A 204,903-nucleotide genomic window follows, 5' to 3' on the forward strand; every position below is an offset into this window, starting at 1 on the left:
CACCCACCCGGGTGACCGCGACCGGCCGCGACGACGCCGGCGACGTCACCCGCACCCGGCCGGTGTTCGCCTACCCGCAGCGGGCGGTCTACGACGGCACCGGCAGCATCGACGACGCCGCCAACTTCCGGCCCGCCCCGCCGTCCTCGCCGGTGCGCGACGTCGTCCACTGGGCGGGGGAGAAGCTGTACGGCCTCCCGGGGCCGGTCGCTCCGTAAAACGGGTCTCGCGGGTCCGGCGTCGTCGCTAGGGTCACGATCATGACGACGCCGGAACCCGCCGACCGCGTACTCGCCCGCGCCTCCCTCGCCGACGGCGACCCGACCCGGTGGTTCGACCAGCTCTACACCGCCGCCGCCCGCGGCGAGGCCGAGGTCCCGTGGACCCGCGGCACCCCGAACGCCGACCTGGCCGCCTGGGCTCACCCGGGTGAGGGCCGCCGGGCCCTGGTCGTCGGCAGCGCGCTGGGCGACGACGCCGAACTGCTCTCCGAGGCCGGCTGGGCCGTCACCGCCTTCGACGTCGCCCCGACCGCGGTCGAGGCCGCCCGCGCGCGGTTCCCTTCGTCACGGGTGGACTACGTGGTGGCGGACCTGCTCAACCCGCCAAGCGAGTGGCGCCACGCGTTCGACCTGGTCGTCGAGATCATCAACATCCAGGCCATGCCCCGCGAGTTCCGCCGTGCCGCGGTGGCGTCGCTGGCCGGCTTCCTCGCTCCGGGCGGCACGGCAATCGTCTCCGAGGTCGCGGAGGAAAGCACCGATGCCGAGACGTGGGAGGGCCCGCCGTGGCCGTTCAGCCGCGCGGAGATCGAATCCGTCGCCCAGGACGGCGTCCGGCTGGTCGGCCTGGAAACCGTCCGCGACGGCGCGCGTTACTGGGCCACGTTCACCCGTTAGCCCGGTGACGGCCGGGCGTGGTCCCGACCAATGCGGTGAACGCCGCGATGAAGTGGCTCGGGTTCGCCCACCCGCACGCGTGGGCGGTGTAGGCGGTGTCGTGGCCCTCGGCCAGCAGGACCAGCGCGTGGTGGATGCGCAGCTGGGTCCGCCACTCGTGGAAGGTCATCCCGAGCTCGTCGTGGAACAACCGGCTGAGCGTCCGCGCGCCCGCTCCGGCCCCCGGCCCGAGCCCGGCCAGCGGGGTGTTGTCGGCCGGGTTTTCCGCCAGCCGCCGCGCCACCGCCCGCAACCGTTCGTCGCGGGGCTCCGGCAGCCGGAGCGGCTGCTCGGGCGCGGCCCGCAGCTCGTCGACGAGCACCCGGCGAAGGCGGGCACTCGCGGCCCGGTCGTACTCGCGCGGGCCGGTCAAGGCGAGCAGAACCTCCCGGGCGAGATCGGACGCGGTGAACACGGCCGGGTGCGGCGGGACGAGCCGGGCCAGCGACGGCGGCAGGAACACGATCCGCATGTCGGTGTGGCCGTGCGCGCGGTGCCGGTGGGTGCACCCGGCCGGCGTCCAGGCGACCCGGTTGGCCGGCACGATCGACGTGCCCCGCTCGGTGTGCACGGACAGGACACCCCGGGCCGCGTAGACCAGGTGCCCGCGCGCATGGGAGTCCGCTGGAGCGGCCCCGCCCGGCGGCCACAGGTGCACCCCGCCGGACGGCCAGATCCGCGAGACCGGCGCGGCTTGGCGACTTTCGGGCATAACCCGGCATCCTATCGGTGGTCGGCCACGCGCGGCCGTGGCGACAGTGGGGGCATGAACAAGATGATGCGAGCCGCGGTCTGCGTCCGCGCCGGCGGCCCCGAGGTGCTGGAAATCCGGGAACTGCCGGTCCCGGCGGTCCGCGCGGGCTGGAGCCTGGTGCGGGTGCAGGGGGCCGGGCTGAACCGGTCGGAGCTGAGGACCCGCCAGGGACATTCCCCGGCCGTGCGGTTCCCGCGGGTGCTCGGGATCGAATGCGTCGGCGTCGTGGCCGCCTCGACCGATCCGCGGCTGGCGGAAGGGACGACCGTCGCGGCGGTGATGGGGGAGATGGGCCGCGCGTTCGACGGCGGCTACGCCGAATACGCCCTGCTGCCGAACCCGCTGCTGATGCCGGTCACCACGACACTGCCCTGGACCGTGCTGGCCGCGCTCCCGGAGACGTACCTGACCGCGTGGGGCGCGCTCGATGCGCTCGGGATCGGCCCGGGCACCGCCGGACGGCTGCTCATCCGCGGCGGCACGTCCTCGGTCGGGCTGGCCGCCGCCTCGATCGCGGCCGGCCACGGCGTGGAGGTCGCCGCCACCACCCGCAGCCCCGCCAAAGCCGGCCTGCTGACCGGCCACGTGCTCATCGACGACGGCGGCCCGCTGACCGGCCTGCCCGAGCTGTGGCCCGAAGGCCCGGACTGGGTCCTCGACCTCGTCGGCGCCCGCACGGCGGTGGACTCCCTGCGCTTGGTCCGCCGCGGCGGCACGGTGTGCGTGGCGGGCTCGCTCAGCGGCTGGATCGTCCCGGACTTCGAGCCGATCGCGAAGATCCCCTCCGGGACCCGGCTGACCGCCTTCCACAGCGACGACCTCAAGGGCAGCACGGCCCTGCTGCAGCGGATCATCGGCGAAGTCGAGGCCGGCACCCACCGCGCGGGCGTCGACCGGGTCTTCCCCCTGGACGACGTCGCCGCCGCCCACCGGTACCTGGAAGACGACCGGGCCGCCGGGAAACTCGTTCTCGTGCCTTGATCCGGTGGCCTAGGCTCGGTCTTCATGTCCACCCGGTCACTGCAGATCCCCACCGCGGACGGCCAAGCCGACGCCTTCGCCGCGTTCCCCGACGACGGCGAACGCCACCCCGGGGTGCTGATGTACCCGGACGGCTTCGGCATCCGGCCCGTGCTGCGGGAGATGGCCGGCGAACTGGCCGGTCACGGGTACTCCGTGCTCGTCCCCAACCCCTTCTACCGGTACGGCCCGGCGCCGGTGCTCGAACTCCCCGAGCACATCGGAGAAGAAGCCCGGCCCGCGATCTTCGCCCGGCTGATGCCGATGATCGAGGCGCACACCACCGAACGGATCCTGCGGGACGCCGACGCCTACGTCGAGTTCCTCACCACCCGGCCCGAGGTCGCCCCCGGACCGGTCGCGGTGACCGGTTACTGCATCGGCGGCCTCCTGGCGACGCACACCGCCGCCGCCCACCCCGGCCGGGTGGCCGCCCTCGCCGGGTTCCACGCCCCGGTGGGCGCGGCCGGGGCCGACCGCCTGCACCGGCTCACCGCCCGCGTCCACTTCGGCCACGCCGAAACCGACCTGACGCCCGAAGCTCTCGGCGAGCTCAACCGGACACTGGACGCCGCGGGGGTCGAGTACACCTCGGAGATCTATCCCGGGACCGTCCACGGCTTCACCATGTCCGACACCGACGCCTTCGACCCCGCCGCCCGGCAACTGCATTGGGGCAGGCTGCTGGATCTCCTCGGCCGGGCCCTCTAACAGCTCTCCAGGAACCGGGCCAGCACCCGCGTGCCGAAGTGCAGGCCCTCGACCGGCACCCGCTCGTCCACCCCGTGCGCCATCGCCCGGTACGGGAACCCCTTCGGCAGCCACAACGGCGCGAACCCGTAGCAGTCGATCCCCAGCTGCGCGAACGCCTTCGCGTCCGTCCCGCCACCCAGGCAGTACGGCACCACCACGGCTTCGGGGTCTTCCGCCCGCAAGGCACGAGCCATCGCGTCGAACCAGGGAGAGTCCACCGGTGCCTGCACCGGCGGCTGGTGCGCGACGAACTCGCGCGTCACCCCCTCGCCGAGCAGCTCGTCCAGCGCGGCGAACAACGCCTCCTCGGTGCCCGGCAGCACCCGCACGTCGACCTGCGCGGTCGCCGTCGACGGGATCACGTTCACCTTGTAACCGGCGTCCAGCATCGTCGGGGTGGTGCTGTTGCGGATCGTCGGCACCACCAGCGAGCCCGCCGGGCCGAGCGCGGCCACCGCCGCGTCCACCCCTTCGGCCGAGGACAGGTCGACCGGAACGCCCAGCGCCGCGCCGGTCCGCTCCAGGAACGCCCGCACCGCCGGGGTCAGCGACACCGGCCAGCGGTGCGCGGCGATCCGGTGCAGCGCCCCCACCAGCCGGGTGACGGCGTTCTCGTGGTTCGGGCGCGAGCCGTGCCCGGCCCGGCCGCGTGCGGTCAGCCGCAGGTGCGCGGTCCCGCGCTCGGCCGTGCCGACCGGGTACAGGTGCACGTCACGGCCGTCGGCGGCGGGCACGTGGTAGGTGTAGCCACCCGACTCGCTGATCGCCGCGACGCACCCCTCGAACAACTCCGGATGAGAAGCGACCAGCCAGTGCGCGCCCCAGTCCCCGCGGTCCTCCTCGTCGGCGACGAACGCCAGCACCAGCTCCCGCCGCGGCCGCGCCCCGCCGGCCAAGGCCGCGAGCACCATCGCCACGAAGTCCTTCATGTCGGTCGCGCCGCGGCCCCACAGGTACCCGTCGCGCACCTCGCCGGCGAACGGCGGCACCGACCAGTCCGCCGCGTCCGCCGGGACGACGTCCAGGTGCCCCTGCACCAGCAGCGCCGGCAACGACGGATCGGTCCCGGGCACGCGGGCGATCACACTCGCCCGCCCCGGCGCGGCCTCCAGGATCCGCGACGGGATGCCCAGGCCGTCCAGGAACGCGGCCACGTACTCCGCCGCCGGCCGCTCCGGCTCGGCGTCCCCGCCACCGCGGTTGGTCGTGTCGAACCGGATCAGGTCCGCGCACAGCTCGACAACGTCGGTCATGTCGGTCAGGTCGGCCAGGTCAGCCATAGATGCCCTGCACCGCCCCCGCCGCGATCGCCGTGACGACCTTGAACGCCTTCATCGCCTCGGTCATGTCCGGCGCGTCGAACCCGACCCGCCGCGTCCCGATCTGCTCCACCGTCGGGATCACCGCCGTCGCCTGCGCCAGGTGGCTCGCGTCGAACTCGACCTCGATCCGGTGCGGGCCCACCCGGCGCTCCTCCCGCCCGGCACGCCCCATGGCGTCGGCGGCCGCGCCGGTCAGCAGCTCCGCCGTGCGCGCGGGCGGCAGGCAGATCGCCGCGTACCGGCTCACGCATTCCTTCACCTGGACCAGCTCCGCCTCCGGAGCGTAATCACGGGCGTCGTCACACGTTTTGTCGTCACCCGAAACGAGCAGGACAGGCACGCCGTACTCCGCGGCCATGCCCGCGTTCAGCCTGCCCTCGCTCGCCGGGACGTCGTCCAGCCACACCCCGGTGATCTGGTTCTCCAGGTACGTGTGCGAAAGCACCCCGTCGAACCCGGCGCCGGCGTGGTAGCCGAGGAACACCACACCGTCCACACCGGAGTCGACGCCCTGCATCATCGACAGCGGCTTGTGCCGCCCGGTGAGCATCCGCGCCCGCGGGTCCAGGTCCTCCAGCAGCAGGTTCCGCTGCGACGAATGCGCCTCGTTGACCAGCACATCACTCGCCCCGGCCGCGTACAGCCCGGCCAGCACCGCGTTGACGTCGCCGGTGAACAGCCGCCGGAAGCGGTCCCACTGCGGCGAACCGGGCACGACGTCGTCGGTCCAGGTGACGCCGGTCGCGCCCTCCATGTCCGCCGAAATCAGGATGCGCATGCCGGGCACTCTAACCAGCCCGCCCCTCCCCGGAACGCGGAACGCCCCTCCGGCCGAACGTCACTCACCGTGACGATCAGCGGGTCGATAACGATCGGACACCTGCCGGGGCGGCAACATATTGCGCGGTTGTCCCGATATGTGGTTACTTCTCGTCTTCGGGGAGGCTCACAAGCGAACGATGGGGTGGTTTTCGGTGCAGTTCCAACGCAGGACCGGGCGGTTCGCCCGCGTGGGCGCGATCGTCGCGGCCGCGACACTGGCGGCGATCCCGCTCGCCGTGCCGGCGCAGGCCCAGCAGGGCAAGGTGCTGCGGGTCGCGCTCACCACCGGCATCGACCACCTCAACCCCTTCACCGCGGCGCTGTCGGCTTCGACGCAGATCGGCCGGTTCACCTTCGAGTTCCTGACCGTCCCGAACGCGGAGAAGGCCGAAGCCTCGCCCGCGCTCGCCGAGTCGTGGACCCCGTCCCCGGACAAGCTGACCTGGACGTTCAAGATCCGCAGCGGCGTCAAGTGGAGCGACGGCAAGCCGGTGACCGCCAAGGACGCGGCGTTCACGTTCAACCGCATGCTCACCGACGAGAACGCCCGCACCGCCAACGGCAACTACGTGGCCAACTTCGAGACGGTCACCGCCCCCGACGACACCACGCTCGTCATCAGGACCAAGGCCGTCCAGGTCAACATGAACCTGCTCGACGTGCCGATCGTCCCCCAGCACATCTGGGAACCGATCAAGGACCTCAAGGACCCCTCGACCGACACCCTCGCCGTCTCCGGCGTCTCCGACGGCCCGTTCCAGCTCACCGAGTACAAGCCGAACGAGTACGTCAAGTTCAAGGCCAACAAGGACTACTGGCGCGGCGCCCCCAAGATCGACGAACTGCAGCTGCTGGTGTTCAAGGACACCGAAGCCGCGGTCAACGCGCTCAAGCAGGGCGAAGTCGACGTCATCAACCGGCTCAACCCCAACCAGTTCGAAGCGCTGAAGGGCCAGCAGGGCATCACCACCAACGCCGCGCCCGGCCGCCGCTACGACGAGCTGTCGATCAACTTCGGCGTCACCGACAACGCCAACAACCCCATCGGTGACGGCAACCCGGTTCTCAAGGACATCAACGTCCGCAAGGCCATCACCCAGGCGGTGGACACCCAGGCCATCGTCGACAAGGTCCTCAAGGGCCTCGGCCAGGTCGGCGGCGGCGTCGTGCCCGCCATCTACGCCGACTACCACTGGGACCCCAGCGACAGCGAGAAGATCAAGTTCGACCTCGCCGCCGCCAACACCACCCTCGAGCAGGCCGGGTACAAGAAGGGCCCCGACGGCGTCCGCACCGCCCCCGGCGGCGCCAAGCTGGAACTGCGCCTGACCGGGCACGCCAACCGCAGCTACGACCAGGGTGTCGCCCAGTACGTCACCGGCTGGCTCAAGGACGTCGGCATCACCGTCAAGCAGGACCTCGTCTCCGACGACGAACTGTCCGACCGCACCCAGGCCGGCAAGTACGACCTCGCCATCGGCGGCTACGGCACCAACCCCGACCCGGACTACGCCCTCTCGCTGCACACCTGCGGCGCGCGGCCCGCCCCGGACGGCAAGGGCGGCAGCACCGACACCTTCTTCTGCGACGCCGCCTACGACGAGCTCTACAAGAAGCAGCTCACCGAAACCGACGACGCCCAGCGCGCCGGCTACGTCAAGCAGGCACAGGCCCGGCTCTACAGCCAGTTCCCGACGATCGTGCTCGACTACCAGAACGCGCTCGAGGCCTACCGCTCCGACAAGTTCTCCGCCTTCACCACCCAGCCGCAGCCCAAGGGCGCCATCCTCGAGCAGACCGGCTACTGGGGCGTCTACGGCGCCACCCCGGCGGGCACCACCAACACCGCGGACTCGGGCAGCGGCAACACCGTGCTGTGGATCGTCATCGGCGCGGTCGTCGTGGTCGTCCTCGTCGGCGGCGGCATCATGCTCGGCCGCCGCGGCAAGACGTCAGAGGACCGCGAGTAAGACATGACCACCCCCGACCAGGCCGCGGTGCTCGTCGACCCCGACGAGCACCGCGGCGGCACCGGCACGGCCCGGTTCGTGCTCAAGAAGATCGCCGAAGCGCTGATCAGCATCGTGCTGGTGATCGTGCTGTTCTTCTTCCTCTTCCGCATGCTGCCCGGCGACCCGGTCGCGGCGATGACCCGCGACCACCCCACCAGCCCCCAGCAGATCGCCGACCTGCGCGAGAAGATGGGCGTCGACAAGCCCGTCCTCGTCCAGTTCGGCAACTACTTCCGGGACCTGCTGCACGGCGACCTCGGCGAATCCCGGCTGCTCAACAACGGTCGCCCGGTCGCCGACATGATCGGCGAACGGCTCTGGCCGACCATCCTGCTCGTCGGCAGCGCCACCCTGCTCGCCGTGCTCCTCGGGCTGTGGCTGGGCATCCGCGCCGCCTGGCGCCGCGACAGCCCCTTCGACCGCACCCAGACCGGGATCGCCCTCACCCTGTGGTCGGTCCCGCAGTTCTGGCTCGGCCTGATGCTGCTCGTCGTGACCAACGGCTTGTTCCCCAGCCGCGGCATGCACTCCCCGGACGCCGCACCCGACGTCTTCTCCCAGACCCTCGACGTCCTGCACCACCTCGTGCTGCCCTGCGTGACGCTGCTGGCGGTGTTCTACGCCCAGTACATGCTGATCATGCGGTCGTCGCTGCTCGGGGAGATGAACGCCGACTACCTCACCACCGCCCGCGCCAAGGGCCTGCGCGACGACCTCGTCCGCCGCCGCCACGCCGTCCCCAACGCCCTGCTCCCGACCACCACGCTGGTGTTCATGCAGTTCGGCTCGGTGCTGGCCGGCGCGGTCACCGTCGAGGCCGTGTTCAGCTGGCCCGGCCTCGGCCAGCTGACCTACGACGCCCTGCACGGGCCCGACCTGCCGGTGCTCCAAGGCGTGTTCACCGTGCTGGCGAGCGCGGTGGTGCTGATGAACCTGCTCGCGGAACTGCTCTACCGCGTGCTCGACCCCAGGGTGCGTACCTCATGACCACCACCGAGACGCCCCGGCAGATCGCCTGGGCGCGCCGCCGCGCGTCGCTGGCCAGGACCTGGCGCGAGTTCTCCGGCCAGCGCGCCGCCCTCGCCGGCCTCGCCCTGCTCGGCGTCACCGTGCTCGTCGCCCTGCTCCTGCCGCTGATCAGCGACGAGAGCGGCCTCGACGTCACCAAGGCCACCGGGGCGCCGCTGTCCCCGCCGAACGCCGACTTCTGGCTCGGCACCGACAACTTCGGCCGCTCGGTGCTGCTGATGACCGTCTGGGGCACCCGGATCTCGCTGCTCGTCGGGTTCTCCGCCGCGCTGCTGTCGGTCGTGATCGGCACCCTGATCGGCATCACCGCCGCCCACTTCGGCGGCTGGGTGTCGGCGGCCCTGCTGCGCTTCACCGACTTCTTCCTGGTCCTGCCCTCGCTGATCCTCGCGATCGCGCTCTCGGCGGTGCTGCCCAGGGGCGTCGGCACGATCATCCTCGCCATCGGCCTCACCGCCTGGCCCAGCACCGCCCGGCTCGTCCGCGCCCAGACCCTCACCATCGAAAGCCGCCCCTACATCGAACGCGCCCACGCCCTCGGCGGCGGCCACCTGCACATCATCGGCCGGCACGTGCTGCCCGGCGTGATGCCGCTGGTCCTGGCCAACACCACCCTGGTCGTCGGCAACGCCGTCATCGCCGACGCGACCCTGTCGTTCCTCGGCGTCGGCGACCCCAACTCCGTCACCTGGGGCCTGGTGCTGGAAAGCGCGCTCAACAACGGCGCCATCAGCCGCGGCGCCTGGTGGAACGTGCTCCCGCCCGGCATCGCCATCGTCCTCGTCGTCCTCTTCTTCACCCTGGTCGGCCGGGGCCTGGAGACCGTGTTCAACCCGAGGTTGAAGAAGTGACCACCCCGCTGCTGCAGCTCCAGGACCTCAACGTGACCTACGCGGTGGGGGACAAGGAAGTGCCCGCCGTCCGCGGCGTCGGCCTCACCCTCGACCCCGGCGGCACCCTCGGCGTCGCCGGCGAATCCGGCTCGGGCAAGTCGACCGTCGCCATGAGCGTGCTGCGGCTGCTGCCGCGCACCGCGAAGATCACCGGCGAGATCCTCCTCGACGGCGAAGACGTCACCGCCATGAAGTGGGGCCGCCTGCGCGCGGTCCGCTGGGCCGAGGCGTCCGTGGTGTTCCAGGGCGCCATGCACGCGCTCAACCCCGTCCGCAAGATCGGCGAGCAGATCGCCGAGCCCCTGCGGCTGCACCCCCCGGCAGGGAAGGCCCCGACCGACGCCGAGGTCGGCGCCCGCGTCGCCGAACTGCTCACCCAGGTCGACCTGCCCCCGAGCCGGGCCGGCGCCTACCCCCACGAGCTGTCCGGCGGGCAGAAGCAGCGCGTCATGATCGCCATGGCCCTGGCCTGCTCACCCCGGCTGATCATCGCCGACGAACCGACCACCGCCCTCGACGTCATCGTCCAGGCCCAGGTCCTCGCCCTGCTCTCGCGCCTGGTCGCCGAGCAGGACATCGGCCTGATCATGATCAGCCACGACCTGTCCGTGCTCGCCGCCACCTGCCGGCGCATCGCGGTGATGTACGACGGGCAGATCGTCGAAGAAGGCCCCAGCGCCGAGGTCATGGGCTCGCCGAAGCACGAGCACACCCGCGCGCTGGCCGCGGCGTTCCCCACCGTCGGCGACCCGGCGTCGCGCTTCGCCCCGGCCACCACCAACCCGCTGCCGCCCGAACCCCCGGACCGGGTGGCGGGTGGCGAGCCGCTGCTGGCCGCGGAGAACCTGCGCGTGTCCTTCCGCGACCGCACCGGCAAGCGCATCAACGCCGTCGCCGGTGTCGACCTCACCGTCTCCCGCGACGAGATCGTCGCGCTGGTCGGCCAGTCCGGCTCCGGCAAGACCACCCTCGCCCGGACGCTGCTCGGCCTGCAGAAACCCGACTCCGGCGTGGTCCGCTACGCCGGGAAGCCCGTCCCCGCCGGCGGTGCCGGGCTCAAGGCCTACCGGCGGCAGGTGCAGCTCGTCCTGCAGGACCCGACAAGCGCGCTGAACCCGTCCCACACCGTGTACGAAGCCGTCGCCGAGGGCCCGCGCATCCACAAGCTCGCCGGCGAACGGGACGTCGTGCACCGGGCGCTGGAAGCGGCCGAGCTGCGGCCCGCCGCGAAGTACGCCGACCGGCTCCCGCACCAGCTCTCCGGCGGCCAGCGCCAGCGCGTCGTCATCGCCGGGGCACTGGCGCTCGAACCGTCGGTGGTGGTGGCCGACGAACCGGTCGCCTCGCTCGACGCCTCCGTGCGCGGCGAAATCCTCGGGCTGCTGCTGCGGCTGCGGCGCGAACTGGGCCTCGCGGCGCTGGTGATCACCCACGACCTGGGCCTGGCCTGGAACATCGCCGACCGCGTCGCCGTGATGTACCGCGGCGAGCTCGTCGAAACCGGCACCGTCGAACAGGTCCTGCTCGACCCGCAGCACGAGTACACAAAATCCCTGCTGGCCGCCCTGCCCGGCGGCACCGCCCAGCACCGCACCGTCGGGGCCTGACCCGGCGGCGGCCGGGCCTACCCGGAAACCCGGCACTGCGGGAACCCCGCACGAGCGCGGTGTGTAATCTCCGAACGGAAATGGCGACCACCACCGACCCCGCACAGACGCCCTCGACCGGACTGGCCGAGCGGCTCCGCGTGCCCTCGCGATTCCCCTACCGCACGATCGCGATGGGCACCGTCGGCAGCACCCTGCTGATGGTCGCCGCCCTGGGCGCCGGCGGCATCCTGATCTCCGACCCGGTGCTCGGCCACGGCCCGCTCTCGTGGGTCCGCTACGGCCACGGGCGCATGCTCGCCAACGCCGTCCTCTACACCGGCTTCGGCATGGTCGTGTGGGCGTGGGTCCGGCTCGGCCGCTACGTGCTCGCCGGCCGCATCGGCAGCCGCCCGATCCTGGTCGCCGCCGGCTGCTGGATGGCGCCGCTGCTCGTCTCGCCGCCGCTGTTCACCCGCGACGTCTTCTCCTACCTCGGCCAGGGCGCCCAGCTGCTCTACGGGCTCGACCCGTACGCCAACGGCCCCGCCGAGCTCGACGTGCTGCCGAACGTCGTGCAGAACGTCCACCCGCTCTGGCAGACGACTCCCGCGCCGTACGGGCCCCTGTTCCTGCTGATCTCCAAGGGCGTCGTCTCGGTCAGCGGCGACAACATGATCCTCGGCGTCATCCTGATGCGCGTCGTGCTGCTCGTCGGGCTCGCCGGGACGCTGTGGGCGCTGCCGCGGCTGGTCAAGCACCTCGGCGGCCGGCTCCCGGTCGCGCTGTGGCTCGCGGTGGCCAGCCCGATGATGGTCATCCACCTCTTCGGCGGCCCGCACAACGACCTGATGATGCTCGCGTTCCTCACCATCGGCGTCCTCGCCGCCCTGGAACGCAAGCACGTGCTCGCGGTCGTCCTGGTCACGATCGGCATGCTGATCAAGCCGACCGCGGCGATCGCCCTGCCGTTCATCGTCTGGATGTGGGCCAACCACCTCACCGGCGAGTCGAAGGTCCGCAACTTCCTGCGCGCCGGCGCCGCGTCGGTCGGCCTGTTCCTGCCGGTGTTCGTCGCGGGCACGTGGATCTCGCTGGGCTCGCTCAACCTCGGCTGGTGGTCCGGCCTCAAGGCCCCGCAGCTCATCGCGAACTGGCTCAACATCCCCACCGGCATCGGCGAGGTGTTCTACAACCTCGTCCACATCGTCGTGGACGTCCAGGTCTCGCCGTTCGTGACGGTCGCCCGCGCCGCCGGCATGCTCCTGCTGATCGCGTTCGGCGTCCGCCAGTGGTGGCTCGCCCGCGGCGGCGGCACGGAAGCGGTCTACCGCGCCGGGATCTCGCTCCTGGCGGTGGCGATCCTCATGCCGCCGACCCTGCCGTGGTACCTGACGTGGGGCTTCGTGCTCCTGTCGGCGTTCAAGTGGCAGCCTCGGCACCTGGCGCTCGTGGTGGCGGTGTCGGTGTTCGTGACGCTGGTCTACTACCCGACGGGCGAGCAGGCCCTGTACGACTGGTGGTTCATCGCCCTGGTCGTGGTGGCCAGCCTGTACTCGGCGGCTTCGCTGCTGCGCCCGGACCCGCTGGGCCTCATCGACGCCTGGCGCCGCCCGGAGAAGTTCCTCCGCGGCTGACACTCCTGCCGCGGCCGGTCGTGAGTGGTAAGTCGGGTTCTAACCCGACTTACCACTCACGACCCCCCCCCCCCCCCGGCCCAGCCGCGCCACGTGTGCACGTCCGTGACCACCACCGCGTGCTCCGGCGGCCGCTCGGCGTACTGCTCGTACTTCGCCACCAGCCACGAGAGCGGCTCGGCGCCCGGCGGCTCGATCCGCGCGACCCCGTCCGCGCGGGCCCACCACAACCGCGACCAGTCCTCCGAATAGCCGTCGGCCAGGAAGCACACCGCCGGGTTCTCCGCGATGTTGCGCAGCCGCCGCAGGGCGGTCGTCGACTTCGGTTTGTGGTCCACCGCGAACACCACCACGTCGCCGTGCACCGCGAACGTCACCGGCACCAGGTGCGGCACCCCCGCGGCCGACACCGTCGCCAGCCGCGCGACCCGTGCCGCGGCAAACCGGTCACGGGCCTCTTCCGAGGTCACGTCAGTGCCGGAGCGTCGAACACCAGCGTCCCCAGGTCCGCGTCCAGCGTCACCGGCACCCCCAGCGGCAACGTCGGTGACGACGCCACGTGCCCGAACCCGAACTCCTCCACCAGCGGCACCCCCAGCGGCACGAGCCGGTCCACCACGAGCGCACGTACCTCCGAAGCGGGCCCGCACGCCGCCCACGAACCCAGCACGATCCCGCGGACGCCGTCGAACCAGCCGCTGCGCAGCAGCTGCGTCAGCATCCGGTCCAGCCGGTACACGCTCTCCGTCACGTCCTCCAGCAGCACGATCGCGTCCCGCGCCGACCCGTGCTCCGGCGTCCCGATCCCCGCCGCCAGCAGCGACAGGTTCCCGCCCGTCAGCACCCCCGACGCCCGGCCCGGCACCAGCGCCGACCCGCCGCGGACCACCAGGTTCCGCTCCGGTTCGAACAGCGAACGCCGCAGGTGCTCGACCGCGAAGTCGTCGAACAGCACGCTCGCCGGCATCGGAGAGAACAAAGTGGACAGTCCGAGGTGGACGTCCACCGCCCGGTGCAGCGCCGTGATGTCCGACGACCCGGCCAGCACCTTCGGCCCCGCCGCCCGCAGCGCCGCCCAGTCCACCAGGTCCAGCATCCGCTGCACGCCGTAACCGCCGCGCGCGGCCAGCACGCACCGCACCCCCGGGTCCAGCCACGCCTCGGTGAACTCCGCCGCCCGCGCCGCGTCCGCGCCGGACAGGTACGGCGGCGACCCCGGCTCGGCCCGCACGCACGGCCCGACCCGCACCTCCACACCCCAGCCGCGCAGCACCGGCAGCGCCTTCTCCAGCAGGTCCGCCGGCACCGGCCCGGCCGGGGCCACCAGCGCCAGCGTGTCGCCGGCCCGCAACCGCGGCGGCCTCACTTCGCCAGCTCCAGCCGCGCCACACCCGGCGTTTCGAAGCCGAACACCTGGCCGTAGAACGACAATTCCGCCTCCAGCGCCGCCACGATCGTCGTCGCCTGCCGGAACCCGTGCTGCTCCCCGGCGAACCGCTGGTAGGCGTACGGGATCCCGCGCCCGGCCAGCTGGGCCACGAACCGGTCCGCCTGCTCCGGCGGGCAGATCCGGTCCTCCAGCCCCTGCTGGAACAGCACCGACCCGGCCAGTCTCCCGACGTTCGCCAGCGGGGAACGATCGACGTACCGCTGCCGCGTCGCCGGCAACGGCCCGACCAGCCCGTCGAGGTACCGCGACTCGAAGTCGTGCGTGTCGCCGGTCCACCCGGCCAGATCCAGCACCGGGTACAGCACCGTGCCCGCCCGGTAGGTCTTCGTCGTCGTCAGCGACGCCGCCGCGGTGAACCCGCCCGCGCTGCCGCCCTTGATCCCCAGCCGGTCGCCGTCGGCCAGCCCGGCCGCCACCAGCGCCTCGGCCACCGCGACGCAGTCGGCGACGTCCACCACGCCCCACTGCTCCCGCAGCCGCTCCCGGTAGGCCCGCCCGAACCCGGTCGACCCGCCGTAGTTCACCGCCGCCACGCCGATGCCGCGGCTGGTGAAGTAGGCGATCTCCAGGTTCAGCTCGGCGAAGTGCTGCCCGGTCGGGCCGCCGTGCACGTCCACCAGCAACGGCGGCCGCTCGCCGTCGGGTGCCGCGAAGCCCGGGTTCCGCGGCGGGTACAGGACCACCGGCACGATCTGTCCGCCGGCGGTGGTGAACAGCCGCTCCTGCGGCACCGGCAGGTACGCCGACGGCAGGTCCGGCTGCGGCGTCAAGTCCGTCACCGCGCCGTCGGGGGAAACGCGCACGACAGCGGACTCCCGCGCCGGGCCGCCCGCCACGCCCACCACCGCGTCGCCGAGGACGGCGAGTCCCGTCGAAGACCAGGCCGTCAGCTCGCCGGCCACCGGCGTCACCGAGCCGTCGGCCTCGTCGAGCACCGCCAGCCGGCCCGAGGCCAGCACCGCGTGCCGCCCGCCGCCGAGCGGGGCGAACCACCGCGAACCCGCCTTCCACAGCGGCCCGCCGAGCTCCTGCGCCACCGGCGCCAGGTTCACCACCGACCCGTCCAGGCCGATCCGGTGCAGGTTCCACCAGCCGTCCGGGTCCAGCAGCGCCAGCAGCGTGGCCGGCGTCTCCCACTCGACCTGGCACACCGAGACGTCCGCGCCGCCGGCCCGCACCCGGTGCGGCCCGAACGCGCCGTCATCGCCGACGGGCGCCACGCACAGCTCGGTGCCGTCCCACGGCATCAGCGGGTGGTCCCAGCCGAACCAGGCCGCGTGCCGCCCGTCCGGCGACAGCTTCGGCACGGTCAGGAACCGGTGGCTCGCGGCCAGCACCCGCTCGCCGCCCCCGTCCACGGCGATCGCCACGAGCTCCCGCTCGACGTCGGCCGGCCGCGGCCCGGTACTGCGCTCCCGGACCGCCCACACCTCGCCCGGCCGCCCGGCCCGCAGATCGCCGTAACGGACGCTCTGGGGCTCCGCCGGGGCCGGCGTGAGCGGAACCACGCCGGTTTCGCCCTGGGCGTACACGCGCTGATCGGCCCAGTGCGTGAACACCACGGCACCACCGGCCACCGCCCACGGCCGTCCGCCGTATTCGTGCAGCCGGTTGCGGACGTTCCACGGTGGCGGCAGCACGTCCTCGGTGCCGCCCGGCACCGCCCGGACCAGCGCGACCCGCCCCTGCTCACCGGGTCGCGCCTCGGCCCACCACACCTCGCCGGAGACGACGTCGAGCCACTGCGGGCCGCCGCCGGCGGCGGCCACGTCGGCGGCGGTGATGGGGGACGACCAGGTTCCGTACGGGGAGATCCGAGACACCCCCCGAGGCTAGCGGCCCGCGAACCATGGGGCGGCGGATGCCGATCATGCGCCGGTGGCCTAGGGTCGTCAGTGCTATGTCTCGCGTAATCCACGTCTTCCGCCAGCCGGATCGGTTCGTCGCCGGCACCGTCGGCGAGCCCGGCGATCGCACGTTCTACCTCCAGGCGTCGGAGGACGTGCGCACCATCAGCGTCACCATCGAAAAACAGCAGGTCGTCGTCCTCGCGGAACGCCTGAGCTCGCTGCTCGAGGAGGTCGCCAGCCGGTTCGGCGCCGACGTCCCCGACGACGCGCCCGCGGACCTCGTCGACCTCGACCCCCTCACCGTGCCGGTCGAGGAGGAGTTCCGCGTCGGCACCATGGGCCTGGGCTGGGACGCCGACAGCAGCGCGGTCGTCATCGAACTGCTCGCCATCACCGAGGGCGAGGTCGACGAAACGGTCGTGCTCGACGACACCGAGGAAGGCCCGGACGCCGTCCGCGTCTTCCTCTCCCCGGCCGCCGCCCGCGCCTTCGCCGAGCGGGCCGACCGCGTCGTCAACGCCGGCCGCAAGCCCTGCCCGCTGTGCGGGGAGCCGCTCGACCCGGCCGGGCACATCTGCCCCCGGCAGAACGGCTACCGGCGCGAAACCGACGCGGACGAAGACTGACCATGGCGAGCACCCCGGCCGGTCCCGCGTCCCGCGAGCTCGTCACCCACGGCCGCATCGACGTCGAAGGACGGCTCGTCGACGCCTCCAACGTGACGCTCTTCTGCGCCATCGAGCTCGACGGCGTCACCGGCCGGGTCGTGTACAAGCCGGTGTCGGGGGAGCGGCCGCTGTGGGACTTCCCCGACGGCACCCTGGCCGGGCGCGAGGTCGCCACCGCGATCATCGCCGACGCCGCCGGCATCGGCGCGATCCCGCCGACCGTCCTGCGCGACGGGCCGTTCGGTCCCGGCATGGTCCAGCTGTGGGTCGAGACCACCGAAGACGACCTCGTCGAAGTCCTCCCGCCCGACGACGTCCCCGACGGCTGGCGCCCGGTGCTGCACGCCCACGACCGGCTCGGCGAACCCGCGGTGCTCGCCCACGCGAACCACCCCGGGCTGCGCGACCTCGCCGTGCTCGACATCGTCGTCAACAACACCGACCGCAAGGGCGGCCACTTGCTGCCCGGAGTCGACGGGCACGTCTACGGCGTCGACCACGGCATCTGCCTGCACACCGACCCGAAGCTGCGGACCGTCCTGTGGGGCTGGGTCGGCGAGCCACTGCCGCCGGACACCGTCGAGAAGCTGCGCAAGCTGCGCTCGGAGATCGACGGCGGCCTCGGCAAGACCCTCGCCGAGCACATCACCAAGTTCGAGATCCGGGCCCTGGCCGAACGCACCGACGTCCTGCTCGCCGAGGGCATCTTCCCCGAGCCCGGTGACGACTGGCGAGCCATTCCGTGGCCCCTGTTCTGATCGACACCCCGGCCCGCGCCCGGCTCGCCGACCGCTTCGGCGCCGACGTGGCCGGACCCTGGTGCGACGCACTCCCGGACCTCGTCGCCCGCCTGAGCACGAAGTGGGGGCTGACCGTCCGCGAAGCCCGGGCCGGCAACACCGGCCGCACCCTCCTGTGCACCGGCCCCGGCGGCGACCTGCGGGTCCTCAAGCTGACCCCGGACCCCGAAGTCGCCCGGCTGGAGTTCACCGGCCTGAGCGCCTGGGCCGGGTGCTCCCGCGTCGTCCAAGTCCTCGACGCCGACCTCGACGTCAACGCCATCCTCCTCGAAGGCCTGGTCCCGGGCACCGAGCTGACCGGCCGCAACGTGCCGTGGGCCGAGGTCGGCGAGCTGCTCAACCAGCTGCACGCCGTGGAGCCACCCCGGGGACTCCGGCGGCTGGCCGAGGGCATCGAGTTCATCTTCGACCTGTCCGAACGCCGCCGCCGCGAGTCCCCGGCCGCCGGGCACCTGAGCGCCGGCGTGCTGGCCAAGGGGCGTGAACGCGCTGCGGCGCTGGCCGCCAGCGGGCCGGTCACGCTCATCCACGGCGACCTGCACCCCGCCAACGTCCTCGACGCCGGCCCCGGGCGCGGCGCGGTGGCCATCGACCCGCGGCCCGCGCTCGGCGACCCCGCCCTCGACGCGATCGACTTCGTTTTTGTCCCGATGGCGGCCGGCGGCACGATCGACGACGGGATCGCCGCGCTCGCTCCGCACGTCGCCGGCTTCGACGCCGACCGCGTCCGCGCGTGGTGCGTCGCGATGGCTCCGCTGGTCGCGCTGCCGTCGTTGCGCCGGGGTGAGCGGACGCCGTTCACCGACGCGGTCCTGGAGTTGGCGCTGACCGGCGTGGCATGACCGGTCCGGGTGCCGGGGACCACTAGCGTGCCTGGTCGTGCGCTCCCATTCCTATGACGACGTGCTCGCCGGCCGCCGCCGCAAAAAGGTGCCGGAGGTCCCCGCCGAACCCGGCCTCGTGGTCGAAGACCCCGCCAGCGGCTACTGCGGCGCGGTGGTGAAGATCGAGTACGGGAACGTCGTGCTCGAAGACGCCAAGGGCCGCCACCGCGTCTTCCCGCTCGTCCCCGCCGGGTTCCTCCTGGAAGGCAAGCTGGTGACGCTGGTGCCGCACCGGGCCCCGGCGAAGGCGCCGGCCCGGCAGGTCTCCGCGTCCGGGTCGGTGAAGGTGCAGGGCCTGAAGGCCCGCGTCGCCCGCGACTCGCGCATCTGGGTCGAAGGCAAGCACGACGCCGAGCTCGTCGAACGCGTCTGGGGCCACGACCTGCGCGTCGAAGGCGTCGTCGTCGAGCCGCTCGACGGCGTCGACGTGCTCGCCGACCGGATCGCCGAATTCGGCACCGGCCCCGGCCGCCGCCTCGGCGTCCTGGTTGACCACCTCGTGCCCGGCAGCAAGGAAACCCGCCTGGTCGAGGCCATCCGCGACGAGAACGTGCTGGTCACCGGCCACCCCTACATCGACGTGTGGGAAGCCGTGCGGCCCGAAGCCGTCGGGATCAAGGCCTGGCCGAAGATCCCGCGCGGGACCGAGTGGAAGCAGGGGATCTGCGACGCGCTCGGCTGGGGGCAACCTTTCGAAGGCTGGCAACGTGTGTTGAGCGGAGTGAGCAGTTTCCGCGACCTCGAGACCCCGCTCATCGGGGCCGTGGAACGGCTCATCGACTTCGTCACCGAGCCGACGGAAGAGGGCTGAATGTCCGGTTTGTCCAAGGTCACGCGAAGGTTACGTCGCGTTACCAATCCGGCCAAAAGTAGGCCGACCCTACGCGGGCACGTAACCGCTGCTACGCAGCCATTCGGCCGTGACTGTGGCCGGATTGGTAACAATCGACACAGCACTGCGCCGGTGCGAACCGGCGCGATCTGAGAGCATGAAGCCATGGCTTGGGCACTGGTCTGGTTGATCGTCGGCATCGCCCTGATCGTCGCCGAAGTCGTCTCCGGCGACTTCGTGCTGATCATGCTGGGCGTTGCCGCGCTGTTCGGCGCCGGTGCCGAGGTCCTCACCGGGAACCTGGTCATCGACGTCGCCGTGTTCGCCGTCGCCTCGGTCGGCATGCTCCTGCTGGTCCGCCCCGCGCTCAAGCGGCGCCTGCTGTCCGGGCCGGCCCACCACACCGGCATCGACGCGCTGATCGGCGCCCGCGCCATCGTCGTATCCACAGTGGACTCCGAGACGGGGCGGGTGAAACTGGCCGGCGACGTCTGGTCGGCCCGCAGCCTGGGGGAGCACCTCCCGCCCATCGCGCCCGGCACCCCGGTCACCGTCGTCGAGATCTCCGGCGCCACCGCCGTCGTGTCGGCCGAGCCGTGAGCCTCGGGCTCGTCATCGTCGGCGAGGGCCACGCCGCGGTGCTCGAACGCGGCGGGCGGTTCCGCACCGTGCTCGGCCCCGGCCGCCACTTCGTGCTCCCGTTCGCCGACCGGGTCCGCGCCCGCTTCGACCTCGGCGACCAGATCCTGTCGGCCCCGCCCCGCCCGGTCGAAGCCGGTGACGGGCACGAGGTCCTCATCGGGTTCGAGGTCACCTTCGCGGTGACCGACCCGCGCCCGGCCACCTACGAGATCGCCGGCCCGGCGCTCGCGATCGAGCAGCTGACCCGCACCGCGCTGCGGCAGGAAGCCGGCCTGACCACCGCCGAGCGCGCCGTCACCGCGCCCGGGGACCTGCACCGTACAGTGTGGACGGTCCTGCACGACACCACCGGCCGCTGGGGCATCACCACGAAGGAACTCAAGCTCGAGGTGCGCCCGCCCGCGGCACCCGCAACGCCGTCAACCGCGCAAGAATGGTACTAGGTAAGGGGAAATTCTCTTGACCGGATTCGCGATCGGCCTGGTCATCGCCTTGGTCTTGCTCGTGGTCATCACGATAGCCAAGGCGGTCATGGTGGTGCCGCAGGCGCAGTCGGCCGTGATCGAGCGGCTCGGCCGGTTCCGCACGGTCGCCTCGCCCGGCCTCAACATCCTCGTGCCGTTCCTGGACAAGGTGCGCGCCCGGATCGACCTGCGCGAGCAGGTCGTCTCGTTCCCGCCGCAGCCGGTGATCACCGAGGACAACCTGACGGTGTCGATCGACACGGTCGTGTACTTCCAGGTCACCGATTCGCGCGCCGCGGTGTACGAGATCTCCAACTACATCGTCGGTGTCGAGCAGCTGACCACCACCACGCTGCGCAACGTGGTCGGTGGCATGAGCCTCGAGCAGACCCTCACCTCCCGCGACTCCATCAACACCCAGCTGCGCGGCGTGCTGGACGAGGCGACCGGCCGGTGGGGCATCCGCGTGAGCCGGGTCGAGCTGAAGGCGATCGACCCGCCGCCCTCCATCCAGGACTCGATGGAGAAGCAGATGCGCGCCGACCGCGAGAAGCGCGCGATGATCCTCACCGCCGAAGGCCAGCGGGAGTCGGCGATCAAGACCGCGGAAGGCCAGAAGCAGAGCCAGATCCTCTCCGCCGAAGGTGCCCGCCAGGCGACCATCCTCGCCGCCGAGGCCGAGCGGCAGTCCCGCATCCTGCGGGCGCAGGGTGAGCGGGCCGCGCGCTACCTGCAGGCGCAGGGTCAGGCGAAGGCGATCGAGAAGGTGTTCGCCGCGATCAAGGCCGGCCGCCCGACGCCGGAGGTGCTGGCCTACCAGTACCTGCAGACGCTGCCGCAGTTGGCGCAGGGCGACGCGAACAAGGTCTGGATGATCCCCAGCGACTACGGCAAGGCCCTCGAAGGCTTCGCCCGCGCGCTCGGCGCCCCGGGCGACGACGGCGTGTTCCGGTACGAGCCGCCGCGCGAGGACGTCCCGGACAAGCCCGACCTCGAGGACGAAGAGGTCGCCAGCTGGTTCGAGACCAAGAGCGACCCGAAGGTCGCCGAAGCCGTCGCGGCCGCGGAAGCCGTGGCGCGCAAGGAGGTCCCCGCGATCGGTGCGCCTTCGGCGCCGCCCGCGCGGCCGTCGATCCCGCGTCCTTCCCAGCAGCAGCCCGAGCCGGACGAGGAGCGTGGCACGGAGGCCGCGCCCGCACCGCAGCAGCCCCTGACCCCGCAGGGCGGCCAGCCCGCCCTGCCCCAGCCGCAGCAGCCGGCGGCCCAGCCTCCGGCCGGTCCGCCCCCGGGCGGGCAGTACCAGGGCCAGCCGCCGCAGGCCCCGCCGCCGGGCCAGTTCGGCGGCCCGCAGCAGAACCCGGGCAGCGGCCCGTTCCCGCAGCAGCCCCCGTTCGGCGGTCCCCAGGGCGGCCCGCGCCGCTGACCCCAAGCGCCACATTGGGTGCGTTGAATCGGCACTGCGGTGCGAAGCGCCTCCGTTGAGGGTGGTGGTGGGGGCATGGATGGAGCAACCAACGCCACCTCGGGGCGCTTTCACGTCCGCTGGTAGACCGTGACGTCGTCGATGTCCGCCTTCGAGCGGTCCTTCAGCACGATCACGCACACGACCGTGACCACCGCGGACAGGATGATGTAGCCCGAGATCGAGTACGGCGTCCCGGTCGTGTGCAGCAGCCACGTCGCCAGCAGCGGGGCCGGGCCGCCGGCGAACACCGACGCGAGCTGGTAGCCCAGCCCGGCACCGCCGTAACGCAGGTGCGTCGGGAAACTCTCGCCGATCAGCGCCGCCTGCGGACCGTACTGCAGCGCGTGCGGGACGAACGAAACGACGACGGCCACGAACACCAGCGCGTGGCTGCCGTGCGCCAGGATCGTGAAGTACGGGAACGCGATCAGCCCGGTCAGCACCGCCCCGCACAGGTAGACCCGTTTGCGGCCGAAGGTGTCCGACAGCGATGAGAACAGCGGGATCAGCGCCAGTTCGCACGCCGCGCCGACCAGGACCGCGTTGAGCACGAAGGTTCTGCTGAAGTCGGGCCGCGACACGACGTAGATCAGCACGTAGCTGGTGAACAGGTAGAACGGCATCTGCTCGCTGAACCGGACGCCGGCCGACAGCAGGATTTCCCGCCAGTGGTGCCGGATCGCGTCGAGCACCGGCGTGCGGGCGGTCTGCCGGTTCTCGACCAGTTTTGCGAACATCGGTGTCTCGAGGATCTTCAGCCGGATCACCAGCCCGACCGCGACGAGCACGAGGCTGGCCAGGAACGGCAGCCGCCAGCCCCACGAGTCGAACGCCTCCGGCGAGAGCGTCGCCGACAGCAGCGTCATCCCGCCGGTGCCGAGCACCAGCCCGACCGGGACGCCGATCTGCGCGAAGCTGCCGAGCAGCCCGCGTTTGCGCTGGTCACCCCATTCCATGGCGAGCAGGACCGAGCCGCTCCACTCGCCGCCGATGGCGATGCCCTGCACCAGCCGCAGCAGCACCAGCAGCAGCGGCGCGGCGATCCCGATCGTCGACGTCCCGGGCAGCATCCCGACGATGCCGGAGGAGATGCCCATCAGCAGCAGCGTGACGATCAGCGTCGCCTTCCGGCCGATCCGGTCGCCCCAGTGCCCGAAGAGGGCGGCCCCGACCGGCCGCGCGGCGAACCCGACCGCGTAGGTGGCGAACGACTGCATGGCCCCCGCGTACGCGCTCGACGCGGGGAAGAACAGGTGCGGGAAGACCAAGGCCGCCGCGGTGTTGTAGAGGAAGAAGTCGTACCACTCGATGGTCGTGCCGATGGCGCTCGCCAGCGCCGCCCGCCGCACCTGCACTCGTCTTGACCCGCTGTCCGCCGCCACCTGTTGAGTGACGCCGTTGTCTCCCAGAACCATCTTTCAACACCTCCGGTGACCGATGTCACACAACAGTGTGACGGTCACCGATGATTTCGGCGATCGATGACTCGCTTCTCGTCCGGTCGGTGCCGAAGTCCCGCAAAACTTGCCGACTGGGCAAGTTTGCAGATTCTGCAACTTTCGGTACGGTGGGTTCATGGACACCGACCGCGCCGGGCTGCGCGAGCGCAAGAAGCGGGAAACGCGCATCGCGCTGAGCTGGGCGGCGATCCGGCTCACCGTCGAACGCGGCTTCGACAACGTCCGGATCGAAGACATCGCCGCCGCGGCCGGGGTGTCCACCCGCACCTTCAGCAACTACTTCGGCAGCAAGGGTGAAGCCATCGTCGCCCGCCACCACGACCGGGCCCGCGCGATCGCCGCGGCGCTGCGCGAACGCCCGGCCGGCGAACCGATCTGGGCCGCCGTCACCCACGCCGCCCTCGCCGGGTTCGCGCTCGGCGAGCCGGTGCCCGACGGACAGGGTGCCACCCAGGAGTGGGTCGAAGGGCTGCGGCTGATGGTCGCCGAACCCGCGCTGCAGGGCGAGTTCCAGAAGGCCGGCGCGGCCGCCGAAGCCGAGCTCGCGCTCGCCGTCGCCGAACGCACCGGTACCGACGCCACCCGGGACGTCTACCCGCTGCTCGTCGCGGGCGTCGTCGGCGCCGCGCTCACCGTCGTCACCCGGCAGTTCCTCGTCGCCGATCCGCGGCCACCGCTCGAAGTCATCCTGCGGGACGTTTTCGAGCGGCTCGCCGCCGGCCTGCCCGAACCGCGCTAGCACTCCGTCCGAACCGCACGCCCGTACCGCGGGCTGCTTCGCCATGCCCGAAATCAAGGAGCTTTCGCCATGCAAGACGTCGTCATCGCCGGAGCCGGGCCCAACGGCCTCATGCTCGCCTGCGAACTCGCCCTCGCCGGGATCCGGCCGCTGGTCCTGGAACGGCTGCCCGAACCCACCACCGAGAACCGCGCCAACGGCCTCGTCGGCCAGGTCGTCCGCCTCCTCGACCGCCGTGGCCTGCACGAGCGGCTCGCCGGCCCGATCGGGCCGCCCGTGCCGGCGTTCGTCTTCGGCGCGATGCGGCTCGATCTCACGCTCGCCGAGCGCAACTCGCTGAACATCCTCGGCGTGCCACAGCGGCGCGTCGAGGCGATGCTCAACGAACGTGCCGCCGAACTCGGTGTCGAGATCCGGCGCGGCCACGAGCTCGCCGGCCTCACGCAGGACGCCGACGTGGTTTCGCTCGACGTCACCGGTCCCGGTGGTGCGTACCGGCTCGATGCCCGGTACCTCGCCGGCGCGGACGGCGGCCGCAGCGTCACCCGCAAGCTCGCCGGCATCGGCTTCCCCGGCGTCACCGAGGACCGCACCCTGTCCCACACCGCGAACGCCACCGTGCCGGCGGAGTTCGCCGACCCGGAATCCGGCGGCCTGCGGGTGCCGGGGCACGGCGTCATCCCGCCGTTCTTCCACTACCGCACCGAAACCGGGCTGTTCGTCTACGCCCCGTTCCCCGCCGGCCCGCTGATCAGCGCCACGGAATGGACCGACGACGAAGAGCCCGCGGACGAACCGCCGATGACCCTCGACGATCAGCGCGCGAGCGTCCGCCGCGTCCTCGGGTTCGACCTGCCCCTCGGTGCGCCCGAAGGCGACGGGCCGCACCTGCTGCGACGGCTGCGCGGCCGCAACACGCGGCTGGCCGAAAAGTTCCGCGAAGGCCGGGTCCTGCTGGTCGGCGACGCCGCGCACGTCCACTCCGCGATCGGCGGCCCCGGGCTGAACCTCGGCCTGCAGGACGCCGTCGGCCTCGGCTGGAAGCTCGCCGCCACGGTGCGCGGCTGGGCGCCGGCGGGTCTGCTCGACACCTACGAAAGCGAACGCCGCCCGGTCGCCGAGCGCGTGGTCATGCACACCCAGGCCCAGTCCGCGCTGATCAGCCCGGGCGGCGACGTCACCGCGCTGCGCGAACTGTTCGGCGAACTCCTCCGGCTACCCGGCACCGTGCAGCACATCGCCGACCTGATGTCGGGGGCCGACGTCCGGTACAAGCCGGGCACCGACCACCCGCTCGACGGCCGGTGGGCCCCGGACCTCGTGCTGGACGACGGCACCCGGCTCGCCGACCTGACCACGACGGCCCGGCCGCTGCTGCTGGACTTCACCGGCTCACTCGGCGACGAACTCCGCGGCTGGACCGACCGGGTCGACCTCGTCACCGGCCACGCGCCGGGCGACGCGACCGCGCTGCTCGTCCGGCCCGACGGTTACGTCGCCTGGGCGGCGAGTTCCGCCGAACCGGACGGCACCGACCGCAAGGCCCTGCGCGCCGCGCTCGAACGGTGGTTCGGCCACCCCCTTGACGCGTAGGAGATCTCCTACGTATTGTCGCCGGGCATGACGATCACCCACGTGCAGTTCCTGACCCTGCCCGTCGCCGACCACGCCCGGGCGCGGGATTTCTACGTCGGCAAGCTCGGGTTCGAAGCGCTCGTCGACCGCCGCACCCCCGAAGGCGGCCGGTTCGTGCTGGTCGCGCCGAAGGGGGCGAAGACCGGCGTGGTGCTGACCGACCAGCCGGTCACCGGGATCGAACCGGGTCCGCGGCACTTCCAGCTGCAGACCACCGACGTCGACGCCGATGTCGCCGCGCTGCGGGCGGCCGGCGTCGAGGTCGCCGAGCCGCAGCGGCAGCCGTGGGGCCGGGCGACGTCGTTCACCGACGTCGACGGCCACACCGTGGGCCTGCTCGAGCCGTCGGACTTCGGCAACGTGCCGAACTGATGCCGGTCAACAACGACGTCTTCGCCGCGCTGGCCAGCCCGGCCCGGCGCGAGGTGCTGCGGCTGCTGCTCGACGGCCCGATGGCGGCCGGCGCGATCGCGGACCGGTTCGCGATGGCCCGGCCCAGCCTCTCGGAACACCTTCGGGTGCTTCGGGAGGCTGGCCTGGTCACCGAGCAGCGGCAGGGCCGCCACCGCGTCTACCGGCTCGACGCGGCCCCGCTGGAAGAAGTCGCGGGCTGGCTCACCCCCTACGAGCGCTTCTGGCGCAGCAAGCTCGCCAACCTGCGCGATCTGCTGGACGAAGAGGAAGACCTGTGACCGAGGACGACCCGGCCGCGATCCACGTCGACCAGTTCCTCGCCCACCCCGCCCGCAAGGTGTGGCGCGCGCTGACCGAACCGGACCTGCTGGAGCGCTGGATCAACATGCCGAACGACATCAAACCCGTGGTGGGGCACCGGTTCGAGCTGCTGGCCGAGCCGGTGCCCGCGGCCGGGTTCGCCGGTGGCCCGGTGGCGTGCGAGGTGCTGGAGGTCGAGCCGGAACGCAAGCTGAGCATCCGCTGGGGTCCGCAGTGGACGGTCACGTGGCGGCTCGAACCGGAGGGCACCGGCACCCGGCTGTTCCTCAGCCACGAAGGGTTCGACCCGGACGACGAGTTCCAGCGCGTCTCCCGGCGGATCATGGGCGGCGGCTGGCGCTCCCACGTGCCCCGGGCCCTGGCCCGGTTGCTGGACGCGCTGCCCGATCCGGCCCCGTTACGATCGGACGGTGACCCCCGCTGATCCGCACGCGTCGAAACCGCTGCGCGCCGACGCCCGGCGCAACCGGGCGCGCGTGCTGGAGGCGGCGGAGAACGTGTTCGCCGCCAAGGGCACCGGAGCGCCCACCGAGGAGGTCGCCCGCGTCGCCGGCGTCGGCATCGGCACGGTGTTCCGGCACTTCCCGACGAAGGAGGCCCTGCTCGAAGCGGTGCTCTACGCCCGGCTGAGCCGGTTCGTCGAGGAGGCCGAGACGGCCGTCGCCGCGGAGTCCGCGGACCCGGGCAGCGCGTTCTTCACGTTCCTCACCAGCTGGATCGAGATGTCGAGCGCGAAGAACGCCTACTTCGAGGCGCTCACCGCGGCCGGGGTGACGGTGCCGGTGGCCGAGTCCGGCATCGGCGCGCGGCTGGTGGCGGCCCTCGGTGTGCTGCTCTCGCGGGCGCAGGAGGCGGGCGCGGTCCGGAAGGACCTCGTCGTCGGCGAGCTGATACCGGTGGTCATCGGGGTGGCGAGGGCCGCCGAGTACGCCGGCCCGGACGCGACGCTGCGCGACCGGGCCGTGGCGATCCTGTTCGACGGGCTGCGGGCGTCAGCGGGGGAGCGCCGCTGAGCCGACCGGCTCCAGCGTCGGGCGCTTCGCGGTGAGCGTGTCACCGGAGGATTCGCCCCGCAGCCGCCGCCGCACCCACGGCAGCGCGTGCTCCTGGGCCCACCGCAGGTTCTGGCTGCGCCGCTGCGCCGGGCTCAGCACGTCCCGCGGCCCGAGTTCGGCGCCGGCCAGCGGGTGCCGGACGCCGAGGACGTCCAGCACGGCGATGGCGACCTCGGTGTGGCCGTAGGGGTTGAGGTGCAGGCGGTCGGGCGCCCACAACCGCCGGTCGCGCAGCTGCCGCATCGCCCACAGGTCCACCAGCAGCGCCCCGTGCCGGGCGGCGATGCCGCGCACGTGCTCGTTGTAGATGGCGACCCGGCCGCGGATCCGCCGGAAGAGGGCGTCCTCGACGCCGTCGACCCCGGTGAACAGCACCAGTCGCGCTCCGGTCGAGCGGATCCGCTCGACGGCGGTCTCGTAGCTGTCCATCAGCCCGTCGATGTCGACCTTGGGCCGCATCAGGTCGTTCCCGCCGGCGTAGAGGGTGACGAGGTCGGGCTCCATGGCCAGCGCCGGCTCGAGCTGTTCGGCCAGCACCTGGGGCAGCAGCTTGCCGCGGATGGCCAGGTTGGCGTACCGGAAGCCCGGCTCCCGCGCGGCGAGCTGCTCGGCGGTGCGGTCGGCCCAGCCGCGCACGCCGTTCGCAGCGGTGGGATCGTCGTCGCCGACGCCTTCGGTGAACGAGTCCCCCAGGGTCACTAAGCGCTTGCTCATGTGTCCAGTCTAGGCAGAGCCGCAGGTGCCTGTGACGCCGCCTTCGCCGGTGGGAGACCCGGGTGCCGCGGTTCGCCCGGCGCGGAATCCGTGGCCCGCCGGGCACCCGGCCGGTACACGGAAGACATGACCTCCTACGACGCGATCGCCGACTGGTACGAAACGACCCTCGTCCCCAGCTGGCGGGACGATCCGCTGGAGTTCGAGCCCACGCTGCGGGAACTCCTCGGCCCGGGCACGGGACCGTGTCTTGAGCTGGGCTGCGGCACCGGCGCCCACGCCGGCCGGGTCCGCGCGCTCGGCCGCGCGCCGCTCGGTGTCGACGTCTCCGCCGGGATGCTGCACCACGCCGCCGCCCGGCTGCCGGTGGTGCTCGGGGATGCCGCGGCGCTGCCGGTCGCCACCGGTGTGTTGCCCGCCGTCGTCGCGATCATGGTGCACACCGACATGCCCGCGTACCCGCGGATCCTGCGCGAAGCGGCCCGCGTCCTGGCTCCCGGCGGGGTGTTCGTGCACATCGGCGTGCACCCGTGCTTCTGCGGCGGGTTCGCCGACCGCACCGACGGCCGCGCCGTCGTCATCCGGCCCGGCTACCGGGAACCCGGCTGGACGACGGAGTCGTGGAGCGACCAGGGCCTGCGGGACAAGGTCGGCGCCACCCACCGGCCGCTGCCGGACCTGCTGGGCGCAGTCCTCGAAGCGGGCCTGGTGTTCGAGCGGTTCGCCGAAGGCGGCGCACCCACGCCGACGGTCCTGGCCTGGCGGGCGCGAAAGCCTTACGACGAACGAACCGGCCGGATCAGCTGAGTGCTCGGCTCTCGGTCGCCGGCCGCTCCTGGCCGGCCGCCCACGACGCCAACAGGGCCAGACCGTCCGCGGCCGCCGTGCCGGCGGGCGCGGTGTAGACGTTGAGGAGCAGGCCGGGTTCGGCAGGCAGTTCCATCGACTCGACGTCCAGGTCGAGCCGGCCCACTACCGGATGGTGTACACGCTTGCGTCCGGACCGGTGGAGCCGGACGTCCTGAGACGCCCACCGCCGCCGAAACAGTTCACTGCGCGTTGACAATTCACCGACCAGGGCGATCAGTTCCTCGTCGTGCGGATTGCGGCCGGCTTCCATGCGCAGCTTCGCGGCCACATCGCCGACGATCCGGTCATAGTCGACGAAGAACGTTCTTGCCGCTTCGGGATCCAAATAGACGAACCGCGCGGTGTTCGCCGGCCGTCGCGAGTCGGCCAGCATGGGTGAATACAGCGCGCGGGCGAGGTGGTTCATGGCCAGGACGTCATAACGGCCGTTGCAAATCCACGCCGGCGCATCGGTGATGGCGTCGAGCACCTGCCGAAGCGCCGGGCGCACCGTGACGGCGGGTCGCCGGCGGCGTGGACCGCTGGGCGCCCTCGACTGCCGCGCGAGGTGGAACAGGTGATCGCGCTCGGCCTCGTCGAGTTGCAAGGCCGAGGCCAACGCGTCGAGCACCCCGTCGGAGGCGCCGGCGAGGCTGCCGCGCTCCATCCGCACGTAGTAGTCGACCGATACCCCGGCGAGGAGCGCGACCTCTTCGCGACGCAGACCTTTGACCCGGCGGTTGCCGCCGTAGGCGGGCAGCCCGGCCTGCTCGGGCGCGATCCGCGCGCGACGCGAGCTCAGGAATAACTTGATCTCGGTGCGCAGATCGATCTTGGTCATTCCTGCACCATAGGCCCTGCCCGCAGGCGGAGGGAGGTTCTGCCGGTACCCCCGTCGGCTGCGGCAAGCCTCGTGCCGATGCCTAGGTCCCTGTTGCGGTCGTGGCGATGCCGCCGTCGACCGGGATGACGGTCCCCGTGAGATAGGCTCCGGCCCGGCTGGCGAGGAACACGGCGATGCCCGCCATGTCGTCGTCGCGGCCGAGCCGGCGCAGCGGGGCCTTCGCCGCGATCGTGTCGCCGAGGACTTCGAGCGTGGACGCCATCATCTGCGACGGGAACGGTCCGGGGGCCACCGCGTTCACCGTGACGTGCTGGGGGCCCAGTTCCCGGGCGAGCACCCGGGTGAGCTGGTGGAGTCCCGCTTTGCTGCCGGCGTACGAGTAGTTGGGCGAATCGGCGACGTGGATGGCGGCGATACTGCCGATGTTGATGATCCGCGCGGGATCGTCGGCGGTGCCTGCCCGGCGAAGTGCCGGGAGCAGCGCCTGCACCAGCCAGAACGGCGACTTGAGGTTGAGGTCGAGCACGGTGTCCCAGGCCTCGTCCGGGAACGTCTCCAGCGGCTCGCGCCACATCGCCCCCGCGTTGTTGACGAGGATGTCCAGGCGGTCCGAGTCGGCCTGGACTAGGTCGGCGAGGCGCCGGCACTCGTCGTGCCCGGACAGGTCGGCGGGGAATGCTCGAACGTCGCCGAATTCGGACAGTAAATGCTGGGCCTCCGCGCACGTGTCCGCCTTGCGTGAGCTGATGATGACGCGGGCGCCCGCCTGCAGGAGGCCGCGCGCTATCATCATTCCGATTCCCTTGGTGCCACCCGTGACGAGTGCGCATTTCCCGCTCAGATCAAAAAGGTCCGGGCGAGTGGTGAACCGGTTGTCCGCCATTGTTTTTGTTCCTTCTGTCCGGGAAGCGTGTCTTGACACGGTCGCGTGTCCGGTGGGCTGGGAGCCGACTCGAAAAGGTTGACAGGCGTCCGGGACGTTCGGGAGACCCTGGTGATACAGGTACTGGGAGAGCCACCTAGCCGACCGCGCCGACCTGCCTGGCCCGGTGCTCGGCGACGTGGACGCGCGTCGCGCAGCGCGTCGAGCAGAACCGGCGGCGGCCGTTGCGCGAGGTGTCGACGTACGCCGTTTCGCAGCCTTCTCGGCCGCAGATGCCCAGCCGGTCCGGGGCCTCGCACACCAGGTGGGCCAGCCCGCCCGCGGTGTAGGCGCGGACGCGGCCGACCGGGCCGGCGTCCTCGGCGGAGTAGTGCAGGTGGGGCGGTTTGCCGTCGTGGGTGGTGATGTACGGCCGGCACGCCGCTTCGGCCAGCAGCTCGTTGACCAGGTCCGGGCGGGCGGCGGGGGTGGCGGAGAACACCGGCCGCAGGCGGCGGGCCCACGCGCCGATCCGCGCCGCTTCGCCGTCGGTCAGTGCCTCGATCGCCATCCCGTTGCGGACCATGCCGTCGAGGAGCTCGCTCGCCGACCCGGCGTTGACCAGGTCGGCGGCCACCAGCGCGGCCGGGCCGCCGTAAGGGTTGAAGTGCACTGAGTCATTACAGCACGATCGGGGCATGGACCGGAACCGTTGCCCCCGCTGCGGCTGGCCGCTCGCCGAACTCCCGGCGGCCGCGGCGCAGCCCGTCACCCACCGGCTCGACTACGTGCGCTGCGTCTGCGGCAGCTGGCTCGCCCGCCTCGACGGCGAAGTCGTCGGCGCCACCCGCGCCCGGCTGACCCCGTGAACTCAGAGGTCGAGCGCGCCCGCCGCGTTGTCGTTCCACTGGTCGACGCGCCGGATGTACTCGTACAGCGCCCGGCTGCCGCGCACCCAGCGGCCCTGGTCGGCGATCGCGAGGTCGTCGGCCCCGGCCCGGCGCGCCTCGGTGGCGAACCCGGACCGCAGGGAGTGCCCGGTCACCGGGTACGGCAGGCCCGCACGCACCCCGGCCCGGGTGAGGATCTGGTTGACGCCGGTCGTGCTCAGCGCGGGCTCGCCGACGTTGCCGTGGCGATCGACGCGGCGGAACGCCGGTCCCTCGGTGATCCCGGCGCCGGAGCGCCACGCGTGCCACGCCCGCACCGGGTCGGTGTCGGGGCTTTCGCGCCGCGGGACGACCATGTCACCGGTGCTCTTGCCGTGCCGGACGGTCACCGACAAACCCCGGTCGTCGACCGGCTGCACGTCGGTGACCAGCAGGTTCGCCAGATCCGAGCAGCGCGCGGCGATCGGGAAGCCGATCAGCAGCATCGCCCGGTCGCGGGCGCCGGCGAGCGTGCCGGGACACGCGCGCGACATCGCCCGCAGGTCGGCGAGGGTCACCATGGTGGCTTTGCCGCGGCCGCGCTGGACCCCTTCCCGGGCCAGCCGCTGCCGGTAGCCCTTCAGCGCCCGCCACGCGGCGCGGCTCGCTTCGGGATCGACGAGGACCTTGTGGTGGCGCAGCCCGGCCAGCGCCCCGGTGAGCCGCCGTTCGATGGTCGACGGCGCCGCCGGGGCGGCCCGCTCGGGCACCTCCGGCACCGCGCGTTCGTCCGGCCGCAGCGTGCGGCCCCGTTCCAGCCACACGACGAACCCGGTCAGCGCCCCGATCGACGCCGACAGCGGTGGGATCCCGGCTTCGGCGGTGTAGTCCTGCCAGACCTGCCAGTCCTGGGCGTAGGCCTTGAGCGTGTTGGGCGGCCGTTGCGCGTCGACGTGCCGGGCCGCGGCCTCGTCCAGCAGCGCGAGCCGCTCGTGCGCGCTCAGCGCGGCGTCGATCACCGGTTCCAGGTCGGGCACGCGCCGAGGTTACGGGATGTCGATCTCCGCGGGCCGGAACCGGGCCGGGGCGGGAGAATTCGTGCCCGGAGACTGTCGATCCGCGCCGGTGCCGTTCGTATCAGCGTCGAGAACCCGATCCGAGGAGGACGACGTGCAGCAGTACCTGCTCAGCATCCACCAGCCCGACGGCCCGACCCCGCCGCCGGAGGTGCTCGACGGCGTCATGCGGAAGCTCGACACCCTCAACGCCGACCTCAAGGCCGCCGGGGCCTGGGTGTTCGCCGGCGGCCTCCACCCGCCGTCGACCGCCACCGTGCTGCGGGCCGGCGACGGCGGCATCGTCGTCACCGACGGCCCCTACACCGAAGGCAAGGAACACCTCGGCGGGTTCACCGTCATCACCGCGTCCGACCTCGACGCCGCCCTCGTGTGGGGCGGCCGGCTCGCCGACGCCGTCGCCCCGCTGCCCGTCGAGGTGCGGCCGTTCCGCGAATGACCGTCGAGGAGGTCTTCGCCGCCGAGCACGGCCGGGCGGTGTCGGTCCTCGTGCGGGTCTTCGGGGACATCGACGTCGCCGAGGAGGCCGTGCAGGACGCGTTCGCCGAGGCGGTCCGGCGGTGGCCGTCCGCCGGGCTCCCGCCGAGCCCGGCGGGCTGGATCATCACCACCGCCCGCAACCGGGCGATCGACCGGCTGCGCCGCGAGGCGGCCCGGCCGGACAAGCACGCCCAAGCGGCGCTGGTGCACGCGGAAAGCGAGCCCGTGGAGGAGGGTGCCGTGCCCGACGACCGGCTCCGGCTGATCTTCACCTGCTGCCACCCCGCGCTGGCCCGACCCGCCCAGGTCGCGTTGACGCTGCGGCTGCTCGGCGGCCTGAACACCGCCCGGATCGCGGCCGCGTTCCTGGTCGCCGAACCCACGATGGCCCAGCGGATCGTCCGCGCGAAGACCAAGATCCGCGACGCGCGCATCCCGTACCGCGTCCCACGCGACGCCGACCTGCCCGCCCGGCTGGCCGCGGTGCTCGCCGTGCTGTACCTGATCTTCAACGAGGGCTACGCGGCCGGCGCGGGGGAGGAGCTGTGCCGCGAGGCGATCCGGCTGACCCGCGTCCTGGCGGGGCTGATGCCCGACGAGCCCGAGGTGCAGGGCCTGCTGGCGCTGATGCTGCTGATCGACGCCCGCCGCGCCGCCCGCACGACGGCCTCCGGCGAGATCGTGCTGCTGACCGGCCAGGACCGGTCGCGCTGGGACACGGCCCTGATCGCCGAGGGACAGGAGATCGTCCGCCGCTGCCTGCGCCGCAACCAGCCGGGCCCGTACCAGATCCAGGCGGCGATCCAGGCCGTCCACAGCGACGCGCCCACGGACTGGTCGCAGGTCCGGGCGCTCTACGACCAGCTGCTGGCCGTCACACCGACGCCGGTGGTGGCGTTGAACCGGGCCGTCGCCGTCGCCGAGGTCGACGGCCCGGCCGAGGCGCTGACCCTGGTCGAAAACCTCGAGCTGGCCCGGTTCCCGCTGTACCACGCGATCCGCGCGGACCTGCTGGATCGGCTCGGCCGGGCCGCCGAAGCGATCACGGCGTACACGGTGGCGATCGACCTCACCCGCAACACCGCGGAGCGCGACCTGCTGCGGCGCAAGCTCGCCACGTGCCGTCAGGGCGCGCCGGGTGCGAGGACGTAGGAGAACCGGCGGACGCGCGGTACCCAGGTCTGGAAGACGCTGACGTCGGGCAGGGTGATCGACGGCGCGAGTTCGGCCAGGCTGCGGTGCAGGTGCGCCCAGTGCGCGACCTCGGCGGCGGGGATCGTCCCGACCGCCCGGCTGGACCACCGATCGTCGCTCTCCACCGGCTGCAGGTCGGCCACGAAGTCGGTCCACGACGTCCGGGGTGCCCGGTGCAGCAGGGCGTCGGCGAACCGGCCGAGCAGGCGCCCGTGCGCGGTGCACGTCCCGAGCAGCACGACCACGGCTTCGTAATCGCCGCCGAGGAAGGCCGACGCCTCCGACAGGTCCCGGGTCGCCCGCAGCATGCGGTAGAGGTTGATGAGGCGCTTGGCGTCCCGGGGCGTGTCGACCAGCCGGTCCAGGCGGGACAGGAGCGCGATCTCCGGCTCGGTCAGCGGCCGCGGTTTTGCGGGCGGCTCGGCCGGGTCCAGCTGCGCGGCCACCTGGGAGCCGGCCTCCACCGGCAGGTCGGTGCCGGGGTCGTCCCACGGGGAGGAGGCGGCCGGCGGCGGCGCCGTCGGTTCCGCCTCCGCCGCCGGCCGCGGTGCGGCGGCCGGCGGTTCGACCATCCCGTCCAGGAGCCGCCGGAGGCTGCCGGCGGGCATCGGGGGCAGGACGAGCGGGATGTTGAGGATCTTTTCCAGGTAGTCCTCGGGTGTCACGTGCCACCCATCGGCCCGCACGAGGGGGTCCGCTTCGATCAGCCGGTCGTAGTGCGTGCTCAGCGACCGCAGCAGCCACCGCGGGTCCACCCCGACGACCACCACGAACAGGTCGAACGCGAGCAGCAGGTGCACCGCTTGGAGCACGTCGACCACCTGGCGGGGGCTGCAGCGGTCGAGGTCGTCGATGTAGAGCACGATCCGGTCCAGCGGCCGGGTCCCGTCGTCGTCGCCGGTGGTCATCAGCGCGACGAGCTTCTCGAAGTCCTTGCGGATGGTGGAGATGAGGCCCAGGTTGGCGTGGTAGTCGTCGGTGCGGGAGCGCTCGGCGAGGAAGGCGTAGAGCCGGCGGCCCGGCGTCAGCTCGGTCAGCTGGCGGCCCAGCTCGCCGATCCGGGCGACGACTTCTTCCAGCTGCCGTTCGGCGATCTGCTGTTCGGCGTCGGCCTCGCGCAGGGCGGCGATCTCCCGGTGGGTGCCGGCGTCGAGGCCGTTCTGGAGGTCTTCCGCCAGGGAACGCAGCCGCCGCACCCCGGCGCGGGCGGCCCTGACCAGGGTCAGCCCGGCGGTGGCCAGGCTGCCGGACACCGCACCGACGCCGATCAGCCAGCTCCGGACGTCCGGGACGAACGCGGTGAAGCCCGCGCCGGCCAGCAGTACGACAGCCGCGACGACCAGCACGGCCTTGCCTCGGCGGAAGCGCGAGATGCGAGCCAGTTCCTCGGCTTCACCGCGGGTCTCCCGCAGCTCGTCGGCCAGCAGTTTGCCTTGCTCGGCCGCGCCATCGACGCCGAGTTTCCGCCACACCTCGGCGTACTGCGCTTGGAACGCCGGTGACTCCCTCAGGGCCCGCCCCAGGTCGAGAGCTCGCGTCGTGCGGCTGGTGCGGGCTTCGCCGATCTTGAGCTTGAGGGCCGCGGCCTCGGCCTGGGCTCGTTCGGTCACCGCGGTCAGCTGCTTGCGCTGCTCCAGTTCGGCGGCGAGCCGGTCACGCAGCCGGGTGCCTTCGCGGAGCCGGGCCTGGTGCTCGGCGTCCGGCTCGCCCGGCTGCCGGACCGGCTCGGCGAGCTGGCGGAAGATCTCGTCGCCGAGACTGGCCCACAGGTTGGCGTCCGCGTAGTGCCACGCGTTGAACCCGACCTGCGCGATCTTGCGGCACTGGCCCGGGGTGCCCTCCAGTTCTTTGACCTGGCCGCGCAGCATGCCCATGAAGAAGCTCTTGCCCGCGCCCCACTCGCCGAACAACCCGATCGACAACGGCAGCGGTGTGTCCTTGGCGGCGATCACCGTGGCCAGCATGGAGACGTAGGGCTGGACGCCGAGGTGATCGCGGGTCAGCGGGATGCACTCGTTGGGGTCGACGAGGTCCTTGGCCAGCCCGCCCGCGAGCTGGTCGGCCGCGAACCCGCCGGCGGAGAGGCTCTCGGGGACGCGGGCGGCCGTCCACTGCAGCGCGATGGTGTGCACCTGCTCCCTGTGGAGGGAGAAGAAGATCACCGTGCGGACCGCGGCGTGGGCGGCGAGGGCCCCTTTGATCAGCGCGGTGGCCGCGACTTCGGGAACCATTCCCAGGTCACCGGTGGCGAACAGCGGCAGCGCGACGGCCGAAGCCCCGGCCCGCGCGGCCTCGCGGATCGCGGTTTCCGCCGCGGTGGCGATCGCGTCCGGCGTCACCGCGCGGTCCTCGTCCGCGGTGTGCGGAGTCGCCAGCACGGCGAACCGCAGCCGGTGGCCCGTGGTTTGCGCGCTCAGGTCGACCAGCGCCGGTGCGTCGGGCCTGATCTTGCCGAGCGGGGCCGAATCCCAGTCGGCGAGGGGGTACTCCGCTTCCAAGGCGTCGGCGGCCTGGCCGAACGTCGCGCCGACGGAGACGGCCACGGCGTCCACCGGCAGTTCCCAGGGGCGGTTGGTCAGCGCGGCGGCGTAGGTGACGCCGTCGACGGTCTGCAGCGGGGTCACCTCGGGCGCCTGCGATGGGCTCACAGTTTTTGACTCGCGGATCCGCCCCCGGTTGTTACGCACAGCACCCGAGTGCTTCCAAGTTGTTCTGGGTTCGGATATGTGACCTTATCCTAACTCAGGTGTCTCTGGACTAGTCTTTTGATTTTGAACAGATACTTCTAGTTCTAATCAGAAGATTTGGTAGGGTACTGAACATGACGGAAGACGCTGGTCAAGTGCGTGTGTGCGAGTACCGGAGGTGCGGGGCGCCGCTGCCGCCGGCAGTGGGGCGCGGGAGCCGGGCGCGGTTCTGCCAGGACGGGAAGACCTGGGGCCGCCGCAACCTCAGCTGCCGTGACGCCGAGGCGGTGCTCTCGGACGCCGAGTCGCTGCGGGAGAGCGACACGGAGCTGGACGACACCGCCGTCACCGCGCTCGCCGGCCAGGTCGACCGGGTGCTCGAACCGGCCCGCGGGCTGGTCGAGACGCTCACGACGCTGCGCCACCAGCTCGAAGCGACCACTGCGGCCGCGCTGGCCGAGCGGGATGCCGCGGTGGCCGAGGCCGACGAGCACCGTCTGCACCGCGGCCGCGCCGAAGCCGAAGCCGCTCAGGCCCGGGACACCGCCGAGGCGGCCGTCGCCGCGGCAGCCGCGGCGGCCGACGACAAGGCGGCCGCAGTCCGGGAACGAGACGAAGAGCGTGCCGCCCGGCGCGGCGCCGTCCAGGAGCGGCAGCGGGCCGAGGGGCAGCTGGCCGCGGTCCGCGATGAGCTCGCCCGCGTCGCCGAGCGTGCCGATGCCGCCGCCGTCCTCTCCGGCGAACGTGCCGCGGCGATCGCCGCGCTCACCGCCGAACTGGCGGCCGCCCGGACCGCGCTCGAGGAGGAACGTGGCCGTGGCCAGGCCGCCACAGCGCGGGCGGAGGCGGCCGAAACCCGCGCCGACGCCGTCCAGGAACGGTTCGACGCCGCGCGCGGCGAGCACGTCAAGGCGGTCGCGGCGCAGGAAGCCGCGCTCGACCGCGCCCGCGCCGAGACCGAGCGCCTGCGGGCCGGGTTCGACCAGCGGCTCACCGAACTGCAGGTGGTGCACGAGCAGACCGTCCGGTCGATGCACAAAACCACGACGAGCCTCGGCGCCGAACTGCGTGCCGCGCTGAGCCGGGCCGACGCCGCCGAGCGCGAGCTGGCCCGCGTGCTCGGCGTCCTGCGGGAGGTGCCCGAGCTCCCCGAGATACTTAAGCAGTTACTTGACCAACAGCCGGAGCAGAGCTAACTTAAGTACATGCTTAACCATGAAGTGCCGCTGGACCTGGTGTTCCGCGCCCTGGGCGACCCGACCCGGCGGGCACTGGTGGAGCGGCTCGTGCGGGGCCCGGCGTCGGTCAGTGAGCTGGCCGAGCCGCTGACCATGTCGCTCGCCGCGGTCGTGCAGCACCTGCAGGTGCTGGAGGCGGCCGGGATCGTGCGATCGGAGAAGGCCGGCCGCGTCCGCACCTGCCGGATCGAACCGGCGGCGCTGCGGGCGGGCGAGCAGTGGCTGGGGCGTCAGCGCACCACGTGGGAGAGCAAGCTCGACCGGCTCGGCGACTTCCTCGCCGGCCCGGAGACCTCCGAAGGGAGCCCCTCATGACCGTCTTGCACAGCACGTTCAACCTCGAACGCAGCTACCCGGTGCCGCCGGAGCGGGTGTTCGCCGCCTGGGCCGACCCGGAGGCGAAGAAGCGCTGGTTCGTTTCCGCGGGCGAGCACGAGCTGGACTTCCGCGCCGGTGGCCGGGAAGCCGTCGAAGGCCGTACCCCCGCCGGCGGCGTGCTGACCTTCGTCGCGACCTACCACGACATCGTGCCCGACCGGCGGATCGTCTTCACCGGCACGCTCACCGGCGACGATGCGCTCGCGACCGTCTCGACCACGACCGTGGAGCTGTTCGCCGAAGGTGACGGCACCCGGCTGGTGCTCACCGAGCAGGACACCTTCCTCGACGGCGCCGAGAAGCCGGAATGGCGCGAGCAGGGCACCGGCGACTGGCTCGACCGGCTCGGCGACGAACTCAAGCAGTGACCGCTCACCGCGACCGGTAGTGCTGCGGACTCATCCCGAATTCGCGCTTGAACGCCGCGCTGAGGGCGAACGCGCTGCCGTACCCCACTCGGTGGGCGATCGAGGCGATGGTGGCGTCCGGGTGCTGGCGCAGCAGGTCCGCGGCCAGCGCGAGGCGCCAGCCGGTGAGGTACGCCATCGGTGTCTCGCCGACCGCGGCCGCGAAGCGGCGGGCCAATGCCGCTCGGGACACGCCGACGTCGGCGGCGAGCTTGGCGACCGTCCACGGCTCGGCCGGCTGGTGCTGCAGCAGCCGCAGCGCCTGGCCGACGACCGGGTCTTCGTGGGCCCGGTACCAGGCCGGTGCGCTGGTGCCGGGCCGGTCGAACCAGGCCCGCAGCGCGGCGATCAGCAGCAGGTCGAGCAGGCGGTCGAGGACGGCCTCCTGGCCCGGGACGTCCTTGCCGATCTCGGTGGCGAGCAGCCCGACCAGCGGGGTCGGCCAGTCGGCGGCGCGCAGGACGAGCACCGGGGGCAGCGCGGCCAGCAGCCGTCCGCTCAGCTCGCCCGCCATGCCGTAGGTGCCGGTGAGCAGCACGACCGGGCCGTCGGTGCCGTGGCCCCAGGTGCGGACCCCGGTGCCGGCGAGCTCGCTCAGGTGGCCGCCGTCGGGGGTGCGGCACTCCTGGCCGGGCAGGATGAGCGCCTGCGGCGGGGTTTCCGGGTGGTCGGCGACCAGGTACGGATCCGGGCCGCGGGCGATGGCGACGTCGCCTTCGCCCAGCAGGACGCCTTCGCCGCCGTCGGGGACGATCCACCCCTCGCCGTGCACCACCGACACCACGGTCAGCGGCGCCCGGTCTTCGATGCGCAGCGACCACGGCGGGGTCAGCACCGAACGCAGCAGGAACGCGCCGTGGGCGCGGGGGCCGTCGAGCAGCGCGGCGAGCGGGTCCATGCCCCGACTGTAGACGCTGGAATATGCGATCAAGGCTTTGAACTATGGAGAGTCTCACCGGGAGCCGCTTGACTCGGCGTCATGACAACAACATTCCTGGTGGTGGGCGGGACCGGCAAGACCGGTCGCCGGGTGGCGGACCGGTTGCGGGAGCGCGGTCTGCCGGTGCGGATCACGTCGCGGCGCGGGTCGCCGCCGTTCGACTGGGGTGATCGCGGGACCTGGGCGCGGGCGCTCACCGGGGTCGACGCGGTCTACCTGACCTACTACCCCGATCTGGTGGTGCCGGAGGCGGCGGCGGACATCCGGGCGTTCACCGAGCTGGCGGTGGCGTTCGGGGTGCGGCACCTGGTGCTGCTGTCCGGCCGCGGCGAGGAGGAAGCCGAGGCGTGCGAAGGGATCGTCCGGGAGGCCGGCACCGGCTGGACGGTCCTGCGGTGCAGCTGGTTCGCGCAGAACTTCAGCGAGCACTTCCTGCTGGAGGCGGTGCGCGCCGGGGAGATCGTGCTGCCGGCGGGGACGGTGACCGAGCCGTTCGTCGACGTCCGCGACCTCGCCGACGTGGCGGTGCAGGTGCTGACCGAACCCGGGCACGACGGTGCGCTGTACGAGCTGACCGGGCCGCGGCTGCTGAGCTTCGCCGACGCCGCCGCGGACATTTCGGCCGCCTCGGGGCGAGATGTCCGCTATGTTCCGGTTTCGGCCGGGGAGTTCGCCGCCGCGGCGGTCGGTCAGGGGGTGCCCGAGGCGGAGGTCGGCGCGCTGACCGAGCTGTTCGCCCGGGTGCTGGACGGCCGCAACTCGTCGGTGACGGCCGATGTCGAGCGGGTGCTGGGCCGTCCGGCGACGGATTTCGCCGAATTCGCGCGGGACGCCGCCGCAACCGGGGTCTGGGCCCGGTGACGAGGAAGGGGAGACCGATGTCGCTGGTGGTGCTGGTGGCCGCGCTGGTCGCGGCGGGGCTGATCGCCGGGTTGTTCTACGCCTACGCGTGCTCGGTGCTGCCGGGTCTGGCGCGCGGGGACGACAAGACGTTCGTCGAGGGGATGCGCGGCATCAACGTCGCGATCGTGAACCCGGTGTTCATGCTGACGTTCCTGGGCGCGCCGGTGCTGGCGGGGGTGGCGGTGTTCCTGAACCCGGGCCCGCGGCCGTGGGTGCTCGCGGGGTTCGGGTTCCTGGTGGTGATGGTGGTGATCACCGGGGTGGTGCACATCCCGCTGAACAACGCGCTGGCCGCCGGCGGCGACGATCACGCGGCGCTGCGGGCGCGGTTCGAGACGGCGTGGGTGCGCTGGAACGTGCTGCGCGCACTGGTGAGCACGGCGGGCTTCGGCTGCCTGGCCGGGGCCGTGCTCACCGGCCGCGGTTAGCTCTTGAGGCGGAAGAGCAGGTCGGTGACCCACTTCGCGGGGTCGGCGACCTCGCGGGGGTCGGTGCGCAGCACTTCCAGGCGGCAGCCCCAGTCCTCGCCGTCCGGCCCGTCGGTGCGGTCCCAGGGGACGCCTTCGGCGGCGCCCCAGGCGAGGACGGCCTCCGTCGCGGCGGCCAGGCCGCCGGGAGCGCCGACGTAGGTGTCGAGCACGTACCGGCCGGCCGGGAGCTCGCCGAGGAAGGCGGGCTCTTCCGGGGTGTAGGTCCCTTCGAACGGGACGCCGGCCTCGACGGTGAACCGCGGGCCGGGGTGCAGCGTCCGGTAGCGGAAGAACGGGGCTCCCGCCAAGGCGACGCCGGCGGCGGCGAGGGTGGCGGCCAGTGGTGGCAGCCGGTCGGCGATCCGCGGGAAGTCGGGAATGCCGACGGTGGCGCGTTCGGCGACGTACCGCTGGGCGGGCCGGTCGACGATGGCGGGCATCAGGCGAAGTCCTCCGGTCCGAGCATCGGGCGGACTTCGATGCTGCCGTAGGCCGCGGCGGGGTGCCGGGCGGCGAGTTCGAGGGCTTCGTCGAGGTCGGCGCAGTCGAGGATGACGAAGCCGCCGATCTGTTCCTTGGCTTCGGTGAACGGTCCGTCGGTGAGCAGCACTTCGCCGTCGCGGACGCGGATCGTGGTGGCTTCCGCCGGTGGGCGGAGGCCGCCGCCGCCGCGGATCTTGCCGCGGCGTTCGAGGTCTTCACCCCAGCCGCCGCAGCCGTCGTTCTGGTGTTCCTCGGCGGTTTCGTCGCCGCAGATCATCAGCAGGTACTGCATGTCAGCATCCTTTCAGGACGTCGCGCAGGCGCGCGGCGAAGGCTTCCGCTTCGGTGTCGAACCCGCCGTGGCCGCCGGGGAACGGTTCGGCGCCGACGCCGAGGCCGGCGGCCAGCCCGAGGGCGGCGTGGTGGGCCGGCAGCCCGGTGGACTCCTCGCCGACGGCGACCACCAGCCGCGCCGGTGCCGCCCGGAGCGCGTCGAGGTCGGGCTCGTAGGCGCCGATCGCGGGCATCAGGTGGCCGAAGAAGTAGGCGAAGTTGCCTTCCGCGCGCGGGTCGAGCGGCGGAGCGGGGTCGACGCCGACGACCTTCATGAACGCGGCGAAGGCGGCCGCGAGGCCGTGGTCGCGGAAGAGGGCCGGGACGTCGGGTCCGTCGAGGGCGCCGGCGGGCAGGTAGCGGGTGACCGGTGGTTCGTGCAGCACGGCGGTGCGGACGCCGGCGGGGTGGCGGCGCAGGTGTTCGAGCAGGGTGATCGCGCCGCCGCTGGTGGCCAGGACGTCGGCGGGGCCGACCTCGGTCAGCAGCCGGTGCACGTCTTCGGCGTGGTCGCCGACGGGGTCGGTGCCCGGCGTGCCGTCGAGGGGGCTGCGGGACAGGCCGCGCGGGTCGTAGGTGACGACGGTGTGGTCTTCGGCCAGCAGCGGCCGGATGTGGGTGAACACCGCGGCGTCGGCGGGGCCGCCGGGGATCAGCAGCAGCACCGGGCCGCGGCCGTGGACGTCGTAGGTGATCGTGGCGCCGGGGACGGCGAGGGTGGTCATGGTGCCTCCGGTGGTCGGGCTTCACCCGACCGACGAACGGCCTCGCCCGGGACCGACACCACTTCCGAAATTCTCCGGGTGAGGTAGGCGCGTTCGGCTTCGGTGCCGGCGAGGTCGCGGGCCAGGCCGTACCAGTGGGCGGCTTCGGTGTGGCGGCCGAGGCGGCGGAGGAAGTCGGCGCGGGCGGCGGGCAGCAGGTGGTAGCCCTCGAGCTCGACCTCGTCGAGGAGGGTGAGCCCGGCGGCCGGGCCGTCGGCCATGGCGACCGCGATGGCGCGGTTGAGGGCGACGACAGCGCTGGGCACGTGTTTGCCCAGCTCGGCGTAGAGGCCGGCGATCTGGGGCCAGTCGGTGTCGGCGGCGCGGGCGGCGGTGGCGTGGCAGGCGGCGATGGCGGCCTGGATCTGGTACGGCCCGGGACGGCGGCGGCGCAGCGCGGTCTCCAGAACGCGGGTGCCCTCGGTGATCGCGGCGGTGTCCCAGCGGGTGCGGTCCTGCTCTTCGAGGGGGACGAGGACGCCGTCGGCGTCGACGCGGGTGGCGCGGCGGGCGTGCTGGAGCAGCATCAGGGCGAGCAGGCCGAGGGCTTCGGGTTCGTCGGGCATCAGCTCGGCGAGGACGCGGGCGAGCCGGAGCGCTTCGGCGGCGAGGTCCGGGCGGAGCAGGTCGGGCCCCGCCCCGGCGGAGTAGCCCTCGCTGAAGGTCAGGTAGAGCACGCCGAGCACGGCGTTGGTGCGTTCGGGCAGCAGGTGTGCGGGCGGGACGCGGTAGGGGATGCGGGCGTGGCGGATCTTGCGCTTCACCCGCACGAGCCGCTGGGACATGGTCGCTTCGGGGACGAGGAAGGCGCGGGCGATCTCGGCGGTGGACAGGCCGGCCAGGGTGCGCAGCGCGAGCGCGACCTGGGCTTCGGTGGCCAGGGCGGGGTGGCAGCAGGTGAAGATGAGCCGCAGCCGGTCGTCGGTGACGCCGCTGTCGTCGGGTTCGGGGTGGTCGGGGACGGGCACGAGGGCGGCCTCCCGGAGTTTGGCGGCGCCGAGCGTGTCGCGGCGGAGCCGGTCGGTGGCGCGGTTGCGGGCGGCGGTGGTCAGCCAGGCGCCGGGCGAGTCCGGGATGCCGTCGCGGGGCCAGGTGCGCAGGGCGAGGGCGAAGGCTTCCTGGGCGCACTCCTCGGCGAGGTCCCAGTCGCCGGTGATCCGGATGAGCGTGGCCACGACCTGGCCCCACTCCTCGCGGAACGCTTCGGCTACCGCGGTCTCGACGTCCACTCCCGCTCCTCCCGCCGGTGTCACCCTCCCGACGAACGGCCGGGCTTCGGACCGACAGCCACGGCGTGGCACGCGCCGAACCCTTCCGCTCGCGTGGCGATCCGGCCGCTTTCGACGCGGATGGCCGTCTCGGTGGCGTCGCTGACGGCGGTGACGCCGGCGGCCGCGGCGAGTTCGCCGGTGTCGCAGACGATCCGCAGCCGGGGCCGGGGCGCGGGGGCGATCGCCTGGTCGAGGCAGGTGCGCAGGTCGGCGACGGCGAGCCGGGCCAGCGGGGCGAGTTCGCCGGGGTCGCTGGTGACGAGCACGGCGGTGACGTCGGCGCCGGCGCGCACGGCCTCTTCGAAGGCCGCCGCGCGGTGCAGGCCGAGGACGGCGACGACGCCGTCGCCGGGTCGGATGGTGTCGCCGGTCAGCAGGTCGGTCGCGGCCGGCGGGTCCCAGTGCCGTCCGTCGGGCCGGGCCTGGGTGGTGATCGGCGGTGCCGCCGGCCAGTCGTCGCTCAGGTCGAGGTCCAGGAGGGCGGCGCAGGCGGTGACGAGGTGGAACGGCTCGCCGAAGCCGGGTGCGGCGGCGGCGAGCTGGCTCGCGCCGTGCAGCGTGGTGAGGGCGGCTTCGGCGACGCGCACAAGACGGCGGCCGGGGCGGAGGCGTTCGAGGGCGAGCCCGAGCAGGATCGCCTCGACCCGCATGAGCTGAGCGAACGGGCGGCGGGTGTGCTCGTCGGCGAGGATTTCCGGGAGCAGGTCACGGGCGAGGCGGGCGTCTTCGCTGTCGCTGTCGGTGGCCAGCGGGAGCCGGGCGATCCAGGCGCGGGCGAACGCGGCCAGCGCTTCGGCGGCGCCGGGGTCCGGCGGCGGGGCGGCGGGCCGGGGCGCGCGTTCGGCGAGGTCGGCCAGGACGGCGAAGTACAGGGCTCGCTTGCCGGGGAAGTTGGAGTAGACCGCGCCGCGGGTGAGCTCGGCGCGTTCGGCGATGACGTCGATCTTCGCCTCGCGGAAGCCGCGGCGGGCGAACTCGTCGCGGGCGGCGGCGAGCACCTTGGCGCGGTTGCGTTCCTGGGTTTCCGCCCTGCTGAGCCTGGCCATCGTCCTCCTTGCCGTGGGATCGCGAATCAAGATACCGTGACCACTGAGATGATAAGAACATCTGATTTGAACATCTGGAGTGGTGGATGACCCCCGAGATCGACCTGACCGACGCCGAGGTGCTGACCGACCCGTTCACCGCCTACGACCGGGCGCGGGAGGTGAGCCCGGTGGCCAAGCTGGTCATCCCCGGTTTCGGCCCGTTCTGGGCGCTGACCCGCTACGCCGAAGCGCGCGCGATGCTGACCGACCCCCGGTTCGAGGTGACCGCCGGCAGCTTCCTGCGCCCACCCGGCATCCCCGAGCACTGCCTGCAGTACATGGCGACGATGGCGGAGAAGGACGGGCCGGAGCACCTGCGGCTGCGGCGGCTGGTGGCGCCGGCGTTCACCCCGAAGCGGGCCGCGCAGCTGCGGCCGCGGCTGGCGGCGATCACCGGCCGGCTGCTCGACGAGCTGCCCGGGCACGCCGAAGACGGCGTGGTCGACCTGGTCCCGCACTTCGCGCGGCCGCTGCCGATCGACGTGATCTGCGAGCTGGTCGGCATTCCCGGAGGCGACCGTCCTCGCTGGCGCGAACACGGGGCCGCCGTGGCCGGCGGGATGGGCCCGGACTTCGCCGCGGCGATCCCGGCGATCGTCGAAGGGGCCAAGGAGGCGGTGGCGCGCAGCCGGGCCGAGCCGGGCGACGACCTCATCGGCGACCTGGTGCGGGCCCAGGCCGAGGACGGGGATCGGCTCACCGACACCGAGCTGGTCACCTTGGTCTGGCACCTGGTGCTGGGCGGGCAGACGCCGGTGAACCTGATCGCCAACGCCGTCGAAGCGCTGCTGCGGCACCCGGACCAGCTGGACCTGCTGCGCGCGGAGCCCGGGCGGTGGCCGGGGGCGGTCGAGGAGCTGATGCGCTGGTGCAGCCCGCAGCTGCTGACCACGCCGCGGTTCGCGCGCGAGGACGTCGAGATCGGCGGGGAGACGATCGGCAAGGGGGAGCGGGTGACGGTGGCGATGGTGGCGGCCGACCGCGACCCGCGCGCGTTCGCCGACCCGGATCGCTTCGACGTCACCCGCGAGGGGCCGGCGCAGCTGGGCTTCTCGCACGGGCCGCACTTCTGCCTCGGCGCCTCGATTTCGCGGGTGCAGACGGAAGTGGCGTTGTCGTCGCTGTTCGCCCGCTTCCCCGGCCTCGCGTTGGCCGGGGACGTGCCCCGCGCGCCCGACGGCGGAACCTGGCGACCGGCGGCACTGCTGCTGACGCTGTGACCGGCCCTCCGCAAGCTCCGGACCGGTCGTGAGTGGTAAGGCGGGTTAGAACCCGCCTTACCACTCACGACCGGCGGGCGGGCGGGGTCTCAGTAGCGGACCAGGGCCTGCGGCTTCCCCAGCACCGTCTTGCCGTCGAACTTCACCACGAGGTCGATCCGCGCGATGCCGTCGTCCTTGACGTCGGCGACCTTGCCGGTGATCTCGACCAGCGCGCCCTCCGGGGTGTTCGGCACCACGACCGGGCGGGTGAAGCGGGCGCTGAAGTCGATCAGCCGGGCCGGGTCGCCGAGCCAGTCCGTGACCACGCGGCCCGCCACCGCCATGGTCAGCATCCCGTGCGCGATCACGTCGGGGAGGCCGACGTCCTTCGCGAACGCCTCGTTCCAGTGGATCGGGTTGAAGTCGAGTGCCGCACCGGCGTAGCGCACCAGCTGCTCGCGGGTGATGCGGACCTCGAGGGCGGGCAGCTCGTCGCCGACTGTGACATGCGCTCCGCCACCCGGACCCCCGTAAGCGGCGTTCACGCGGTCTCCCCTCGGACCACCAGCTGCGCGCGGGTGGTGCAGACCTTCTGGCCGGCGGCGTCGGTGATGTCGGCGCGCAGGTTGATGAAGTCGTTGCCGGCGCGGGCCATGATCGCGTCGATGTGGGTGGTCACCTCGAGCACGTCGCCGGCGAACACCGGGCGCGTGTAGGTGAAGCCCTGGTCGCCGTGGACCATCCGCGAATAGTCGAGGCCGAGCTCGGGGTCGGCGACGATCGCGTTGATCGAGGCGAGGTTGATGATCGTGAGGAAGGTCGGCGGGGCGATCACGTCCGGGTGGCCGGCTTCGCGGGCCGCCTCCGGGTCGCGGTAGACCGGGTTCGCGTCGCCGATCGCGTCGGCGAACTCCCGGATCTTCTCCCGGCTCACTTCGTAGCTGGTCTGCGGCGGATAGCTCCGCCCGGTGAACGACTGGTCCAAGGGCACGGCGACGAGGCTACCAACAGCGAGAAGCCGCCCGGAGCAACTCCGGGCGGCTTCTTCGAGCTGGTGTGAACGCGCTACGCGTCAGCGGGTTTCCTTGTGCGTCCGGTGCGTACCGCAGTTCGGGCAGAACTTCTTCATCTCCAGGCGATCCGGGTTGTTGCGCCGGTTCTTCTTGGTGATGTAGTTGCGGTGCTTGCACTCTTCGCACGCCAGCGTGATCTTGGGTCGCACGTCGGTGGCAGCCACAGCGTTTCCTTCTCTCTCAGGTCCCGGGGGCCAGCCCCGTCGTTACCGCGTAGCGGTGGCCGGACTTGAACCGGCGACACAGCGATTATGAGCCGCTTGCTCTGCCAACTGAGCTACACCGCCCTAGCATGCCCAACCCCGGGGGTCCAGGGGGCGTGCCCCCTGGCGGGGGTCTGGGGGCTCGGCCCCCAGAGGACACCGCGAAGCGAGCTAGGCTTGCGCTTTATGCAAGCATAGCTCGCCCACTCGCGGAGCCCCTTTACGGAATCGAACCGTAGACCTTCTCCTTACCATGGAGACGCTCTGCCGACTGAGCTAAAGGGGCCTGGCCTCTCGCGAGGACTTGGAAAGATTACCAACCCCCGTCACCCGGCCGTGCAACCGGGGTCCCGAAAGAGCAAAACCTCAGGTCAGGAGGGTCAAAACGGTCTCCGAGTGCCGCCCCGGTGAGCGGGCCGTGCGGGCCTGCAGCCACGCCTCCAGGCGGTCCTCCGGCAGCGGCCGCGAGATCAGGTAACCCTGGGCGACGTCACAGCCCATCGCTTCGAGCTGGTCGCGTGCCACGTCCTCCTCGACGCCCTCGGCCACCACCGTCAGGCCGAGCGAGTGCCCGAGCTCGACGATCGACCGGACCACCGCGAGGTCGCCGAGGTCGGTCCCCATGCCGAGGACGAAGCTCTTGTCGATCTTGACCTGGTCGACCGGCAGCTGCCGCAGGTACGCCAGCGACGAGTACCCGGTCCCGAAGTCGTCGACCGCGAGCGTGATGCCCAGCGAGTGCAGCTCCCGCAGGATCGGCAGCGCCTTCTGCGGGTCGGACATCACGCCGGACTCGGTCAGCTCGAACGTCAGCAGCTCGGGCGGGATGCCGTAGTGCTCCAGCTCGCGGGCCACCTTGGCCGGGAAGTCCTCGTCGGCGAGGTTGCGCACCGACAGGTTGACCGCGACCGAGATCCGCAGGCCCTCGTCGAGCCACTTGCGGCAGCGCTTGAGCGCCTCGCCGAGCACAAAACCCGTCAGGACGCCGATCAGGCCGGCCGCTTCGATGGCCGGGACGAACTCGTCCGGGCCGAGCCTGCCGAACTCCGGGTGCACCCAGCGGACCAGCGCCTCGACGCCCTGGACCTGGCGGTTCGGCAGGGTGATCTTCGGCTGGTAGTGGACGCTGACCTGGCCGTCTTCCAGGGACTGCCGGAACTGCGTCACCATCTGGAAGCGGCGCAGGAAGATCTGGCCCATGCTCGGCACGTAGCCGCGGACCTCTTCGCCGCCCTTGGTCGCGCGGACGGCGACGTCGGCGCGCTGCAGCAGGCCTTCGATGTCGACGACGTCGCCGGGTTCTTCCGCGGACGTCGTCGCGTAGCCGATCATCGCGTTCGCCTCGACCGAGAGCCGGTCGACCGGGTACGGCGCCGACAGCTCTTCGCGCAGCCGTTCCGCCGCGTGGTGGGCGTCTTCGGGCGGGCAGCCGACGAGCAGCGCCGCGAAGGACGCGCCTTCGAGCCGGGCGAGCGGGACGTCGGGGCCGAGCGCGTCGCGGATGCGGCGGCCCGCGGCGACGACCATCCGGTCGGCCCAGGCGTAGCCGAGCGCGTCGCTGACCGTCGAAAAGACGTCGAGGTCGATCCGCAGCACCACGGCGTTGGCGAAGTCCCGCAGCGGTTCCTTCGCCACCTGCCGGAAGCCCGGCCGGTTGAGGTGCCCGGTGAGCGGGTCGTGGTAGGCGTCGTGGCGCAGCGTCGCCAGCAGGCGCCGGTTGTCGAGCGACGTCGCGAGGTGGCTGGCCATCGTGCCGAGCAGCTGGACGTCGTACTTGCCGAAGCCGCGCCAGCGGGACAGCCGGTCGTGCGCCTCGACCACGCCGAGCAGCCGGTTCGCGCTGCGCAGCGGGACGACGAGGGCTTCCTGCGCGCCGCGGTCGAGCAGCGCCGCGCGGACGTCGGGGTTGGCTTCGGTGATCCGGAAGTGCCGGACGTGCGCGCCGGGCAGCCGCAGCAGCGGGTCGTCGGCGGCCGGGTCGGCGGGTGGCAGGTCGTCGCCCGCGACGACGACGCGCATGGTGTCCTTCGGTTCGAGCCGGAGTCTCAGCACGACGCGGCCCGCGGCGAGCTGGTCCTTGATGCGCTCGGCGATGGTCGCCCATTCGCGGACGTCGACCCCGCCGACGAGCTCGTCCGCGCGGCTGGCCGGGCGCGCCGCGGCCTGCTGGCCCGAGCGGGCCACCATCAGGCTGACGTCCGAGAGCGCCTCCATGTCCCGCTGCTCGCGCAGCAGGTCGGAGTAGGCCCAGTACAGCGCGGTGAGGCCGAGGAAGACGGCGAGCACCAGCGGCCACGCCTTGGGCGTGCTGGAGATGACGAGGTAGCCGGAGAGGCCGACGGACGCGTTGACGAAGCCGACGACCAGGATCCGCCCGGTGAGCCGGACGGCGGTGCTGACCCGCATGCGGCGGCGCAGCACGCGGACCGCGGCCAGCGCGAGCAGCGTGCTCACCAGCGGCGCGGTCAGGGTGCCGGCCAGCGCCGCGACCCACGGGATCTTGTCGCCGGTCCCGACGAGGTGCTTCACCAGCCCGGCGACCGCGAAGGCGCCGGTGATCTCGAGCAGGAACGCGCCCGCGTTGTAGAGCACCCGGCCGGCGACCTTGCGCGCGAGCAGCGTGCCGATGCCGGCGATGAGGTGCGCGGCCAGCACGACTTCGAACGGCGCGATGAAGAACCCGATGACGAGCGGGATTTCGGTGAAGGAGATGGTCCACGAGATGCCGCTGCGGACGTCGACGTTGATGCCGAGCTGTTCGGCGAGCAGGAAGGCGACCGCGAGCACGGGCCCGATCCACAGCAGCCGGTCGTCCCACTGGAACGGCAGCCACGTGCCGACCGCGAACGCGGCGGCGAGCCCGATGCTGAGGACGGCGAAGGTGTAGGCGCGGAACCGGCGTTCGTCGGTGCGGGCTTCGGCGGAGACGGGTGGTGCCCCGGAAGCGGCCCCAGGCCCGGGCTGCGCCTGCGCGACGGCGTCGCCGTGGGCGTTGGTGTCCGGCATCCGACCTTCCCTCCCGGCTTGTCCACCGGTGCTGATCCGTGACTTCGGGTGTGGACAGGGGCCATACCGTACCCCGTAGGGCGTACCCGCGTCCCTTTCGAGACAGTAGGAGATCACCCCAGGGTTAACAATGCCTCGAACGCGCTGACCTGCGTGGACCAAGGGGTGAAACCACGGGTGTACGAACCTGGGCTCGTTCTCTCCACACGGCGGGCCGGGTCGCGCTTCAATGGGCCCATGCACAGCGATGTGATTGCCACCGAGCACGCGGCGCGGCTCGCGGCGGTGGATTCCCTCCTCCCCGGCTCGGCTCCATTCGAAGCGGCGGAAAACGCGGTGGTGCTGGAGGTTGCGACGGGCGGCTCGGCGGCGTCCGGGCTGGCTTCCCGCGTCCAGGTCGACCGCGACGCCCCCAACGCGCCGTGGCGCGCCCTGACCGAGCACCGGCTCGACGTCCAGCTGGCCGGCCCGCAGCCGGCGGCCGTCCTGGACGCCCTCCTCACCCGATGGGATGAACATCTGCGCGCGGTCGCCGAGCGCGGCGACACGGAGACGGCGGCGATCGTCCCGCGCGCGAGCCGGGACGCCGCCGGTGCGCGCGAAATGCTGCACCACGGCTTCGCGCCGCTGCGGGTGATCGCGGTCCGCCCCGCGCAGCGGCTGATCCCGGCGACCCCGCTGGGGACACCGGGGGTCAAGATCCGCCGCGCCGAACCGGGCGACCTCGAGACGGCGGTGGAGCTCGGCATGGAGCTGCACTCCTACGACGCCCAGTACGGCACGGTCAACTGGCGCACCGGCGTCGAGGACATCCTGGCCAAGGACCTCGCCGAGCAGCTGAAGCGGCCGGAACCGCCGTTGTGGATCGCCGAGCTGTACGGGCGCCCGCTCGGCATGGTGAGCGTCCAGCACCCCGGTGAGACGGGCTGGATCAGCGGCCGCGTCGCCGCTTCCCGCGTCGGCTACCTGTCGTCGCTGGCGGTGGCGGAGGCGGCGCGGTCGTCCGGTGTCGGCACGGCGCTGGCGACCCACGCCCACCAGGTCCTCGACGAGGAGGGCGCCGACGTCGTCCTGCTGCACCACGCCGCGGCGAACCCGCTTTCGACGCCGTTCTGGTACGCGCAGGGGTATCGCCCGCTGTGGACGTACTGGCAGCGCCGTCCGGCCGTTCGGTGAACCTCTGGTGGATTACCGCCGGTGCGCAGGCCTTATAGGCTGGCCCCCGCCGCCAGCGAGGGGAGCCTGAAGTGACCGATCAGCGGGATTCCGCGCCGAGAGCGCCCGAGGGAGTCGACACCGAGAAGCCGTCCGCGGCCCGGATCTACGACTGGTACCTGGGCGGTACCCAGAACTGGGCCGTGGACCGGGAGTTCGGCAGGCGCATGGAGCAGCAGTGGCCGCTCGTGCGCCCCGGGTCGAAGCAGAACCGCGAGTTCATGAACCGCGCGGTGCGGGCGGCGCTGCGGGCCGGCATCCGCCAGTTCGTCGACCTCGGCTCCGGCGTGCCGACGGCGGGCAACGTGCACGAGGTCGTCGAGGCGGAGCTGCCCGAGGACCACGACGCGAAGGTCGTCTACGTCGACTACGAGCCGGTCGCCGTCGCCCATGCGACGCTGATCCTCGAAGAGAGCGTGGCGACCGAGTGGGCGGGCATCGTCCAGGCGGACATGCGGGACGCGAAGGCCGTGCTGCGGGCGGAGGAGACACGCCGGCTGATCGACTTCTCGCAGCCCGTCTGCCTGATCATGGCGGCGGTGCTGCACTTCGTTGGCCCGGACGACGACCCGGAAGGCCTGCTGGCGGCGTACCGGGACGCGCTCGCGCCGGGCAGCTGGCTGGCGATCTCCCAGATGAGCGAAGGCGACGGCACCGGCGAGACGCTCGAAGGGCTGCGCTGGTTCGTCGAGCAGTACCGGAAGACGAGCAACCCGGTGTGGCTGCGCAACCGCGAGGAGATCGAGCCGCTGTTCGGTGACTGGACCATCCTGGAGCCGGGCATCGTGCACCTGCCGGACTGGCGGCCGGACCGGAAGATCAACGCCCTGGAAGCGGAGGCCCGCCCGTTCGCGTGGTGCGCCGTGGCGGAGAAATCAAGGTCCTGACCTGGGGTTTTCCCGATCGCTGTGGGCGAACGCACCATCGGAAACAAACGCACCCATCGGAGAGTTGAGCTAGGCAGACTCAACTAACCGAGGAGTGCACATGTCCGACACCCGCCTCCTGCCCGTGCTCCCGCTCGATGACGACGTCGTGCTGCCGGGCATGGTCGTCCCGCTCGACCTGACCGACACCGAGACGCGGGCCGCGGTGGAGTCCGCCCAGGCCAAGACGCCGAGCCAGGCTTCCTTCCCCGGTATCCGCTCTGCCGCGGCGACCAAGGCCGAAGTGCTGATCGTTCCGCGCGTGCACGGTGAGTACGCCGAGTTCGGCACCGTCGCCACGGTCGAGCGCATCGGCCGCGTGCCCGGCGGCAAGGCCGCCGTCCTCCTGCGCGGCACGGCCCGCGCGGTTGTCGGCCGGATCGCCGACGGCCCCGGCGCCGCCCGCTGGGTGCACACCGAGGACGCCCCCGAGACCACGGACGACCAGACCGCCAAGCTCGCGGCCGAGTACAAGGCCGTCGTCATCTCGATCCTCCAGCAGCGCGGCGGCTGGCAGCTGATGGACGCCGTCCAGCAGGTCGAAGACGCTTCCGCGATCGCCGACCTGTCCGGCAACGCGCCGTACCTGTCCACCGAGCAGAAGCTCGAGCTGCTGAGCGCACTGGACGTCACCGCGCGCCTGGAGAAGGCGCTCGAGTGGAGCAAGGAGCACCTGGCCGAGCTCGAAGTGACCGACACGATCCGCAAGGACGTCGCCGAGGGCATGGAGAAGCAGCAGAAGGAGTTCCTGCTGCGCCGCCAGCTCGAAGCCATCCGCAAGGAGCTCGGCGAGCTCGACGGCACCGCGCAGGACGACGACTACCGCGCCCGCGTCGAAGCCGCCGACCTGCCCGAGCCCGTGAAGAAGGCCGCACTGTCCGAAGTGGACAAGCTGGACCGCACGTCCGAGCAGTCCCCCGAGGGCGGCTGGATCCGCACGTGGCTGGACACCGTCCTGGAGCTGCCCTGGAACGAGCGCACCGAGGACGTCTACGACATCGCCGCCGCGCGCGCTGTGCTGGACGCCGACCACGCCGGGCTCGACGACGTCAAGGAACGCATCATCGAGTACCTGGCCGTGCGCAAGCGCCGCGCCGAAAGCGGCTTCGGCCCGGTCGGCGGACGCCGTGGAATCGGTACAGGGCGAAGCTCCGTTGAGGGTGGTGGTGGGCGAGGGGCTGGCACCGTGCTCGCCCTCGCGGGCCCTCCCGGGGTCGGCAAGACGTCGCTGGGCGAGTCCGTCGCGAAGGCCATGGGCCGCAAGTTCGTGCGGGTGGCGCTGGGCGGCATCCGCGACGAGGCGGAGATCCGCGGCCACCGCCGCACGTACGTCGGCGCGCTGCCCGGCCGGATCGTCCGCGCCATCAAGGAAGCCGGCTCGATGAACCCGGTCGTGCTGCTCGACGAGATCGACAAGGTCGGCGCCGACTACCGCGGCGACCCGACGGCGGCGCTGCTCGAAGTGCTGGACCCGGAGCAGAACCACACGTTCCGCGACCACTACCTCGAGGTCGAGCTGGACCTGTCCGACGTCGTGTTCCTGGCCACGGCCAACGCGCTGGAGACCATCCCCGGCCCGCTGCTGGACCGCATGGAGCTCGTCACGCTGGACGGCTACACCGAGCACGAGAAGGTCACCATCGCCCGCGACCACCTGCTCCCCCGCGAGCTGGAGCGAGCCGGCCTCGGCGTCTCGGACGTCGTCCTGACCGACGCCGCGTTCAGCCGGATCGCGACCGAGTACACCCGCGAGGCGGGCGTGCGCGACGCGAACCGGACGATCGCCAAGGTGCTGCGGAAGATCGCGACCAAGGTGGCGCTGGACGAGGTGTCGCTGCCGGTTTCCATCGACGCCCCCGACCTTCCGGACCACCTGGGCCGCCCGCGGCACATCCCGGAGTCGTCGCTGCCGGCGTCGACCCAGCGCACGGCCACCCCGGGCGTGGCGACGGGCCTGGCGGTGACCGGCGCGGGCGGTGACGTCCTCTACATCGAGGCGTCGCTGGCCGACGAGGAGTCCGGCGCGTCCGGGCTGCAGCTGACCGGCCAGCTCGGCGACGTGATGAAGGAGTCGGTGCAGATCGCGCTGTCGTACCTCAGGTCGCACGGCGCGGAGCTGGAACTGCCGGTGGGCGACCTGAAGAAGCGCGGCATCCACGTCCACGTCCCGGCGGGCGCGGTCCCGAAGGACGGGCCGTCGGCGGGCGTCACGATGACAACGGCGCTGGCATCGCTGCTGTCGGGCCGCGTGGTCCGCGCGGACGTGGCGATGACGGGCGAGGTCTCCCTGACCGGCCGCGTCCTCCCGATCGGCGGCGTCAAGCAGAAGCTGCTGGCGGCCCACCGCGCCGGGATGAAGACGGTGATCATCCCCCAGCGCAACGAGCCGGACCTCGACGACGTCCCGGCCGAGGTGCTGAGCGAGCTGGACGTCCACGCGGTGGCGAACGTCCGCGAGGTCCTCGACCTCGCTTTGACCCCGGCTTCGACGCCGGTTCCCCAGGCGGCGTAACCCCGAGCGCCGCCACCCCGGACGGCCGGTTCCCCCTTCCCGCAGGGGGAACCGGCCGTTCTCCCACGAGAATTCACGCGCCGGTTCCGGAGGTGGAGGGCGAGGTGACCGCGCTCGGCTCGCCTTCGGAGTCGTCCGTCGTCGGGGTGTTCGAGGTGGAGGGGCTCCGGGTGCTTTCCGCACGGTAGGTGTCCGCGACCTGCGAGCCCGCGGTACCCGCCGTCGGCAGGTGAGCCGCGGCAAACACGCTCGTCGCGACCACCAGCGCCGCCACCACCAGCGCCGCCACCGTCTCGACGCGCCTCAGGGGCGGTCCGGCAGGCGTTCGAGTGGGGGTCTCGCGCCGGCGCAGCTTTTCCATCGCACGGTGCCGGACTGCCTCGACGGTGCGCGGCGAAAGGGCGAGCGTCTCCGCGATCTCGGTCGTGGCGAGGTCCAGCCCGTACCGGAGCACGAGGACTTCGCGCTGCCGGCGGGACAGCCCGGCAAGCAGGGGGAAGCGCTCCCGCCCGGCCCGCTGCCGGGACAGCCGCACCACGGTCGTGTGGAGCAGGCGGACCGCCCGAAGGTGGTCGGTCAGGGTGTCCCGGCGCCGGTGGAGCCACCAGAAGGCCTCTTGGGCGACGTCCTCGGCATCGTCCGCGCCGAGCAGGCGTGCCAGCCGCGCGAGGCGGCCAAAGTACTGCGCGAACAACGCCCGGAACAACGCGTCCTGGTCGTGCGGCCCGGCCATCGGAGCATCTGTGGTCACGTCCCAGCCCACGCCCAGCCGGACCTGCCGGTTTAGTCCCACTTGCATGCGAAGAAACCCCGCGCCACGACAAGAGTCATGGTCACGGGGCTTCTTCGCTGGGTGGCGGGTGAGGGATTCGAACCCCCGTAGGCGTAAGCCAACTGGTTTACAGCCAGTCCCCTTTGGCCACTCGGGTAACCCGCCCAGGCCGGTCTCACCGGCCGGGGAGAAGCTTACCCAAGGGGCTTGAGCAGGGGTCAACCGGGATACCCCTCGCCCGGTGGGGGCTAGGCTGGGAGGCCCCTGACAAGCGAGTACGAGGTGTGAGGACACGTGGCGGATCCCTCTTTCGACGTCGTGAGCAAGGTCGACCGCCAGGAGGTGGACAACGCGCTCAACCAGGCGAGCAAGGAGCTGGGCACGCGGTTCGACTTCCGCGGCACGGGCACGACGATCAACTGGTCGGGCGAGGAGGCGCTCACGATCGAGTCCGAGACCGAGGAGCGCGCACTGGCCGCGATCGAGGTCTTCAAGGAGAAGCTGATCAAGCGCAACATCTCCCTGAAGGCCTTCGAAGCCGGCGAGCCGGCGCTGTCCGGCAAGATCTACAAGGTCTCGGGCAAGATCCTGCAGGGCATCGCATCGGACAAGGCGAAGCAGATCGCCAAGTACATCCGCGACGAAGGCCCCAAGGGCGTCCAGGCCCAGATCCAGGGCGACCAGCTACGGGTGTCGGGCAAGAAGAAGGACCAGCTGCAGGACGTGATCGCCTTGCTGAAGGGCAAGGACTTCGAGATCGCGCTGCAGTTCACCAACTACCGGTGACGCCGTCGCGGGCACCCGTACCCCGGGTGCCCGCTCAGGACGGTGTCAGCGTCCAGCTCGTCTCGTACCCCTCCACCTGCAGGTACGCCGGCCCCCGGACATCGCGATCCACCTGCACATCACCGATCTGGTTCAAGATCAGATCCCGGTCCTCCCCGGACACGGACATCACCCACAGCGCGACGTTCCCGCGCGTCTTCGCCGCGAACCGGATGCGCGCCACCCCCTCCGGCAGCCTCAGCACCGCGTCACCCTCGCCCGACGTCTCCTTGCCGGCCTCCGCCGTGGCCACGCTCCGGTAATCCGCGATCGTCGCCGTCCAGGGCGCGTTTGCGTGGACCGTCACCCTCTTCGCCGGCCTGGCCGGGTCCGTGTTCATCCACTTCGTGCCCTTGTACGCGCCGATCGCGTTGACCAGGCCGTGCTCGCTGCCGTCGGTGCCGACGATCACGTTGGATGTGCACTTCGGGCACTCGAACGTGAAGAAACCCACCTGGTCCGCCGGCCACGTCGTCGCGAACTCGCCGCTGTCCGTGCCCGTGTGCGTCTCCGGAGGCACATCACGCGGCACCGCAGGTGCCGTCGAAGAAGTCGAAGACGCCGGAGAAGCCGAGGTCGAAGGCGGCACGATTTCGCCGTAGCCGGTCGACGGCGCGCACGCCGGCGTCAGCACCAAGAGCAGCAGCAGGCCACTCAGCCGGATCCTCATGGTGATCTTTCGGCCCCGAACGCGGGAGCGTTACCCGAACGCGTGAATGCGCCCCGTGGCCGCCGCCCGACCGTGTTGTAATCGCGCGGTCACCGTGTGGAGGGGGTCGAGTTGCGCCGTTCGCTGGTCTTCGTGCTGACGCTCGCGGCCGTCGCCTCGCTGCTGACGCCGGCGGGCGCGGCCGAACGCAAGCAGCTCGTCCCCGGCTTCGGCGCCTACGCGCGCTTGATCCGGCTGGAGAACGGGCGGATCGTCGCCACGCTCACCAGCGAAGACGCCGGTGGCAAGTTCACGCCGGTCCTGGAGAGCACCGACGAAGGCGAGTCCTTCCACGAGATCGGCGAAATCCGCGACCCCGACGGCCGGTACGGGATGTGCTGCGGCACCGTCTACGAGCTGCCGCAACGGGTCGGCAAGCTGAGGGCGGGCACGCTCCTGTGGGCCGCGTCCTACCGGCAGGACGCCGGGCCGCAGCGCCGCCTCGGGATCCGCGTCTGGGCCAGCAAGGACGGCGGCCGCTCGTGGAGCTTCCTGTCCGAGGCCGCGCGGTCGCACAACATCGACGGCGTCTGGGAGCCCGAGTTCACCGTCGACGCCGGCGGCACACTCTGGCTCCACTTCGCCGACGAGACGCAGGCGCCGAAGTACGCGCAGGTGCTCAACCGGGTCGCCTCGACCGACGGTGTGCACTGGGGCACCAAGCAGCTCACCATGGCCATCCCGCCGGACCGCGTCCGGCCGGGCATGCCGATCATCCGGCGGCTGCCCGACGGCCGCTACTACTTCGCCTACGAGATCTGCAACTTCCGCGACCGCTACTGCGACCCGTACTTCAAGATCTCGGCCGACGGCGCCAACTGGGGCGATCCCGCCGACCCCGGTACCCGGGTCGGCACCGCGACCGGCAACTACTTCCAGCACGCGCAGACGATCACGCTGTTCCCCGGCGGCCCGAACGGCGTGCGGATCGTCATGGTCGGGCAGATCTACACCAACGCGGCAGGCGAGCCCCAGCCGAACAACGGCCAGGTGCTGCTCGCCAACGACGACTTCGGCAGCGGCCCCTGGTACGAACTGCCCGCTCCCGTGCACGTCTCCGGCATCTGGAACCACTTCTGCCCCAACTACTCCTCGACGCTGCTGCCGGTGGACGACGGCCGGAACGTGCTGGAGATCGCCACCGAGGACAACGGCGGCTGCAAGGCCTACTTCGGGAAGGGACCGGCCGTTCAGCCGTTCTCCACCGGCCCGGGGAGCCAGCCCGTAGGGTGGGGGTGACCGAGGACAGGGAGGCAGTTCATGAAGGGCATCGTGCTGGCCGGAGGCAGCGGGACGCGCCTGCACCCGATCACCCAGGCGGTGTCGAAGCAGCTGCTCCCGGTCTACGACAAGCCGATGATCTACTACCCGGTCTCGGTGCTGATGCTGGCCGGGATCCGCGAGATCCTCGTCATCTCCACCCCTACCGACCTGCCGATGTTCCGCAGGCTGCTGGGCAACGGCGACCAGTTCGGCGTCTCGTTCTCCTACGCCGAGCAGCCCAGCCCGAACGGGCTGGCCGAGGCCTTCGTGATCGGCGCGGACTTCATCGGCGACGACGACGTGGCGCTCGTCCTCGGCGACAACATCTTCTACGGCCAGGGCTTCTCCGGCCGCCTGCAGCAGGCCGTGCGGGAGCTCGACGGCTGCGTCCTGTTCGGCTACCCGGTCAAGGACCCCGAGCGCTACGGCGTCGGCGAAGTCGACGAGACCGGCAAGCTGCTCACCATCGAGGAAAAGCCGCTGAAGCCGCGCTCCAACAAGGCGATCACCGGCCTGTACTTCTACGACAACCGGGTCGTCGACATCGCCCGCGCGCTGACGCCGTCGGCGCGCGGTGAGCTCGAGATCACCGACGTCAACCTCACCTACCTGCGCGAGGACCGCGCCACGCTGGTCGAGCTCAGCCGCGGGTTCGCCTGGCTCGACACCGGCACGCACGACTCGCTGCTCGAAGCGGGCCAGTTCGTGCAGGTGCTGGAGCACCGGACCGGCGTGCGCATCGCGTGCCTCGAGGAAATCGCGCTGCGCATGGGCTTCATCGACGCCGACGAGTGCTACGCGCTGGGCGAGAAGCTGGCGAAGTCCGGCTACGGCGACTACGTCAAGGCAGTCGCCGTAGCAGCGGGAGCTTCGGCCTAGAACAGCTGCTCACGCAGCGTCGTTCCGGTGTACTCGGTCCGGAACACCCCGCGTTCCTGCAGGTGGGGGACGACTTTGTCGACGAACTCGTCGAGCCCGCCCGGTGTCAGGTGCGGCACCAGCACGAACCCGTCGGCGGCGTCGGACTGGACGTAATCGTCGATCGCCGCGGCCACCGTCGACGGCGTGCCGACGAACTGCTGGCGCGCGGTGGCCTCGATCACCAGCTCGCGGATCGAGAGCTTCTTCTCCTCCGCGATGGCCCGCCACCTCCGCGCCGTTTCCAGCGGGTCCTTCTCGTGGCGGACGCGGCCCCAGGTCAGCGGCTCGGCGTCCGGGTCGGGATCAACCTCCGGCAGCGGCCCGTCGACGTCGTAGTCCGACAGGTCGCGGCTCCACACCTGCTCGAGGAACTGGATCGCGGTGGCCGGGCGCACCTGCTGGAGCCGGATCTCGCGGGCGTTCTCCTCGGCTTCGGCGTCGGTGTCGCCGAGGACGAACGTCGCGGCCGGCATGATCAGCAGCTCGCCGTGTTCGCGGCCGTACGCGGCCAGGCGGCGCTTGACGTCGTGGAAGAACGCCTGGCCGTCTTCGAGGCTGCCGTGCCTGCTGAAGATGACATCCGCGGTCTTCGCGGCGAACTCCCGGCCCTCGTCGGAGTCGCCGGCCTGGATGACGATCGGCTGCCCCTGCGGCGTCCGCGGCAGCGTGAACTCACCCGCGATGTCGAACTGTGGCCCACTGTGGACGAACCGGCCCGGGTCGCGGGCGAAGACGCCGTTCTCCTTGTCCCCCACCAGGGTCCCGGGCGCCCAGCTGTCCCACAGCTCGCGCACGGTGGCGAGGAACTCTTCGGCGCGCGCGTAGCGGTCTTCCCGCTTGAGGAAGCCGCCGCGCCGGAAGTTCTGCCCGGTGAAGGCGTCCGGCGACGTCACGACGTTCCACGCCGCGCGCCCGCCGGAGAGGTGGTCGATGCTCGCGACCTGGCGGGCCACCTCGTAGGGCTCGTTGAACGTCGACGACAGCGTCCCGGCCAGGCCGAGGTGCGTCGTGACGGCCGACAGCGCGGCCAGCACCGTGGTCGTGTTGGGCCGCCCGACGACGTCGGAGTCGAGGATCTTGCCCGCGTGCTCCCGCAGCCGCAGGCCTTCGGCGAGGAAGAGGAAGTCGAACTTGCCGCGTTCGGCCGTGCGGGCCAGGTGCTCGAAGGACGCGAAGTCGATCTGGCTGCCCGAGGCCGGGTCGCTCCACACCGTGGTGTTGTTGACGCCGGGGAAGTGCGCGGCGAGCTTGACCTGCTTGGTCATCTCACACCCCCTGGTACTGGTTGGCTGCGGCACCGAGGCCGAGGTGCTCCCGCAAGGTGGTCCCCGTGTACCCGCTCCGGAACGCGCCCGCGGCCCGCAGGGCGGGCACGGCTTCGCCGGTGATCAGGTCGAGGTCGTCGGGCAGGACGGCGGGGCGCAGGTGGAACCCGGCGACGCCGGTCTCGGCCGCCCAGCGCGGCAGCTCGGCGGCCAGCTGCGCCGGCGTGCCGGCGAACGACAGGCCCGCGGGTTCGAACGGGACCAAGGCGTCCAGTTCGCGCTGCCGGTCGCGGGCGCCCTGCCCGGTCTCGGCCAGCACGACCGACACCGTGGCCAGTACCTTCGCGCCGGGGTGCCGGGCGGCCGCGGCGCGGACCGCGTCGAGGTGGTCGGCCCTGGTCACGACCACGTCGGCACCGGATGCGTGCGGCGAGTCGCCGTAGACGGCGGTCACCGGGTGCCCCTGCGGCGGCCGCGGCGTGATCGACGGGCCCTTCACGCTGAAGAACCGGCCCTCGAAGTCGACGTAGTGCAGCTTCTCGCGGTCGATGAACCGGCCGGTCGCCGCGTCGCGGATGATCGCGTCGTCCTCCCAGCTGTCCCACAGCCGGGTGATGACGTCGAGGACCTCGGCCGTCTCGGCGTCGCCGTCCTCCGGCGAGGGAGCCGGGCGGCGGCCGAAGTGCGCGGCCTCGGCGGCCGTCAGGGACGGCACCGCCAGCACGCCGGCGCGGCCCCGGCTCGCGTAGTCCAGGGTCGCGACCGCCGTCGAGACGTGGAACGGCTCGGTGTGCGTGGTGGTGACGGTCGGGACCAGGCCGATCCGGCTGGTCACGGGAGCGATCGCGGACAGCGTGAGCAGCGCGTCGAGCCGTCCGATGACAGCACCGCCGACCCCGGAGCCGCCGGACTGCAGCGCGAGCGAGTCGTCGAGGGTGACGAAGTCGAGCGAAGCGGCTTCGGCGAGCTTCGCGTACTTCAGGTAGTGGCCGGCGGTGAACAGGGCGGCGGGCTCGACCGCGGAGATCCGCCACGCGGCCGGGTGGTACCCGGCCCCGTCGATGGCGACGCCCAGGTGCAGCTGTGCGGAAACCATGCCTGCGCAACTCCGCCGGCCGAGCCGGGATTCCCGCTCCCACCCACTGGGAAAAACTTCACTTTCCCTATGAAAGTGACGCCTGGGCGGGATCAGAACGGGCGGCGGGCCATCTCTTCGAGGCGGGCGATGCGGTCGGCGATCGGCGGGTGGGTCGAGAACAGCTTGCTCAGGCCCTCGCCGGGGCGGAACGGGTTCGCGATCATCAGGTGCGACTGCGAAACCAGCTGCGGCTCGGCGACCAGCGGCCGCGCCCGCGTTCCGGCGTCCAGCTTCCGCAGCGCCGAGGCCAGGCCCAGCGGGTCGCCGGTCAGCTCGGCGCCGGACGCGTCGGCCTGGTACTCCCGCGAGCGGCTCACGCCCATCCGGATGACGGCCGCCGCGATCGGCCCGACGAAGATCAGCAGCAGGCTGAGCAGGGGGTTCCCGTCGCGGTTGCTGCCGCCGAAGAACAGCGCGATGTTCGCGAGCACGCTGATCACGCTGGCCAGCGCGCCGGCGACGCACGAGATGAGGATGTCGCGGCTGTAGACGTGCGACAGCTCGTGGCCGAGCACGGCCCGCAGCTCCCGCTCGTCGAGCAGCTCGAGAATGCCGGTCGTGCAGCACACGGCGGCGTGCCGCGGGCTGCGGCCGGTGGCGAACGCGTTCGGCGCGACCGTCGGGCTGAGGTACAGCTGCGGCATCGGCTGGCGGGCGACCTGCGCGAGCTCGCGCACGATCCGGTACATCACGGGCTGCTCGACCTCGGACACCGGCCGCGCCCGCATCGCGCGCAGCGCCAGCTTGTCGGAGCTGAAGTAGGCGAACGCGTTCATCCCGAGGGCGACGAGCAGGCCGATGACCAGCGCTCCGCGGCCGAAGAGCCCGCTGAGCGCGACGACGATCGCCGACAGCAGGCCGAGCAGCAATGCCGTCTTCAGTCCGTTCCGGTGCCCGTGCACGCTCGCCTCCGTCCGCTGTCGTCCCGAGTGGGTTTACCCAGTGGAAACAACGCGATCGGGGGACGCGAAGTTCCTTCACGTGGGGATCGCGCGGGTTACGCTCGGACGGCGGATGATCAGGAGCGGAGGCGCCGATGCGAGGTCGCCGGCTACCCCGGAGGACGCTGTTCGCGCTGGTCACGGCGGGCGCGGGCGCCCTCGTCCGGCCCGGGGTGGCGCGCGCCGCCACCGTCCGGTCGATCGACGTCGGCGGGGCACCGGACGCGGTCGCGGTGCACCCGCACACCGGCCTCGGGTACGTCACGGATGCCCAGGCCGGGACGGTCTCCGCGGTGGATCCGCGCAGCGTTTCGGTCGCCGAGGTGATCCACGTCGGTGGCGCGCCCGGCGACGTCGCGATCGACCCGAGGGCCGGCCGGATCTACGTCGCGAACCCGCCGGCGGGCACCGTGGTGGCGCTGGACGCCCGGACCCACGACCTGGTGAGCGTAATCGGCGCGGGGACCGGTGCCTCGGCACTGGCGGTCGACAGGGACGCCAACCGGGTCTACGCGGTCAGCGGCGCCACCGGGACGCTCGCCGTGCTCGACGGCGCGAGCTGCACGCTGGCGGCACTCGTGCCGGGCCCGAAGCCGGCCCTCACCGGGATCGGCCTCGACCCCGTCCGTGCGCTGGCCTACTGCGCGAGCACCGCCACCGACTCGGTCGAGGTGTTCTCGATCGGCACGGCGGAGTTCGTCGCTTCGGTGCCGGTCGGACGCAACCCGACCGGCGTCGCGGTGCACCACGCGAGCGGCACGGTCTACGTCGCCAACTCCGGCATCCACCACATGTCCATTGTGGATGGCGAGACGCACGCCGAGCGCAAGACCGTGTTGCTGCGCAGCGAATCCTCCGCGCTGGCCGTGCACCAGGGCACGAACACGGTGTACACCAACGGCGGCCAGAACGGGCTCACGCGCGTCGACGGCGCGACGGGCACGCTGAGCGGCGAGCTGTCGCTGGGCGTCAACCCCGGCGACGTCGCCGTCGACCAGCGCACGCGCACGGTGTGGGTCACCGATCCCCTGCACGGGCGAATCTTCCTCGTCCGCGATTTCTGACCGGCCGGCTGGGGCCACTCCAGGTATACGGTCGAAACCATGAAACTCGGACTGCAGATCCCCGACTTCACCTGGCCGAACGGAGCGTCCGCGTTGGGCGCCGACCTCGCCGCCGTCGTCCGCGCGGGTGATCAAGCCGGCTTCGACTCCATCGCCGTGATGGACCACTTCTTCCAGATCGGTGCGGTCGGCCCGACCGAAAACGACATGCTCGAGGCGTACACCACCCTCGGCTTCATCGCGGCGCACACCGAGCACGCGAAGCTGCTCACCGTCGTCACCGGCGTGCTCTACCGGCACCCCGGCCTGCTCGCCAAGGCGATCACGACCCTGGACGTGCTGTCGGGCGGCCGCGCGGTCCTCGGCATCGGCGCGGGCTGGAACGAGGAGGAGTCCCGCGGGCTGGGATTCCCGTTCCCGTCCGTGGCCGAGCGGTTCGAGCTGCTGGAGGAGAACCTCCAGTACGTGCTGCAGATGTGGGCCGACGGCGACGCGCCGTTCAAGAGCAAGCACTTCGACGCTTCCCGGTTGCTGAACGTGCCGCAGGCGCTGTCGAAGCCGCGGCCGCTGATCATGATCGGTGGCGGCGGTGAGAAGAAGACCCTGAAGCTCGTCGCCAAGTACGCCGACGCGTGCAACCTGTTCAACGGCCCGGACCTGGAGCACAAGCTCGACGTGCTGAGGCAGCACTGCGAGAACGAGGGCCGCGACTACGACTCGATCGTCAAGACCGTCTACCACGTCCTCGACGTCGGCGAGAACGGCGAGAAGGCCGGTGAACTGCTGGCCGAGCTGGAGCGGCTGAACGGGCTCGGCATCCAGGTCGCCCTCGGCGCGGTGCCGCACGTCCACCGGCCGGCGGTGCTCGAGAAGTTCGCCACCGACGTCATCCCCGCCGCCGAGAAGCTCGGCTGACCCCACCTTCCGCCGGAGCCCTTTCCGCCGTCCGGCGGGGAGGGCTCCGGCGCGTTCAGCCGTCCTTGGCGACCCCGCCTCAGGCCGGCCCCGGAGCAGGTCCACTGTGGACGTTACGGGTACGGACGAGCACGGTTGGTGATCCTCGCCACAGTTGGCCCATCCAGGTTGCGGTTCCGAATCGGTCCACCGGCGGCTCCCGCGTCGCTGTAACGACCTCCCGGCGCCGGTCGACGTGTCAGGTGCACATCGCGACCGCGAGCCAAGGAGCCTGGTAGATGACCACATGTCGACTCTGCGGTTCGACAAACACGGCCGGCGTCGTCGACCTCGGTGCGACTCCCCCGTGTGAGCGATTTTTGACGGCGGAGCAGCTCGACGAGCCGGAAGCCACGTTCCCGCTCCACCTGAAGGTGTGCACCGACTGCTGGCTCGCCCAGATCCCGCCGCTGATCGACCCCGACGACACCTTCACCGAGTACGCGTACTTCTCGTCCTTCTCGACGTCCTGGGTCGAGCACGCGAAGCGCTTCGTCGACGGCGCGGTCGACCGGCTCGGGCTCGGGGAAAAGTCGTTCGTCGTCGAGGTCGCGAGCAACGACGGATACCTGCTCAAGCACGTCGTCGGGCACGGGATCCGGTGTCTGGGCGTGGAACCTTCGGTGAACGTCGGGCAGGCCGCGCGCGACGCCGGCGTGCCCACCCTGACGGCCTTCCTCTCCGAGGAAACCGGCCTGAAGGTGCGCGAAGAGCACGGGCCGGCCGACCTCGTGGCCGCGAACAACGTCTACGCGCACATCCCCGACGTCCTCGGCTTCACCAAGGGCCTGCGTGCGCTGGTCGCGGACGACGGCTGGGTCTCCATCGAGGTCCAGCACCTGCTCACGCTGATCGAGGAGAACCAGTACGACACGATCTACCACGAGCACTTCCAGTACTACACGGTCGAATCCGCGCGCCGGGCCCTGGCGACCGGCGGCCTCACCGTGGTCGACGTCGAACTGGTGCCGACGCACGGCGGCTCGATCCGGCTGTGGGCGCGTCCGGCCGAGGTGGCGGGCGAGCCCAGCGAGCGGATGACCGACGTGCTGGAGCGCGAAAAAGCGGCCGGGCTGCACGAGCTGTCCGGGTACACCGAGTTCGCCGAGCGCGTCACCCGCGTGCGGCTGGACCTGCTGAAGTTCCTCATCGAGGCGCGGGGCGACGGGAAGACCGTCGTCGGCTACGGCGCCCCGGGCAAGGGCAACACCCTGCTGAACCACTGCGGCATCCGGACGGACCTGCTGCAGTACACGGTCGACCGCAACCCGTACAAGCACGGCCGGTTCACCCCCGGCACGCGCATCCCGGTGCTGGCTCCGGAACGGATCGAAGCGGACCGGCCCGACTACGTGCTCGTCCTCCCGTGGAACCTCCGGGAGGAACTGACCGAACAGCTTTCGTTCGTGGGTGCCTGGGGCGGAAAACTCGTGTTCCCCATTCCCCGCCTGGAAATCGTCGAGGTGCAGTGAAGTGAAGGTCGTCCTCTTTTGCGGTGGTTACGGGATGCGGATGCGCAACGGCGCGGCCGACGACATCCCGAAGCCGATGGCGATGGTCGGTCCCAGACCGCTCATCTGGCACGTGATGCGCTACTACGCGCATTTCGGCCACACTGAATTCATCCTGTGCCTCGGTTACGGCGCGGCGCACATCAAGAACTTCTTCCTGTCGTACGAAGAGACGATTTCGAACGACTTCGTCCTCCGCAACGGCCAGGCCGAACTGCTCTCGACCGACATCGCGGACTGGACGATCACGTTCGTGCAGACCGGGATCGAGTCGCCGATCGGCGAGCGCCTCCGCCGCGTCCGCGACCACCTCGACGGCGACGAGATGTTCCTCGCGAACTACGCCGACGTCCTTTCCGACGTGCCGCTGCCGGAGATGATCGACCGCTTCGAGAAGTCGGACGCGGGCGCGTCGATGATGGTCGTCCCGCCGCAGTCGTCGTTCCACTGCGTCGAAATGGACGAAGGCGGCATGGTCGGCTCGATCACCGCGGTGAGCGAAATGCCGCTGTGGGAGAACGGCGGCTACTTCGTGCTGCGGCAGGAAGTGTTCGACCACATTCCGGAAAACGGCGACCTCGTCGCCGACGGCTGCGGTGAGCTGGCCAAGCGCGGCCGGCTGCTCGCCTACCCGTACCGCGGGTTCTGGAAGCCGACCGACACGGTCAAGGAGCGGGCGGCGCTCGACTACGCCTACAGCCACGGCGACCGGCCTTGGGCGCTCTGGGAGCGCGCGGCCGTGAGCATCGCGTGATCGGGCTTCGACCGGAACGGCTCGGCAGCGTCGTCGCACTCGGCGCGCACTGCGACGACATCGCGATCGGCGCCGGCGGCACGCTGCTGACGCTGTGCCAGTCCCGGCCCGGCCTGCGGGTCGACGCCCTGGTCCTCTCCGGCGGCGGCACCGACCGCGAGGACGAGGAGCGGGCGGCGCTGGCGGCGTTCTGCCCCGGCGCGGACCTCTCCGTCACGGTGCTGAAACTGCGGGACGGGCGCTTCCCGGCCCACTGGGAAGAGGCCAAGGACGCCCTGGAAGACCTGCGGCGGCGGACCGACCCCGACGTCATCCTGGCGACGCGCACCGACGACGCGCACCAAGACCACCGCGGCCTGGCGAAGCTGGTGCCGACGACGTTCCGCAACCACCTGACGCTGGGCTACGAGATCGTCAAGTGGGACGGCGACCTCGGCCGCCCGTCGGTGTACCAGCCGCTGTCCGACGAGATCGCCGAAGAGAAGGTCCGGCTGCTGCAGGAGCACTACGCCTCGCAGCGGCACCGGCCCTGGTACGACCGCGAGGCCTTCCTCGGGCTGGCCCGCATCCGCGGGATCGAAGCCGCCGCGAAGTACGCCGAAGCGTTTTTCGCCAAAAAACTCACTCTCGACCTGAAGGGCTGAATCCGATGCGGGTGTTGCTGACGGGGCACAAGGGCTACCTGGGGACGGTGATGGCCCCGGTGCTCGCCGCCGCCGGCCACGAAGTCACCGGCCTGGACTCCGGGCTGTTCGAGGCCTGCCTGCTCGGGCCCGCCCCCGCCGACCCGGCCGGGCACGCCGTCGACCTGCGGGACGTCACCGCTTCGCACGTTGCCGGCTTCGACGCGGTCATCCACCTGGCCGCGCTGTCGAACGACCCGCTCGGCTCGCTCGCGCCGGAGCTGACCTACGACATCAACCACCACGCGTCGGTGAAGCTCGCGAAGCTGGCGAAGGACGCCGGCGTCCAGCGGTACCTCTACGCGTCGACCTGCTCGGTGTACGGGGCCGGCGGCGACAACCTCGTCGACGAGGACGCGCCGCTGAAGCCGGTGACGCCGTACGCGGAGTCGAAGGTGCGCGTCGAAGCCGACGTCCACGAGCTCGCCGACGACGATTTCACGCCGGTGTACATGCGCAACGCGACGGCGTTCGGCTACTCGCCCCGCCTGCGCGGCGACATCGTGCTGAACAACCTGACCGCGCACGCCCACCTCTCCGGGGAGGTGCTGGTGCTCTCCGACGGCACGCCGTGGCGGCCGCTGGTGCACGCCCAGGACATCGCGCGCGCGTTCACGGCGGCTCTGACGGCACCGAAGGAGGCCGTGCACAACAAGGCCTTCAACATCGGCACCGAGGAGAACAACGTCACCGTCGCCGAGATCGCGCAGGAGGTCGTCGAGGCCGTGCCGGGCTCGACGCTGAACATCACCGGCGAGGCGGGCGCCGACCCGCGGTCGTACCGGGTCGACTTCTCGCGCTTCCGCGAAGCCATCCCCGGCTTCGCCTGCGAATGGTCGGTCAAGGACGGCGCCGTCGAGCTCATCGAGGCCTACCGCAAGTTCGGGCTCACCCGGGAGTCGTTCCAGCAGCTGTTCACCCGGCTGGCCTGGCTGAAGAGCGAGGGCGAAGCCGGCCGCGTCGACACCACCCTGCGGCGGAAGTAGTGGCGGGCCCGCAGCTGCGGACCGGGGCGGACCTGCACGCCCTGGTCGAGCGGCTGTACCCGATCTGCCGCAGCATCACCGGCGACGGCGTGCGGCAGACCCTGGACATCATCGGCGAGCACATCGCACTCGAGCGGCACGAGGTGCCGACGGGCACGGCCGTGCTGGACTGGACGATCCCGCAGGAGTGGAACATCCGCGACGCCTACGTCGCCGCTCCCGACGGCTCGCGCGTCATCGATTTCCAGGAGCTGAATCTGCACGTCGTCGGGTACAGCGTCCCGGTGTCGCGGCGGATGCCGCTGAGCGAGCTGCGGGAGCACCTGCACACGCTGCCGGACCAGCCGTCGTGGGTGCCCTACCGGACCAGCTACTACGCCCCAGCCTGGGGATTCTGCCTCGCGCAGGAGAAGCTGGACGCCCTGCCCGACGGCGATTACGACGTCGTCATCGACTCGACGCTGGCCGACGGTTCGCTGACGTACGCCGAGCACGTCGTGCCCGGCCGCGTCACCGACGAGGTCATCGTGTCCTGCCACGTGTGCCACCCGTCGCTGGCGAACGACAACCTCGCCGGCATCGCGGTGGCGATTTCGCTGGCCCAGCAGCTGGCTCTTTCTCAGCCGCACTACACGTACCGCTTCCTGTTCATGCCGGGCACGATCGGCTCGATCACGTGGCTGGCACGCAACTCTTCCCGGATCGAGAAGGTCAAGCACGGGCTGGTGCTGGCGTGTGCGGGCGACCCGGGCTCGTTGACGTACAAGAAGTCCCGCCGCGACGACGCCGAGATCGACCGGGTCATGCAGCACGTGCTGCGGTCGCGGGAGCATCGAGTCGTCGACTTCTCGCCGTACGGCTACGACGAGCGCCAGTTCTGCTCGCCGGGCTTCAACCTCGGCGTCGGCTCGCTGACGCGCACGCCGTACGCGGGCTACCCCGAGTACCACACCTCCGCCGACAACCCGAGTTTCGTCTCACCGGTGGCCATGGAGGACACACTCGGTGTTTTGAAGGACGCGTTCGGCGTCCTGGACCGCAACCGCCGGTACGTCAACCTCAGCCCGTACGGCGAGCCGCAGCTCGGCAAGCGCGGCCTGTACGACTCCCTCGGCGGCCGCAGCGACGCCAAGCAGGCCCAGATGGCGATGCTGTGGGTGCTCAACCTCTCCGACGGTTCGCACAGCCTGCTCGACATCGCCGAGCGCGCCGGCCTGCCGTTCGACATCGTCGACGTCGCGGCCCGCGCCCTCCACGACGCCGGTCTGGTCAAGGAGTGAGCGACGTGGCCAACCATCGCCGGGCGCCGCGCTCGATCTTCCGGTCGGGCGCGGCACGCGCGATGGCCGGGCGGTTGAGCTGGGGCCTCGGCGACCAGGCCGTGTCCAGCCTGACCAACTTCGCCGTCGGGCTGTACGTGGCCCGCTCCCTCGGCACGTTCGCGTTCGGCATCTTCAGCCTCGCCTGGGTCACCTACGGCGTGGTGCTCAACATCTCGCGCGGCCTCGCCACCGACCCGCTGATGGTGCGCTTCAGCGCCGTGCCGGAGGACCGGTGGCGGGCGGGCGTGGCGAGCGCGTCCGGCACCGCGATCGGCGTCGGCTGCGTGACCGGGCTGGTCAGTCTCGTGGCCGGGCTGGCCGCGGGTGGCCCGCTCGGCAACGCGTTCATCGCGCTCGCCGTCGTCCTGCCCGGCCTGCTGCTGCAGGACGCCTGGCGCTTCGCGTTCTTCGCCCACGGGCAGGGCAAGAAAGCGTTCCTCAACGACGTCGTGTGCGGCATCGTGCTGCTCCCGGCCCTGTTCGTCGCCGGCCGGATCGGGACGGTCGTCGCGTTCGTGCTGGCCTGGGGCATCGCCGCCGCCCTCGCCGCGGTCTACGGCTGGTTCCAGACCGGCATCCTCCCGCACCCGCGCGAGCTCGCCGGCTGGCTCCGTTCCCAGCGCGACCTCAGCGTCCGGTACCTCGTCGAGAACGTCAGCAACAGCGGCGCGTCGCAGCTGCGGGCCTACGGCCTCGGCGCCATCACCGGCATCACCGCCGTCGGTGCGGTCCGCGGCGCCGAACAGCTCCTCGGCCCGTTCCTGGCCCTGCTCATGGGGCTGTCCCTGGTCACCGTCGCCGAGGGCGCGCGGGTGCTTCAGCGGGCGCCGCACCGGCTGAAGCACTTCTGCGTGATCCTCGGTGGCGGGCAGGCCGCCGCCGCGCTGTGCTGGGGCCTCGGCCTGCTGCTCCTGGTCCCCGACAGCGCCGGCCGGTGGGTGATGGGCTCGGTGTGGGACTCGGCGTCGCCGCTGATCCTGCCGGTGACCCTCGCCGTGGTCGGCGCGAGCTTCGCCACGGGTGCCGCGGCCGGGCTCCGTACCCTGGGCGCCGCACCGCGGAGCCTGCGGTCGCAGCTGATCGCCTCCCTGTTCTACGTCACCTTTGGCATCGCGGGCGCGTTCCTCGGCGGCGCGGCCGGGTCCGCGTGGGGCGTCGCGGCGGCCACCCTCAGCGGGTCCGTCGTCTGGTGGTTCCAGCTGCGCCTGGGGCTGCGCGAGTACGTGCCGCCGGGCGCCGACGAGCCCACCGTGGTGTTCGAGCCGATCAAAGAGCCGATCAAGGAATGAGGACTCCATGACCACCGTCCCGCGGCTGAGCCTCGGCCTCCCGGTGTACAACGGCGAGGAGTACCTCGCCGAGTCGCTGGACGCCCTGCTCGGCCAGACCTACGAAGACTTCGAGCTGATCATCTCGGACAACGCCTCCACCGACGGCACCGACGAGATCTGCCGCCGCTACGCCGAGAAGGACTCGCGGATCCGCTACGTCCGCCAGCCGAAGAACATCGGCGCGACGCCGAACCACAACTTCGTGTTCGACGTGTCCCGCACCGAGCTGTTCAAGTGGGTCTCCCACGACGACCTGTACGCCCGCGACCTGCTCAAGCGGTGCGTCGAGGCCCTCGACGAGCGCCCGGACGTCATCCTCGCCCACTGCGACCAGGCGATCATCGACGGCGACGGCCGCATCGTCCAGCCGCTCGAGTACACGCTGAACACCGCGTCCCCGCACGCCCCGGACCGCTTCCGCAGCATCCTGTTCGAGCCGGGCGGCGACGACTTCTACGGCGTCATCCGCGCCGACGTCCTCCGCCGCGTCAAGCCGCTCGACAGCTACCACCACGCCGACCGGACGTACTCGGCCGAGATGGCCCTGCACGGCCCGTTCCACCAGGTGCCCGAGCTGCTCTACTTCCGCCGCGACCACCCCGGCCGCGCGGAACGGGCCAACCCGACCATCCGGAGCCGGTGCGCGAATCTGGACCCGCGGCGCGCGAACCGGCTCCGGAACCCCACCGTCCGCCTGCTCGGCGAGTACGTCTACGGGTTCGCGGACCTGATCCGCCGCGCGCCGATCTCGGCCGCCGACAAGCGCGAGTGCTTCGGCCACCTCGGCGCCTGGCTGACCAACCGGGCCCGCTCCGGCCACGGCGAGCGCGTCGAGGACCGCGCACCGACCGCCTCGGACGTCGCCACGGTCAACGAGATCGTGGCCGGCCGGGAAGGCAGGCTCGCGTGAAGCGTGCGCCCCGCGTCGGCGTGTTCGGCCTGCTCGGCTCGGGCAACCTCGGCAACGACGGTTCCCTCGAAGCCGTGCTCGGCTACCTGCGCGCCGAGTACCCGGACGCGGTGCTGAGCGCCCTGGTGGGCGGTCCGGAACTCGTCCGCGAGCGGTACGGCCTCGACACAACGCCGCTGCACTGGAACCAGTCCGAGTACGAGACGGCGTCCGGCCTGCGCTCCGTCGTCCTCAAGGGTTTCGGCAAGCTCGTCGACATCGCCCGCACCGCGGCCTGGGTCCGGAAGCAGGACGTCGTCATCGTGCCCGGCATGGGCGTGCTCGAAGCGACGCTTCCGCTGCGTCCCTGGGGTTTCCCGTATTCGCTCTTCCTCCTCTCCGCCACCGGGCGGCTCTTCGGCACCAAGGTGGCGCTCGTCTGCGTCGGCGCCAACGAGATCAGCGCCCGGGCGACGCGGACACTGGTCCGCTGGTCCGGCCGGCTGGCCGCCTACCGCTCCTACCGCGACGACATCTCACGCGACGCCATGCGCGCCATGGGCGTCGACACGAGTGCCGACCAGGTCTATCCCGACCTCGCCTTCTCCCTTCCCACCCCGGACGCCACCGGCGCGCCGGGCACCGTCGGTGTCGGGGTGATGGCCTACTACGGCGGCAACGACGACCGCGCCGACGGCGACCGCATCTACCGCCACTACGTGGACACGATGAACCGTTTCGTCGCGTGGCTCGTTGACCAGGGCAGACCCGTCCGGCTGTTCATCGGCGACCGGATCGACCGGCAGGTCGTCGACGAGATCATCGAGAAGACCGCTTCCCCGCTGGTGACGGCGGCTTCGGCAGAGACCCTGGACGAGCTGATGCACGAGATGGCGGCGGTGGACAGCGTGGTGGCCACGCGCTACCACAACGTGCTCTGCGCCCTGAAGGTCGCGAAACCGACCGTAGCGATCGGGTACGCACCGAAGAACGACGTGCTCATGGCGGAGATGGGCCTCGACGGCTTCACCCAGCGGGCGAAGACCGTCCGCTTCGACCGGCTCGTCGAGCAGTTCACCGAACTGGAGAACCGCTCGGCCGAACTGCGCCAGACGCTCCTGGAACGGAACGAGATGAACGCACAACGCCTCAAGGACCAGTTCGCCGCCCTTTCGGCGGCCCTCTTCGGGGGTGGGCGATGAAGGCCATTCCGGTGCCCGAGATCGACGGGGCGTATCTGTTCGAACCCACCCCGCACGCGGACCAGCGCGGGTTTTTCAGCCGGACGTTCGACCGCGACGTCGTCGCATCGGTGGGCATCGACCCGGACGGCTTCGTCCAGGACAGTCTTTCCCGTTCCCGCAAGGGTGTTGTCCGCGGGATGCACCTGCGCGGCGGGGCCGGCGAAGCGAAGCTGGTGCGGTGTTCGCACGGCGCGGTCTTCGACGTCGTGGTGGATCTCCGACCGGATTCGCCGACATTCCGGAACATCAAAACGTTCGAACTTTCCGGGGACACCCAGGTTTCCGTGTACATCCCGGCGGGGTGCGCGCACGGATTCCAGTCACTCACGGATCCCTCCGACGTTTCGTACCGTATCGATCGGGCGCACGATCCGGCGGAGGACATCACAATCTCGTACAAAGACCCTGAATTGGACATTTCCTGGCCACTGTCGGTCACAATGGTCAGTGACCGGGACGAACGGGCGCCGTCTCTCGGAGAGGCGTTGAAACCAACGAGGTGAGCCACGACATGGGAACGAACCTGCCCCGCTCCGCGACGGCGAACGAGCGGCTGCACCGGGCCATCCCGGGCGGTGCGCACACCTACGCCAAGGGCTCGGACCAGTATCCCGAAGGGATGGCCCCGGTCATCTCCCACGGCCGCGGCGGTCACGTCTGGGACGTCGACGGCAACGAGTACGTCGAGTACGGCGCCGGGCTGAGAGCCGTCAGCCTCGGCCACGCCCACCCGCGGATTCTCGAAGCGGTGCGGGGCCAGCTGGAGAAGGGCAGCAACTTCATCCGGCCCTCGATCATCGAGGCCGAGGCCGCCGAGCGGTTCCTCGAGAACGTGCCGACGGCCGACATGGTGAAGTTCACCAAGAACGGCTCCGACGCAACGACCGCCGCGGTCCGGCTCGCCCGCGCCGCCACCGGCCGCAAGCTCGTGGCCAAGTGCGCCGACCACGCCTTCTTCTCCACCGACGACTGGTTCATCGGCACCACGCCGATGAACGCCGGCATCCCGGACGAGACGACCGAGGCGACGGTGTCCTTCCCGTACGGCGATCTGCAGGCCGCGGAGGAGCTGCTGCAGCGCCACGATGGCGAGATCGCATGCATGATCCTGGAGCCGGCCGCGGCGGTGGAACCGCCGCCGGGGTACCTGCAGGGCCTGCGCGAACTCACCACCCGGCACGGCGTCGTCCTCGTCTTCGACGAAATGATCACCGGCTTCCGGTGGTCGGCCCACGGTGCGCAGGGCCTCTACGGCGTCACACCCGACCTCTCGACGTTCGGCAAGGCGCTCGGCAACGGCTTCGCGGTGTCGGCGCTGGCGGGCAAGCGAGAGCTGATGGAGATCGGCGGCCTCCGCAGCGACCGCGAGCGCGTGTTCCTGCTCTCGACGACGCACGGCGCGGAGACCCACTCGCTGGCCGCCGCGATGGCGGTCATGGACGTCTACCGCGACGAGGACGTCATCAGCCGCATGCACGCCCTCGGCGACCGGCTCGCCGCCGGCGTCCGCGAGGTGGCGGCCGGGATCGGCGTCGAGGACCACGTGGTCGTCCGCGGCCGGGCCAGCAACCTGGTCTTCGGCACGCTCGACGAGCAGGGCAAGCCCTCGCAGCCGTACCGGACGCTGTTCCTGCGCGAGCTGATCGGCGGCGGCGTGCTCGGACCGTCCTTCGTGGTCAGTGCCGCGCTCACGGAGGCCGACATCGACAAGACCGTCGACGTCGTCGCCCAGGCCTGCACGGTGTACCGCAAGGCCCTCGACGCCAACGACCCGGCGCCGTGGATGGGCGGGCGCCCGGTGCAGCCCGTGTTCCGCAAATACGCCTGATCCCCGCACGGGCGGGCCGGATTCACCCGTTGGGTCCGATGAGGACACTTGAGGGTGACTGTTTTCCGGCCCGTTCGTGCGTAACTTCCATCCATGGGCAGATCTCGTTCGGTTCTCGTTGCTGCTTGCTCGCTCCTGATCGCCGTGGCGTGCCCCGCGATCGCGCGCGCCGCCGACGGACCGGGTCCGGTGTGCGGGCACCAGCCGGCCGGGTACGAGCAGCCACCTTCCGGAGCCGTCACCGTCGATCCGGGTGTCGACAGCGATCTGTCGGCCAAGACGGCGGCCCACCCGGCGGGCACGACGTTCTGGCTCCGCCCCGGCACCCACACGCTGGGCAGCGACGAGTTCGGCCAGGTCGTCCCCAAGGACGGCGACGTCTACCTCGGCGCGCCGGGCGCGGTCGTCGACGGCCGCGGCGTCAACCGGGCCGCCTTCACCCAGCAGGCGCGCAACGTCGAGATCCGCGGCCTCACCATCCGCGGGTTCGCCGCGCTGCAGGACCAGGGTGTGGTCAACCACGACTCCGGCGACGGCTGGCTCATCGAGAACACCACCATCGAGGACAACGCCGGCGCGGGGCTGATGGCCGGTGCCGGCCAGGTCGTGCGACACAGCTGCCTGCGCAACAACGGCCAGTACGGGCTCAACGCGTACCAGGCGGGCGACGGCATCACCGGGCTGGTGCTCGAGGGCAACGAGATCACCGGCAACAACACCGGTGACTGGGAGGCCAAGGTGCCGGGCTGCGGGTGCAGCGGCGGCGCCAAGTTCTGGGCCGTGAACGGGGCCGACATCCGCGGCAACTGGGTCCACGGCAACCACGGCGCCGGGCTGTGGGCCGACACGAACAACAACGACTTCTTCGTCGAGGACAACCTGTTCGAGGCCAACGACGCCGAGGGGCTGTTCTACGAGACCAGCTACAACCTGGCCCTGCGCGGCAACACGTTCCGCGGCAACACCCTGGTGCAGGGCCGCGCGTTCGCGACGCGCGGCGACAACTTCCCGGTGGCGACGGTGTACCTGTCGGAGTCGGGCGGCGATCCGCGCGTGCCGGCGCGGACGTCGGCCATCGACATCAGCGGGAACACCTTCGAGGACAACTGGGCCGGCATCACGTTGTGGGAGAACGCCGACCGCTTCTGCAACAGCCCGGCGAACACGTCTTCGGGCTACTGCACCAAGGCAGCGGCGAAGTCTTCGTGCACCTCGGGCAAGATCGAGAACGCCCCGGCGTACGACGACTGCCGCTGGAAGACGCAGCGGGTGGAGATCCACGGGAACACCTTCCGGTTCGACGCGGGACGGATGGGCTGCACGAGCCTGTGCGGGCGGATGGCTCTGCTGTCGAACTTCGGGACGTTCCCGGACTGGTCGCCTTACAAGGGAACGGTGATCGAGGAGGCCATCACCTTCCGCCAGGCCAACCGGTGGCACGACAATTCCTACCTCGGGCCGTGGACTTTCGTCGTGCATGACACCTCCCAGACGGTCGACGCTGCGGGCTGGCGGGCGAACCCCTACTCGCAGGACGAGTGCTCTTCGTTCGACGGTGGGCCCGCCGGCTGCTGATCACGAGCATGCCGAACGGCTCCGACAATTTCCACCACGTCCGGCGCGAACGAGCAAGATTTCCGTTGTGCCACAAGGAAAAAATCGCGAACGGAGCATTTCGGACACCGGTTCACCCTTTTCAGCGATGGCGCTCGCACGCATGTTCGGTACCGTCGAAGACATGACCGCCTCGACGCGCCAGACCGTCCACACTGGACCGATGACGACCGCAGTTCGCAGATCGCCGAACTCCGCCCTCGGTTCACCTCGAAGACGCCCGGCCGGTGTCATCACGAACCGGCCGCCCGAGCACACAGCCAATCATCCGAGCCGACCCGCGCCCCGGTCACCCGAGCGCTTACCCACCGCCCGCCCGAGCCGACCAGCACCCCCGTCGCTCCGGCACGCAGCCCCCGATCGGCTCCGACCCGCGCACCGGCCATCAGCACCCAGTACTCCAGCGTGCAGCCTCCACGCTTCAAAGCCGGTCGGCGACGCGGTCCAGCACCCCAGCGGTCACCGGCACCGCGGCCAGCGCAGCGCAAAACCCACCGACCGCATCCGTCGGGTAGTGCGCACCCAAGGCCACCTCCGCCCATCCCATCGCGACCCCGGCCACCAGAGCGAACCCCAGAGTCAGCGACACCGCGACTCCGCGCCCGAGCGCCAGCCGGTCGGTGAGCAGAAACGCGATGATCAGCGCGAGCGCCGTCGCCATCGCCGTGTGCCCGCTCGGGTACGACAGGAACTCGCCGTGGATGGTGCGCCCGACCAGCGGCTTCAGCACCGTCGTCACCGCCACCGTGACCACGACGCCCACCACCGTCAGCACGGCCGTCCGGACGCGCCGGACCAGGCAACACACCCCCGCGAGGAGGCCGATCAGGATCACCGACCCCACCGGCTCGCCGCCGAAGTCGACGACCAGGGCCACGTATCGCCACGGCGGCCGGACCCCGTCGATCGACGGCAGGAGCGCCGCGTCGATCCCGGTCAGGCCCGAGTCGTGGAAGTGGAGGATGCCGAGCGCCACGAGGACCGCCGTCGCGAGGGCGGCCGACATCGCCAGCGGGGCACGCAGCACGACCGGCAGGGCCGCGGGTGCCGTCCGGACCAGCTCCCTCACCCGGCGATCGCCGTCTCGTACCCGGCGATCAGCCGGTCCAGCCCCACCGCGGGCGTGAAGTCCTTCTCGTACCGGACGCGGGCCGCGTCGCCCATGTCGCGGTTGTGGTCGCCGACGACCGCGCGCAGGCGGTCCGCGAGTGAGGCCGCGTCGTTCGGTACGTGCAGGAGACCGGTGACACCGTCGTCGACGAGCTCGGGGAACGCGCCGTGCGCGGCCGCGACCGTCGGGACGCCGGCGGCCATCGCCTCGACCACCACCAGGCCGAAGGCTTCCAGCCACGTCGACGGCGCGACCACCGCGACCGCGTCGGCGGTCAGCGCGCGGCACTCCGCTTTGTTCTGGAGGCCGACGTACGAGACGTCGGAACGTCCGGCCGCCCAGGCGGCGACCTCGTCCTGCATCGGGCCCGTGCCGGCGATGACCAGGGGCGCCCCCAGGGCACCGCCGAGGTCATCCCAGGCCCGCATCAGCAGGTCGACCCCCTTTTCCTCGGTGACGCGGCCGAGGAACAGCACGTGCTTCCCGTCGCCGGTGCGGCGGACGCCGGGGTCGGTGACGAAGTTGTGCTTCACCGCCATCCGCTCGCCGGGCATCCCGGCCGACACCAGGAGGTCACGTTGGGCCGCCGAAATGCAGAAGAACCGGGACACGCCCGTCCACCACCGGCGCCGGTTCGCGACCATGCTCGCCGCCATCGGGACCGTGGCCGCGCTCGAACCGCGGTAGCAGCCGTGCTTCACCGCCGGCAGCGGTGAGCCGCCGACGCACTCGGTGCAGATGCGGCCGTCGCGGTGGAGCGTGCCGGGCGGGCAGACCATCGTGTAGTTGTGCAGCGTCGCGACCGCGGGCACCCCCGCGTCCGCGCAGGCGGCGACCACCGACGGTGACAGCAGCGGGAACGTGTTGTGGATGTGCACGACGTCCGGGCGCGACGCCCGCAGCCGGGCGGCGAGCTCCTTCCGCACCGCCGGGTTCCACGGCACCATCAGCGGCACCGTGGCTTTGCGGGGCAACGGCATCGCGGCGATGTCGTCGCTGCGGCGTTCGAACAGCGACACCTGGTGACCGCCCTCGGCGAGCAGCGTCACCTCGGCGTCGACGACGTTGTTCTCGCCGCTGGGCTGCTCGGACCGGTACCGGTTGTGCACCACGAGCACCTTCACGCGCCTGCACCTCGCACGTCTGCCCCCTTCGCCGGGATGAATGCTTGTTCGTCGGACTGCGGCACCCCGCGGACCAGCAGCGACGCGGCGACCGCCAGGTGGAGCAGGTACGGCGACGCGTCGCCGAGGCCCGCTTCGGTGTAGGACGCCGAAATGCAGTAGGTGATCAGGAAGATCGCGCACGCGCGAGCCAAGGACGGCGGCCGCAGCGCGGCCACCACGACCAATGTGAGGAGGAACCCCGCCACCAGCGCGATCCCGACGAAACCCTGCTCGTGGTAGATCGCGAGCCAGCTGTTGTCGATCGGGAGGCCGTCGTAGGACTTGTCCGTCAGGCCGACGCCGAAGATGTACTCCGCCGTCGACCGCGGGGCCTCCAGCAGCGCGTCCCACACCTTCGCGCGGCCGGTGAGGCTGGAGAAGTTGTCGGCGCTCTGCCCGCGGAGGAACCACGTCTGCAGCGCACCCGCGAGCACCACACCCGCGGCCCCGCCGACGCCGACCGTCCACGCGAACACCTTCCGCGCGCGGGCACTGGTCAACACCATCGACAGGAAGGCCACCGCGAGGCCGGCGACGAGGCCGAGCGTCGCCGTGCGGGTGTGCGTGAGCATCAGCAGCCCCACCACCGGCACCACGATCGCCAGCGCGCTGCGCCACGTCGTGTGGCGCCCGAACCAGAGGAGGAGCGTGAGCCCGGCGATGACGGCCGCGTACTGACCGATCTGCGGCGGGGTCAGCGGCCAGACCGCGCCCGAAAGCCGGCCGCCGTACTCCTCCGGCATGGCGTTGCCGGGCGAGATCACCAGGCCGATCGCGACCGACGCGAGCACGACCGCGTAGGTGCGGATGTGGTACCGGACGAAGCTGAACCCGCCGTCCCACCAGCGGGTCAGCAGCCAGAGCGTGGAGACGAACACCGTGAGCCGGAAGCACCGGAACAACGCGCCGGCGCCCTCCTGCAGGTCGGCGCTGGAAAGAATGCTCGACACGAGCAGCGCCGTCAGCAGCAGCAGGTACGCGCTCGGGCGGATCCGCAGGTGCTTGTTCAGCGCCAGCGCGATCACGAACGCCGTCATCAGCGAACCCATGGTGACCAGCTGGCTGACCGACCGCGGCAGCGGAAGGACCGTCTTCGCGCCGGTCGAGCCGAGCGTGTTCAGGATGAGCAGCGCCCACGCCAGGCCCGCCCACTTCGGCGTCGAGGACGCCGGTTGGGGCGGGGCGTCGCCGCGGATGCCTGCCGGTCCGGTGTGCACCGTCATGTCAGCCCCCGGCCTGCGCGGTGAAGGTGCTCCCGCTGTCTTGCGAGTAGGGCGCGCCTTCCCATTCGCCGATCTCGAGGACGCGGTCGGCCGAGTAGGCGATGAACGTCCACGGCCCGGCGTAGCTGTTGTCGTGCCAGCGGTTGTCCTGCTTGAACGTGATCGCTTCCTGGACGTCGTCGCCGCGGTACGGCGACCAGTCCGGGTAGCTGCCGAAGTTCGACAGCAGGCCCATCCGGCCGCACGAAGCCTGGCAGCCCACGACCGCCGGGTCGAGGACGAACTTGTTGTCGTGGATGTCGACGTGCTGGGTCTTCCAGCGGCAGTCGGCCAGGAGCGCGCCGCTGGTGATCGCCGGGGCCGCGCACTCCTTGACGGCCGGCACCAGCCGGGTGCAGTCGCCCGAGGAGGTGTTGGCCGGGCTGTTGCAGAACCGGTCGGCGTTCTCCCACAGCGTGATCCCGGACCAGTTGTTCTCCAGGTAGTTGCGGGAGATCTCGATCTTCGCGGTGCGGGCCTTGATCCGCGGCTCGCCGCCGGACTCGGAGATGTAGATCGCCGGCGTCGGGAAGTTGTCGCCCTTGTCGGCGTACCGGCGGCCGTCGGCCCAGTTGTTCTTCCGGATCGTGTTGTCGCGGATGACGGCGTTGTAGCTGATCTCGTAGATCAGCGCGGCGCTGTCGTTGTTCTCGATGAGGTTGCCCTCGATGAGGAAGTCGTTGTTGTTCGTGTCGGCCCACAGCCCGGTGCCGTGGTTGTCGTGCACCCAGTTGCCGCGGACGTCGGCGCCGTTCACGGCCCAGAACTTGACCCCGCCGCTGCAGCCGCAGCCGTCGATCTTCGCTTCCCAGTCGCCGGTGTTGTTGCCGGCGATCTCGTTGCCCTCGACGACCAGCGCGGTGAGCGGGGTGCTGCCGGAGTAGGCGTTCATGCCGTACTGGCCGTTGCGGCGCAGGCAGTTGCCGCGCACCTGCTGGCGGGCGCCCGCCATGAGCCCGGCGCCGTCGTTGTCCTGGACGGTCGAGTGCTCGATCACCCAGCCGTCGCCGGAGTCGTGGTTGACCACGCCCTCGTCGCGCGGGGCGGCGAAGCCCTGCACGGTCACGTAGGTGATCTTGACGTCGACCGCGTGGCCGGTGAACGCGTACTGGTTGATCTTCCGGCCGTCGACGACAGCGCCGGGTGCGCCGATGTAGACGTCACCGTCCTTGGGGGACACCTGGTCGTACTTGTCGTCGCCGAGGATGTGCTTGCCGGGCTTGAGCCAGAACGTCGTGCCGGGCCCGGCCGAGCGTGTCTTGACGGCCAGGTCCCCCGGCACCGCGGGATCGACGACCACGGCACCCGCCGGCGCGGCGGCCGGCCCGGCCGGCTGCTTGTCGCACACGGCGGCGACCGACCCGCTGGGGGCCGCGGTGGCCTGGGCCTGCCCGCCATCGGTATCCGGCCCGCCCGAGCACGCCGCGACCGTGAGCAGGACGCCGAGCAGCGGAGCTGCACGGCCGAGTCGGAAGCGGCGGGCTGTCACGGGCGGGTCCTAACTGAAGCGGAGCAGGGTGGTGAGGTGACCGGGCGACCCGGAGCCGACAAGGGTGGTGGAGGGTTCCTTCCTGCCGAACCCCGCGGAGTACCAACCCAGCGGCGGCTCGGTGTCCCCCCGGTGCACGGTCCACGAGAGTTCGGACGGCAACTCCATGACGGCGGTGCGCACCGCACCCCCGGTGCCGGTGAGGGAGCCGGAGACCCGCCCGACGAGCGGATCGCCCCCATCCGAGGCTGCGGAGCCAGTCCCCGCACCGACGACCGGCAACCCGGGTGCCCGGGCCGTCCCCGCAGCAGCGAACCCCGTCCGGCCCTCGCCGCTCGTGGCGGCGGAACCGGACTCGGAAACCCGCCCGACGAGCGGATCGTTCCCGTCCGAGGCGGCAGGCTCACTCCCGGCGGCCGGGAAATCGGACCGGCCCTCGCCACCGGCGGCGGCACCGAACCCACTCCCCGCGCCGGCGGTCGGCAACCCGGCCCCCAAGTCCACCCCCGCGGAACCGGCGGGGGCCGTCCAGCGGAGGCGGGCCGTGGTGCCGTCGAGCATGACCGTCACCGCCGGGCCGAAGTGGAATGCCAAGCGCGCCGTCGGCCGTTCTTCGCCCAATACCTCGTCGATGATCTTCAGCGCCTCGCCGTCCAGCTCGACCGTGCGGCGGTGTACCGCCGGTGCGTAGCCGTCGTGGGCTGCCGACCAGCGGGCCGGGCCGGTGTCCGGTGTGTGGACCTCCAGCACCTTCGTCACCGCGTGGCGGGTCCACAGGAACGGACCACCCGAAACCGACTGGTCGCGGCCGGCCAGCTCGAGGGTGTTGTGGCCCAGCGTCGACCGGAAGTACGAGCGCCACTGCGGCTCGCCGTGGTAGCAGAACGTACCCGGGTCGGCCAGCACGTCCACCCCGTCGTGGCGGACCTCCAAGGACAACGCGTCCGCGTGGGCGTGCGCCGCGATCGACAGGAATCCGTGGGGACCTCCGTCGCAGCGGACCCACACTCGGTCCGAGCGGAGGATTGTCATCCCCGCGTCACGCAGGTGCGCCGGGCGGCGACCGGGGCGGACGCCCGATGCCCGCGGGGTGCGCGACACCAACGACGCCAGCAGCGGTGTCCGTACGTCGTCGCCCGGGACCGGCGGCCACCAGTCCAGGCGGCCGAACAGTGCCTCGCCCGTGGCCAGCAACGACGCCCAGCGGTCGGTCGACGTGCCGTCGACGATGAGGCCGAAGCCGTCGTCGGCGTCGCCTTGACGAGGCGGACGCAACCGGTTGTCCACAATGGACGCCAGGGCGTCCGTCATGCGGAGCAGGACGTCCCACGTCGAATCGGGCACCGGGGTGCCCGCGGCGTCCGCCTCGGCCGCCGCGGCGAGGCCGAGTTCCAGCACCAGACCGTGGTACTCGGACGCCAGTTCCGCGTTGAGGCCGGACGCGAACGTGTTGCGCGCCAGCTGGACGTCCAGCGAGCGCATCGCCGAGGCTCGCCAGCCGGCCGACTCCGGGAACCAGCCGAACGCGCTCGCCGCGGCGAGCAGCCCGGCGTCCTCGGCGATCACGTGGTTGTTCGCCGACGAACCGTGGCTGCGCAGCGTCGCGAGCCAGTTCTGGTGGTGCCACAGCTGGAGCTGGAAGTCCGGGTTCTCCTCGAACAGCTCCGCGGCACCCGGCCAGCCGTCGAGCAGGCGGCGCGTCCAGACCCACGACAGGAGCCGGATGCCCAGCTCGATGCCGCTCACCCAGTGCGGCCCCTGCAACGGCGGGTTCGCCGCCCACCACGACCGCAGGTGCTCCGCCACGCGGACCGCGTACGCCGGAGAACCGGTCAGGGCGTACGCCGCGGCCAGCACGGTGAGGTGCTGGTGGCGCGACGGCTCCCAGATCTGCTTGATGTCACCGACCGTGTCCTCCGACCGGTACGGCACGTCGAACGCGAACACGTCCGACGGTGCCCGGCGCCCGGTCTTGGGGTCGAGGAACCAGTCAGGCGCCTCGAAGTCCGCACGCTCCACGCCGAAGAACTCCGCGCGGCCCGCCATCAGCTCGTCGGCCGTGGCCAGCAGGCGCGAAGCCGCCTCGCCGGACGCCTTGCCCAGCACCCCGGCGGGCAGCGCCGCGGTGAAGCGCGGGTGCGCCGGCCAATCGGGCGGCACCGGCAGCGCGGACCGCCACTGCCGCTGGACAACGGCGTGCCGCGTGCGGCCGACGACCTCCGCCGGCCCCATCCGGGACAGCCGGCGCAGGTACCAGCCGGGACCCATCACGGCCGGGCACCTGCCTTCGGCAGCAGCGCCGGCCGGACCGGCGCGACGCTCGGCATGCCCGGGCCCAGCGTCCTCAGCCGGACCGGCGCCACGCTCGGCATGCCCGGCCGCCCCAGCCGGCTCGATGCCACACTCGGCATGCCCGGGCCCAGCCGCCCCAACCGGACCGGCGCCACACTCGGCACGCCCAGGCCCAACCGGACCGATGCCATGCTCGTCATGCCGGGGCACCCGCCTTCCGCGGCAGCTCGATCCGCACCGGCGCCGCGTTCGCGACGCTCGTCTGCGCGGCCAGGGTCGCCAGGGTCGTCGCGGCCAGCGACTCGATCGAGATCGGCATCGGACCGCCCGTCCGGACCGCGTCCAGGAAGGCGTTGACCTCCGCGGCCTGGCCCTTGTCACGCCCCTTCGGGATGCGCGAGCTGGCCCACTTCTTCCGCGAGTACACCGACGCGCGGACGAAGTCGTCGAACTTCAGGACCTTGCCGTCGGCGACGACGTCCAGCGTCTCCTTCGGGAAGCCCGACGAGCCGGTCTCCGCGTAGGTGATCACCGCCGTCGAGCCGTCCGGATAGCCGAGGGTCACCTGGAGGTCGCCCGTGGCGTACACCGACACCGGGTCGGCGTCGAGCAGCCAGCTCACCGTGTCGATGAAGTGCCCGCCCTCGCCCGCAAAACGGGAGCCCTCGCTGTCGGTCTGGTTGTACCAGCTGCCGTGGTCGAGACGGCCGGCGTTGACCAGGTACCGCACCGTCGCCGGGCCGACGCGCGGGCCGAACTGGTCGCGGGCCTCGTGCAGCAGCGGGGCGAACCGGCGGTTGAAGCCGACCTGCAGGCGGTCGTTGCCGGACTCCTCGATCGTGTCCAGCACGTTCTGCAGCTCCGAAGCCGACAGCGCCAGGGGCTTCTCGACGAACACCGCCTTGCCCGCCAGCAGCGCGCGCCGGGTCAGCTCGGCGTGCGAACTGTGGCGCGTCACCACGAACACCGCGTCGATCGACGAGTCGCCGAGAACGTCGTTGATGTCGGTCGACGCCGCGGCGAAACCGAACTTGCGGCGGGCGTTCGCGCCGGACAGCGCCGACGTCGTCGCGACGTGCTTGAGCTCGACGTCCGCGCGCTCGACCAGGTGCGGCAGCAGCATCGACGACGCGTAGTTCCCCGCCCCGATGAAGCCCAGCCGCACCGGCTGGCCCGCCGGAAGGGCAGCCGCCGGACGCGAAGCCACCGCGACCCGCGCGGACGTGACCACCGGCTCCGTCCGAGCGACCGCGTCCGGGTAGCGGAACAGCACCGCGACGGCCTTCAGCTCCCCCTCGTTCAGGGACTTGTAGGTCGAAACCGCGGAAGAGAAGTCCGAGACGTGCGTGATCAGCGGCTCGACGTCCAGCCGGTCGCGCGCGATCAGGTCGAGGACGCACTCGAGGTTGCGGCGCTCGGTCCAGCGGACCTGGCCGATCGGGTAGTCGCGGCCTTCGAGCTCGTACGACGGGTCGTAGCGGCCCGGTCCGTAGGACCGCGAGAACCGGACGTCCAGTTCCTTCTCGTAGTAGGCGTTCCACGGCAGGTCGAGCTTGCACTTGCCGATGTCGATCACGCGGCCGCGGTCGCGCGACAGCTTCGCGGCCAGCTCCACCGGGTCGTTCGTGTTGCCGCCGGCGGCGAGGTAGGTCTGGTCGACGCCCGCGCCGTGGGTCAGCTCGTCCACGGCCGTGTCGACGATGCCGGACGCCGGGTGCGCGCAGGTCAGCGCGCCGAGGCTCTCGGCCAGCTTGCAGCGCTCGGGGTCGGGGTCGACGCCGACGACGCGGACGCCGGACGACGACAGCAGCTGCACCACGAGCTGGCCGATCAGGCCGAGGCCGATGACCAGGGCGACTTCGCCGATCTGCGGCTCGCCGCGGCGGACGCCCTGCATCGCGATCGACCCGACGGTGCCGAACGCCGCGTGCCGCGGGTCGACGCCGGCGGGCACCCGCGAGTAGAGGTTCTTGGGCACCCAGTTGAGCTCGGCGTGCAGCGCGTGCTCGTTACCCGCGCAGGCCACGAGGTCGCCGACGGAGACGTCGGTGATGCCGTCGCCGACCTCCTCGACGATGCCGCACAGCGAGTAGCCGAGCGGGGTGTAGGAGTCCAGTTTGGACGTCACCTTGCGGTAGGTCGCCGAAAGGCCGTTGGTGGCCACGCTCTGCATGACCTTCGCGACCTGGTCGGGCCGGGCCTTCGCCTTGCCCACCAACGACATGCTCGCTTCGGACACCTTCATCATCTCGGTGCCGGTCGAGATCAGCGAGTACACCGTTCGCACCAGCACGCCGCCGGGCTTGCAGGCGGGCTCGGGGACCTCGAGGAGCGCCAGTTCCCCGCTCTTGTAGTTCTGGACTACCTGCTTCACTTCGCTCCCGCTCCAGACATCGCGTTCCGGTACCAATACTCAAGAGTCAAGACGTGCCAGAGGTGCTTGCCGCGGTCTTCCTGACCGGCGGCGTCCTCGGCGACCATGCGCTGCAACGCCTCGCGCTGCAGGAAACCCGACGAAACGAGCACCCCGTCGTTGACGACTTCGCGCACCAGCGGCGCCAGGTCGCGGCTCATCCAGGCCCGCAGCGGCGCGCTGAACAGGCCCTTCGGCCGGTGCACGATCTCGCTGGGCAGGATGTTCAGCGCCGCGTTCTTCAGCGCCACCTTCCCGGCGCGGCCGACGATCTTCTTGTTACCGGGGATCTTGAACGCCGCCCGCACGACCTCGACGTCGACGAACGGCGTCCGCACCTCGGTGGACGCCGCCATCGTCGACCGGTCGGTGTAGGTCAGGTTCAGCCCCGGCAGGAACAGCCGCGAATCGGCCAGGCACATCCGGTTGACGAAGTCGTCCAGGGCCTGGTCGTGGTACGTGTCCGCGTGCTCGGTCAGGACGTCGTCGACCAGCGGGGCGAAGTCCGGGTTCAGCAGCGAAACCAGCTCCGCGCGGTCGTACATCGTGTAGCTGCGCCGGAACGCCGTCTCCTCGGGCAGGCCCGCGAAGGACAGGAACCGCTTCGCGAACCGCACCGACCGGTAGCCGCGCTTGGCCGACGCCACCGGCAGCCGGTCCACAATGGACTCGACCGGACGCCGGACCGCACCCGGCACCTTGTGGTAGCGCAGGGCGATCAGGTTCGCGAGGTGCTTGCGGTAGCCGGCGAACAGCTCGTCGGCACCCATCCCGGACAGCATCACCTTGACGCCGGCCTCGCGCGCGGCCGAGCAGATCAGGAACGAGTTGATCGCCGCCGGGTCGCCGATCGGCTCGTCGAGGTGGTAGGTCATCTTCGGCAGCAGGTCGAGCACCTGTGGCGCGATTTCGATCTCGTGCAGGTCGACGCCGAACTGCTCGGCGACGATCCGGGCGTACTTGAGGTCGTCCGGCATCGCCTCGAACTTCGCGTCCTCGGCCCGGAACCCGATGGTGTAGGCGGAGATCCCGGGCTGCGACCGCGCGGCCAGCGCCGTCAGGTAGCTGGAGTCCAGGCCGCCCGAGAGGAACGTCGCGACGGGGACGTCCGACAGCAGGTGCTTGGCCGTCGACTCGGCGATCACGGCGTGCAGGTCGACCTCGCCGTCGAAGGCCGCGCCCTCCTCGGCGACCTCCCGCAGCGACCAGAACCGGCCGCGGTCCACCTGGCCGTCCGGACGGCACCGCAGCCAGGTCCCCGGCTGCAGCTTCTCCGCGCCCTGGTAGGCGCACCGGCTGTCCGGCACCCAGTAGTAGAGCAGCGACGCGATCAGGGCGGCGTTGTCGACCTGCAGTGACCCGCCGAGCTCGCCGGCGAGGGCCTTGAGCTCGGACGCGAACGCGACCCCGCCGCCCCGCTGCACGAAGAACAGCGGCTTGATGCCCAGCTGGTCGCGGACCAGGAACAGCTCGCCGGTGCCCTCCTCGAACAGGGCGAAGGCGAACATGCCGCGCAGCTTGGGCAGGCAGTCCGTGCCCCAGCGCCGCCACGCCTGCAGCAGCACCTCGGTGTCGGACGTGCCGCGGAAGCGCACGCCGGCGCCCGCCAGCTCGGCCCGCAGCTCGGGCGCGTTGTACAGCTCGCCGTTGTAGCTCAGCGCGAGCCCGTCGAGGACCATCGGCTGGGCGCCGGTTTCGGACAGGTCGATGATCGAGAGCCGCCGGTGGCCCAGGTGGACTTCACCGGGGCCGGCGCGGTGCTCGTAGCGGCCGGAGCCGTCCGGTCCCCGGTGGGCCAGCGTCTTGGTCAGCCGGTCGGTGAGCGGCCCGCCGTCCGGCCAGAGGTAGGTGCCTGCGATGCCGCACATCTCGGGTGCGTTCCCCTTCGGTCGCGGCGCGGGTCAGGAGACTCACGCACTCTTGTCGGGGGTCTGGGTGGCGGAGCCCCCGGCCCGGGGCGAAGCCCCGGTTGTCACAGCACTCTTTTCGGGGGTCTGGGTGGCGGAGCCCCCGGCCCGGGGCAAAGCCCCGGTTGACACAGCGCTCTTTTCCGGCTCGAGTCCGGCGTTGAGTTCGCCCTGGTGGCTCGGTTCGCCTTGATCGCGTTTGAACGGCGTCGGCCGTGGCTTCGGCTTGATCGGGGCGAACTTCTTCGTCGGCGCGTTCAGGTGGTCCGGGACGCTCACGCCGCCGGGTGGCGGCAGGGGCGAAGCCGGTGGCCGCGGTGTGGCGAGCGCGGGCGGGAGCACCGGCCGGACCGGAATGAACCGGCGCGTCGGCGGCTCCGTCTTCGCGACGCGCTCGGCGACGCGGGCGACGAGCTCGTCCAAGCGGTCTTCACGCTCGGCGGGAGCCGCGCTGCCGCGCCCGCGCAGGGCCGTGTGCAGGCCGTCCCACAGCGTGCCGTCGGACTTGTCGCGCGGGTCCGGGTCGACCAGCACGATGCCGATGACCGGGATCCCCTGGTCGGCGAGCTGCCGCGCGACGGTGTGCAGCCACAGGGTGTTCGCGTGCCCGGCCTTGACGACCAGCACGGTTTCCTTGCCCAGGTGCTCCAGGTCGGTCCACGCCGTGCCCGGCGACACCGTACCGACGCTGACGCGGCGCTCGCCGGGCGGATCTCCGGCGCCCACCACGGAGACGGCGCTCCCGGTCTCCTTCGCCAGCTTGCGGACGTCCTCGCCCGGCAGGTCGTCGACGACGCTCGCCGCGCCCTCGGCGGCCAGCTCTTCGGCGATGTCCAGGCCGAGCGCGGCGGCGACCTTCGGGGCGCCGAGCTCCAGCAGCGACACCTCGCGCGGGTCCTTCTTGATCAGGCGGACGAGCGTCGTGGCGACGCGCTTGCGTTCGGCGACCGCGCGCGAGCGCCGCCACAGCCGGGCGGGGCCGCGCAGCTTCGACGGCAGCTGCGCGATCACCGACGCGCCGAGGTGGGTCGAGATTTCCCGGCGCAGCACCGGCCGGTCGCGCGACACCGCGCCGACGGCGACGAGCGCGAGCCCGAGGGCCAGGCCGAGCGCGAACCCGATCCCGCCGTTGGTCGCGGTGGTCTTGAGGAACGCCTTGGGCAGCGCGCGGGCCGCGTCGACGATCTGGGTGCCCGCGGTGACCTGCGGGCTGCCGATGCCGGCCTGCTGGGCGCGCGAGGTGAAGTCCGAGATCTGCGCGGTGAGCGCGGCGCGGCGGCTGTAGAAGCTTTCGAGGGTGGGCTGGCTGGCCTGGCGGCCCTTGCCCTCCTCGTCGACGATCTGCTGCTCGAGCTTGCCCAGCTCGTCCTGGGCGTTCTTGCGCTGGTCGAGGATGGCCTGCGACTGGGCGGCCGCGGCCGCCTGGCTGCGCTTGACGTGGTCGGCGATGAACGTCTCGGCCAGCGCCTGGGCCCGCGCCACGGCCTCTTCGTTGCTCTTGGCCTTGACGGTGATCTGCAGGACGTTGTTCGTGAGGCCGAGGCCGGCGTAGTTCTTCATGAAGTCTTCGGGCGATTCGGTGCTGCCCAGCTTCTTCAGCGCGCCTTCGGCGATCGGGGTTGTCTGCAGCACGGCGACGTCGGTCCGCATCAGCGTGCCGCTGTCGGTCGGCGAGTCGTCCTGGTGGACCACGATGACCTTGGCGACCGCGGTCGGCGGCGCCGGCAGCACGAACCCGACCGCCGCGCCGGCGACGAGCCCGAGCAGCGCGGTGGCCAGCCAGAACCGCTTGCGGCGGCGGATCGCGACGAACAGCCGCTGGAGGTCGATGAGCGGGGCGGCCTGGGCTTGCGAGGGGGGAGTCGTCACGCCGAACCTGCCAGGGCTTTCTCGGGGGCTTCCGCCGCGGGTCCGGGTTTCTCCGGCTCGATCGGCCGGACGGCGTGGGTGAGGACCGCGCCGACGATCTCCTGGCCGCCGTCGGCGCAGGCCTCGGCGAGCCGGACGAGCTGCCACGCGCTGCGCGTGCCGGAGCCGAGCACGACGAGGACTCCGGAGCCGGCCGTGGCGTCGGGCACCGTCGGCCGGTCGGCGGAGAACTCGAAGACCCGCAGCGGCACGGACAGCCGGTCGGCCAGCTCGGCGAGCTGCGCGGCGGCCAGCCGGCCGGTCTCGTCATCGTCGGCCACCAGCAGCAGGACGTCGGCGGGGCCGGTGGCCAGGCGAGCCAGCACCCGGCGGTAGCGGATGTCGCGGTTGACCGCGTCGGCCGAGGTCGCGACCGGCGGGAGGACCCACGGCCGGTCACCGCCGAGCAGCTGCCGCACCTTGCCGACGAGACCGGTGGCGGGCAGGCGGTCGCCCTCCGGGGTCGTGACGTCGACGCCGGCGAGGATCGGCGCGCCGAGCGCGGACGCGATCTCCGGTTCGCCACGCAGGCGCCGGTCGGTGCGGGCGCTGAACAGGTGGCCGAACACGCCGGCGAGGAAGAACAGCACGGCGCCCCCGGCGACGAACTGCATCATCGTCGGGGCCGCCGGCGACGTCGGGCGCTGCGACGGCCCGAGCACCACGGTGTTGCCGACGCCGGTCGCGAGATCGGCTTCGTTCAGGTCGTTGATCGCCTGCTCCAGCGACGTCTTCAGGCCTTCGAGCTGGGTGCGGACCTGCACGCTCTCCACGGTCAGGTCGCCGCCGACGTTCTTGGCGAGGTCGCTGATCTTCTCCGTGGTCAGCTTGACCTGCTGGCGCAGCGACTCGCGCTGCTCCTGCGCCAGCTGCACCGAAGCGTCGGCGGAGTTGCTCGCCAGCTGCCCCGAGTACTTGACGAACTGCTGGGCGACCTGGTCGGCGAGCTGCTGGGCGTGCTCGGCGGTGTCGGCGGAAGCGGTGATCGTCACGACGTTGCCCTGCGCCACCGTCGTGCTGACCTGCTTCTTCAGGTCGGCGCCGCTGGGCCGCCACGGCAGCACGGCCGCGGCGCGGTCGAGGACGACCGAAGCCGTCGCGATCTCGGCCTGGGTCAGCAGCTCGTCGGCCTGACGAGGGCCCTGCAGCAGCACGCTCGACGTCGTCTTGTAGCCCGGTGAGAACAGGATCGACGCTCCGGCGCCGACCAGCGCGCCCAGCACGGCGAGGGCGGCCAGCAGCCGCCACCGCCGTCGCAGGACCTGCCCCACCAGGGCCAGGCGCACCGTGTCGTCAGTCAACGGCGGATCTCCATTCCTGAGACGGGTACGCCGAACGGGTTCAGTTGATCGGCCGGTTACCCCAACCGTCGTCGGACCGGGAGCATTGGTTACACGTCCGGGTGACTTCTTGACCGAATGGCGATCAAGACTTCACGGCGTGCTCATACGCGGCGAGCAGGTTCTTCGCCGAGTTCTCCCACGAGAGCGCACCAGCGACCCTGGCCTGGCCGAGCTTGCCCATCCGGGCCCGTTCCTCCGGGTCGTCGAGCAGCTGGGCGACGAGCTTCGCGAACGCCGATTCGTCGTTCGCCGGGGCGTAGACCGCCGCGTCACCGGCGGACACCCGCGCTTCCCGCAGCTCAAACGAGACGATCGGCTTGCTCATCGCCATGTACTCCATGACCTTGTTCATCGTGGAGACGTCGTTGAGCGGGTTCAGCGGGTCCGGCGACAGGCAGACGTCGGCGGTGGACAGGTAGCGGACCAGGTCCTCGTCGGAGATCCGGCCGGTGAACTCGACCTGGTTGGCCAGCCCGAGCTTCGCCGACAGCGCAACCATGTCGTCGAAGGCGTCGCCGGAGCCGACGAAGACCGCGTGCCAGTCGGTGCGGCCGACCTCGTCACGCAGCTTCGCGAGCGCGCGCAGGGCGTAGTCGACGCCGTCCTGCGGGCCCATCACGCCGAGGTAGGCGAGCAGGTACGGCTTGCCCTTCTTCAGCTCGGGCTCGGCCGGCACCTCGTGGAACCGCTCGACGACCGGGGCGCTGCGCACCACGAAGACGTCCTCGGGCTTCTTGCCGCCGCGGATCCGGGCGACCTGCCGGTAGCTCTCGTTCGTCGAGATCACGACGTCGGCGGCGCGGTAGGTGGCGCGTTCGAGGGCGCAGACCCCGCGGTAGAGGAGGTCCTGCCCGCGGTCGAACCGCGACAGGTACAGCTCCGGACACAGGTCGTGCTGGTCGAAGATGAACTTCGCGCCGTGGCGCTTGAGGTACTTCGCGACCAGGTACAGCAGGTCCGGCGGGTTGCAGGCGTGCACGACGTCGACCGGCCCGACCTTGCGGGCCAGCCGCAGCGTGTGCCACAGCGCGCTGCCGTATTCCTGCAGGTAGCCGGCGGGGCCGCCGGTCGCCGCCTGGAGCGGATAGCGGTGGATGTGGACGCCGTCGACGACGGCTTCGGCCTCGGTGTCGCGTTTTGTGCCCTGCGGGCAGATCACGTGGACTTCCCACCCGGCGTCGCGCAGGGTGGTGGACTCCTGCCAGACCCGCCGGTCGAAGGGAACGGACAGGTTTTCGACGAGGATGAGCGCTTTACCAGGCAAGGCCGGCGTATCCCTCTTCAAGGCGACGCGTCGCGGCGTCGGGCAGGCGGACGAGGTCGACGATCGCCCGGCCGTGCGGCAGGGCCGCCAGCACGTCCGGGTCCTTGGTGCCGACGAGCAGGACCTCGGCGTGGTCCATGACTTCTTCGACGGTCCCGGCCAGCAGCTGGCCGAGGTGCGGGAGCCGGCCCTCGATGTACTCGCGGTTGGCGCCCATCAGCCGCGAGAGGCTGACGTTGGCGTCGTAGATCTTCAGGTCGAAGCCCTTGCCGAGCAGCTTCTCGGCCAGCTCGACCAGCGGGGACTCGCGCAGGTCGTCGGTGCCCGGCTTGAACGACAGCCCGAACAGCCCGACCTTGCGCTTGCCGGTGCGCGCGACCAGGTCGAACGCCCGCTGCAGGTGCTCGTCGTTCGACGCCAGCACGTGCGACAGGATCGGCACGCTGACGTCGGCGCGGTGCGCGGCGTAGACGAGCCCGCGCAGGTCCTTCGGCAGGCACGAACCGCCGAAGGCGAACCCCGGCTTGAGGTAGGCGGGGCTGATGTTGAGCTTGGTGTCGGCGAGGAAGACCTCGATCACCTCGTGCGAGTCGAGGCCGAGCGCCCGGCAGATCGAGCCGAGCTCGTTCGCGAAGCCGATCTTCAAGCCGTGGAAGGAGTTGTCGGCGTACTTGGTCATTTCCGCGACCGGGATGGGCACGCGGAAAACGGGACCGGGCAGGCCGTCGTACAACGCCGCGACGGCGTCGCCGCTGGCTTCGTCGATCTCGCCGATCACCGTCTTCGGCGGGTCGAAGAAGTCGCGGACGCTGGTGCCCTCGCGCAGGAACTCGGGGTTCACCGCGACGCCGAAATCGACCCCGGCCGTGCGGCCGGAGGCCTTCTCCAGGATCGGGACCAGCAGGTCGAGGCAGGTGCCGGGCAGCATCGTGCTGCGGAAGACGACGGTGTGCCGCTCGCTCTTCTTCGCGAGCGCTTCGCCGATTTCTTCGGCCACGCGCTCGAGGTAGACCGTGGAAAGGCTGCCGTTCGGCGCCGACGGCGTCCCGACGCAGATCAGCGAGATTTCGCTGTCGGCGACGGCTTCGGCGACGTCGGTCGTGGCTCTCAGCGCGCCGCTCGCGACGACGTCGGCGGTCAGCTCGCCGATCCGCTCCTCGACCACCGGGGCGTTGCCCTGGGTGATGAGGTCGATCTTCACCGGGTTGACGTCCACGCCGACCACCCGGTGCCCCTGCCCCGCCAGGCACGCGGCGGAAACACAACCGACGTAACCGAGCCCGAAGACACTGATCTTCACGCCAAACCTCCGCTATTCCGCGCGACCCTCAAGTTGGTCGGCGGGCGCCCCTGGATCGTTACCGCCGGCACGGCGAACGGGGGAAGGCGTGAGACTGCGGTGAGCCGCAAGGGTTTTGCGGGAGAATTGCGTCTCGATCCGGCGGCGGACCGTGGACAAGAACCCCGGTCCGCCGCCGGATCGTGAATCGGTCGCGTCAGTTGTTGTTGACGAAGGTGGTCGCGAGGCTCTGCCCCTTGCTCACCGCGTTGGCGTGGTTCTCGATCGGCGAGACCGTCGAGTTCTTGAAGCAGATGTACGTCACGCCGGAGTCGGTGCCGCCGTTGGACGGGTCCGGGTTGATGCCGAGGTCCTTCGCCGTCGCGTAGGAAGCTTCGCCGATGATCTGCGACGGCCCGGTGTCCCCGATGACCGTGTACTCGACCTTGCCGTTGTAGATGACCGCGCAGGAACCGCCGCCCTTGAGGCCGGAGGAGGAGTACTTCCAGATGCTGCTGGAGCTCGGCACGACGATGTAGGGCAGCTTCGCGGCGTTGAGCGGCTTGCCGTCGGACTGGTGGAACGCCGTGTCGTCCTGGAAGCAGCAGTCGGTGTCCTCGTTGCACTGCGTGGTGCGCTGGCCGTCGCAGTCGATGTCCATGTCGGCTTTCCAGAAGACCGCGCCGTTGGCGTCGCAGACCGCGACCGTCTTGCTCGAAACGTCTTCGTCGGTCTTGTACTTGCCGTTCGAAATCTGGTTGCAGCCGGTTGTCTTGGCGAGCAGCTGGGCCGCGGTGGGGGCGGCTTCGACGGTGGCGGGCGAGGCGGCCGGGGCCGGTGACGCCGACGCGATGGCCGACGGCAGCGTGGCCGCGGCGAGCGCGAGCGTCGCGAGCAGGATCAGTTTCCGCATTCCTGGTGCTCCCTTTAGTTAGGAAACTTTCCTTACGGCGGCGGGGCACCAGGATGCACCTCGCGCCGGGGCGCGTTCAAGCCCTCCGCGTCCGTGAATTTCCCATCACCCGGCCGGAGTTGACGAAAAGGCTGCTCACCGGTGCGGGTGCGCGGAAGGCGGTGTCCCGTTCGCCGGAACACCCCGGCCGACGTCCGCACGAGGGTCGTGAGTGTTAAGGCGGGTTCTAACCCGCCTTACCACTCACGACGGTTCAGCGAGCGGTGCGGTGGAACAGGCGGTTCGTCCAGTGCGGCGCCCGCCGGGACCCGGCGAGCACGCCGTCGAGCCAGTCGCCGTCGAGGTCGTGCGGGAGCTCGGTGCGCGCCTGCAGCCAGCGGTCCTGGCGGGCCGCCCCGCCGTCGCTGGTGTAGACGCGGGTGGCGCCGGCCTGCCGCAGCCGCGCGAGCACCCGCCGGTCGTAGGCGCCGAACGGCAGGGAGTACCGCCGCACCGGCCGGCCGCAGAGGTCGCCGAGCAGCTTCGGCGCGTCCTTCAGCTCGCGATCGGCGTGCCGGTCGTCGAGCCGCCGCCAGTCGCGTGGCTCCCAGCCGTGCGAGCCGATCTCCATCCCGGCCCGCACGAGTTCGCGCAGCCCCTCGCGGTCGAGGTAGCCGCGCTGGCCGAGGCGGCCGGCGAGGGGGAAGAACTCCGCCGTCAGCCCGCGGTCGGCCAGCCGCGGCAGCACGATCTCGACGTCGGAGTCGTTGCCGTCGTCGAAGGTGAGGTGGACGTCTTCGCGGTCCGCGGCGACGTCGAGCACGCGCTCGAACTGCTCGACGGTCAGCCAGCGGTCGTCCTCGCCCGGGTCGAGCGTGCGCACCGGCCGGCCGACCCCGTGCACGGCGAGGATCACCGTCACCGCTCCCACCGCCTGCCACCGCGAGTAGTCGATTTGTTACTTCGATTAATCGCCATGGCAAACGGGTGAGTTACACCTTTTTCGCCGTTGTTCAGCCTTTGCGGATTTCCAGCGTGCAGCACTTCGGCCCGCCGCCGGCTTTTCGCAGCTCAGAGATGTCGACGTAGACCGGGTCGAACCCCCGCCCCCGGAGAAGTTCACCCAAACGGCTCGCCTCCACCGGCAGGACGACATTGCGGCCGTCGGAGACGCCGTTGAGGCCGAAGCACTCGGCGTCTTCCTTCGTGGCGAGGACGGCGTCCGGGAACACGCGCTCCAGCACGCGGCGCGAGCCGGCCGAGAAGGCGTCCGGGTAGTAGACGATCTGCGCGCGCGTCGTGTCCGTCGCCTCGGCGAGCACGAACAGCGCCGTGTCGAGGTGGTAGTAGCGCGGGTCGACCAGCTGCAGCGAGACGACCGGGACCCCGAGGACCTCCTGCGCCTCGGCGTGCGCGGCCGGGTCGGTGCGGAAGCCGGTGCCGGCGAGCAGCAGGGTGCCGGTCCAGGCGAAGTCGCCTTCGGCCTCGTTGATCTTCTCCGGCATGGTGATGTCGCGGTAGCCGTGCTCGACGAACCAGCGGCGGAAGTGCTCGGCCTCCGCGGCGCGCTGCGGGGCCCGGAACCGCGAGCCGAGCACGCGGCCGTCGACCACGGTGCCGGAGTTGGCGGCGAAGACCATGTCCGGCAGGCCGGGCTGGGGCTCGATCTCCTCGACGGTGTGGCCGAGGCGGCGGTAGGTGTCGCGCAGCTCGGTCCACTGCGCGACGGCGACGTCGGCGCTGACCGGCTGGGTGGGGTCCATCCAGGGGTTGATCACGTAGTCCACCGCGAAGAAGCGCGGGGGGCACATCAGGTATCGACGGGTGGTCGGTACGCGCATCGCCTGCATGATTGCAGGGTAAGGGGCGCCTAATATCGCAATCAATCGCTGTTCGCTGCGCGTATCTGTGCTAGATGTTGCGTGTGAACACCATCGACCAGCGAATCGTTTCGTGCCTCGTGGCGAACGCGCGCTCCAGCTACGCGGAGATCGGCAAGGTGGTCGGCCTGTCCGCCCCGGCGGTGAAGAGGCGCGTCGACCGGCTGCTCGAGACGGGGATCCTGCGGGGTTTCACGGCGGTGGTCGACCCGGAGGCACTGGGCTGGGGCACGGAGGCGTTCGTCGAGGTCACGTGCCAGGGCAACATCACCCCGGCCCGCATCCGGGCGCGTTTGGAGCCGCTCCCGGAGGTGGTGGCCGCGTACACGGTGTCGGGAGCGGCGGACGCGATCGTCCACCTGCGGGCGGCGGACATCCACCACCTGGAGACGGCGCTGGAGCGGCTGCGCGGGCTGGAGATCGTGGACCGGACGGTGTCGACGGTGGTGCTCTCACGGCTGCTGGAGCGGCCGCCGACGCCGGAGCAGTGACGTCTCCGGGCGGAGTCGAGAAAACTTCGGAGGCGGTTGTCGGATCGGGCCGGTGGCGTTCGTGGCCGGGGTGAGGTGCCGCCAGGCACGACCGACTGCCCCGCGAGGAGCCACCATGACCGCCACCTACACCTTCGACGTCTTCTCCACGCTCGACGGCTTCGCCAACCACAACGGCGACTGGGGCGGCTACTGGGGCAAGCAGGGTCCCGAATTCCTCGCGCACCGCGCCGCCGCACACCGCGACCCGTTCCGCATGGTGCTCGGGGCCAAGACCTACGCGTCCAACGCGCCGTTCCTGCGCGCGGGCTTCGATCGCAGCCGGTTCGACGAGTGGATCACGCGCATGTTCGCCTCCCCCGTCACGGTGCTCTCCCGCCGGCTCACCGAACCGCTCGGCTGGCCGGGCACGACCATCGAGGCCGGCGATCCGCTCGAGGTCGTCTCGCGGCTCAAGGCCGAATCCGACGTGCCGCTGCGCTCCCACGGGAGCCTGACGCTCAACCGCGCGCTGCTCAACGCCGGTCTGGTCGACACCGTCGAGGTGACGGTCTTCCCGGTGCTCTCCGGGAAGACCGGCGTGGACCGGGTCTTCGCCGGCGTGGACGACTTCGACCTCGAACTGCTCGAAGCCCGGACCTTCGACGGCCACACCCAGGTGCTGACCTACCGGCCGGCCCGGCACGGCTGAGGGGCGGCTGCGGGCTGCGGGCGCGCGAAACTGTCGGCCCTCGCCGATAAGCTGGTCATCGGGGCCGGAGGCGCGACCTCAGCCGCCCAGCGCCCGCAGCACCGCCGGGGCCTCGTCCGGGTGCAGCCGCAGCTCCGTCCGGCCACCGGCGGCGTGGAACGTCACCGCCTGGCGGTCGACCGCCTGCATCGTCAGCTCCCCCGGCTCGAACACCACCGGCTCCTCGCGCAACGAACGCCACCGCACCGGGCCGTCGCCGGCCACCAGCCACCCTCGCCGCTCGCGGCCGCCGGTCAGCTCCTCGTCGCGCAGCACGCACGGGTACTCCACGACCTCCCCGCGCGCCGCGGCCGCAGCGCGGGCCCGGCGGCGGCGGCCGCCGAACAGCTCGACCGTGTCGATCATCGTCAGCAGGTTGCCAGCCAGCACGATGATCCCCTTGACCAGCGCGCCCACCACTTCCCCCATGCGTCCAGTAATACCGGACCGTGCCACGCTGGGCCGCATGACCGACCGCATCGTCAGCGAGCACTCCGGCGGCGTCGCCCTGCTGACCGTCGACGCTCCCGGCAGCCGCAACGCGCTGACCCTCGACCTCTCCGCGCAGCTCGCGGCCGCCGTCGACGCCGCGGAACGGGACGAGTCGGTGCACGCCGTCGTCGTCACGGGGACGCCGCCCGCCTTCTGCGCCGGGGCCGACCTGTCCACGCTCGCCGAGGCCGACGAGGCCGGCCTGCGCGCCGTCTACGAGGGCTTCCTCGCCGTGGCCCGGTGCGCGCTGCCGACGATCGCCGCCGTCGGCGGGGCCGCGGTCGGGGCCGGGCTGAACCTCGCCCTCGCCGCCGACGTCCGGCTGGCCGGACCGCGGGCGAAGTTCGTCGCCCGGTTCCTCGAACTCGGGCTGCACCCCGGCGGCGGGATGACCTGGATGACGCAGCGGCTGGCCGGCCCGCAGCAGGCCGCCGCGATGACGTTGTTCGGCGAGCCCCTCGACGCCGAAGCCGCGGTGCGCGCCGGGCTGGCGCTCCGGATCGTCGACGGCGGTCATGACGAACTGCTGACGGCCGCGCGTGAGCTCGCTCACCCCGCCGTGGCTGCCCCGCGCGAAGCGTTGATCGCCACCAAGCGCAGTCTCCGCACCACCGCCGGCCTGGCCCGGCACAGCGAAGCCGTCGACGTCGAGATCCGGCCGCAGCTGGCCTCGCTGGCGTCACCGGAGTTCGCCGAACGGCTTTCCCTGCTGCGGGACCGGATCCGTTCTCGGCCGTGACTCAAGCCGGTGGCCCTACCCTCCGGGAGACAGGCATCACAGCGCACCAGCGCAGCTGCCCGTTACCATCGGTTACAGGTATTTGGCGTTCTTGCCGGAGAAACAGGGGACCGCACCGAAGAGGTCGTCCAACACCCGGGACACTACCAACATCGGTGTTGAGGGCGAGCTAACCTCGGGAGTAGACCTGGTGAACGCAGCCGCGGCACCGGCAGGCGAACGGAAGCCGTACCGTCGGGAGAGAGGGAATCCCTGACCCATGAGCACGAGTGCGAACGGCAACGGCGCTGGCCACGGCTCGCTCGCCGCAACCAGGCCGACCGAGGTCAGCAAGCTGGACCGGGTGGTCATCCGGTTCGCGGGCGACTCCGGTGACGGCATGCAGCTGACCGGCGACCGGTTCACGTCCGAGGCCGCCGCGTTCGGCAACGACCTGTCCACGATGCCGAACTTCCCCGCCGAGATCCGCGCGCCACAGGGCACGATCCCCGGCGTCTCGAGCTTCCAGGTGCACTTCGCCGACTACGACATCCTCACCCCCGGCGACCGGCCAGACGTGCTGGTGGCGATGAACCCGGCCGCGCTGAAGGCGAACCTCGCCGACGTCCCGCACGGCGGCACGATCATCCTCAACACCGACGACTTCATCAAGCGCAACCTCGTCAAGGTCGGCTACGCGAGCGACCCGCTGGAGGACGACACGCTCGAGGCGTACCAGGTGCACCGGGTCGCCATGTCGACCCTGACCCAGGGCGCGCTCGCGGACACCGGCCTCGGCAAGAAGGACGCCGAGCGCTGCAAGAACATGTTCGCGCTCGGCCTGCTGTCGTGGATGTACCACCGGCCGACCGAGGGCACCGAGCGGTTCCTGCGCGAGAAGTTCGCGAAGAAGCCGGACATCGCCGAAGCGAACATCCTCGCCTTCCGCGCGGGCTGGAACTACGGCGAGACCACCGAGTCCTTCGCGACGACCTTCCAGGTCGCCCCGGCGAAGCTGACCCAGGGCACCTACCGGCAGATCACCGGCAACACCGCGCTGGCCTACGGGCTCGTCGCCGCCGGGCAGCGCTCGGGCCTGCAGATCCTGCTCGGCACCTACCCGATCACGCCGGCGTCGGACATCCTCCACGAGCTGTCCAAGCACAAGAACTTCGGCATCATCACCTTCCAGGCCGAGGACGAGATCGCCGGCATCGGCGCCGCGCTCGGCGCGTCCTACGGCGGCGCGCTCGGCGTCACCTCGACGTCCGGGCCGGGTGTCGCGCTGAAGTCCGAAGCCGTCGGCCTCGGCGTGATGGTGGAGCTGCCGCTGGTCGTCATCGACGTCCAGCGCGGCGGCCCGTCCACCGGCCTGCCGACCAAGACCGAGCAGGCCGACCTGCTGCAGGCGATGTTCGGCCGCAACGGCGAGTCGCCGGTGCCGATCGTCGCGCCGCTGTCGCCCGCGGACTGCTTCGACGCGGCCGTCGAGGCGACCCGGATCGCGCTGAAGTACCGCACGCCGGTGCTGCTGCTCTCCGATGGCGCGATCGCGAACGGCTCCGAACCGTGGCTGATCCCGGACGTCGGGTCGCTGCCCGACCTGCGGGTCGAGTTCGCGACCGAGCCCAACGCCGAGAACGACTCCGGCGAGTTCTGGCCGTACGTCCGCGACCCCGAGACCCTCGCCCGTGCCTGGGCGATCCCGGGCACACCCGGGCTGCAGCATCGCATCGGCGGGCTGGAGAAGGCCGACAAGACCGGCCACATCTCCTACGACCCGGACAACCACGACAAGATGGTCCGGCTGCGGCAGGCGAAGATCGACGGCATCGACGTCCCCGATCTCGTCGTCGACGACCCGAGCGGCGGCAAGGCCCGCGTGCTCGCGCTCGGCTGGGGCAGCTCGTTCGGCCCGATCGGCGCGGCCTGCCGCCGCGTGCGCAAGCTCGGCCTGCCGATCGCGCAGGCGCACCTGCGGCACCTCAACCCGCTGCCGGCCAACCTCGGCGACATCCTGCGCAGCTACGACAAGGTCGTGGTGCCGGAGATGAACCTCGGCCAGCTGTCGCTGCTGCTGCGGGCGAAGTACCTGGTGGACGTCCACTCGCACACCAAGGTCGCCGGGATGGCGTTCAAGGCCGAAGAGCTGCAGAACCTGTTCTCGGAGATCATCACCGGCGTTACTACGGAGGCGGCAAAATGACCGCGATCGACATCGGGCTCCCGACCGTCGGCGGCCTCGACCTTGTGCCGACGACCGAAGAGCCGCAGAAGGCCAAGGACTACAAGTCCGACCAGGAAGTCCGCTGGTGTCCCGGCTGCGGCGACTACGTCGTGCTGAACGCGGTCCAGTCGTTCCTGCCGACGCTGGGCCTCAAGCGCGAGAACATCGTGTTCATCTCGGGCATCGGCTGCTCGTCGCGGTTCCCGTACTACCTGAACACCTACGGCATGCACTCGATCCACGGCCGCGCGCCGTCGATCGCGACCGGACTGGCCACCACCCGGCCGGACCTGTCGGTGTGGGTCGTCACCGGTGACGGCGACGCGCTGTCCATCGGCGGCAACCACCTGATCCACGCGCTGCGGCGCAACGTGAACATCAAGATCCTGCTGTTCAACAACCGGATCTACGGGCTGACCAAGGGCCAGTACTCCCCCACGTCCGGGCAGGGCATGGTCACGAAGTCGACGCCGATGGGTTCGGTGGACACGCCGTTCAACCCGCTGTCGCTGGCGATCGGCGCGGAGGCGTCGTTCGTGGGCCGGGCGATGGACTCCGACCGCAAGGGCCTCACCGAGGTCCTGCAGGCCGCGGCGCAGCACCGCGGGTCGGCACTGGTGGAGATCTACCAGAACTGCCCGATCTTCAACGACGGCGCGTTCGACGTCCTCAAGGACGCCGACGAGGCCGCCGCCCGGCTGATCCCGCTGCGCGCGGGCGAGCCGATCCGCTTCGGCCCGAACCAGGAGTTCGGCGTCAAGCGCGGCGACTGGGGCGGCCTGGACGTCGCCAAGGTCGCGGACATCGGCGAAGACGACATCGTGGTGCACGACCCGTCGATCTTGGACACGTCGTACGCGTTCGCGCTGTCGCGCCTGGGCGACCAGAACCTCAACCACGTCCCGACGGGCATCCTCCGCCAGGTCGAGCGCCCGACGTACGACGACGGCGCCCGCGCCCAGGTCGAGGAGGCCCGCGCGGCCCGCACCCCGGACCTGCAGGCCCTGCTGCGCGGCAAGGACACCTGGACGGTCGCGTAACCCGCAGCTTTTCGAAGGCCGCCATGCCCGGGGCATGGCGGCCTTCGGCGTTTCGGGCCACGTTGATCTCAGGACATTTGTCCCGGACGTCAGGCCGTCCGGCCTGACGTCAGCTGAGCGGCCGGAACCCGACCCGCTCGGCGTCCTCCGCCGTCCGGAACCACACCTCGGCGACCATCTTGGGGAACTGCGCCGATTCCTTGGTGCAGTACCGCAAAGCCGTGACGCTGGCCTTCACGGCGAAGCTGTCGCTGGGTGCCCCGCCACCGGGGCGCGGCATCGCCGAACCCGGGCCGAACGGACCCGGCGGCACCGAGTCGCCCGCCGCCTGGCGGGCGGGCGGCGGCTCCGGCGCCGCGACCGCGGCGGCCGCCTGGTTCGGCTGCACCGACGGCTCGAACAGCGAGCCGCTGTGCGCGCCGGAGACGTCGGGCTCGCGGCGCTCGACCGTGCGCATCGACGGCTGGATCGGCTGCGGCGCGTCGAACCCGCCGCGCACCGCCTCCCGCCGCCGGCGCTTCGGCAGCACCTGCGTCGCCTCGGCCGGGGTCTCCGGCGGCACGTCCGGCTCGGCGTCGCCGATGTCGCCACCGAACGCGTACTGCGGCAGGTCGTCGTCGTCCGGCTCGTCGTCGTCCGGCTCGGCCTCGCGAACCGAACCGGGGTGCTCGCCGATGTACCGCGTGCGCTCCACCGGCTCCTCGAACGCCGACCGCTGGGACGGCGGCTCGTGGTCGAACCAGTCCGGCTCGGGCGCGGGCGCCGGCTCGCCGGATGGGGGCCGGAACAGCGAGCCCGCCGGGTTCGGGCCGACCTGCTGCTCGAGCCGCGGCAGCGCCTGGGTCTCGGGGTCCGCCTCGTCGTCGAACGAGTCCCCGACCGGGGCCAGGTACTGCGTCGCGGTGGCGCGGTAGGGGTCGTCCGGTTCCGGCTCGTCCTCCGGCGTCAGGAATTGGGAGGCCGCGCTCCGGTACGGGTCGTCTTCCGCGGGCTCCGGCTCCGGCTGGTGGACCGGCTCCGGCTCCGGCGCCGGCGGCATCCGCGACGGCACCTGGGCGTCCAGCTCGGCGAAGTCCTCGTCGATGTCGTCGTGGACGTCGTCGCGGTGGATCGGCGGCGCGGCGACCAGCGTGCCGGGGTAGGAGGTCTCCTGGCGGGTCGGCTCCAGCTCGGGCCGCCGGAACACCTCCGCGGTGGCGTTCACCGCGGCCGCGTTCGCCGGGGTGCGCGCGGCGTCGGCGTGGGCCTGCGCGAGCGAGCTCTCCAGCCGGCGGACGCTCTTGCGGAGCGGCAGCACGAGCACGAGCCAGGTGAGGAGGACACCGACGAAGAACGCGGCGAGGCTCCACAGCCAGACCTGTCCGAATATGGACATCTTTCCCTGCCCCTGTTAGTGCTTCAGCGCGTGCGCGCGACCAGGTAGTCGGCGACCGACTCGCACGCGTCCCTGGCGGGTGAGGCGGGCAGCGCGGTGAGCTCGGCTCGCGCGCGCTGAGCGTAGTCGGAGAGGGTGACGCGTGCTCGATCGAGTCCGCTACTGACCCGCAGCAGCTCCAGCGCCTCCTGGACGAGATCGTCTTCGGCGATCGGACCGGACAGCAGCTGCGTCAGCCGGGGGTCGGTACCCGGGTCGGCGAGCGCGTACAGCATGGGCAGCGTCCGGACGCCTTCGCGCAGGTCGGTGCCCTGCGCCTTGCCGAGCTCGTCGGACGGCGAGGCGATGTCGATGATGTCGTCGGAGATCTGGAAGGCGGTGCCGATGATGTCGCCGAACCGGCGCAGCGCCTCGATGTGCTCCTGGGCGGCGCCGGACATCATGCCGCCGAAGCGGCCGGACGTGGCGATCAGCGAGCCGGTCTTCTGGGCGATGACGGTGAGGTAGTGCGCGACGGCGTCGTCACCCGGGCCGGGGCCGACGGTCTCGCGCATCTGCCCGGTGACCAGCTCGCCGAAGGTCTCGGCGATGATCCGCGCGGCATCCGTGCCGAGGTCGGCGACGAGCCGCGAAGCGTGCGCGAAGAGGAAGTCGCCGGTGAGGATGGCGATGGTGTTGTCCCAGCGGGCGTTGACGCTCTCGGCGCCGCGCCGCATGGTGGCCTCGTCCATGACGTCGTCGTGGTAGAGCGTGGCCAGGTGCACCAGCTCGACCGCGGCGGCGGCGATGATGACGTGGTCGTCCTGCTTGGGCCCGAACTGCGCCGACAGGAGGGTGAAAAGCGGACGGAAGCGTTTGCCCCCGGCCTCGACCAGGTGCAACGCGGCGTCGTTGACGGCCTGGACGTCGCTGCGGACGACTTCACGCAGCAGCTTCTCGACCTCGGTCAGCCCGCCGGCGATGGAGCGCAGCAGGGTCTCGTCGGCGATCTGCAGGCCGACCGACGCCCGCAGGTCGTCGAGGGCGCCACCCGGCGCAGCGGGGAGGGATCCCGCCCCGGGGGCTGGGGAAGGCACAGACACGTCGGCTCCGCTCTACTCGTGCACCTCGGGTTGTCCCTTGAGCGTAGTGGCTACGTCGCGTCGTCGTTTACCCGCTGTCCTGCGGAAACGGTGACGAACATGACACCGCCCACCGCCACCCACCGGGTGGTTGGCGATCCTCGAAAGGGTGATCGCAGTTTCCGGGCGCAACGCAGGTCTCCGGCGAGCGGATATTCAGTCCTGGAAGAGCCGCCAAGACGGCCGCTCTCCGGCGGCGAGGAGACAGTGAGATGCGCAGCACCATCGTCACGGCTTTGGCGGTGACGGGCCTGGTTACTTCGGCTGTTTCGCCCGCTTCGGCGGCTTCGGTCGGTTTGCCGGGTATGGCGAACATCGGGTGGGCGGAGTTCACGAAGGAGGGCTCGAAGATCGAGGTCCCACCCCAGGGCGCTTGTTCGATCGCCGGCCCGACGAGCGCAACGGCCGAGGCGGTCTCGAGGCCGGGCATCACCTTCGGCGGCGGCACATCGTCGTGCACAACGGCGAGGTCGACGGCAACGGGCAAGAACTTCGAACTGTCGGCGTTGACGAGCGCGGGCGGACCGAGGGTGAGGCTGTCGAGTTTCACGGTGACGTGCGACGCAACGCAGACGCAGACGAGCGCGAACTGGACGTTCGGCGGGCTGTCGGGGATTCAGAACCCGCCGAACCCGGTGCCGGCGGGATATGTGTCGCCGATCAAGAAGGCGGACGGAACGGCGCTGGCGAACGCGGTATTCAACACCCAGGAACTCCCGGGCGACGGAAGCGTCGGTTTGACGATGCTGCGCATCGATTTCCTGCCCGAGTCGGGCATGAGCGGCCAGGTGACGTTGGGCCGGACGAGCTGTTCCCCAACCCCATAGACGTCACGAGGGCCGCGGCGTGGGACACCGCCGAGAGGACAGCCGCGGCCCTTGTGACCTTTGTTTTTCGAGGCGGGAACCCTGGTAGGGTGCGAGACGTCGGATACGCAGGGTGCTCGGGGTGGAGCACACTGCAAGCTAGGGGAGAGCTGATGACGACTGTTTCGGTGGTGTGGTGTGTCTGAGCCGCCGGTTTACGATCCGGGTGCGGATTGGGAGCTGCCAGGGCCTAATGGGATCCCGCGGGCTGGGTCTTATGGGGGCGGGGTTGCTGGGGGTGCGGGCTTTGAGTACGACGTGGAGACGCTTCGTGAGCTGATGCGTGAGTGGAACGACCTGGCGAACGAGTTCCGTGACGACCTACAACGCGCGCAACTGATGGCTCAGGCGCAGGCACCGGGACTCGAGTACGCGAGCGAGGGCAACGCCGAGCAAATCCGAACCTCCGGCCGAGCCTTATTGGTGACGCTCGACGAGCGGGAACGATACTGCCGGACGATGGCCAGAAAATTCGAAGTGGCTCTCGGCAAGTACGCGGCGACCGAGGACGCACACAGCTCTGCCATCAGGCAGACCGGAGGATCGCTGTGATGCGCGGAATGGCCTTTCTGCTCGGCACATCCCTGCTGGTCTTGACCGCTTGCACCGGTCGAACAGACGGCACCGCATTGCCATCGAGCCGGGAGAGCCAGTCGACGACGGCTTCGCCGCCAGATGACACTTTGCCTGGCGCCGGCGTGCCGAAGGTCGACAACCCGATCGACATCAGCCATTTTCAGCAACTTCCGTGCGACTCTTTGACTCCGGAGCAGAGTAAAGAGCTCCTCGGCCCGGACGTCACGACAAATCCTGCTGTCGACGATGAGGCCGGCCCCACTTGCCGGTGGAACGTTCCCGCCGTTTCCCAGGCTGGCGTAGGAGTGACCTACTTCAAGACCACCCGGCTCGGCCTGACTGGTATTTACCGCGCGAAAGACACCGTATATCCATTCTTCGAGCCGCTTGAGCCAATAGACGGGTACCCGACAGTCGCCTTCGGCCAAATCGACGAAAGGAGCACGAGAGGGCGCTGCCTGCTCGCGCTCGGCACGAGCGATACTCAGCAAGTCGACATATCGATATCTTTGTCTGAAGCCAAAGTCGGCAAGAAGGATCCCTGCGCGGCCGCTCACGACGTAGCGGCAAAGGTGCTGGACAATCTTCGGAAGGCGCGCTGATGGTCACCGAAATGCCGTTGACGGCAGCTCAGATATACGAACAGGTTACTGGTGGCAATGGCAGCGATTCGCTCGCCGGCGCACAAGAGGGTGCCATCGACTTGACCAATCGGATGGTTGAGCGGGCTCAGCGGATCAGCGCCCTCCGGGCCAAGACCATGTCCGGCTGGCGGGGCGATGCCGGGGACTCCGCTGCCGATGCCACGCTTCCCCTTGTGCATGCCGCCGCTGATGATGCTGTTCATCTCAAGAATGCGCAGACCGCTGTTGGGGCTCAGATGGATGCCTTTGGGACCGCCAAACACTCTGTCAAGCCCGTTGCTCCCCAGCCGCCGGAATTGGGGACCGATGATGTTCTCAATGTCATCACCGGTAAAGGGTGGGATTCCTACCACACCAAAGTTGCCGGGTGGCAGGCTGACAGCCAAGCCAACATCGATGCCTTCAGCGCCTACCACTCCGCCAGTACCGCCAATGGTGGGCAGATGCCCGCGCGGTACGCGCAACTCGCCGACTCCGGGGCTCCCGGCTCCCTGACTGACCCCGCCGCCGCCGACCGGACCGATCAGACCGACCGGACGGTCGACTGGAAGACCCAATCCACCGATACCGGCGAGTGGACGCGGAACCCGCGGCAAACTCAAGTTCCCTCACAGGACCGGCAGACCGTCCGGCCAGGGCAAACCCAGGTCACTAATCCAGTCACCGACCAGCGCCGGACCCAAGGCACTAGCCAGGACCCGGCCCAGAACCACGTAAGGCCCGGAAGCACAAACCCCGACACCACCCACGCCAACAGCTACCTCCCCAAGCCCGCCGCTCAGGGTGGGTATGAGTTCGGGCCCACCGGGCAGCCTGTCAGCAACCTGCCTGGCAGCGGGACCAACTGGCCCGGCGGTTTCGGACCCGGGACCGGCCCCTACGCCGGCGGTGGATACCCGACGGGAACCAACCCAGGAACCGGACCCGGCACAGGCACAGGCACAGGCAGCAAACCGAACCCGCCCGGCCCCCGCGCCCCCGGAAGCAGCACTGGGGCTCGCCTTCCCGAGGAACGGCTTCCCAACCCCGCCCGCGGCTCCGCCGGCCCCCGGGGTGCCAACGGCCTCCCCATGGGCACTCCGATGCCCGGACGCGGCGGCAAAGAAGAAGACCGCGAAAAGAAAAAAGCGCCCTACCTCCAAAACCCGGACCCCGACGAGACCTTCGGCGGCTTCATCGAGAAACCCATGCCCCCGGTCATCGGTGAGAACAAGAAACGATGAAATCCACCTTCTCGCTGAACACCCTGCTCACCGCCATGCGCAACGTCGGATGCGGCGACCCGCACCCCGTCTTCGCCGGCGGCCTCCGCTACGTCCCGCCGTCCGCGAAACAACAAATCACCCGCGAAGCCTTCGAAGAACTCAGCCCCTACGGCTTCACCCAAGGTGACGGCTTCACCCCCGAATTCGAAGACGTCCTCCACCTCATCGACCAGCCCGCGAAGAAATTCGTCGCCTACGCTCGAAACACCACCGAACAAATCGGGGTACTCGTAGCCGTCAAGGGCCACTCCAAAGTCAGCGTCGTTTGCCGGGGTGCGCAAGTTGAACTCGCCGGCATCGACGACGCCCACCCCGCCGACGCCCTCGTGGCCCTTCTGCCCGAATGCCCACCGGCCGCCATCAAGCCCTTCTCGCTGCCGCAAGGGGACTTCCGGGACCCGCCGGCGAGTGACATCTTCGACGACGCCCCCGCCCGCAGCCGGGAAGCGCAGGAACTCGACGCCCTCTTCCAGCAACCTCATTACGGCGTGGGGCAGCTCCAAACCGAAGGCAAAACCGTCAGCTACCTCGATCTGAAAGCCGGCCGCGTCGGGATCGCTGTCGACGACGGTTACATCAGCGTTCTGCCCGGGGAAAACAAGAACCTCAGCCACAAACTGAAAGCCGCCACCCCCTCATAAAGAGGGAGTGGCGGCCACAAACACAAACGTCAGAAAGCGAACCCGCCCGAACCGGCCCAGCCGAGGGCGAAGGCCGGGACCAAGCCCAGCACCAACGTGACCGCCGTGCCGAGGAAGATCGCCGTTCCCGTGCCGAAACCCGGGACCGACACCGAAGGGCCGTCCGCCGCCGGCTCGGAGAAGTACATCAACACGATCACCCGGAGGTAGAAGAACGCCGCCACCGCGCTGAACACCAGGGCGATCACCACCAGCGGCGCCATTCCGTCCGACAGCGCCGCCGAGAACACCACGAACTTGCCCACAAAACCGGACGTCAACGGAATCCCCGCCAACGCCAAGAGCAAGAACGTGAAGACACCCGCCACCAGAGGCGATCGCTTGGCCAGACCCGCCCACGCCGAGAGGTGCGTCGCCTCGCCCGAGGAATCGCGCACCAGGCTGATCACGCCGAACGCCGCCAGCGTCGTGAAGCCGTACGCCAGCAGGTAAAACAGCGTGCTCGAGAGGCCGTCCTTAGTCATCGCGATCGCGCCGACCAGCAGGAAGCCCGCGTGGGCGATCGACGAGTACGCCACCATGCGCTTGACGTCGGTCTGCGTCAGGCCCAGCACCGCGCCGATCACCATCGAGATGATCGCCACGCCCCAGAGGACCCCGCGCCACTCCCACGAAGTCGACGAGAACGCCACCGACAGCACCCGCAGGATCCCGCCGAACGCCGCGACCTTCGTGCACGCCGCCATGAACGCCGTCACCGGCGTCGGGGCTCCCTGGTACACGTCCGGGGTCCACGTGTGGAACGGGCCGACCGAACCCTTGAACAGCAGGCCGACCACCAGCAGACCCAGTCCGGCGAACAGCAGCGTGTCCGAGCGGTCCGAACCGGCCGCGGCGGCCGCGATGTCACCCAGCTTCACCGAGTTCGCGTAGCCGTACAGCAACGCCAGCCCGTACAGGAAGAACGCCGACGAGAACGCTCCGAGCAGGAAGTACTTGACCGCCGCCTCCTGCGAGAGGAGCCGGCGACGACGCGCGAGGCCGCACATCAGGTACAGCGGCAGCGACAGCACTTCCAGCGCGATGAACATCGTCAGCAGGTCGTTCGCCGCGGTGAACGCCATCATGCCGCCGAGCGCGAACAACGTCAGCGGGAAGACCTCGGTCTGCATGACCGTCGCCGTCTGGGCGCGGTCCTGGACCGTGCCCGGGCGGATGCCCGCCTGGGCGACGAGCGCGCCGCCCGGCTCGACCACGCGGTCGGAGATCAGCAGCACCGCGCCGACCGCCAGCGCCAGCAGCGTGCCCCAGAGGAACAATGCCGGCCGGTCGATCGAGATCGCGCCGCTGAACGTCGTGACGCCGCCGGCGGGCGCGTTGCCCGTGGCGTAGATGATCAGGCTGACGCCGGCCGCGACGATCGCCGCCAGGCTCAAGCCGACCTGGATGCCGAACCGGGACCGCTTCGCCGCGAACGCCTCGACCAGCACGCTGACGCACGCCGCGCCGAAGACGATCAGCACCGGCAGCACGGCCGCGTAGTTGACCGACGGCACCTGCACCGGCGGCTCCGGGGCCTGGGTCAGGAGGATGTCGAGCACCTTTACTTGCCTCCCTGGACCGCGGACAGCGTCTGCTGCACCGTCGGGGTGACTGTGTCGAGCACCGGCTTCGGGTAGAAGCCGAGGACGATGATCAGCACGACCAGCGGCGCGAGGATCGCGATCTCCCGGCCGTTCAGGTCGGTGATGGCCTTCTTCGCGCCCAGTTCCGGCGCGATCGCCGTGGTTACAGCGCCGCCCGACTCCACGCTGGTCGGGGTGGGAGGCCCCGTCGGGGCCGGTGACAACACAGCATCACCGCGGACCGGCCCCTGGAAGACCCGCTGGTAGAGCCACAGGACGTACGCCGCGGCCAGGACCATGCCCACCGTGGCCAGGATCGTGTACACCGGCTGGTCCACGAAGGACCCGATGAGCACCAGGAACTCCGAAACGAAGGAGTTGGTGCCCGGCAAGGACAAGGTGGACAGACCGGCGAGGAGGAACAGGCCCGCCAGCAGCGGGGTCACCTTCGCCATGCCGCCGTAGTCCGAAATGCGAGACGACCCGCCGCGCGCGATCACCAGGCCGATCACCACGATCAGCATGCCCGTCGCCAGGCTGTGGTTGAGCATGTACGTCGCCGAGCCGACCATCGCCTGCTCGTTGAACGCGAAGATGCCCAGCGAGATGAAGCCGAAGTGCGCGATGGACACGTAGGCGATGAACCGCTTCATGTCCCGCTGCCCGGCCGCGAGGATCGATCCGTACAGGACGCCGATCACCGAGAGCACCAGCACCAGTGGCGCCAGGGCCTTGCTGGCGTCCGGGAACATCGGCAGGCAGTAGCGCAGGAACCCGAACGTGCCGACCTTGTCCAGCACGCCGACCAGCAGGACGGCGACGCCGATCGGCGCCTCCCCCGCCGCGTCCGGGAGCCAGGTGTGGAACGGCACCAGCGGCGCCTTGATCGCAAACGCCAGGAAGAACCCGAGGAACAGCCAGATCTGCGTGGACAGCGGCGCGTCGCGCACCACCGTCACCAGCGTGGCCCAGTCGAACGTGCCGTGCCCGAGCTTGTCCTTCGCGAGCGAGTACGCCCCGATCGCCGACGCCAGCATGATCAGGCCGCCGAGGAACGAGTACAGGAAGAACTTCACCGCCGCGTACTGCCGGTTCGCGCCGCCGTAGCCGCCGATGAGGAAGTACATCGGGATCAGCATGATTTCGAACAGCACGTAGAACAGGAAGACGTCGGTCGCGGCGAACACGCCGATCGTGAGCGCCTCCTGCAGCAGGATCAGCGACAGGAACCCGCCCGCGCTGCGCCCCGCCGGGAGCTTGTCCATCGTGCCGAGCCCGCCGACGACGATCGGCACCAGCAGCGCGATCACCGCGATCATGACCAGCGCGATGCCGTCGACGCCGAACGAGATGTGCACGCCGAAGCTGGGGATCCAGTCGAAGCTCGACGTCATCTGCAGCCGCGCGCCCGAAGGCGAGTAGCTGAGCCAGAACGGGATCACGAGCAGGAGCTCGAGGATCGAGAACGCCAGCGCGGCCAGCACCGCGGCGCGGTCGTTCCCCTTGAGGAACGCCAGCACCAGGGAGCCGGCGAGCGGCACCAGGATGAGGATGAGCAACCAGGTCATCAGGAGAACCTCACCAGCAGGAGAGCCGCCAGAAGCAGGAACGTGCCGCCCAGCATCGACAGCGCGTAGGACCGGACGAAACCGGTCTGGAGCCGCCGCAGCCGGCCGGACCCGCCGCCGAGACCGGCGGCCAGGCCGTTGACCGCGCCGTCGACGCCGCGGTTGTCGACGAACACCAGCGCCCGCGAGAGCCAGGTGCCCGGGCGGGCGACCAGCGTCTCGTTGAGGGCGTTGCCGTACAGGTCCTTGCGCGCCGCCCGGGTCACGAACGAGACCCGCTGGGGCTGCTCGACCGGGACGTCACGGCGGAAGATCAGGATCGCGATCAGCACGCCCAGCACCGAGAACACGATCGCGGCGGCCGAAATCACCCAGGCGTCGAACGGCGCGTGGTGCGCTTCCTCCAGTTTGCCGACCGACGGCGTCAGCCAGTCGCTGAAGCGGTGGCCGAGTGCGAAGAACGCGCCCGCGCCGACCGAGCCGATGGCCAGGACCGCCATCGGGATCCACATGACCGACTTGGACTCGTGCGGGTGGAAGTCCCGCCCATCGCTGGACTTGATGTCCTTCCAGCGCTCCTTGCCGAAGAACGTCATCACCATCAGGCGGGTCATGTAGAAGGCGGTGAGCCCGGCGCCGAGCAGCGCCGCCCCGCCCATCACCCAGCCGCGCCAGCCGCCCTGGCCGAACGCCGCTTCGATGATCGCGTCCTTGGTGAAGAAACCCGACAGCGGCGGGATGCCGATCAGGGCCAGGTAGCCGAGGCCGAAGGTGATGAAGGTGATCGGCATGTGCTTGCGCAGCCCGCCGAACTTCCGCATGTCGACCTCGTCGTTCATGCCGTGCATGACCGACCCGGCGCCGAGGAACAGCCCGGCCTTGAAGAAGCCGTGCGCGACCAGGTGCATGATGCCCAGCGCGTACGCGATCGGCCCGAGGCCCACGGCCAGCATCATGTAGCCGATCTGGCTGACCGTGGAGTACGCGAGGACCTTCTTGATGTCGTCGTACGCACAGCCGATGATGCACCCGAGCAGCAGCGTCACCGTGCCGACCAGCGTGACGATCAGCCGGCCGTCCTCGGTGGCGTTGAAGATGTCCTTCGAGCGGGCCACCAGGTAGACACCGGCGGTCACCATCGTCGCCGCGTGGATCAGGGCCGAGACCGGGGTCGGGCCCTCCATCGCGTCCGGGAGCCAGGCCTGCAGCGGGAACTGGCCGGACTTACCGCAGGCGCCCAGCAGGAGCAGGAGCGCCATCGCGGTGATCGCGCCCGGCGAGAACTTGCCGTCGCCGACCGCCTGGAAGACCTGCGCGTAGCCGGTGGAGCCCGCGTACTTGAACATGATGAAGATGGCCAGCGCGAGCCCGACGTCGCCGACGCGGTTCATCAGGAACGCCTTCTTCGCCGCGGTGGCGGCGGACGGGCGGCCCTGGTACCAGCCGATGAGCAGGTAGGACGCGAGACCCACGCCTTCCCAGCCCAGGTACAGCGTCACGAAGCTGTTGCCCAGCACCAGGATCAGCATCGACGCGACGAAGAGGTTCAGGTACGCGAAGAAGCGGTACCGGCCCTCGTCGTCGGCCATGTAGCCGATCGAGTAGAAGTGGATCAGCATGCCGACGCCGGTGATGAGCAGCACGAACGTCAGCGACAGCGCGTCGATCCGGAGCCCGAAGTCGATCTGCAGCGCGCCGGCCGGGATCCACGAGTACAGCTTGGTGTCCGTCGTGGTGCCCGTGTTCGCGGAGAAGAACAGGATCAAGCCGTAGACGAAGGCCAGCGTGACGGTGGCCGAGCCGAGCAGATGCCCCCAGGCCTTGGCGCGCTTGCCCGCCAGCAGCAGGATCAGGGCGCCGAGAGCCGGGAAGGCCACCAGCAGCCACGATGATGCGGTCACTCGGTGTCTCCTAGTACTTCAGCAGGTTGGTGTCGTCGACCGAGGCCGAGCGCCGGGTGCGGAAGATGGCCATGATGATCGCCAGGCCGACCACGACCTCGGCGGCCGCGACGACCATGACGAAGAACGCCATGATCTGGCCGTCGAGCCCGCCGTTGATCCGGGCGAAGGTGACCAGCGACAGGTTCACCGCGTTCAGCATCAGCTCGATGCACATGAACACGACGATCGCGTTGCGCCGCACCAGCACGCCGACCGCGCCGAGCGCGAACAGCAACGCCGACAGCAGCAGGTAGTACGTCGGGGTCATGCCTTCTCCCCTTCGGTTTCCGCGCCTTCGGAGCCGACCAGCGCGTGCGCGTCCGGCTTCGGGCCTTCGTCCGCCACGAGCTTGCGGTCCTTCGCCAGCTCGATCGCCGAGGTGGACTCGATGATCGCCGACAGCGACTCCGGGGCGATCGTGCCGTCCGGCAGCAGCGCCGGGGTGGCCACCGAGTTGGCGGTGGCGAAGACACCCGGGCCGGGCAGCGGCGACGGCCGGTCGTGCTCGCCGCGGAAGCGGAGCAGCACCAGTTCCCGCTGCGAGAGCTTCCCGCCTTTGGCGTGCCGGTCGGTGAAGGCCAGCACCATCGCGCCGATCGCGGCGGTGATGAGCAGCGCCGAGGTCAGCTCGAACGGGAACAGGTAGTCGGTGAAGATCAGCCGGCCCAGCCCCTTCGGCCCGCCACCGGCCGGGGTGGCCGAGTCGAGCGGGATGGCCGGGGTGACGTTCTCCATGGCCCGGTAGATGCCGGTGGCCAGCAGCGCGGCCAGCCCGATGCCGAGCACGGTCGCGGCCAGCCGCTGTCCACGGAGGACTTCGACGACCGAGTCGGAGCTCTCGCGGCCGACCAGCATCAGCACGAACAGGAACAGCATCATGATCGCGCCGGTGTAGACGATGATCTGCGTGAAGCCGAGGAACGGCGCCGACTGGATCATGTACAGCGCGCCCAGGCTCAGCATGGTCAGCACCAGCCACAGCGCCGAGTGGACGGCGTTGCGGGAGAAGATCATGCCGAGCGCGCCGAGCAGGGACAGCGGGCCGAGGATCCAGAACGCGATGGCCTCGCCGGTGGACACACCCGCGGAAGCATTGGGCGCTTGGGCCAGGAGTGCGGCGATCATTTGGCGCCCTCCCCGCGTGCCAGTTCGGGGCCGTTCACGTAGTAGTCCTGCTCGTTCTCGCCGAGCCGCATCGGGTGCGGCGGCTGCTCCATGCCGGGCAGCAGCGGGGCGAGCAGGTCTTCCTTCGTGTAGATCAGCCGCTGGCGGTCGTCGTCGGCCAGCTCGTAGAAGTTGATCATGGTCAGCGACCGGGTCGGGCACGCCTCGATGCAGAGGCCGCAGCCGATGCAGCGCAGGTAGTTGATCTGGTAGTCCGCGCCGTACCGCTCGCCCGGCGAGAACCGGGCCTCCTCGGTGTTGTCACCGCCCTCGACGAAGATCGCGTCCGCCGGGCACGCCCACGCGCACAGCTCGCAGCCGACGCACTTCTCGAGGCCGTCCGGGTGGCGGTTCAGCTGGTGCCGTCCGTGGTAACGCGGGGCGGCGGGCGCGCCGGCCTCCGGGTACTCCTCGGTGGCGACCTTCTTGAACATCATCCCGAAGGTGACGCCGAAGCCCTTGACGGGATCAAGAAACCCCATCTTGTGCCCCTTCCTGTGCGGTACCGACGGCCGCCGGCTTGCGGCGGGCCGCCTTCGCCTCGGCCTTGGCCAAAGCCTTCTGACGCGGGGTGGTCTGCGGGACCTTGAGGTCCAGCGGCGGGACCGGGAAGCCGCCGCCGGTCACCGGGATGGATTCGCTCTCCTCTTCGCGGCCCGACGCGCGGACGTAGAAGAACAGCGCGACGACGATGAAGATCGCGACCGCGGCGATGATGATGGACGCGGTGTTCCAGGTGATGACCTTCGCGAAGGTCACCATGATGATCCACACCAGGTTCAGCGGGACCAGGACCTTCCAGCCCAGGCGCATGAACTGGTCGTAGCGCAGGCGGGGCAGCGTGCCGCGCAGCCAGATGAACCCGAACAGCAGGACGAACATCTTCGCGAAGAACCACAGCACCGGCCACCAGCCGGTGTTGAGCACGTTGTTCCCGATCAGCGACAGCGGCCACGGGGCCATCCAGCCGCCGAGGAACAGCGTCGTCGCGAACGCCGAGACGATCACCATGTTGACGTACTCGGCGAGGAAGAACATCGCGAACTTCATCGAGCTGTACTCGGTGTGGAAGCCGCCGACCAGCTCCGACTCGGCCTCCGGGAGGTCGAACGGGGCCCGGTTGGTCTCGCCGACCATCGAGATCAGGTAGATCACGAAGCTCGGGACCAGGTAGAGGAACCACGCCGGCTGCTGCTTGCCGACGATGTCGGCCAGGTTCAGCGACCCCGCCTGCAGGATCACCGCGACGATCGACAGGCCCATCGCGATCTCGTAGGAGATCACCTGCGCCGCGCTGCGCATGCCGCCGAGCAGCGGGTACGGCGAGCCGGACGACCAGCCGGCGAGCACGAGGCCGTAAACGCCGATCGAGGAGCAGGCCAGGATCACCAGCGCGCTGACCGGCAGGTCGAGCAGCTGCAGCACGGTCCGCTCGCCGAAGATCGACACGACCGGCCCGAACGGGATGGCCGACAGCGCGATCAGCGACGGCACCACGCAGACGACCGGGGCGAGGAAGTACACCTTGCGGTCGGCGGTGTCCGGGATGATCTGTTCCTTGAACGGCAGCTTGATCGCGTCCGCCAGGGACTGCAGGTAGCCGCCGGGGCCGACCCGGTTGGGGCCGGGCCGGTTCTGCATCCGGCCGACCGCCTTGCGCTCCCAGACGATCAGGAAGATCGTCATGATCGGCCCGATCAGCAGGATGACCACGCACTTGAGCAGGATCAGCCAGAACGGGTCGTCCGCCAGCAGTGCCGCCCGCGTGGCCGCGTCGGGCACACTCCCGACAGCAGCTTCGGTCAGCAGCGGGGTCATTGCCCACCTCCAGCGAGGTTCACGACGGCGCCGTGCCCGGCACCGAGCGTCTTGAACACGGCGGAGCCGTCGGAGTTGCCCGGCAGCCACACGACGCCGTCGGGCAGGTCGGCGACCTCCACCGGCAGCGTGATCGCACCGCGTTCGGTGCTCACCGTGACGGTGACGCCCAGCCCTTCGGCGGTCTTCGCGGACAGCCGCGCGACCGGCGTGCGCTGGGTGCCCTTGAGGTGCGGCTCGCCGTCCTGCAGCGAACCGTTGTCGATCAGCTGGCGCCAGGTCGACAGGATCGCCTGGCCGGCACCCGGCGTCGCGGGCGGCGCGACCTCGGCGGCGACGTGGCTCCAGCGCAGCGCCGAGGCCTGGCCCAGCTTCTCGAAGTCGCCACGGGCGGCGGACGGCGTCTGCGTGAACAGGTCCGCGTCCATCTCGACGGCGAGGGTGTCGAGCACCCGGCAGTCCGGCAGGGTGCCGGTGCCTTCGATGGTCGTGTCGAACGGGCGGGTGCGGCCCTCCCAGTTGAGGTAGCTGCCGGACTTCTCGTCCGACGCGGCCACCGGGAGCACGACGTCCGCGCGCTCGGTCACCGCGCTGTGCCGCAGTTCGAGGCTGACCACGAACCCGGCCGCGTCCAGCGCGCGCAGCGCGAGGTCCGGGTCCGGCAGGTCGAACGGGTCGACACCGCCGACGACCAGGCCGCCGAGCTCGCCGGCCGCGGTGGCCAGCAGGATGTCGGTCGTGTCGCGGCCCGGGGTGGCCGGGATCGGGACGCCCCAGGCGTTTTCGACGGCGACGCGGGCGGCGTCGTCGCCGACCCGGCGGCCGCCGGGCAGCAGCGACGGCACGCAGCCGGTCTCCAGCGCACCCCGGTCGCCGGCGCGGCGCGGGATCCACGCGAGCCGGACGCCGGTGCGCTCGATCAGGTCGTGCAGGGCGGCGAGCAAGCCGGGGATCGCGGCGGCGCGCTCGCCGACCAGGACGACGGCGCCTTCGCCGCGCAGGGCCTCGTCGAGGTCCGGCGCGTGCTTGGTGATGCCTTCGACGGCCGCGGCCTCCTGGCCGGGGACGCAGGCGAGCAGCTCGCCGAACGTCTTGCGCACCGACGACGTCGTCCACTGTCCCAGGTGGACGACCCGGGTCTGGTTCCGGCGGGCCGCCTTGCGCAGCCGCAGGAACACGATCGGGGCCTCGTCCTCGGGCTCGAACGCGACGCACAGGACCGTGCGGGCCCGCTCGATCTCGCCGAAGGTGACGCCGGACTCCGGCGTCACGCCCACGACGTGCGAGGTGAGGAACGCGAGTTCCTCGGCCGAGTGCGGGCGGGCGCGGAAGTCCACGTCGTTGGTCTGCAGGGCGACGCGGGCGAACTTCGAGTACGCGTAGGCGTCCTCGACGGTCAGCCTGCCCCCGGTCAGGACGCCGACGCCGCCTTCTCTGCGGGCTTCGACGAGCCCGGCGGCCGCGGCGCGCAGCGCGTCGGTCCAGGACGCCTCGGCCAGCTCGCCGGTCTCACGGTTGCGGACCAGCGGCCGGCGGATGCGGTCCTCGGCACCGGTGTAGCGGAAGGCGAACCGGCCCTTGTCGCAGATCCACTCTTCGTTGACTTCGGGGTCGTCGCCGGCCAGCTTGCGCTGGACCTTGCCGCGGCGGAAGTCGGTCCGCTCGGCGCAGCCGGACGAGCAGTGCTCGCAGACGCTCGGCGCGGACACCAGGTCGAACGGCCGCGAGCGGAACCGGTAGGCGGCGCTGGTCAGGGCGCCGACCGGGCAGATCTGGATGACGTTGCCGGAGAAGTAGCTCTGGAACGGCTGGCCGGACGTCGTCCGCGAGGCCAGGTCCAGGACGTCCGCCGTCTCCGCGGTGCCGATCTGCTGGTGGGCGCCGCGTTCGAGGAGCTCGATGAACGGGTCGCCGGCGATCTCGCTGGAGAACCGGGTGCAGCGCTGGCACAGCACGCAGCGTTCGCGGTCGAGCAGCACCTGCGTGGAGATCGGCAGCGGCTTCGGGAACGTCCGCTTGGTGTCGACGAACCGGGACTCCGTGCGGCCGTGGGCCAGCGCCTGGTTCTGCAGCGGGCACTCGCCGCCCTTGTCGCAGACCGGGCAGTCCAGCGGGTGGTTGATGAGCAGCAGCTCCATCACACCCTGCTGGGCCTTGTCCGCGACCGGCGACGTCAGCTGCGTCTTGACGACCATGCCGTCGGCGACGGTCATCGTGCAGGACGCCTGCGGCTTCGGCATCGGCCGGCCGCCCATCTCGACCTCCACCAGGCACTGGCGACAGGCGCCGGCCGGGGAGAGGAGCGGGTGGTCGCAGAACCGCGGGATGACCGTGCCGAGGCGTTCGGCCGTGCGGATCAGCAGCTCGCCCTTGGGGGCGATGACCTCTTCGCCGTCGATGACCAGCTTGACGTGGCCTTCCGGGACCGGCGTCTCGGCCGTTTCGGGCTTGTCGGGCGCGATCGTCATGATGCCTGCGCTCCCACGAGTTCGGGCTTGGTCTGTTCGTGCCGGTTCGCCTCGCACAGCGCGAGGAACTCGTCGCGGAAGTACTTGATGCCGCTGGTGATCGGCGACACCGCGCCGTCGCCGAGTGCGCAGAACGACCGGCCGAGGATGTTGTCGCAGACGTCGAGGAGGGTGTCGATGTCCTCTTCGGTGCCGTGGCCTTCGACCATCCGCTCGAGGATCTGCGCCAGCCAGTACGTGCCTTCGCGGCACGGCGTGCACTTGCCGCAGGACTCGTGCTCGTAGAACTGCGTCCACTTCATCACGGCCCACGGCACCGACACGGTCTCGTTGAAGACCTGGACGGCGGTGGTGCCCAGCATGGAGCCGGCTTCCGCCGCGCCTTCGAAGTCCAGGGGAACGTCGAGGTGCTCGGCGGTGAACATCGGCGTCGACGAGCCGCCCGGGGTCCAGAACTTGAGCGGGATGCCGTCCTTCATGCCGCCCGCCATGTCCAGCAGCTCGCGCAGCGTGGTGCCGAGGGGGCACTCGTACTGGCCGGGGTGCTCGACGTGGCCGGAGATCGAGTAGATCTTCGGGCCGGGCGACTTCTCGCGGCCCATCTCGCGGAACCAGCTCGAACCGGCGTTGACGATGTAGGGCGCGCTCGCGATGGTCTCGACGTTGTTCACCGTGGTCGGCGCGGCGTAGAGCCCCGCGGCGGCCGGGAACGGCGGCTTGAGCCGCGGCTGGCCGCGACGGCCCTCGAGCGAGTCGAGCAGCGCCGTCTCTTCGCCGCAGATGTACGCGCCCGCTCCCGCGTGGACGGTGATCTTGAGGTCGAAGCCGGAGCCGAGGATGTTCTCGCCCAGGTAGCCCGCCGCTTCGGCTTCGCGCACGGCCGCGTTGAGGCGGCGGATGCAGTGCAGCGCCTCGCCGCGGACGTAGATGAAGCAGTGGTTGGACCGCATCGCGTACGAGGCGATGATGCAGCCCTCGATGAGCGAGTGCGGGTCCGCCATCATCAGCGGGATGTCCTTGCAGGTCCCCGGCTCGCCCTCGTCGGCGTTGATCACCAGGTAGTGCGGCTTGTCGAAGTTCGGCGGCATGAAGGACCACTTGATACCGGCCGGGAAGCCCGCGCCGCCGCGGCCGCGCAGGCCGGAGTCCTTGATCAGCTGGACGAGCTGCTCCGGCGTCCCCGCGAGGGCCTTGCGGATCGCGGTGTAGCCCTCGAGGGCCTCGTACTGGCCGATCTGCCAGGAGTTCGGCGACAGCCAGCGCTTCGTGAGGACCGGAGTGATGGGGTCGGCCATTACTTCTTCTCCACCTCGGGAAGGGGGACATCGGAAGCCACCGGGGCGACCCAGCCGCGCTCCTGCGCGAGCTGCGCGCCCCGGAGCGTCTCGACGGCCTGCGACGGCCCGTCGACGTCGGCGCGGTAGGTCGCTTCGTCCTCCGGGAAGAACCCGGCGAGCTGCAGCTCGGCGCCCTTGAAGCTCGTCAGCGGGGCACCGCGCGTCGGGGCCGGCTTCTTGCCCGCCTGCAGCGCGTCGACCAGCGCGACGGCCTTCTCCTCGGTCTGGTTGTCGAAGTACTCGTAGTTGACCTGGATGACCGGCGCGAGGTCGCAGGCCGCGAGGCACTCGGCGTGCTCGAGGGTGATCGAGCCCGGCTCGTTCGGCGTGCCCGCGGTCTCGTTGTGCCCCAGCGGCTGTTCCTCGGAACCGAGGTGCGTTTGGAGCTTCCGGTAGATCGCGTCGCCGCCCATGGCCGCGCACAGCGTGTTGGTGCAGACGCTCACGAGGTGCTCGCCGCACGGACGCCGCTTGTACATCGTGTAGAACGTCGCGACCGCGCTGACCTCGGCGTCGGACAGGTCGAGCTGCTGCGCGCAGAACGCGATGCCCTCCTGGCTGACGTAACCCTGCACCGACTGCACGAGGTGCAGCATCGGCAGCAGCGCCGAGCGGGACATCGGGTAGCGCGCGATCAGGTCCTGGGCCTTGGCGTGGACGTCCGCGTCGAAGATGTCTTCCAGCGGCGTCTCGGTGATGATTCCGGCGGCCACTTCCGGGTCCGGCGCGATGGCGACGACGTCGGTGTCCGGACCGGCCGCCGCGTGGGTCGACGCGGCGTAGCCGGGGCCCGGCTCGGGAACTGCTGAGGTCATCGGTCCACTCCCCCCATGACGGGGTCGATCGAGGCGATGGCGGCGATCACGTCCGCGACCAGGCCGCCTTCGGCCATTGCGGGCATCGACTGCAGGTTCACGAAGCTCGGGTCCCGCACGTGGACCCGCAGCGGCCGCGTGCCGCCGTCGGAGACCAGGTGCACGCCCAGCTCGCCGCGCGGTGACTCGACCGACGCGTAGGCCTGCCCGGCCGGCACCTTGAAGCCCTCGGTGACCAGCTTGAAGTGGTGGATCAGGGACTCCATGGACTGGCCCATGATCTTCTTGACGTGCTCGAGCGAGTTGCCCATGCCGTCGCTGCCGATGGACAGCTGCGCGGGCCACGCGATCTTCTTGTCCTCGACCATGACCGGGCCCGGCTCGAGCTTCTCCAGGCACTGCTCGATGATCTTGAGGCTCTCGTGCATCTCGTGGACGCGGATCAGGTAGCGCGACCAGCAGTCGGCCCCGTTGTCGACCGGGACGTCGAAGTCGAACTCGTCGTAGCAGGAGTACGGCTCGGTCTTGCGCAGGTCCCACGGCAGGCCGGCGCTGCGCAGCACCGGGCCGGTGACGCCGAGCGCGAGGCACGCGTCGACCGGCAGGTAGCCGACGCCCTTGAGCCGGTTGCGCCAGATCGGCTGGCCGGTGAACAGCTTGTCGTACAGCGGAAGGCGCTTCTTCATCGTCTTGACGAAGTCGGTGACCTTCTCGCGGTAGTCCGCCGGCATGTCCTGCGCGAGGCCGCCGGGGCGGATGAACGCGTGGTTCATCCGCAGGCCGGTCAGGTGCTCCAGCAGGTGCAGCACCTCTTCGCGCTCGCGGAAGCCCAGCGTCATCGCGGTGGTGGCGCCGAGCTCCATGCCGCCAGTGGCGATGTAGACCAGGTGCGAGCCGATCCGGTTGATCTCCAGCAGCAGCACACGCAGCAGCTGCGCGCGCCGCGGGGCTTCGATCTGCAGCAGCTTCTCGACGCCGAGGCAGTACGCCATCTCCGTCGACAGCGGGGCTAGGTAGTCCATCCGCGTCACGAAGGTGACGCCCTGGGTCCAGGTCCGGTACTCGCAGTTCTTCTCGATGCCGGTGTGCAGGTAGCCGATGACCGACCGCAGCTGCGTGACGGTCTCGCCCTCCATCTCCAGCACGAGCCGGAGCACGCCGTGCGTCGACGGGTGCTGCGGGCCCATGTTGATGACCATGCGCTCGTCGTGCTGGGCGTCGGCGAGGACGTCGTCCCAGTCGCCGCCGGAGACCGTGTAGACGCGGCCTTCGGTGGTGTCGCGGGAGTCGGCGTAACCGACGTTGCCGGTGCCGGCCTTGTCGTCGGTGCTGTCGCTGCCTTCAGGCGTGGTCGAAGTTCCCGTGGTGACGTCGGAAAGGTTCTCGGTGCTGCTCACGAGTACGACCTCCGCTGGTCCGGCGGCGGGATCTCCGCGCCCTTGTATTCGACCGGGATCCCGCCGAGCGGGTAGTCCTTGCGCTGGGGGTGGCCGTCCCAGTCGTCCGGCATGAGGATCCGGGTCAGCGCCGGGTGGCCGTCGAAGACGATCCCGAACATGTCCCAGGCTTCCCGCTCCTGCCAGTCGGCGGTCGGGTAGAGCTCCACCAGCGACGGCACGTGCGCGTCCTCGACGTCGAGGGTGACCTCGAGCCGGATCCGGCGCCGGTAGGTCAGCGACGTGAAGTGGTAGACCGCGTGCAGCCGCTGCGGGACGTCGACGCCGTAGTCCACTCCGGACACCGAGGACAGCAGCTCGAAGCGGAGGCCGCCGTCGTCGCGCAGCGTCTTCGCGATGGCGGGCAGGTGCTCGCGGGCGACGTAGAAGGTGATCTCGCCGCGGTCGACCGTCGTCTGCAGGATCGCCTCGGCGGGGATCTTGCGCTCGGCCAGCGCGGCGTAGAACTCGTCGGCGAACTGGTCGAACCAGCCGCCGTACGGGCGCTCGGCCGGCGCCGGGCTGTAGGCCGGGAGCCGGACGCCGCCGTAGCCGGAGGTGTCGCCGCTGCCCCGGACACCGAACATGCCCTGGCGTTCCCGACCCGTGACGACGGCTTCGGCCGAACCCGGCCCCTTCGCCGTCAGGCCCGCGTCGGGGCGGTCGGCGCTGGACTGCTCGCCGCCGGTCTCAGGAGTTTCAGTCATCGCTCTACTTCTTCGCGTACTTGATCGACGACGCGACGAGCTCGGTGCGGGCCCCGCTGGCGGCGCGGATGGCGGCGCGGCGGGCGTTGATCGGCTCGTCCTGGATCTTGGCGTGCAGCTTGAGGATCGCGTCCAGCAGCATCTCCGGCCGCGGCGGGCAGCCGGGCAGGTACATGTCCACCGGCACGATGTGGTCCACGCCCTGGACCACGGCGTAGTTGTTGAACATGCCGCCGGAGGAGGCGCAGACGCCCATGGCGAGCACCCACTTGGGCTCCGCCATCTGGTCGTAGATCTGGCGCAGGACCGGCGCCATCTTCTGCGTGACCCGCCCGGCGACGATCATCAGGTCGGCCTGCCGCGGCGTCGCGCTGAAGCGCTCCATGCCGAAGCGGGCGATGTCGTAGCGGGAACCGCCGACGGTCATCATCTCGATCGCGCAGCAGGCGAGCCCGAAGGTGGCCGGCCACATCGAGTTCTTCCGCGACCAGTTGACGAGACCTTCGAGACTGGCCAGCAGGATGCCGTTGGGGAGTTTCTCTTCGAGGCCCATGGGTCTAGTTCCAATCCAGGCCGCCGCGCCGCCACACGTAGGCGTACGCGAAGCCGACCGTCGCGATGAACAGCAGGATCTCCACCAGGCCGAACGTGCCCAGCGCGTCCGCCTGCACGGCGAACGGGTAGAGGAAGACCATCTCGATGTCGAACAGGATGAACAGCATCGCGGTGATGTAGTACGCGACCGGCATCCGCCCGGCGCCGACGAGCGGCTGCGGGGACGGCTCGATGCCGCATTCGTAGGCGGCCAGCTTGGCCTTGTTGTACCGGCTGGGGCCGACGAGCGGGCCCAGCAGGACCGACAGCACGGCGAAACCGAGCGCCAGCACGAACAACAGGACCAAGGGCAGGTAGGGCTTGAGGCTCGGGGCCTCTTGCGCCAGCTGCACCGTGTCGGTCCGGGTCAGCAACGTCAGCACGGGGTCTTCGCCATCCTTTCCGCGCCGCTGCGGTTGTGCTTGTGGTGGGGAACCGCTGGGCCTCGTCGGCACCCTAAGGGACCTGGGTCACACCGCCGAGGGTCAGGGTCTCCTTACGGCCCGTGGCTGGGCCCAGAGGGAAAACTCAGAGGGAAAACACAGCTCGCTTGTGAAATAGTTCACAAGCCACTCGTCGCGGATGTGAAGGGATTCACAAAGCATGGGGGGAGTCTAGGACGCGACTCACACTCTTGTCCCTAGTACCCCGTGTTATGAGGGTCGCCTAACTTCCGTCGCCATCGTTGTCACGGGTCGGCAACACCGCACGCGCGACCTGCGCGAAGGTGCCCCAAAACCGCTACCCGGCCGGACAAAACCGGCGCTGACCTGTGACGTATCCCACTGACCGCACGGCCAACTTGTTGGTCCACCCGAGTGTCCGCGCGCGCAAAGAGCCGCACTTTCACGTGAAAGTGCCCACCAGGGGCCCGCACTTTCACGTGAAAGTGCGGGCTCGGGTCAGCGGGGGGTGGGGGTGGCGCGGGCCAGGGCGGAGATGAGGCGGTCGACGGCGTCGCCGCCCTTGGCGTCGTAACAGCCCGAGAGGCCCTTGTAGACCAGCGGGAGGAGCTTGTTGATGCGCAGCCCGTACTTGGTGCACGCGTGCATGATCTTCGGCTTTCCGATGATCTTCGCGAAGACGTTGCCCAGCTGGTAGTAGCCGCCCATCAGCTCGCCGACGGCCCGCGGATACGCCTCCAGCGCCCGCTCGCGGGAGGGGCCTTCCCGCCGGGCCAGCGCTTGCACGACGACCTCCGCGGCGATCTGCGCGGACTCCATGGCAGCCGAGATGCCTTCGCCGTTGAACGGGCTGACCATGCCGCCCGCGTCACCGAGCAGCAGCAGGCCGTCGCGGTAGTGGGGGGTGCGGTTGAAGCCCATCGGCAGCCCGGCGCCGCCGACCTTGCCGATCGCGTTCTCCTCGCGGTAGCCCCACTCCTCCGGCGTCCCGTCGAGCCACTGGCGCAGCAGCGCGCGGTAGTCGGTGTTCCGGAACGACGCCGACGTCGAGAGCATGCCGAGGCCGACGTTCACCGTGCCGTCGCCCAGCGGGAACGCCCAGCCGTAGCCCGGCAGCAGCTTCGGGTCCCGCGGGTCCGAGCGGTCCCACAGCTCGAGGTGGCCCTCGATGAACGGGTCGTCGTGGCGCGGGCTCTTGTAGTACTGGCGCACCGCGACGCCCATCGGGCGCTTCTCGTTCTTCTGGATGCCGACGCTCAGCGCGAGCCGCGCGGAGACGCCGTCGCAGGCCAGCACCAGCGGCGCGCGGTAGTGCACCGGCGTCCGCTCCGGGCCGACCTTCGCCTCGACGCCGACCACGCGGCCGCTCGCGTTTGTGATCGCGCTGGTGACCGTGGTGCGCTCGTACAGCCGCGCGCCCGCCTTCACGGCGAGCTTGGCGAGGAGGTCGTCGAAGTCGTGGCGGGTGCGGGAAACGCCGTACGGCGGGTAGCTCGTCAGGTCCGGCCAGTCGAGTTCCAGCGTCAGGTCGCCGGTGAGGATCCGCAGGCCGCGGCTGTGCACCCAGCCGGCGTCCTCGCTGGTGTCGATACCCAGGTCGATGAGCTGCTTGACGCCGCGCGGGGTGAGGCCGTCGCCGCAGACCTTCTCGCGGGGGAACTCGGTCTTCTCCAGCAGGAGGACGTCGACGCCCGCGCGGGCCAGGTAGGTGGCCACGGTGGACCCGGCGGGTCCGGCGCCGACGACGATGACTTCGGCGTCCTGGTCTGCGGTGCGTCGCGTCATGGACGCGAGTTTAGGCAGGCTTTCGCGCGCGGTGGATCGCCACGACCCCGAATGTGAGGTTCAACCACTCGACGTCGGCCCAGCCCGCGCTCGCGATGATCTCGCCGAGCGTGCGCTGGTCGGGCCAGGCGAGCATCGATTCGGCCAGGTAGGAGTACGCCTCGGGGTTGGACGACGTCCGCTTGCCGACCCAGGTGAGCAGCTTCAGCATGAACCGCCGGTGGACGAACCGGATCGGGGCGAACGGCGGGGTCGACACCTCGCAGATCACCAGCCGGCCACCCGGCTTGACCACCCGGGCGATCTCGGTGAGCGCGGCCTTCGTGTCGACGAAGTTGCGCAGCGCGAGGGAGATCGTCACGGCGTCGAAGCTCTCGTCGGCGAACGGCAGGTTGAGCGCGTCGGCCGCAACCATCGGCACGTTCCGGTGCAGCCCGGCGCGGAGCATGCCGAAGGAGAAGTCCGCGGCCAGGCACCACGCGCCGCCACGGGCGTACTCGACGGTGGACACCCCGGTGCCGGCGGCCAGGTCCAGGACCTTCTCGCCGCGGCGGGCGTCGAGCACGCGGGCGGTGGTGGTGCGCCAGCGCCGGTCGAAGCCGAAGGTCATGAACGAGTTCGCCCGGTCGTACCCGTCCGCGACGCCGTCGAACATCGCGGCGACTTCGTGCGGGTCCTTGTCCAGGCTTGCGCGTGACATGACACGAATCTAGACCGGTCCCGGACGCCGGTCAGCGGAAGGTGGCCAGCATCCCCGCCACCGCCGCGGACCAGGTGAACTCCTCCGCCCGGGCCCGCGCCGCGGCCCGGCGTAGGTCCTCGGGGCGGTCCAGGAGGTCCGTCACGGCCGTGGCGAACGCCGGGGCGTGGTCGTCGACCGCGGCGCCGCAGCCCGGACGCACGATCTCCCGCAGCGCCGACGACGCCGACACCACCACCGGTGTCCCGGACGCCAGCGCCTCCAGCGCGGCGAGGCCGAACGTCTCGTGCGGGCCGGGCGCCAGCGAGACGTCCGCGCTGGCCAGCAGCCGGGCGACGTCGCCGCGGCCCGGCAGGAACCCGAGGAACGTCACCGGCAGGCCGCGCGCCCGGCGCTCGAGGGCCCGCCGCCGCGGCCCGTCGCCCGCCACCACCAGCCGCACGCGCGCACCCGCCTCCGTCAGCTCGGCGACGGTGTCCACGCTGCGCTCCACGTGCTTCTCCGGCGACAAGCGTCCACAGTGGACCAGCAGGACGTCCGCTCCCCCGGCGAGGCCGGCGCGCCAGCCGTCGTCGCGACGGCCGGGCCGGAACGTCGTGAGGTCGACACCGAGCGGGACGCGCCGCACGTTCGGCGCCGCGATCCGGTCGAACTCCGCGCGCGCGAACGCCGTCGTGCAGACCACCGTGTCGTAGCTCGCGGCCATCCGCCGGTTCGCGGCGTCGGCGACGCGGCGGGCCATCGGCGCGGGCAGGAGGAACTGCTCCAGCAGCCGGTCGAGGCGCTCGTGGGAGATGACCGTGCTGGGCACGCCGTGGCGCCGCGCCCAGCCGCCCATCCCCCGCAGCGTCAGCCGGTCGGACACCTCCAGGCGGTCCGGTTTTAGCTTCCGCAGCACCGCGCGGACCCGCTGCGGGTCGACGGCGCGGTAACCACCGGTGCCCGGGATCTTCGGCGCCGGCAGGGAAAAGCGGCGCACGCCGGTCGGCAGGACCTCGTCGGCGTACCGGGTGCCGGGCACCACGAGCGTCACCCGGTGCCCGCTGGCGACGTAGCCGGCGCCGAGGTGGTGCAGCGCCGTGCGCAGCCCGCCCGAGCGCGGTCCGTAGAAGTTCGCGAGCTGGACGATGTGCACGCCTCAGGCCGCGCGGGCGGCCCGGCCCTGCACGGCTTCGTAGTGGCCGACCAGCTCGTGGCAGACGGCGGGCCAGGTGCGGCCCAGCACCACCTTGCGCGCCTTCTCGCCGAGCCTCGCCCGCAACGCCGCATCGCGCAGGGCGTCGACCTTCTCGACCAGCGCCGGTCCGAAGCGCTCGCGGTCCGCGGGCAGCAGGTAGCCGGTGCGGCCGGGCAGGACGAGGTCCTTCGGGCCGCCGGCTTCCGGGGCGAGCACCGGCAGCCCGGAGGCCATCGCCTCCTGCACCGCCTGGCAGAACGTCTCGTGCGGTCCTGTGTGGACGAAGACGTCGAAGCTCGCGTACGCCTTCGAGAGGTCTTCGCCGTACTTCGCGCCGAGGAAGGCCGCTCCGGGCAGCTGTTCCCTCAGGTTTTCGAGTTCGGGCCCGTCGCCGACGACGACCACGCGGATCCCCGGCACGCCGGCCAGCGCCGCCAGCCGGTCGACCTCCTTCTCGGGCGCCAGCCGGCCGACGAACCCGACGAGCAGCTCGCCGTCCGGAGCCAGCTCGGCCCGCAGCGCCGGGTCGGCGTGCGCCGGGGAGAACCGGTCGATGTCGACCCCGCGGGCCCACCGGTGCACCCGCGGGACGCCGTGGAGCTGCAGCTGCTCGACGGAGTCGCTGGACGGGGCGAGGGTCCGGTCGGCGCGCGAGTGCAGCCGCCGCACCCAGCGCCACGCGGCGCGGGCGGCGATGCCGAAGCCGTACGCGGCGGCGAACCCGGCGATGTCGGTCTGGTAGACGGCGATCGAGGGCACCCGCAACCGTCTGGCGGCGGCGAGCCCGCGCGCGCCGACGACGAACGGCGACGCCAGGTGCACGACGTCCGGGCCGAACGCGGCCAGCGCGTTCAGCACCGTGCGCGTCGGCAGGCCGATCGGCAGGGAGCTGACGCCGGGGACGTCGAACGCGGGGATCCGGACCACCGGGGCGCCGCGGTAGGAGTCCGGGCCCGGGCCGGGCGCGATGATCAGCACGTCGTGCGCGCGTTCGCGCAGGTGCTCGACGACCCGCAGGACGGAGTTGGTCACGCCGTTCACCTGGGGCAGGAAACTTTCGGTGACTATGGCGACTCGCACGCCTCGGACGATCGCACCCGATCCTGGCGCTCTCGTGACGCTCCGGCCAACGGTGCCCGAACACTGCGCCCGTTCGAAGATCGGACACGACATGTCATCTGGAGGTCGTGTGCCGTAAACCCGCGGGGCCCAGACTAAGCAGGCATGACCCTCTTGTCCTCACGGCCGCCGCGGCCCGTCGAGCCCGGCCTGCTGTCGAGGGCGCTCGAAGTGGCCGGGCGGCTGGCCAACGACGCCACCGACGTGATCACCGCGACCGCCGGCCGCGGCGCCCACCCTTCGACACTGGACTCGCCGTTCGACTGGGTCACCGACACGGACCGCATTCTGGAGCGCCACACGCGGCGCGTCCTGACGGCGGAGTTCCCGGGCATCCCGGTGGTCGGCCACGAGTTCGGCGCCGACCACGGCGCGGACGTCGCCGAGTACCGCTGGGTGGTGGACTCGGTGGACGGCACGGCGAACTACGTGGCGGGCGTGCCGTGGTGCGCGTACAGCCTGGCGTTGGTGGACGCTTCCGGGCCCGTGGTGGGAGTGGTGGCGGACCCGTACCGAGCCCAGATCTACGCCGCGGCCCGCGGCCGGGGAGCCCGCGCGAACGGCAAGCCGATCAAGCTGACGGACCGCTGCGTGACAGCGGGCGCGATCGTCTGCACAGAGCTGGCCCGCCGCGGCCCCTGGCCGGGAATGGGCGGCTTCATCGAGCGAGCGGCGGCAGCCCACGCGGGTGTCCGGGTACTGGGCTCGGCGGCGCTGTCGATCGCACAGGTGGCCCTGGGTCACGCGGCGGCGGCGGTGCTGCACAGCTACCACGAGTGGGACGTGGCGGGCTCGGTGGCCATGGCCATCGAGGCGGGAGCGGTGGTGCTGGACAAGCACGGCGAGGACACGGCCCTGCCAACGGACGGCTTGCTGGTGGCCGCCCCGGGAGTGGCGGACGAGGTGCTGGGCTGGTGGCAGGAGACGGCGGGCTGAGGGCAGGCGGCGGCCGGCAAGAGACGGCCCACGGGCTGAGCTGTCCACAACCGGCACGGAACCACCGAGCGAGACCACGGACCGCCCTGCATCTCCCCCACCCCTCGTCCCAGCCGCAGTCAGCACCGGAGAGCCGGGGTCAAGGGTGAGCGAAGCTCATCGCGAAGCGACGCCGAAGGCGCCCTTGAGGCCGGCTCTCCGGTGTTGAACAATCGAGGACGAGGAGCGGGGAAACCACAATCGTCCGGCAACGCAGCCCGTCAGGCCGCAACCTTCGCCCGCTTGTTCTGCCGCCGGATCCACCAAAGCGCCGGCCCCGCCACCAGCCAGGTGAAAAACACAAAACTCCCCAGCGGCAGCAGCGTCAGCGTCGCCGACCGGCCCGCCACCCGGGCCAGCTCCGGATCCGAAGCGTCGTACTCGATCCGCACCAGCTGCCCGGCCGCCAAGCCGTCCGGGTAAAGCACCCCGTTAGCCGGGCTGTGGACGATCCCGTCCGGGGTCTCGAAGTGGATGATCGTCCGGTCGAACGCCACCGAATCCACCGTGGCCGTGGCCGTGCCCAGCTGGTCCTCGATCGCACTGTCGTTGCGGATCGCCGCGAACAGCAGGCACACGCACATCACCGTGAGGAGCGAGGCGACGCCGAGGGTGGCCCACCACCCGACGCGCCTCGCCCGCTCACCTCTCGTGCTCACGCCGCGAGCGTAGCGGGCTTGCTCAGCCCGCGTGTTCGGCGGCGAGGAACCGGTGGTTCGCCTGGATCTGGTCGTACGAACGCGGCTTGACCGGAGCGGGAGCCGCAGCCGAGCGGGCCGCAACAGCGGCGGGAGCAGCAGCGCCGTTCGGGCCGACCGCCGGCTTGGCCGCCGTGTACAGCCAGGTCTGGAACAGGTCGTGCAGGGGCTTGCCCGAGATCTTCTCCGCCAGCGCGATGAACTCCAGGATCCGCCCGTGCGACCCGCCCTTCTGCGCCTGCCACGTCTTCAGGATGGCGAAGAACGCCTGGTCGCCGACGGCGGTCCGCAGTGCCTGGAGCGTCAGCGCGCCCCGGTCGTAGACCGCGTTGTCGAACTGGTTGGCCGCGCCCGGGTCGGCCGGGACGACCTTCCACAGGTCACCGTCGGCCGGGTTCGAGTCGTACGTGTACTGCGCCAGCTCGGCGACCGTGCCCTCGCCTTCGTGCTCCGACCACAGCCACTCCGCGTAGGACGCGAAGCCCTCGTTCAGCCAGATGTCGCTCCAGCGGCCGACGGAGACGTCGTCGCCGAACCACTGGTGGGCGTTCTCGTGCGCGATCAGCGTCGTGTTCGAGCCCGCGCGGAAGTTGCGGGCGCCGTACGTCGGCCGGGTCTGGTTTTCCAGGGAGAAGCCGATGCCGCTGGTCACGACGCCGCCCTCGGCCTCGAACGGGTACGGCCCGAACTGCGTCGCCAGGAACTCGTTGATCTCCGGCGTCCGCTCGACGCTGGCCTTCGCCGCGTACAGCGAGTCGCCGAGGTCGGCGCCGTACGCCGTGATGAACGGCTTGCCGTCGGGGGTCGTCGACTCGACGACCTCGTAGGGACCGACGATGAACGACGTCAGGTACGTCGCCTGCGGCTGGGTGCTCCGCCACTGCCAGCGGGTCCAGCCCGCGCGGCTCTTCGTCTTGCGGACGAGGGTGCCGTTGGAGATGGCGGCGTTGGCGTCCGGCGCCTCGATCGTGACGTCGTAGGTCGCCTTGTCGGTCGGGTGGTCGTTGGCCGGGAACCACCACGCCGAGCTCTGCGGCTCGTCGATGCCGAGCGCGCCGAAGGAGCCCTTCTTCCACGCGTTGATGCCGTCCACCGTCTCGGCCGACGGCGTGTCCGCGTAGGCGACGACGACGGTCGCGGTCTGGCCCTTGAGCAGCGGCTGCGCCGGCGTGACGACGATCTCGCCGTTGCCGGTCTGGTTCGCGAACTGCGCCGGCCGGTTGTTCACCCGCACGCTGGACGCCTTCAGCGCGAAGTCGAGGTCGAACCGCGAGAGGTCCTGCGTCGCGGTGAGCAGCAGCGTCGTGGTGCCGGACAGGACGTCGGTCGCGGGCTGGTACGTCAGCCGGATGTCGTAGTGCAGGACGTCCGTGCCGCCGTTGCCGGCGTTCGGGTAGTACGGGTCGCCGGCACCGGGGGCGCCGGGCGAGGGCGCCGCGCTCGCGGTGCCGGCGAGCAGCACCGAGACGACGCCGGCGGCGAGCGCCCCGAGGCCGGTGCGCGTTCTTGCACGCATACGAATTCCTCCAGAGGAGTGAGAAGCAGCGCGCTCGAACGTAGCCAGCCAGGGACAACCCAGGAACAGCCGAAGGGAGGTTTCTTGCCTGCTGGGATTACACCCGGAAAGCGGTTGACGTCAGACCGCGGAAACGGCCGAGGACACCGCCGCCCGCAGCCGGGCGTGCAGCTCGCGGTGCCGCGACCGGTCCACCCGGACCTCGACGACCCGCAGCCCCGGCGCCGGCTCCAGCGCCGCCCGGAACTCCGTCAGCGTCTCCGCGACGACGTGCGGGACGCGGTAGCCGGCGCACAGCGCACCCAGGTCGGCCCCGTGCGGGGTGCCGAAGACGCGCTCGAAGCTGGCCGAGTGCTCCGGTGCCCCCTGCTCGAGCAGGGAAAAGATGCCGCCGCCGTCGTCGTTGAGCACCACGATCGTCAGGTCGGGACGCTGCTCGGCGGGCCCGGTCAGCAACCCGGACGCGTCGTGCAGGAACGTCAGGTCGCCCAGCAGCGCGTAGGACGGGCCCCGGTGCACGTACGCGGCGCCGATGGCCGTCGAGACCATGCCGTCGATGCCCGCGACGCCGCGGTTGCGGTGCACCAGGACGTCCGGCCGCAGCCGTCCGGCCAGCGCGACGTCCCGGGTCGGGTTGGACGAGCCGACGACCAGCAGGGAGTCCGGCGGCAGCGCGTCCACCAGCTCGGTCGCCACCCGCAGACCGCTGGGCCACGGCTCGTCGGCCAGCGTCGCGGCGACGGCGGAAGCGGCCGCGGCGTCGGCGCGGCGCCAGCTCGCCAGCCACTCCGGGTCGGCGGGCTTGGTCGGCTCGTCGAACCACTGCCCGACCTGCCGGACGTTGTGCGCGGGGGCCGGCCAGTCCGAGTCGGGCCGGACCAGCAGCACCTCGACCGAGGCGTCCGAGAGCACCTTCTGGATCTGCCGGAACACCGTCGGACGGCCCAGGCAGAGCACCTGCTCCGGCTTGTGCTTCCCGATGAACTCCTCGACGCCGAGCAGCCACGCGCCGGACGAGATCGCCGTGCCGCCGGACAGCCCGAGGCCGCCGGTCTCCGAGACCACCGGCCAGCCGTGCTGCTCGGCCCACTCGCTGGCCGCCTGGACGCCGGTGTCGCACGCGATGACCAGGCCGTGGCGCGCCGAAGGCACCACGAACGACGGGAGCGCGCCGAAGTCCGGCAGCTCGGTCCAGCGCGAACCGTCGGCCCGGCCGTCGAGGGACTCGTACCACTCACCGTCATCGTCCAGATCCGGCACGAGCGGCTCGCGGAACGGGATGTTCAGGTGCACCGGCCCGCAGCGCCACTCGCCGTAGGCGGCGTTCCACACCCGGCAGATCTGGCTGCGCCAGTACGAGTTCTGCCCGGCCCGCCGCTCGGCGACGGCCAGCTCGTCGAAGTAGCGGATGGCGTCGCCGTAGAGCCGGTGCTGGTCGATGACCTGCGACGCCCCCGCGGCCCGCAGCTCGGGCGGCCGGTCGGCGGTCATGACGATCAGCGGGACGCCGGCCCGGTCGGCCTCCAGGACGGCGGGGTGGAAGTTCGCGGCCGCGGTGCCGGACGTGCAGAGCACGGCCACCGGGCGGCCGGTGCGGGCGGCGATGCCGAGCGCGAGGAAGGCGGCGCCGCGCTCGTCGATGCGGACGTGCAGCCGCAGCTTCCCGGCCGCCGCCGCGTCGTACAGGGCGATCGACAGCGGCGCGTTGCGGGAACCGGGGCAGAGGACGACGTGCGAAACGGTGTTGCGGACGAGTTCGTCGACGATGACCCTGGCCTGCGCGGTGGAAGGGTTCACCGGCACGCCCCTGGTACGCCGCCATTAGTCATGTCCACAGGTCCTATCCTCGCAAACGTGGATGACGCCCGAGTTTCCGAGCTGTTCGATCCGGCCGCGTGGACCGAGGTCGAAGGTTTCGCCTTCACCGACATCACCTACCACCGCTCCGCTGAGAGCCGCGGCGGCAAACGCGTCGTGCGCATCGCGTTCGACCGCCCGGAGGTCCGCAACGCCTTCCGGCCGCACACCGTCGACGAGCTCTACCGGGCGCTGGACCACGCCCGGATGAGCGCCGACGTCGGCTGTGTCCTGCTCACCGGGAACGGCCCCTCGCCCAAGGACGGCGGGTGGGCGTTCTGCTCCGGTGGTGACCAGCGTATTCGCGGACGGTCCGGGTATCAGTACGCGAGCGGGGAGACCTCCGACACGGTGGACCCGGCGCGGGCCGGCCGGCTGCACATCCTCGAGTGCCAGCGGCTCATCCGGTTCATGCCGAAACCCGTGATCGCGGTGGTGCCGGGCTGGGCCGCGGGCGGCGGGCACTCCCTGCACGTCGTGTGCGATCTCACCCTCGCCTCGGCCGAGCACGCGAAGTTCAAGCAGACCGACGCCGACGTCGGCTCGTTCGACGGCGGTTACGGCTCGGCCTACCTGGCGAAGATGGTCGGGCAGAAGTTCGCCCGCGAGATCTTCTTCCTCGGCCGCGAGTACTCCGCCGAGCAGATGCACCGGATGGGCGCCGTCAACGCCGTCGTCCCGCACGCCGACCTGGAAAAAGAGGCCCTGACCTGGGCGTGGGAGATCACCCGCAAGTCGCCGACGGCGCAGCGGATGCTCAAGTACGCGTTCAACCTCCCCGACGACGGCCTCGTCGGCCAGCAGCTGTTCGCCGGCGAAACCACCCGGTTGGCCTACATGCAGGACGAGGCCGTCGAAGGCCGTGACGCGTTCCTCGAGAAGCGCGACCCCGACTTCAAGGACGTCCCCTATTACTACTGAGCTGCTCCCCGTCCACCTCGACGGCTCGCCCGAAGCGCTCGACGCTCTGACCAGAGCCGTCGCGGACGCGCTGGGCGGCGGCCCGGCGGTGCTGCCGTACACCGACCCCGCGCTGCGCGACGCCATGGCGCCGGACGAGCCCGCGGAGCCGGGCACCGCCGTGGTCATCGCCACGTCGGGCTCGACCGGCGCGCCCAAGGGTGTGCTGCTGTCGGCCCGCGCGCTGACGGCGTCCGCCGAGGCCACGCACGCCCGGCTCGGCGGGCCGGGGCACTGGCTCCTGGCGACGCCGGCGCACTACATCGGCGGGCTGCAGGTGCTGGTCCGGTCGCTGCTGGCTGGGACGACGCCGGCGCGGCTGACCGGCACCGGCTTCCGCCCGGACGACTTCGCCGCCGCGGCCGCGGCGCTGACGGGCGGCCCGCGGTACACGGCGCTGGTGCCGACCCAGCTGGTCCGCCTGCTCGACGACGGCGGCGCGGGGCTCTCGGCGGCGAAGACGTTCGACGCGATCGTGGTCGGCGCGGCGGCGACCCCACCGTCCCTGCGGGAGCGCGCCGCCGACGCCGGCGTGCGGATCGTGCCGGCGTACGGGATGAGCGAGACGGCGAGCGGCTGCGTCTACGACGGCTTCCCGCTCGACGGCGTCCGCGTCGACGTCTCCGGTGACCGGATCCGCATCGCCGGCGACGTCCTCGCCCACGGCTACCGGCGCCGGCCGGACCTTACCGCGGAGTCCTTCTCGGACGGCTGGTTCACGACGTCCGATCGGGGGGTCCGGCACGACGACGGCCGCGTCGAGGTCCTCGGCCGGGCCGACGACATGATCAACACCGGCGGGGTGAAGGTGTCGGCGAACGCGATCGAGCGGTGCCTCCGCGCGCAGCCGGGGGTGCGGGACGCCTGCGTCGTCGGGGTGCCCGACGCGGAGTGGGGCGAGGCCGTGGTGGCGCTGGTCGTCCCGGAAGGTGAGCACGGCGACCTGCGTGCGGCGGTCCGCGCGGAACTGGGCGCGGCGTCGACCCCGAAACGCCTCGAATACGGCACTGAGCTGCCGCTGCGGGGGCCGGGCAAGGTCGACCGGGCGGCGGTGCGGACCCGGTTCCGGCCGGCTTCGAGCGGCTGAATGGCGGCACTTCGTTGACACGCACAGGGTGCGCCCGCTTGGCTACTCACCATGACGCGCTGGCTTCGCACCGCTCTGATCAGCACCGCCGTCACCCTGGGGGTCCTCCTGCCCGTGGGCACGGCCCTGGCCGACGGCGTCGACCCCAACAGCGGGTCGCTCGTCTGGCAGCTGCCGACCGGCGACTGACCGTGACGTCCGGGGCTTCGCCCCGGGCCGGGGGCTCCGCCACCCGGAACCCCCGAAAGACTTCACGGGTTCCCGCTCAGGCGTGATCACCATGGCGTTGAATGGCGCCATGGCGAGCTTGAGCGAGTGGATCGAAGGGGCCCGGCCGCGGACGCTGCCCAACGCGGTGGCGCCGGTGGTGGCGGGGGCCGGCGCGGCGATCGCGCTGGACGCGTTCTCGTGGTGGCGGTCGGCACTGGCGCTGCTCGTCTCCCTCTCGCTGATCGTCGGCGTCAACTACGCCAACGACTACTCCGACGGCATCCGCGGCACGGACGAGAACCGCGTCGGCCCGCTGCGGCTGGTCGGCTCCGGCGTCGCCGCCCCCAAGGCCGTGCTGACCGCCGCGCTGATCTCGCTGGGCCTGGCCGGGGTGCTGGGGCTGGTCCTGGTGGCCGTCAGCGGGCACTGGTGGCTGCTGGCGATGGGCGCGCTGTGCATCCTCGGCGCGTGGTTCTACACCGGTGGGAAGAAGCCCTACGGCTACTACGGCTTCGGCGAGATCGCCGTCTTCGTGTTCTTCGGCCTGGCCGGCGTGCTCGGCACGGTCTACGTCCAAGCGGGCGGGGTCAGCTGGGCGGCACTGCTGTGCGCAATCGCGATCGGCTGCTTCTCGACGGCGGTCCTGACCGCCAACAACCTGCGTGACATCCCGACCGACGTCGAGTCCGGCAAGCGCACCCTGGCCACCCGCCTGGGCGACAAGGGCACGCGACGGCTCTACCTGGTGCTGGTGGCGGTTCCGTACGTGATCAGCGTGGTCATGGCCGGCGCCGGGTACGGGTTGACCGCGCTGGCCGGGCTGACCATCGGCCTGCTGCTGCCGGCGGTCGGCGCCGTCCACGGCGGGAAGACCGGGCGCGAGCTGATCCCCGCCCTGCGGGACACCGGCCTGGCCATGCTGGTGTGGGCCGTGTTCACCGCGGTCGGCATGAACATCTAGCTTTCCGGGAACTTCCCGGTGGTCAGGAACTCCTCGAACAACGCCGTGTGCGGCGCCAGGTCCAGGTTCTGCTGGGCCAGCCACTCGTCGTTGTAGTAGGTGTGCGCGTACCGCTCGCCGCCGTCGCACAGCAGCGTCACGACGCTGCCCGCCTGGCCGTCCTCGACCATGCGCGAGATGAGCCGGAACGCGCCGTAGAGGTTGGTGCCGGTCGAGCCGCCCGCCCAGTGCCCGGTCCGCTCGCGCAGCAGCCGGATCGCCGCCAGGGAGCCGGCGTCGGGGATCTGGAACATCTCGTCGATGACGCCGGGCACGAAGGACGGCTCGCAGCGCGGGCGTCCGATGCCCTCGATCCGCGACGGCATGCCGGTGCCGTAGTCCAGGGCCCCGGTCTCCCAGGCGCCGTAGAACGACGAGTTCTCCGGGTCGACGACGCAGACCTTCGTCGTGTGGCGCTTGTAGCGGACGTACCGGCCGAAGGTGGCGCTCGTACCGCCCGTGCCCGCCCCGACGACGATCCAGGCCGGGATCGGGTGGCGTTCCGAGCGCATCTGCGCGAACACCGACTCGGCGATGTTGTTGTTTCCCCGCCAGTCCGTCGCGCGCTCGGCGTAGGTGAACTGGTCGAGGTAGTGGCCGCCGCACTCGGCCGCGAGCCGTTCCGCCTCGGAGTACATCGCCGGCGCCTGGTCGACGAAGTGGCACTCGCCGCCGTAGAACTCGATGAGGGCGACCTTCTCCTGCGACGTGCGCCGCGGCACGACCGTGATGAAGCGCAGCCCGAGCATCCGGGCGAAGTAGGCCTCGGACACCGCGGTCGAGCCGCTGGAGGCCTCGACGAGCACGGTGTCCGGCCCGATCTGGCCGTTGACGAGCCCGTAGAGGAACAGCGACCGGGCCAGCCGGTGCTTGAGCGAGCCGGTCGGGTGGACCGACTCGTCCTTGAGGTACAGGTCGATGCCCCACTCCGGGGGCAGCGGGAAGACGTGCAGGTGCGTGTCGGCGCTGCGGTTGGCGTCGGCCTCGATGATCCGGACGGCCTCCCGGACCCAGCTGCGGCTGTGCAGGCGGCTCACTCGGGCTGCCCGGCGGCCGTGTCACCACGCAGCTGCGCGCGCAGCTGCGCCCGGGCGCGGGCCCGCTTCTCGTTGCGCTTCGCCAGCCCGGCGGTGACGCGGGCGTTGAGCGGGCGGAACAGCAGCAGGCCGAGCGGCAGCCCGACGACCAGGCCGATCAGCAGGGCGACCAGCAGCGGCACCCCGGTCAGGGCCAGCGCCCACGCGATCACCCCGACCAGCACGAACCGCGCCAGCAGGTACAGCGTCAGGTCACGGGGCAGGTGGTCGGCCTTCACGTCGCTCACACCAACGCAGGCTACGCCCCGCCCAGCCGGTCCTTCTGCAGGCCCGCGTTGTTCGGGCGGCCCTCGAACCGCGTCGAGAGCACCACGGTGGTGTTCGTCCGCCCGACGCCGGGGATGCGGCGCAGCCGGCCGAGCGTGCGTTCCAGCTCGTCGACGGTCGACACGCGCACTTTGACGACGAAGGCCTCGTCGCCGGCCACCGCGTAGCAGCTCTCGACCTCGTCGAGCTCGGCGAGCGCGTCGGCGACGTCGTCCTCCGTGGCCGTGTCGGTCGGATGGATGCTGACGAGGGCGGTGACGCCGAGCCCGACGGAGCTGGGGTCGACGACCGCGTGGTAGCCGGTGATGACGCCGGCCGCTTCCAGCTTGCCCACCCGCTCGTGCACCGACGACGCGGAGAGCCCGACGGCCCGGCCCAGGTCGGCGTAAGTGGCCCGTCCGTTGATGCGCAACGCTGCGATGATCTTCCGGTCCAACTGATCCACGGGATCACTCTATGCGGTTGGACAATCCCCCATTGGCACCACGCCTCCCGCCGTGGACCGGCCGGAGCGCCGTCTCCGCACGTCAAGTCACCGGACAGTAGTTGCTGAGCGTGCACAAGCTGTCCGTTTTGACCTTTAAGGGCTCTTTACTCGCGGACAACCGTTCGAGTACCCGACGGGTGAAGTGCAACGATTGCCTTGTTGGCTACCCCGGCGCGACGGGCAGAAGGGCCCGGACGCCTCCGGTATAGCAGTGAGTTCGTTAAGGAGGCGGAAAATGACCGCGACGATGGGCGGACGCCTGCTCACCCCAGGCGAGGTGGCAGCGCTGTTCCGAGTGGACCCGAAGACGGTGACCCGGTGGGCGACCGCAGGGCGGATCGGCTCGATCCGGACCCCGGGCGGGCACCGGCGGTTCCGGGAGTCCGAGGTCAACGAGCTCCTCGCCGAGCTGACCACCGACGCCAGCGAACCGGCGCGCACCGCCTGAACCATCCGGACACGAAGGCCGTGTCGGGTACGGGACCAACCCCGTACCCGACACGGCCTTCGTGCTTTGGTGACCCGGCTTCAGGCCCACCACACGGCCGGAGAGGTTAACCTCGGGGGACAGGCAGCCATACGGAAGGATCCGGCATGCTCGCTCTGCTCGCAGCGGTCGGCGCGCTGGTCGTCGCCCTGCTCTTGTGGCGGTCGTTCGCCGGTCAGCGGATCGGGGTGCCCTCGGCTCCACGCCGCGCCCCCCTCGCCCCGGACGACGACCCCGATTTCCTGCGCCAGCTGGCCGAACAGCAGCGCAAACGCCGGGACGAAGACCTTTAGGCCGGCCTTTACCTTCGCCGCGCCTGGTCGTGAGTGATAAGTCGGGTTAGAACCCGCTTTACCACTCACGACCGGTAGGTGACCTGGTCAGCGGTAACCCTGGGAGAGCGGGGTTGCGAAGCCGTCGGCGACCGTCGCCGCCAGTTCCAGCAGGGCCAGGCCGGTGTCGCCGGACAGGCGGTCCAGCTCGATTTCCGCGCCTTCCTCCAGGTGCGGGTCGAACGGCACCTTGCAGACCGCCCGGACCTTCGCGCCGAAGTGCGCCGACAGCTTGTCGAGGTCGACCGAGCCGCCCTTGGGCCGGACCGAGTTGATCACCGCGACCGAGCGTTTGACCAGCTCGCCGTAGCCGTGCGCCTCGAGCCAGTCCAGCGTCGCCGAGGCGCTGCGGGCGCCGTCGACCGAGCCGGACGAGACCACGACCAGCGCGTCGGCGACGTCCAGGACACCCTTCATCGCCGAGTGCATCAGGCCGGTCCCGCAGTCGGTGAGCACGATGTTGTAGAAGTGCTCCAGCAGGTTCACCGTGCGCCGGTAGTCGTCCTCGGAGAAGGCCTCCGACACGGCCGGGTCCTGCTCGCTGGCCAGGATCTCCAGCCGGCTGGAGCCCTGGGACGTGTACGACCGGACGTCGCTGTAGCGCGTGATGCGGGCGGCATCACGCAGCAGGTGGCGGACCGTCGCGGTGGTCTCCAGCGGGATCTTCTGCGACAACGTGCCGCGGTCCGGGTTGGCGTCCACCGCGACCACGCGGTCACCGCGCAGGGACGCGAACGTCGAGCCCAGCGTCGTGGTCACCGTGGTCTTGCCGACGCCGCCCTTGAGCGACAGCATCGCGATCTTGTAGCAACCGCGCAGCGGCTGGTTGACGCGGGCGATGAGCTCGCGGCGGCGGGTGTCCGCCGGGCTCTCCCCCGGGTTGACCAGCTTCCCGGTGCCGACGTAGACCGCCTTGCGCCAGCCCGACTGCGGGGGCCGCTTGACCTGCTTGACCAGGTGCGCGGTCGCCAGGTCGTGGCCGTGGCCCGGCTGCGGCGGCGCCGCGTGCCGGCCGCCCTGGGGCTGCGGCAGGCCGGACGGCTGCTGCTGCTGCGGGTACTGGGCGTGGGCCTGGTACTGCTGCGCTGGGTCGCCGTACTGCGGCTGCAGCGGCGGCAGGTTCTGGTCGTAGCCGTAGGGCACCTGGGGCGGCCCCGGCACGGCGGGATTGGCCACCTGGTGCGGCCCGGACACGGCCGGGTTCGGCACCTGGTGCGGGCCCGACACCGCCGGGTTGGGCGGCGGCGCCACCGCCTGCGTGGGCTGCACGTCGTACGCCCCCGACGTCTCCGGGTGCGGGTGTGAGTCCGTCCGGTCGTCGGTGAACAGGCCCGGCTGCGGTGCGGCAGCGGCCGGTTCAGCCTGTTCGGGGTGGCCTGGAGCCGATTCTTCGCTGGGTCCGGTCACCGGTGAAAACCTCCACGCGCTCCGCCTGACACTCCGCCCCCGGTGTCGACGGTAGTCGGCGGACGCGCGGGACGCTCAGCCCACCCCGGCGTAGGAGTGCAGGCCCGCGGTGACCAGGTTCACGAAGAACAGGTTGAAGATGATCGCGGCGAACCCGACGATGTTGATGGCCGCGGCCCGGGCTCCGCGCCAGCCCGCGGTCGCCCGCGAGTGCAGGTAGGCCGCGTAGACGACCCACGCGATGAACGCGACGGTCTCCTTGGGGTCCCACCCCCAGAACCGGCCCCACGCCGACTCGGCCCAGACCGCGCCGCAGAGCACGCCGAAGGTGAACACCGGGAAGGCGAAGATGGTGGTCCGGTAGGCGATCCGGTCGAGGACGTCGGCCACGGGCAGCTTCGAGGCAAACCGGGCGAACTTCGTGTCGTCCTTGTCGTAGGCCGCGCGGAAGAGGTAGAGCACGCTCGCGACGCCGGGGACCAGGAAGACGCCGGAGCCGATGATGGCCGCCGAGACGTGGATGACCAGCCAGTACGACTGCAGCGCGGGCTGCACCGGCGCCGCGGTCGTGTACAGCATCGTGCCGTTGACGAACATCAGGATGACGACGGGCAGCAGCAGGAAGCCGGTGAGGTGCCGGACCGGGAACTTCCACATCACGACGATCCAGGTGACCACCGTGATGAAGGTGACCGCCATGCCGTACTCGTACATGTTGCCCCACGGCGCGCGGTGCACGGCGAGCCCGCGCAGCACGATCGCCGACAGCTGCAGCAGCGCGCCGAGCACGAGCAGTGACGCGCCCATCCGGCCGATCCGCTCGGGGCGGCCGACCTCGCGCGGCGCGGCCGGGAGCTCCTCGACCGGCGGCCCGCCGGCCCCGACGAGCTCGCGGGACCGCCGCTGGGCGCGTTCCATGGCGAGCCGGCCCTTCGCGCCGAAGCCCTGCTCGATCAGGGTGAACATCAGCGCGACGACGTAGATCGCCGCGGCGGTCGTGTACAGCCAGTCGCTGTAGGTCGACAGCGTCTCGTTGATCGGCATGCCTCAGCCCTTCTGCCCACTGATCAGGCGTTCGCTGATCCGGTGGAACTCTTCGCCGTACCCGGCCTGGTCGGTGCGGGCCAGCCCGGCGACCTCGATCACGGTACCCGGGTCGTCCGCGGTCCCCGGTTTCACCCGCACCCACAGCCGGCGGCGCTTGACCAGCAAGGACGCGCCGAGGCCGACGAACATCGCGATGGCAAAACCGAGCACGAACCCCTGGGTGGGGTCGTGGGAAACCTGGAGCGAGACCCACTGGCCGACGCCGTCGAAGCGGATCTTCGTCCCGTCGTCGAGCTTGATCTCCTGGCCGGCCTTCAGGTTTTCACGGGCGACCTTCTTCAGCCTGCCGTCGTCGACGAGCGACTGGTCGACTTCGAAGACCGACTGGCCGCGCCCGGCGTCCAGGCCGAGGTCGCCGCGCAGGATGTCGACGGCGACGGCGGGGTCATTCGCTTCGGGCGCCGACGACGTCAGGACGTTGCCGTGCAGGAACGCCGTCGGGGCGAACAGGCCGGTGATGGCCAGCTGGCGGGTCCGCCGCTGCACCTCGTCGGTGATGCCGGGCTGGTCGAACTTCGTCGCGCCCTCGGCGAGCATCGTGGTCGGGTCGACCGTGCGCCACTGGGTGTTCTGGGTGCGCTGCGAGCCGTCCGGGAAGGTGACCGTGAACTTCGGCGAGTAGCCGTGGCCGAGCAGGTAGACGCGGTCGCCCGCGGTGCGCAGCGGCGAGTTGACCTCGAGGCCGTACGGGCGCCAGGTGCCGGTCTCGAGGTCCGGGCCGGACTGGTACTCGATGTTCGAGTGGTAGTAGTCGGGCTGGCCGGACTCGGTGTAGCGCGCGGTGAAGTCGTTGACCTTCACGCAGAACGGGTCGAGGTCGGTGCCGTCGACGCGCAGGCCCGCGTTGAAGGAGTCGTAGTTGTAGATGCCGGCGTTGCAGAAGCTGTCGCCGTCGGCCTGGACGATGACCTGGCCCTCGTAGCCGTAGAGCTTGCCGAGGGCGAAGAAGACGATCAGGCCGAGCATGCTGAAGTGGAAGATCAGGTTGCCGGTCTCGCGCAGGAACCCGCGTTCGGCGGAGATCGTGCGAACGCCGCCGGCTTCCTCGCGTTCGACCCGCCGCCAGCCGGAGAGCTGCTTGTGGACGGCCGCGATCTCGGCGGCGACGTCGGGCTTGCCGCGGCCGAGCCGGTGGTGCGGCATCCGGGCCAGGTTGCGCGGGGTGAGCACCGGCTTGGCGCGCATCGCCTTGACGTACTCGAAGCTGCGCGGGGTCAGGCAGCCCACGAGGGAGACCATCAGCAGCAGGTAGATCGCCGAAAACCAGATGCTGGAGTAGACGTCGTAGAACTCGAGCTTGTCGAGCAGCGTCCCCCACCAGCCGTGGGCGGCGATGTACTCGTCGACCTTGGGGGCGTTGAGCTTGCGCTGCGGCAGGAGCGCGCCCGGCAGGGCGGCCAGCGCGAGGAGGAACAGCAGGACCAGCGCGGTGCGCATGGACGTCAAGCCGCGCCAGGTGTTGCGCAGGAAGGCGAAGGTGCGCTTGGCGGGGGTGGGGCCCTGTGGCGCCACCGGGGGCGCCTCCGTGGTCGTCACAGCGGCAGCCTCAGGTCGACGGCGAGTTCGTTGCGGAGCCAGCCCATCAGATCCCCCCAGACGCCGGTGACCAGCAGGACGCCGACGATCAGCAGCAGCACGCCACCGAAGATCTGCACCTGGCGGCCGTGCCGGCGCACCCAGTCGGTGGCGCGCACGGCCCAGCGGGCGCCGAGCGCGATGAGCAGGAACGGCAGCCCGAGACCGAGGCAGTAGACGGCGATCAGCAGGTAGCCGCGGGCTTCGGCCCCGCCGGTGGCGCTGGCCAGGGTGGTGACGGCGGACAGCGTCGGGCCGATGCACGGCGTCCAGCCGAGGCCGAAGATCGCCCCGAGCAGCGGGGCACCCCAGACGCCGCCGCGCGGGACGTGGTGCGAGCGCACCTCGCGCTGCAGGCCGGGGATCCAGCCGAGGAAGACGAAGGCCATGCCGATGGTGAGGACCCCGCCGATGCGCTGCAGGAGGTCCTGGTTGAGCGTGAGGGTCGCCGTCAGCCAGACGAGGGTGCCCATCGTGGCGACGAAGACGACGGTGAACCCGAGCACGAACAGCAGCGCGGCCCCGACAACGGCCCACCGCCCCTGCTTGCGCTCTTCATCGGCGCTGACGGCGGGAGCGTCGGCCCCGACGAGCGCGGCGAGGTAGGCGAGGTACCCCGGCACGAGCGGCACCACGCACGGCGAGGCGAAGGAGAGCGCCCCGGCCAGGAGCGCGACACCCGCGGCGAGCAGCAGCGGTCCGGAGATCGCCAGCTCGGTCACGGAGTTCACCCCCCTGAGGGTAGGGAGTGAGGTCCTGGTGAGAACGCCGGGGCCGCCTCAGAGGACCTCCGTCACAGCAGTTCAGGACCTAAGTCCCGAGTCCGCCCAAGCGCCCCAATGTGGCTTTCGGTGCGTTGAACGCACCGAACGCCACATTGGGTGCGTTGAACGCAACCAACGCCACATTGGGGCGCTTGGGCCCGGTCGATCAGAAGTGGAGTTCGCCGCCGCTCGCGAACACGCCGTTCACGCTGGGGCCGTAGTTGCCGTACTCCCCCGTGTTGAGCTCCGACTGGCCGTTGCTGGTGACCGTCTCGTAGGTCGTGTACGGGTAGCAGCAGCTGCCGATGGACAGCTTGTCGCCGTACCGCGCGCCGGACAGGTTCGCGTGCACCTGGTTGTTGGCGGTGTTCAGCCACAGGCGGAGCGCGCGGCCGTAGCCGGTCCGCTCCTTGAGCAGCGTGAACCCCTGGACGGTGACCGGCGCGGACGCCGAGGTCGTGGCGGCCGACGCCGGCACCGCCACGGTCGTGGTCGCGGCGGCGGCGATCAGCGCGACGGCCGCGATCTTCTTCAGCATGAATTCTCCCCTTGGTCGAGCAAAACGATCATGGGGAACATAACCCAGCGCCCTCGCGAACCGGTTAAAAACCGGCAAAAGCCCCGATCAGGCCTCCGCGTCCAGCCGCTGCGTGACCGGGAGCAGGTCCTGGGCCAGCACCTGCCGGAGGAACACCGCCGCCACGCGGTGCTGCTTGTCCAGCACGATCGTCGACGGGATGATGTTGCGCGGGTAGCCGCTCAGCTTGAGCAGCACCCGGCCGTCCGGGTCGTAGATCGACGGGTACGTCAGCTTCCGGTCCCGCACGAAGTCCTGCGCCACCTCCCGCGCCGGGTCGCGGACGTCGATGCCCACCACCTGGACGCCCCGCTTGGCCAGCGCCTCCATCTCCGGCGCCTCCGTGCGGCACGGGCCGCACCACTGGCCCCACAGGTTCAGCACGACGACCTTGCCGGGGAAGTCCGCCAGCGACAGCTGCTTGCCCTCGTTCATGAGGTCGTCGCCGGCGAGGACCGGGGCCGTCTGGCGCTCGGCGACGTCGTAGGCGATGTCGACCTGGCCGCCCGGGGAGACGAAGCTGAAGCTGCTCCCCTGGACCACCGCGTCCTTGCCCGCGCTGCACCCGGCCAGTGCCAGCGCCGCGACCGTCGCGACCAGCAGCCGCTTCACGCCCCGGTCACCTTCGGGTCGGTCGTACCCGCCGGCTCGCTGTAGACGATCTCGCGCAGCTCGTCGCCGTCGAACACCAGCGACGTCAGCGAAGCCAGCGAGCACTGGCGGCGCCGCGGGTCGTGCCACAGGCGCTTGCCCTCGAGGAAGCGCCGCAGCGTCCAGATCGGCAGCTGGTGCGACACGCAGAGAGCTTCGTGCCCGGCCGCGGCCTCGCGCGCCCGGTGGACCGCGCCGAGCATCCGGTGGGCGATTTCGAGGTACGGCTCGCCCCACGACGGCTTGAACGGGTTCACCAGCTTCGGCCAGTGCCGCGGCTCCCGCAGCGCGCCGTCGCCGACCGCCACGTGCAGGCCTTCGAACTGGTTGCCGGCCTCGATCAGGCCCCCGTCGGTGGTGATGTCGAGCCGGTGGGCGGCGGCGATCGGGGCCGCCGTCTCCTGCGCCCGCTGAAGCGGCGAAGCGACGACGTGCACGAGGTCGTGCCCCGCGACGGCTTCGGCGACCGTGAGCGCCTGACGCTGCCCGCGCTCGGAGAGCCGGTAGCCCTCCAGGCGGCCGTAGAGGATCTTCTCGGGGTTGTGCACTTCGCCGTGCCGCAGCATGTGGACGACGGTGGTCACTGGACGGCTCCGGCCGCCGCGCGCGCCGCCGCGGGCAGCGCCGCTTCGATCACCGAGAACGCTTCGTCGTCCATGGCCGCGTTGACGAACCAGGCCTCGTACGCGCTCGGGGGCGCGTAGACGCCTCCGTCGAGCAACGCGTGGAAGAACGGCGGGAAGCGCCACGTTTCGGACGCCTGCGCGCCGGCGTAGTCGCGGACCGGCGTTTCCCCGAAGAACACGCTCACCAGGTTGCCCGCGTACTGGACGTTGTGCGCGACCCCCGCTTCGCTCAAAGCGGCGTGGAAGAGGTTGCCGAGGCGCTTCGCGTTGGCGTCGAGAGCTGCGTACACGGCGTAGTCGGCCGCCCGCAGCGTCGCGAGGCCCGCCGCCACCGCGACGGGGTTCCCGGAGAGCGTCCCGGCCTGGTAGACCGGCCCGCCCGGGGCGAGCTTGGCCATCACGTCGGCGCGGCCGCCGAAGGCCGCCGCCGGCAGGCCGCCGGACATCACCTTGCCGAACGTGTAGAGGTCGCCGGCGACGCCTTCGAGGCCGAACCAGCCCGCGTGCGAGACGCGGAACCCGGTCATCACCTCGTCCATGATCAGCAGCGCGCCGTGCTCGTGGGCGATCTCACGCAGCCCCGCGTTGAAGCCGTCGGCCGGGGCGACCGCGCCCATGTTGCCCGCCGCGGCCTCGGTGATCACCGCGGCGATCTCCCCCGGGTTGTCCACAAAGGATTTCCGGACGGCGTCGAGGTCGTTGTAGGGCAGCACCAGCGTGTCCGCGGCCTGGGCCCCGGTGACGCCCGGCGACGTCGGCAGCCCGAGCGTCGCGACGCCGGAGCCGGCCTCGGCGAGCAGCGCGTCGACGTGACCGTGGTAACACCCGGCGAACTTCACGATCTTCGACCGGCCGGTGAACCCCCTGGCCAGCCGGATCGCGCTCATGGTGGCCTCGGTGCCCGAGTTGACCAGCCGGACCCGCTCGACCGGCGCGACCCGGCCGATGATCTCCTCGGCCAGCTCGACCTCGCCGATGGTCGGTGTGCCGAACGAGAGCCCCGACGTCGCCGCCGAGCGCGCCGCCTCGACGACCGCCGGGTGCGCGTGCCCCAGGATCATCGGGCCCCAGGAGGACACCAGGTCGACGTAGCGGTTGCCGTCGGCGTCCCACAGGTGCGGGCCCTCGCCGCGGACCATGAACCGCGGGGTGCCGCCGACCGAGTTGAACGCGCGCACCGGCGAGTTCACCCCGCCCGGGATGGCCGTCTTCGCGCGGTCGAACCATGCCTTGGACTGCTCGGTTCCAGTGCTCACGGGTTCAGTGAACCTCATTCAGCCGTCGGCCGGCGCGACAGGTCACCGTAGGCGGGCCGGTCGCTACCCGTAGCGCCGGCCTAACCAGAATGAGGTTCAGTCTCCCAAACCCGCCTAGGATGGCGGTCAGCCGCCCGGGAGGGGAGCAGCCGGTGACCGAACGCGTCCCGCACCGCAACCAGTGGCTCATGCTGGCCGGCTTCCTCGGCGTCGTCGCCGTGGTGGCCGTGGTCGGCGGCCTGGCCGCGACGTCGGCGAGAGACGTCTACGCGCGGCTCGAGCAGCCGCCGTGGGCGCCGCCCGCCTCCCTGTTCGGTCCGGTGTGGACGGTGCTGTACATCACCATCGCGGTGTCCGGCTGGCTGTACTGGCGGACCGACGGCGAGACGCGCGGGTTCGCCGCGTACGGCATCGGCCTGCTGTCCAACCTGCTCTGGACGCCCTTGTTCTTCGAAAGCGGCGCGGCCCGGGTCGCGCTGGCCGACATCGTGCTGCTGGACGTCGTCGTGGTGGTGACGATCGTCCTGTTCGCCCGCCGGTCGAAGCTCGCCGCCGCGCTCCAGGTGCCCTACCTCGCCTGGATCCTCTACGCGACGGCGCTCAACACCGCGATCATCGTCCTGAACTAGCGCGCGGCCTCCTGGGTGATGGCCTGCGCGGTCACCGTCCCGTCGCTGCCCGCTTGGCCCTGGACGACGACCGTCGCGCCCGGCTTGAGGTCCGACAGCTTGCCCTGCTGGGTGACCCCGACCGTGGTCGAGTCCGATGTGGACACCTTGACGTCGGCACCTTGCGCGGTCTTGACGTACACCGTGGTGCCGTCGACGCGGTCGACCGTGCCGGTGGTGCCACGGCCCCCGGCGCCCCGGAACCCGCCGCCCTGCTGGCCGGTGCCGGCTTGGGTGCCCCCCGCTTGCCGGGTGGGCGTCGAGGGCGACGACGACCCGAACGCCGCGTGGGTCCAGGCACCACCGCCGAACGCGACCGCCAGGACGACGAGCCCGGCGAGCACCAGCGTGGTGCGCGAAAACGGCTTCGCGGCTTGGCGCATCTCGGCGTTCAGGTCACCGTCGACCGCCGGCCTGGCGACGATCTCCTCCGCGCTCGGCTCCAGAGCCGCACTTTCACGTGAAAGTGCGGCCCCCTGGTGGGCACTTTCACGTGAAAGTGCCGGTTCGGTGGGGGAAGGCATGGGAAGGCTCCTTATTCGTGACGCAGGGCGTCGATGGGCCGCAGCTTGGCGGCCCGGTTCGCCGGGAAGCTGCCGAAGAACAGCCCGATCAGGGCGGAGACCGCGAAGGCGAGCAGGATCGACGAGGGCACCACGACCGGTTTGATCCCGGAGATGGTGAACCGGCTGCCGATCAGCCCGATCGCGACGCCGAGCAACCCGCCGAACAGGCTGAGCATGGTCGCTTCGGCGAGGAACTGGCCGAGGATGGCCGAGCGCGGGGCGCCGATGGCCTTGCGGATGCCGATTTCGCGGATCCGCTCGGTCACCGTGACGAGCATGATGTTGGTGACGCCGATGCCGCCGACCAGCAGGGAGATCGCCGCGACCGCCGCCAGCAGCACGGTGAACGTCTCCGTCGCCGACGTCCGGGTCGCCAGGAGCTGCTCGGAGTTCTGGATCTGGTAATCGGGGGTGCCGCCGAGCCGGATGCCGTGGCGGGCGTTGAGGATCGCGGTGATCTCCGACTGGGCCAGCGAGACGGAGTCGGCGCTGGTGGCCTGGACGGCGATCTGGCTGAGGCTGCCGTAGCCGGCGAGGGAGTTCTGGACCGCCGAAATCGGCGCGATCGCGACGTCGTCGGCGTTCTGCAGCCCGGTGCTGCCCTTGGCCTGCAGCACTCCGATCACGGTGAACTGGATGCTGTTCAGCAGCACGTTCCGACCGACCGGGTCGGCCGTCCCGAAGATCGACTCCGCCGTCGTCGGGCCGAGCACGACGACCTTCCGCGCGGCCGTGACGTCTTCGGCGGTGAACAGCCGGCCCTGGGCGAGTTCGCGGTTGGTCGTCGTGAAGTATGCGGGCTCGGTGCCGGCGACGCTGGAGATGTCGTAGGACGTCTGCCCGTAGGTCGCGGTCGCCGTCGTGTTCACCACCGGTGACGCGGCCTTGACGTCCGGCGCGCCGACGGGGTCGACCAGCGCGTGCGCGTCCTGGACGGTCAGCGGCCGCGCCGTCGCGCCCTGCCCGCCGCCGCGGGCCGGGGAGACGTTGACGACGTTGGTGCCGAGGCCCTGGATGCTGGCCGCGATGGCCGCCGACGCGCCGTTGCCCACCGCGACCAGCAGGATCACCGCCGCGACGCCGATGGTGATGCCGAGGGTGGTGAGGGCCGAGCGCAGCTTGTTCGCGGTGAGCCCGCGCACGGCGAACCGCAGGATTTCGAGGACGTTCACAAGACCGCTCCGACGGCGCGCGTGACTTCGTCGGACACGATGCGCCCGTCGTCGACCCGGACGACGCGGTGCGCGTGCTCGGCGACCTCGTCCTCGTGGGTGATGACGACGATGGTGCGGCCGAGGGAGTTGAGCCGGTCGAACACGCCGAGGACGTCCTCGGTGCTGCGCCGGTCGAGGTTGCCGGTCGGCTCGTCGGCCAGCAGCATCGCCGGGCCGGTGACCAGGGCCCGCGCGACCGCGACGCGCTGGATCTGGCCGCCGGAGAGCTCGCTCGGGAGGTGCTTGGCGCGATCGGACAGCCCGACCATCTCCAGTGCCGCGAGCGCGCGACGGCGTCGTTCCGAGCGCCGGAGTCCACTGTAGACCAGCGGGAGTTCCACATTGGACAAGGCGGACGTCCTCGGCACCAGGTTGAACGACTGGAAGATGAAGCCGATCTTGCGGTTGCGCAGCAACGCCAGTTGCCGTTCGTTCAGCTTCCCGACGCCGAACCCGTCCAGGAGGTACCGGCCGGACGTCGGCACGTCCAGGCAGCCCAGCATGTTCAGCAGCGTCGACTTCCCCGAGCCGGACGCGCCCATGATCGCGACGTACTCGCCGGGCCACACGGTGAGGTCGACGCCGCGCAGCGCGTGCACCGCCGTCTCGCCGGCCCCGTAGGTCTTGCGCAGTGCGGAGACCGCGATCACCGGGTTCATCCGCGCCCGCCGAAGCCGCCGCCGGCGCCGGTGCCGCGCTGGCCGCCGCCGGGGAACCCGCCGGTCCCGCCGAACCCGCCGGTGCCGCCGGTGCGGCCGGTCCCGCCGGTGGCGCCGGTCGAGGCCGTGGCGGTGAGCACGACGTTCTCGCCCTCGGTCAGCCCGGAGGTGATCTGGACCGTCGACTCGCCGCGCAGGCCGACCTGGACCTGCCGGGTGACGTTCTGGCCGTTTTCCTGCACGGTGACGACGTTGGTGCTGCCGACGGTCTGCACCGCCGCGGCCGGCACGCTCAACGCGTTCTCGGCGGAGGCGACGGTGATCACGACGCTCGCCGACTGGCCGGGCCGCAGCCCGTCCGGCGGGTTCGTCAGCGCCAGCTGCGCGCCGTAGGAGACGACGCTGCCGCTCGTGGTCGGGGTCAGGTTGACGCTCGAGACGGTGGCCTGGACCGGCTTGTCCGGCAGCGCGTTGAGCGTCACGGTGGCCTGCTGGCCCGCCTTGACCTTGCTGACGTCGATCTCCGCGACCGAGGTGTCGACGACCAGGCCGGTCAGGTTCGTGATGGTGATGAACCCGCTGCTCGAGCTGCTGCTGCTCGACGCGGCGGCACTCGAGTTCGACGAACCTTGACCGCCTTGGCCGCTGCTGCCGGCCGGCTGCGACGTGGCCGAGGAGCCGCTGGAGGACTGCTGCCCGACGGCGCCGTTGATCGCGGTGACCGTGCCGGCACCGGGGGCGTACAACGTCGTGTTGTCGAGCGCCTGCTGCGCGGTCTGGACGTCGAGCTCGGCCTGGTCGAGCTTCGCCTGCGCCGAGGTGACGTTGTTGGCGGCGCTGTTCTGCCCGGTGGCCGGGGTGTCTTCGGCCGTCTCGGCGGTGTCGAGGCTGTCCTGCGCGACCGCGAGGTTCGCCTTCGCGACTTGAAGCTGCTTCGCCGCCTGGGTGCTGTCGATCGTGGCGAGCTTCTGCCCGGCACTGACGACGTCACCGACCTTGACGTCGATCGAGGCGACCTTCCCGGCCGTCGCGAAGTTCGCCGCACCGGTGTAGCTGCTGGCGAGGGTCCCGGCGGCGGAGACGGTCTCGGTGACCGTCGCCCGGCGAACCGGGGTGCTGCGCGTCTGCGCCTGCGCGGAACTCGGTTCGGGGCTGAATGCCTGGTATATCCCGAATCCCGCCCCGGCCAGCAGTACGACCAGAGCACCGTTGATCACCCATGCCTTCGAGGCACGCACGCGCGTCATGCGGCAACTCAAGTACCGGCGCTTAGCAATTGACTGTTGGTTGCCTGTGCGCGAGCTGTGGATCAGGCCTTCGTCTTGGCACTCCGCGCACGGATCGCGAGCGACAGCTGACGCACCGCGTCGACCAGCAGGAGCGCGGCCACGGTACCGAGCCCGATGGCGCCGGCGAGCAGCCCGCCGAAGTACCGGTGCGACTCGAGCACGGCCCCGTCCTCGAGCCGGGTGACGACGGTGGCGACGCTGTTGTGCCAGCACGCGTAGGCGGCCCACCCGGCGAGAACGGCGAGCACGACTTCCACGACGGCGACGAGCGTCCGCCACGGCTTGTGCAGCCGCGCACGCGGGCCGGGTTCTTCCGGCGGCCAGAGCTCGGCCCCGGTGGGCTGCGGAAGGTCGATCACACCGGCGATTTTCTCATGCTTCGCCCGGCGTCGCCCGGACGAGCCGGTCCAGCGCGTCCCGCAGGGCCTCGACGTCCTTCGCCCAAGCCAGCACCACCGTGCCGTCGGCCAGCTTCACCGGCAGCGAGTCGTACTTCCGCGGCACCGACCAGCCGCCGCCCAGCACCCGCGCACCGACCGGCGTCCCGACGTCGTCGATCTCGGCGATCTGCGCGGCCGGTACCTGCTCGCGGCCCTGCCGCAGCTGCTCGGTCGTCACTTCCAGCGACAGGAACCGGCGGCGCGCGTACACCCACGGCATCGTGATCACGCACAGCGCGAACCCGACCATCAGCCAGCCCACCACGTGCACCGGGCCGCCGGTGGCGAGCTCCGCCAGCGCGCCCACCACGGCGAACGCCGGACCCCACCAGATCGCCGCCCAGCTCACGCCGGACTCGGCGTAGAGCCTCACAGCTTCTTGCCGACCTTGGGGAAGTAGCCGCTCACCGACGGCAGGTACAGCAGCACGAGCGCGATGACGAACAGCAGCACCGCGACGAGCGTCAGGTAGGTGAGCACCGGCGCGAAGGTGAAGATCAGCAGCACCATGAGGAACGGCAGGACGGTGAGCACCGTCCGGGCCGACCGGGTGCCTTCGCGGGCCTTGTACGCGAACAGCAGGAACAGCAGGGTGAACACGATCGACCCGACGAGGAGGAACCACAGCATCGCCGTGACGCCGTCGGCGATCATCTGCGGCGTGATCTTCGGGTCGGTGGTGCCCTTGACGTACCGGTCGATGACCGCGGACTTGCCCGCCATCAGCTGGACGTACCCGAGGATCAGCACCACACCGCCGGCGAGCCACAGCCAGAACGACACCGCCACCGGCCGCGGGGGTGCCGCTTTCGGTGCCCGCTCGCCGGGGAGCACCGGGTCGGGCGATCGGCCGCGTCGGCGCCGTTCGTCGTCGGTCAGACCGGTGAGGTCCTCTTTGTCTTCCACGCGTGGACTCTAACGGGTCAGTCCAGCCAGGCAGCGGCTTCCGCGGCCCAGTAGGTGAGGATCATGTCGGCGCCCGCGCGGCGGATCGACGTCAGCACCTCGAGGACGGTCCGCTCGCGGTCGAGCCAGCCGTTCGCCGCCGCGGCTTCGACCATCGCGTACTCGCCCGAGATGTTGTACGCCGCCACCGGGACCGGGGAGATGTCCGCCGCCGCCTTGATGACGTCCAGGTAGGAGAGCGCGGGCTTGACCATGATCATGTCCGCGCCCTCGGCGAGGTCCAGCTCGATCTCGCGCAGCGCCTCGCGGGCGTTGCCCGGGTCCTGCTGGTAGGTCTTGCGGTCGCCCTTGAGCTGCGAGTCGACGGCCTCGCGGAACGGGCCGTAGAACGCGCTGGCGTACTTCGCGGCGTACGCGAGGATCGCCGCGTCCTTGTGCCCGACCTCGTCGAGCGCCCGGCGGATGACGCCGATCTGGCCGTCCATCATCCCGCTCGGCCCGAGCACGTGCGCCCCGGCTTCGACCTGGGCGATGGCCATCTGGGCGTAGATGCGCAGCGTGGCGTCGTTGTCGACCCCGCCGTCGGCGTCGAGGACGCCGCAGTGGCCGTGGTCGGTGAACTCGTCGAGGCAGGTGTCGGCCATCAGCACGGTGGCGTCGCCCAGCTCGTGGCGCAGGTCGCGCAGGGCGACGTTGAGGATGCCCTTTTCGTCGACGGCCCCGGAGCCCTCGGCGTCGCGGGTGGCCGGGATGCCGAACAGCATGAGCCCGCCGACGCCGGCGTTGACCGCGTCGACGGCGGCCTTCCGCAGCGTGTCACGGGTGTGCTGGACGACGCCCGGCATGCTCGAAATCGGCCGGGGCGCGTCGAGCCCCTCGGCGACGAACATCGGGAGGATCAGCTGGCGTGGCCGCAGCGTCGTTTCGCCCACCAGCCTGCGCATGGCCGGGGTGGTGCGAAGCCTGCGGGGACGATGCTCGGGGAACACCCTTACCAAGTTACTCCCGCCGCGTTCGCCGGAGTTCCGCAAGGGTGCGCTTGACGCCGCGCTCGCGGAACCGCTTCGGTGCAAAAGGTGTACGTCGAACGCCTCCCCGTGCCCGCGCTGGCCGGCCTCGTGCGGACGGTCTGGGTCCAGCGCACCGGTGACGCACCGTACGTCCAGCGGCACCTGCCGACCGGCGGGATCGAGCTCCACTTCCCGCTCGGCGGCCGGCCCCGGCTGCTCGGCCCGCTGACCGCGGCGCGGCTCGAGCTCATCCCGCCACGCACGACCCTCGTCGGCGTGCGGTTCCGGCCGGGTGCCGCGCCCCCGCTGCCGGTGCCCCTCGACGACCTGGTCGACCAGCACGTCGACCTGGCGGACGGCCGCTTGGCCGAAGCCGTGGCCACGGCCGGCTCCCCGGAGCGTGCGCTCGAGGTCGTCCAGGCCCGGCTGACGGTGAAAGCGGTGGACCCGCTGGTGAACGAGGCCGTCCGGCGGCTGATGCCGTGGCGCCCGGTCGACATCGACACCTTGGCCGGGAACCTCGCGCTCTCCCCCAGCCAGCTGCGCCGCCGCTGCCTGCAGGCGGTGGGCGTGAGCCCCAAGGTCCTCCAGCGGACGCTGCGGTTCCAGGGCTTCCTCGCGCTGGCCCAGGCGGGCGCCGGCAGCCCGGCCGGTCTCGCTGCCGACGCCGGGTACGCCGACCAGGCGCACCTCAACCGGGAGTGCCGCCGCCTGACCGGGCTGACCCCGCGCGCCCTCCTCGGCGGCGGCCTCGATGCGTGCGCCTGCGGCCACGACCACAGCGCGTCCTACCTGCCGTTCCTGCGTGATTTGTTCAAGAACTCACCGGCCGGGTGTCCCTAGCCTGGCGCGATGATCCTCGTTACCGGCGGGCTGGGCATGATCGGCGCCCACACCGCCCGCGCGCTCCTCGACCTCGGCCACGACGTGGTCGTGACGTCCCACCGGCGCGGCGGAGTTCCGTCGTTCCTCGAGGGCCGGGTCACGGTGGAGGCCCTGGACGTCACCGACCGGGACGCGTTCCTGACGCTCGGCCGGCGGCACGAGATCACCGACCTCGTCCACCTGGCAGGCAGCATCCCGGGCGACGATCCGGTCGGGTTCTTCCGCCGCGACACGGCGGGCCTGCTCAACGCCCTCGACGCGGCCCGCGCGTGGGGCGTCCGCCGGTTCGCCGTCGCCAGCAGCCTCGGCGTGTACTTCGGCCGGCCGGAGAGCCCCTGGACCGAGGACCTCCCGCTCCCGAGCGTCGACCTGCCGCACTTGATCATCGCGTTCAAGAAGGCGGTCGAGCCGCTGACGACGCACAGCCTCGCCGGGAGCGGCGTCCAGCCGGTGGTGCTGCGGATCGGCACTATCTGGGGCCCGCTGGTCGACCCGCAGTCGCCGTTCTGCCCGATCCCCTCGTTGGTCAACACGGCCACGCCGCCCCCGGGCATGCACGCCGACGACGGCGGTGACGTCTGCTACGCGCCGGACGCGGGCCGCGCGATCGCCCTGCTCACGACGGCCCCGGAGCTGCGTCACGAGGTCTACAACGTGTCGAGCGGCAGCCCGTTCACCTACGGCGAGTTCGCCTCGGCGCTGGGCGTGACCCTCCAGCCGGGCGGCTCGAACGGCCCGCACCTGGACATCTCCCGCCTGACCGCGGACACCGGCTTCAAGCCGCAGTTCGACGTCGCCGCGTCGGTCGCCGACTACGTGAAGTGGCGCAAGGACCACGCCCGCTGAAACGAGCGAAGGCCGCCCCGGCGAACCGGGGCGGCCTTCGTCGTGAAGAACCTCAGGAGCGGCGGGCCCGCTTCGCCTTCCGCGGCGGCGGCAGCGCACCCTCGGCGCGCAGCCGCGCAGCGTGCTCGGCCAGCGCGTCCACCAGGTGCGGGACGTCCGCCTTCTCCGGCTGGACGTCGACCCGGAGCCCGAACTCCACCGCGGTCTCGGCGGTCTTCGGGCCGATGCACGCGACCAGCGTGCGGGTGTGCGGCTTGCCGGCGATGCCGACCAGGTTCCGCACGGTCGAAGACGAGGTGAAGCAGACCGCGTCGAAACCGCCGGTCTTGATCATCTCGCGGGTCTCGGCGGGCGGCGGGGCGGCCCGGACGGTCCGGTAGGCCGTCACGTCGTCGATCTCCCAGCCGCGCTCGCGCAGGCCCGCCGACAGCGTCTCGGTGGCGATGTCCGCCCGCGGCAGCAGCACGCGGTCGACCGGGTCGAGCACGTCGTCGTACGGCGGGAACTCGGCCAGCAGGCCCTCGGACGACTGCTCGCCGGACGGGATCAGCTCCGGGATGATGCCGAACGAGCGCACCTTCGCCGCGGTCGATTCGCCGACGCAGGCGATCTTCACGCCGGAGAACGCGCGGGCGTCCAGGCCGAACTCCTCGAACTTCTCCCACACCGCGCGGACCGCGTTGGTGGAGGTGAAGACGATCCACTGGTAGCGGCCGTCCACCAGGCCCTTGACCGAGCGCTCCATCTGCGCCGGGCTGCGGGGCGGCTCGACCGAGATGGTCGGCACCTCGTGCGAGGTCGCGCCGTGGCCGCGCAGGCGCTCGGCCATCTCGCCGGCCTGCTCCTTGGTGCGCGGCACCAGGACCTTCCAGCCGTAGAGCGCCCGCGACTCCCACCACGACAGCTTCGAGCGGGCCCCGGCGGCCTGCCCGATCGTGACGATCAGCGGCCCGACGAGCTCGCCGGCGTCGTTGGCCAGCTTCTCGAGCGTGGTGTCGAGGGTGCGCTGGGTGTTGATGGTGCCGTTCGCGGTGACCGCGACCGGGGTGGCCGCCGGCACGCCGTTGCCGGTGAGCGCCGAGGCGGCCTCGGCCAGGTGCGCCGACGTCGCGTGCAGCACCAGCGGGCCGGGCGCGGCGGCCAGTGCCGCCCAGTCGACGTCGCCGCGGACGTCGACCTCGGTGTGCGTGCCGCCCAGCGCGACGCCCGCGTACGCCGGAACGGCCGCGGCCGGGGAAACCCCCGGGATGACGTCGAACACGGCGCTCGTGCGCGCGACCGCCTGCACCTCGGCCACCACGGCCGGGGTGGTCAGCGGGTCGCCCGCGACCAGGCGCAGCACCAGCCGGCCGGCCTTGGCCTCGGTGGTCAGGTCCTTGGCGACCTCGGCCGCCTCGCCGACGGCGGGCCGGACCTCGGCGCCCTCGGCGGCCATGGCCAGCACGGCCTGCGGCACGTCGGGATCGGTCACCACGACCTCGGCCTTGGCGAGCAGTTCCTGGGCGCGGACGGTGAGCAGGCCGGCGTCGCCGGGCCCGGAGCCCACGAAGGCTACGCGCCCGGTGGTCTTTCGCGCGGGGGTCATCTGTGCGTTTCTCCTCTTGCGGCAGCCGTGCGGGATCGCCCGGCCACAGGTCTCCTACGTTCGGATGTGTGACGCCCAGGTCACTCGGCGGGATCGGCGAGTGCTCCGGCCCCTAGGTCCAGCAGCTCGGCGGCCAGGTCCTTGCCCAGCTGGGCGGCCTGGTCCTTGTCGGCCAGTGCGATGGCCCGGACCATGTCCACCGCACCGTTCTCGCCCTCGGCCGCGGCGGTGCCGCGCAGCGAGATCCGTTCCACGACCTTGCCCTCGGCGTCGAGATCTTCGACGATCTCGGCGAGCGCGCCCACCGGCGCGCTGCACCCCGCCTCGAGCGCGGCCAGCAGGGCCCGCTCGGCCGTCACCGCGGCCCGCGTGCCCTCGTCGTCCAAAGTGGACCGGAGCAGCTGCTCGAGGTCCACGTCGGCGGACCGGCACTCCACCGCCAGCGCGCCCTGGGCGGGCGCGGGCAGCATCTGGATCGGGTCGAGGGTCTCGGTGATCGCCTCGGCCAGTCCGACCCTGGCCAGTCCGGCACGCGCGAGCACCACGGCATCGAGCTCGCCGTCGGTCACCTTGCGCATGCGGGTGTCGATATTGCCGCGGATCGGCACGATTTCCAAACCGAGACCCAGCGCGCGCAGCTGCGCGGTGCGCCGCGGGGAGCCCGTGCCGACGCTGGAGCCGGGCGGGAGCTCGCCGAGCGTCAGCCCGTCGCGCGCGATCAGCGCGTCCCGCGGGTCCTCGCGCGGCGGCACGGCGGCCAGCGTGATGCCCCGTTCGGGAGCGGTCGGCAGGTCCTTGTACGAGTGGACGATGACGTCGACCTCGTTGCGCTGCAGCGCTTCCCGCAGCGCCGACGTGAAAACGCCGACCCCGATCGTGGGAATCGGGGCGGACGACTGGTCACCGGGCGTGGTCACCTTGACGATCTCGACCTCGGCGCCGGTGGCGCGCAGGGCGTCGGCGACGGTCCCGGTCTGGGCGAGCGCGAGCTTCGAACCGCGCGTGCCCATGCGAATGACTCTGGTCACTACTACTTCTTCTCTGGTGGGGGCTTCGGGCTCGCCACCGCGGCGGGCGCCTGCGGGTCGAGGCAGAACAGTTCTCGCAACGCGTTGGCGTAGTCGGTCTCGGCCGTCTCGGCGGCCAGCTGCTTGACCCGCACCGTCGGCGCGTGCAGCAGCTTGTCGACCACCCGGCGGACCGTGCGGCCGACCTCTTCGCGGACGGCGCCGTCCAGGTCGGGCAGGCGGTTGTCCAGGCGGAGCAGTTCGGCGTCGACGACCTCGGCCGCGCGGCGGCGCAGCGCGGTCACGGTCGGCGTCACCTCGGCGCTGCGCTGCCCGGCGAGGTAGTCGCGGACCTCGTCGAGGACGATCCCGGTCGCCTTGGCGGTCTGGCGCTCGGTGGTCGGCGTCCCCGCCTCGCGCATCCGGCGCTGGATGGTGGCCAGGTCGACGACCCGGACGTCCGCCAGCTCGCCGACCTCGGGGTCGACGTCCCGGGGCAGGCCCAGGTCGCAGACGACGAGGGGCCGGCCGCCGCGCGGCAGCACGTGCCCGGGGCCGAAGACGGCGTCCTGCGCGCCGGTGCAGCAGATCACGATGTCGGCGTCACGGACGGCGCCGGCGACGGCGGACAGCGGGATCGCGCGGGCCGGCACGCCCTGCTCGGTGGTGTTCGCGGCGAGGCGGCGGGCGCGGGCGTCGGTGCGGTTGGCGACGGTGATCTCGCCGATCCCCGCCTTCCGCAGCTGCGACGCGCTCAGCGCCCCCATCGAGCCGGCGCCGACGATGACGGCGTGCTTGCCTCCGACGTCCCCGGCCGCGGCGAGCGCCTCGGACACGACCGAAGCACCGAGCTGGTCGAGCCCGGTTTCGGTGTGCACGCGCTTGCCGACGCGCAGCGTGGTCTGGATCAGTTCGTGCAGCGTGCGGCCGAGCGTGCCGGCCTCGCGCGCGGTGGCGTAGGCGGAGCGGACCTGGCCGAGGATCTGCGTCTCGCCGACGACCATCGAGTCCAAGCCGGAAGCGACGGAGAACAGGTGCTCGACGGCGGCCCCGGCGTAGTGCACGTACAGGCTGTCGTAGAGCTCGGCGGGGGCCATCCCGGCCTGGCGGGCCAGCACCTCGGAGACGTCGTTGAGGCCACCGTGGAAGGTCTCGACGACCGCGTAGACCTCGATCCGGTTGCAGGTCGAGACGAGCATGACCTCACTGACGTGCTGGGCCTGCTGCAGCTCGTCGAGCACCTTGCCGATCTCGGGCGCCGGCACCGCGACGCGCTCGAGCGTGCTCAGCTCCGCACTGCGATGCGAAAGACCGACCGCCAACACGCTCATGAGCGCACCACCATTTCCCGTCCGCCGTCCGGACCCGTGCCGTTCCGCCTGCCGTTCCCATTCTCGGACGGGAGAACCGCACCGGGTAATCCGGAATTGCCCTGATTACCGGCGGCTGGGCCTTCACTGTCCGCTCGGCGGGCCACATGGAACGAGAGTATCTGCAGCTCCACGGCCAAATCCACTTTCCGGACCTCAATGTGAGCGGGAACTTGCAGCACGACGGGAGCGAAGTTGAGGATGCACTGGACACCGCCCGCGACCAGCCGGTCACACACCGATTGCGCCGCGGTGGGCGGGGTGGCGATCACGCCGATGGAGATACCGCGCTCGGCGCAGATGCGGGGGATGTCGTCCATGTGCGACACCGGGAGGCCGCCGACCGGCACGCCGATCAGGTCCGGGTCCAGGTCGAACAGCGCTTCGACCGGGAACCCGCGCCCCGGGAAGCCGCCGTAGTTGGCCAGCGCGTGGCCCAGGTTGCCGATCCCGACCACGGCGACCTTGTGCTGGCGGGTCAGGCCGAGGATGCGCTCGATCTGGCTGACCAGGACGCCGACCTCGTAGCCGACGCCGCGGGTGCCGTAGGAGCCCAGGTAGGAGAGGTCTTTGCGCAGCTTCGCGGAATTGACGCCGGCGGCCTGCGACAGCTCTTCGCTCGAAACGGTCGTCGCGCCCTGTTCGGACATTCCGGACAGCACCCGGAGGTAGACGGCCAGCCGGGCGACCGCGGCCTCGGGAATGGACTTCGCCCGGACGGCCTCGGGGGCGTCCCCGTTGCGACCCGGCTCACCGGCGGGTACCGCGGGCATTTCGGCGGTCGGGGCGTTGTCGGCGTCCGGGGTGGCCGGACGGCGGGGCCGCCGTGGCGCCCGGCCCGGGGAGCCCGCCGCGTCGCGCCTCCCCCGCTCTGTCACCACGCCGTTGTCTCCTGCCCGCTGTGCACGCCTGGCGGCCGTCGCCATTCGGAACTGTGTCTTGACCCCGGACCCGGAGTCCGGTTCGATACCGGCCGCTCCGGGCGATGGCCCTACGGTAGACCACTTGTGAACGCACGCACAAAGTCACTGGTCGGAGGCGGTTCCGGGACCGGTGCGGGGTGGCAGCGATCACGACACCGCGTCAGAATCCTTGTCCGCCAGGCACTTCCGGGCTCGACGCGCGCCGACGGTGATCCGCTGCCGTCCGGTGGCGCGGCCCGCCGGCGGCCGGGCCGGTCCGCGTCGGCGCGGCGAGCGGGCCGGCCCACGCGGTGAACGGCTCCGGCGAACTGGTCACCACCCCGGCCGCCCGCAGGTGCCGCGAATGACTCATTCGCGACCTCGGAGGTCCCGAATGAGTCATTCGCGACCTCCGGGGCGGGAGGCTCAGCGGGCGTCGAGGGTCACCGAGTGCCAGCCGGTGGCGCCGTCCGGCACGGGGTCCGCGCGGTTCTCCGTCTGCGTGTACCCGCCGGAGTCGGTGGCCCGGACCGACGCCTGGTGCGTGCCCTTCGGCACGTCGAGCTCGATCCACCACATCCGCCAGGTGTCCTTGCTCACCTCCGCCGACAGCGTCGCCGGGAACCACGGCCCCTGGTCGAGCCGGACCTCGACCTTCGCGATGCCGGTGTGCTGCGCCCACACCGTGCCGGCCAGCCGGACCTTGCCCGCGGTGACGCCCGCGAACCCGTTCGGCGTATCGATCCGCGATTCGGTCTTGATCGGCGCCTGCTCCGCCCACCCACGGCCGAGCCAGTAGGCCTGCCGGGCATCCCATCGGGTGAATTCGAGGGACTCGACCCACTTCGTCGCCGACACGTAGCCGTACAGGCCGGGGATGACGATCCGCGCCGGGAAGCCGTGTTCGACCGGCAGCGGCTCGCCGTTCATCCCGATCGCCAGCATCGCGCCGCGGGCCGGGTCGAGGGCGACGTTCGCCGGGGTGCCGCACGTCCAGCCGTCGACGCTGGTGGCGAACATCTGCTCGGCGCCCGGCTGCACACCCGCCTCGGCCAGCAGGTCGGCCAGGTCCACGCCGATCCAGGCCGCGTTCGAGATCAGGGGGCCGCCGACCTCGTTGGAGACGCACGTCAGCGTCACCCGGCGTTCGACCAGCGGCCGGTTGCGGATGTCGGCGTACGAGAACGTCACCTCGCGGTCGACCATCCCGTGGATCTTCAGGCTCCAGTCCTCGGTGCGGACCTGCGGCACGACCAGCGCGGTGTCGATGCGGTAGAAGTCCGCGTTCGGCGTGATGAACGGCGGTGACCCGAGCTTCGCGAAGTCGGCGTCGGCGGGCAGCGGCGGGACGGTGCGCGCGGGCACGAGCGGCCCGACGGCGGCCCGCGAGTCCTCGGCGTTCGAGCTGGTCCCGGCGACCTGGCCGACGACGGCCGCGAGCCCCGACCCCGCGGCAACGCCGACCCCGGCCCGCAGGAACTTCCGCCTGGAAGCCCCCGATCCCGAGCTTTCACGTGAAAGCTCGGGCCCCTGGTCCGCACTTTCACGTGAAAGTGCGAGCCGGTGCAGGGAGGTGAACACCGCGAGCCCGGCGACCAGGGCGGCGACCGGCGCGAGCAGCGAGACCTGCCCGAGGTCGCTGCGCGCGTACACCGCCGCGATCCCGGCCGCGCCGAGCACGAAGACGAGCACCTGCCCGGCCCGCGGCGTCCGGCGCGAGAGCTGCCCGGCCAGCAGCGCGAGCAGGACCAGCACCACCGCGAGCCCGATCTTGAGCACCGGCTTGTCCCAGGTGCCCAGGGTCCGCTCGGCCCACTTCACGACGGCGGTCGGGCTGTGGTCGACGACGTAGTTGGCCACCGCGATGAACGGCGACGCCGTGTACCCGACGAAGGCCGCGACCAGGTGCCCGACGCCGAGGGCGGCCGCCAGCGCGAGGAGGCCGATCAGCGTCGCGACCGGCAGCGAAAGGCGGCGCGTCTCCGGCGGGGCGTCCTGCAGAGTGCTCACGCCTCCATCTTCGGAGCCCGAGCCCGCCGAGGCGGCCCGATGTGGCTTACGGACGTGTTACGGCTCAAGCCAGCGCGCGCCGGAGCCGGTCCTCTTCCACGCGCCAGTACCCGTGCTCGGCGCCGTCGACCAGGATCACCGGGACGCGGTCGCCGTACTCGGCGCGCCACTCCGGGTCGGTGTCGACGTCCTCGGTCTTCCAGGCGACGCCGAGCTCGCCGCAGATCCGGGCGACGTCGGCTTCCGCGACCTCGCAGAGGTGGCAGCCGTCCCGGCCCATCACCGTCACTTCGTGCGCCATGCCGTCCTTACTACCGCAACCGCATGCGGCGCAGCTTGCCGGTGGCCGAGTGCGGCAGCGACTCGGCGAATTCGACCGCGTGCGGCACCTTGTACCCGGCCAGGCGGGCCGCGCAGTGGTCGACGACCTGCTGCTCGGACAGCGAAGCCCCGGCCGCGGGCACGACGAACGCCTTGACCGCTTCGCCGCTGCGCTCGTCCACGACGCCGACGACCGCGGCCTCGGTCACCTCCGGCAGCTGCCCGATGACCTCCTCCACCTCGCGCGGGAAGACGTTGAAGCCGTTGACGATGATCAGGTCGTTGGCCCGGTCGACCAGGTGCAGGTCGCCGTCGACGTCGAGGTAGCCGACGTCCCCGGTGCGGAACCAGCCCTCGTCGTCCGGCCCGTGCTCGCCGTCGGGCCAGTAGCCGGAGAAGAGGTTGGCGCCGCGGATCGACACGAGCCCGGTCTCGCCCTCGGCCTCGAACACGTCGTCGACGTCGTCGGGGTCCAGCGGCACGGCCTGGTCGGTGCCGTCGCTGTCGACCAGCCGCAGTTCGATCCCGGGCAGCGGGCGGCCGACCGAGCCCGGCTTCGGGTAGCCGGTGACGAGCGTCGAGGTCACCACCGGCGCGCATTCGGTGAGACCGTAGCCCTCGTAGACGTCGAGGCCGGTGGCCTCGCGGATCGCGGTCAGCACCTTCGGGTGCAGCGGCGCGGCCCCGGACGTCATCCGCCGCACGGTGGCGAGGCCGCGGCGGAGCTCGTCGGCGCCGAGCGCGGCGAACTCGCCGTACATCGTCGGGACGCCGGTGATCGACGTGACGCGGTGCTCGGCGCAGTCGTCCAGGGTGCGCTGGGCCTCGAAGCGCTCCGAGAGGACCGCGGTCGCGCCGACGGCCGTGGCCTGCAGCAGGCCCGGTCCGAGGCCGTAGACGTGGAAGAGCGGGATGGTGATCAGCACGCGGTCGTCGTGTTCGAGGACGCCTTCGACGCCGCTGATCTGCTCCAGGTTCGCCAGCAGCGCGCGGTGGGACAGCATCACGCCGCGCGGCGGCCCGGTGGTGCCGGACGTGTACGAAATGACCGCGACGTCCGCGCCGGACCGGCCGGCGTCGGGGAACTCGCCTCCTCCGTGCGGGTCACCCCCGGGCGTGAGACCGATCACGCCGTCCGGCAGGTCCTCGTCCGCTTCGCGCTGGATCACGACCTTGGCGCCGCTGTGGTCGAGCAGCTTGCCGAGCTCGGGCCCGGGCACCTGCGGCGACAGCGGCACGACGACGGCCCCCGCCCGCAGCGCGCCGAAGAAGGCGACCACGAAGTCCACCGACGTCGGCAGCCGTACCCCGACCCGGTCGCCGGGCCCGACGCCGGCGTCCGCCAGCCGGCGGGCCTGGGCCTGGGCGGCCGCGTCGGCCTCGCGGTAGGTCAGGCCGCGCCCGGTGCCGGTTTCGAGCACGGCCGGGTGCTCCGGCCACGTCTGCGCGGCCCGTGTGAGCAGCCCGCCGACCCCCGGCTGCGTCCCCTCTGGAGCACTCACCCGCGACCCACCTCTCCTCGCCCGGCGCGAACCGTTGCAAGTCTGTCATCTGAAGCGACGTCATGGGTGCTGACCGCGAGCGTCGCGTCTGCGCAACCCCGGAACCACTACCTACTTAGCGGTAACTACACGTATGCTGCACTGCGTCGAGCCGGTGTCGTTGATCATCGGAGCGGCCGGAGAGAGGGAGTCGCCGTGAGGAACTTGCCTGCCCACGAGGTCGTGGGGCATGCGAGCCGGCCGGTCCCTGCTCGTCCGGATTCCGGGGGTTCCGTGGCCCGCTGGGTCGAAGCCACCGCCGGAGGTGCCACCCGATGACCGTGCCGACCGCCGTGAGCCGCGGGCCCGTCTCCATGTTCGCCGAGCGCGTCTTCGGGCGGACGCCGGCCGTGCCGCTGAGCCGCCAGGCGTCCGACGACGAGCGCGCCGAGGCGGCCAAGGCCGAAGCCTGGGAGCTGGTGCGCGCCGCGCAGGACGGCGACTCGTCCGCCTTCGGCCGGCTCTACGACCGCTACGTCGACGTGGTCTACCGCTACGTGCTGTTCCGGCTCGGCGACCGCGACCTGGCCGAGGACGTCACCAGCGAGACGTTCCTGCGCGCGCTGCGCCGGATCGCGTCGGTGAGCTACCAGGGCCGTGACGTCGGCGCCTGGTTCGTCACCATCGCCCGCAACCTCGTGCTCGACCACGTCAAGTCGAGCCGGTTCAAGCTCGAGGTGGTCACCGACGAGGTGACCGAGCCCGGCTCGGCGCCGTTCAGCGTCGGCGCGCCCGCCCAGGTGGGCCCCGAGCAGGAGGCGATCAGCCGCGCCACCCGGGCCGAGCTGCTGCGCTGCGTCGCCGAACTGGGCGACGACCAGCGGGAATGCATCATCCTGCGGTTCCTGCAGGGCCTGTCCGTCGCCGAGACGGCCGAGATCATGAACCGCAACGAAGGCGCGATCAAGGCGCTGCAGCACCGCGCGGTACGCCGTTTGGCACAACTCCTGCCCACCGGATTGCGCTGAATCCGCGAACTTTTCTGTTCGTCGACCGAAACCGGTAACCCTCGCGGCTTCTGGATCGTTACCCTCGCGAACCGGTGTCAGGACCGGCCGAGGCCCGGGATGGAGAGCAGCGCCGTGAGGTTTGCGCGTGAGCGAGCCGAGAGCGAGCGGTTCGCGCATGCCCTGGAACCGTCGCCGGTGCGCCGGGACGGCGACTTCGCCGACGAACTCGCGCTCGTCGGCGCCCTGCGCGACCTCGGCGCGGCCGGGGCCCCGGACCTGGAGACGCGGCAGCGGATCCGCGCGGAGATCGCGGGCCGCCTGGAGACGGCGGCGGCCACCACCCCACGTCGGAGGTGGCGGCCGCGGACCGCCGACCTGGTGGCCGCCGCGCTCTTCCTGTTCCTGGTCCTCTCCGGGCTGACGCTGGTGCTCTCGCGCACCGCCTTGCCCGGCGACGCGCTGTACAACGTGAAGCGCGCCGGCGAGTCGACGGCGCTGGGCCTGACGTTCGGCGAGCAGGAGAAGGCGCGCAAGCACCTCGAGTTCGCCACCAACCGGATCACCGAACTCGGCGAGCTGGCCGCCCAAGGCGCGAGCGAGGCCGACTACCGGACCGCGTACGACGACTTCGCCGCCGACCTGCGGGCCGGCGTCGCCCAGATGTCCGCCGTCGCGACCGGCGACGGCGCCGGGGCGCAGGCGCTCTCCGACGTCCGGCTGTGGGCGCGCAACCAGGCGGCGAGGCTGGCCGCGCAGCCGCTGCCGGCCGACGCGGCCCCCGTATTCGGCGGCGTCCGCGAACTGCTGGGCAAGGTCCAGGAACGCACGAGCGGGCTGGTGGCGCGGATGAACTGCTACCAGATCACCACCGGCTCGGCCGACGAGCTGGGCCCGCTGCCGGCGACCGGCGAGTGCACGCAGCGGCCGGCCCCGGCCGCCGGTGGTCAGCCGACTTCGGCCTCGGTCGCGCCCTCGTCGGAGGACAGCACGTCGCCGGTGCCGACGGGCACGCAGCTGCCGCCGTCGGACGCGGCGGCGACCCCGGGCATCCCGGCCCCGACCGGCGGCGTGACCCCGCCCCCGGTGTACGGCCAGCCGCCGACGACGTCGCACCCCCCGGTGACGACCACCACGACCCCCGCGCCGCCGCTGGTTTCGATCCCGCCGTTGCTGCCGGGCCTGCCGCCGATCGTGATCGGCTGAGGTCCGGCCCACACTTGCGACGGGACGGTGGGCGGCTCGCTACGCTGTGCAAAGGACCGGACGTTCCCGGGGACGTGGCCAGACGTGGGCAGACGTGGAGGCGGTGTGCGTGTCAGCTTGGCGTGGCAGGGATAAGAGTCAGGAGCTCGAACGGCTCGCCGCGCTCGCCGGCGAGGCGTCGGCCGAGGCCGCCCACGCCCGTGTGGTTTCCGAAGCTGCCGAGCCCCCCGCCCCGCCGGCGCCGCCGGACCTGACCGCGGCCGCGTTCTTCGACGTCGACAACACGATGATGATGGGCGCGTCGATCTTCTACTTCGCCCGCGGGCTCGCGGCGCGGAAGTTCTTCACCTCGTCGGACCTGGCCGGCTTCGTGTGGGGCCAGATCAAGTTCCGGCTCGGCGGCCGTGAGAACAAAGAGGACATCAAGACCCACCGCGAGCGCGCACTGTCCTTTGTGGCCGGCCGCACGGTGGCCGAGCTGACGTCGATCAGCGAAGAGATCTACGACGAGCTGATGGCGGACAAGATCTGGTCCGGCACGCGCTCGCTGGCCCAGATGCACCTGGACGCGGGCCAGCGCGTCTGGCTGGTGACGGCGACCCCGATCGAGCTGGCGGCGATCATTTCCCGCCGGCTCGGGCTGACGGGCGCGCTGGGCACGGTGGCCGAGACGCGTGACGGTGTGTACACGGGCCGCCTGGTCGGCGACCTGCTGCACGGCCGCGCGAAAGCGCACGCGGTGCGCGCGCTGGCGTCCCGCGAGGGCCTGAACCTCAAGCGCTGCACGGCCTATTCGGACTCGGCGAACGACATCCCGATGCTGTCGGTGGTGGGCACGGCGGTGGCGGTCAACCCGGACGGCGGGCTCCGCGACGTGGCCCGCGCCCGCGGCTGGGAGATCCGCGACTTCCGCACCGGCCGCAAGGCGGCGAAGATCGGCGTGCCGTCGGTGCTGGGTGCCGGCGCGCTGGCGGGCGCGGTGGCGGCCGGGATGGCCTACCGCCGCCGCTGACGCCGTCTCCGGTACAGCCTGCTGTACCGGCCTTCCGGGTGTGTGCGGGAGTGACCGCACCCGCCGCCGGCTGGTGTGCTTCGTCCACCGGAAAAGCGGCGTCGGCGAAGGGGCAGTGTGGTGGCAACCCGTGTGGGCATCGGAGAAGAACGGACCGGCGGCACCGGATGGCGGGACGGCATCCGGCGTCGCCCGCTGATCTGGTTCTTCGTCCTGGCCAACCTGCTGAGCTGGCTCGCGTGGACGCCCTACATCCTGTCGGAGAACGGGCTCGGGGTCCTGCACTTCCGCTTCCCCGAGGTGCTCGGCACCGCGCAGTTCGCCGGCGTCCTGCCGGGCGCCTACCTCGGCCCGATCGGCGCCGCGTTCTTCGTCACCGCGGTCGCCGACGGGCGGACCGGGCTGCGCCGCTGGGTCGCGCGGCTGGTCAAGTGGCGGGTCAGCTGGCTCTGGTACGTCGGGGTCGTGCTCAGCGTGCCCGCCCTGCTCACCATCACCACGATGGCGCTGTCGGAGCGGAACCCCATGGTGCCGGCCGTGGCGACGCTGGTGGCCTACCTGCCGGGCCTGGTCCTGCAGATGGTCACCACCGGCCTCGCGGAGGAGCCCGGCTGGCGGGATTTCGCCCTGCCCCGGCTCCAGCACCGCTACGGACCGCTCGGCGGCACGCTGATCCTCGGCCCGCTGTGGGGTCTCTGGCACCTGCCGCTGTTCTTCAGCGAGTGGGGCGGCTGGCCGGACGTCACCTGGCTGACGCCGATCGAGTTCGTCGCCACCTGCATCACCTTCAGCATCATCATGACCTGGGTGTTCAACCGCACCGGCCAGAGCCTGCCGCTGGCCATGCTGCTGCACACGAGCGTCAACAACTTCTTCTCGATCGCCTGGTCGGAGATGTTCCCGGGCCTGACGTCCCGGGACACGACGCACGCGTTCCTGCTCGCCTCCACCGCGGTGGCGCTCGTACTGCTCGCCGCCACCCGCGGCCGCCTCGGCTATCGGCAGGCGGCACCGGAACCCGCGGTCTGACCGGGCGGCTCAGCGACCGTGCCGGGCGGTGTCCCTGAGGTAATGCCGGTGGCCCCGGCCCGAATCCCCACCCGCGGCCGCCTCGGCTACCAGCGAGCGGCACCGGAACCCGCAGTCTGACCGGGCGGCTCAGCGACCGTGCCGGGCGGTGTCCCTGAGGTAATGCCGGTGGCCCCGGCCCGAATCCCCACCCGCGGCCGCCTCGGCTACCAGCGAGCGGCACCGGAACCCGCAGTCTGACCGGGCGGCTCAGCGACCGTGCCGGGCGGTGTCCCTCAAGTAGTGCAGCACCGCCGTCACCCGGCGGTCGGCCCGATCGGCCGGCGCCAGGTCGAGCTTCGCGAAGATGCTGCGGATGTGCTTGTGCACGGCGCCGTCGGTGACGACGAGCCGTTCGGCGATCGCGCTGTTGCCCAGGCCTTCGGCCATCAGCGACAGCACTTCGCGCTCGCGCGCGCTGAGGCGCTCGAGCCGGTTGTCCGGGCGGCTGCGCGTCAGCAGCTGGGCGACCACCTCCGGGTCGATGGCGGTGCCGCCGTCCACGACGCGGTGCAGGGCGTCGAGGAACTCGTCGACCCGGCCGACGCGCTCCTTGAGCAGGTAGCCGAGGCGGGCGCCGCCGTCGGTGAACAGCTCGGTGGCGAACGCCTGCTCGACGTACGCCGAGAGCACGAGCACCGCGAGCCCCGGCTGCCGGCGGCGGGCCTCGACGGCGGCGACGATGCCCTCGTCCGTGTGCGTCGGCGGCATCCGGACGTCCACAATGGCCAGATCCGGCGCGTGTTCGTCCACCGCGGCGAGGAAGTCGTCGGCGTTGGCCACGGCGGCCCGCACGTCGACGCCCTCGGCGCGAAGCAGCATCGCGACCCCTTCGCGCAGCAGCAGGTCGTCTTCGGCGATCACGATCCGCACGGCAGGCTCACCACCAGGGTCGTCGGCCCGCCGGCCGGGCTGGCCAGCGCGAACGTCCCGTCGTGGGCCTCGACGCGGCGCCGGATGCCGACGAGCCCGGACCCGGCGTCCTCGGCCGCTCCGCCGCGGCCGTCGTCGGTGACCTCCACGTGCACCCGGTCCCGCTCGTGGCGGAGCCGGACCGTCGCGGCGCTCGCCCCGCTGTGCCGGGCGACGTTGGTGAGCGCCTCCGCGACCACGAAGTAGGCGGTCACCTGGACCGACACCGCGGGCCTGCCGGGCAGATCGGTGTCGATCCGGCAGGTCACCGGGCAGTCGGCGGCCAGCGCGGTGAGCGCGTCGGGCAGGCTGCGTTCGGTCAGCACCGGCGGGAGGATACTGCGCACCACCCCGCGCAGTTCGGCGAGCGCCTGCTCGCCGGCGTCCTGGGCGCGGCCGATGATCTCCTCGGCGGCGGCGGGATCCCGCGCCAGCGCCCGCTTCGCGGCCCCCAGCAACACGTTCACCGCGACGAGCCGGTTCTGCGTGCCGTCGTGCAGCGACCGTTCGATCCGCCGCAGTTCGACGGCGTGGGCGTCCAGCGCGGCCGCCCGCGTGGCGGTGAGCTCGGCGACGCGCAGCGCCAGGTCGGTCCCGCGGGCGGGCGCCAGCAGCCGTTTCCCCGGCCACTCCTGGCACCGGGCCAGCACCGGCAGGACCAGGACCGTGACGACCAGCGTGGCGACGCCGAACAGACAGATCACCACGGCGTCGCGCCAGTTCGTCGCGGTGAAGAAGCCTTGGGCGGGGGTGGCGGAGCTGGGCGGGACGAACCGCCACCACAGCGGGAACGACGCGTCGTGCATGACGTCGACGGGCAGGGTGAGGGCGGTCAACCCGAGGAGCGTGCCGAGGGTGCTGTGACAGCCGAGCCAGCCCAGTTCACGCCGGACGGCGGTGTCGGCGAGGGCGGCGCGCAACTCGCGCGGCACAGGCGGCGGGGGCAGGATCGCCAGCCGCGCCCGCTCACGGTCGGCGACGACGCGCAGCAGCCGCAACCCGGCGGGTACCAGCAGCAGACCGACCCCGGCCAGGCACAGCACCGCGGCCCCGAGCAGCCACAACAGGGCGGCCACGGCCAGCACGGCGGTGCCCATGCCCCCCACGAGCCGTTCGAGGGCGTCCAGCGCGGCCCGGGCGCGCGCGACCGCGTCCCAGCGCCGCGCGTCCTCGGTGGCCATCCTCACCTCCTGGCCCGCAGAGGATAAAGCACCGGGCCGGGGTGACCGATTCAGCCGCGGAAGACCGACTTCCGCTGCGAAAGCCGCCGGTACAGCGTCTGCTGGATGGATTCCCGCACCTGGTCGGTCAGCTGGAACACCAGCATCGGGTCGTCGACGGCGTCGGGGCCGAAGGAGTCCGTCGCGATCGGCTCGCCGAACTCGATGCTCCACTTCGTCGGGAGCGGGACCGCGCCCAGCAGGCCCAGCGCGGGGAAGAACGGCGTCACCGGGAAGTACGGGAGCCCCAGCATGCGGGCCAGCACCTTGATGTCGCCGAGCTTCGGGTAGATCTCCTCGGCGCCGATGATCGACACCGGGATGATCGGCACGCCGGCGCGCAGCGCCGCCGACACAAAACCGCCGCGGCCGAAGCGCTGCAGCTTGTAGCGGGAGGCGAACGGCTTGCCGATGCCCTTGAAGCCCTCCGGCCACACGCCGACCAGCTCGCCCTTGCGCAGCAGGCGTTCGGCGTCCGCGTGGCAGGCCAGCGTCTGGCCGGACTTGCGGGCGAACGACCCCACCAGCGGCACCTGGAACACCAGGTCGGCGCCGAGGCCGCGCAGGTGACGGCCGCCGGTCTCGTCGTGGACCGCCACCGCCGTCATCAGTGAGTCGAGCGGGATCGTGCCCGAGTGGTTGGACACCAGCAGCGCACCGCCGTCCGACGGCAGGTTCTCGACGCCGTGGGTGTCGACGCGGAACCACTTCTTGTACAGCGCGCGCAGCGGCGGGAGGAACAGGGCGTCGGTCAGCTCGGCGTCGAAGCCGAACTCGTCGACCGTGTAGTCGCCGGTCAACCGGTCGCGGATGAAGGTGAGCGCGGAGCGGACCGCGTCCGGCAGGACCTCGGGGGCCGGTGCCGGCTGGTCCGCGCCGGGGAAGGCGACGACCGGCGCGCCGGCTCGCGCGGCTTCCTGCTCACGGAGGTCCCGCTCGGCGGCCAGAGCTTCCGGCTTCTCCCGGCCCGGTCCGTGCAGGGGGATGACTCGCGCCTCGGCACCGCCCACCGTTCCCGCCTCGCTTCCGAAGTCGTGCGGTCTGGTCACCGGCTCTGTCCCGTCGCGGCGGCGACGAGCACCTTGCCGGCCAGGCCGGCCAGCTTGCCGCCGTCGAGCACCGGGCGGAGCCCGCGTCCCACGATGTAGTCGTCGAACGCCTCCCGCGTGGTCCACCGCGGGGTGTACCCGAACTCCTGCTTCAGCTTGGCGATGTCGACGACCCGGCCGAAGTTCAGCAGCCGGACCTGATCGGCGGAGAAGTCCACGACGCGGGCGCCGCGCAGGACCTTGCCGACCGACGGCACCACGCTCCGCGGCATCGGCAGCTCGACCCGGCCGGCTCGCCGGATCGCCTGCGAAAGGGTGAGTACCCCTTCCGCGCCGACGTTGAACACGCCGGGTTTGCCGGTCAAGGTCGCCCGTTCCAGCACGGACAGCGCGTCCGAGGAGTGCAGCAGCTGGATGCGCGCGTCGTAGCCGAAGACCGTCGGCACCACCGGCAGCGCGAAGTAGCGCGCGAGGACGGTGTCGGTCTCCGGGCCGATGATGTTGGCGAAGCGGAACAGCGTCGTGGTGATGTCGGGACGGCGGCGCACCAGGCCACGCACGTACCCCTCCATCTCGACGGCGTCCTTCGCGTATCCGCTGGTCGAGGTGGGGATCAGCTCGGAGTCCTCGGTGAACACCGCCTGCGAGCGGGCGCCGGCGCCGTAGACCGCCGCCGTCGACTTGACCACCAGCTTCCGGACCAGCGGGGACCGCTGGCAGGCGGCGAGCAGCCGCATGGTGCCGATGACGTTGACTTCCTTGATCGCCGTGCGGCGGCCCGGCCCGGCCGGGTGCGCGGTGCAGGACGCGTGCACCACCGTGTCGACCCCGGCCGTGCTGATCACCTTGGCGATCAGCGGGTTCCTGATGTCCGCGCGGACGAACTCCGCGTGCCCCATGCGCTGCAGCACCGCCTTGTCGGGCGGGACCGTGTCGACACCGATGACCCGTTCGAAGTCGGGGTTGTTGCCCAGCCGGGCGAGCAGTTTCCCACCCAGTTCCCCGGCGACCCCGGTGACGAGCACGACGTTCGACGACATGCGACTCCCTGCGGCGTAGGGCATGTGGGGGGTGGACGGTCACCCGAGGCGCGCGAACCTGCACTCACTGGAAGCTTCGCGCGGACGCCATTGAGATGTTACCGCTCTTCAGTGGTAGCTCAGGGCTGTCTCACGTGCTATTGGCCACGGTTCGCCGGAAAGCGACGAACGCCTCACTCGAACGGGCGGACGTGCCCACCACATGGACGTGGCCCGTCCAGAGACTGGACGGGCCACGCTTGCGCACAGCAGATTTACTTGCCGGCCTTGCGACGCTGCACTCGCGTGCGGCGAAGCAGCTTGCGGTGCTTCTTCTTCGACATGCGCTTGCGGCGCTTCTTGATCACAGAGCCCATGGGCGCTCCTTAGGTCGACGTCGGTCACGCTGCCCGGCGCAGCGTCCAACGGGTGGAGCGCACAGGCACGAGCGGTTTTCCAGGTTACCCGTCACCTGTCGCGGGCCGGTCGGCGGGCACGCCGTAGCGCTGCGCGCCGCTGGTCACGGCGTGCCCGGCGGCCGTTCAACCCACGTCGTAGTAGGCACCCTGCAGGTACTCGTGCACTGCTTTTTCCGGCACCCGGAAGGACTTCCCGACCCTGACGGCGGGCAGCTCACCCGAGTGCACGAGACGGTAGACGGTCATCTTGGAGACCCGCATCAGCGTGGCCACTTCGGCGACCGTCAGGAACTGGACCTGCCCGACTGCGGGCAAATCCTCCTTTTTGTTCGGCGACATGTTTACCGCGTCCTTCGACACGTGTCGCGCCACGAGGCTTCCCCACCTGTGGTATCGACACGCACGTGCTCTATCGAGAGTAGCGGGACTGGTGGGACTAATGCGACGCCTGTCACCGAGATGGGCTCCTACCAGCGCTAACGCACAAGCACCCGCGCGTGCAAGATCCCGGTGATCGCCCTTTCCGGCGAAATCAGTCTTCGTCGTGGGCCTTGCCGAGCTCCACCGAACGGTCTTTCGCGGCCTCGATGGCCGCCAGGAGCGCGGCGCGGACGCCGTGCTTCTCCAGTTCGCGGATGGCGTTGATGGTCGTCCCGGCGGGCGAGGTGACGGCTTCGCGCAGCAGCACGGGGTGCTCGTCCGACTCGGCGAGCATCTTGGCCGCGCCGACGGCCGACTGGATGATCAGCTGCCCGGCCAGCGCCCGCGGCAGGCCGAGCAGGATTCCGGCGTCGATCATGGCCTCGACCAGGTAGAAGAAGTAGGCGGGCCCGGACCCGGACAGCGCCGTGACGGCGTCCTGCTGCCCTTCGGGCACCTCGACGACCCGCCCGACGTGCGAGAGCAGGTCCCGCACCACGGCCAGGTGGTCCGCGGTGGCGTACCGGCCCGCGGAGATGGCGCTCATGGCCTCGTTGACCAGCATGGGCGTGTTCGGCATGACCCGCACGACGGGAACGCCCTCGGCGAGCCGCCGCTCGTAGAGCGAGGTGGGCAGCCCGGCGCAGAGGGAGACGACGAGCGAAGACGGCCCGAGCAGCGGCGCGAGCTCATCGAGCACGGGCTCGATGTCCTGCGGCTTCACGGCGACGACGAGGACGTCCGCCTGCTTCGCGGCCTCCTCGACCTCGACGCCGCGGATGCCGTAGCGGGAGGTGAGCTCCTCGACGCGCGCGGGGTACCGCTCGGTGAAGAGGAGATCGCCGGGTTCGTGGCCGCCGTGCAGCAGCCCCGAGAGCAACGCCTCGCCGATCTTGCCCGCACCCAGCACCGCGATGACCGTCATGGAGGCAAGCGTGCCAAATGCCGTTCAGGGGTCCGGTGCCGGGGCGAGGCCGGGCTGCGGGGCCTGGGACAGCGTGGCGCGGATCAGCCGCACCGCGCCGGTGCCGGCCCCAGTCGGCCGGGCGGGCCCGCAACCCGGGCGGGCCAGCCGCGGCTCGGCGGGCAAGCGGCGGCCCCGCAACGCGGGCGGCCCCGCAACGCGGGCGGCCCGGCAACCCGGGCGGGCCCGCAACCCGCCGGCCCAGCCGGGCGGGCGGGCCAGCCGGGCGGGCGGGCCAGCCGGGCGGGCCCGCAACCCGGGCAGGCCGGCCAGCCGCGGCTCGGCGCACAAGCGACGGCACCCCAACGCGGGCGGCCCGGCAACCCGGGCGGGCCAGCAACCCGGGCGGGCCGGCCGGCCGCGGTTCGGCGCGCAAGCGACCAGCCCCTGCCCAGCCCACCGCGCCGGGGCCGCACACCCCACCCGCGTTCAGCCGGGGCCTGCCCACCCGACCGCTCCCAACCCCGCCCTCAGCCGCCCGGTGCCGGGGCCAGCCCCAGCTGCCGGGCCTGGCACACGAGCCTCCCCTGGGCGTCGATCACCGTGGCGTCGGAGTCGAACCACGACTCGTGCACCGACCTGGACTCCACGATCACCCGCAGCCAGCCCGGCGCCGGGCGCGTCCGCAGCAGGGCCGTCAGCTGGACCGTCGGGGCCCAGCCGATGCGCCCCAGGTTCATCACCACCGGCGGGTTCACGTCCGATGCCAGCAGCGTGAAGTACGGGTCGGCCATGCCGTGCCGCGGCCGGACCCACAGCCGGATCCGGGGCGGCTCGCCCGTGCGGCCGGACAGGTAGCCCGCCGTCGCCGGGTCCAGGCGGACTTCGCAGCCCTTGGCCAGGTTGAACGGGCCCTCCGTGCTCTCGGCCAGCGCGAGCGCCCCGGGCGGGGGCTCGGCGGGCATCGACGGCAGGTCGGTCCACTCCGGGCGCCGCATCGGGAGCCGTCCCGTCGTCACCCTGGCCTCGACGCAGCTGCGGCCGCGCTGCTCGAGCCGGACCTCGACGACCGTCGCGCGGCGGCCCACCTTGCGGACGTCCGTGCGCAGCAGCACCGGGCCGAGCGCGGGCGGGTGCAGGAACTCCGCGCTGACGACGAGGGGCTCCGCGGGCGGCTCACCTCGCTCGTGCAGCGCGGAGATCGCCGCCTTGGCCAGCAGGGCGAGCAGGAAACCCCCGTGCGGGTGCGAGCCGATGGCCCACTCCGCACGCAGCACCGCGGTGAAGGTGCCGTCCCCCAGCGACCGCGCCGCACTCGCCGTGTCGAAGGACACGGCGGTGCCGTCCATTGCGCTCACGAACGGTCCGCGCCATTTCGGGAATCCGGGTAGGTGACGAGCAACGAGAGCGACGGGTTCACGGTCCGAACTTTACGGGTTGGACCGGCGGAAATGCACTCGGGCGCAGTGGTGTCCTGCCGGAACGTGCGCGATTATTGCCCCAGGTGGAACCGCGCGAACAACAGCGCCTCGGCCAGATCGCGGACCCGCTCGGCCGCGGTGACGGCGTGCCGGGTGTTGATCTCCAGCACGATCTGGCCGGCGAAACCGTTGCTGACCAGCTTCTCCAGCAGTTCGGCGCAGGGCTGGCCGCCGCGCCCCGGTACCAGGTGTTCGTCCTTCGGGACGCCGGTGCCGTCGGCCAGGTGGACGTGCGTGAGGCCCTCCCCCATCCGCTGCGCCAGCGCCAGCGCGTCCATCTCGGCGGCCGCTGTGTGGGACAGGTCGAGCGTGTAGTGCCGGAACCCGACGTCCGTCGGATCGATCGACGGCCGGAACGCGGACACGCGGGAATTCCGGGAACCGCCGGGCGGCCGGACCTTGAACATGTTTTCCACGGCGATTTCGATCCCGCTCGACTCTTCGAGTTCCGCGACCAGATCACCGAACGCGTCGCCGTACCGGCGCTGCCAGCGGAACGGCGGGTGCACCACCACCGTGCGCGCACCGAGCTCGACCGCGGCGTCGACGGACATCCGCAGCCGCACGACCGGATCCGGCGACCAGATCCGCTGGGTGATCAGCAGCGACGGCGAGTGCACCGACAGCACGGGCACCCCGGTGCGCCGCGACCACCGCCGCAGCGCCGTGACGTCCTGGCTGACCGGGTCGGCCCAGACCATCACCTCGACGCCGTCGTAGCCGAGCTCGGCGGCCAGCTCGAAGGCCGTCCCGGCCTTGAGGGGCCACACGGACGCCGTGCTGAGTCCGACGGGGACCGGCTGCTCGTCTGTCACGCGCGCCATCCTGCCTCGCCCGCGGTGGGTGGGCAGTGCCGCCGGGCCGCCAACGGGACGCGGATCACCGCGCCCCACGACCGCAGTGTCAGCGGCCGACCAGCAGCAGCGCGGCCGGCGAGACCGTCACCACCAGGCCCACCAGCACCGCCAGGACGGTCGTCTGCAGGTCCTCGGCGCGGCGGATCTTCCGCACGATCCAGACCAGCGCGACGACCACCAGCAGCGCCGCGATCAGCGCGGCGGCGGGGATGTTCACCCACAGCCAGTTGAAGCCGAGCCAGACGGCGGCCCCGCCGACGACGCCCATCGCGAGCTGGCCGGCCAGCGCCAGCCACTGCTTGCCGGGCGAGACCGCGGGCTCCGCCGCCGCGGCCGGCTCCGGCGCGTCGTCGTACTCGTCGTCTTCGTAGCCTTCGCCCTGCTCGTAGGCGTAGTCGTCCTGCTCGAAGTCCGGGCCGTCCGCCGGGTAGTCGTCGGTGAACTCGCGCTCGTAGGGCTCGAGGTCGTCCGGGATCGGTGCTCGCGAAGCCCGGTCGCCGGGCGCGAACGGCATCGGCGGCGGGTACGCGCCGGTCGGCGGGCCCGCCTCGTAGGCGGCCTGGTAGCCGCTGCTCTCCGGGGCGAAGCCGTCGGGCTCGAAGTCGTCCTCGGGGTAGCCGTCGTCCGGGGTGTCGGTGGGCACCGCCGGCATGACGCCGATCTCGGTGTCCTCCATCTGCTCCTTCTGCCGCCGCTTGCGCCAGTTGGCCAGGCCCGCGGGCGAGGACGGCTCCGGCTCGGGCTTCTTGCCCTTCGACGGCCCGGGCGGGATCGGCGGGGCGGGTGGCTCGTCGTCGGGGACCGCCGAGAACTGCTCGGTGTAGTCCTCGCGCTTCGGCTCCGGACGGCGCGCCGGAGCGCGGCGCGGGCGGCCGGGCGCGCCGGGCGGCGGCGCGAACGAGCCGGGGGGCGGCACGTCGATGTCGGCGTCCGGGCTGCCGTTGAGGCCGTCCAGCCGGGCCGACAGCGGCCCGGCGGGCGGCGGCGGGACCGGCAGCTGCTGAGACGGCTGAGGCGGCACCGGCAACTGCTGCGACGGCTGCGGCGGGCCGGGACGGCGCCGGACCGGCGGGACGGCCGAGCGGGTCTCCTCGGCCGCCGGCGGCGGGACCGGCAACTGCTGCGACGGCTGGGGCGGCACCGGCAGCTGCTGGGACGGCTGAGGCGGCACCGGCAGCTGCTGGGACGGCTGCGGCGGGGGCTGACGGCGCGGCGTGGCGCGCGGGGGCACCGGCAGCGGCGCCGAGTCCTGCGGGCGCGCGAACTTCCCCGACTCCTGCGGCGGCCGGCCGAACTGGCCGGGCTCCGGCGGGACCGGGCGGGCGTACTGGCCGGACTCGGCGCCACCGGGGGCGGGCCGCGCCGGGGGCGGCGGCACCGGCCGGGGCAGCGGCTGGGAGTCCTGCGGGACCGCGCGGGGCGCGGGCGGCGGCGGGGACGGCGGCTCGGCGCGGCGCCGTCCGGCGGGTCGCGCGGGGGGTGCCGGCGGGGGCGGGCCCTCGGCGGCCACCCGGTCGATGATCGCCTGCGGGCCGGTGTCGCTCACGCCCGGCCGCCGGTGCGAGCCGGTCGCGCTGGGAGGGGCCTCGGGGGTGGCGGGTTCGTCGTCGTCGTCGGCCGCGCGCCGCCGGCGGCGACGTCCGCCGTCGACCTGGGCGCCGTGCTGGGCGAGCAGCTCAGCCACGGTCTTCTGCGGCTGGTCGCCTCCGGTCTGGTCCGTCATACCTGGTGATCCCCTGCGCGCTCCGGGTCCTCGGCACCTCGCGAAGTGGCGCCCGACGGCAGTTCGGTGGCGCAGCGCGCGCTGTACGCCGTCCTCTGGATGTCCGTCACCTGTCCACCGTGCCCGTCCTCTGCGTGCGAAGTCCAGCCGTGTGCTTTCACCGGTCCTCCTGTGCGCCGAAGCGCCCCACGAGGGCGGCTCCAGTCTCATCCGCGCCGTTGGAATGGTCCAGCCGCCGCAGGATGACACCCTCTCGCAGAGCCCACGGGCAGATCTCGAGTTCCGGTACCCCGAGCGCCCGCATCGTGGCCTGCGCGACGAGCGCACCCGCCACCAGCTGGTGCGACCGGCTCGAGCTGACGCCCTCGAGCTGGGCGAGATCGGCCGACGGCATCCGCGAAATGAAGGCCAGGAGCTGGCGCAATGCGGTGTCCGTGAGCGTACGTCGCACGTGCGGGCCCGCCGCCGAGGGGGCGGCGCCGGTCAGCCGGGCCAGCGAGCGGAACGTCTTCGACGTCGCCACGACCCGATCGGGTTCACCCCATTTGGTGACCTTGCGCGCGAGGTCGGTGAGCTGGTCGTCCAGCCACGCCGACGTCGCGACGAGCTCCGAGCGCGTCGGCGGGTCGTGCCGGAAGCGGGTCCGCGTGGTGCGGCCGGCGCCCAGCGGCAGGGATTCGGCCAGCACCGGCTCCTCGTCGCGGCCCATCGCGACCTCGAGGGAGCCGCCGCCGATGTCGAGCACCAGCAGCTGCCCGGCCGACCAGCCGTACCAGCGGCGGACGGCGAGGAACGTGAGCCTCGCTTCGTCGGTGCCCGAAAGGACCTGCAGTTCGACGCCGGTCTTGTCGGCCACGCGGGCCAGGACTTTGGCGGAGTTCTTCGCTTCGCGGACGGCGGACGTGGCGAAGGCCATCAGCTCTTCGCAGCCGAGCCGGGCGGCGGCTTCCTTCGCGGATTCGACCGCGGTCACCAGCTCGTCGGCGCCGGCCTTGGAGAGCTCGCCGCCGGGGGTGATCTGCTCGGCCAGCCGGAGCACGGACTTCTCCGAATGCATCGGCGTCGGGTGGGCGCCACGGTGGGCGTCGACCACGAGCAGGTGGACGGTGTTGGAACCGACGTCGAGTACCCCTAGGCGCACGGGGGTCCAGCGTACCGGCCCCAGCGCCAGGTCTCGAACATGTAACCAACAACACTCGGTCCGGCCAAGACGCACTTTCACGTGAAAGCGCACCGGGGAGGCAACCTCCGGATCACTTTCACGTGAAAGTGATCCGGAGAAGTCGCCTCCGGATAGCTTTCACGTGAAAGCTCCGGTTTTACGTCTCGAACTTGTAGCCGAGGCCGCGGACTGTGACCAGGTGGCGGGGTGAGCCCGGGTCCGGTTCGATCTTCGAACGGAGCCGCTTCACGTGGACGTCCAGCGTCTTCGTGTCGCCGACGTAGTCCGCGCCCCACACCCGGTCGATGAGCTGCCCGCGCGTCAGCACCCGGCCGACGTTGCGGAGCAGGTACTCGAGCAGGTCGAACTCCTTGAGCGGCAGCGACACCTCGGCGCCGTCGACGGTCACCACGTGCCGCTCGACGTCCATCCGCACCGGACCGGCCGACAGCACCAGCGGGGCCAGCTCGCCGTCCGAGCCGGGCTCGCCGCCGCGGCGCAGCACCGCCCGCACCCGCGCGATGAGCTCGCGGGCCGAGTACGGCTTGGTGACGTAGTCGTCCGCGCCCAGCTCCAGGCCCACGACCTTGTCGATCTCGCTGTCGCGCGCGGTCACCATGATGACCGGCACGGCCGAGCGCTGGCGCAGCTGCTTGCAGACGTCGGTGCCGCTCATGCCGGGCAGCATGAGGTCGAGCAGCACGATGTCGGCGCCGTTGCGGTCGAACTCCTCCAGCGCGGCCTGGCCCGTGACGGCGACGGCCGCGGTGAACCCTTCCTTGCGCAGCAGGAAGGCGAGGGGGTCGGCGAACGACTCCTCGTCCTCGACGATGAGAACCCTGGTCACAGGTTTCCTCCATGATCTGGGCTGTCCTGCCCGGTAACCACGAGCCTCTGGGTGCGCTCGGGGGTCTTCTCCTGCCGTGGTGCCGGCGAGGTCTTGGCCGCGCGCGCCGGCTCGGGGGCCGGTTCGGCGCTGACGTGCGCGGGGATGCGGAGGGTGAACGTCGACCCGGTGCCTGGCCGGCTCCACAGCCCGACCGAGCCACCGTGGTTGGCCGCGACGTGCTTGACGATCGCCAGGCCGAGGCCGGTGCCGCCGGTGGCGCGGGAGCGGGCCTTGTCGGCGCGGTAGAAGCGCTCGAACACGCGCTGCTGCTCGTCTTCGGCGATGCCGATGCCGCGGTCGGTGACGGCGATCTCGACCATCCCGTCGGCGAGCCGGCGCGAGATCGACACCGGGCTGCCCGCCGGCGAGTAGTTGACCGCGTTCTCCAGCAGGTTCGACAGCGCGGTGACCAGCAGCGTGCGGTCGCCCTCGACGAGCAGGCCGCTGGCCGCGTCGGTGGTGATGCTGATGTCGGCGGACTCCGCCGAGAGCGTCGTGCGGCCGAGCGCCTCGCGGACGACCGCGTCGACCTCGACGACGTTGAGGTCGGGCAGCCGTTCGGCGCCCTGCAGCCGGGACAGCGCGATCAGTTCGGTGACCAGCTGGCCGAGCCGGGTCGACTCGCGCAGGATCTTGCCGCCGAAGCGGCGGACCTCGGCGACGTCCTCGGCGGCGTCGAGCACGGCCTCGGTGAGCAGGGCGATCGCGCCGACCGGGGTCTTGAGCTCGTGGCTGACGTTGGCGACGAAGTCGCGGCGCACGGCCTCCAGCCGGATGGCTTCGGAGTGGTCGACGGCCTCGACGACGGTGAAGCCGTCGCCGAGGGGCCGGACCTGGCCGAGCACCGCCTCCGGCTGGCGGCCGCGCGCTTCGAGCGGGGAGAGGTCGATCTCCAGCGGCTCGTCGGTCTCGGCGACCTGTTCGGCGGCCTTGCGGGCCCGCGGGTCGGCCTGGTTGACCTTGACCAGGCCCAGCTCGTAGGCGCGCGGGTTGTGCAGCACCATGTCGCCGAACCGGTTGAGCACGACGACGCCGTTGTTGGCCGACCGGACCAGCCGATCGAGCAGTTCCGCGACGGTCGGACCCGGCGGCCGGGCTTCCTCCCGCCGGGTCCGCGCCCGCGCGACGAGGTAGCCGGCCACCGCACCGGCCACCAGTGCGCCGATGGCCAGTGCGAGTGAAACAGGCGTGGTCACGGGCCGATCGTAAGCTGTGATGTGGCCCTTCGGCCTAGCGTTGTCCGCCTTGTCGTGAGCACCGCGACACCTGAGGAGGACATGTTCGCCGGGGTGTCAGCCCGCGTTCACCCGGCCGATTCCCGACCGAGACCTTCCGGGTGAATCACCCTTCTCCGCCGAGGGTTTTCCGGTCGCTGCCGGTGAGCTCCAGCGCCGCCGCGGCGACGTTCTGCTCGAGGTGCGCGAGGTCCCCCGTGCCGGGGATGGCGAGCACGTGCGGTCCTTGGTGGAGGGTCCACGCCAGCCGCACCTGCGCCGGGGTGGCGTCGTGCCGCTGCGCGACCTCGGCGACCCGCGCGTCCTCCCCCGTCCCGCTCGCGACGGCGAAGAACGGCACGAAGGCGATCCCGTGCTCGGCGCACATCCGGACGAGCTCGTCGTCCTCGCGGCGCGCGGTGAGGCCGTACTGGTTCTGGACGCAGACGACCGGCGCGATGGCCAGGGCCTCGGTGAGGTGTTCCGGGCCCACGTTGGAGATGCCCAGCTCGCGGATCAGCCCCGCTTCGCGCAGCTCGGCGAGCGCGCCGAAACCGTCGGCGAGGGAGCCGGTGCCGCGGTCGAGGGCCTCGCCGATCCGGTAGTTGACCACGTCGAGGTGGTCGAGGCCCAGCTCACGCAGGTTCTCTTCGACCTGGGCACGCAGCTGCTCGGGCCGGGCGGTGTAGAAGTTGCCCTCGAAGTCCCGGCCCGGGCCGACCTTGGTGGTGAGCACGAGGTCTTCGTACGGCGCCAGCGCGCTGTTGAGCAGTTCGCTGGCCGAGCGCGGCCCGGCGAAGTAGAAGGCTGCGGTGTCGAAGTGGTTCACGCCCAGCTCGACGGCGCGGCGGAGCACGGCGAGCGACGTCTCGCGGGCGCGGATGCCGCCGTCCGAAGTGGACATCAGGCGCATCGCGCCGAAGCCCATCCGGTTGACTTCGAAGGAGCCGAGCTTCCAGGTGCCCGCCGCGGCGGCGGGGAGGGTGTCCGTCTTGGTCATGCCCCCAGCCTTCCGGCGGAGCCCGGGTGAGCACCGGGTTTGGCATCTTGCTGCCACACTGGACCGCGTGGAGAAGGTGACCGACGTGGTGATGGTGCGCGGCGAGGCCGAGCTGTTCGAGCGGACGGCGCACCTGTTCGAGCTCGCGACGGAGATTTCCTGTGCGGCCCGCGACCTGCACACGTGGTCGGTGGCGCACCCGAGCGCGTCCGCGCGCGAGCAGTCCGTGCGCGGGATGACCGTGCGCAAGATCTACCTGCCCGGTGTGCTCTTCGACCCGGCGCTGGCGGAGCACCTGCGGCAGATTTCCGCCCTCGGCGCCCGGATCCGGATCACCGAGCACGAGATCAACGAGACGATCCTGCTCGACCGCCGCCTCGCGATCGTCGCCGGTGACCACATCGGCGGGGTCCGCGGCTACACCGTGATCAGCAGCCCCACCCTGGTGCAGGGCATCCAGTCGCTGTTCGAGGCAGCTTGGCACGGCGCCACGGACCTGGAGTCCTACCAGGCCCGCTTCACCGAGCTGGGCGCGCGGGAGATCCTCGAGCAGCTGGCGTCCGGCTGCAAGGACGAGACGGCGGCCCGCGCCCTCGGCGTCGGCCTGCGGACCTACCGGCGGCGGGTGGCGGAGCTGATGGAGCTCCTCGGCGCGTCTTCGCGGTTCCAAGCGGGGGCACGGGCTCGCGAAGCCGGCCTGCTTTGAAGCACGAAGGCCACGTTGCGGGAGTCCCGCAACGTGGCCTTCGGCAGCGGAAAGCTCAGCGACCCTGGTTGGCGACCGCGGCCGCGGCTTCCTTCGCGGCGGCGGGGTCGAGGTACTCGCCGCCCGGCTTCACCGGCTGCAGGTCCTCGGTGAGGTCGTAGCGCAGCGGGATGCCGGTCGGGATGTTCAGGCCCGCGATGTCGGCGTCGGAGATGCCGTCGAGGTGCTTGACCAGCGCGCGCAGCGAGTTGCCGTGCGCGGCGACCAGCACGGTCTTGCCCGCGCGCAGGTCCGGCACGATCTCGGACTCCCAGTACGGCAGCAGCCGCTCGACGACGTCCTTCAGGCACTCGGTGAGCGGCGCCCGGTCGCCGAGGTCCGCGTACCGGGCGTCGCCCGCCTGGCTCCACTCGTCCTTCGGGTCGATAGACGGCGGCGGCGTGTCGTACGAGCGGCGCCAGAGCATGAACTGCTCCTCGCCGAACTCGTCGAGGGTCTGCTTCTTGTTCTTGCCCTGCAGCGCGCCGTAGTGGCGCTCGTTGAGGCGCCAGTCGCGCTTCACCGGGATCCAGTGCCGGTCGGCCGCGTCCAGCGCGATGTTCGCGGTGGAGATCGCGCGCCGCAGCAGCGAGGTGTGCACCACGTCCGGCAGCAGCCCGGTGCCGGCCAGCAGCTGACCGCCCTGGCGGGCTTCGCCCTCGCCCTGCTCCGAAAGCGGTACGTCCACCCAGCCGGTGAACAGGTTTTCCGCGTTCCAGGTGCTCTGCCCGTGCCGCAGCAGCACCAACGTCCCAATCTCGGCCATGGGCAACAGCCTGCCAGAACGGACCGCGGAGCCGACTGGTGACCTCCGCCGCACTCGCCGTCCTACCCTGAGTGTGTTACCCGGAAGTAACACCTCACTCTTCGACAAGTCCGCCCGCCAACAACGCGCAAAATTCCGGCACCCCATTGCGGACTGTTATCGCTGAATAGCAAAATTCACTCGAACGGGCTAGCCAGTAGCCTTGTGATTACCCGGCGGGATCTGACAGGTTGACTACGTCCCGAGCCGCCGGATTCCACGCACTCCCCGGCCGGTTTCGGGCTTCGACCGCGGCTCGTCTCCCCCTGCCGAGCCGCGGCCCGCCGGCCCCGTTGGCACCCCCCTCGTCACCGGGTCCTGATCGGCGGGAACTTCAGCGGGGCGGCTCGAGATCGCGACTCCCCCCTCCCTCGAGCCGTCCCGCCTGTTCCGCTCAGCTCTCACTCGGCTCCGGCGCGGGCGACGACGTCCGGCGACGGCGGCGCAGCCACCAGCCGAGCCAGCCCAGCGGCACCAGGAACAGCAGGAACGGCGCGAGCGCGCCCAATACCGTCAGCAGGCCGCCGCCGAAGACTCCGAACGCGTGCCAGCCGCCGGCCAGCCCGCCGAGGAACCCGCTGTGGTCCTCCGCCGGCGGCGGGGCCGCGGCCACACCGCGGATCGTCATCGCCACGGTCGCCATCGCGACGCTGCCGGCCAGGGAGTTCCGCTGCTGTTCGAGCGATTCGAGCGTGGCCTCGCGGCTCGTCAGCTCGCTTTCGACCGAAGCGATCTCGGACACCGAGGTCGCCTTCGCGAGCAGCGCCCGGATCCGCTCCACCGACGCCCGCTGCGTCGCCAGCCGCGCTTCGACGTCGACGACCTGCTCGGTCACGTCCTGGGTGTTCAGCTCCCGCTTCACCAGCCTGCTGCCCAGGTGCGAAAGCTGGTCGAGCACGCCGTCGAGCTTGTCCGCGGGCACCGCGAGGCTGAGCGTCGCCAGCTGCTCGCCGGTGCTCTCCTGCCCGGTGTAGCCGCCGGCGCCCTGGGCGATCCCGCGGGCCTGCACGACGACGTCGGCGACCTTGGGGGCGGTCAGTTCGAGCCGGGCACTGCGCGAAAGCTTGCGATCGGTGGCGCCCGCCTGCGGCGGCGTCACCGAAGCCCCCTTCTCGGTCTTGCCCGCCCCTTGCTGCGGGGCAGCGGGTGCGACCCCGGCACTGTCCGCCGTGGACGAAGCCCCCTCTTGCGCCGCCGAGCAGCCGGCCAGCACGAACGCCACGCCCGCGATCGCGAGTCCGGTTCTCCATCGAGTCCGCATCCTGCGTCTCCCTCCAGTTTCGGCTGGTGAGGAGACGGATGTCCGGTTCAGGGCCGTTGCACGGCCTCCGGTTACGACTCGGTCAAGCCCGGTTCGTGCGCCTTCTCCGGTGCGACGAGGTGCTTGAACGCCTGGAGGTTGGCCAGGGATTCACCGCGGGAGACGCGCCAGTCCCATTCGCGCTTGATCGACGTCGCGAAGCCGATTTCGAGCAACGTGTTGAAGTCGCCGTCGGCGGCTTCGAGCACCTGGCCGAGCACCTTGTCGAGCTCGTCGGCGGACATCGTCTCCTTGCCGAACCGGCCGACCAGGTAGATGTCCCCGAGACTGTCCACTGTGTAGTGCACGCCGTAGAGCTTCGCGTTGCGCTGCAACAGAAACCGGTAAACGTCCTCATGGGATTCATCGGGGCGGCGGCAGACGAAGGCTTCCACGGAGAACGCGTGGTCGCCGTCGACCAGCCACGCGTTCGTCTGCAGCTTCTTCGTGCCCGGCAGCGTGACGAAGTACTTGCCCGGCCCGCGCCGGTCGTACTTCAGCTCCGCGGAGTCCAAAGTAGACCGGATCAGCTCGTCCAGGCTCACACCGCCACCTCCGCGCGCAGGTCCAGTGCGCGGGAAAACGCGCTGGTGGCCTGAGCATAGATGTCGAGGAGCGCGTCCGTCGTGCGGCGCCAGGAGAACCGGCGCGCGTGCACGACGGCGTTGGCGCCGAGTTCGGCGCGCCGGTCCGGGCGCAGGGCGACCGCGGCCAGCGCGTCCGCCCACTCGTCGGCGCCGTGCCCGGGCACCAGCAGCCCGGAGACGCCGTGCGGCACCGCGACCGGCAGCCCGCCGACCTCCGCCGCGACCACCGGCGTCCCGCAGGCCTGCGCCTCGAGGGCGACCAGCCCGAACGACTCGTTGTAGCTGGGCACCGCCACGACGTCGGCGGCGCGGAAGACGCGGGCGAGCGACTCGCCCGGCTGCGGCGGCAGGAACCGGACCTGCGGCTCGATGCCGAGGGAGACGGCGAGCTCGCGCAGCGCCTGCGGTTGCTCCAGCCCGGTGCCGGACGGCCCGCCGACGATCAGCACGACCAGCCGCGGAGCCAGCTCGGGCCGGCGGTGCAGCATCGCGGCCGCGGCGTGCAACAGCACGTCCGGGGCCTTGAGCGGCTGGATGCGGCCCGCGAAGGCGAGCACGACGTCGTCGTCGGCCAAGCCGAGGGCAGCGCGGGCGTCGTGCTTCGAGCCCGGCGTGAAGCGTTCGAGGTCGACACCCGGCGGCACGGCGTGCACCGCGTGCGGCTCGGCGCCGTAGAGGTCGATCAGCTGACGCGCCTCGACCGCGGTGTTGGCGACCAGCCGGTCGGCCTCGGCGACCACCTGCTCCTCGCCGATCACGCGGGTGCGCGGCTCGGGCTTGTCGCCCTCGGCGAGCGCGGCGTTCTTCACCTTCGCCAGCGTGTGCGCGGTGTGCACGAGCGGCACGGACCACCGGTCGCGGGCGAGCCAGCCGACCTGGCCCGACAGCCAGTAGTGCGAGTGGATGAGGTCGTAGTGGCCGGGCTCGTGGAACGCCTCGGTCCGCAGCACGCCCGAGGTGAACGCGCACAGCTGGGCGGGCAGTTCGTCGCGGCCCAGCGGCTCGAACGGGCCGGCCTGCACGTGCCGCACGGTCACCCCGGGCGCCAGCTCGGCCACCGGCGGCTGGCCGGACGCGGTCGCGCGGGTGAAGACCTCGACCTCGACGCCGCGGCGGGCCATCTCGGTCGCGGTCTGGCTGACGTAGACATTCATCCCGCCGGCGTCGCCGGTCCCCGGCTGCTCGAGTGGCGAAGTGTGCACGGACAGCACCGCGATCCGGCGCGGCACAGCGCGGAACCTCCGGATGTTGCTGGTCACCTGGTCACGTCTCCCGCGTACGTCAGCATTCCTCGGCGAACTGCCGGAGCACCGCGTCGAACTCGGCCGCGGACTCGGCGAAGGGCGCGTGCCCCCCGTCAACGAACCAACGCCCGGCGGCACCCGGAATCTTCCCGAGGGCGTGTTCGGCCGCCGAGGGCTCGATCACGCGGTCGGCCGTGCCGTGCACGACCAGAGCGGGTCGGTCGATCCCGGCCAGCACTTCTTCGCTGCCGGCGTCCCGGCGGAACAGCGCCGAGCGGACCGACGGCGGCACGCTCAGAGAAGCGCCGAGCAGGGCCTGGGCCTGCGCGCCGGGCACCGGCCCGGCGACCATCTCGCGGCTGAACGCGGTGAGCGCCGGAACGGCGATGTCCGGATCGTCCGAAAGCATCGCCCGCATGTGCTCGCGCATCAGCGGGCCGACGCGGCCGCCGGGCCGGTCGCGGCCGATTTCGGTGATGGCGCCGACGAGCACGAGCCCGCGCAGCCGGGCGGTGCCGTGCACCCGGATGTGGTCGGTCAGCACCAGGCCGCCGTAGGACCAGGCGACGACGATCGCGTCCGGGCCGGCGAAGTCGAGGACCGCCGCGAGGTCGTCGGCCCAGACCTGCGGGTTGTCGTACCCGATGGCCGGGACGTCGGAGGCGCCGTGACCGCGCAGGTCCATCGCGACCAGCCGGAACCGCTCGCTCAGGGCCGGATCGGCGAGCTGCGCGGCCCAGCAGCCGGCAGACTGCGCCCAGCCGTGCACGAAGACGATCGGCCTGCTGTTTCCGGCGCCCTCGACTTGCAGGCCGAGCCGGACCCCGCCGTGCCCGACGACTTCGGTGCGCACGGGTTACTTCGCACCCATCCCTTGCCAGGCCGACCAGCTGAAGTTCCAGTCCTTGACGTCCGAGTTCATCGGCGGGGACAGCTTCGAGCCGGTGATCTCGACCGGGTCGCCGATGATCGCCGAGTCGAAGTAGTCCTTGGCGTCGGCTTCGAGCAGGTTGACGCAGCCGTGGGAGTTGTTGGTCTTCCCGATGTTGGCCGCGTTGTCCTGGTTCTCGTGGATGAACTCGCCGTGGTTGGAGAACCGGCAGGCCCACTTCTTGTTGACGTTCGTGTAGCCGTAGCGGGCGTTGTCGAAGATCGCCGACGGCTCCTTGCTCATGATGATGTAGGTGCCGTTCGGGGTGTTGCGGTCGACCTCGCCGTCCAGCCCGTTCGCGCACGGGTAGCTCTTGACCTGGGACCCGCCGCGGTAGACGTGCATCTGGTGCTCGGGCGTGTTGATCTTGACGACCTGGTTGCGGCCGATCTTGAACTTCGTGGTGACGTCGGCTTTGCCGTACGCGCCGCCACCGAGGTCGACGCCGTACAGCTTCGCCTCGACGTTCACGGTGATGTTCTGCGGCCAGTACTCCTTCGGCCGGTAGTCGACCTGGCTGTCGGACAGCCAGCCCCACGCGCCTTCGACGTCCTTGTCCGTCTTCACGGACAGCGCCTTCTCGACCGCCTTGCGGTCCTTGACCGGCGACGCGAACTTGACGCTGATCGGCATGGCCACGCCGACCGTCTGGTTGTCGGACGGGTTGAGCGTCGCGCGGACCTGCTTGGCCGGGGCGATCGTGGTGAAGGTGCCGGTGAATTCGACCGGCTTGCCGTCGGAGCCGGTGGCCTTGGCCGCGTAGGTGTAGGTCTTGCCGTAGCCGAGCGGCTCGGAGCTGGTCCAGGTGAGCCCGTCCGGCGAGGTGTCGCCCTTGACGGCCTTGCCGCCCTCGGCGGTCAGCTTGCACTCGGTGAGCTTGCCGTCGGCGACCTTGAGCACGGCCGGCTTGAGCACCGGGACGTCCTTGGCGTTCGCGGCGGGCTCGGCCGTGATCTTCGCCACGGGCTGCGCCCCGCCCTCGCCGTCGGCGTTCGCCGCGCCGGTGGGCAGCGCCGTGCCGCCGTTCTCGCTCGAACACGCGGCGGCGACCAGTGCGGCCCCAGCCGCCAGAGCAGCCTTGAAGACCGTACGCCGTTCGATCACCGAAAACCTCCCGAAATCCCCCGCCGACCAGCGGGCACACGCCTTTAGCGCTGGTGGCCCAGCCGACGTTACCCGCCGATGGGCCGAAACCGGCCAGCCAGGTGGCGACGCCTTTGTCGACAAAGACGTCCTACACACGTACGGGTTGCCCGGTTCGGCTCAAATCACGCAGTTGATCAGCAGGGGTTCGGGGTGCAGCCGGACGCCGAAGCGCTCTTGGACGCCGTCGCGGACCTCGCGGGCCAGGGCGAGCAGGTCCTCCGTCGTCGCGTCGCCGCGGTTGGTCAGGGCGAGGGTGTGCTTGGTCGACAGCGAGACGCGGTTCCCCGGCCCGGGGTACCCCTTGGCGAAGCCGGCGCGCTCGATCAGCCAGGCCGCGGACAGCTTGACGCCGCCGTCGGCCGGGTACTGCGGGACGTCGGTGCCGACGGCGTCGGTGATCCGCGCGAGGACCGCTTCGGCCTCGGCCGACGGGACGATCGGGTTGGTGAAGAACGAGCCGGCGCTCCACGTGTCGTGGTCGGCCGGGTCGAGCACCATGCCCTTGCCGCGACGCAGCTTGAGGACGGCTTCGCGGGCTTCGGCGGCCGGGACGCGGGCACCGATCTCGACGCCGAGCGTGCGCGCCAGCTCGGCGTAGCGGATGGGCGCCGAGAGGCCGTCTTCGCGGATCTCGAAACGGACGGAAAGGACAACGCCGGTGTCAGTGCCCTTGAGGACGCTGGTGCGGTAGGCGAAGCCGAGCTCGTCGGCCTTCAGCGTGCGCACTTCGCGCGTCCCGCGGTCGTACAGCTCCACCGAGACGATCGACTCGGCGACCTCGCAGCCGTACGCGCCGACGTTCTGGATCGGCGTCGCCCCGACGCTGCCGGGGATGCCGGACAGGCATTCGAGCCCGCCCAGCCCGGCCTCGACCAGGGCGGCGACGAACGCGTCCCAGTTCTGGCCGGCCTGGACCTCGACGACGTGCCCGGCACCGTCGTCGTCACGGCGCCAGCCGGTGTTCGCCACCTCGACGAGCGTGCCGTCGAACCCCGCGTCGCCGACCACCAGGTTGGAGCCACCGCCGAGCAGCAGCACCGGCTCGCCCGCCGCGTCGGCCTCGCGGACCGCCGCGACGAGCTCTTCGCCGGTCACAGCGCTGACGAAGCGGCGGGCCGGGCCGCCGAGGCGCAGCGTGGTGTACGCGGCGAGCTTCGGGAGTTCGGTAGTTCGGGAGTTCACGGGCCTGACGGTACTGTTCGGCTCATGGGATCCCGGATCGAGCACCGCGCCGAGTTCACCGCCGACGTCGCGTCCACGTACGCGGCCGTCGCCGGCGAAGACGCGTTGCGGGCCCGCCTGGACGAGCTCGGCGGCCACAGCGCGGCGCTCCTGTCGTACGAGGTTTCCGGCTCGGACCTGCGGTACCAGCTGCGGCAGGGCATCAGCGCGGACAAGCTGCCGCAGGCGGTCCGGACGCTGCACAAGGGCGACCTGCTGGTGACGCGCACGCAGACCTGGCGCGTGAGCAACGACGGCACCGGCCGGCAGGGCAACGCCGCGGTCGAGGTCGGCGGCGTCCCCGGCGAGATCACCGCTCGGACGGCGCTGCTGGCCGACGGCGACCGGACGGTGCTGCGGATCAGCGGCGAGGTGACGGTCCGGATCCCGCTGTTCGGCGGGAAGCTGGAGAGCGTGATCGCCGAACAGGTCACGAAGCTGCTGGAGCGCGAATCCGAATTCACCGCGAAGTGGCTCACCGAAGCAAAGTGACCCCGGTCGGCGCGCCGACACGCGGTACGACCAACCCGAACCGCCTGCGCCGGGTCGACCGGTGGATCGCGTTTTCGCCCCCTACTTCGCGGCTGCTGCGCGCGGCCGACTCGCCTTTGGTGGTCGATCTCGGGTACGGCGCTTCCCCGGTGACGACGGTCGAGCTGGCGCGGTGGCTGCGCCGGGTCCGGCCGGACGTCCGGGTGCTCGGCCTGGAGCTGGACCCGGAGCGGGTGGCTGCGGCGTTGCCCGCCGCGTCGCCGCCCCGGCTGGACTTCCGCCGCGGCGGGTTCGAGCTGGCCGGGACGCGCCCGGTGCTGGTGCGGGCGTTCAACGTGCTCCGGCAGTACGCCGAGGACGAGGTCCCGGGCGCGTGGGGCCTGATGCTGGACTCGATGCCCGCCTCCGGTCTCCTCGTGGAGGGCACGTGCGACGAGATCGGGCGGCTCTCGACGTGGGTCCTGGTCTCCCGGGCCGGCCCGATCTCCTTGACGCTGTCGATGCGGCTGGCCGGGCTGGATCGCCCGTCGACCGTGGCCGAGCGGCTGCCGAAGGCGCTGATCCACCGGAACGTGCCCGGCGAGCGCGTCCATTCGCTGTTGGCCGGCTTGGACGCCTGCTGGGCGACGGCGGCCCCGCACCAGGCGTTCGGGGTGCGTTCCCGCTGGCTGGAGACGGTCCGGCTGCTGGCCGCGCGGGGCTGGCCGGTGCTGGGGCCGCCGTCCCGGATCCGCCTGGGCGAGCTGACGGTCCCCTGGTCCGCGGTCACCCCCGCCTGAAGCGCCCAAGGCCACATTGGGGCGCTGGTGTTCACCGGGCCACCCCCGCTGCGTCACCCGCGGGTGACCTGCGGTGATCACCATTGAGCCGTGGAACTCCTGGGGCAGGTCACCGAACTGCTGCGCGGCGCGCTCGGTTCGCCGTGGCTGTGGGTGGCCGTCTTCGCCGTGGCCGGGCTGGACGCGCTGCTGCCGTTCATGCCCAGCGAGACGGCCGTTGTCACCGTCGCCGTCCTGCTGGGGCCCGATCCCGCGCAGCTGACCCTGCTCGCCGCGGTGGCCGCCGGTGGCGCGTGGGCGGGCGACTGCCTCGGGTACGCCGTCGGCCGGTCCGCGGGGCCGCGGGCCGTCGCGCGGCTGCAGCGCGGGCCGGAAGGGCGGCGGCGCGCCGAGTGGGCGCACGAGCAGGTGCGGCGCAACGGCGGGCTGCTGATCGTCGCGGCCCGCTACCTCCCGGGCGGGCGGGTGGCCAGCGCGCTCGCGACCGGCAGCCTCGGTTACCCGCTGCGCCGGTTCGTGCCGCTCGACGCCGCCGGCGCGACGATCTGGGCGGTCTACAGCGTGCTGATCGGCCTCGCCGGCGGAGCCGCCTTCGCGGCCGAGCCGGCGAAGGGGCTGCTGCTGTCCTTCAGCCTCGGCCTGGGCTTGGTCTTCGCCGTCGAGGCCGGGCGGCGGCTACGGTCGGCCCGAAGCGATCGACGTCCACGCGGACGGGCCGGAGCGGGCGGCGCCGGCGGCCAGGGGGCCGAGCTGTCCGAAGTGGATTGTCCATGATCGGTGCCGCACAGCGCAGTCTCCCCGCCCGGCTCCCGGGCCTCTGACCAGCGCGGGGAGAATGTCCCGCGTGACCGCTCCCGAACGCCGCTACGTCATCACCTTCGGCTGCCCCGACCGCACCGGCATCATCGCCCGGATCTCCGGGTTCCTCGCCGAGCACGGCGGCTGGATCGTCGAGGCGGCCTACCACACCGATCCGGACACGGGCTGGTTCTTCACCCGCCAGGTCGTCCGGGCCGACTCGCTGCCCTTCGGCGCCGACGAGCTGCGCGCCCGTTTCGGCGAAGTGGCCGCGGACCTGTCGGCCGACTCGAGCTGGCGGGTCAGCGACACCGGCGAGCGGCGCCGCGCGGTGATCCTCGTCTCGAAGGCCGGGCACTGCCTGTACGACCTGCTCGGCCGGGTCGCCTCCGGCGAGCTCGACGTCGACATCGCCGCGGTGATCGGCAACCACGACAGCCTCGGCGGCATCACCCGCGCGCACGGCATCCCGTTCCACCACGTGCCCTTCCCCGCGGGCGGCAAGGCCGAGGCGTTCGAGCAGGTGCGCAAGCTGGTGGAAGAGCACGAGCCGCACGCGGTGGTGCTGGCCCGGTTCATGCAGATCCTGCCCGCCGGACTGTGCCGCGAGTGGGCCGGGCGGGCGATCAACATCCACCACAGCTTCCTGCCGTCGTTCATCGGCGCGAAGCCGTACCACCAGGCGCACACGCGCGGCGTGAAGCTGGTCGGCGCGACCTGCCACTACGTGACGGCGGACCTCGACGCGGGCCCCATCATCGAGCAGGACGTCATCCGCGTCGACCACGGCGACTCGGTCGAGGACATGGTCCGCAAGGGCCGCGACATCGAAAAAGTCACCCTCGCTCGGGGCCTCCGGTGGCACCTGGAGAACCGCGTGCTGGTGCACGGCAACCGGACCGTGGTGTTCTGACCCGGTTGCCGCGCCCCGGCGATCACGCCCCGATGGTCGAGGCGTCGATGACGAACCGGTAGCGCACGTCGGAGTTCTCGACGCGCTCGTAGGCCTCGTTGACCTTGTCGGCCGAGATGGTCTCGATCTCCGCGCCGATGCCGTGCTTCGCGCAGAAGTCCAGCATCTCCTGGGTCTCGGCGATACCGCCGATCATCGAGCCCGCCAGCACCTTGTTGCCACCGAGCAGCGAGAAGGCGTTGTAGGACAGCGGCTCGCCGGGCGCACCGACGTTGACCATCGCGCCGCCGACCCGCAGCAGGCCGAGGTAGGCGTCCACCGGCAGCTTGGCCGACACGGTGTTGAGGATGATGTCGAACTTGCCCCGCAGGACGTCGAACGTCGACTCGTCGCTGGTGGCGTAGTACTCGGAAGCGCCGAGCTTGAGGCCGTCTTCCTGCTTCTTGAGGCTCTGGCTGAGCACGGTCACCTCGGCGCCCATCGCGGCGGCGATCTTGACGCCCAGGTGGCCGAGGCCGCCGAGGCCGATGACGGCGACCTTCTTGCCGGGGCCGGCCCCCCAGTGGTGCAGCGGCGAGTAGGTGGTGATGCCCGCGCACAGCAGCGGCGCGGCGACGTCGAGGTCGATGCCCTCGGGGATGCGGCAGACGAAGGCGTCCTTCACGACGATCTGGTTGCTGTAGCCGCCGTAGGTGTTCTCGCCGTCGAAGCCGACGCCGTTGTAGGTCTGGATGTTGCCCTTGACGCAGAACTGCTCGGTGCCGGCCAGGCAGTATTCACACTCGCCGCAGGAGTCGACCATGCAGCCGACGCCGACGCGGTCGCCGACCTGGTACTTCGTCACGGCCGAGCCGACCGCGGCGACGACGCCGGCGATCTCGTGGCCCGGGACCATCGGGAAGATCGCCTGGCCCCAGTCCTCCTTGGCCTGGTGGATGTCGCTGTGGCAGATGCCGGCGTAGGCGATGTCGATCAGCACGTCGTCGGGACGAAGGTCACGGCGCTCGATCGTGGTCGGTGCGAGCGGCGCACCGGGCGCCGGGACGGCGATGGCGTGCGTGGTGGTGCTCATGGAACCCTCCAGGTTCAAGTACCGTTCGTAAGAGGTCTCTTACATCGTCGACGTAAGAGGGGTCTTACATATTCCGGACGAAAGATGTGAACCAGGTCATGGGCGGCAAGTACCACCACGGCGACCTCCGCGGCGAACTCGTGCGCGTCTCTTTGGACCTGATCGCCGAGCAGGGGTTCGCCGGGTTCTCCGTCGCGCAGGTCGCGAAGCGGGCGAAGGTCAGTCCCGGCGCGCCTTACCGGCACTTCCCGACGCGGGAGAGCCTGCTGGCCGAAGTCGCGGCCCACATCGCCTGCCAGCTGGCCGACCGCGTCGCTTCCGCGGCCGCGGAGCACAACGACCCGGCGGACGCCCTCGCGGCGGCCGCGGGCGCGTACACGCGGTACCTGATCGAGCGGCGGGCCGGGATGAACGTCATCTACGCCAACGGGCTCCAAGGCCCGCAGTACGCGGAGCTGCACGACCAGACCCGGCGGCTCACCGACCAGTTCCTGATGCTGTGCCTGACCGTGGCCCCGGATCCGCTGACCGCGCTGGAGCTGATGGAGCAGCTGTTCACCCAGGCACACGGCTACGGCACGTTCCACCTCGACGGCGTCTTCGTCAAGCACGGCTACTCGGTGGACCTGGTGGTGCGGAAGTCCACCGAGGCGGCGCGGATGGCGATCACGGGCCGGACTGCCGGTGGTGGCCGCTAGGTTGGCGGCATGGGGATCATCGACTCACACGAGGCACTGCGCGAGGTCGTCGGCGAAGTGGCCGAGCTGACGCAGAAGAAGGTCATCGACCGGATCGACGAGCACGCGCGGAACCTGATCGCCCACTCGCCGTTCGTGCTGCTGGCGACGTCGGCACCGGACGGCAGCTGCGACGTCTCCCCGCGCGGCGACCCGGCGGGCTCGGTGCTGGTGCTCGACGAGAAGACGCTGGTGCTCGCCGACCGCCCGGGCAACAAGCTGATCGACAGCTTCCGCAACATCGTCGACAACCCGCACGCCGGCCTGCTGTTCCTGGTGCCGGGGATGAACGAGACGCTCCGGGTCAACGGCCGCGCGCAGCTGGTGTCGGACGCACCGTTCTTCGACGCGCTGGTGGTGCAGGGCAAGCGGCCGAAGCTGGCGGTGGTCGTCGAGGTCGAAGAGCTCTACATGCACTGCGCCAAGGCGTTCCTGCGGTCGTCGCTGTGGGACCCGCAGACCTGGCCGGCCCGCTCGGCGTTGCCGTCGATGGGCACGATCATGCGCGACCAGATGGCGTTGCCGATCGCGGCGGAGGAGCTGGACGCGAGGCTCGACGAGCGGGCGCTGACCGAGCAGTACTGATCTCGGCGACCACGTCGGGCAGGCCGGGGGAACGGGCGTCGAACTCGTCGCGAAGACGGTACCGAGGCCGACGTCGCCCTCTCCGGGATCGGCAGGTCACCGGGCATGCTGACAGCTGTCGTACCTTCGACCGGGAACGGCGACCTTCGAACCTCCGGAGTTCCGCATGCTGTGCGTCTTCGACGTCAACGAGACCCTGCTCGACCTGACCCCCATGGACGCCGTCCTCGGCGGGCCGGAGCTGCGGCGCGAGTGGTTCGGGCTGGCCATCCACACGGTGCTGACCGTGACCGCCACCGGCGGCTACCGCGACTTCGCGGGCATCGCCGGGGAGGCCGCGCTCGAGGTCGCCGCCCGGCACGGGCGGGAACCGGACCTCGCCGCGATCGCCGCGGGTCTGCGCTCGCTCCCGGCCCACCCCGACGTCGAAGCGGGCCTGGCGAAGCTGCGCGAAGCGGGCCACACCGTCGTCGCGCTGACGAACTCGCCGCTCGCGACGGCCGAGGCGCAGCTGCAGAACGCCGGGCTCGCGCCGCTGCTGGACCGGATCTTCTCGGCCGAGCAGGTCGGCAGGCTCAAGCCCGCCCCGGAGCCCTACCGGCAGGTGCTGGCCGCCTACGACCTCCAGCCGGGCGGCGCGGTGATGATCGCCGCGCACGACTGGGACATCGCGGGCGCGCAGGCGGCCGGGCTGCGGACGGCGTTGCTCGCCCGCCCCGGCGTCCGCCCGCTGCCCGGCTCGCCTGAGCCGACGTACACGGTCTCGGCCCTGACCCAACTGGCCGAACTGCTCTAGTCCGCGATCCGGACCAGCATTTTGCCGGTGTTGGCGCCGGACAGCAGGCCGAGGAACGCCTCCGGCGCGTTGCGGATGCCGTCGACGAAGGTCTCCGAGTACTTGATCTCCCCGGAGCTGACCAGCGGCGCGACCTCGGTGACGAACTGCTGCTGCAGGTGCCAGTGGTCGATCACCAGCAGGCCGCGGATGGTGAGCCGCTTGGCGATGACCTGCGCGAGGTTGCGCGGCGCCGGGGTCGGCTCGGTGTCGTTGTACGTGGAGATCATCCCGCAGACGGCGATCCGGCCGTGCAGGGTGATGGCGTCGATCGCCGCTTCGAGGTGCTCGCCGCCGACGTTGTCGAAGTAGACGTCGATGCCCTCGGGCGCCGCCTTGTGGAGCTGCTCGGCGACCGGGCCGTCCTTGTAGTTGAACGCGGCGTCGAAGCCGAGGTCGTCGATCAGGTGACGGACCTTCTCCGCCGAACCCGCGGAGCCGATGACCCGCTTGGCGCCCTTCAGCTTCGCGAGCTGCCCGACGAGCGAGCCGACCGCGCCGGCCGCGCCCGAGACGAACACCGTGTCGCCCGGCTTGAACTCGGCCGACTCGAGCAGACCGGCGTACGCGGTCAGGCCCGGCATGCCGAGCACGCCGAGGTAGGTCGACAGCGGGGCCGCGGATCCGTCGACCTTGACGTACCGGCCCGCGTCGAGCACGGCGTGGGTCCGCCAGCCGGCCTGGTGCAGGACGTGGTCACCCGGTCCCACTCCATCAATGTGGGATTCGACGACCTCCCCGACCGCACCGCCGGACATGACCTCGCCGACCTGGAACGGCGGCGCGTAGGACTTGACGTCCTTCATGCGGCCGCGCATCGCCGGGTCGACACTCATGATCAGGTTGCGGACCAGGATCTGGCCGGCCCCCGGCGTCGGCACCTCGGTGTCGGCGATCTCGAAGTTGTCGTGCGTCGGAACGCCTTCCGGACGCGAAGCCAGCCGGATTTCGGTCGCTGTGCTCATCGTCGAACTCCTCCAAATCTCGAAGCGGGGCAAGCGCCCCGGATTCCACCCGATGTAACCAGCTAACCGGGGCGGAGATTCCGATTGTGAGGCGTCACACGATCTCGGCGAGCTTGGCCAGCACGCCGTCGTAGATCTTCTTCAGCCCGCCGGGCGCGAAGGTCTTCTCGAAGAAGCCGCCGATGCCGCCCGCGCCGTCCCAGGTGGTCTCGATCTGCACGACGCTGCGTTCACCCGCTTCGGTGACCGTCCAAGTGGTGACCATGCTCGAGTTCGCGTCGGTTTCGACGAGGGTGCCGGGCTTCGGCTCGGTGACGGTGGCCTTGACGTCCCGGACCCGCTTGGAGGTCGCCTGCAGCTTCCAGCCGGCCTTGGTCCCGGCGCCGACACCGCCCTCGGTCACCTGGTAGTCCCGGTAGTGCTCGGTGAGCAGCTTCGGCCGCGTCTCGGCGTAGTCGGCGACGAGCGCGCGGACCTTGTCGGCCGGGGCGTCGATGGTGCGCTCCGCGGTGGCCGTGACCTTTCCCATTTCACTCCTCTTCCCGGCGTACAGATCAGGGTCCACGATTCCACCGGCCGCCGCACCACCGGCGGGCGCCCTCGGCGGTTAGGCTGCCGGGAGCCGACTGATACGAGGATCAGATGAGTTCGGGAGTCCGCCGCCGCCGGTCGACGGTGGCGGTGAAGGAGTCGCTGCGCGAGCTGCGCAACCAGCTGTCGCTGCTGAACCACCAGGTCAGCGCCCACGTGGCGCTCAAGGACGTCGACCTGGACTGCCTGGAGCTGATCGCCCGGCACGGCCCGCTGAGCCCGAGCGCGCTGGCCCGCCGGGCCGGGCTGCACCCGGCGACGATGACCGGCATCCTCGACCGGCTGCAGAAGGGCGGCTGGATCGTCCGCGAACGCGACCCGGAGGCGGCCGACCGGCGCTCGGTGGCGGTGCGCGCGGTCCGCGGCCGCAACTCGGAGCTGTTCCGGCTCTACGCGGGGATGAACACCGCGATGGACGAGCTCTGCGCCGGCTACAGCGAGGACGAGCTGGCGCTGATCGCCGGGTTCCTCCGCCGCGTGACGTCGGCGGGCCACACCGCGACGGGCGACCTGGCCAAGGACTGACCAGCGGTTTCTGTGCTGTACTCCAGGGCATGTGGCAGTCAGGCGACGCGTACGAGGCCTACATCGGACGGTGGAGCCGCCGGATCGCGCAGACCTTCGTCCGGCAGCTCGGCGCCCCGGCGAACCGACGCTGGCTCGACGTCGGCTGCGGCACCGGCGCGCTGACGTCGGCGGTGCTGGCGGTGGCCGACCCCGCGGAGGTCGACGGCGTCGACCCGTCCGAGGGGTTCCTGAAGACGGCTCGCGCGAGCGTGACCGATCCGCGGGCGTCGTTCACGCTCGCCGACGCGCGGTCGCTGCCGTTCCCGGACGACCGCTTCGACGTGACGGTGTCGGGCCTGGTGCTGAACTTCGTCCCCGACCCGGCCCGCGCGGCTGCGGAGATCGCGCGGGTGACCGTCCCGGGTGGACTGGCGGCGGCGTACCTGTGGGACCTCGCCGAAGGCATGGAGCTGATCCGCCGCTTCTGGGACGCGGCCGCCGAGCTCGCCCCGGAGCAGGTCGCCGAGCTGGACGAGGGCCGCCGGTTCCCGCTGTGCCGCCCGGAGCCGCTCGGCCGGTTGTGGACGGAAGCGGGCTTCACGGCGGTGGCCGTCGGGGAGATCGAGATCCCGACCGTGTTCGCGGATTTCGACGACTACTGGCAGCCGTTCCTCGGCGCCCAGGGCCCGGCTCCGTCGTACCTGGCGACGCTGCCGGAAGCCGGCCGCGGCCGGATCCGTGAGCTCCTGCGCGGCCGCCTGCCGGCGAATCCGGACGGCTCGATCCCGCTCTCGGCCCGCGCTTGGGTCGTCCGCGGGACCGCTTGACGCCCGCACCGCAGGCCGCCCCGGGAACGGGACGGCCTGCGGTGCCGGGGGTCAGAGACCGGCCTGGCCCAGCCAGTCCTTCGCGACGTCTTCGGCTCGCTCGCCGTCGGAGTCGACGCGCTTGTTGAGGTCCCGCATGACGTCGGTGGTCAGCTTCGCGCTGACCGCGTTCACGGCGTTGGCGAAGTCGGCGCCGCGCTCGTCGAGCACCTTCTTGGTCACCGCCGGCACGACGTTCTCGGTCGGCACGATGTTGAGGTCGTCCTTGAGCACCGTGTACTTCGGGTCACCGGTCAGCGGGCTGACCGAGTCGACCGGGATGACCGTGACGGCCCCGGACTTGAGCTGCTCCACCCGCGGCCCGGCCTCCTGGATGGTCTGGAAGGAGGCGTTCGTCAGCTTGTAGACGTCCTTGAAGCCGAGGAAGCACGGGAGGCGCTTCTCGCACTCCGGCGGCCCCGCCATGACGACCTTGTCGAGCTTCTTCAGGTCGCTGATCGACGTGAGGCCCTTTTCCTTGGCCAGGTCGGACTTGACGATGTAGGTGTTCTTGTCCTCGGCGGCCGCGAAGTTCAGCAGCGCGACGCCGCTGGGCTCGAACAGCTTCGCCAGCTGATCGTGCTCCTCCTGCGCGGTCTTGCCCGCCTCCTTGCCGAAGCCGGTGGTGATCGCCGCGCCCTGGTACTCCGGGATGAACTGCAGTTCACCGGACTTCAGCGACGGGTAGATCAGTTCCCGCGAGCCGAGGTTCAGCTTCCGCGTCACCGGGTAGCCCTTGGCTTCCAGCGCCTGAGCGTAGATCTCGGCGAGGATCTGGCTGTCGGTGAAGTTGAAGGACGCGACGATGATCGGCGCCCCACCCTTGCCCTGCGCGGCGGGCTTGTCACCGCTGTCGCTGCCGCCACAGGCGGCCAAACCGAGCGTCGCCGCGACGGCCACCGCCACCACGGACGCGTTCCGGAACCAGCGCACGAATCCCCACTCCCTCATCACTCGAACAGACGAAAGGACCCTAGCCCCGACCCCCGACAAGAATCCACATCGTGGGAGGAAGCCCTCGAAATTCCCAGCCCGCGGAATTTTGCTGCCCGATCGGGGTAGGGTCGGCCGGTGCACGTGACCGCGGTGAGGCCGCTGGCCGCCGACAGCGGACCGCCGATCTTCCAGTGGAAGTGGGTGGACCGCAACGCCGACGCCATCGTCCAGCGCCTCCTCGAGCACATCTCGCTGACCGCCACCGCGCTCGGCATCGGCTTGGTGGTGTCGATCGGGCTGGCGCTGCTGGCGCTGCGCTTCCGCCGCACGTACGGGTTCATCCTGAGCACGACGGGCGCGTTGTACGTCATCCCCAGCCTGGGCGCGTTCGCCGTCCTGCGGCCGTTCTTCGGGCTGACGTTCACGACCGCGGTGATCCCGCTGGCGACGTACACGCTGCTCATCCTGGTCCGCAACATCGTCACCGGCGTCGACCAGGTGCCCACGGAGGTCCGCGAAGCCGCGACCGGCATGGGCTTCACCCGCGGGCGGCTGCTCTGGCAGATCGAGCTGCCGCTGGCGTTGCCGGTGGTCATCGCGGGCCTGCGCGTCGCCGCGGTGACGACGATCGGCCTGGTGACGGTCACCTCCATGCTCGGCCTGGGCGGTCTCGGGTACTTCATCCGCCACGGCATCCAGAACGCGACGCCCAATTCGACGGAGATCATCGTCGGCATGGCGTTGTCGGTGGCCTTGGCGGTGGTCGTGGATCTCCTCCTCTGGCTCGGCGAACGCCTGCTGACGCCCTGGACCCGGAGGACGCGATGAGCTTCTTCGACCAGCTGACCGCCTGGCTCTCCGACCCCAATCGCTGGAGCTGGACCGACCGGGCGGGCGTCCCGTACCGGACACTGGAGCACCTCAGGTTTTCCCTGCTGGCCTTGGTGATCGCGGCGGTTTTGACGATCCCGGCGGCCCTGTGGCTGGCCCACTACCGCCGCGGCGCGTTCCTCGCGAGCAGCGCGGTGAACATCGGCCGGGCGATCCCGAGCTTCGGGCTGATCATCCTGTTCTGGTTCCTGGCCAGCCATTGGGAGTTCGACACGACGTTCTGGCCGCTGCTGCTGGCGTTGGTGGCCCTGGCGATGCCCCCGTTGTTCACCAACACGTACGCGGGCGTGGTGTCGTTGGAGCAGGAGACGGTCGACGCAGCCCGCGGCACGGGTTACCGCGAGTGGCAGATCATGCTGCGCCTGGAGCTGCCGCTGGCCTCCCCGGTGATCCTGGCGGGCGCGAGAGTGGCCTTCCTCCAGCTGATCGCCACGGTGGCCATCGGAGCGATCGTCAACGACGGCGGCGGCCTGGGCCGCTACATAGTCGACGGTTTCGCGGTGGGCGTTCAGGGTTACGGAGCGATCTTCGCGGGCGGCCTGGCGGCGGTGGTACTGGCCCTGGTGTGCGACGGCGCGTTCGCGTTGGCGACCCGGGTGGCGACACCGCGCGGGCTCGCGCTGCAGAACGCCCGCCGCGAGTAGGCCGGCACCCAGGACCGCCGCCACCCCACCCGGCGACGATCCTGGGCGCTTGCCGGTCATCCCCAGTTACTGCACCCCAGTGGCTTTCCGGCCGGGGTCAGGGCTTCTCGAAGTGCTGGTAGTCGATCGGGGTGTCCCAGGAGCCGCCCCAGGTCCAG

At 71.4% G+C, this 204,903-nt stretch carries 208 protein-coding genes and 3 tRNA genes (1 of these 211 running past the window's edge); 87 read left to right on the top strand and 124 right to left on the bottom strand.

Annotated elements, in window-relative coordinates; translation table 11 throughout:
* Both Q5425_RS41990 and Q5425_RS41995 read left to right on the top strand, forming a co-directional pair.
* Positions 1–218, top strand: the 3' end of a protein-coding gene (locus Q5425_RS41990) for a tannase/feruloyl esterase family alpha/beta hydrolase (RefSeq protein WP_308678018.1). Its footprint begins 1,471 nt before the window's first position; only the last 218 of its 1,689 coding nucleotides appear in the window; its start codon lies beyond the left edge, outside the window; the stop codon is at positions 216–218.
* 42 nt (positions 219–260) lie between these two features.
* Positions 261–899, top strand: a complete 639-nt coding sequence (locus tag Q5425_RS41995) for a class I SAM-dependent methyltransferase (protein WP_308678019.1) — start codon at positions 261–263, stop codon at positions 897–899.
* Here Q5425_RS41995 and Q5425_RS42000 read toward each other — a convergent pair.
* Positions 889–1,650 (bottom strand): helix-turn-helix transcriptional regulator, encoded by a 762-nt coding sequence (locus Q5425_RS42000; protein ID WP_308678020.1) that lies wholly within the window; start codon positions 1,648–1,650, stop codon positions 889–891. The genes Q5425_RS41995 and Q5425_RS42000 overlap by 11 nt on opposite strands.
* A 54-nt stretch (positions 1,651–1,704) precedes the next feature.
* On the opposite strand from Q5425_RS42000, the gene Q5425_RS42005 reads away from it, so the two are divergent.
* The gene (locus Q5425_RS42005; RefSeq protein WP_308678021.1) at positions 1,705–2,673 is read left to right on the top strand and encodes a zinc-binding dehydrogenase; all 969 of its coding nucleotides are present in this window, start codon (positions 1,705–1,707) and stop codon (positions 2,671–2,673) included.
* A gap of 24 nt (positions 2,674–2,697) precedes the next feature.
* Positions 2,698–3,423 carry a dienelactone hydrolase family protein gene (locus Q5425_RS42010; protein ID WP_308678022.1) on the top strand — a complete coding sequence of 242 codons (726 nt, stop codon included), beginning with the start codon at positions 2,698–2,700 and terminating at the stop codon, positions 3,421–3,423.
* Here Q5425_RS42010 and Q5425_RS42015 read toward each other — a convergent pair.
* Positions 3,420–4,718: a M20/M25/M40 family metallo-hydrolase gene (locus Q5425_RS42015; RefSeq protein ID WP_308678211.1), complete on the bottom strand. Its 1,299-nt coding sequence runs from the start codon at positions 4,716–4,718 to the stop codon at positions 3,420–3,422. The genes Q5425_RS42010 and Q5425_RS42015 overlap by 4 nt on opposite strands.
* A gap of 19 nt (positions 4,719–4,737) precedes the next feature.
* Positions 4,738–5,565, bottom strand: a complete 828-nt coding sequence (locus Q5425_RS42020) for a M55 family metallopeptidase (protein WP_308678023.1) — start codon at positions 5,563–5,565, stop codon at positions 4,738–4,740.
* 181 nt (positions 5,566–5,746) lie between these two features.
* Between Q5425_RS42020 and Q5425_RS42025 the strand changes: the two genes are divergently transcribed.
* The 5 genes from Q5425_RS42025 to mptB all read left to right on the top strand — a co-directional run bounded on the left by Q5425_RS42025 (position 5,747) and on the right by mptB (position 12,766).
* On the top strand, positions 5,747–7,579 hold the full coding sequence (locus Q5425_RS42025; RefSeq protein ID WP_308678024.1) for an ABC transporter substrate-binding protein: 1,833 nt from the start codon (positions 5,747–5,749) through the stop codon (positions 7,577–7,579).
* A 3-nt stretch (positions 7,580–7,582) separates the two neighbouring features.
* The gene (locus Q5425_RS42030; RefSeq protein WP_308678025.1) at positions 7,583–8,608 is read left to right on the top strand and encodes an ABC transporter permease; all 1,026 of its coding nucleotides are present in this window, start codon (positions 7,583–7,585) and stop codon (positions 8,606–8,608) included.
* Positions 8,605–9,501, top strand: coding sequence for an ABC transporter permease (locus tag Q5425_RS42035; protein WP_308678026.1), 897 nt, complete (start codon positions 8,605–8,607; stop codon positions 9,499–9,501). The genes Q5425_RS42030 and Q5425_RS42035 overlap by 4 nt, the downstream gene beginning before the upstream one ends.
* On the top strand, positions 9,498–11,150 hold the full coding sequence (gene nikE / locus Q5425_RS42040) for an ABC transporter ATP-binding protein (protein ID WP_308678027.1): 1,653 nt from the start codon (positions 9,498–9,500) through the stop codon (positions 11,148–11,150). The genes Q5425_RS42035 and nikE overlap by 4 nt, the downstream gene beginning before the upstream one ends.
* An 80-nt stretch (positions 11,151–11,230) precedes the next feature.
* Positions 11,231–12,766, top strand: a complete 1,536-nt coding sequence (gene mptB / locus Q5425_RS42045) for a polyprenol phosphomannose-dependent alpha 1,6 mannosyltransferase MptB (RefSeq protein WP_308678028.1) — start codon at positions 11,231–11,233, stop codon at positions 12,764–12,766.
* A gap of 56 nt (positions 12,767–12,822) precedes the next feature.
* On the opposite strand, the gene Q5425_RS42050 is transcribed toward mptB, so the two are convergent.
* The 3 genes from Q5425_RS42050 to Q5425_RS42060 are packed head-to-tail and all read right to left on the bottom strand — an operon-like array spanning position 12,823 to position 16,039.
* Positions 12,823–13,236, bottom strand: coding sequence for a TIGR03668 family PPOX class F420-dependent oxidoreductase (locus tag Q5425_RS42050; RefSeq protein WP_308678029.1), 414 nt, complete (start codon positions 13,234–13,236; stop codon positions 12,823–12,825).
* Positions 13,233–14,132, bottom strand: a complete 900-nt coding sequence (locus Q5425_RS42055) for an LD-carboxypeptidase (RefSeq protein WP_308678030.1) — start codon at positions 14,130–14,132, stop codon at positions 13,233–13,235. The genes Q5425_RS42050 and Q5425_RS42055 overlap by 4 nt, the downstream gene beginning before the upstream one ends.
* Positions 14,129–16,039, bottom strand: a complete 1,911-nt coding sequence (locus Q5425_RS42060; protein WP_308678031.1) for a prolyl oligopeptidase family serine peptidase — start codon at positions 16,037–16,039, stop codon at positions 14,129–14,131. The genes Q5425_RS42055 and Q5425_RS42060 overlap by 4 nt, the downstream gene beginning before the upstream one ends.
* Before the next feature lie 77 nt (positions 16,040–16,116).
* Between Q5425_RS42060 and Q5425_RS42065 the strand changes: the two genes are divergently transcribed.
* The 7 genes from Q5425_RS42065 to Q5425_RS42095 all read left to right on the top strand — a co-directional run bounded on the left by Q5425_RS42065 (position 16,117) and on the right by Q5425_RS42095 (position 21,779).
* Complete coding sequence (locus tag Q5425_RS42065; protein WP_308678032.1) at positions 16,117–16,692, top strand: DUF3090 domain-containing protein; 576 nt, start codon at positions 16,117–16,119, stop codon at positions 16,690–16,692.
* Between the two features lie 2 nt (positions 16,693–16,694).
* Complete coding sequence (locus Q5425_RS42070) at positions 16,695–17,492, top strand: SCO1664 family protein (protein WP_308678033.1); 798 nt, start codon at positions 16,695–16,697, stop codon at positions 17,490–17,492.
* Positions 17,477–18,376 carry an aminoglycoside phosphotransferase family protein gene (locus Q5425_RS42075; protein ID WP_308678034.1) on the top strand — a complete coding sequence of 300 codons (900 nt, stop codon included), beginning with the start codon at positions 17,477–17,479 and terminating at the stop codon, positions 18,374–18,376. The genes Q5425_RS42070 and Q5425_RS42075 overlap by 16 nt, the downstream gene beginning before the upstream one ends.
* 37 nt (positions 18,377–18,413) lie before the next feature.
* Positions 18,414–19,229, top strand: a complete 816-nt coding sequence (locus tag Q5425_RS42080) for a DUF3097 domain-containing protein (RefSeq protein WP_308678035.1) — start codon at positions 18,414–18,416, stop codon at positions 19,227–19,229.
* 186 nt (positions 19,230–19,415) lie between these two features.
* Entirely contained in the window at positions 19,416–19,850 is a 435-nt protein-coding gene (locus Q5425_RS42085) for an NfeD family protein (protein WP_308678036.1), read from the top strand.
* On the top strand, positions 19,847–20,335 hold the full coding sequence (locus Q5425_RS42090) for an SPFH domain-containing protein (RefSeq protein WP_308678037.1): 489 nt from the start codon (positions 19,847–19,849) through the stop codon (positions 20,333–20,335). Before Q5425_RS42085 ends, Q5425_RS42090 begins: the two co-directional genes overlap by 4 nt.
* Before the next feature lie 88 nt (positions 20,336–20,423).
* Positions 20,424–21,779, top strand: coding sequence for an SPFH domain-containing protein (locus Q5425_RS42095; RefSeq protein ID WP_308678212.1), 1,356 nt, complete (start codon positions 20,424–20,426; stop codon positions 21,777–21,779).
* A 110-nt stretch (positions 21,780–21,889) separates the two neighbouring features.
* On the opposite strand, the gene Q5425_RS42100 is transcribed toward Q5425_RS42095, so the two are convergent.
* Complete coding sequence (locus Q5425_RS42100) at positions 21,890–23,236, bottom strand: MFS transporter (RefSeq protein ID WP_308678038.1); 1,347 nt, start codon at positions 23,234–23,236, stop codon at positions 21,890–21,892.
* Positions 23,237–23,396: 160 nt separating this feature from the next.
* Between Q5425_RS42100 and Q5425_RS42105 the strand changes: the two genes are divergently transcribed.
* From Q5425_RS42105 to Q5425_RS42130, 6 genes are all read left to right on the top strand, one after another.
* Positions 23,397–24,020, top strand: a complete 624-nt coding sequence (locus Q5425_RS42105) for a TetR family transcriptional regulator (RefSeq protein ID WP_308678039.1) — start codon at positions 23,397–23,399, stop codon at positions 24,018–24,020.
* Between the two features lie 69 nt (positions 24,021–24,089).
* Positions 24,090–25,613 (top strand): FAD-dependent monooxygenase, encoded by a 1,524-nt coding sequence (locus Q5425_RS42110; protein ID WP_308678040.1) that lies wholly within the window; start codon positions 24,090–24,092, stop codon positions 25,611–25,613.
* Positions 25,614–25,640: 27 nt separating this feature from the next.
* Positions 25,641–26,027: a VOC family protein gene (locus tag Q5425_RS42115; protein WP_308678041.1), complete on the top strand. Its 387-nt coding sequence runs from the start codon at positions 25,641–25,643 to the stop codon at positions 26,025–26,027.
* Positions 26,027–26,347 carry a metalloregulator ArsR/SmtB family transcription factor gene (locus Q5425_RS42120; protein ID WP_308678042.1) on the top strand — a complete coding sequence of 107 codons (321 nt, stop codon included), beginning with the start codon at positions 26,027–26,029 and terminating at the stop codon, positions 26,345–26,347. Before Q5425_RS42115 ends, Q5425_RS42120 begins: the two co-directional genes overlap by 1 nt.
* Positions 26,344–26,814: an SRPBCC domain-containing protein gene (locus Q5425_RS42125; protein ID WP_308678043.1), complete on the top strand. Its 471-nt coding sequence runs from the start codon at positions 26,344–26,346 to the stop codon at positions 26,812–26,814. Before Q5425_RS42120 ends, Q5425_RS42125 begins: the two co-directional genes overlap by 4 nt.
* On the top strand, positions 26,801–27,403 hold the full coding sequence (locus Q5425_RS42130; RefSeq protein WP_308678044.1) for a TetR/AcrR family transcriptional regulator: 603 nt from the start codon (positions 26,801–26,803) through the stop codon (positions 27,401–27,403). The genes Q5425_RS42125 and Q5425_RS42130 overlap by 14 nt, the downstream gene beginning before the upstream one ends.
* Here the strand turns inward: Q5425_RS42130 and Q5425_RS42135 are convergent.
* Positions 27,383–28,159, bottom strand: a complete 777-nt coding sequence (locus Q5425_RS42135; RefSeq protein ID WP_308678045.1) for an SGNH/GDSL hydrolase family protein — start codon at positions 28,157–28,159, stop codon at positions 27,383–27,385. The two genes, Q5425_RS42130 and Q5425_RS42135, sit on opposite strands and share 21 nt — an antisense overlap.
* A 126-nt stretch (positions 28,160–28,285) precedes the next feature.
* Here Q5425_RS42135 and Q5425_RS42140 point away from each other — a divergent pair, with 126 nt between their 5' ends.
* On the top strand, positions 28,286–28,966 hold the full coding sequence (locus Q5425_RS42140) for a class I SAM-dependent methyltransferase (protein ID WP_308678046.1): 681 nt from the start codon (positions 28,286–28,288) through the stop codon (positions 28,964–28,966).
* Here the strand turns inward: Q5425_RS42140 and Q5425_RS42145 are convergent.
* The 3 genes from Q5425_RS42145 to Q5425_RS42155 all read right to left on the bottom strand — a co-directional run bounded on the left by Q5425_RS42145 (position 28,959) and on the right by Q5425_RS42155 (position 31,387).
* A complete protein-coding gene (locus tag Q5425_RS42145) occupies positions 28,959–29,849 on the bottom strand; it encodes a helix-turn-helix transcriptional regulator (protein ID WP_308678047.1) in 891 nt (296 codons plus the stop codon). The two genes, Q5425_RS42140 and Q5425_RS42145, sit on opposite strands and share 8 nt — an antisense overlap.
* A gap of 82 nt (positions 29,850–29,931) precedes the next feature.
* Complete coding sequence (locus tag Q5425_RS42150; RefSeq protein ID WP_308678048.1) at positions 29,932–30,735, bottom strand: SDR family oxidoreductase; 804 nt, start codon at positions 30,733–30,735, stop codon at positions 29,932–29,934.
* A gap of 136 nt (positions 30,736–30,871) precedes the next feature.
* A complete protein-coding gene (locus Q5425_RS42155; RefSeq protein ID WP_308678049.1) occupies positions 30,872–31,387 on the bottom strand; it encodes a CGNR zinc finger domain-containing protein in 516 nt (171 codons plus the stop codon).
* A 25-nt stretch (positions 31,388–31,412) separates the two neighbouring features.
* Here Q5425_RS42155 and Q5425_RS42160 point away from each other — a divergent pair, with 25 nt between their 5' ends.
* On the top strand, positions 31,413–31,583 hold the full coding sequence (locus Q5425_RS42160; RefSeq protein ID WP_308678050.1) for a hypothetical protein: 171 nt from the start codon (positions 31,413–31,415) through the stop codon (positions 31,581–31,583).
* Between the two features lie 2 nt (positions 31,584–31,585).
* Here the strand turns inward: Q5425_RS42160 and Q5425_RS42165 are convergent, their stop codons facing one another.
* On the bottom strand, positions 31,586–32,620 hold the full coding sequence (locus Q5425_RS42165) for a site-specific integrase (protein ID WP_308678051.1): 1,035 nt from the start codon (positions 32,618–32,620) through the stop codon (positions 31,586–31,588).
* A 133-nt stretch (positions 32,621–32,753) separates the two neighbouring features.
* Between Q5425_RS42165 and Q5425_RS42170 the strand changes: the two genes are divergently transcribed.
* A complete protein-coding gene (locus Q5425_RS42170) occupies positions 32,754–33,098 on the top strand; it encodes a YciI family protein (protein ID WP_308678052.1) in 345 nt (114 codons plus the stop codon).
* Positions 33,095–34,291, top strand: a complete 1,197-nt coding sequence (locus Q5425_RS42175) for an RNA polymerase sigma factor (protein WP_308678053.1) — start codon at positions 33,095–33,097, stop codon at positions 34,289–34,291. Before Q5425_RS42170 ends, Q5425_RS42175 begins: the two co-directional genes overlap by 4 nt.
* On the opposite strand, the gene Q5425_RS42180 is transcribed toward Q5425_RS42175, so the two are convergent.
* Positions 34,264–36,957, bottom strand: a complete 2,694-nt coding sequence (locus Q5425_RS42180; RefSeq protein WP_308678054.1) for a P-loop NTPase fold protein — start codon at positions 36,955–36,957, stop codon at positions 34,264–34,266. The genes Q5425_RS42175 and Q5425_RS42180 overlap by 28 nt on opposite strands.
* 197 nt (positions 36,958–37,154) lie before the next feature.
* On the opposite strand from Q5425_RS42180, the gene Q5425_RS42185 reads away from it, so the two are divergent.
* From Q5425_RS42185 to Q5425_RS42195, 3 genes are read left to right on the top strand one after another with little or no spacing between them, the layout of a single operon-like run.
* On the top strand, positions 37,155–38,216 hold the full coding sequence (locus Q5425_RS42185; RefSeq protein WP_308678055.1) for a hypothetical protein: 1,062 nt from the start codon (positions 37,155–37,157) through the stop codon (positions 38,214–38,216).
* A gap of 9 nt (positions 38,217–38,225) precedes the next feature.
* Entirely contained in the window at positions 38,226–38,573 is a 348-nt protein-coding gene (locus Q5425_RS42190) for a metalloregulator ArsR/SmtB family transcription factor (protein ID WP_308678056.1), read from the top strand.
* Positions 38,570–39,004, top strand: coding sequence for an SRPBCC family protein (locus tag Q5425_RS42195; protein ID WP_308678057.1), 435 nt, complete (start codon positions 38,570–38,572; stop codon positions 39,002–39,004). Before Q5425_RS42190 ends, Q5425_RS42195 begins: the two co-directional genes overlap by 4 nt.
* Positions 39,005–39,008: 4 nt before the next feature.
* Here the strand turns inward: Q5425_RS42195 and Q5425_RS42200 are convergent, their stop codons facing one another.
* The gene (locus tag Q5425_RS42200; protein ID WP_308678058.1) at positions 39,009–39,941 is read right to left on the bottom strand and encodes an AraC family transcriptional regulator; all 933 of its coding nucleotides are present in this window, start codon (positions 39,939–39,941) and stop codon (positions 39,009–39,011) included.
* A gap of 81 nt (positions 39,942–40,022) precedes the next feature.
* Here Q5425_RS42200 and Q5425_RS42205 point away from each other — a divergent pair, with 81 nt between their 5' ends.
* Positions 40,023–40,844: an NmrA family transcriptional regulator gene (locus Q5425_RS42205; RefSeq protein WP_308678059.1), complete on the top strand. Its 822-nt coding sequence runs from the start codon at positions 40,023–40,025 to the stop codon at positions 40,842–40,844.
* Positions 40,845–40,861: 17 nt separating this feature from the next.
* Complete coding sequence (locus Q5425_RS42210; RefSeq protein ID WP_308678060.1) at positions 40,862–41,314, top strand: anthrone oxygenase family protein; 453 nt, start codon at positions 40,862–40,864, stop codon at positions 41,312–41,314.
* Here the strand turns inward: Q5425_RS42210 and Q5425_RS42215 are convergent.
* The 5 genes from Q5425_RS42215 to Q5425_RS42235 are packed head-to-tail and all read right to left on the bottom strand — an operon-like array spanning position 41,311 to position 45,253.
* A complete protein-coding gene (locus Q5425_RS42215) occupies positions 41,311–41,796 on the bottom strand; it encodes a GyrI-like domain-containing protein (protein ID WP_308678061.1) in 486 nt (161 codons plus the stop codon). The genes Q5425_RS42210 and Q5425_RS42215 overlap by 4 nt on opposite strands.
* Positions 41,796–42,131 (bottom strand): YciI family protein, encoded by a 336-nt coding sequence (locus Q5425_RS42220; RefSeq protein WP_308678062.1) that lies wholly within the window; start codon positions 42,129–42,131, stop codon positions 41,796–41,798. The genes Q5425_RS42215 and Q5425_RS42220 overlap by 1 nt, the downstream gene beginning before the upstream one ends.
* Before the next feature lies 1 nt (position 42,132).
* Positions 42,133–42,897, bottom strand: coding sequence for an alpha/beta hydrolase (locus tag Q5425_RS42225; protein ID WP_308678063.1), 765 nt, complete (start codon positions 42,895–42,897; stop codon positions 42,133–42,135).
* Positions 42,894–44,165 (bottom strand): sigma-70 family RNA polymerase sigma factor, encoded by a 1,272-nt coding sequence (locus tag Q5425_RS42230; protein ID WP_308678064.1) that lies wholly within the window; start codon positions 44,163–44,165, stop codon positions 42,894–42,896. Before Q5425_RS42230 ends, Q5425_RS42225 begins: the two co-directional genes overlap by 4 nt.
* Before the next feature lie 20 nt (positions 44,166–44,185).
* Complete coding sequence (locus Q5425_RS42235) at positions 44,186–45,253, bottom strand: TetR/AcrR family transcriptional regulator (protein ID WP_308678065.1); 1,068 nt, start codon at positions 45,251–45,253, stop codon at positions 44,186–44,188.
* 86 nt (positions 45,254–45,339) lie between these two features.
* On the opposite strand from Q5425_RS42235, the gene Q5425_RS42240 reads away from it, so the two are divergent.
* Complete coding sequence (locus tag Q5425_RS42240; protein WP_308678066.1) at positions 45,340–46,515, top strand: cytochrome P450; 1,176 nt, start codon at positions 45,340–45,342, stop codon at positions 46,513–46,515.
* Between the two features lie 89 nt (positions 46,516–46,604).
* Here Q5425_RS42240 and Q5425_RS42245 read toward each other — a convergent pair whose 3' ends face one another.
* The 6 genes from Q5425_RS42245 to Q5425_RS42270 all read right to left on the bottom strand — a co-directional run bounded on the left by Q5425_RS42245 (position 46,605) and on the right by Q5425_RS42270 (position 50,779).
* A complete protein-coding gene (locus tag Q5425_RS42245) occupies positions 46,605–47,042 on the bottom strand; it encodes a MaoC family dehydratase (protein WP_308678067.1) in 438 nt (145 codons plus the stop codon).
* Positions 47,039–47,488 (bottom strand): MaoC family dehydratase N-terminal domain-containing protein, encoded by a 450-nt coding sequence (locus Q5425_RS42250; protein ID WP_308678068.1) that lies wholly within the window; start codon positions 47,486–47,488, stop codon positions 47,039–47,041. The genes Q5425_RS42245 and Q5425_RS42250 overlap by 4 nt, the downstream gene beginning before the upstream one ends.
* Positions 47,489–47,569: 81 nt before the next feature.
* Positions 47,570–47,734, bottom strand: coding sequence for a 50S ribosomal protein L33 (gene rpmG, locus Q5425_RS42255; protein ID WP_005152047.1), 165 nt, complete (start codon positions 47,732–47,734; stop codon positions 47,570–47,572).
* A gap of 50 nt (positions 47,735–47,784) precedes the next feature.
* A tRNA-Met gene (locus tag Q5425_RS42260) sits at positions 47,785–47,857 on the bottom strand.
* 129 nt (positions 47,858–47,986) lie between these two features.
* Positions 47,987–48,059: transfer RNA gene (locus tag Q5425_RS42265), tRNA-Thr, on the bottom strand.
* Positions 48,060–48,139: 80 nt separating this feature from the next.
* Positions 48,140–50,779 (bottom strand): bifunctional diguanylate cyclase/phosphodiesterase, encoded by a 2,640-nt coding sequence (locus Q5425_RS42270; protein WP_308678069.1) that lies wholly within the window; start codon positions 50,777–50,779, stop codon positions 48,140–48,142.
* A 237-nt stretch (positions 50,780–51,016) separates the two neighbouring features.
* Between Q5425_RS42270 and Q5425_RS42275 the strand changes: the two genes are divergently transcribed.
* The 3 genes from Q5425_RS42275 (at position 51,017) to lon (ending at position 55,432) form a co-directional block, all read left to right on the top strand.
* Entirely contained in the window at positions 51,017–51,955 is a 939-nt protein-coding gene (locus Q5425_RS42275) for a GNAT family N-acetyltransferase (RefSeq protein ID WP_308678070.1), read from the top strand.
* Between the two features lie 71 nt (positions 51,956–52,026).
* Entirely contained in the window at positions 52,027–52,881 is an 855-nt protein-coding gene (locus tag Q5425_RS42280) for an SAM-dependent methyltransferase (protein WP_308678071.1), read from the top strand.
* 100 nt (positions 52,882–52,981) lie between these two features.
* Positions 52,982–55,432, top strand: a complete 2,451-nt coding sequence (gene lon / locus Q5425_RS42285) for an endopeptidase La (protein WP_308678072.1) — start codon at positions 52,982–52,984, stop codon at positions 55,430–55,432.
* A gap of 73 nt (positions 55,433–55,505) precedes the next feature.
* Here lon and Q5425_RS42290 read toward each other — a convergent pair whose 3' ends face one another.
* Together Q5425_RS42290 and Q5425_RS42295 are read right to left on the bottom strand one after the other, a co-directional pair.
* Positions 55,506–56,231, bottom strand: a complete 726-nt coding sequence (locus Q5425_RS42290) for a sigma-70 family RNA polymerase sigma factor (protein ID WP_308678073.1) — start codon at positions 56,229–56,231, stop codon at positions 55,506–55,508.
* Between the two features lie 55 nt (positions 56,232–56,286).
* A tRNA-Tyr gene (locus tag Q5425_RS42295) sits at positions 56,287–56,369 on the bottom strand.
* A gap of 129 nt (positions 56,370–56,498) precedes the next feature.
* Here Q5425_RS42295 and Q5425_RS42300 point away from each other — a divergent pair.
* A complete protein-coding gene (locus Q5425_RS42300) occupies positions 56,499–56,990 on the top strand; it encodes a YajQ family cyclic di-GMP-binding protein (protein ID WP_308678074.1) in 492 nt (163 codons plus the stop codon).
* A gap of 34 nt (positions 56,991–57,024) precedes the next feature.
* Here the strand turns inward: Q5425_RS42300 and Q5425_RS42305 are convergent, their stop codons facing one another.
* Positions 57,025–57,699 (bottom strand): hypothetical protein, encoded by a 675-nt coding sequence (locus Q5425_RS42305; RefSeq protein ID WP_308678075.1) that lies wholly within the window; start codon positions 57,697–57,699, stop codon positions 57,025–57,027.
* Positions 57,700–57,810: 111 nt separating this feature from the next.
* Between Q5425_RS42305 and Q5425_RS42310 the strand changes: the two genes are divergently transcribed.
* Both Q5425_RS42310 and rfbA read left to right on the top strand, forming a co-directional pair.
* Entirely contained in the window at positions 57,811–58,977 is a 1,167-nt protein-coding gene (locus tag Q5425_RS42310) for a sialidase family protein (RefSeq protein WP_308678076.1), read from the top strand.
* Positions 58,978–58,998: 21 nt separating this feature from the next.
* Positions 58,999–59,880: a glucose-1-phosphate thymidylyltransferase RfbA gene (gene rfbA / locus Q5425_RS42315; protein ID WP_308678077.1), complete on the top strand. Its 882-nt coding sequence runs from the start codon at positions 58,999–59,001 to the stop codon at positions 59,878–59,880.
* On the opposite strand, the gene Q5425_RS42320 is transcribed toward rfbA, so the two are convergent.
* The 3 genes from Q5425_RS42320 to htpX all read right to left on the bottom strand — a co-directional run bounded on the left by Q5425_RS42320 (position 59,877) and on the right by htpX (position 63,227).
* Positions 59,877–61,187 carry an NtaA/DmoA family FMN-dependent monooxygenase gene (locus tag Q5425_RS42320; RefSeq protein ID WP_308678078.1) on the bottom strand — a complete coding sequence of 437 codons (1,311 nt, stop codon included), beginning with the start codon at positions 61,185–61,187 and terminating at the stop codon, positions 59,877–59,879. The two genes, rfbA and Q5425_RS42320, sit on opposite strands and share 4 nt — an antisense overlap.
* A 1-nt stretch (position 61,188) precedes the next feature.
* Complete coding sequence (locus Q5425_RS42325) at positions 61,189–62,283, bottom strand: LLM class flavin-dependent oxidoreductase (RefSeq protein ID WP_308678079.1); 1,095 nt, start codon at positions 62,281–62,283, stop codon at positions 61,189–61,191.
* A gap of 92 nt (positions 62,284–62,375) precedes the next feature.
* Entirely contained in the window at positions 62,376–63,227 is an 852-nt protein-coding gene (gene htpX / locus Q5425_RS42330) for a zinc metalloprotease HtpX (protein WP_308678080.1), read from the bottom strand.
* Positions 63,228–63,361: 134 nt separating this feature from the next.
* On the opposite strand from htpX, the gene Q5425_RS42335 reads away from it, so the two are divergent.
* The 13 genes from Q5425_RS42335 (at position 63,362) to Q5425_RS42395 (ending at position 77,407) form a co-directional block, all read left to right on the top strand.
* Positions 63,362–64,330 carry a hypothetical protein gene (locus Q5425_RS42335; protein WP_308678081.1) on the top strand — a complete coding sequence of 323 codons (969 nt, stop codon included), beginning with the start codon at positions 63,362–63,364 and terminating at the stop codon, positions 64,328–64,330.
* Between the two features lie 39 nt (positions 64,331–64,369).
* Positions 64,370–65,245 carry an LLM class F420-dependent oxidoreductase gene (locus tag Q5425_RS42340; protein WP_308678082.1) on the top strand — a complete coding sequence of 292 codons (876 nt, stop codon included), beginning with the start codon at positions 64,370–64,372 and terminating at the stop codon, positions 65,243–65,245.
* A gap of 278 nt (positions 65,246–65,523) precedes the next feature.
* On the top strand, positions 65,524–66,756 hold the full coding sequence (locus Q5425_RS42345) for a class I SAM-dependent methyltransferase (RefSeq protein WP_308678083.1): 1,233 nt from the start codon (positions 65,524–65,526) through the stop codon (positions 66,754–66,756).
* 1 nt (position 66,757) lies between these two features.
* Complete coding sequence (locus tag Q5425_RS42350; RefSeq protein ID WP_308678084.1) at positions 66,758–67,549, top strand: glucose-1-phosphate cytidylyltransferase; 792 nt, start codon at positions 66,758–66,760, stop codon at positions 67,547–67,549.
* Positions 67,546–68,193 (top strand): PIG-L deacetylase family protein, encoded by a 648-nt coding sequence (locus tag Q5425_RS42355; protein WP_308678085.1) that lies wholly within the window; start codon positions 67,546–67,548, stop codon positions 68,191–68,193. Before Q5425_RS42350 ends, Q5425_RS42355 begins: the two co-directional genes overlap by 4 nt.
* A gap of 5 nt (positions 68,194–68,198) precedes the next feature.
* A complete protein-coding gene (locus Q5425_RS42360) occupies positions 68,199–69,218 on the top strand; it encodes an SDR family oxidoreductase (RefSeq protein ID WP_308678086.1) in 1,020 nt (339 codons plus the stop codon).
* Positions 69,218–70,498 (top strand): DUF4910 domain-containing protein, encoded by a 1,281-nt coding sequence (locus tag Q5425_RS42365; protein WP_308678087.1) that lies wholly within the window; start codon positions 69,218–69,220, stop codon positions 70,496–70,498. Before Q5425_RS42360 ends, Q5425_RS42365 begins: the two co-directional genes overlap by 1 nt.
* Before the next feature lie 5 nt (positions 70,499–70,503).
* On the top strand, positions 70,504–71,829 hold the full coding sequence (locus Q5425_RS42370; RefSeq protein ID WP_308678088.1) for a hypothetical protein: 1,326 nt from the start codon (positions 70,504–70,506) through the stop codon (positions 71,827–71,829).
* A gap of 7 nt (positions 71,830–71,836) precedes the next feature.
* Entirely contained in the window at positions 71,837–72,781 is a 945-nt protein-coding gene (locus Q5425_RS42375; protein ID WP_308678089.1) for a glycosyltransferase family 2 protein, read from the top strand.
* On the top strand, positions 72,778–73,962 hold the full coding sequence (locus Q5425_RS42380; protein ID WP_308678090.1) for a polysaccharide pyruvyl transferase family protein: 1,185 nt from the start codon (positions 72,778–72,780) through the stop codon (positions 73,960–73,962). Before Q5425_RS42375 ends, Q5425_RS42380 begins: the two co-directional genes overlap by 4 nt.
* Positions 73,959–74,507, top strand: a complete 549-nt coding sequence (locus Q5425_RS42385) for a dTDP-4-dehydrorhamnose 3,5-epimerase family protein (RefSeq protein ID WP_308678091.1) — start codon at positions 73,959–73,961, stop codon at positions 74,505–74,507. Before Q5425_RS42380 ends, Q5425_RS42385 begins: the two co-directional genes overlap by 4 nt.
* Positions 74,508–74,515: 8 nt before the next feature.
* The gene (locus Q5425_RS42390) at positions 74,516–75,832 is read left to right on the top strand and encodes a glutamate-1-semialdehyde 2,1-aminomutase (RefSeq protein ID WP_308678092.1); all 1,317 of its coding nucleotides are present in this window, start codon (positions 74,516–74,518) and stop codon (positions 75,830–75,832) included.
* A 93-nt stretch (positions 75,833–75,925) separates the two neighbouring features.
* Positions 75,926–77,407 (top strand): right-handed parallel beta-helix repeat-containing protein, encoded by a 1,482-nt coding sequence (locus Q5425_RS42395; protein ID WP_308678093.1) that lies wholly within the window; start codon positions 75,926–75,928, stop codon positions 77,405–77,407.
* 460 nt (positions 77,408–77,867) lie between these two features.
* On the opposite strand, the gene Q5425_RS42400 is transcribed toward Q5425_RS42395, so the two are convergent.
* The 15 genes from Q5425_RS42400 to ddaH form a co-directional block, all read right to left on the bottom strand.
* A complete protein-coding gene (locus tag Q5425_RS42400; protein WP_308678094.1) occupies positions 77,868–78,515 on the bottom strand; it encodes a phosphatase PAP2 family protein in 648 nt (215 codons plus the stop codon).
* Entirely contained in the window at positions 78,512–79,681 is a 1,170-nt protein-coding gene (locus tag Q5425_RS42405; protein ID WP_308678095.1) for a glycosyltransferase family 4 protein, read from the bottom strand. The genes Q5425_RS42400 and Q5425_RS42405 overlap by 4 nt, the downstream gene beginning before the upstream one ends.
* Positions 79,678–80,946 (bottom strand): O-antigen ligase domain-containing protein, encoded by a 1,269-nt coding sequence (locus Q5425_RS42410; protein WP_308678096.1) that lies wholly within the window; start codon positions 80,944–80,946, stop codon positions 79,678–79,680. Before Q5425_RS42410 ends, Q5425_RS42405 begins: the two co-directional genes overlap by 4 nt.
* 1 nt (position 80,947) lies before the next feature.
* Complete coding sequence (locus Q5425_RS42415) at positions 80,948–82,474, bottom strand: right-handed parallel beta-helix repeat-containing protein (RefSeq protein WP_308678097.1); 1,527 nt, start codon at positions 82,472–82,474, stop codon at positions 80,948–80,950.
* Positions 82,475–82,483: 9 nt separating this feature from the next.
* Positions 82,484–84,742 carry an alginate lyase family protein gene (locus Q5425_RS42420; RefSeq protein ID WP_308678098.1) on the bottom strand — a complete coding sequence of 753 codons (2,259 nt, stop codon included), beginning with the start codon at positions 84,740–84,742 and terminating at the stop codon, positions 82,484–82,486.
* Entirely contained in the window at positions 84,742–84,966 is a 225-nt protein-coding gene (locus tag Q5425_RS42425; RefSeq protein ID WP_308678099.1) for a hypothetical protein, read from the bottom strand. Before Q5425_RS42425 ends, Q5425_RS42420 begins: the two co-directional genes overlap by 1 nt.
* Positions 84,963–87,140 (bottom strand): bi-domain-containing oxidoreductase, encoded by a 2,178-nt coding sequence (locus tag Q5425_RS42430; RefSeq protein WP_308678100.1) that lies wholly within the window; start codon positions 87,138–87,140, stop codon positions 84,963–84,965. The genes Q5425_RS42425 and Q5425_RS42430 overlap by 4 nt, the downstream gene beginning before the upstream one ends.
* Positions 87,137–89,047, bottom strand: coding sequence for an asparagine synthase (glutamine-hydrolyzing) (asnB, locus tag Q5425_RS42435; protein WP_308678101.1), 1,911 nt, complete (start codon positions 89,045–89,047; stop codon positions 87,137–87,139). Before asnB ends, Q5425_RS42430 begins: the two co-directional genes overlap by 4 nt.
* Before the next feature lie 42 nt (positions 89,048–89,089).
* Positions 89,090–90,955 carry a Wzz/FepE/Etk N-terminal domain-containing protein gene (locus tag Q5425_RS42440; protein ID WP_308678102.1) on the bottom strand — a complete coding sequence of 622 codons (1,866 nt, stop codon included), beginning with the start codon at positions 90,953–90,955 and terminating at the stop codon, positions 89,090–89,092.
* Positions 90,952–92,295 carry an exopolysaccharide biosynthesis protein gene (locus Q5425_RS42445; RefSeq protein ID WP_308678103.1) on the bottom strand — a complete coding sequence of 448 codons (1,344 nt, stop codon included), beginning with the start codon at positions 92,293–92,295 and terminating at the stop codon, positions 90,952–90,954. Before Q5425_RS42445 ends, Q5425_RS42440 begins: the two co-directional genes overlap by 4 nt.
* Positions 92,296–92,419: 124 nt before the next feature.
* A complete protein-coding gene (locus Q5425_RS42450) occupies positions 92,420–93,601 on the bottom strand; it encodes a glycosyltransferase family 4 protein (RefSeq protein ID WP_308678104.1) in 1,182 nt (393 codons plus the stop codon).
* Positions 93,591–94,901, bottom strand: a complete 1,311-nt coding sequence (locus Q5425_RS42455; protein WP_308678105.1) for a nucleotide sugar dehydrogenase — start codon at positions 94,899–94,901, stop codon at positions 93,591–93,593. Before Q5425_RS42455 ends, Q5425_RS42450 begins: the two co-directional genes overlap by 11 nt.
* A gap of 196 nt (positions 94,902–95,097) precedes the next feature.
* On the bottom strand, positions 95,098–95,793 hold the full coding sequence (locus Q5425_RS42460; RefSeq protein ID WP_308678106.1) for a glycoside hydrolase family 75 protein: 696 nt from the start codon (positions 95,791–95,793) through the stop codon (positions 95,098–95,100).
* A 253-nt stretch (positions 95,794–96,046) separates the two neighbouring features.
* On the bottom strand, positions 96,047–96,703 hold the full coding sequence (locus tag Q5425_RS42465; RefSeq protein WP_308678107.1) for a polysaccharide deacetylase family protein: 657 nt from the start codon (positions 96,701–96,703) through the stop codon (positions 96,047–96,049).
* Positions 96,704–96,785: 82 nt separating this feature from the next.
* The gene (ddaH, locus tag Q5425_RS42470) at positions 96,786–97,613 is read right to left on the bottom strand and encodes a dimethylargininase (RefSeq protein ID WP_308678213.1); all 828 of its coding nucleotides are present in this window, start codon (positions 97,611–97,613) and stop codon (positions 96,786–96,788) included.
* 83 nt (positions 97,614–97,696) lie between these two features.
* Between ddaH and Q5425_RS42475 the strand changes: the two genes are divergently transcribed.
* Both Q5425_RS42475 and Q5425_RS42480 read left to right on the top strand, forming a co-directional pair.
* Positions 97,697–98,143, top strand: coding sequence for an Lrp/AsnC family transcriptional regulator (locus Q5425_RS42475; RefSeq protein ID WP_033261465.1), 447 nt, complete (start codon positions 97,697–97,699; stop codon positions 98,141–98,143).
* 115 nt (positions 98,144–98,258) lie between these two features.
* Positions 98,259–98,834 (top strand): dihydrofolate reductase family protein, encoded by a 576-nt coding sequence (locus Q5425_RS42480; RefSeq protein WP_308678108.1) that lies wholly within the window; start codon positions 98,259–98,261, stop codon positions 98,832–98,834.
* 78 nt (positions 98,835–98,912) lie between these two features.
* On the opposite strand, the gene Q5425_RS42485 is transcribed toward Q5425_RS42480, so the two are convergent.
* Positions 98,913–99,302, bottom strand: a complete 390-nt coding sequence (locus tag Q5425_RS42485; RefSeq protein ID WP_308678109.1) for a hypothetical protein — start codon at positions 99,300–99,302, stop codon at positions 98,913–98,915.
* A 37-nt stretch (positions 99,303–99,339) separates the two neighbouring features.
* Between Q5425_RS42485 and Q5425_RS42490 the strand changes: the two genes are divergently transcribed.
* From Q5425_RS42490 to Q5425_RS42500, 3 genes are all read left to right on the top strand, one after another.
* Positions 99,340–100,104: an enoyl-CoA hydratase gene (locus tag Q5425_RS42490; protein WP_308678110.1), complete on the top strand. Its 765-nt coding sequence runs from the start codon at positions 99,340–99,342 to the stop codon at positions 100,102–100,104.
* Between the two features lie 259 nt (positions 100,105–100,363).
* Positions 100,364–102,289 carry a 2-oxoacid:acceptor oxidoreductase subunit alpha gene (locus Q5425_RS42495; RefSeq protein WP_308678111.1) on the top strand — a complete coding sequence of 642 codons (1,926 nt, stop codon included), beginning with the start codon at positions 100,364–100,366 and terminating at the stop codon, positions 102,287–102,289.
* Complete coding sequence (locus Q5425_RS42500; RefSeq protein WP_308678112.1) at positions 102,286–103,350, top strand: 2-oxoacid:ferredoxin oxidoreductase subunit beta; 1,065 nt, start codon at positions 102,286–102,288, stop codon at positions 103,348–103,350. Before Q5425_RS42495 ends, Q5425_RS42500 begins: the two co-directional genes overlap by 4 nt.
* Before the next feature lie 109 nt (positions 103,351–103,459).
* Here Q5425_RS42500 and Q5425_RS42505 read toward each other — a convergent pair whose 3' ends face one another.
* The 3 genes from Q5425_RS42505 to Q5425_RS42515 all read right to left on the bottom strand — a co-directional run bounded on the left by Q5425_RS42505 (position 103,460) and on the right by Q5425_RS42515 (position 106,396).
* Positions 103,460–104,725 carry a hypothetical protein gene (locus Q5425_RS42505; protein ID WP_308678113.1) on the bottom strand — a complete coding sequence of 422 codons (1,266 nt, stop codon included), beginning with the start codon at positions 104,723–104,725 and terminating at the stop codon, positions 103,460–103,462.
* 23 nt (positions 104,726–104,748) lie between these two features.
* Positions 104,749–105,801 carry a polyprenyl synthetase family protein gene (locus tag Q5425_RS42510; protein ID WP_308678214.1) on the bottom strand — a complete coding sequence of 351 codons (1,053 nt, stop codon included), beginning with the start codon at positions 105,799–105,801 and terminating at the stop codon, positions 104,749–104,751.
* Between the two features lie 73 nt (positions 105,802–105,874).
* Complete coding sequence (locus Q5425_RS42515; protein WP_308678114.1) at positions 105,875–106,396, bottom strand: hypothetical protein; 522 nt, start codon at positions 106,394–106,396, stop codon at positions 105,875–105,877.
* Between the two features lies 1 nt (position 106,397).
* Between Q5425_RS42515 and Q5425_RS42520 the strand changes: the two genes are divergently transcribed.
* From Q5425_RS42520 to Q5425_RS42540, 5 genes are all read left to right on the top strand, one after another.
* Positions 106,398–106,673, top strand: coding sequence for a hypothetical protein (locus Q5425_RS42520; RefSeq protein ID WP_308678115.1), 276 nt, complete (start codon positions 106,398–106,400; stop codon positions 106,671–106,673).
* 297 nt (positions 106,674–106,970) lie between these two features.
* Complete coding sequence (locus Q5425_RS42525) at positions 106,971–107,264, top strand: hypothetical protein (protein WP_308678116.1); 294 nt, start codon at positions 106,971–106,973, stop codon at positions 107,262–107,264.
* The gene (locus tag Q5425_RS42530) at positions 107,264–107,890 is read left to right on the top strand and encodes a DUF3558 domain-containing protein (RefSeq protein ID WP_308678117.1); all 627 of its coding nucleotides are present in this window, start codon (positions 107,264–107,266) and stop codon (positions 107,888–107,890) included. The genes Q5425_RS42525 and Q5425_RS42530 overlap by 1 nt, the downstream gene beginning before the upstream one ends.
* On the top strand, positions 107,890–109,155 hold the full coding sequence (locus tag Q5425_RS42535) for a hypothetical protein (protein WP_308678118.1): 1,266 nt from the start codon (positions 107,890–107,892) through the stop codon (positions 109,153–109,155). Before Q5425_RS42530 ends, Q5425_RS42535 begins: the two co-directional genes overlap by 1 nt.
* Entirely contained in the window at positions 109,152–109,838 is a 687-nt protein-coding gene (locus tag Q5425_RS42540) for an ESX secretion-associated protein EspG (protein WP_308678119.1), read from the top strand. Before Q5425_RS42535 ends, Q5425_RS42540 begins: the two co-directional genes overlap by 4 nt.
* Positions 109,839–109,867: 29 nt before the next feature.
* Here Q5425_RS42540 and nuoN read toward each other — a convergent pair whose 3' ends face one another.
* The 18 genes from nuoN to Q5425_RS42630 all read right to left on the bottom strand — a co-directional run bounded on the left by nuoN (position 109,868) and on the right by Q5425_RS42630 (position 130,411).
* Positions 109,868–111,439, bottom strand: a complete 1,572-nt coding sequence (gene nuoN, locus Q5425_RS42545) for an NADH-quinone oxidoreductase subunit NuoN (protein WP_308678120.1) — start codon at positions 111,437–111,439, stop codon at positions 109,868–109,870.
* A 2-nt stretch (positions 111,440–111,441) separates the two neighbouring features.
* Positions 111,442–113,031 carry an NADH-quinone oxidoreductase subunit M gene (locus Q5425_RS42550; RefSeq protein WP_308678121.1) on the bottom strand — a complete coding sequence of 530 codons (1,590 nt, stop codon included), beginning with the start codon at positions 113,029–113,031 and terminating at the stop codon, positions 111,442–111,444.
* Positions 113,031–114,932: an NADH-quinone oxidoreductase subunit L gene (nuoL, locus tag Q5425_RS42555; protein WP_308678122.1), complete on the bottom strand. Its 1,902-nt coding sequence runs from the start codon at positions 114,930–114,932 to the stop codon at positions 113,031–113,033. Before nuoL ends, Q5425_RS42550 begins: the two co-directional genes overlap by 1 nt.
* A 10-nt stretch (positions 114,933–114,942) precedes the next feature.
* Positions 114,943–115,242 (bottom strand): NADH-quinone oxidoreductase subunit NuoK, encoded by a 300-nt coding sequence (nuoK, locus tag Q5425_RS42560; protein ID WP_003081840.1) that lies wholly within the window; start codon positions 115,240–115,242, stop codon positions 114,943–114,945.
* Entirely contained in the window at positions 115,239–116,099 is an 861-nt protein-coding gene (locus tag Q5425_RS42565) for an NADH-quinone oxidoreductase subunit J (protein WP_308678123.1), read from the bottom strand. The genes nuoK and Q5425_RS42565 overlap by 4 nt, the downstream gene beginning before the upstream one ends.
* Positions 116,096–116,620 carry an NADH-quinone oxidoreductase subunit NuoI gene (nuoI, locus tag Q5425_RS42570; protein ID WP_103337332.1) on the bottom strand — a complete coding sequence of 175 codons (525 nt, stop codon included), beginning with the start codon at positions 116,618–116,620 and terminating at the stop codon, positions 116,096–116,098. The genes Q5425_RS42565 and nuoI overlap by 4 nt, the downstream gene beginning before the upstream one ends.
* Complete coding sequence (nuoH, locus tag Q5425_RS42575; protein ID WP_308678124.1) at positions 116,607–117,956, bottom strand: NADH-quinone oxidoreductase subunit NuoH; 1,350 nt, start codon at positions 117,954–117,956, stop codon at positions 116,607–116,609. The genes nuoI and nuoH overlap by 14 nt, the downstream gene beginning before the upstream one ends.
* Positions 117,953–120,424 carry an NADH-quinone oxidoreductase subunit G gene (locus Q5425_RS42580; RefSeq protein ID WP_308678125.1) on the bottom strand — a complete coding sequence of 824 codons (2,472 nt, stop codon included), beginning with the start codon at positions 120,422–120,424 and terminating at the stop codon, positions 117,953–117,955. The genes nuoH and Q5425_RS42580 overlap by 4 nt, the downstream gene beginning before the upstream one ends.
* The gene (gene nuoF, locus Q5425_RS42585; protein WP_308678126.1) at positions 120,421–121,719 is read right to left on the bottom strand and encodes an NADH-quinone oxidoreductase subunit NuoF; all 1,299 of its coding nucleotides are present in this window, start codon (positions 121,717–121,719) and stop codon (positions 120,421–120,423) included. The genes Q5425_RS42580 and nuoF overlap by 4 nt, the downstream gene beginning before the upstream one ends.
* Positions 121,719–122,576 carry an NADH-quinone oxidoreductase subunit NuoE gene (gene nuoE / locus Q5425_RS42590; RefSeq protein ID WP_308678127.1) on the bottom strand — a complete coding sequence of 286 codons (858 nt, stop codon included), beginning with the start codon at positions 122,574–122,576 and terminating at the stop codon, positions 121,719–121,721. Before nuoE ends, nuoF begins: the two co-directional genes overlap by 1 nt.
* Positions 122,573–123,973, bottom strand: coding sequence for an NADH-quinone oxidoreductase subunit D (locus Q5425_RS42595; RefSeq protein ID WP_308678128.1), 1,401 nt, complete (start codon positions 123,971–123,973; stop codon positions 122,573–122,575). The genes nuoE and Q5425_RS42595 overlap by 4 nt, the downstream gene beginning before the upstream one ends.
* Positions 123,970–124,719 carry an NADH-quinone oxidoreductase subunit C gene (locus tag Q5425_RS42600; protein ID WP_308678129.1) on the bottom strand — a complete coding sequence of 250 codons (750 nt, stop codon included), beginning with the start codon at positions 124,717–124,719 and terminating at the stop codon, positions 123,970–123,972. Before Q5425_RS42600 ends, Q5425_RS42595 begins: the two co-directional genes overlap by 4 nt.
* Positions 124,720–124,723: 4 nt before the next feature.
* Positions 124,724–125,272: an NADH-quinone oxidoreductase subunit B family protein gene (locus tag Q5425_RS42605; protein WP_020643101.1), complete on the bottom strand. Its 549-nt coding sequence runs from the start codon at positions 125,270–125,272 to the stop codon at positions 124,724–124,726.
* A 4-nt stretch (positions 125,273–125,276) separates the two neighbouring features.
* A complete protein-coding gene (locus Q5425_RS42610; protein ID WP_308678130.1) occupies positions 125,277–125,696 on the bottom strand; it encodes an NADH-quinone oxidoreductase subunit A in 420 nt (139 codons plus the stop codon).
* A 519-nt stretch (positions 125,697–126,215) separates the two neighbouring features.
* Positions 126,216–127,502 (bottom strand): geranylgeranyl reductase family protein, encoded by a 1,287-nt coding sequence (locus Q5425_RS42615; protein ID WP_308678131.1) that lies wholly within the window; start codon positions 127,500–127,502, stop codon positions 126,216–126,218.
* A gap of 10 nt (positions 127,503–127,512) precedes the next feature.
* Positions 127,513–128,202 (bottom strand): demethylmenaquinone methyltransferase, encoded by a 690-nt coding sequence (locus tag Q5425_RS42620; protein WP_308678132.1) that lies wholly within the window; start codon positions 128,200–128,202, stop codon positions 127,513–127,515.
* 31 nt (positions 128,203–128,233) lie between these two features.
* Entirely contained in the window at positions 128,234–129,337 is a 1,104-nt protein-coding gene (locus Q5425_RS42625; protein WP_308678133.1) for a glycosyltransferase family 1 protein, read from the bottom strand.
* 3 nt (positions 129,338–129,340) lie between these two features.
* A complete protein-coding gene (locus Q5425_RS42630) occupies positions 129,341–130,411 on the bottom strand; it encodes a glycosyltransferase family 1 protein (RefSeq protein ID WP_308678134.1) in 1,071 nt (356 codons plus the stop codon).
* A 192-nt stretch (positions 130,412–130,603) separates the two neighbouring features.
* Here Q5425_RS42630 and Q5425_RS42635 point away from each other — a divergent pair, with 192 nt between their 5' ends.
* Entirely contained in the window at positions 130,604–131,434 is an 831-nt protein-coding gene (locus Q5425_RS42635) for an inositol monophosphatase (protein ID WP_308678135.1), read from the top strand.
* Positions 131,435–131,694: 260 nt separating this feature from the next.
* Here Q5425_RS42635 and Q5425_RS42640 read toward each other — a convergent pair whose 3' ends face one another.
* The 3 genes from Q5425_RS42640 to menD form a co-directional block, all read right to left on the bottom strand.
* On the bottom strand, positions 131,695–132,132 hold the full coding sequence (locus Q5425_RS42640; RefSeq protein WP_308678136.1) for a DUF3592 domain-containing protein: 438 nt from the start codon (positions 132,130–132,132) through the stop codon (positions 131,695–131,697).
* Positions 132,133–132,154: 22 nt separating this feature from the next.
* A complete protein-coding gene (locus Q5425_RS42645) occupies positions 132,155–133,687 on the bottom strand; it encodes a M1 family metallopeptidase (protein WP_308678137.1) in 1,533 nt (510 codons plus the stop codon).
* A gap of 120 nt (positions 133,688–133,807) precedes the next feature.
* Positions 133,808–135,484, bottom strand: a complete 1,677-nt coding sequence (menD, locus tag Q5425_RS42650; protein ID WP_308678138.1) for a 2-succinyl-5-enolpyruvyl-6-hydroxy-3-cyclohexene-1-carboxylic-acid synthase — start codon at positions 135,482–135,484, stop codon at positions 133,808–133,810.
* A gap of 57 nt (positions 135,485–135,541) precedes the next feature.
* Here menD and Q5425_RS42655 point away from each other — a divergent pair, with 57 nt between their 5' ends.
* The 4 genes from Q5425_RS42655 (at position 135,542) to Q5425_RS42670 (ending at position 138,762) form a co-directional block, all read left to right on the top strand.
* Positions 135,542–136,465 carry a 1,4-dihydroxy-2-naphthoyl-CoA synthase gene (locus Q5425_RS42655; RefSeq protein WP_308678139.1) on the top strand — a complete coding sequence of 308 codons (924 nt, stop codon included), beginning with the start codon at positions 135,542–135,544 and terminating at the stop codon, positions 136,463–136,465.
* Between the two features lies 1 nt (position 136,466).
* The gene (gene menE, locus Q5425_RS42660; RefSeq protein ID WP_308678215.1) at positions 136,467–137,591 is read left to right on the top strand and encodes an o-succinylbenzoate--CoA ligase; all 1,125 of its coding nucleotides are present in this window, start codon (positions 136,467–136,469) and stop codon (positions 137,589–137,591) included.
* Between the two features lie 51 nt (positions 137,592–137,642).
* Positions 137,643–137,780: a hypothetical protein gene (locus Q5425_RS42665; protein WP_308678140.1), complete on the top strand. Its 138-nt coding sequence runs from the start codon at positions 137,643–137,645 to the stop codon at positions 137,778–137,780.
* A 109-nt stretch (positions 137,781–137,889) separates the two neighbouring features.
* Positions 137,890–138,762 carry a 1,4-dihydroxy-2-naphthoate polyprenyltransferase gene (locus Q5425_RS42670; RefSeq protein WP_308678141.1) on the top strand — a complete coding sequence of 291 codons (873 nt, stop codon included), beginning with the start codon at positions 137,890–137,892 and terminating at the stop codon, positions 138,760–138,762.
* On the opposite strand, the gene Q5425_RS42675 is transcribed toward Q5425_RS42670, so the two are convergent.
* From Q5425_RS42675 to Q5425_RS42685, 3 genes are read right to left on the bottom strand one after another with little or no spacing between them, the layout of a single operon-like run.
* The gene (locus Q5425_RS42675) at positions 138,759–139,838 is read right to left on the bottom strand and encodes a PLP-dependent cysteine synthase family protein (protein WP_308678142.1); all 1,080 of its coding nucleotides are present in this window, start codon (positions 139,836–139,838) and stop codon (positions 138,759–138,761) included. The two genes, Q5425_RS42670 and Q5425_RS42675, sit on opposite strands and share 4 nt — an antisense overlap.
* The gene (locus tag Q5425_RS42680) at positions 139,835–140,125 is read right to left on the bottom strand and encodes a DUF4229 domain-containing protein (protein ID WP_308678143.1); all 291 of its coding nucleotides are present in this window, start codon (positions 140,123–140,125) and stop codon (positions 139,835–139,837) included. Before Q5425_RS42680 ends, Q5425_RS42675 begins: the two co-directional genes overlap by 4 nt.
* 11 nt (positions 140,126–140,136) lie before the next feature.
* Entirely contained in the window at positions 140,137–140,610 is a 474-nt protein-coding gene (locus tag Q5425_RS42685; RefSeq protein ID WP_308678144.1) for an Lrp/AsnC family transcriptional regulator, read from the bottom strand.
* Positions 140,611–140,887: 277 nt separating this feature from the next.
* On the opposite strand from Q5425_RS42685, the gene Q5425_RS42690 reads away from it, so the two are divergent.
* The gene (locus tag Q5425_RS42690) at positions 140,888–141,100 is read left to right on the top strand and encodes a BldC family transcriptional regulator (protein ID WP_086837800.1); all 213 of its coding nucleotides are present in this window, start codon (positions 140,888–140,890) and stop codon (positions 141,098–141,100) included.
* 146 nt (positions 141,101–141,246) lie between these two features.
* Positions 141,247–141,432 carry a hypothetical protein gene (locus Q5425_RS42695; protein ID WP_043783873.1) on the top strand — a complete coding sequence of 62 codons (186 nt, stop codon included), beginning with the start codon at positions 141,247–141,249 and terminating at the stop codon, positions 141,430–141,432.
* Positions 141,433–141,519: 87 nt separating this feature from the next.
* Here Q5425_RS42695 and Q5425_RS42700 read toward each other — a convergent pair whose 3' ends face one another.
* The 8 genes from Q5425_RS42700 to hemL all read right to left on the bottom strand — a co-directional run bounded on the left by Q5425_RS42700 (position 141,520) and on the right by hemL (position 149,434).
* Positions 141,520–142,878, bottom strand: coding sequence for an AAA family ATPase (locus Q5425_RS42700; protein WP_308678145.1), 1,359 nt, complete (start codon positions 142,876–142,878; stop codon positions 141,520–141,522).
* Positions 142,879–142,953: 75 nt separating this feature from the next.
* A complete protein-coding gene (gene ccsB / locus Q5425_RS42705; RefSeq protein WP_308678146.1) occupies positions 142,954–143,922 on the bottom strand; it encodes a c-type cytochrome biogenesis protein CcsB in 969 nt (322 codons plus the stop codon).
* Positions 143,923–143,925: 3 nt separating this feature from the next.
* Positions 143,926–145,521: a cytochrome c biogenesis protein ResB gene (locus Q5425_RS42710; RefSeq protein WP_308678147.1), complete on the bottom strand. Its 1,596-nt coding sequence runs from the start codon at positions 145,519–145,521 to the stop codon at positions 143,926–143,928.
* The gene (locus Q5425_RS42715; RefSeq protein ID WP_308678148.1) at positions 145,518–146,291 is read right to left on the bottom strand and encodes a cytochrome c biogenesis CcdA family protein; all 774 of its coding nucleotides are present in this window, start codon (positions 146,289–146,291) and stop codon (positions 145,518–145,520) included. Before Q5425_RS42715 ends, Q5425_RS42710 begins: the two co-directional genes overlap by 4 nt.
* A gap of 199 nt (positions 146,292–146,490) precedes the next feature.
* The gene (locus Q5425_RS42720; protein WP_308678149.1) at positions 146,491–146,862 is read right to left on the bottom strand and encodes a hypothetical protein; all 372 of its coding nucleotides are present in this window, start codon (positions 146,860–146,862) and stop codon (positions 146,491–146,493) included.
* 87 nt (positions 146,863–146,949) lie between these two features.
* Positions 146,950–147,513, bottom strand: a complete 564-nt coding sequence (locus Q5425_RS42725; protein WP_308678150.1) for a TlpA disulfide reductase family protein — start codon at positions 147,511–147,513, stop codon at positions 146,950–146,952.
* On the bottom strand, positions 147,510–148,136 hold the full coding sequence (locus Q5425_RS42730; RefSeq protein WP_308678151.1) for a histidine phosphatase family protein: 627 nt from the start codon (positions 148,134–148,136) through the stop codon (positions 147,510–147,512). Before Q5425_RS42730 ends, Q5425_RS42725 begins: the two co-directional genes overlap by 4 nt.
* A complete protein-coding gene (gene hemL, locus Q5425_RS42735) occupies positions 148,133–149,434 on the bottom strand; it encodes a glutamate-1-semialdehyde 2,1-aminomutase (RefSeq protein ID WP_308678152.1) in 1,302 nt (433 codons plus the stop codon). The genes Q5425_RS42730 and hemL overlap by 4 nt, the downstream gene beginning before the upstream one ends.
* 152 nt (positions 149,435–149,586) lie before the next feature.
* On the opposite strand from hemL, the gene Q5425_RS42740 reads away from it, so the two are divergent.
* Positions 149,587–150,063, top strand: coding sequence for a TspO/MBR family protein (locus Q5425_RS42740; protein WP_308678153.1), 477 nt, complete (start codon positions 149,587–149,589; stop codon positions 150,061–150,063).
* Here the strand turns inward: Q5425_RS42740 and Q5425_RS42745 are convergent.
* The 8 genes from Q5425_RS42745 to hemB all read right to left on the bottom strand — a co-directional run bounded on the left by Q5425_RS42745 (position 150,060) and on the right by hemB (position 156,165).
* The gene (locus Q5425_RS42745; protein ID WP_308678154.1) at positions 150,060–150,626 is read right to left on the bottom strand and encodes a hypothetical protein; all 567 of its coding nucleotides are present in this window, start codon (positions 150,624–150,626) and stop codon (positions 150,060–150,062) included. The two genes, Q5425_RS42740 and Q5425_RS42745, sit on opposite strands and share 4 nt — an antisense overlap.
* Before the next feature lie 11 nt (positions 150,627–150,637).
* A complete protein-coding gene (locus tag Q5425_RS42750; RefSeq protein ID WP_308678155.1) occupies positions 150,638–151,840 on the bottom strand; it encodes an ABC transporter permease in 1,203 nt (400 codons plus the stop codon).
* The gene (locus tag Q5425_RS42755) at positions 151,837–152,541 is read right to left on the bottom strand and encodes an ABC transporter ATP-binding protein (protein WP_308678156.1); all 705 of its coding nucleotides are present in this window, start codon (positions 152,539–152,541) and stop codon (positions 151,837–151,839) included. Before Q5425_RS42755 ends, Q5425_RS42750 begins: the two co-directional genes overlap by 4 nt.
* Entirely contained in the window at positions 152,538–153,788 is a 1,251-nt protein-coding gene (locus tag Q5425_RS42760) for an efflux RND transporter periplasmic adaptor subunit (protein WP_308678157.1), read from the bottom strand. The genes Q5425_RS42755 and Q5425_RS42760 overlap by 4 nt, the downstream gene beginning before the upstream one ends.
* A 62-nt stretch (positions 153,789–153,850) precedes the next feature.
* Entirely contained in the window at positions 153,851–154,189 is a 339-nt protein-coding gene (locus Q5425_RS42765) for a hypothetical protein (RefSeq protein ID WP_308678158.1), read from the bottom strand.
* Positions 154,190–154,202: 13 nt separating this feature from the next.
* The gene (locus Q5425_RS42770) at positions 154,203–154,643 is read right to left on the bottom strand and encodes a DUF3093 family protein (protein WP_308678159.1); all 441 of its coding nucleotides are present in this window, start codon (positions 154,641–154,643) and stop codon (positions 154,203–154,205) included.
* Positions 154,640–155,176: a hypothetical protein gene (locus Q5425_RS42775; RefSeq protein WP_308678160.1), complete on the bottom strand. Its 537-nt coding sequence runs from the start codon at positions 155,174–155,176 to the stop codon at positions 154,640–154,642. Before Q5425_RS42775 ends, Q5425_RS42770 begins: the two co-directional genes overlap by 4 nt.
* A 17-nt stretch (positions 155,177–155,193) precedes the next feature.
* Positions 155,194–156,165: a porphobilinogen synthase gene (gene hemB, locus Q5425_RS42780; protein ID WP_308678161.1), complete on the bottom strand. Its 972-nt coding sequence runs from the start codon at positions 156,163–156,165 to the stop codon at positions 155,194–155,196.
* Positions 156,166–156,252: 87 nt separating this feature from the next.
* On the opposite strand from hemB, the gene Q5425_RS42785 reads away from it, so the two are divergent.
* Both Q5425_RS42785 and Q5425_RS42790 read left to right on the top strand, forming a co-directional pair.
* On the top strand, positions 156,253–157,029 hold the full coding sequence (locus tag Q5425_RS42785; RefSeq protein WP_308678162.1) for a helix-turn-helix transcriptional regulator: 777 nt from the start codon (positions 156,253–156,255) through the stop codon (positions 157,027–157,029).
* Positions 157,030–157,038: 9 nt separating this feature from the next.
* Positions 157,039–157,917, top strand: coding sequence for an NAD(P)-dependent oxidoreductase (locus Q5425_RS42790; protein ID WP_308678163.1), 879 nt, complete (start codon positions 157,039–157,041; stop codon positions 157,915–157,917).
* A gap of 52 nt (positions 157,918–157,969) precedes the next feature.
* Here the strand turns inward: Q5425_RS42790 and Q5425_RS42795 are convergent, their stop codons facing one another.
* From Q5425_RS42795 to Q5425_RS42825, 7 genes are all read right to left on the bottom strand, one after another.
* Positions 157,970–159,502, bottom strand: coding sequence for a bifunctional uroporphyrinogen-III C-methyltransferase/uroporphyrinogen-III synthase (locus tag Q5425_RS42795; RefSeq protein ID WP_308678164.1), 1,533 nt, complete (start codon positions 159,500–159,502; stop codon positions 157,970–157,972).
* Positions 159,503–159,582: 80 nt separating this feature from the next.
* Positions 159,583–160,530: a hydroxymethylbilane synthase gene (gene hemC / locus Q5425_RS42800; RefSeq protein ID WP_308678165.1), complete on the bottom strand. Its 948-nt coding sequence runs from the start codon at positions 160,528–160,530 to the stop codon at positions 159,583–159,585.
* Positions 160,531–160,532: 2 nt separating this feature from the next.
* Positions 160,533–161,840 carry a glutamyl-tRNA reductase gene (locus Q5425_RS42805; protein WP_308678166.1) on the bottom strand — a complete coding sequence of 436 codons (1,308 nt, stop codon included), beginning with the start codon at positions 161,838–161,840 and terminating at the stop codon, positions 160,533–160,535.
* Positions 161,837–162,760 carry a redox-sensing transcriptional repressor Rex gene (locus Q5425_RS42810; protein WP_308678167.1) on the bottom strand — a complete coding sequence of 308 codons (924 nt, stop codon included), beginning with the start codon at positions 162,758–162,760 and terminating at the stop codon, positions 161,837–161,839. The genes Q5425_RS42805 and Q5425_RS42810 overlap by 4 nt, the downstream gene beginning before the upstream one ends.
* A gap of 447 nt (positions 162,761–163,207) precedes the next feature.
* The gene (locus Q5425_RS42815) at positions 163,208–164,791 is read right to left on the bottom strand and encodes a molybdopterin-dependent oxidoreductase (RefSeq protein ID WP_308678168.1); all 1,584 of its coding nucleotides are present in this window, start codon (positions 164,789–164,791) and stop codon (positions 163,208–163,210) included.
* 64 nt (positions 164,792–164,855) lie between these two features.
* Positions 164,856–165,092: a glutaredoxin family protein gene (locus Q5425_RS42820; RefSeq protein ID WP_308678169.1), complete on the bottom strand. Its 237-nt coding sequence runs from the start codon at positions 165,090–165,092 to the stop codon at positions 164,856–164,858.
* 10 nt (positions 165,093–165,102) lie between these two features.
* Positions 165,103–166,614 carry a long-chain fatty acid--CoA ligase gene (locus Q5425_RS42825; RefSeq protein ID WP_308678170.1) on the bottom strand — a complete coding sequence of 504 codons (1,512 nt, stop codon included), beginning with the start codon at positions 166,612–166,614 and terminating at the stop codon, positions 165,103–165,105.
* Between the two features lie 314 nt (positions 166,615–166,928).
* Between Q5425_RS42825 and Q5425_RS42830 the strand changes: the two genes are divergently transcribed.
* The 4 genes from Q5425_RS42830 (at position 166,929) to Q5425_RS42845 (ending at position 170,847) form a co-directional block, all read left to right on the top strand.
* Positions 166,929–167,621, top strand: coding sequence for a sigma-70 family RNA polymerase sigma factor (locus Q5425_RS42830; RefSeq protein WP_308678171.1), 693 nt, complete (start codon positions 166,929–166,931; stop codon positions 167,619–167,621).
* Positions 167,622–167,735: 114 nt separating this feature from the next.
* Entirely contained in the window at positions 167,736–168,806 is a 1,071-nt protein-coding gene (locus Q5425_RS42835) for a DUF5667 domain-containing protein (RefSeq protein WP_308678172.1), read from the top strand.
* Between the two features lie 109 nt (positions 168,807–168,915).
* Positions 168,916–169,818, top strand: coding sequence for an HAD family hydrolase (locus tag Q5425_RS42840; protein ID WP_396135368.1), 903 nt, complete (start codon positions 168,916–168,918; stop codon positions 169,816–169,818).
* Between the two features lie 120 nt (positions 169,819–169,938).
* Positions 169,939–170,847 carry a type II CAAX endopeptidase family protein gene (locus Q5425_RS42845; RefSeq protein WP_308678174.1) on the top strand — a complete coding sequence of 303 codons (909 nt, stop codon included), beginning with the start codon at positions 169,939–169,941 and terminating at the stop codon, positions 170,845–170,847.
* 249 nt (positions 170,848–171,096) lie between these two features.
* Here Q5425_RS42845 and Q5425_RS42850 read toward each other — a convergent pair whose 3' ends face one another.
* The 15 genes from Q5425_RS42850 to Q5425_RS42920 form a co-directional block, all read right to left on the bottom strand.
* On the bottom strand, positions 171,097–171,759 hold the full coding sequence (locus tag Q5425_RS42850) for a response regulator transcription factor (RefSeq protein ID WP_308678175.1): 663 nt from the start codon (positions 171,757–171,759) through the stop codon (positions 171,097–171,099).
* Positions 171,747–172,979: a sensor domain-containing protein gene (locus Q5425_RS42855; RefSeq protein ID WP_308678176.1), complete on the bottom strand. Its 1,233-nt coding sequence runs from the start codon at positions 172,977–172,979 to the stop codon at positions 171,747–171,749. The genes Q5425_RS42850 and Q5425_RS42855 overlap by 13 nt, the downstream gene beginning before the upstream one ends.
* A 50-nt stretch (positions 172,980–173,029) precedes the next feature.
* Positions 173,030–174,067: a lysophospholipid acyltransferase family protein gene (locus Q5425_RS42860; protein ID WP_308678177.1), complete on the bottom strand. Its 1,038-nt coding sequence runs from the start codon at positions 174,065–174,067 to the stop codon at positions 173,030–173,032.
* Complete coding sequence (locus Q5425_RS42865; RefSeq protein ID WP_308678178.1) at positions 174,064–175,107, bottom strand: NAD-dependent epimerase/dehydratase family protein; 1,044 nt, start codon at positions 175,105–175,107, stop codon at positions 174,064–174,066. Before Q5425_RS42865 ends, Q5425_RS42860 begins: the two co-directional genes overlap by 4 nt.
* A gap of 254 nt (positions 175,108–175,361) precedes the next feature.
* Positions 175,362–175,463 (bottom strand): 30S ribosomal protein bS22, encoded by a 102-nt coding sequence (locus Q5425_RS42870; RefSeq protein ID WP_007030867.1) that lies wholly within the window; start codon positions 175,461–175,463, stop codon positions 175,362–175,364.
* Positions 175,464–175,628: 165 nt separating this feature from the next.
* Positions 175,629–175,844 carry a helix-turn-helix domain-containing protein gene (locus Q5425_RS42875; protein ID WP_013222402.1) on the bottom strand — a complete coding sequence of 72 codons (216 nt, stop codon included), beginning with the start codon at positions 175,842–175,844 and terminating at the stop codon, positions 175,629–175,631.
* 193 nt (positions 175,845–176,037) lie between these two features.
* A complete protein-coding gene (gene proC / locus Q5425_RS42880; RefSeq protein WP_308678179.1) occupies positions 176,038–176,850 on the bottom strand; it encodes a pyrroline-5-carboxylate reductase in 813 nt (270 codons plus the stop codon).
* Between the two features lie 24 nt (positions 176,851–176,874).
* Positions 176,875–177,180 carry a hypothetical protein gene (locus tag Q5425_RS42885; protein WP_308678180.1) on the bottom strand — a complete coding sequence of 102 codons (306 nt, stop codon included), beginning with the start codon at positions 177,178–177,180 and terminating at the stop codon, positions 176,875–176,877.
* A 179-nt stretch (positions 177,181–177,359) separates the two neighbouring features.
* Complete coding sequence (locus tag Q5425_RS42890) at positions 177,360–178,178, bottom strand: thioesterase family protein (RefSeq protein ID WP_308678216.1); 819 nt, start codon at positions 178,176–178,178, stop codon at positions 177,360–177,362.
* 143 nt (positions 178,179–178,321) lie between these two features.
* Positions 178,322–179,134: a sugar phosphate isomerase/epimerase family protein gene (locus Q5425_RS42895; protein ID WP_308678181.1), complete on the bottom strand. Its 813-nt coding sequence runs from the start codon at positions 179,132–179,134 to the stop codon at positions 178,322–178,324.
* Positions 179,135–179,213: 79 nt separating this feature from the next.
* Positions 179,214–180,890: a hypothetical protein gene (locus Q5425_RS42900; protein ID WP_308678182.1), complete on the bottom strand. Its 1,677-nt coding sequence runs from the start codon at positions 180,888–180,890 to the stop codon at positions 179,214–179,216.
* A gap of 157 nt (positions 180,891–181,047) precedes the next feature.
* A complete protein-coding gene (locus tag Q5425_RS42905) occupies positions 181,048–182,031 on the bottom strand; it encodes a Ppx/GppA phosphatase family protein (protein WP_308678183.1) in 984 nt (327 codons plus the stop codon).
* 178 nt (positions 182,032–182,209) lie between these two features.
* Positions 182,210–182,899: a response regulator transcription factor gene (locus tag Q5425_RS42910; RefSeq protein WP_103351903.1), complete on the bottom strand. Its 690-nt coding sequence runs from the start codon at positions 182,897–182,899 to the stop codon at positions 182,210–182,212.
* Positions 182,896–184,137: an ATP-binding protein gene (locus Q5425_RS42915; RefSeq protein ID WP_308678184.1), complete on the bottom strand. Its 1,242-nt coding sequence runs from the start codon at positions 184,135–184,137 to the stop codon at positions 182,896–182,898. The genes Q5425_RS42910 and Q5425_RS42915 overlap by 4 nt, the downstream gene beginning before the upstream one ends.
* Positions 184,138–184,282: 145 nt before the next feature.
* Positions 184,283–185,155, bottom strand: a complete 873-nt coding sequence (locus tag Q5425_RS42920; RefSeq protein WP_308678185.1) for an aldo/keto reductase — start codon at positions 185,153–185,155, stop codon at positions 184,283–184,285.
* Between the two features lie 67 nt (positions 185,156–185,222).
* Here Q5425_RS42920 and Q5425_RS42925 point away from each other — a divergent pair, with 67 nt between their 5' ends.
* Positions 185,223–185,861 carry a DNA-binding response regulator gene (locus Q5425_RS42925; RefSeq protein ID WP_308678186.1) on the top strand — a complete coding sequence of 213 codons (639 nt, stop codon included), beginning with the start codon at positions 185,223–185,225 and terminating at the stop codon, positions 185,859–185,861.
* Between the two features lie 55 nt (positions 185,862–185,916).
* Here Q5425_RS42925 and Q5425_RS42930 read toward each other — a convergent pair whose 3' ends face one another.
* The 7 genes from Q5425_RS42930 to Q5425_RS42960 form a co-directional block, all read right to left on the bottom strand.
* A complete protein-coding gene (locus Q5425_RS42930) occupies positions 185,917–186,666 on the bottom strand; it encodes a phosphoglyceromutase (RefSeq protein ID WP_308678187.1) in 750 nt (249 codons plus the stop codon).
* A 433-nt stretch (positions 186,667–187,099) separates the two neighbouring features.
* Positions 187,100–187,966, bottom strand: coding sequence for a DUF4349 domain-containing protein (locus tag Q5425_RS42935; protein ID WP_308678188.1), 867 nt, complete (start codon positions 187,964–187,966; stop codon positions 187,100–187,102).
* Positions 187,967–188,037: 71 nt separating this feature from the next.
* Positions 188,038–188,550 carry a YbjN domain-containing protein gene (locus Q5425_RS42940; RefSeq protein WP_308678189.1) on the bottom strand — a complete coding sequence of 171 codons (513 nt, stop codon included), beginning with the start codon at positions 188,548–188,550 and terminating at the stop codon, positions 188,038–188,040.
* Positions 188,547–189,851 (bottom strand): D-inositol-3-phosphate glycosyltransferase, encoded by a 1,305-nt coding sequence (gene mshA, locus Q5425_RS42945; protein WP_308678190.1) that lies wholly within the window; start codon positions 189,849–189,851, stop codon positions 188,547–188,549. Before mshA ends, Q5425_RS42940 begins: the two co-directional genes overlap by 4 nt.
* A 22-nt stretch (positions 189,852–189,873) precedes the next feature.
* Positions 189,874–190,689: an alpha/beta hydrolase gene (locus Q5425_RS42950; protein WP_308678191.1), complete on the bottom strand. Its 816-nt coding sequence runs from the start codon at positions 190,687–190,689 to the stop codon at positions 189,874–189,876.
* A 3-nt stretch (positions 190,690–190,692) separates the two neighbouring features.
* On the bottom strand, positions 190,693–191,871 hold the full coding sequence (locus Q5425_RS42955) for an Ig-like domain-containing protein (protein ID WP_308678192.1): 1,179 nt from the start codon (positions 191,869–191,871) through the stop codon (positions 190,693–190,695).
* 159 nt (positions 191,872–192,030) lie between these two features.
* Positions 192,031–193,095, bottom strand: coding sequence for a UDP-N-acetylmuramate dehydrogenase (locus tag Q5425_RS42960; RefSeq protein WP_308678193.1), 1,065 nt, complete (start codon positions 193,093–193,095; stop codon positions 192,031–192,033).
* 24 nt (positions 193,096–193,119) lie between these two features.
* Between Q5425_RS42960 and Q5425_RS42965 the strand changes: the two genes are divergently transcribed.
* The 4 genes from Q5425_RS42965 (at position 193,120) to purU (ending at position 196,116) form a co-directional block, all read left to right on the top strand.
* Positions 193,120–193,626, top strand: a complete 507-nt coding sequence (locus Q5425_RS42965) for a DUF2505 domain-containing protein (protein WP_308678194.1) — start codon at positions 193,120–193,122, stop codon at positions 193,624–193,626.
* Positions 193,605–194,405 carry a class I SAM-dependent methyltransferase gene (locus Q5425_RS42970; RefSeq protein ID WP_308678195.1) on the top strand — a complete coding sequence of 267 codons (801 nt, stop codon included), beginning with the start codon at positions 193,605–193,607 and terminating at the stop codon, positions 194,403–194,405. Before Q5425_RS42965 ends, Q5425_RS42970 begins: the two co-directional genes overlap by 22 nt.
* Before the next feature lie 90 nt (positions 194,406–194,495).
* Positions 194,496–195,179: a VTT domain-containing protein gene (locus Q5425_RS42975; protein WP_308678196.1), complete on the top strand. Its 684-nt coding sequence runs from the start codon at positions 194,496–194,498 to the stop codon at positions 195,177–195,179.
* Between the two features lie 61 nt (positions 195,180–195,240).
* Complete coding sequence (purU, locus tag Q5425_RS42980; protein WP_308678197.1) at positions 195,241–196,116, top strand: formyltetrahydrofolate deformylase; 876 nt, start codon at positions 195,241–195,243, stop codon at positions 196,114–196,116.
* A 22-nt stretch (positions 196,117–196,138) separates the two neighbouring features.
* On the opposite strand, the gene Q5425_RS42985 is transcribed toward purU, so the two are convergent.
* Positions 196,139–197,188 (bottom strand): NAD(P)-dependent alcohol dehydrogenase, encoded by a 1,050-nt coding sequence (locus Q5425_RS42985; protein WP_308678198.1) that lies wholly within the window; start codon positions 197,186–197,188, stop codon positions 196,139–196,141.
* A 98-nt stretch (positions 197,189–197,286) separates the two neighbouring features.
* On the opposite strand from Q5425_RS42985, the gene Q5425_RS42990 reads away from it, so the two are divergent.
* The 3 genes from Q5425_RS42990 (at position 197,287) to Q5425_RS43000 (ending at position 199,306) form a co-directional block, all read left to right on the top strand.
* Positions 197,287–197,886, top strand: coding sequence for a TetR/AcrR family transcriptional regulator (locus Q5425_RS42990; protein WP_396135369.1), 600 nt, complete (start codon positions 197,287–197,289; stop codon positions 197,884–197,886).
* A gap of 9 nt (positions 197,887–197,895) precedes the next feature.
* The gene (locus tag Q5425_RS42995; protein ID WP_308678200.1) at positions 197,896–198,510 is read left to right on the top strand and encodes a pyridoxamine 5'-phosphate oxidase family protein; all 615 of its coding nucleotides are present in this window, start codon (positions 197,896–197,898) and stop codon (positions 198,508–198,510) included.
* 166 nt (positions 198,511–198,676) lie between these two features.
* Positions 198,677–199,306 carry a haloacid dehalogenase type II gene (locus Q5425_RS43000; RefSeq protein WP_308678201.1) on the top strand — a complete coding sequence of 210 codons (630 nt, stop codon included), beginning with the start codon at positions 198,677–198,679 and terminating at the stop codon, positions 199,304–199,306.
* Here Q5425_RS43000 and Q5425_RS43005 read toward each other — a convergent pair.
* Together Q5425_RS43005 and Q5425_RS43010 are read right to left on the bottom strand one after the other, a co-directional pair.
* Positions 199,303–200,310, bottom strand: coding sequence for an NADP-dependent oxidoreductase (locus tag Q5425_RS43005; protein WP_308678202.1), 1,008 nt, complete (start codon positions 200,308–200,310; stop codon positions 199,303–199,305). The genes Q5425_RS43000 and Q5425_RS43005 overlap by 4 nt on opposite strands.
* A gap of 94 nt (positions 200,311–200,404) precedes the next feature.
* Positions 200,405–200,839, bottom strand: a complete 435-nt coding sequence (locus tag Q5425_RS43010; protein ID WP_308678203.1) for an SRPBCC family protein — start codon at positions 200,837–200,839, stop codon at positions 200,405–200,407.
* A 113-nt stretch (positions 200,840–200,952) separates the two neighbouring features.
* Here Q5425_RS43010 and Q5425_RS43015 point away from each other — a divergent pair, with 113 nt between their 5' ends.
* Positions 200,953–201,426 (top strand): MarR family transcriptional regulator, encoded by a 474-nt coding sequence (locus Q5425_RS43015; RefSeq protein ID WP_308678204.1) that lies wholly within the window; start codon positions 200,953–200,955, stop codon positions 201,424–201,426.
* A 29-nt stretch (positions 201,427–201,455) separates the two neighbouring features.
* The gene (locus Q5425_RS43020) at positions 201,456–202,235 is read left to right on the top strand and encodes a class I SAM-dependent methyltransferase (protein ID WP_308678205.1); all 780 of its coding nucleotides are present in this window, start codon (positions 201,456–201,458) and stop codon (positions 202,233–202,235) included.
* A gap of 51 nt (positions 202,236–202,286) precedes the next feature.
* Here the strand turns inward: Q5425_RS43020 and Q5425_RS43025 are convergent, their stop codons facing one another.
* The gene (locus Q5425_RS43025) at positions 202,287–203,207 is read right to left on the bottom strand and encodes an ABC transporter substrate-binding protein (protein WP_308678206.1); all 921 of its coding nucleotides are present in this window, start codon (positions 203,205–203,207) and stop codon (positions 202,287–202,289) included.
* A gap of 138 nt (positions 203,208–203,345) precedes the next feature.
* On the opposite strand from Q5425_RS43025, the gene Q5425_RS43030 reads away from it, so the two are divergent.
* Together Q5425_RS43030 and Q5425_RS43035 are read left to right on the top strand one after the other, a co-directional pair.
* A complete protein-coding gene (locus tag Q5425_RS43030; RefSeq protein ID WP_308678207.1) occupies positions 203,346–204,038 on the top strand; it encodes an ABC transporter permease in 693 nt (230 codons plus the stop codon).
* Positions 204,035–204,745 carry an ABC transporter permease subunit gene (locus tag Q5425_RS43035; protein ID WP_308678208.1) on the top strand — a complete coding sequence of 237 codons (711 nt, stop codon included), beginning with the start codon at positions 204,035–204,037 and terminating at the stop codon, positions 204,743–204,745. Before Q5425_RS43030 ends, Q5425_RS43035 begins: the two co-directional genes overlap by 4 nt.
* A 97-nt stretch (positions 204,746–204,842) precedes the next feature.
* On the opposite strand, the gene Q5425_RS45965 is transcribed toward Q5425_RS43035, so the two are convergent.
* Positions 204,843–204,903 (bottom strand): M15 family metallopeptidase (locus Q5425_RS45965; protein WP_354924792.1); only part of this gene is annotated, 61 nt, incomplete at its 5' end.

The organism is Amycolatopsis sp. A133 (genome assembly GCF_031082405.1).
Taxonomy (GTDB): Bacteria; Actinomycetota; Actinomycetes; order Mycobacteriales; family Pseudonocardiaceae; genus Amycolatopsis.

What these genes read in the sequence shown, in the direction of transcription:
- Q5425_RS41995 (WP_308678019.1), top strand. Translation starts at nt 261, where the DNA reads ATGACGACGCCGGAACCCGCCGACCGCGTACTCGCCCGCGCCTCCCTC.
- Q5425_RS42000 (WP_308678020.1), bottom strand. Translation starts at nt 1,650, where the DNA reads ATGCCCGAAAGTCGCCAAGCCGCGCCGGTCTCGCGGATCTGGCCGTCC.
- Q5425_RS42005 (WP_308678021.1), top strand. Translation starts at nt 1,705, where the DNA reads ATGAACAAGATGATGCGAGCCGCGGTCTGCGTCCGCGCCGGCGGCCCC.
- Q5425_RS42010 (WP_308678022.1), top strand. Translation starts at nt 2,698, where the DNA reads ATGTCCACCCGGTCACTGCAGATCCCCACCGCGGACGGCCAAGCCGAC.
- Q5425_RS42015 (WP_308678211.1), bottom strand. Translation starts at nt 4,718, where the DNA reads ATGACCGACGTTGTCGAGCTGTGCGCGGACCTGATCCGGTTCGACACG.
- Q5425_RS42020 (WP_308678023.1), bottom strand. Translation starts at nt 5,565, where the DNA reads ATGCGCATCCTGATTTCGGCGGACATGGAGGGCGCGACCGGCGTCACC.
- Q5425_RS42025 (WP_308678024.1), top strand. Translation starts at nt 5,747, where the DNA reads ATGGGGTGGTTTTCGGTGCAGTTCCAACGCAGGACCGGGCGGTTCGCC.
- Q5425_RS42030 (WP_308678025.1), top strand. Translation starts at nt 7,583, where the DNA reads ATGACCACCCCCGACCAGGCCGCGGTGCTCGTCGACCCCGACGAGCAC.
- Q5425_RS42035 (WP_308678026.1), top strand. Translation starts at nt 8,605, where the DNA reads ATGACCACCACCGAGACGCCCCGGCAGATCGCCTGGGCGCGCCGCCGC.
- mptB (WP_308678028.1), top strand. Translation starts at nt 11,231, where the DNA reads ATGGCGACCACCACCGACCCCGCACAGACGCCCTCGACCGGACTGGCC.
- Q5425_RS42065 (WP_308678032.1), top strand. Translation starts at nt 16,117, where the DNA reads ATGTCTCGCGTAATCCACGTCTTCCGCCAGCCGGATCGGTTCGTCGCC.
- Q5425_RS42070 (WP_308678033.1), top strand. Translation starts at nt 16,695, where the DNA reads ATGGCGAGCACCCCGGCCGGTCCCGCGTCCCGCGAGCTCGTCACCCAC.
- Q5425_RS42085 (WP_308678036.1), top strand. Translation starts at nt 19,416, where the DNA reads ATGGCTTGGGCACTGGTCTGGTTGATCGTCGGCATCGCCCTGATCGTC.
- Q5425_RS42095 (WP_308678212.1), top strand. Translation starts at nt 20,424, where the DNA reads ATGGTGGTGCCGCAGGCGCAGTCGGCCGTGATCGAGCGGCTCGGCCGG.
- Q5425_RS42100 (WP_308678038.1), bottom strand. Translation starts at nt 23,236, where the DNA reads ATGGTTCTGGGAGACAACGGCGTCACTCAACAGGTGGCGGCGGACAGC.
- Q5425_RS42105 (WP_308678039.1), top strand. Translation starts at nt 23,397, where the DNA reads ATGGACACCGACCGCGCCGGGCTGCGCGAGCGCAAGAAGCGGGAAACG.
- Q5425_RS42110 (WP_308678040.1), top strand. Translation starts at nt 24,090, where the DNA reads ATGCAAGACGTCGTCATCGCCGGAGCCGGGCCCAACGGCCTCATGCTC.
- Q5425_RS42115 (WP_308678041.1), top strand. Translation starts at nt 25,641, where the DNA reads ATGACGATCACCCACGTGCAGTTCCTGACCCTGCCCGTCGCCGACCAC.
- Q5425_RS42120 (WP_308678042.1), top strand. Translation starts at nt 26,027, where the DNA reads ATGCCGGTCAACAACGACGTCTTCGCCGCGCTGGCCAGCCCGGCCCGG.
- Q5425_RS42135 (WP_308678045.1), bottom strand. Translation starts at nt 28,159, where the DNA reads ATGAGCAAGCGCTTAGTGACCCTGGGGGACTCGTTCACCGAAGGCGTC.
- Q5425_RS42140 (WP_308678046.1), top strand. Translation starts at nt 28,286, where the DNA reads ATGACCTCCTACGACGCGATCGCCGACTGGTACGAAACGACCCTCGTC.
- Q5425_RS42145 (WP_308678047.1), bottom strand. Translation starts at nt 29,849, where the DNA reads ATGACCAAGATCGATCTGCGCACCGAGATCAAGTTATTCCTGAGCTCG.
- Q5425_RS42150 (WP_308678048.1), bottom strand. Translation starts at nt 30,735, where the DNA reads ATGGCGGACAACCGGTTCACCACTCGCCCGGACCTTTTTGATCTGAGC.
- Q5425_RS42160 (WP_308678050.1), top strand. Translation starts at nt 31,413, where the DNA reads ATGGACCGGAACCGTTGCCCCCGCTGCGGCTGGCCGCTCGCCGAACTC.
- Q5425_RS42175 (WP_308678053.1), top strand. Translation starts at nt 33,095, where the DNA reads ATGACCGTCGAGGAGGTCTTCGCCGCCGAGCACGGCCGGGCGGTGTCG.
- Q5425_RS42185 (WP_308678055.1), top strand. Translation starts at nt 37,155, where the DNA reads ATGACGGAAGACGCTGGTCAAGTGCGTGTGTGCGAGTACCGGAGGTGC.
- Q5425_RS42190 (WP_308678056.1), top strand. Translation starts at nt 38,226, where the DNA reads ATGCTTAACCATGAAGTGCCGCTGGACCTGGTGTTCCGCGCCCTGGGC.
- Q5425_RS42195 (WP_308678057.1), top strand. Translation starts at nt 38,570, where the DNA reads ATGACCGTCTTGCACAGCACGTTCAACCTCGAACGCAGCTACCCGGTG.
- Q5425_RS42200 (WP_308678058.1), bottom strand. Translation starts at nt 39,941, where the DNA reads ATGGACCCGCTCGCCGCGCTGCTCGACGGCCCCCGCGCCCACGGCGCG.
- Q5425_RS42205 (WP_308678059.1), top strand. Translation starts at nt 40,023, where the DNA reads ATGACAACAACATTCCTGGTGGTGGGCGGGACCGGCAAGACCGGTCGC.
- Q5425_RS42210 (WP_308678060.1), top strand. Translation starts at nt 40,862, where the DNA reads ATGTCGCTGGTGGTGCTGGTGGCCGCGCTGGTCGCGGCGGGGCTGATC.
- Q5425_RS42215 (WP_308678061.1), bottom strand. Translation starts at nt 41,796, where the DNA reads ATGCCCGCCATCGTCGACCGGCCCGCCCAGCGGTACGTCGCCGAACGC.
- Q5425_RS42220 (WP_308678062.1), bottom strand. Translation starts at nt 42,131, where the DNA reads ATGCAGTACCTGCTGATGATCTGCGGCGACGAAACCGCCGAGGAACAC.
- Q5425_RS42225 (WP_308678063.1), bottom strand. Translation starts at nt 42,897, where the DNA reads ATGACCACCCTCGCCGTCCCCGGCGCCACGATCACCTACGACGTCCAC.
- Q5425_RS42235 (WP_308678065.1), bottom strand. Translation starts at nt 45,253, where the DNA reads ATGGCCAGGCTCAGCAGGGCGGAAACCCAGGAACGCAACCGCGCCAAG.
- Q5425_RS42240 (WP_308678066.1), top strand. Translation starts at nt 45,340, where the DNA reads ATGACCCCCGAGATCGACCTGACCGACGCCGAGGTGCTGACCGACCCG.
- Q5425_RS42270 (WP_308678069.1), bottom strand. Translation starts at nt 50,779, where the DNA reads ATGCCGGACACCAACGCCCACGGCGACGCCGTCGCGCAGGCGCAGCCC.
- Q5425_RS42275 (WP_308678070.1), top strand. Translation starts at nt 51,017, where the DNA reads ATGCACAGCGATGTGATTGCCACCGAGCACGCGGCGCGGCTCGCGGCG.
- lon (WP_308678072.1), top strand. Translation starts at nt 52,982, where the DNA reads ATGTCCGACACCCGCCTCCTGCCCGTGCTCCCGCTCGATGACGACGTC.
- Q5425_RS42290 (WP_308678073.1), bottom strand. Translation starts at nt 56,231, where the DNA reads ATGCAAGTGGGACTAAACCGGCAGGTCCGGCTGGGCGTGGGCTGGGAC.
- Q5425_RS42305 (WP_308678075.1), bottom strand. Translation starts at nt 57,699, where the DNA reads ATGAGGATCCGGCTGAGTGGCCTGCTGCTGCTCTTGGTGCTGACGCCG.
- rfbA (WP_308678077.1), top strand. Translation starts at nt 58,999, where the DNA reads ATGAAGGGCATCGTGCTGGCCGGAGGCAGCGGGACGCGCCTGCACCCG.
- Q5425_RS42320 (WP_308678078.1), bottom strand. Translation starts at nt 61,187, where the DNA reads ATGACCAAGCAGGTCAAGCTCGCCGCGCACTTCCCCGGCGTCAACAAC.
- Q5425_RS42325 (WP_308678079.1), bottom strand. Translation starts at nt 62,283, where the DNA reads ATGGTTTCCGCACAGCTGCACCTGGGCGTCGCCATCGACGGGGCCGGG.
- Q5425_RS42335 (WP_308678081.1), top strand. Translation starts at nt 63,362, where the DNA reads ATGCGAGGTCGCCGGCTACCCCGGAGGACGCTGTTCGCGCTGGTCACG.
- Q5425_RS42340 (WP_308678082.1), top strand. Translation starts at nt 64,370, where the DNA reads ATGAAACTCGGACTGCAGATCCCCGACTTCACCTGGCCGAACGGAGCG.
- Q5425_RS42345 (WP_308678083.1), top strand. Translation starts at nt 65,524, where the DNA reads ATGACCACATGTCGACTCTGCGGTTCGACAAACACGGCCGGCGTCGTC.
- Q5425_RS42360 (WP_308678086.1), top strand. Translation starts at nt 68,199, where the DNA reads ATGCGGGTGTTGCTGACGGGGCACAAGGGCTACCTGGGGACGGTGATG.
- Q5425_RS42375 (WP_308678089.1), top strand. Translation starts at nt 71,837, where the DNA reads ATGACCACCGTCCCGCGGCTGAGCCTCGGCCTCCCGGTGTACAACGGC.
- Q5425_RS42385 (WP_308678091.1), top strand. Translation starts at nt 73,959, where the DNA reads ATGAAGGCCATTCCGGTGCCCGAGATCGACGGGGCGTATCTGTTCGAA.
- Q5425_RS42390 (WP_308678092.1), top strand. Translation starts at nt 74,516, where the DNA reads ATGGGAACGAACCTGCCCCGCTCCGCGACGGCGAACGAGCGGCTGCAC.
- Q5425_RS42395 (WP_308678093.1), top strand. Translation starts at nt 75,926, where the DNA reads ATGGGCAGATCTCGTTCGGTTCTCGTTGCTGCTTGCTCGCTCCTGATC.
- Q5425_RS42410 (WP_308678096.1), bottom strand. Translation starts at nt 80,946, where the DNA reads ATGACGGTGCACACCGGACCGGCAGGCATCCGCGGCGACGCCCCGCCC.
- Q5425_RS42420 (WP_308678098.1), bottom strand. Translation starts at nt 84,742, where the DNA reads ATGGGTCCCGGCTGGTACCTGCGCCGGCTGTCCCGGATGGGGCCGGCG.
- Q5425_RS42425 (WP_308678099.1), bottom strand. Translation starts at nt 84,966, where the DNA reads ATGACGAGCATGGCATCGGTCCGGTTGGGCCTGGGCGTGCCGAGTGTG.
- asnB (WP_308678101.1), bottom strand. Translation starts at nt 89,047, where the DNA reads ATGTGCGGCATCGCAGGCACCTACCTCTGGCCGGACGGCGGGCCGCTC.
- Q5425_RS42460 (WP_308678106.1), bottom strand. Translation starts at nt 95,793, where the DNA reads ATGCGGAAACTGATCCTGCTCGCGACGCTCGCGCTCGCCGCGGCCACG.
- ddaH (WP_308678213.1), bottom strand. Translation starts at nt 97,613, where the DNA reads ATGCGCGTACCGACCACCCGTCGATACCTGATGTGCCCCCCGCGCTTC.
- Q5425_RS42480 (WP_308678108.1), top strand. Translation starts at nt 98,259, where the DNA reads ATGACCGCCACCTACACCTTCGACGTCTTCTCCACGCTCGACGGCTTC.
- Q5425_RS42485 (WP_308678109.1), bottom strand. Translation starts at nt 99,302, where the DNA reads ATGGGGGAAGTGGTGGGCGCGCTGGTCAAGGGGATCATCGTGCTGGCT.
- Q5425_RS42490 (WP_308678110.1), top strand. Translation starts at nt 99,340, where the DNA reads ATGACCGACCGCATCGTCAGCGAGCACTCCGGCGGCGTCGCCCTGCTG.
- Q5425_RS42495 (WP_308678111.1), top strand. Translation starts at nt 100,364, where the DNA reads ATGAGCACGAGTGCGAACGGCAACGGCGCTGGCCACGGCTCGCTCGCC.
- Q5425_RS42500 (WP_308678112.1), top strand. Translation starts at nt 102,286, where the DNA reads ATGACCGCGATCGACATCGGGCTCCCGACCGTCGGCGGCCTCGACCTT.
- Q5425_RS42505 (WP_308678113.1), bottom strand. Translation starts at nt 104,725, where the DNA reads ATGTCCATATTCGGACAGGTCTGGCTGTGGAGCCTCGCCGCGTTCTTC.
- Q5425_RS42530 (WP_308678117.1), top strand. Translation starts at nt 107,264, where the DNA reads ATGCGCGGAATGGCCTTTCTGCTCGGCACATCCCTGCTGGTCTTGACC.
- Q5425_RS42535 (WP_308678118.1), top strand. Translation starts at nt 107,890, where the DNA reads ATGGTCACCGAAATGCCGTTGACGGCAGCTCAGATATACGAACAGGTT.
- Q5425_RS42540 (WP_308678119.1), top strand. Translation starts at nt 109,152, where the DNA reads ATGAAATCCACCTTCTCGCTGAACACCCTGCTCACCGCCATGCGCAAC.
- Q5425_RS42550 (WP_308678121.1), bottom strand. Translation starts at nt 113,031, where the DNA reads ATGACCTGGTTGCTCATCCTCATCCTGGTGCCGCTCGCCGGCTCCCTG.
- nuoK (WP_003081840.1), bottom strand. Translation starts at nt 115,242, where the DNA reads ATGACCCCGACGTACTACCTGCTGCTGTCGGCGTTGCTGTTCGCGCTC.
- Q5425_RS42565 (WP_308678123.1), bottom strand. Translation starts at nt 116,099, where the DNA reads ATGATCGCCGCACTCCTGGCCCAAGCGCCCAATGCTTCCGCGGGTGTG.
- nuoI (WP_103337332.1), bottom strand. Translation starts at nt 116,620, where the DNA reads ATGGGGTTTCTTGATCCCGTCAAGGGCTTCGGCGTCACCTTCGGGATG.
- nuoH (WP_308678124.1), bottom strand. Translation starts at nt 117,956, where the DNA reads ATGACCCCGCTGCTGACCGAAGCTGCTGTCGGGAGTGTGCCCGACGCG.
- Q5425_RS42580 (WP_308678125.1), bottom strand. Translation starts at nt 120,424, where the DNA reads ATGACGATCGCGCCCGACAAGCCCGAAACGGCCGAGACGCCGGTCCCG.
- nuoF (WP_308678126.1), bottom strand. Translation starts at nt 121,719, where the DNA reads ATGGCCGACCCCATCACTCCGGTCCTCACGAAGCGCTGGCTGTCGCCG.
- nuoE (WP_308678127.1), bottom strand. Translation starts at nt 122,576, where the DNA reads ATGACCTCAGCAGTTCCCGAGCCGGGCCCCGGCTACGCCGCGTCGACC.
- Q5425_RS42600 (WP_308678129.1), bottom strand. Translation starts at nt 124,719, where the DNA reads ATGACTGAAACTCCTGAGACCGGCGGCGAGCAGTCCAGCGCCGACCGC.
- Q5425_RS42605 (WP_020643101.1), bottom strand. Translation starts at nt 125,272, where the DNA reads ATGGGCCTCGAAGAGAAACTCCCCAACGGCATCCTGCTGGCCAGTCTC.
- Q5425_RS42615 (WP_308678131.1), bottom strand. Translation starts at nt 127,502, where the DNA reads ATGACGCGACGCACCGCAGACCAGGACGCCGAAGTCATCGTCGTCGGC.
- Q5425_RS42620 (WP_308678132.1), bottom strand. Translation starts at nt 128,202, where the DNA reads ATGTCACGCGCAAGCCTGGACAAGGACCCGCACGAAGTCGCCGCGATG.
- Q5425_RS42635 (WP_308678135.1), top strand. Translation starts at nt 130,604, where the DNA reads ATGACCCTCTTGTCCTCACGGCCGCCGCGGCCCGTCGAGCCCGGCCTG.
- Q5425_RS42645 (WP_308678137.1), bottom strand. Translation starts at nt 133,687, where the DNA reads ATGCGTGCAAGAACGCGCACCGGCCTCGGGGCGCTCGCCGCCGGCGTC.
- Q5425_RS42665 (WP_308678140.1), top strand. Translation starts at nt 137,643, where the DNA reads ATGACGCGCTGGCTTCGCACCGCTCTGATCAGCACCGCCGTCACCCTG.
- Q5425_RS42670 (WP_308678141.1), top strand. Translation starts at nt 137,890, where the DNA reads ATGGCGAGCTTGAGCGAGTGGATCGAAGGGGCCCGGCCGCGGACGCTG.
- Q5425_RS42690 (WP_086837800.1), top strand. Translation starts at nt 140,888, where the DNA reads ATGACCGCGACGATGGGCGGACGCCTGCTCACCCCAGGCGAGGTGGCA.
- Q5425_RS42695 (WP_043783873.1), top strand. Translation starts at nt 141,247, where the DNA reads ATGCTCGCTCTGCTCGCAGCGGTCGGCGCGCTGGTCGTCGCCCTGCTC.
- ccsB (WP_308678146.1), bottom strand. Translation starts at nt 143,922, where the DNA reads ATGCCGATCAACGAGACGCTGTCGACCTACAGCGACTGGCTGTACACG.
- Q5425_RS42720 (WP_308678149.1), bottom strand. Translation starts at nt 146,862, where the DNA reads ATGCTGAAGAAGATCGCGGCCGTCGCGCTGATCGCCGCCGCCGCGACC.
- Q5425_RS42745 (WP_308678154.1), bottom strand. Translation starts at nt 150,626, where the DNA reads ATGCCTTCCCCCACCGAACCGGCACTTTCACGTGAAAGTGCCCACCAG.
- Q5425_RS42755 (WP_308678156.1), bottom strand. Translation starts at nt 152,541, where the DNA reads ATGAACCCGGTGATCGCGGTCTCCGCACTGCGCAAGACCTACGGGGCC.
- Q5425_RS42760 (WP_308678157.1), bottom strand. Translation starts at nt 153,788, where the DNA reads ATGACGCGCGTGCGTGCCTCGAAGGCATGGGTGATCAACGGTGCTCTG.
- Q5425_RS42790 (WP_308678163.1), top strand. Translation starts at nt 157,039, where the DNA reads ATGATCCTCGTTACCGGCGGGCTGGGCATGATCGGCGCCCACACCGCC.
- Q5425_RS42795 (WP_308678164.1), bottom strand. Translation starts at nt 159,502, where the DNA reads ATGACCCCCGCGCGAAAGACCACCGGGCGCGTAGCCTTCGTGGGCTCC.
- Q5425_RS42805 (WP_308678166.1), bottom strand. Translation starts at nt 161,840, where the DNA reads ATGAGCGTGTTGGCGGTCGGTCTTTCGCATCGCAGTGCGGAGCTGAGC.
- Q5425_RS42820 (WP_308678169.1), bottom strand. Translation starts at nt 165,092, where the DNA reads ATGGCGCACGAAGTGACGGTGATGGGCCGGGACGGCTGCCACCTCTGC.
- Q5425_RS42830 (WP_308678171.1), top strand. Translation starts at nt 166,929, where the DNA reads ATGACCGTGCCGACCGCCGTGAGCCGCGGGCCCGTCTCCATGTTCGCC.
- Q5425_RS42855 (WP_308678176.1), bottom strand. Translation starts at nt 172,979, where the DNA reads ATGGCCACCGAGGACGCGCGGCGCTGGGACGCGGTCGCGCGCGCCCGG.
- Q5425_RS42865 (WP_308678178.1), bottom strand. Translation starts at nt 175,107, where the DNA reads ATGTCGTCGAACGTCGTGCTCGTCACCGGGGTCGCCGGGGAACTGGGT.
- Q5425_RS42870 (WP_007030867.1), bottom strand. Translation starts at nt 175,463, where the DNA reads ATGGGCTCTGTGATCAAGAAGCGCCGCAAGCGCATGTCGAAGAAGAAG.
- Q5425_RS42875 (WP_013222402.1), bottom strand. Translation starts at nt 175,844, where the DNA reads ATGTCGCCGAACAAAAAGGAGGATTTGCCCGCAGTCGGGCAGGTCCAG.
- proC (WP_308678179.1), bottom strand. Translation starts at nt 176,850, where the DNA reads ATGACGGTCATCGCGGTGCTGGGTGCGGGCAAGATCGGCGAGGCGTTG.
- Q5425_RS42890 (WP_308678216.1), bottom strand. Translation starts at nt 178,178, where the DNA reads ATGGACGGCACCGCCGTGTCCTTCGACACGGCGAGTGCGGCGCGGTCG.
- Q5425_RS42895 (WP_308678181.1), bottom strand. Translation starts at nt 179,134, where the DNA reads ATGGCGCGCGTGACAGACGAGCAGCCGGTCCCCGTCGGACTCAGCACG.
- Q5425_RS42900 (WP_308678182.1), bottom strand. Translation starts at nt 180,890, where the DNA reads ATGACGGACCAGACCGGAGGCGACCAGCCGCAGAAGACCGTGGCTGAG.
- Q5425_RS42920 (WP_308678185.1), bottom strand. Translation starts at nt 185,155, where the DNA reads ATGACCAAGACGGACACCCTCCCCGCCGCCGCGGCGGGCACCTGGAAG.
- Q5425_RS42930 (WP_308678187.1), bottom strand. Translation starts at nt 186,666, where the DNA reads ATGGCCGAGATTGGGACGTTGGTGCTGCTGCGGCACGGGCAGAGCACC.
- Q5425_RS42935 (WP_308678188.1), bottom strand. Translation starts at nt 187,966, where the DNA reads ATGCGGACTCGATGGAGAACCGGACTCGCGATCGCGGGCGTGGCGTTC.
- Q5425_RS42965 (WP_308678194.1), top strand. Translation starts at nt 193,120, where the DNA reads ATGGGATCCCGGATCGAGCACCGCGCCGAGTTCACCGCCGACGTCGCG.
- purU (WP_308678197.1), top strand. Translation starts at nt 195,241, where the DNA reads ATGTCCCGCGTGACCGCTCCCGAACGCCGCTACGTCATCACCTTCGGC.
- Q5425_RS42985 (WP_308678198.1), bottom strand. Translation starts at nt 197,188, where the DNA reads ATGAGCACCACCACGCACGCCATCGCCGTCCCGGCGCCCGGTGCGCCG.
- Q5425_RS42990 (WP_396135369.1), top strand. Translation starts at nt 197,287, where the DNA reads ATGGGCGGCAAGTACCACCACGGCGACCTCCGCGGCGAACTCGTGCGC.
- Q5425_RS42995 (WP_308678200.1), top strand. Translation starts at nt 197,896, where the DNA reads ATGGGGATCATCGACTCACACGAGGCACTGCGCGAGGTCGTCGGCGAA.
- Q5425_RS43000 (WP_308678201.1), top strand. Translation starts at nt 198,677, where the DNA reads ATGCTGTGCGTCTTCGACGTCAACGAGACCCTGCTCGACCTGACCCCC.
- Q5425_RS43005 (WP_308678202.1), bottom strand. Translation starts at nt 200,310, where the DNA reads ATGAGCACAGCGACCGAAATCCGGCTGGCTTCGCGTCCGGAAGGCGTT.
- Q5425_RS43010 (WP_308678203.1), bottom strand. Translation starts at nt 200,839, where the DNA reads ATGGGAAAGGTCACGGCCACCGCGGAGCGCACCATCGACGCCCCGGCC.
- Q5425_RS43015 (WP_308678204.1), top strand. Translation starts at nt 200,953, where the DNA reads ATGAGTTCGGGAGTCCGCCGCCGCCGGTCGACGGTGGCGGTGAAGGAG.
- Q5425_RS43020 (WP_308678205.1), top strand. Translation starts at nt 201,456, where the DNA reads ATGTGGCAGTCAGGCGACGCGTACGAGGCCTACATCGGACGGTGGAGC.
- Q5425_RS43035 (WP_308678208.1), top strand. Translation starts at nt 204,035, where the DNA reads ATGAGCTTCTTCGACCAGCTGACCGCCTGGCTCTCCGACCCCAATCGC.